The organism is Paenibacillus sp. FSL M7-1046 (genome assembly GCF_038007405.1).
Taxonomy (GTDB): domain Bacteria; phylum Bacillota; class Bacilli; order Paenibacillales; family Paenibacillaceae; genus Paenibacillus_AQ.
Genome location: NZ_JBBOXB010000001.1, coordinates 3,517,126 through 3,747,811 on the forward strand (window position 1 = coordinate 3,517,126; position 230,686 = coordinate 3,747,811).

Sequence of the window (230,686 nt, forward strand, 5' to 3'; positions counted from 1 at the left end):
ATATGCCGAGACCTCATTTGTCGTATTGCTTCAGGATTCTGTCATGGTCACTGCAGGCTGGCTCGCTGATCTGCTCTGGCCGGCCATTGATGATCCGGTTGTCGGGGTAGTTGCCCCGCGTTCCTCTACGGAAGAAGCGGAAGGCAGGGAACTGCAGCTGTTTGACGATTTTTCTACGCTGTCCGCATACGTAAACCATACCCGGCTTCGGCGGCAAGGCGAATGGCGTAATGTGGAAGTGCTAAGTGGTGCCTGCCTGCTCTTCACCAGGGAACTGCTGCTCAGAGTGGGCGGTTTCGATGCATCGCTCCGCCAGCGGCGCCTGATGGTGGCCGATTGGTGCCTGCGGGCCCGGCAGCTGGGGAGAAGGCTCGCGCTCAGCGATGCTTTGTATGTTCACGCGCTTCATCCGCTTGAGGACGGAAGTTGTTCTTTGAATGGCATGGACCAAGGCGCTGAGGAGGAAGGCGGGCGGGCGTACTGCGCTAAATGGAATTTGCCCGGCGTCTCTGGGGGTGGAGGAAGTCTCCCGGTACCTGCGGAGCTTTCCGTCTCTCCGCAGCAGCCCGCAATACCGCTCGGCAAATCTTCTATGATCGTTCCACTGGTGACAGCGGTTGTTTATTTTGAAGAGAAGTGGAACATGGAAACATCGCTTAAGCGGCGTCAGTTGCTGCAAGAACAGCAGAGTTATGACAATATCCGCTGGGTATGGATCAGAAACAGCGCAAACGATGTTGCTTCCGAATTTCCGGTTCAGGAGAGGGACGCGGTGATTACGGTACAGGGAGAAAAACCTTGGCTGCATGCGCTGGAGAATGTCTCCGCACTCTACGAAAGCGCAGCAGTAGTGTATTTGTCCGCTTCTGCAGAATATGACACCCGTTATGTGGAGAGAATTGTGCAGGCTGTGCGGCAGGGTTCAACCGATATTGTGGTGAGCCAGGAAGATGGGCTGCAGGGGCCATTGACCGGGGGGCTTCCGCTGTTTCTTCCGCTTGAACGTGCCGCCCACCGGGGCGGAATTGTGCCTGGCCGTATTGATCGGCGGGAGGAGCCGACCCGCAGTAGCCTGCAGCTCGTTCCCTCAGAAACACTGACTATAGGGTATATTGGCGGGCTTCGCGGTGGAGAGACATCGCCATCCCCGAGTGACGGAGGGAGACGGCGATGAACTATCTTATCCTCAGTTCTGTTCCCTGGGACGCCTATAAATACAAGAGGCTGCTCGACCTCCTGCCGGACCGCGGGGAAGTTTTGTTTGCGGGGGGAATGACACCGGGCCAGCAGGAGGAATATGACATCCAGTCCTTGTGTCTGGCGGAGATTTACAAGCTGAATGCCAAGGAATACACGGTGCTTGTCTCCTCCCCGTATTGGCTGCCGGATGTAATGACACTGGAGCCAGCCTATACCGTGGCACTGCTGGAAGCTTGTCCCGAAGGCGAAGACAGCGGACTGTGGGACAAATACAGCGCGCTGCTCGCTGCCAGAGCCGATCTGGTGGCCACCGCTTCAGAACGGCTATATCTGGAGCAGAATCTGCGCAGAGAGGGGGTCGTCTATCTCAGCGGGGACAGTCCCTTGTCGTACGGAATCATCCGCCGGGGAGACCGGCTGTTCTTTCTCTCCGGCTATGAAGCGATATGGACGAGAGCGCTGGGAGAACTGTGGCAGCCATCCGCAGGATCGCCTGTGTCTTGGCTTGATATCCAGCGGCGGCACCGTGCGGATTTCTATCTGTCTATGTGTGAGAAGCTGCCCGATCAGCCGACCGTGCATTATCTGGCAGCTTCCTATTTATATTTGCTTGGGAACGAAGCGGCCTCCCGGTATTTGACGCAATCCTTCGAGCTGATGCTGCTGCATGATTATACGGATTGTCTGCATTCCCATTACCGGTTTTTCTCGGCTATTGAAGCCAAGCAGGGCCATCTGGAGCTTGCTGCCGCGCAGTATGCCATTACAGCCTTTACGGACGAAGAAAGAGCGAGGGCAGCGGAGATGCAGAACTGGCTGGACCATGGTCAAAAGGAGCTGCTTCAGGCGGAAATCTGCCGTGTGAACGAGGATTCGGCGGCGGCGATCATGATTTTGTCCAGTTCATCCTATACGGAGGCGAAACCGCTGCTGCTGCTGAACTACATTGAAACCTATCAATGGGAAAAAGCACTGCAGCTCCATCGTGAAATGGAAGCCAGCAGCGATGCGGGGGTGGGTACTGCTGCGGGAACGTCACCTCCAGCAAGAGGCGGGGCGGCGGCAGCTGCAAGCCAGCAGCTGCCGGTGATCGAAGGTACGCTGCACCTGCTGCATGGCAGGCGTCATGCCGCCATCCGCAGCTTTCTGCGGGCGGCCGGAGCAGACCATCAAGCCCGGCCGCTGTTTGCCGAAATGGCCGATCTGGAAGAGGCAGTCGGGCGACTGAGGGGGAGAGTAGATGAGTAATCGTGAGCCTCTGCGCAAATCCTCCGGCAACCGGCTGACCGCGATGATGCAGGTACGCAATGAGAGCGGGCGTCATCTGGAGCGGGTGCTGGAGGAACTGAGCGATTTTGTGGATGATATCGTGATTGTCGATGACGGAAGTACGGATGGTACGGCGCGGCTGTGCAATTCTTTCACCAAGGTGTCAAAGCTGGTGACGCTGGAAAGCTCGCTGTTCAGCCGGGAATGGGTGCTCCGGCAGACGCTCTGGGATCTGGCGGTGTCCACCGGCCCAGACTGGCTATTATCTGTCGATGCCGATGAATTCTACGAGGAAGAGGCGAAGCGGGAGATGCGGCGCCTCATTGATCAGGATGTTTACGACTGGGTAGCCTTCCGCCTGTATGATTTTTGGGGCGGAACTACCCATTACCGTGAGGATGAACACTGGAATATACACATGAAGCATACCCGCACGCTGGTCCGCTATCTGCCGCATTTTCATTATTTTACGCCCCGGATGGATCATCATGTTCCCCGGCTCCCGCTTTCCTACGCCATCCTGCCGGGTTTTCTAGCCGAACTGCGTGTGAAGCATTACGGCTGGGCTGTGCCGCAGGAAGAGCTCCGGCAGAAATACGAGCGTTATCTGGAGCTTGATCCCGAGGGCAGATGGGGGAGCCTGGAGCAATACCATTCCATTCTGGATGAGAATCCCCGTGTAATAGAGTGGAAGGAAAAGCGCGGTACGTAAACAGCGGTGTATGGGCAATGCTTGCCTGCACAGCTATAAACCGGCTTTGAGAGCATGCAATGGAAATAGTATGCTGCTCAGAGCAAATAACCCCCGTTCCGGCTGGCAAAGGAACGGGGGTTATCCAGGTTTGCTGCACTGGACTGAACCGCATTGTACTAGAGCATGTCTTCAAACAGGAAGAACTCTGGGGAAGCAGGGATTTAGTATTGAAAGTAGGGTTCCTAAAAACCCGCAGCGGGTTGGTTTACTCGTACCGGACTCAGGAGACGCTAAGGAGAGTAAAACCCCTGTTTATTCTCTTTTGCGGACTCAGTGGACCTTATCTGCTCTGCATTCTATCTAAAAACGGTCATCAGGGAGAAATAACTGCGCTGGAGTCCGTTTCCTTACTGTAACAGGCTAAAAGCCCCAATTAAGTGCAACTCGGTCCGTTTGTGCTCAGAGCCAGGAATACACTTTCCGGACGCACACACACATGCCCTCGGAAGAAGAGCGAAGTCTCTGAAAAACCGAGACGTAAGCCTCCACCCAAAAAGTACCTAGTGGCGAAACGCCTTTCTCCGCGTGTGATCGGAAAAGGATAATGTACCCATTATTCCTTAGGGCATACAGCAGCAAGCTTTGGCGGGTAAAGCGGTTTGAAGACACGCCCTAAACCAAACTGTGAAGCCCTTGGTTAAAGCTTCTCCCGGAGGGCCGCTCTTACAAGCAGCAGCCAAGGGATGCTGCCGCAAGCAGCACCTTGCGGATGGACTGCTGCTGCGAGCTGCAGCTTATGGTAGCTCAGGCCCACCGCAGCTGCCCTGCTCCCCGATTGCTGCAATGCCCTTTCAGCTGCGGGCTCCAGCAGGGGAGTCAGCCCGCATGAGCTGGCTACCGCTGCGTACAGCAGCCACTCTGCCAAGCCGGCAGGAGTATGGCAATGATGCTCTTGCGCGGTGTAGATTGAGCACCATTGCCTCTTTATCGCTGCGGGGGCCTGCAGCAGCCCGCACCACAGCGGTTCGGGCAGCCTTGACCACTGGAAGAGTGCGGCATCCGCATGCTTGTATAACGCCAGCAGGCTGCTCCAGGCTCCTGTCTGGAGCAGCAGCTGCGCGGCGTAAGAGAGCTCGGCGAAGCTTGGCGACTGACATTCGGCTGAATCAGCCGGAGGGTTCTCCAGCAGCTGCCGGACAGCAGTTAAACCTGGCCTGTAAGCGGCCAGGCGTTTCAGCCATCGTCCTGCGGCAGCTTCATCGCCGATACGGCAGGACCAGGCCCACAAATAGCCATGGATAAATGGCTGTTCGGAATCTTCCTCCAGCAGCTGTGCCAGCAGCTGGGCAGCTTGCGGTGAGGAGTGCTGCTGCGGGAGGAGCTGCAGCAGCACTTGAATGAGCCGCCGGACGTGAAGGGGCAGCTGCCCCGCCTCGCCCAGCACCTCCAGCCAGCCGAATGCGCGGGCATTCAACGCAGCAGGCACAAGCCTGCCAAGCAAAGCTGAAGATAAGGACGGGGCATGGAGCCGGGTTAGAGAAGACAGTATTTCTTCCTCCCCTGACAACAGGCACAGCGGCACGAGTTCATCCCACACGGCGCTATAGTCCGCTTCATAACCTGTAGCTTGCGTGTAATGCTTGTGCGCTTCCTTGTACAGGAACAGCCGCTCGCAGACTTGGCCGGCAAACAGCTGGGTGCGGCTGGTACCGCTGCCGGAAGAAGAGGGGTATTTATGCGCAGTGTTTCCGCTCCGCAGCGCCTGCTGCAGCAGAAGACGGGATGCCTGCAGCTCCCCTTCTTCGAGCAGCAGCCCGGCGTAACTCTCCAGGAGATCTGTGAAATCGGGAAATAAGGAGCAGCCGTTTGCAAAAACGGTTTTGGCATCGCTGCTCCGTCCGCCCGCTTGCAGAGCATAGGCTGTTTTGAGATAGATGTCCGCAGCATAGCCGGAGCCGGCAGGGATTTCACGGAGCAGCGGAAACAGGATATTGGCGGCGGCAGTGTACTGTCCTTGCTGGTAATGTTCGGTTCCCAGTGCATAACGCAGGGGTATACTCTTCGGATCAAGCTCCAGGGCGGTGAGGATAAGACTCAGATTGCGGCTGGTTTTATCCTTGCGCTGCAATTCATCATCCAGATAGCCATAATGATCAATGGGCAGCTCCGCATAATCGACATGTCCTTCCGGCAGTGCCCAGATGCTGCCGGCGGCCTCCTCATGAATACTCCCCTCAAAAACAATACGTACGTCATTTCGGAACAGCCGGCATACATTATCCGTCACATATTCCCGCCCTGAGGTATTGCCTACATAGTGGATAAAAGGCAGAAAGTAACCCTGCACCTTCTCCGCCTCCAGCAAGGGCTGCAATACTTCTTCCCGCCAACCGGCAATGGCCTCATCCGCATCCAAGACCAAAATCCATGAACATGAAGCCGCCCGGAGGGTTAGATTCCGGGCCTTGGCAAAATCATTCTCCCACGGAATTTCGATCACCTGCGCACCGAAGCTGCTTGCAATGCCGATGCTGCCGTCACTGGAGCCTGTGTCGCCGATAATAATTTCCGATACCCAGCCCTGAACTGAAGCCAGGCACCGCTCCAGGTGGCGTTCCTCATTCCTGATAATCATGCAAAGCGAAAGATCGGGAGTGGACATATGAAAGATCCCCCCTTCCTAATCTGTAACTCTGGGAAGCGGCAGCGCCATCCGCGCTCTTCGGACTGCCGGACCATAGACGGGAGCAGCGGGAGCTGAGGCCAGCACCCGGTCGGCCAGCAAAATCCAGGAACGGCCAAGCTGCAGGGCAGGTGCAGCTGCAAATGCGGGAGCATCCTGGTTACAAATAGAGGGATGGTTCAGCAGGGACAGTACATCCCCTTGGCTCAGCTGTTCTGCTGGAATTGTCCGCACCTCGTGTATTAGTTCTAATAAGGAGTTGCCGGGAGCTGCGGCAATATCAGGTGTTACCTCGGCAGCTGCAGCTTCCGCTTCGCCCTGCAGCTCCGCTGCCGTAGCGTAACAGCCTTCCCTCAGCAGCAGCGGAAGGCTGCCGTGCAGCGCGGCCCATGCATCGGGCAAATGGGCCTTTAACCAGCCGGATATCTCCTGCTCACGGCCGCTGTACTTGAAGATCCGCAGGAGGCGGGCAATAAGCGGGCCGGGCTCCGGATGAAGCTGAGCCGCCCGTGTGCAGCAGGCGATGGCCTCGCCATCTTCGCCTGTTTCCTGACATAGCTGCCCTAATGCAGTATAGGTCAAATAGGTCCCGAATCCGGATTCCGTGTGGTAGCCCGGAGGAGAAACGCCGATGTCCAGTGCGCGCCGCAGCGCCGCTTTGGCCTCAGCAAAAGCTCCCGCCTGCAGCAGCAGTACTCCCTTGAGATGATGGAGATCAGGGTAATCGGGGAACAAAGTTATGCCCCGTTCACATGCTTCCAGCGCACCCTTCAGTTCTCTTTTGGCGGCCCGGCAGCGGATTTCGTATTTATACAGCAGATGGACGTAACTTGTATCCGGCTCGACCTCCTCCAGCGAACGCTGGATATGGTGAAGAGCAGGGTCATATTCCCCTAAACGCATATATTCCACAGCCATGTTGAAATGGTGAAAAGCATCGCCGGGGTTCAGCCTCAGCTGCTCCTTCAACAGCTCAACGTTGCGGCTGATCTTGTCTTTCTTCGCTACAACACCATCGGCATAGCCGTAATGATGAATAACCACAGTGCTCAGATGCATTGCGGCAGCGGGAGTGGCCTCCACGATAACACCAGCAATCTGCTCGTGGATAATTCCGTTGAACCGGTACTGAGGACGGTTGCGGAACATCCGCAGGATCGGATTCACCGTGATGGTCTGCGAAGCGCAGGAGGTTCCCTTATGATTATGAATCCGCAGGAAAAACGCCTCATACTCCGTATGCTCCGCACACAGCAACAGTTCTTCTTTGCTTCCTGCATCGAGCTCTTCATCGGCGTCCAGTATGAGGATCCACGTTCCTTTTGCCATCTTCAGGCCTGCATTGCGGGCTGCGGCAAAGTCTCCGTTCCAGGGGAAAGAGACGACAGCGGCGCCGAAGGAACGGGCAATTTGCACAGTGCTGTCAGTAGATCCGGTATCGACAACGACCAGCTCATCAGCTACCCCGTGTACACTTTTTAGGCATTGGGCCAGACTGTCAGCTTCATTTTTAACGATCATGCATAATGAAATCAGCGGCTTGCGGCGCGGCTTGGTCATGGTGTTGTTCCTCCCTGGCGCTGACGGTAGCTCCACTGCGTATGCCAAGGTGTGCGGTTCAGTATGGCCATGGAATTTCTTATCGCGGCAATGTCCTCCAGGAGTGGACTATGGGGATCATCCTCTTTAAAGCTTTCCACAACCTCTTCCAGCCCAAGCCTCGCCAGTTGAAGATAACAGAGCGATAAGCCGATTCGCGCAGCTTCATTCCCGGGTGCTTCTTCCAGCAGCTGTTGAAACCACCCGGCAGCCTCTGAATAATGGCCCTTGTCAAAGAGCATTTCCCCGATATAAAAGAGAACTTTTCCCTCTGCCCGTTTGTCGCGGGCCAGGTCTATAAACAGCTCCCCGGCTTCCTTTAATCTGCCTTCCTCATACAATGCTGCAGCCAGATCCGCCGTATGTGCGGGAGATAGCTCTGCCAAAGAAGCAGCCAGCCCGTAACGCTGCAGTTTCACAGACAGCTCAATAAGTGTGGTTATGAGCGGAGCAAAGCCAGGTTCAGCTGTGAGTTTAGACGGATAGGCCCTTTTGTACGATAAAAGTTGGTCTATATCATATATTTTTTTGCAAAAGGGTTCGGATACATCAAGCAGCCGCTTTCCCATTTCCCAATGGCATATCGCCTCAAGCTTCCACAGCTGCTGTAATAATTCTTGATCCACATTTTCGCCGCTTAGAGATGTCTTATGCTCCTTAAGGGCATTCTCAGCCTCCTGAACCTTCCCGGCAATGATCCAGGCGGAAAGGATAGACACAAGTGTATCCCGCTCCAAAGGAAAACTCTCCTGTGACAATCCGGCTATAGCCTCGTAAGCGCCAATCGCAAACAGGGTGGTGATGACTGCCGTTCTTGCGGCTGCCTGCTCCGGCGGGACAAGCTGGACAAGCAGTGCAGCAATGTCATTATCCGGTACTGCAAGCCGCTGGAAGGCAGCAGCGATTCCCAGCAGTGCCGGGGCATATAGGGAATAATGCTGAAGCGAGCGGTGGAAATACCTTGCCGCCTCTTCGAACTGGCCAAGCTCCTGCGAGAGTACACCCATGCGGTGCAGCGGACGGAAGGTGCACATGCCTTGTTCGCGGACATATTTTCCGCTTGATGTTGAACTGTCACAGAGTGTTGCTGCCTGCTGATAGGACTGGAAGGCACGTTCCGGCAGACCTTGACTCTCCCAGGATTGGCCCTGAATAAAATGCAAATCAGGATAATCCCCGTAACGTTGCAGTTCTCTTGCCAGCAAAGCATCGATCTCGTTCATTTTTCCCAGAGCGAGATAGATTTTGCATAAGTCACGGATCATGGCCGGACGATAGGAGACTTGAAGCGGAGCGCGGCTGACGGTCTGGCGCAGCAGTTGCTCCGCCTCCTCCAGATTGCCTTTCTGACAGCAGGTCACTGCCAGATTATAGCTGTGGAAGTCATCCTCCGGCTGTTGTGCAAGAGCGAGGCGCAGCAGATGTTCATTGCGGCTGATTTTATTTTTGCTGGCCATAATCTCCGGTAAATATCCAAAATGGACAACCCCGATGTCACTGTCCTGGATTGCGGAAACACCCTGTTTGCTGATAATTGCGGCGTCTACGCCTTCATGGATTTTCCCGCTGTAGCGGTATTCCTGTCGATTGCGGAACAAACGCACCAGTCTGTGGTTTAAACGCTCTTCGGGCCTGCTCCCAAACCAGTTTTCTATGTCTACTGTGAATGCTTCGGCTTTAGTCTCACGAAGTAATTCGATAATTTTCTGCAGAGGGGTCTTCAGGATCTCATCGGCATCTATCACCAGAAGCCAATCGGTCCCGGCAGCGGATAACCCGGCATTGCGCGCCTCCGAGAAATCATCGGCCCATTCCCTGAGGAGCACTTTGGCTCCGTAGGTCCGGGCGATTGCAACAGAATCATCTGTCGAGCCAGTATCCACGACGACAATCTCGTCAGCTCCAGCCAGACTTTCCAGACAGCGGGGCAGGAGTTCTGCTTCATTTTTGACGATCAGATGAACGCCAAGGGTAGGGGTATTCACGGTTTTTCCTCCTTTGGAAGGCTATTTCTTCAGTTCTGTGTTGAGGGAGGTGATGATTGTCCGGCATATGTAGATGCAGAGTCTGGTTATGACAAAATAACCCTCAAAGTGCGGATTCGGTTCATAGCATGCTCCAAGTACTTTGCAGGGCTTCAAAACCAAAGAAAGAGTACATGGACAACCATGCACTCTTTGTCTCTACAGGATATGACGGACCTTTTGCTTACGTTCCCTGAGCGTCAAAAATGACATTAATGGTAGAAGCCGCACCCGGGGTCGCTGATTGATAAGAAAGACGGGTATATTTCAGGAATCTTGCTGGAACGATGACATCAACAGAACCAGCAGGTAAAGGATTGTCACCGGTCGTATCGACAAAATAATTGGTTCCATCCGCACTGATCTCAACCTGCGTATTCACAGGGTTGGCTCCAGTGTTCAAGATGAAATAGGAGTAGGTACCCAGCACGCTCGTTGTATTGGCCGGCAGCGGCGTGAAGACATCGGAGGTTGGAATTCCGAGTGTAGCCTGCTCAATAAAGCTGCGCTGCGAGATGGAGGTCACACTGCTGAGTGTACCGGCAGTAATGGTAGCCCCCAGTACACTGGTGATTGTACCGTCAAGCAGGTTGGTAATTGTACCAGCGGACGACAACGTACCGGCAGTAATGGTAGCCCCCAGCACACTAGTGATCGTACCGTTAAGCAGGTTAGTGACTGTACCGGCCGACGATAATGTACCGGCGGTAATCGTGGCCCCCAGCACACTGGTAATCGTACCGTTAAGCAGGTTAGTGACTGTACCGGCCGACGATAATGTACCGGCGGTGATGGTAGCGCCAAGTACGCTGGTAATCGTACCGTCAAGCAGGTTGGTGACTGTACCAGCCGACGACAACGTACCGGCGGTGATGGTAGCCCCCAGTACGCTGGTAATCGTACCGTCAAGCAGGTTGGTGACTGTACCAGCGGACGATAACGTACCGGCAGTAATGGTAGCACCGAGCACGCTGGTAATTGTACCGTCAAGCAGGTTGGTAACTGTACCAGCGGACGATAACGTACCTGCAGTAATGGTAGCCCCCAATACGCTGGTAATCGTACCGTTGAGTAGGTTGGTGACTGTACCAGCCGATGACAACGTACCGGCAGTAATGGTAGCGCCGAGTACACTAGTAATCGTACCGTCAAGCAGGTTGGTGACTGTACCAGCGGACGACAACGTACCAGCAGTAATGGTAGCACCGAGCACGCTGGTAATTGTACCGTCAAGCAGGTTGGTGACTGTACCAGCCGATGACAACGTACCGGCAGTAATGGTAGCGCCGAGTACGCTGGTAATCGTACCGTCAAGCAGATTAGTGACTGTACCAGCTGACGATAATGTACCGGCAGTAATGGTAGCGCCGAGTACGCTGGTAATCGTACCGTTAAGCAGGTTAGTGACTGTACCGGCCGACGATAATGTACCGGCGGTGATGGTAGCGCCAAGTACGCTGGTAATCGTACCGTCAAGCAGGTTGGTGACTGTACCAGCGGACGATAATGTACCGGCAGTAATGGTAGCGCCAAGTACGCTGGTAATTGTACCGTTTAAGAGGTTGGTGACTGTACCAGCGGACGACAACGTACCTGCGGTAATGGTAGCCCCCAATACGCTGGTAATCGTACCGTTGAGCAGGTTGGTGACTGTACCAGCCGATGACAACGTACCGGCAGTGATGGTAGCCCCCAATACGCTGGTAATCGTACCATTCAGGATGACTGTGGTCAGGTTACCGCTGGGATCTGTAGTAAGGGGAAGATCATTAAGAGAGACGGGGTCCCGCCCGAAAATAAGCGTGCGCAAATTATCCGGATTGGACTGGAATGAACTAAAGTTAGGCAAAGTTATTCATCCTTTCTTCATAGAATAGGAACAGCAAGCTTACTCGTAAAAAGACCCAAACCGTCGTCTGGGTCTTAAACATTATTGCTTCCGTCATTGCTAGAACACAGCCTGTACGGATAAAAATAAACCATTCGAATGGTGTGATATTAATATATGGAGGATTGAAGAGGATGACTGGGTTGGCATAGCAAAATACGCAGATTCCCAAACAAGCCGGTTAAAACCGCATAATATGAGAATATGCTAGAACGATGGGAGGATAGAGTTATGCCGAATGATGCGGTATTCAACCCGAGCAGCCAGCCGCTGTATACCGAACAGGTCAACACCTATGTTACCCCAGGGGTCGCCTCCTTTCCTGAGGCAGACGCAGCCCAGTCTGGTTTGTTCTTTGCCATCCCTTTTGCCTCTATAGTTACCACAGCTGCTCCGCTTGTGCTTCAGGTATTTAATCCGGCCGGCAGCGGGCGTACAGCATACATTTCCAGGGTCACAGCCAGCACGGCGACATCCCCGGTCACATTGACACTGTTAAGGAATGCGACAGTCGGTGGGGCGACGATTACACCGGTCAATTTCAATTTTGGAAGTGCGGTTGCCAGTGTAATGACTGCCCGTACGGCTACTGCGGCTCCTTTGACATCTTTATTGTTGGCAGCGGGTCCGGTCATTGTAGAACTTAACGGAAGAATTATTGTGCCTCCGGGCAATTCCCTGACTATCACGCTAACCATTTCTACAGGGAGTTCAGCGGCTACAGGGGGGATCAGCTGGTGGGAATATTAGAACGGGGAGGGGAGAAAAGTGCCTAATCGTTATGTGTTTAATGAGAATGACCAGCCGGTTTATGTGGAAATGACAAACACCTTCCGCTCACCGGACATTTCGGCACCGCCTGAGATGAATGCGTCGGAGAATGCGGCATTATTTTCGTCGAATGCTTCCGCTTCTGCGACGGTGATACTCAGCTTGAGCTCTGCCATTATCTCTGTCCGGATTAACAATCCGGCGCTCAGCGGCAGGACTGTGTTCATTTCGCACATCAGCGGCAGCATTGGCGGATCATTATTATTATCTGCCATGTCAGGCACCTTCACCATAGTTAGAGGAGGAACATTAACCACGCCGGGAACCTTGACTCCGGTGAATAATAATTTGGCCAGCACCGCAGCCAGCAGCATGACGGTGCAGTCTTCTACAGCGGCAATCAGCGGGGGGACGACCTTATACACCTATCAATTAACCCCAGGCGTATTCACGCAGGTATTTACCGGCAGCATCGTAGTTCCTCCAGGCAGCGCAATCAGCGCCAATGTGACTTCCTCGAGCTCTTCCGTGGGGCTAACCATTACCTCGGCACTGGGCTTGATGTGGTGGGAGCGATAACCGGTATTTAATGACATAATGATGAAGTGAACCTTGACGATTGGACGTTGAGGTTTATTTTTCTTAAAATGGTTAAAATAAGGCAGATACATATAAACCCAGCGGAAAAAAATCTATACGAAAAGAGGAATGGTTATGGATAGCTGTTTGTTTATTCATGGCTTCACCGGGGGAGAACACGAAATCTCTCCGTTGTCACGGTTTATGGAGCAGCATAATTACCATTCCAGGACCTTCACGCTTAAAGGGCACGGCGGCAGCAGAAAAGATCTGCTTCACTCGGACAGGCATGATTGGCGGCAAAGTGCCGAAGATGAATTAAAGAGTTTGCTGAACCAGACGGAGAGCGTTCATCTTATTGGTTTTTCTACCGGAGCGTTGATCGCTTCCCATCTTTCGGTACAATACCAAGCCCGGATTAAGTCGCTTACGCTGCTGTCGGCGCCTGTGTTTCCGCTGAACGTGCTTGAGATTCTCAGAACGTTGGGCAGCCCAGCCATGCTCAGGAATTATTTCAGCAAATTCGGCTCGACGCCGGCGAAGGCCACCCGGGAGTTTCAGCGGCTGGTCCGCGAAAGCTTTGAGGTCTATCCGCGCATCGAGATTCCGACCTTGATCGTGCAGGGCAGAAGAGATCATCTGGTGAAGACCAAAAGCGCCGGTTACCTGCAGCAGACCATTCCTTCCGGCCGCAAACAGGTGCTGATGGTGGAGAACAGCGGTCATATGGTTTGCCATTGCGATGACAGTGAGCGGATCATGAACGAAGTACTCCAGTTTATCGAGCGCTCAGGGGCTTCCTGAATAGTGTGTGAAAATAATATATCAAGCGCCGCTTGCAGAGCCTCTTTCACCGATGAGTGTGAAGCAGGCTCTTTCTTATTTATAGAGTTGATTTGCATTGACAACGTATACAGCGCATGGTAATTTTTATGAAGGAAACCGGTTTCCCTAACGGGTTGAGTTTGTCCGGAAAATTCCGGGACTGATAATAAAAAGGAGATTAAAAAATATGTCAAACCACTGGTTTTTGTACCATACGTCAGAAGATCCTTTTGCCTTTCCCGCTGGACCGGGAGCCCTGAAATTGCGGCTGTTTGTGCCTGCCGGACAGCAGTTAAGCTGTACTGTGGTTCACTCCGACCGCTATGATTCCCCGGGCAGTGAACAGCCGCAGTCTATGGAGAAAATCGGTTCAGCCGGCGCCTATGAGATTCATGAGGCGGTAATCCGGACGGAAACCGGCAAATGCAGATATTTGTTCTATGTAAAAAATCCTGCGGGTGATTATACATGGTACGGGGAACGGGGAGAGTCCCAAAACCGCGAACGTGCCGGGTCTTTTCAATACGCTTATCTGCATGCCGACCAGGCGCTGGAGCTGCCTTCATGGACGAGCGGAGCCATTGTCTATCAGATATATCCCAGCAGCTATAACCGTGGAACACTGCAGGGAATTACAGAAAAAATACCCTATCTGCAGGAACTCGGCGTGACCGCCGTCTACATGACACCTATCTTTGAATCTCCTTCAGAGCATAAATATAATACATCAGATTATTACAAGATTGATCCTGATTTTGGTACAGCAGAGGATCTTAAGGAACTCGTCGCTGAGGCACACCGCCACGGGATCAAGGTGCTGCTGGATGCTGTATTCAACCATTCCGGCGATACTTTTTTTGCTTTCAGAGATGTGCTTGAACATGGGGAGAATTCGCGGTATAAGGATTGGTTCTTTATCCATTCCTATCCGGTTGAGCAGTCTCCGGTTCCAACCTATGAGACCTTCGCAAAGGCCGAAGCCGAAATGCCCAAGCTGAATATGAATCATCCTGAAGTTGCTGATTATATGCTTGCTGTGGCCAAGCATTGGATTCGTGAAGCGGGAATTGACGGCTGGCGTCTGGATGTGGCCAATGAGGTCCATCCGCTGTTCTGGTCGCGGTTCCGCCGCGAACTGAAGGATGAATTTCCCGAACTGCTGCTGATTGGGGAAATCATGCATGCGTCCGGTCCATGGTTAAGGGGTGACCAGTTTGATGGCGGGATGAATTATGTGCTGCGTGATGCGGTGCTGGAATTTTTTGCGGAACAATCCACGGGCCCGCAGCGGTTCATGGAGCAGCTGCTCCATATCGAAGCACTCTGCAATGATCAGGCTAACTCGGCAATGTTCCAGCTGCTTGGCAGCCATGATACCCAGCGGTTTCTGACAGCATGCAAGGAAGGCGGCCGCGGCTGGAACCGGGCGGGTACGGCCCTCCAGCGGATGAAGCTGGCTATATTTTTTCAGATGACCTATATTGGCCTGCCAATGATTTATTACGGAGATGAAGTCGGAATGGAAGGGGCCACCGATCCGCACTGCAGAAAGCCGATGCTTTGGCACAGGCAGGAGCAGAATGAGGAACTGCGCAATTGGTACAAGGAGCTAATTGCCCTGCGGAAAGCACATAACGTCCTGCAAAAAGGCGCATTCCGCCCCTGGTTCACCGATGAGGCGCGTAATGTCCTCGGCTTTGTGCGGCGGGGTGATCAGGACCCAATAGGGCTGATTCTCAACAACTCCCCAAATCATTATCAGCTAGAGCTGAGCAGTTTCCGCCCTGACCCAAATGAACTGACCGACTTGTTGAGTGGAAGGACCATCCGGAATGCCAAACAGATTTTTGTGGAGATTGAACCGTTCGGCTGCCTGATGTTGAACTAGCCGAACGGTGCGGATGAAATCATACGGCCGGGTTCAGGTTCATGATTTGTTTTTCTTATTTTTCCTAAGTGTCCGATACTCCTGATTCTCCCATTGCTTGAGCAAAGGATAAGGATCGAAGGCCCACTCTGTAATTCCCCGGTCGCGGTAGATGCCGTAATGCAGATGGGGAGGGAATTTGCCCTGAGTTCCGGGTTTGCCGTACCCCGAGCTGCCGACCCAGCCAAGGGTCTGCCCGGGTGTGACGATATCTCCGCGGGAGATGGATTTCTCATACCCGGCCAAATGGGCGTAATAATGGTATCGGTTCTCGATATCGCGAATGCCTATTCTCCAGCCGCCAAAGCGGTTCCACCCCTTGGTCTCCACTACTCCAAAGCAGGTGCTGCGCACAGTCATACCGTGCGGGGTGAACAGATCCGTACCCTCGTGAATGCGCGCACCTCCCCAGCTTCTGCCGGTGCCCCAGGTACTGCGGTAGGCATACATCGTTCCGACAGGCAGCGGAAAAGCGCTGCCTGACAGGTCGATCCGTCCGAAATGCTCATACAGCTTAGAGAATTGCGCCACCCGCTGGGCCGCGCGGCCATTATGATAATACTCCCAAATTCCAATATTGAAGTCATTCACTGAGTTCCCATAATTCAGCAGGTGGCGTGCCATGCTGTAAAGCACATCGGCATCATTTGTGGGATCGGCAAGATCGTCCCCGGAGCCGTCCTGCCCGAAACCGCCGAAGAAGCTGATGGAATCAGGGGACTGATCGGCCTGATCCGGATTCAGCGGACCGGACCATACCGGTGCAGGAATGGCGATGCTGGTAAGACGGGAAGAAGCGGATACTTCTGTGCTTCCCTTCTTCTTAGCGATCGTCCGTTCATACTGGTCAATTGCAGCGAATCTGAACCAGGGAATGCCGGTAGCAGCACTCATTTGCTCATAAAGCTCCTTGCGTGCAGCCTCAACATTCACCTTGCTGCTGGCAGGAACGCCGCTGGATTTGACGGTCGGGAGGTTATGCCCCCGGGTGGCAGCAGCAACAGCTGCTTCCCCGCCGCCCGACAGCAATAGGGCAGTCGACAAGCAGGATACGGTGATCACTTTTATATATTTTCTGAATGGGGCCAGCATGATAACAACCTCCTAAGTTCCGCCGTGGAATTGTACAAAACACCCGGACAGGTATTGACAGATACACTTCTTTTTCTTTTAATTTGAAGCAAAAGGGATGTTTTTATCCGTACTTGTCTAAAGCTACCAAGTATGAACAAATACCTTGCAGAAAGAGCTGATGTCTATCTGAAGTACAGGGCAATCAAGTTTGCAAGTTGAATTTCACAAAAACAGGCAATTGCTAATGGCACATGATATAATATGAGGCAGCAACTTTTTAACCATGGAACTTATATTCAGGCGAAAGCGGGGTTCACCACTTTGACTAATAGAACAGCCAAACAACCCAAGCCGGACTGGATTAAAATCAAGTTAACGACCGGTGATAATTATCAGGATATTAAAGGCATGATGCGTTCCAAAACTTTACATACCGTATGTGAGGAAGCACGTTGTCCCAATATTTATGAATGCTGGGCGAACCGTACGGCTACATTTATGATCCTGGGAGACATTTGTACACGGGCCTGCCGTTTTTGCGCCGTGAATACAGGTCTGCCCACGGAGCTGGACCTGCTGGAACCGGAGCGTGTTGCTGAAGCTGCAGAAGGCATGAAGCTTAACCATTGTGTGGTGACAAGCGTGGCCCGCGATGACTTGAAGGATGGCGGTGCGGCGATTTTTGCCGAGACTGTTGCTGCTATTCGAAGACGTCTTCCGCTATGCAGTGTGGAAGTTCTAATCCCGGATTTTCTCGGAGACCGGGACAGCCTGGAAATTGTAATGAACAGCCGCCCGGACATCCTGAACCATAATATAGAGACGGTAGAGCGGATGTCGGACCGTGTGCGGGCCAGAGCCAAGTACCGCCGCTCTCTGGAGCTGCTGCGCCGGGCGAAGGAGATCAAACCAGATATTCCTACCAAATCCAGCATCATGCTAGGCGTTGGAGAGGAATGGGACGAAATACTTCAGGCGATGGATGATCTGCGGGCGGCAGATTGTGATATATTGACATTAGGGCAATACCTGCAGCCTTCCCCTAAGCATTTAAATGTGGAGAAATATTATCCGCCGGAGCAATTTGCTTTGCTGAAGGAAGAAGGACTGAACCGGGGCTTCAGTCATGTGGAAGCGGGCCCGCTCGTCCGCAGCTCTTATCGTGCGCATGAGCAGGTCAAGTCCGCTGCGAAAGCCCGTGAAGAGCGCTCAGTTTCACAGTAAAAATAAAATTTTGGGGAACAAAATTGCCTTCGTGACGGAGTCACAGGGTTTATCTTTAGTCTTTAGTCTTTAGTCTTTAGTCTTTAGTCTTTAGTCTTTAGTCTTTAGTCTTTAGTCTTTAGTCTTTAGTCTTTAGTCTTTAGTCTTTAAGGTTTAAGGTTTTAGGTTTTAGAGGGAAAAGGGCCGATTGTGAGCCGTAGGCGATCAGAGGCCCTTGGGTTATTGTTGTAGGTCCACCCCATCACGCGTTGATGGAGCCGTGGAGCGGAATTTCGAAATTGGAGGAGCGCCAGCGTTCGCCTTTGTTGTCCGATTTCAACCGCATGGTGGTTTAAATGAAGAAATCGGACAACAACAGCGGCCGGAAATTCGAAATTCCGCGGAACGGCGGCTTATCAACGCCCCCGCTCCCGCTCCCATTATGCAAAAGAAAGGCAGGCGACACACGCTTGATCGTTATAGGTGGAAAAGGCTACGAGCTCATGTTGGATCATAAGGACGGCTGGAATCCGGAGGCGTTTCGCGGGAGATACAGCGAGGTGCTGGACCGTTACGATTATATTATCGGTGACTGGGGGTACAGCCAATTACGTCTAAAAGGCTTTTACCGGGACAACCATCCGAAGGTGAACCGGGATACGGCTATTTCAGGCATGGTGGATTACATTAATGAATACTGCAATTTCGGCTGTGCCTATTTTGTTCTGCATAAATTGAAAGAGCAGCCGAAGGAAGGCACATTCAAGGATATCTTGATTAAAGAAATACCGGAGCCGGCGCTGGAGGAAGACCTTGAACAAGAGCCTGCTGAACCGGATGCTGTAATTAAAGAGCAGCGGGAATCGAAATCTTCTTACTCTAACCCGGCCCGGGACAAGGGTACTGGCGGAAACGGCAGGGATCATTCGTCTAAGGATAGACCTGTGCGGGAACATCAAAGCCGGAACCACCGGAATAAAGACAAAAAAGGCAATAAAGAGTTTCAGGGCAGGCAGCAGCAGAACCAGCAAAGCCCGCAAAACCAGCAGAATCCGCAGAACCCGCCCCAGAATTCTTCGAACTAAGCAAGGGCGGCAACTGTCGTCTGTTCTGGGATTGGTATAAAACAAGAATGCCCCGCAGCCATACATACATGGCTGGCGGGGCATTCTTTTGTTTCTGCAGAGCGATATAATCCGCTATTTAACGGATAATTTCAATTGTTTGAGTGCGGCGTCGTAGCTCCAGGTTAGCGCAGGGAATTTCTTTTTGAACGCATTGAGTTCAACGTAGGTCTCATCATTCTGGGACAGGGCTTCTTTGGAGGCTAAGGCGAAGCTGGAGATGCTGCCGGCTCCGTTCGTGACGAGCACTTTCTTGTTCTTGGCGTCCCAAGCAACCTCGCTCTCGACAAGGGTTGCCAGCACGCGTGCTGAAGCATAAACCTTGTCTCCTTGCTTCAAGAGACCGACATTTCCGGCAAAAGGACTTCCATTGATGTTCAGAATATGGCTATCTCCGGACGCCGTGATGTTGGTCATTCCGGCAATTTGCAGGGCGGTAATCAGCTGTGCGGTTTTGCTTTGGACTTCAATATCCGGCTTCAGGCCGATCTGGTTAAAGTCCTCCTTGTTCGGGGTCAGGTACTTTAAAGTCGTCAGCTTCAGTTCCCCGCCGTTGGATATGGGCACAAGGTTTTGAATTCTGGCTTTGCCGTATGTGCGGGTACCAACGATAGTCGCGATCTTATTATCACGCAGAGCGCCGGTCAGTGCTTCGGAGGCACTGGCGGAGTTTTCATTCGTCAGGACGACGACAGGCACGCCGATTTTACTGCCACCTTTTATAATTTCCGGAGTCAGTGCGCCACTTTTGTCGGAGGTGTACATCATAATGCCCGACTCCATAAACTTGGAGGTAATGTTCTTGGCAACATCGATATAGCCGCCTCCGTTATTGCGCAGATCCAACACGAGCGATTTCATCCCAGCTGCCCGCATCTTATCCAGCATAGCGGAGAATTCCTTGTCGGCATTTTGCGTGAAGCCGCTTAATGCGATGTAAGCGATTTTCTGGCCGACAATTTTGCCGGTGACAGAGGTTGTTACCATACTTTTCAGGGTTACGTTAACGGATTTGGCCGCTCCGTTTCGGTTGACCGTTAGGGTCAGCTTGCTGCCCGGCGCTGCGCTAAAGGGATCGGCCTCAAGATCAGCGATGGCCGTACCGTTGATCTTCAGAAGAACGTCACCGCGTTTCAGGCCCGCTTGTTCGGCTGGAGAACGGGGGGTGATTTCTTCAATGTACACCTCAGTCCCATTTCTCGCCAGCGAAAAACCGATACCGACATATTCAAGCTCAAGCTGATGTTGAAACTCAGCGGCTTCGTCACTGTTGAGGTACATGCTGTATGGATCATTGAGCGTATAGATCATTCCGTCAATTGCACCACGGATCAGGGTGTCCTTGTCTACCCCTTCCACGTTGTAGGATTCAATATAGTCCATAATTTCGTTAATAATTTCCGTGTTTGAATCGGTCTGTGCGCTCTCTGCCGCTGAAGCAGCAGGTGCTAAGAGGAGGGAGAACGCAAGACAGCCGCTAAGAACGGCCGACATGATTTTACCGGATTTCATAAGTGCATACGCCCTTTTTTATTATATTTGATGATGCATTACAGCTGTCTTAGGATTATGATTGATCTCCATCAAAGCTAAGGTTATAGGTTTCGTCAACCGTCCACGCACCGTCTTCTGACTTCACAAAGAGGAAGATGAGCGACTGCTTGTAGCTCTCCCCGCTATCGGCATCCTTAATGGTGGTTTCCGCATACACAGCGGCTTCTCCGGGAGAATAATAGAAGACATTCGAGTTATCCAGGCTATAGCGGTGATCATAGGTATCAAAATAATCCTGCATATCCGACTTTGTTGCCGCATCGTACTCCTCCCCGTATGAGGTCATCAGGGCGGAGATAGCATCCGTATTCTCAGCACTCATATATTGATAATACTTGCTGAGGTTATCTTTGATGGTTGCTGCTGTAGCTTGCGGCAGCACTGCCGCTGTCATTCCCTGTTCACGGGTCAGGAGCACCGTTCTGTCCTGCACCTCCATCGAGGCGATCTTCCATTTCCCGTCCTTACGGATGAGCTCATACAAATATTCAATGTTCTCGTCAGGAATATAAAGGCCGCCGGTTCGAACAGCTTTCTCAACCGTGACGGCAGTCGCTTCATTTCCCTGGATTTGCAGCACCTTGAGGCTTTCTATTGTATTCTTGACATCATACAGCTCAAAGGATGAATCCATATCGGCTACCATTCCCGTAATGTCCTCACCTGCATCCACAAGCGAATAAAAGCGACTGGCTTGTTCAGTATTATAATATTGGTTGGCCAAATGAATTAAGGCCGTAATATCCTTCTCGTCGGTGACAGTGGACACAGCGGCTTTGATCTTGACGCTTCTGCTGCCAGAGTCCCAGACGGCTGTGCCGCCGGTAGCTTCAGCAATGAAACGCAAAGGGATATAAGTAGTGCCGCCAATGGAGAGGGGAGCTGTACTCATTTTTTTGACGGTTCCGTTCAAGGTAGCCCGGTTGCTGCCGATTTTGAGGCTGAGCTTAAGCGAGGAGCTGGTGCCGGTGATGGTTCCCGTTTGGGCATTATAGAGCACCTGAAGTCCAAGCTTTTCGAATATGACACGGAAAGGAACGAGTACAGTATTATTCTTAAGGTAAGGATTACCCGCAGTGAATGAAACATTGCTGCCGTTAATATAGACCTTAATCGGTTGTTCTGCGGCAAAAGCGGGGAGTGCCAGCACAAGTGCCAACAGGCTGGTGCCTAATAAAGATATTAATTTTTTCAACGGTTGTTCTCTCCTTTAAAATAAACATAACTATGTAAAATAGGTTCATTATACCAATGGAAATTCTCCCTGTCTATCAACTTGTGTTAGCTGTAATAGAAGAGTTTGTTAAACGCCCCCAAGCATAAAAGAGCCGGGAATGTCGTTGCATTCCCGGCTTTCCCACCTCTGAAATTAGGACCAGCTCCCTAGACCAGAAAGGCTTCACGGACACGGTTCCAGAAAGGAAACGGGCGGTATCTGGCAAAGCTGATTTTTTTGTCGGATACCTGGCAACGGACGGAGACCAGGTCATCCACTGGAATATTGTTATGGTCAATCGTCAGCAGCAGGCGCTGGTCTTTGCGGGAAAAGATGTCGCAGTGATGATGTTTGGGCAGCAGCAACGGTGAACCCATCGTACGGAACACACGATTGTTGATCGATGCAATTTCGGCAATTTGCAGCGCTTCAATCGACGGATGCACCATAGCGCCTCCAAGACTTTTGTTGTAGGCGGTGCTGCCTGATGGCGTAGAGAGGCATAAGCCGTCGCCGCGGAACATCTCGAAGGTAACGTCATTAATGTCAATCTGGATGACCACAGTTCCGTCAACACCTTTAAGGGTGAACTCATTCAGGGCAATATGCGAGGTGGAACCTGATTTTTTATGAATTTCCAGTTCTAGCAGCGGATACTGCACGATACGCGGTTTATGAGGCATGGAATCACCCACTCCGCACATATAGTCGATCAGTGTCGGAAGCTCTTCCGCTTGCCAATCCGCATAGAAGCCCAAATGTCCGGTATGCACACCTACAAAAGCCAAATTGGGAATCTGATCGATAAAAGTATGAAAAGCGTGCAGCATAGTTCCGTCACCGCCAATAGAAATGACGATTTCAGGAGATTCGGCATCCAGCTCCAGGTTTCGCTCCGCCGCCAGCTTGTGAAATTGCTCCGCAAGTTTAATGGACAATTCGTCTCCGCGGTCCAGAACATAATATCTCAAGATGTACAGGCTCCTTTGTATGATTCAGTCATACACCGATCATAATCAATCTTGACCCGGAACACAATATTAGTGCGATGAAAAGACTGCCCTCCTTGCGTATATTGTTCAGTATCCTTTCAGGATTAATGCCGCCGCCATGTGCGCGCTGCTATGCCGGATAGCATTATAAGCAGCGACAGCAGCAAAGCCCCACCCAGCAGCAGGCCAAGCAGGCTTAGACTGGAGACGAAAGCAGAGGCGGGAGAAGCAAGTCCGGAAGCGGCAGGCAATGAATTCCAATGCTCTGACAACCCGGAGCTTATGACGGGCTTCCAGAGCAGCAGCAGCAAGCCTGCTGACAGAAAGGCGTGAACCAGTCTGGCAAGCATGAAGGGGAGATAACGCAGTCCTGTGCCATTCAGGATGCTTGCGACCTGGGCATGTACGGATAATCCGCCCCAGGAGAGAATAAAAGCAGCAGCAGCTGCTTTGAAGTGCAGCGGAATTGAAGCCGTCGCCTCACCGGCTGAACGGGCGCCGAGTGTAACCTCGAACAGGCCGCTGACCAGTGCCGCCGATAATTCAGGGGGGAACCCTGCCAGAGAGAGGATACGGTCTGTCAGTCCGAACAGTGTCGACATGATTCCGGCACGGGCCAGCAGCTCCATCAGCACGGTGAAGAATACAACCAGCCCTCCTACGACAATAATAAGCAGCAGCGAGGATTGCACAGCACCCATAAGCAGCTCGCCGAAGCTCCGCCCGTCCCTGCGCCGGGCTTCGGCCATGGAGCTCAATGCCATGCGCAGCCGCCCGGAGTTTTGTCCACTAGGGGGAGACTGAATTTTAGCGGATAAGGTATGTTCTTTCCGTCCATGGAAGGACATCAGCAGCCCTACGATCAAGCCCCCTCCGTAATGGGCAAGCGCCAGGACTAGTCCTAAAGAAGCATCATGAAAAAAACCGACCGATACGGCACCCAGCAGAAAAATAGGATCGGAGGAGGTGGTGAACGCAACGAGGCGCTCCCCTTCCACCCGGTTGACCAGGCCCTGTTCCCGCAGCTTTGCGGTTAATTTGGCACCAACTGGATATCCTGATACATATCCCATGGCCGCCACAAATCCGCCGCTGCCGGGAATATTGAACAGCGGCCGCATCAAAGGGTCCAGCAGCGCACCGAAGAGATGAACTATGCCGAGGCCGAGCATGATTTCGGAAATGACAAAGAACGGAAACAACGAGGGGAACAGCACGTCCCACCAGATGGCCAGCCCGCGCAGCGCTGCAGCCAGAGCGCTTGCCGGATGAGCCAGCATCAGCAGGATGCAGCCGGCAAAGATGAGGCCTAGCAGGGGGCCGGAAATCTTCTTCAAGATCATAGTCAACGCCTCCAAGTTCTATGGTTAGATGTATGCCAAAAGAAGGACAAACATCACAAAAAAAATGCAGAAAGCGTTTACAAGACGCGATGCATTTTTGCTTGAATTATGATATTATTAAATTAATCAATGCACACCTTTTTTAGAGTAATAATTAGGGATGGAGTGATGGTGATGAGCGTAGTTGCCGGAGTTCTCGTTTGTGCTTTTGTATATGTTATCCGGATCTCTCTCGTCCCTCCTGGTGATGAGGAATTTCGGACCTATTAAATATGATGTGACGCTAAACACCGGGTTTAGCGTCTTTTTTTTGCGTTCTACAGGATGACATAAGCCTAAAGTCATTGTTTAACGGTGCAATGCTTTTTTTGGTATAATAAAACAGACGCTTCAATTAAAATGAAAGAAAGCTGGTAACCTCCAATGAATCCAAATGACAGCTTATTCGACAATCTGGGGGGCGCAGAGGGGCTTCACCGTCTGGTTGAAGTATTCTATGCAAAAGTGCAGCTTCATCCGCAGCTGAGCCCGTTATTCCCTGCTGATATTACTCCTGTCCTGGAGAAGCAATATCAATTCCTCAGTCAGTTTTTCGGCGGACCGGCGCTCTATTCCGAGCTCCATGGCCATCCGATGATGAGAGCAAGGCATATGCATATTCCAATCACGCCGGAACATGCCGAGCAGTGGTTGGGGTGTATGAAGGAAGCACTGGAGGATACCGGTGTTCAGGAACCGCTGCGTTCATTTGTGCTCAGTCGGCTTGCAGGACCTGCACACCATTTTGTTAACATGCCCCAGGAGTAAGGAGCAGTTGATCGCGAAAGGATGAGGGCATTTGCCAGAATTAATACCTTTGTACTCGATTAAAGTTATGTGCTGCAACTGTGAACAGGAATTCTCAACCTCACGGGTACGTCCGAGCCTCAAAAGAGCAATACGCCGGGATGCGGATTTCTGCTCCTATTACAAGGAGGAAAATCCGGATTATTATGTTGTGCGTGTCTGTCCGAACTGCGGCTTTGCCTCTACGGAGAACTCTGCCGACAAGCTGGTCGACTGGCAGCGCAAAGCTTTTAATGAGCAGGTGGGGACCCGTTGGAAGACCCGGGATTTCGGGGAGAAGCGCAGCTGGGAGCTCGCACTTGAAACGTACAAGCTTGCACTGATTTGCGCTCAAAGCATCAAGGACAAAGACCGGATTATCGCTAGCCTCCTGCATCATATTGCCTGGATGTACCGCTATCAGGGGGATTCTGCGCAGGAGCAGCGCTTTTTGCGTTATTCGCTGGATGAATATGTAAAGGTGTTTGAGAATGACGGGATGGGTGGAAATGACGCCCGGCTGATGTATCTGATCGGTGAGCTGAACCGCCGTATCGGGGAGTTCCACAGTGCGGTGAAATGGTTCTCACGTCTGATCAACGATCAGAGAATCACCGATGCCGCGATGATCCGGGCTGCGCGCGAGCAGTGGGCCCTGCTGCGCGAACAAATGCGTGGAGAAGACATTGACCCGGACGCATTGGCGGGAATCTGATCCTTTTCCGCAGCTCCATGAACGGCAAAAGCGCAAAAGCGATAAACTCACTTTTGCGCTATGCAGGTGTGCCTGATTGAGGGAATGGGAGACCATAGGCGGTCAGCGGACCGCGCGGTCGAACAGCAGATAGTCCCCATCGTTGTCGATGACTGTCGGGCTAGTGCTGCAGCATGGAAAGACAAGCAGTTTCTTTTTGCCGTCGCGCACGATTTGCAGTTCCTTCGGTTTCATGGGGAGAAGCACATTCTCCGAGTTGCAGAACGGGCAGTACTGCACGTACAGATCTCCAAGAATAATGTCATAAGGCCAGGTATGGCTGAATGGGATCATTGCTCTTCCTTCTCAGCTGGCGGCGTCTCTGCAGCCTTACCATCGGTCTCAGCGCTTTGCTGCTTCGATAATTCAGCGATCTTTTGCAGCAGAATATGTTGAGGCATATGCATCAAGTGTTCCAGGGGAACGCCGAGCTGTTTGGATAAAGTTATAGCCGTTTTCGGTGAAATTTGCAGTGGCTTCATGTTGATGCCCTCCTAAAAGTTTAATGAGCATAGCTGCTTAGAGTCATTTCGTACAAAGCTGCCTCAGAAGCATATGGCGGTACCCATTAGAATAAATATGACTATTTGGCCTCGAAAGCAGAGGCTTGGGGTTATCGTAATTCACTTTACCATGGCTTCAGGCCAAATACAAAGAAAACCAATTCAGAGCAAAGGAATGGTGGGAAGACATGAAACAACCATTATCACTGACATGGGAGCTGGAGTCTATTTTTCCGGGCGGTTCATCCTCTCCGCAGTTTGAAGAATTCTTGAAGCAGCTTGAAGCGGATATTGAGACCTTGCGGCAGCAGGTTACCGCTTCCGTCTCCCCGGCCGATTCCGAATCCACCAAATCCCTGGATTCTGTGATCGAATTGCTGCAGAGCTGCTCCGGACGTCTGATCCAGGCGTCGGAATTTGCCGGCTGCCTGGGTGCCCAGAATCAGCAGGACAAGGGAGCTGTCCGGTTATCCTCCAAAGTGACCGGTTTGCGCGCCGGCTTCGAAGGCATCAGTTCGCAATTTGACAATGTGCTGCGTCAAACGTCGGATGCGGTATGGACGGAGTGGATGGCCCGGCCGGAAATTGCTCCGCTTGCTTTCGTACTAAGCGAAAGCCGTGACTTAGCCCGCGAGAAGATGAGCCCGGAGCTGGAAAGTCTGGCGCTTGAGCTCGCCGTTGACGGATATCATGGCTGGAGCGAGCATTACGAAACGATTGTCGGCTCCATTCAAATCCCGTATGAGGATGAGGAAGGAACCAAACAGTTGTCTGCCGGACAGGCCTTCAATAAGCTGGATGATGAAGATCCGAAAGTACGGGAGGCCATGTTCCGCAAATGGGAGGAAGCCTGGGGCGGAGCCGCAGATTATTGCGCGGATACCCTGAATCATCTGGCAGGATTCCGGCTGAAGTTGTACAAAGGCCGGGGCTGGGAGGATGTGCTGAAGGAGCCGCTTGGCATCAACCGCATGTCACACACAACATTGGACGTGATGTGGGACGTCATTACCAAGAGCAAACCGGCGCTTGTCTCCTACCTCCAGCGCAAAGCCAAACTGCTGGGTATGGACGCACTGGCCTGGGTGGATGTAGAAGCGCCTGTCGGCAAATCCTCCGGCAAAATTCCTTATGATCAGGCAGCAAAAGACATTGTTACGCAATTCCGCAAATTTAGTCCGAAGCTGGCGGATTTCGCTGAGCATGCCTTCGACAATAACTGGATCGAGGTCGAAGATCGTCCGGCCAAACGTCCCGGCGGATTCTGCGTCTCCTTCCCGGAGAGCAAGGAATCCCGCATATTTATGACATACAGCGGCACGCCTTCCAATGTGTCGACATTGGCGCATGAGCTTGGACACGCCTACCACTCTTTCCTGCTGGATGACCAGCCGCTGTTCAACCAGAATTACGCGATGAATGTAGCAGAGACCGCCTCTACCTTCGCAGAAGTCATTGTATCCGATGCACAGGTGAAGGCAGCTGCTGATCCGGAGGAGAAGCTGGCGCTGCTTGAGGCGAAAATTCAGAACAGCGTTGCCTTTTTTATGAACATCCACGCCCGCTTCTTGTTCGAAACCCGCTTTTACGAAAAACGCAAGGAAGGTCTTGTGAACGCGGAAGAGTTGTCGGCACTGATGGAGGAAGCTCAGAAAGAAGCCTTCTGTGGTGTGTTGTCAGAGTATCACCCGCATTTCTGGGCCTCTAAGCTGCATTTCTACATTACGGATGTGCCGTTCTACAATTTCCCTTACACCGTAGGGTATATGTTCAGCACGGGATTGTACCGGCTTGCGCTGGAGCAAGGGCCTTCATTCGCTGACAAGTATGATAATTTGCTGCGGGATACAGGGGTAATGACATTGGAGGATCTGGTCTCCAAACATCTAGGAGTAGACCTTACGGAGCCGGATTTCTGGCAGGGAGCCGTAGATCTGATTGTAGCGGATATCAACGAATTCCTTGCAATGACAAACTAATCTGACCGAGAATATGACAAAACTAAGACAAGAATTTTTTGTCGAATGGAAATCAATTCGCTCAGAACTGGTGTGAATACGCAAAAGCCCCTTTATCGGGGCTTTTTTTTGCGCTGTATAGTGTCGAAAGCGATCGGATTATAGTGGAATTTATTGGATTTTTAATAAAGATTGCGCACATATAGGGATTTTAACCCAATTATGTTGAATAATGTTGTACCTTGTAAAGTACTGCCCTATAATGAGCCTAAAGCCTTATATAAGGCCTGCTAGGAAAGAAATACGAAGGTGGTTTGTACGAAGAATAATCAAGAAGCAGTGCTCTCACAAAACGAAGCGGAAGCTTATGAAGCAAGTTTTGTACGAAGAATAGAACTTCAAGAAGCAATGCTCACAAAACTTTTAGGAGGTACAATATGCTCAGGACAGAAGAGCTATCGCTGGCAAGACAGATGGATTTGGTATTCAAGGAGCTGCAAGAGGAATTGTCTGGACTGTCTTCCGGCACGGTTTTTGTGCAAATCAGAAATAATGTCATCGGTAAGTTTGGGATCCGCCATAATCCGCTGTCTGGACGAAGTGGTGTATTTAAGGATGAGCAGGAGGGGTTGAACTCAGGCCAGTTATCCTCCTTCCGGCTTATGGCGCTGGAGAGTCTGAAATACAAACGGCGCTGGACGCATGGTGAGATCAGCTATGAGTTCGCCGTCCGCCAGGGAATGGTGGTTGTAGATGCGATCCTGGAGTCCAATTACAATATGGCCAACCTGATGATCCGCTATCCCCGTAATTCTGCTGACAATTCTGATCAAAATTACGGCTGAAATTATACATAGCTACACAAGCTAAAAGCCCGCCTGCGCTTCGACGAGAAGCGCAGACGGGCTGAGAAGCTACTCCGTTTCAGGCGTTAGCCCTACCGGATAAATCACTTAATGATAAGGCGACTACGAACGACCGGACAGTTGTTGCTCTGCCAGTTGTACCAGACGTTTGGTGATGTATCCTCCCAAAGAACCGGTTTCGCGGGAAGTGTAGTTACCATAATAACCGTCTTGTGGAATCGTTACTCCAAGCTCTTGTGCTGCTTCATATTTCAACTGCTGCAGCGCTGCATTCGCTTGAGGCACGACCAGGTTATTACTACGGCTGCTACGACCTTGTTGACCTGCTTGACCCATGTGTGTCACCTCCTTCGCCCGTTGTGAAGATAGTATGAGCGCGAGGAGATGAATTCATGCACGATTTCGAAAGAATTTAAGGATGGTAATTATATGAAATTAAGAAGTTAAGGATAGAGTATTTCGAGCATGCTGGAAAGCGCAAGCGTCTGGCCGGGCTGCAAGGTAATGAGTCCTGTAAAGGAAGGGTTCTTTGGGATATTCGGAGCATCCGGCAGCCATGTGTAGGGTTCGATGCACAGAAACTGCTCTGCAGGCCCTTTCGTATATACCACCCAATGACGGAAGTAATCTTTGTCTGCAGTATAGCGAAGCCCATATCCGTCATCACGGAGCAGCAAGGCTTCTGCGGGCTGCTTTTTTCCGATTCTTAGCACAGTATCCAAATTAGTACCTTGAAGATTCATTCCTTGGTTAAAGGCTTCCAAATCACCGAGCGGCAGCAGGCTGCCGCTGGGCAGGAGCTCGTTGTTCAGTTCATAAATGCTTTCTACGGGCAAATTCAGTTTCCAGCGGCCGGGCTCACCGTCAATCATGAACCAGGTGTGATAGCCAATCCCGAATGGAATGACTGTGTCTCCTAAGTGAGTGACCTTAAGAGTTTGCTGAACACGGGCATCCTGAAGCCGGAACGTCATTTCGAATCTCAGAGGAACAGGAAATTGCCTCATCCAGTTAGCGTCGTCACCGGTATTGAATTCCGTCGTCACCGCACAGCCTTCTTCGTCCTCTTCAATATCGCTGACACACCAGCTCTGCGTCCGGTGCAGTCCATGAATATGATTGTCCCCGTCCGTATTCTGATCAAACTGGTAGCTTGTACCCTCAAATTGAAATTGCCCCTTGCGGATTCGTCCGGGTGGAACTAAGAGCGGAATACCGAAATGGTAAGGCTTCTGCAGATAAAAAGATATGTCGCTTTCATCAGGCCGGCGAAGGATTTCCCGATTCTCCTTACGGTCCCACAAGGAGATAATGTTGTTTCCCAGTCGCGGCAAAAGCGTGAGTTCAAGTTCGCAGCTATGTAAAATATAGGTATCATAGCCGCCCCACTGCCCTTTGGTCACCTGTTTCATGAGAGATATGCTCCTTTAACTTAATCTGAAAGAATGCGAATAACCTTATCATAACAGATTTATGTTTTTGTGGTTAACGGATTTGACATCTTCTCAGTATCGCTCTATGATGAATGCATTAATGAACGATGACAATGCGATGACAGGGACAAGTAGGCGGGAACTGCACCTTCAGAAAGCCGGTGGCTGATGTGAACCGGCGGGACACTTCCGTATGAATGGACCCTTGAGCGCCGCGCTTGAACGGGCTGGAGAGCCTCAGTAGACCGGCCGGCACTTCCCCGTTACCGGAAGCAAAGGCTGTTTGCTGATGTCCTCTATGGACCCCTCAAGCAGCGAATAAGGGTGGTACCACGGTCTCACGTCCCTTGCGGATGTGGGGCCTTTTTGTGTTCTTCGAAAGTGGAAATTACATTTTATGGAGGGTAATTCGATGGCTAAAAAAGTATTGTCGGGCATCCAGCCCAGTGGTTCACTGACACTTGGGAACTATATCGGAGCGATCAAAAATTTCGTAAAACTGCAAAAAGAGTATGAGTGCTTTTTCATGGTAGTGGATCTTCATGCCATTACTGTTACTCAGGAGCCTGCCGCACTGCGGGAAAATTCAGAATCGGTAGCGGCACTTTATCTTGCTGCAGGCATTGATCCGGCAATCTCAAATGTCTATATGCAGTCCCATGTACCACAGCATGCCGAGCTGGGCTGGATCATGACTACGCTGACTGCAATGGGTGAGCTGGAGCGGATGACCCAGTTCAAGGATAAGTCTTCCGGGAAGGATTCTGTGGGCTCAGGCCTGTTCGTCTATCCATCGCTGATGGCTGCCGATATCCTCATTTACAATGCCGATCTCGTACCGGTTGGCGAGGATCAGAAGCAGCATCTGGAATTGACGAGAGATCTGGCCGGACGTTTCAATCACCGTTTTGGGGAATTCTTCACGGTTCCGGAGCCGTATATTCCTGAAGTGGGCGCACGTATTATGTCGCTGGACGACGCCAGCAAAAAAATGAGCAAAAGCAATCCAAATGCGGGCAGCTATATCGCACTGCTTGATCCGCCGGATGTGATCCGCAAAAAAATCAGCCGTGCTACGACGGACTCCGGCCGTGAAGTGGTGTATGATCCCGCAAACAAGCCTGAGATCAGCAATCTGATGAGCATTTATGCCGAGTGCTCGGGAATGAGCCTGCAGCAGATTGCCGACCGTTATGAAGGGCAAATGTATGGAGGATTCAAAAAGGATCTTGGTGAAGTGCTGGTGGCTACGCTAGAGCCGCTTCAGCAGAAATATTATGAAATCCGCAGCTCCGGCACGCTTGGTGATATTCTTGCCGAAGGCGCGGAACGCGCCCGCATCGTGGCGGCGCAGAACCTTGCCGCCGTTAAGGAACGGATGGGTTTCCTCCCGTTACGTTAAGAGGCCTGCCTTGCCTCCGCTTTGCGTCTCAGTCTGGCTTTGAGAATAAACCCCCAGCCGATGTTCAGGACACAGAGAACGCCAAGCAGGAGCGCAAGCCAGATATTAAAGCTGATGGAGATAGAAGCAGCTGTTAGCATTAGAATCGAAGAACATGCGAACCAAAGCGACAGACCTTTACCCATAATTGCCAGCCTTCCTTTCTAATAATAGTAAGTGAATGATCCCGCAGCGTTTATGTGCTGCGGATTTTTTTTGTAATATAAGGAACTATATAATATGCAGTAATAAATGATGCTTAATAAACATCTAAAATTAAATGAAAACGCTTTATGGTGATTGTGCCTTATGTTGCGGCAGGCGTCAAGAGCGGTAATTCATGGCAGAGCAAAGAAGGCGTCCGGAAACCGGGCGCCTTCTGCTATTGACTACAGCTTTACAGAGCCCGGATCAATGGCGAACCTTTCATCCAGTTTCTCGCTGCTGAGCCAGCCTACATAAGTGTTGAGCGGATGATATTGGTTATCCATTACAAGCACCGCTACGAAAGGGAATTGCTTGCGGTGTAAATAACGCACATCGCCCCAGCGTACAATATAACCGGAGGGCAATTCCTCGACCTCGGCTACAGCATATGAGGTGAAATATAGAAATGCCTGAATGTCCGGATGGGATTTGGAATGTTCTACAGCGGGGTGGGTGGAGCACACCGCATGTTTGAACCATTCCAGCCGCCCGCCGCTCAGTAATCCGACGTTATAGCTGCCGTCCGGTTTGGCTTTGACCACATTCCAGCGCGATGGCGAGATCGTGGGGATGACATAATAACGGTCGCCGGCATTATGATGCATATCTTTGTTCTTGATATTGCGCGTAATCCGGGCATGCACGAGGGTCCGCCAAATATAATAAATCACGATACTGGCATACAGGGTGATAAACAAAGGTGCCGGTGGAATCATCCCGCTGATCCAGAGAATAATTGCCGCGGCATGGCTGCCGAATATAAACGGATCAAAAATGTGGATAATATTCCAGGCAATCCATTTCTCTGTGAATGGACGCGCGGCCTGTGTCCCATACGTGTTGAACAAATCGGAGAATACATGAACGGCTACGCCGATGAAGCTCCACAGAGCAATATGGCTAAGAGAAGGTACATCGGTAAATCCGAATAGCGGTCCGATCACCAGTGTGATCAAAGCCGGCCACAGCAGCAGGAATGGCAGGGAATGGGTGATTCCCCGGTGATTGCGGATATAAAGCGCATTGTCCTTGAGACGCAACGCAGTATCGGCATCCGGTGCTTGCGAGGCCAGTACAGTGGCTACCATGACAGCCCCGGCCAGTGTTCCATGGGAGGCGACGGCGGGATCAACGAAGGAAAGGCCGGCCAGTCCCAGGCCCATAACAAAATGTGTAGCAGTATCCATTGGTCAGATCTCCTTTGTACGGAAGTTCTCTATTAATAACTACCCAATTTTGCGTCCAGTTATTTAGGGAGGAGGAAATAAATATTTTCACGTAATTGTCAAATTGATGAACATCTTGGTCAATGATTGTCAAAGTCTTTCCCGGTTTGATATGATAAAGTTAACAGCGGAGTGGTAAAAATTCTTAATTAAGAACGATAAAACGGTTCTTGACTCCGGCGGAACGTTAGAAGTCCCTTAGAAGGAGGAACACCAAACGTGGACAATCAATTGAGATATCAAGCTTCTTCCGATTCCGCAGCCATGTCTGCCAAATCACCCAAGGAAGGTGCAAGCTGGCGTGACTTTATTACAGTGACGAAACCCGGCATTATCCGCTCCAATCTTATCGCTGCTTTTGCAGGATACTGGGTGGCTTCGGGCTGGGACGTGCAATACGGCCGATTAATTCTGACCTTGCTCGGTACAATGCTAGTCATGGCTTCGGCCTGTGTATTTAATAATTATTTTGACCGCGACCTGGATATGAAGATGGAACGAACCCGTGAACGCGGCCTGCCTACGGGCCGACTCAAGCCGAATACGGTTCTGCTCTATGCCATCGGGCTTGGCATTGCCGGTCTTGCTGTGCTGTTTGCATTCTCCGGTGTGCTTAGCGGGCTGTTCGGCATACTCGGCATGTTCGTTTACGTAGTAGTTTACACCCTTTGGCTGAAAAGAACATCTACTTGGAGTACTTCTGTAGGTGCAATCTCGGGAGCCATGCCTCCGGTTATCGGATATGTTGCAGTTACAGGTAATGTGGATCTCGGTGCCTGGCTGCTGTTCGCAATGCTGTTTCTGTGGCAGCCGCCCCATTTCTGGGCTCTGGGCATCCGCCGGAAGGAAGAGTACAGAGCTGCGGGATTTCCGCTGCTTCCAGTCGTTAAGGGAACACGCCGCACCAAGTTCCAGATGATTCCCTATGTGGCATTGCTGCTGCCGATTCCGGTTCTGATGTACGTTTATGATTATGCAGGGATATTCTACCTTGTTATTTCTGCCGCGTTGTCCGTTGCCTGGCTGTACTTGACATTGACGGGCTTCAAAGCAAAGGATGACGATGCCTGGGCGAAGAAGAACTTCTTCTTCTCCATTAATTACCTGACTGTCAGTCTGATCGTGCTTGTGCTGAATACGACTCACGTTTAAGAGGGGGAGAGTACACCTGTGCATACCTTGAAACGTTACAAATGGACCTGGCTGCTGTTGGCCCTGGCTTTGGGAATGGCCCTTTACTTAGTGATTCAATCCTTGGATTTAGGGAAAAAGCAGCTGCCGGTCATCGGGGAGGTACAGGACTTCTCTCTTGAAAATGTGGATGGCAAGCAAGTAACACTTGCGGATACGCAAGGGAAAGCGCGGTTGGTGTATTTCTTCTTTACGGAATGTCCGGATGTATGCCCCATCACTACCTATATGCTGTCACAGACCCAGGATTTGCTGGTCAAGGACGGCAGCTTCGGCAAGGATGTTGAATTTGTCTCCATCTCATTTGATCCCAAGAATGATACACGCGAGGCCATCAAAACGTTCGCAGACCGGTTCCACGCCGATTATAACGGTTGGTATTTTCTGCGCGGAGATCAGGAACAGGTGCGGCAGTTGGCTGCCGATTCGTTTAAAGTGCTTATTTATGGAAATGACAAGGATAACTTTGCCCACGCTAATCTTATAGGTCTTGTAGACCCGGAGAACCGGTTGCGCGGACTATATGATGCTGGAGATACAGAAAATGTGACACCGGAATTCCTTGCCGGTGCTTTGAAGAAGCTGGCACCCAATTAAAAAGCATTGAACTTAAAAACGCCTTGCTTCATCCTCCGGTTACATGCGAAGGGTGAACAAGGCGTTTTTTTGCTGCCGCTATGGTTCCAGAAACGGGAATGGCAGCGGCTGAGGATAGATGATGTATTCCTCCAACCCCGCTTTTTCAAGCTGGGTGAGATTGTATTCATCGGGAGTGCCTTCTACCCCTGCATAGCCTTTCCGGGTATAAATATGGACCGCGTCTGGAAAAGCATCGCGCAGAATTCCGCGGATTTTCTTACCCGAGCTGTCGTTGTCCATATATAGGTAAACTTCTCCGTCTCCGATTTTACGCCGCAGCGATTCCAGCTTGAGTGTATTCAACGTACCGAAGGTGCACAGGATGTCGACCTCCGGCGCCAGCAGTCGCCGCAATCTGCTGCGGTCGTTTTTGCCTTCGACAATGATGGTAATGGACATAATCTGTCGCCCCCCCGGATAATAGATGGTAATGACGGGATTTGTGATCTTAAGCATGTTAATGAACACGGTCATATGCTTATTAAGTATATTACCTAAGCTTCGTCATTTTTAACAGCTGAGGGACAAAATGTGTTCATTCCCCGGGAAATGTCGTAAAAAGAAATAATCACCCGGCTCAAGGAGAGACCGGGTGATTGCGGGGTTGACTGGCAGATTCAATTCTGCGGGAATTGCAGCTCCTTTTTTTGCCGGCTCAAGCGGCATGGCTGTTCAAGTCCGCACGGTAGGCCGCGCTTTTCCCGGTATCTCTTGGAGGTAACAGCAGAAGTGCGGTCATGAGCAGGACAAATGCAATGAAATAAGGAGAAACGAAGTCCCTTAGCTGTCCTGCAGCCACCGGTCCGGCAAAAGCGCCGAGAGACATTGCAATGGATTGCAGCGAGAAGGTGCGGCCCAGATGGCCGCCTGCCCCGAGACTGATGAACAGCGAAGCCATCGCCGGAAACAGTACACCTTTCGCTGCTCCCAGCAGGAAGAGAACGACCCCTGCGGGAATGCTGGTGAATGCTGCAAGTGCGAAGAAACACAGCGCCATGCCGAGCAGTGCCACAGCAATTCTTGCAACCGGAGAGAGCCGGTTCAGGAAGAACAGGCTGAGCGTCAAGAGTGCCCCCAGGCTGAGAAGCGAAAGCAGAATCCCGGTGGATACGATCCCGTTGCTCCCCTGTGACAAAGGAAGCTCAAAGAACAGTACCCCCTGCGAGCAGGAGACGAAAAAGGGCAGCAAATAATATCGCTTGGTAACGGATGAATGCGGTTTTTCGGATGCAACCGGGTGTTCTTGCAGCGGCTGTGATGGTTTGGCAGCTGCCATACTGCCGGAGAACTTAGGTACACTGAAGAAAGCCATCACACCAGTGGCAATCAGCAGCCAGCCCAAGGTGCTGAAGGTGCCGGAATACCCGGCCTGGTGGACGATAAAGGCTCCGGCAGCTGGCGATACGACCGAAGCCAGCGTATGGATGATGCCATGGCCGGACATATACTTGCCCTGCGTGATGGGATCTGACGAGAGGGAAGCCAGCAGGGTCATGCAGGCCGGAGACAGAAATGCCAGGGCGAAGCCGCTGGCCGCCCGAAGCAGCAGCAGATGCCAGGGAAGCTGAGCGTGGGCCTGAAGCAGCAGGATGGCGCCTGCAACCGTCAGGCTGAAGACGATGTAGCGGCGGCTGCCGTTACGGTCAACCAGTACCCCGGCCAGAAGGTTGCCGGGAAGATGGGTCAGGGAATACATGCCCATCATCCAGCCGATGAAGGCCGGCCCCGCCCCCAGTGAGATAGCAAAGGGGGTAAGAATGGGGTACTGGGCATGCAGATCAAAAAATGCCAGGAAAAGAAATAAATACAGCCACAGTGCGGTTTTCACGGAATACACCTCCGAAAGGGCCGTTTCTGCGCTGGCGCAGGGTGGCGCTTTTTAATGGGGAATGGTTAAGCCTACTTGTACTTTACGTGAGTCGAGGGGGGCTTATACCATTTTATTGGGGGATTCCACCTGAACGGGTGGGTAATCATGAATTATAAGAGGCATTCATGTATAATAATTAGTATTAATGGGGACTTGCTCCCTGGTGTGACGAAATTTTTGATAGGGGTGTTGGGAAATTGATGGATCCGGAAGTATGGTCACAGTTTATCAGAGAAAATTGGCTAGTTATCGTTATTGCGCTAGTACTGCTGTTTGCCGTTGTTAATCTGGTCAAGACGGTTCTGAAATGGGCGATTGTTATTGTTATCATTGCGGGTCTGTTTATTTACAGCGGGGTTACAATGGATCAGATTGGAGACGCTGTGAATAAGGTGGCGGATGGAACGGTCAGCACCCTGAAGAGCGAAGCGCAGGAAGTTATGCTGAAAGAAGCGAAAGAAGCAAAATATACTTCAGGCGGTGACGGTACGTTTACGATCACAACACCCAATCTTGAAGTGAAGGGTGAAGCCGGTGAGGATAAAGTGGAAGTGACTTTCCGCGGAGTCAGTCTTGGGAAGTGGAGTGTTAACGATACTACCAAAACCTTTATTGATGAAGCCCGGAAGAATGGGGCCGGGAATTAAAATACAAGCTGATGCGAAAGAAAGGGAGGAGAGGCTATGCTGAACAGCTGGATGGACAGTATTAGTGATGCCAATATCATCACTATCCTCCTTCTGCTGATAGTGCTCTTCTCGCTGCTGCAGGGCTGGAGCCGGGGATTTGGCCGCTCAGCGGGAGGGTTGTTTGGGCTGCTCGGAACCGGGCTGCTTGCCATAGCTGCATTGGCCCTGGCCATTCCGGCTGCCTTTTACCTCTCGCCCCGTGTACAGACCTGGGCAGGTGGAATTGAGCTTCCGGATATCCAATTAAGCCAGTGGCAGCAGCTGTACTATACGGCGGTGTCCGTTCTGGCGGGTTCGCCGCTTGTGCGTTTTTTGCTGCTGCTGCTCTTGTCCTACAGTCTCATCCGCCTGCTGCTGGGACTGCTGTTTATGCTGCTTCCGATTTCCCTTCCGCGCTTTTCGGGCAGGTCCGGAAACAGGAAAATTACGCAGGTGAGCCGTCTCAGCGGAGCTGTCATCGGTCTGGCTACCGGACTTGTGCGCGCCCTGTTGCTTGTTTTTGCCTTGTACATCGGCGTGGGCTTAAATCCGGACAGCACGTTCAGCCGTTATGTGGAATCATCCCCAATCTACCGGCAAAGCGCATCTGCGGTCTTCGAACCCCTTGCCGGTGAGAATGTGCGCAGTAAGTTGCCGGTTCTGACCAAGGCGGTTGCCGCGGAGATGACGGATATCCTCCGGCGGAAATACGAAGTGCTCGACCATGAGATTTCACCCGACATCGTGGGTGCTGCCTCTGATATAGCGGGACAAGCCGGCGACGATGAGAAGAAGGCCAGACTGCTGTATGATTGGGTCGGCTCCAGGGTCTCTTATGATTATGCCAAAGCCGAGAATTATGAGCAGAACCGGATTTGGAAGGAGCAGACTCCGCAGGATACCTTTGATACCCGGATCGGTGTATGTATTGATTATGCACGTCTTTATGCAGTGATGGCCCGCTCCCAGGGGCTTCAAGTGCGCGTAGTGACCGGTCAGGGCTACGACGGCCAAGGGGGATCCGGCCCCCATGCCTGGAATGAAGTGTACATCACCGACCGGCAGGCCTGGATTCCACTCGATTCCACCTGGGCAGTCAGCGGGGATTGGTTTAATCCCAAGGATTTCGATAAAACCCATGTCAAAGAAAGTATGCTTTGAGCAAGGAAGCGGAATGCCTTGATTCTATGATACAATACAGCATGTGAAACGATGTTGAGGAAAGATAATATGAACACTCTCGTGCGCACACTGGCCGCACGTGCAATTTTTGATGCCTGTGACTAGGAATCGTGACTGGACTAAGCGCCTGTAAGGAACTTGGCCTTACATGGAGTCAGCACAGGTACAAAGGTTTATTTTAGATGTAGAGGAGTGAAAAACTGTGAGTTTTTTCCGTAAGCAGGCCTCACCCCCAGAGGAAAGCAACAGCAAAAGTTCGCTTGGCCTACGGATCAATGTATTCTTTTTTAGCACGTTTGTTATCTTTTGTGTAATCATTGTCCGTCTTGCCGTTTTACAGTTCGTCGAAGGGCCAACTCTGACTGAGGTGGAGACAAGCCGTGATACCAAAAATGTGCCGCTCGCCGCAATAAGAGGGAACATTCGTGCAGCGGGAGGAGAGCCCATCGCTTACTCGACTTCTGTGCAGTCGCTTTATATTACACTTACTAAAGAATACACGGCCAAGGTTACGGATAAGGTGACGGGAGAAACCGTGCTTACGCCGGAGGCGCAGGCCCAATCAGATGCCCTTGCGGCCAAGCTGGTTAAGGACTTTAGCGCCTATGGTGATCCGAATGCTGAGAAGCTGACTGAAAAAGATATTATTGATTCCCTGGATTTGTATTTCCGGAAATATTCGGGTTTTATGGCGCGGCGCATCAAGGCTGGCCTTACTTCGCAGGAAGTGGCCTACTTTATGGAGCACAAGAGCGAATATCCCGGACTTGAGATTGTGGAGGAAAGCAACCGGCATTATGACAAGGAATCTGTAGCCGCACAGACTGTCGGATATATCAAACCCTTTAAGTCGTCCAACAGCTTGAATATTTATAAGAATATTCAGAATGCGATGAAACAGTTGGATGCGGACCCCGGCCTCACTTATAAAGACGATGAATTTGTCGGATTCGATGGCCTGGAACTGCAGTATCAGCGGGAGCTTCGCGGCAAGAACGGATATCAGGTGATCTCGGTGAGTCCGCAGAATATGGCCGAGAAGGTGGAGGCGGTCGTGCCCCCCGTCAAGGGTAATGATGTCTGGATGACGATCAACAAGAACATTCAGCTCAAGACCGAGCAGGCCATTACAGAGCAAATCAGATGGCTGCACTCGAATTCGGTACAAGGCAAGACACACCCGAATGCATTGACCGGCTATGCCGTAGCTATGGAAGTCGATACCGGCAATATTGTTGCGATGGCCAGCATGCCTGATTATGACACCAATGTGTGGACTGCCGAGAAAATGGACACCGAGGTGTGGAAGAAAATAATGGGCAACTACCAGAACGGAACCATTACACCGTATTCCTCCGGGATGTCGGGTCATGAGTTCGGCTCCACGGTGCTGCTCGGTTCAACCATTAAACCTCTGAGTGTGCTTGTAGGACTAAATGAAGGCTTCTTCACTACTTCGACTACCTATACGGACAGGGGGATTGCCCACTTCGGGAAAAATGACAAATCCTCCGTGCGAAATTCTTCCGGCCACGTGTATGGCCCTATGGACCCGTCCAGAGCGATTGAGAAATCCTCCAATGCGTTCATGGTGGACATGGTTGGCAAGAAATTATGGGAGAAATATCATAGTGAAGGTATTAATGTCTGGGATAAATATATGAAGGAATTCGGCCTCGGTGTATCTACAAAAAGCGGACTGCCCAATGAATATCTCGGACAGATCAACTATACCGATACCAAGGCTGCCGGTAGTGCCCAGGCTGCGCTGGTCTATGCTTCATTTGGACAGCAAGGACGTTACACGGTCCTGCAGCTCGCCCAATACGTAACGACACTGGCGAATGAAGGAGTACGGATCAAGCCGCAGCTGGTCAGCAAAATCACCGATGCCAAGGGCAACGTGGTTAAAGAGTTCAAACGCGAGGTACTTGATGAAGTAACAACCTTTGACAAATCCTACTGGAACGAAATCAAAAAGGGCATGAACAGCGATGTTACTGCGTTTAATGATTTCCCTTATGACTTTGCCCGCAAAACGGGAACCTCACAGCAGCTGGGTAAAGGGGAATTGCGCGATAACGGGGTATTTATTGCCTATGCCCCGCGCGAGAATCCCAAGCTTGCTGTAGCGGTTGTTATTCCGGAGGGCGGGTTCGGCTCCAGCAGTGCCGCTCCGGTTGCACGAAAAATATTTGACGCGTACGACTATGAGTACGGACTGGATGGAGTGCCGAAGAAAAGTCTGAAAACCGATGCCAATGCAGAGGGCTCAGACTCGGCAAGCGGAACAGACGGAACGACGAACAACTGACGCGGCCATGCTGCCGGGTCGAGTGACCAAATAATTAGCTCTTGAAATGAGCATACAAATTGGAGGGGTGGCAATGACTGCCAAATACCGCCTGTTAGCACTGGATATGGATGGAACCTTACTGAATGATGAACAAATCATTACCCCCAAAACGGTAGAATGGATTCAAAAGGCAGTTGATGCAGGCGTTCACGTCTGTCTCTCCACAGGCCGCGCTTCCAAAAGCGCCATGCCTTATGCTGAACAGCTTGGACTCAAGACTCCGATGATTATGGTGAATGGCAGTGAAGTATGGCGGGCTCCGTATGAGCTGTACCGCCGCTCGCTGATGGACCCGGTGCTGGTGCAGCAGATGTATGACATTGCCCAGGAATACGATATCTGGTTCTGGGCGTATTCGGTGGATGAAGTGTACAACCGGAACAACTGGGATGGAGAGATTCTGAGCAGGGAATGGCTCAAATTCGGTTATTCCACAGAGGATGATGAGATCCGCCATAAGCTGCTGATGCGGCTTCAGGATATGGGCGGTCTCGAAATTACCAATTCATCGCCGCATAATCTGGAGATCAATCCGCTTGGTGTCAACAAGGCATCCGGTATACGCGAGGTTTGCAAGCTGCTGGGTCTCGAAATGTCTCAGGTTGTTGCCGTTGGCGATAGCCTGAATGATCTGGCTGCCATCCAGCAGGCCGGATTTGGGGTTGCTATGGGCAACGCCCAGGAAACCGTCAAGCAGGAGGCGGATGCTGTGGTAGCGTCCAATAATGACGATGGAATTGCTGAAGTGATTCAAAAGTATATCCTGTAGTAAGTACTATCAAAACTTTGAAGGAGATGAGCCAATGGCGATTCTGGGTTGGATTCTGATTATTGCTTTATTCGCGGTCGGACTGGCCGGGGCTGTATACCCGATTCTCCCTGGTGCGCTGGCGATTTATCTGGCCTTCTTTGTATACGGGTGGTTCTTCAGCTTCGAACCTTTCGGAGTCTGGTTTTGGATTATTCAGACACTGATTGTCGTCGTATTATTTGTAGCCGATTATGTCGTCGGGGCCTGGGGGGTCAAAAAGTTCGGAGGCTCACGTTCTTCGGTCATCGGCAGCACGATCGGTCTGATTCTGGGTCCGTTTGTCATTCCAGCGTTTGGACTGATCCTCGGTCCGTTTATCGGGGCCTTTGTAGGTGAACTGATGGCTGGCTCAAATCCCGGCAAAGCGGTCAAGGTCAGCTTCGGTGCATTGCTTGGCTTATTCAGCAGTACGGTAGTCAAAATCATACTGCAAATTGCCATGGTGGTCCTTTTCTTTATCTGGATCGTAATAAATTAACAGCGAAGAAGGCGAAACAGTTTGTCCAAGAAAGAATCTTTTGTCAAAGGCACGCTTATTCTGGCTGCGGCTGCGCTTGTGGCCCGGGTGCTCGGGCTTGTCCAGCGGGTGCCGCTGGAGCATTTATTCGATGATATCGGGAACGCTTCGTTCACGCAGGCGAACAACGTCTACCTGCTGCTGCTGCCGCTGGCCACAGCCGGAATCCCCAGCACACTAAGTAAAATGGTATCCGAGCGTTATGCCCTGAACCGGCCGCATGAAGCGCAGCAGGTGTACCGGGCCGCACTTATATTTGCCGCTATTGTAGGTGTGCTGATGAGTACAATCTTGTACATAGCTGCTCCTTATTATGCGGAACATACTAAGGTTCCAGAGAGCACCCTGGCCATTCGGGCGATTGCACCGGCACTGCTGCTGTTCCCCTGCATCGCGATGATGCGCGGTTATTTCCAGGGACGCAACAATATGATGGCTGGAGGAATCTCGCAAATTGTCGAGCAGATTGCCCGGGTATCCACGGCCGTGCTGCTCGCTTTTATTTTGCTCCGCCAGGGATACAGCAATACATGGATGGCAGCGGGAGCGTCATTCGGCAGTGTGCTCGGCAGTATCGGTGCATTTGGCGTCATGTTGTATTATGCAATAAAGCTGCGCCGCAGTGAGGAGCAAGTGGCCCTCTATAAAACCAATGAAGCCAAATTGCCGCTGCTGGGTATTTACAAGGATATTTTCAAGCTTTCTATACCCATTGTGTTATCTTCAATTACGGTTCCGGTAGTGAACTTTATCGATACTTCCTTCATTGTGCCATTGCTTAGTGGACAAATCGGCATGGCAGAAGCGACCCAGGCTTTGGCGATTTTTGGCAGCCGGGCGCAGAGTATCGCGGGAATACCTCCTGTGTTGTCCATTGCGCTAAGCACCTCGCTGATTCCGATTATCTCAGCGGCCTACGCCCGGCGTGATGAAGAGCATTTGAAACGCCAGGTGACGCTCGCGATGCGTATTTCGATATTAACGGGAACACCCATTGTACTTGCTCTCGTTGTATCAGCCTATTCTGTGAACGGACTGATCTTCAGCAGTCTTGACGGCAGCGGGATTGTTGCGATGCTGACGCTTGGTACGATTTTTCAGATTACAATGATGACGACCAACTCCATTCTGCTGGGAATGGGGAAATCACGAATTTCCATGTATTATGTGATGGCAGGTCTTCTCGTGAAGTTAGGTTCAAACTTCCTGCTGAGCCGCGCCTTCGGGATATACGGCATTATCGCAGCAACGGCGCTTTGCTTCTTCATCATTACTTATCTTAATCTGCGCATGCTCAAAACCATTGTTCCTTTTGAGATTATGGGTAAACGCTGGGGCGGATTCACCGTTGCGGTTCTCGCTTCCGGCGGAATTGGCTACGGCCTGAACGAAGCGGGAGTTATGCTGACCCATCTGATGCCTGCACGGCTTGCTTTCCTGATTACCTGTCTGGTTGTGGGAACGGCTGTTGTCGTCATATATCTTGTGCTCCTGATTGTGCTGGGTGTGTTAAGCCGCCAGGAGGTTGCCAGTTATCCGCGTGCTTTGCAGAAGCTGCTCAAACCACTGATGAAGCTTCAGCCTGAACGTGTTCGTACTAACGAATAATGCTATGATTAATGTCTTATTTCGTCTATTTTATTTGACTTCCTGAGCACATTTTGCTTCACTTAAAGGGTAACCGACTCAATGATGAAGAAAGGATTGGATAATCCATGGATAAAATTTCTTCCCCTGCGGAGTTTCAGGTAGCGATTCAATCACCGCGCTTGAGCGTAGCTGTATTCAAGGCGGATTGGTGCTCCGATTGCAAGTTTATTGATCCTTTTATGCCTGAAGTAGAGCAGAAATACGATGGACGTCTTACGCTTGTAGAGGTAGATGTTGATGCGGTAGGCGATGTCAGCCAGGAACAGAACATTCTTGGAATTCCCAGCTTTGTCGCTTACACCGACGGCCGTGAGCTAGTAAGATTCGTTAATAAGCTGCGCAAATCCCGTGAGGAAATTGAGAATTTTCTGAATACGGCGCTTGAGGTTTATCTGAGTATTCACAAGTAATGAAGCTTGCACACCGCTTTCGCCTTGATAGAGCAGAAGCGGTGTTTTTTTAATCTTTCTTCCCTTATATTATCCAGTTCATTCCTATGAAAATTGCGGGTGATCCTATTGACGACAAATCAATTGAAAACGCTTAGCTACATCACTTGCCTCACAATGTTTTTCGCCTTGCTTGGAGGCGCTGTGGTCACGAAGACGGGATCGGGACTGGAGTGCGGACATGATTGGCCGCTCTGCCACGGAAAGCTGATTCCAGCCTATACCGTGGGATCAATGATCGAGTACACCCACCGCTTGTTCAGTGGGTTGGCGGGTTTGGTGTCGTTAATATCGATGTTTGCTTTTTGGCGTTATGCCCGCAGACAGAAGGAACTGCTTGTTTATGCTGGGCTGACACTTTTTTTTGTAGTGGTACAGGGTGGAATGGGAGCGCTTGCGGTCATGCAGGCGCAGTCAGCTGCGGTGATGGCGCTGCATATGGGCTTCTCTTTAATAGCTTTCGCCAGCTCACTCATGCTCGCGCTGGGTACGAAGCGGCGGCATGAATCTAGAGCCGTAGAGGAGGCTTACGGGCAAGGGGTAAGCCGGGGGTTCCGCAACTTAACGTGGTTTACGGCGTTATATTCATATATTGTCGTTTATATCGGAGCTTATGTTAGCCACACGGATTCACAGGGAGGCTGCTCCGGCTGGCCGCTCTGCAATGGGGAATGGATTCCCGAGCTGTCTGGTGGGGTAGGCATAGTGTTTGTACACCGGGTTGCGGCGGCACTGCTGTTTGTTCTGATCGCACTGCTTGGACATTTAGCCTATTGGAAACACAGAGCATGGCCTGAGCTGAGGGCTCTGGGCGTTGCCGCGGTTGTGCTCTGCCTGCTGCAGGCACTCAGCGGTGCGGCTGTGGTGCATACGCTCTATAACGAACAATTGTACATATTTGCTGCGCTGGCCCATATTTTGCTGATTGCTGGACTGTTCGGAGTCTTGTGCTACATGAGTGTGCGTGTATGGCAGCTGAGCAGAAAGAATAAATCAAACTAAATGCAGGGAAAAGGTTTGTCTGTCCTGTATCGTTAGTTCTCAGTAAGACTGCCAATCAGACTTTGGGCACTCAGCCAGGTTTGAGGAGGAACAATAAAGTGGGATACGATAATTTGCGTCAATGGATCGAGCAGTTGAGAAAGGATAAGGATCTCGCTGTGATTGATACTCCGGTGGACCCCTATCTTGAACTGGCGGAGATTCATCGGCGTGTGGTACGGGAAGAAGGGCCGGCATTGCTCTTTACCCATGTAAAAGGAACCCCTTTTCCGGTCGCGACAAATTTATTCGGAACGGTCCGCAGGGTAAACCAGGCATTTGGGACCCGGCCCGAGCAGCTGATGAAGTCGCTGACGGGGGCGGTGGAAACGTTGCTGCCGCCCACCGCCTCGGCGATATGGAAAGAAAAAGGCCTGCTGTATGATCTGCTCAAGGTCGGCGTCAAAGATGTGCCGCAGGGTGAAGCGCCTGTGCTGGGCATATGCCGCAGTACCGACCCGCTGCAGGAATTGCCCAGAATCACAAGCTGGCACGAGGATGGCGGGCCGCTGATCACCCTTCCGTTAGTATATACCGAGAGTATTACCAATCCGTTGAACCGTAACCTTGGAATGTACCGTGTGCAAATTTATGATGACAATACAACAGGTGTCCATTGGCAAATCCATAAAGGCGGCGGTTTTCATCACCGTGAGGCTGAACTGCTCGGCGAGGCTCTGCCAGTCTCCGTATTTCTCGGCGGCCCGCCGGCGCTGATTGCCGCAGCCATTGCTCCCCTGCCGGAGCGGCTGCCTGAACTGCTGCTGGCTTCGCTGATGCTGGGCCGTCGGCTGCCCATGGTTAAGGATCCCATGGGCGGACACCGGATTCCCGCTGAATCCGAATTCGCCATCCGCGGTCTTGTAACGCCGCTGGAGCGTCGCCCGGAGGGACCTTTCGGAGATCCCTATGGATATTATTCCCGGCAGCATGATTTCCCTGTCCTGCATGTTCAGCGGATGTGGCACCGCAAGGATGCGATTTATCCGGCAACGATTGCCGGCAAACCCCGTCAGGAGGATTATTATTTGAAGGATTTTCTTCAGCGCCTCCTGTCCCCGGCCTATCCGCTGCTGATGCCGTCAGTCAAGGCGCTGTGGTCTTATACCGAAGCCGGCTCGCATTCGCTGGCATCCGCCGTTGTGCGCGAAAGCTATTCGCGCGAAGCGCTGGCATCGGCTTTCCGCATTCTGGGAGAAGGCCAGCTGTCTTTGACCAAATTTCTGCTGCTGACGAATGAACCGGTGGATCTTTGCGATTTCCCCAAGCTGCTGGAGACGGTACTGGAGCGTTTCGATCCGCAAACTGATCTGGTTGTGCTGAATAATACGGCTCAAGATACCTCGGATTATACCGGACACAAGCTGAATCGCGGCAGTAAAGGCGTAATGATGGGCATCGGATCCCCGGTTCGGGTGCTTCCCCGTACCTATAATGAGGGAGTGCTTCCCGGAATTACCGGCGTTGTTCCTTATTGCGGAGGATGTTTAACGGTATCGGGTGCATCCTATATAGACGACCCTGAGCTTCCGCTGAGACTGATCGCCAAACTGCGCCAGAACGAAACGGAATGGCCGCTTGTCATCCTGGTGGATCACGCCGCTGAAACCGTCCAGACGCAAACCTCCTTTCTGTGGACTGTGTTCACCCGGTTTAATCCGGCGAGCGATATTTACGCAGAATCCGAGGTTAACCGCCATCACATTGGCTATAAGCTGCCAATTGTTATTGACGCCCGCATGAAGCCTGATTATCCGGATGAGCTGGAACCGTGCGGGGATATTGTTAAGGTGGTCGACCAAAACTGGAAGAACTATTTCCCGATACTCACAAAACTAAGTTAATGCTTCCGAAGTTAGTTTTGTACGAAGAAGAATCAGGAAGAATTGCTCACAAAACTAAGCGAATGCTTCCGAAGCGAGTTTTGTACGAAGTAGATTCAGGATGTAATGCTCACAAAACTAAGCGAATGCTTCCGAAGCGAGTTTTGTACGAAGTAGATTTCAGGATGTAATGCTTACAAAACTTTAAGGAGGACAAAACATGCTGCGGATATTACTGGGAGAACCGCCGCGCGAGAACGGCGGTGTACTGGCTGAAGCCATGGACAACATGGCGAAGCTTGCAGCGATGCTGCGCAAGGAAATGAACGCGCATGAGGACCACGACCATGAATACCGCAAGCTGGAGATATGGACGCGCGGGCTGATTTCCTCCCTGGACGAGTTGGAGCAAAGCTGGTTCGCGGCAGCCTTTTACCGGAAATTGGTTGTTGCCGGTTATATGGATGATATGACGGTGATCGAGCAGGGCGATTATGCCCGTTATGTTTATTTTTATAAAAACGGCTTTATTCGTGTCTTCTCACTGCTGGACAAGCTTGGAACTGTATTGAACAGTCTGTATAATCTCAACACGACCAAGGTCAAAGCCCATTTCTCATATTTCACCGTGCTGCGGCAATTTCAATTGCTCAAAGCGCATGCGCCGCTGGCGGAAGAACTGGAGAATATCAAGAACTCTTACCGGGAGCCGCTGCAGAATCTGCGCAAACGCCGCAACGCCGAAATTCATTATATGAATGCGGAAATGCAGGATGATCTCTGGCAAAGACATCAAGGTCTGCATGATAAAATTCAGCTTGAAGATTTGGACAGTCATCTGGAGGATTTGAAGCAGTGCCTTGAGATGGTGTGCAAATCTTTAAGCGCTTCGTTCCGTTACAGCAATGAGCAGTGGCGTAAAAACGCCGCAGCCTTGAAAGCAGGGGACGGCTCTAAGTAAAACTTTCCCTTTGACAAAAAACCTGAAACTTACTATACTTAGGCATGCATTCGTTTCTCACAGAGAACGGCAACTAATTTCATATCATAATCTTATCGAGAGCGGCGGAGGGATAGGCCCGATGAAGCCCGGCAACCGATTTGTGTAATGCGCGTCAACCCGCGTTTTAGATGAATGTCATGGTGCTAATTCCTACAATACCGCGCGGTTTGCGGTCTTTGGCAGATGAGAAGGCATTGTTAATAAACGCACAGGGCCTCTTGCGATCTGCAATCGATCGTAAGAGGTCTTTTTGATGTTATAGAAATAGAAATAAAGAGAGGGGGACAGCAATTGATAGAGCTAAAAGGTTTAACCAAGGTCTACGGAAAAGGCAGCAAGGCCGCTACAGCGCTCTGGGATCTGAACCTGTCCATTAAAAAAGGTGAGGTTTTTGGAGTAATCGGCCATTCCGGAGCGGGAAAAAGCACCCTAATCCGCTGCATTAACCTGCTAGAGCGTCCGACAGAGGGTGAGGTATGGGTGAACGGTGTGGATCTGACGGCGCTGAATCAGAGGCAATTGCAGGTGCAGCGGCGTAAAATCGGAATGATTTTTCAGCATTTCAATTTGCTCACTTCGGCTACAGTATACGATAATATCGCTTTTCCGCTGCGGCTGATGGGCACTCCGGGAAAAGAAATTGACCATAAAGTGAAGGAACTGATAACACTGGTTGGTCTCGAACAACACCTGAACAAATATCCTGCCCAGCTGTCCGGTGGACAGAAGCAGCGGGTGGGCGTGGCCCGTGCCTTGGCCAGTGATCCGGATGTGCTGCTATGCGACGAAGCGACCTCGGCGCTGGATCCGCAGACGACGGACTCCATCCTGCGTCTGCTGCTCGATATCAACAAGCGATTTAATCTGACTATTGTGCTAATTACGCATGAAATGCATGTCATACAGAGCATCTGTGACCGGGTCGCAGTCATTCATGGCGGCGGTATTATCGAGCAGGGGGATGTCGCAGAGGTATTCCTGAAGCCCAAGCATGAAGTAACCAAGGAGTTTATCCGTAGTGAAACTCAGCAGGACGGGCCTCTTCGCGCGGCCATTGACGCAGTCAACGGTGAATTCGGCAAGGCCGTCAAGATTACCTTTTTGGGACAAAAAACGTACGAGTCTACCTTGTCCCATGTGGCCCGCGATACCGGGGTCAACTTTGCGATTTTGCAGGGGACAATCTCCACAATTAAAGATGTCCCTTACGGCCAGTTGATTGTCCGTTTTGAAGGGTCTTCTGAAGCGGTTGAAGCCACAATCGCCGAGTTAACGGCGCAGGGGCTTGATGTGGAGGTGATTTCATAGTGGGCGGCTTGAATTTTAATACGATTAATTGGGAAGAAATGCTTGATGCTACAGTGGCTACACTAAAAATGTTGGCATTTTCCGGAATATTCACAATTATTCTTGGTTTACCACTCGGAATTGTGTTATATTTATGGGGAAGATCAAATAACATTGTTATCAGGGTTATTTACTCGGTATTGTCGCTGCTTGTAAACATCCTGCGTTCCGTTCCATTTCTCATTCTAATGGTAGCATTGATTCCTTTCAGCAAGTCGATTATGGGGACTTCGATAGGTGTGCTCGGTACGATCCCGGCGCTGGTCATCGGTGCGGCTCCGTTTTTTGCCAGACTGGTGGAGACGGCACTGCGTGAGGTTGACCGGGGCGTGATTGAAGCAGCACAAGGAATGGGAGCTTCCACAGGGCAGATCGTTATGCGTGTACTTTTGCCCGAGGCTCGTCCAGGCTTGCTTGCCGGAGTGACCATCACTCTTGTTACGCTCGTTTCCTACACCGCGATGTCGGGTATGATCGGCGGCGGCGGTCTTGGTGACCTGGCAATCCGCTACGGTTATTACCGGTATGAGAAAGAAGTTATGATTATCTCCGTAGTGCTGATGGTTATACTAGTTCAGCTGCTGCAAATGGCCGGAGACCGGCTGGTCAAATTTTTCACCCGGAAATAAGGTACGTCCATATATAGCCTTATTCATACATTTAATAAAGGGGGATTTACAGATGAAGAAAGTACTGCTCACATTTTTCAGCTTGACCTTGGTATTGGTGCTGGCTGCTTGCGGCAACAATAACAATACCAATAACGTGGCCAATTCCGCCGCAACGAATGCACCATCAACAGATGCTTCTGCAGAGCCAACGACTGAACCGGCTGCAGAACCTGTAACCCTCGTGGTCGGCGCATCTCCTGTGCCGCATGCTGAAATTCTCAAGGCTATCGCTCCGCTGCTTGAAGCACAAGGCATCAAGCTGGAGATCAAAGAATTTACAGACTATATCCTGCCGAACACACAGCTTGCCGAAAAGGCACTGGATGCGAACTTCTTCCAGCACAAGCCTTACCTTGATGACCAGAACAAAAAGAATGGTTCAGAACTGGTATCGGTAACTGCTGTTCACGTTGAACCTTTCGGCGCTTATTCCAAAAAAATCAAATCGATTGATGAACTGGCTGACGGCGCGAAAGTAGCCATTCCGAACGATGCCACCAACGGTGGACGCGCACTGATCCTGCTGGCCAAAAACGGCCTGATCACCTTGAAAGACGACACTAATATCACTTCCACCAAAGCGGATATTACCGAAAACAAAAAGAAACTTGAGATCATTGAATTGGATGCAGCAATGCTGCCACGCCAGCTTGATGAAGTGGATATTGCTCTGATCAACACCAACTTTGCACTTGAAGCCGGCCTTGTTCCAACCAAAGATGCATTGTTCATTGAAGGAGCAGATTCCCCTTACGCCAACCTGCTGGTATCCCGTCCTGATAACAAGGATTCCGATGCTATCCAGAAGCTGGCTGCAGCGCTGAACTCTGCGGAAGCTAAAGCATTTATCGAAGAGAAATACGAAGGTGCGATTATCCCTGCATTTTAAGCTGCTGCCTTAGCTGCCTTAACAGAATTACAACGACGGATAACCCCGCATGCCAGAAATAGGCATGCGGGGTTTTTAGCACTCCGGTTGTTGCGAAATGTGAAATCCTCTATAATACATATAACAAGTGGAAACGGCTTCGCCGTCCTCAAAAGGACGGTATCCGTTACAGCGAGAAATAGAAGGATAATTTATAGTGTGAAGCCTATAAATTCTTATAGTTCAAAAAAATCCCGGGTCTTCTTCTCAGAAGATCCGGGATCGGTATCAAACGGGATTAGAATACTTGAACAACTTCTTCTACGCCTTCTACTTCTTCAAGGAGGGCGCGTTCGATCCCGGCTTTCAACGTGATCGTGGAGCTGGGGCAACTGCCGCAGGCACCCATAAGCTTCAACTTAACAATGCCGTCTTCAACATCGATCAGTTCGACGTCACCGCCATCGCGCTGCAGGAACGGACGAAGTTTATCGAGCACTTCCAGTACTTCATCATACATGGTGGTGCTTTGTACATTCTCACTCATTTCTCAATCACTCCTTTCGTAAGTTCATTATAGTACAAAAAGTTAAAAAATAAAATGGTTAGTGCAGAATAGGGAGAGCATCATGAGACCAATTATTGAATTTTGTGCCAGTAATATTGGCCATGGCACGGAACCGCTGAAAAAAAAGCTGGAACAAAATCCGGAATACGATGTAATTGAATACGGTTGTCTGAACAACTGTGGCGAGTGCTACCTGCAGCCATTCGCCATGGTTGACGGCGAGATTATTGAAGCAGCTTCTCCAGAGGAACTGGAAGCAGCCATCGAGGCCGCAATTAAGGAGCAGGAAGCATGGGACAATCTGGAACTGGACTAGCCGAAGGCTAGTCCTATCCTTGGCCTGCCTTAATTTAACCCAAAGGCCGTTTGGACATCCATAGTACGCCGCTTTTCAGCAGACGGGGGACACGTCCCATGACGGAGCGGCGGCCCATCAGCCCGAAACCGGCATGTTTGCCCAAGGAACCAAGCGTCCCCTTCAGCTTGATCGCATGCAGCTTCGGCGTTTCACCGCGCCATAGCGCCTGAAGGACATGTGCTACCTGCTCCCCTTGCGCTCCGGCTGCCTGAGCACTTGGAGCGAACGGAAGGCTGGCGCAGTCACCGAGCACGTATACTTCCGGATAATCCGCTATATTGTAATATTGGTCTAGCATGATCCGGCCACTGCGGTCTTTCGCTACTTCGAGCTGCTGGACTACCCGTACGGGCTGGATTCCGGCGGTCCATACAGTAACATCAGCAGGAATAGCCTGGGTGCCATTGTAGATGGCATCCTTTTCTACATGAGATACAGAAATTTTCCCCAGTGTCTCGACATGGTGTTCGCTGAACCATTCCTCCACATACTTGGACAGCTTCGCCGGAAAAGCCGACAGCACGCGTTCCCCTCGATCCAGTATAGAAATATTCAGGTCAGGACGGCTTTCACGCAGCTCTGCGGCAATTTCCACTCCGCTTAATCCCCCGCCTACAATATTAACCGTTCCATAAGGCTTCACATCATTCAGCCGCCGATACGTTTCCCGCGTTTCCGAGAAGCTCTGGATACTGCAGGTATATTGCTCTGCTCCTTGAATGCCATGATAATTATCTGTACAGCCGAGAGCGATCGCCAGGATATCATAGGAAACCGGCTCGCCGGTCTCCATGAATATCATTCTGCTATCCAGATCAATGGAGCCTACTTCACCATACCGGACGGTCAGACGCGGATGCACGGGGAACTGGATGCGTAAATGGTAATCGTTCACCGTCCCTGCAGCAAGCGCATAATACTCCGTCTTGATTCCCTGATAAGGCATCCGGTCGATTAGGACGATCTCCATATCATGAGGGAGATGGTTGTTGAGCAGTTCTTGGATAAGGGCAAGGCCGCCGTAGCCGCCGCCCAGGACGAGTAATGTTCTCATGCAGACCGATCTTCCTTTCGAGTAGTGCTCAAATATGGTTTTTGCAGCTGCGAAGAACAATTCCGGTTAACTTCAGTCGTTTAATTATTCGTAAACCTTGATTACATTGTAGAAGGTATCCCGTTCAACCGGAATCCGTCCGGCGCCTTTTACGAGCCAGATCAATTCTTCGCGTGTCAGACCTTCAGGAGTTAAAGCACCTGCGGCGTGACTGATCCGTTCTTTTAAAATCGTGCCATGCACGTCGGAAGCTCCGAAGCTTAGAGCAACTTGAGTGAGCTGTGCGCCAATATTAATGAAGTAAGCTTTAATATGGTCAATATTATCCAGCATCAAACGGCTGATCGCAATCGTCTTAAGATCTTCATACGCGGAGTTGCGGCGCATAATTCCGGCGTTTTTATTCTTGGGCTGCATGGACAGCGGGATAAATACCATAAAACCGTTCGTTTCATCCTGCAGCTCGCGGATTTGCAGCATATGGCGGATGCGGTCCTCGTGGGATTCGATGGAGCCGTAGAGCATGGTGGTGTGCGTCTTCATGCCCATCTGATGGGCAACCCGGTGCACTTCCAGATACTCTTCGACGTTTGCTTTATCAACGCGCATTTTTTTACGGTATTGGTCAGAAAGAATTTCAGCTCCGCCTCCGGTAAGCGATTGGAGTCCTGCTGCGCGCAGCTGCTCCAGTACTTCACGGATGCTGAGTCCGCTGATCCGGGTGAAGAAATCAATTTCCGCCGCAGTATAGGCTTTTAAGGCAACTTCAGGAAACCGCTCATGCAGAGCTTTCAGCGAATCAACGTAATATTGGAAGGGCACCTTATCATTATGGCCGCCGACAATATGGAATTCGCGTACGCCGGGATGAATATGCTGTTCGACATATTGCACCATTTCCTGACCGGAAAGCGTATAAGCGCCTTCTTCTCCGTCATCCTTGCGGAAATTGCAGAATGCACAGTGGGATTCGCAAACATTGGTGAAATAAAGGCTCATGTTTTCGATAAAATATACCTTGTTTCCATTCTTGCGCTGGTTGACTTCATTAGCCAGCTGGCCGATCGTGAGCAAATCGTTGCTCTCATATAAATAAACGCCGTCTTCCAAATTTAATCGTTCTCCGCCGCGAACCTTTTCGATAATGTTCGCCATTCTGGCGTCTGTGTGGGGTGTGATAAGAGTAGACATATGATTTCCTCCTGAAGGTTTGGCGAGGTGAATACACCCGCAGAATCGTAACCGGAAATTACTAAAACACGCGTTGTCCAGCGTAAAAAATGGAGGCTTTGATGGCCTCCGTGACAATTTTCCGAATTTTTACGTACATTGCTTCCCCTATTATAAACCTCTCTCCAAGGGTGAGCAACCGCTGAGACTTGAAGTATAGAGCGGATAAATCGTATCCAAGGCAAGCAGTTATGACTTGAGGGTAAGGGAAGAGTGGAGTATACTTAATTTAATATAGAAAATTACTTTTGGCCGGAAGGCTGTCATAGCATAAGAAGCAGATATTGCTAACAAAATTTCAGGAGGTTGAGATCATGATTACAATTAGTGAAACAGCGGCAGAACAACTCAAGACAATGCTGGCTGAGCAGGAGCTGCCCAACATGTTCCTTCGCCTTGGCGTAACACCGGGGGGCTGCAGCGGGTTCTCCTACGCCATGGGCTTTGACGATAACGAGAGCGAGCAGGATGTCTACCTGGATGTCGCTGATCTCAAGGTAGTTGTAAGTAAAGACGACATCCGTTATCTCAACGGTCTTGAGATTGACTTCGAAGAATCCGGCATGACCGGCGGATTCACCATTAATAACCCGAATGCCACCGCCACCTGCGGCTGCGGTTCCTCCTTCCGTACGAAGGACGATGCCGGCAAGCCTGCAGCTGAGCCTTGCTGAATGGGAAGGGTCGTTTAGTGTCAAAGATACTGAAAGAGGCGTTAATTTACGCTTTGATTTTTATAACTGTTCCAACAGTAATCAATCTTATCTTCACACCAGAAGATGTTGCAGGTCTTTTTGATTACGGCTTTTGGGTAGGCACAGGACTTTTCCTGACAGCTTTTTTTATTGTTTTTGTACTAGTTTTCTTGGTGCTTTTGCTAAAACGTACTTTTCGCAAATCGCCAGAGAAACGTTTGTAACACCCTTCATGACGTGCAGAATGAGACTTCAAGGTTAATCACCTTGGAGTCTTTTTTGCATTTCCAATATTTAGTGTGCCTGATATACTGGAGCATAAATGAACCATACGGCACATTACTATTGATATTAAGGAAGTGACCTGAATTGATCATTGAAACACAACGGCTGATGATCAGGGAGTTTTCGCCCGGGGATTGTGCAGCGGTTCACAGCTACGCATCGGACCCAAGGGTAGTAGAGCATATGATGTGGGGGCCCAACACGGAAGAGGAAACAAGAGCCTATCTCCATTTAACAATCGGCCAGCAGCATCAGGAGCCGCGTAAAGTTTTTGAATTTGCAGTGGTTCTGAAAGAGACCAATCAGCTGATTGGCGGCTGCGGAATTCATACGCCTGAGCAGGGCCAGGGAGAGATAGGTTATTGCTTTAATTCCGGGTATTGGGGGCAGGGGTTTGCGGCCGAGGCGGCTTGTGCTCTAATATCTTTCGGCTTCCGGCAACTAGCTCTTCACAGAATATATGCGACCTGCCGTCCGGAGAATACAGGCTCTGCCAAAGTGCTGCAAAAGGCCGGAATGAGGTACGAGGGGCATATAAGAGGACATAAGTGGTTCAAGGGAAGTTGGCATGATTCTTACCAGTATTCCATTCTGGAGGAAGAGTACGTATCAAGCAAATAATCACTTGTAAGAAGGGAGCGGCCACATGGAGCGATGGGAATACAAAACAATTAAATTTAAGACCGGCGGATTTTGGGGCGGCAGAGTTGATAATTCGGAATTTCAGGAGGAGCTGAATTTTTATGGTAAGGAGGGCTGGGAGCTTGTATCCTGTTTTGACACCAGCCAGGCGCAGGGGGCTTCCAAAGATGTCATTGTTGTCTTTAAAAGGAAGCTGATCGGGCCGTAAAGTACGGGAATAGGGAGGAACCCTCTTTTACAGCGATATTGCCTATTACCTGCGCGTCATAGCAATTGCTTCTATATAAGTAGGTTAATAGATCTCAGCGAATGAAGCTGTCCATCTGCACAAGCCATCCTCTCACTCCTTCATAGAGTATAGTATCTGCAATGAAGGAGTGAAACGATCGCCGCAATCAGGCCGGAAGGATAAACTTGAAGTTAATCATAAATACGATTAAAGCGGCGGCCCCCATGGAGAAGGCGATACAACTGGCGCCAAGCACTCTGCGGCGGTCTTTTATAAACTTGAAGCCGAGCGCGCAGACAAGGATGGTGGTACCCGCCAAGACAACAGACATACCAATCATAGCCACCCAATACAATACCTCGAACAATTGTGCCACTAAGGATCCCTCCTCTTACCGCAATAATACAATGAATTTTAAGATTATTCCAGTTAGTCTGCGGGGGCTCTACATCGAATCATTTCTATTGAATCGTCAAAATAACCGCGCTGTTGCCGTCGAAAAAATGATTGTCGGATGATGCGGATGAATACAGCGCAGTGCGGATAAAGTCCCAGGACATACGGCCCCGGAGCCATATGCCCTTTTTTGCTGTGAACGCCTTCTTACACGGACAATCATACAGGAAGGCGGGGCCGCTCCTGAGTAATGTATAGGGTAGGCTGGGAATGCGAAAGGAGCGGGATAAAAATGGCGGGAAGACAACTGGCCAGCAAATGGCTGAAGACCGAAGCGCTGCTTAGCGATGCGCGGGTTGCCGGTTACATTCCGAGAACAAGGGAATACAGTGCTGCCGGGCTGCTTAAAATGCTGAGAAGTTATGGGAATGTTGTGATTAAACCTGTCGTAGGCGGCGGGGGTTACGGAGTAATTAAAGTGTTTCTGGACGGGCGTGGATACGGCTTCACATATATGGACAAAACACGCGTGTACGGGGATTTCTCTTCCATGAGGCAGGCGCTCGAGCGTGTGAAGGTAAGACGGAAATATTTGATGCAGCAGGGCATCTCACTGGCCCGGATTGCCGGGCGCCCGATTGATTATCGGGTTAAGGTAGTAAAGAACGGAGCTCGTTGGGAGTTTCGCTCCATGGTGGGAAGATTAGCTCGTCCGGGGCTGTTCGTAACCAACCTATGCAAGGGCGGAACGATGATGAGCTGCCGTGAAGGGCTGAGAAAATCGTTGCCCCGTAACAGAACGGCCACCAAAAAAGCAGAGATGCGGCGACTAACCTTAGTATGTACAGAGCTGATGGAACGTCATTTTCCGGGAATAGGCGAGTTGGGATTTGATTATGCTATAGATAACTCCGGGAAAATCTGGATTCTGGAAGTAAATACAAGACCACAATAATTAAACACTATTTTAAGAATTGACGATAGTAATAGTAATAAGATAGAATAGCGTTTAGTTATGCCGCTTACGAGGTAATATGAGGTAATAAATGTTAAATATTTGAACATGACGAAAATATTTTTGCAGAATATCCTGTGGTTTGTACCTGTGCATAACTATTATCCCCATATTCCACTGCGGAGCATGGGCCTTCGCAACCCTTACTCACATATTATGCACAGGATTTCCACAGTTGGCTGTGGATAATGAGAACGCTTGTTCGAAAAATGATAGTTTGCTATGATAGATTCAGATCCAAATAAAGGAAAGGTAGGTGAACGTTATGGTTGAATTGTCGGATGAGATGTTGTTGGACTCTTATCAGAGAGCTATAGAGCTCCAATTAGAGCATGATTTCATCGCTCTTTTACTCGCTGAAATTCGCAAACGGAACTTACACTCTCCAGTACATGCGGTTCTACATTAAAGATCATAGACTATTTCTGCAGCAGCTGCTTATCTTTAACCGCAAGCGGCACTAAATAGGGTATCTTTTCAAGTTGAAGTGGAATCAACCTGAAAGGATACCCTTTTATTGTGTAAGTATTGGCAGTTGGCTTAAAGCTTAAGATTGCTGCTATGTCCCGGTGAAAGCTTGGCTTCAGGGTCGATATATACCTTGGCATTGTTCACAGCGGTAGGCGCCTCGCCGAATCCTACAGCGATCAGCTTCAGCTTGCCCGGATAGGTGGTTATGTCGCCTGCAGCAAAGATTCCCGGAATGCTTGTTTCCATACGCGAGTCAACAACGATGGAGTTGCTCTCAATCTTAATGCCCCATTCAGCGATAGGTCCAAGAGAAGAAACGAAGCCGAAATTGACGATTACGCTATCGACTTCAATTTCCTGTGTCTCTTTGGTCTTAATATGGGACAAGGTGACCTTGGTAATAAATTCTTCACCATGCAGCTCTGTGATCTCCGAAGGGGTAATTACATTCACCTTGGAGGCCATGAGATTCTCTACACTGTGCTCGTGGGCGCGGAATTTATCGCGGCGGTGAATCAGGGTTACCTGCTCGGCGATCGGTTCCAGCATAAGTGCCCAGTCCACTGCGGAATCGCCGCCGCCGCTGATCAGCACCTTCTTGCCTTTAAATGCATTCAAATCGTTTACAAAATAATGCAGATTGGCTTTCTCAAAACGCTGTGCATCCTCTATCTCCAGGCGACGCGGTTCAAACGCGCCTACGCCGGCGGTAATGATGACAGCCTTGCTATGGTATTCCGCTTTATCGGTAGTGACGACGAAATGGCGTTCGTCACGTTTCTCGACAGATACGACCTTTTCTTCCAAACAGATGTTAGACTGGAACAAGTCCATTTGCCGTGAAAGGTTGTCAACCAGTTCCTGTCCGGTAATTTTGGGGAATCCTGCCACATCGTAAATATATTTTTCGGGATAAAGAGCAGCGAGCTGCCCTCCCAATTGGGGCATACTTTCAATAAGGGTTACTGATGCCTGACGCATTCCGCCGTAGAAGGCAGCAAACATGCCGGCCGGACCGCCACCTATAATTAGAAGGTCGCTCATAGGAACGCCGGATTGCTCTAATGTCACGTAATATTACACCTCCGAGTTGATATATTCAATTTGCCATACTAGTGTACTTACTCATTATAAACATTGTGGGACCACCCTGCAAAGGCTTAAAATGACCTGAAAATTGTGACGTTTTTTTGCATGATAATATTTGATTAAAACGGTACTAAGGTTTACAATGGATATGGTTATTTTAGAAATCCTTTAAGTTTAATTGGAAATTCTTCTGAATTTAAGTGTATAAATTCACAAAAGAACACTGAATATTTTTACAAAAAATAACACATAGACAGATTTACCTGTTGGAAGGAGCCGGAACATGAGCAGTATTCCAAAAATCGTTATCCTAGGCGCGGGATATGGAGGTATTTTAACTGCCCAGCGGCTGCAAAAGGCTTTGAATTACAATGAAGCCGATGTGACGCTAGTTAACCGACATGAGTATCACTATTTCACTACCCACCTGCATATGCCTGCTGCGGGAACGGACAGCATTGAACATACACGCGTATCTATCTCCAAACTGATTGATGAATTCAAGATTGATCTCGTGAAATCTTCCGTGCAGGAAATCCGTACCCAACAGAAAAAAGTCATTCTCGAGGACGGTACGCTCTCGTATGATTACCTTGTGATCGCGCTAGGCGGCGAGCCTGAAACGTTCGGCATTCCGGGACTTGATAAATATGCGCTGACGATTCGCAGCATCAATTCGGTACGGCTGATCCGCGAGCATATCGAATATCAATTTGCCAAATACAAGAATGAGAATAATGCACAGGAGCATATCAATTTCGTTGTGGGCGGCGCGGGTTTCAGCGGTATCGAATTTGTAGCTGAGCTGGCTGACCGTATCCCTGCGCTGTGCAAAGAATATGATGTAGATCCTAGTATGGTGAATATCTACAACGTGGAAGCGGCCCCGACGGCGCTGCCGGGCTTTGCCCCTGAGCTGGTTGAGCATGCGATGACGGTGCTTACGAAGAAGGGGGTAACCTTCAAGATCGGAGTAGCCATTAAGGAATGTCTGCCGAATGGCGTTATTCTCGCAACCGGTGAGGAAATCAAGGCCTCCACAATCGTCTGGACCGGCGGAATCCGCGGCAACCGGCTGATCGAAGCTGCCGGTTTTGAAGCGATGCGCGGACGTGTGAAGATAGATGAATATCTGCGCGCACCGGGACATGAGAATATCTTTATTATTGGCGACGGCTCCCTGATGATTAATCCGGAAGGACGCCCATATCCGCCGACGGCACAAATTGCCATGCAGCAGGGCGAATGTTGCGCATTTAATCTGGTGGCGGCGATCCGCAGCCAGCAGCCGAAGAAGTTCTCCTTCAGCAACAAAGGCACCGTAGCCTCCCTTGGAAAAGGACAAGGCATTGCCGTTGTAGGCGATAAGACATACAAAGGCTGGACCGCGGCGCAGCTGAAGAAGGTTGTGGATATGCGTTACCTGTTCATTATCGGCGGCATCCCTCTGGTGCTCAAAAAAGGAAGATTCCTTTAAGATGCGCCACTGCAGCGTGCAAGTTCGCGGACTGTTGACGCGTGAAGAGCTGGACCGCTATAACGGCCTGATTGAGGCCGGTTCCTATCTCGAGGATCAAAGCCGGTATGATCTGGCTTATCATGTCCAGAAGGAAATTGATGTGCTCATTCTCCCGGCAATCGAACGCCTGAAGGATAAGGGCCGGGCCCGCGACCGGGCAACGGCTGAATATCTGGAGAGCTTGCGGGAAGATGACGCGGACGAATAGCAACAAGCCTAATATGAAACGGAAAGCTTCCGGTGACGGAGAGTTTTCCGTTTTTTTCTGCGCACTAACAGATTCATGCCAGTGTTAACAATACACCCTACCCTATTTTATTCTCTCCTGATGTTTAGCACATAAGATGTACCCTATGAGAATGTCCAAATTTAGACAAAATGCGACAACCACTGGGAGGGTATGACGAAGTGCAAAGACATCTGCGAAAGTTCAATCCGGCAATCATTTTTCTGTTGCTCTTATCTATGTTTCAGCCAGGTGCAATGGCGAATGCTGCTATTGCTGAATTGCCAGCCAGCGAATACGGAACGGTTATGGATATGCGCAAGACGGAGTTGGCACCGGGTGCGATCTATACCTGGATGGATATTAAAGATGAAAGAGGACGGCAAAAAGTACATACTGTGGAGTTCAATCCACAGAATACAGGCCTGCAGCTGCGGGCCGGAACGAAAAACGGCAAGGTATACGGAATGCAGGGTGTAACAGGTATGGCAACATATGCGGATGCACCGGGTAACCGTGTAATTGCAGGCATTAACGGTGATTTCTATGAAATATCCGGCTATGCCACTGGTGTTCCGAATGGCCTGTTTATGGATGGGGGGGTTATCCTGAACAGCGGCGGCTCATATGCTTTTGGGTTAAAAGCGGATGGCACCTCTATTTATGGACAGCCGGAGCTGTCTATGAGCGTGACGGTAAACGGGAAAACAACGCCGCTAAACAGTATCAACCGTTACCGGAATACGGATCAGCTCGTACTCTATACGAAGGATTACAACAGCTCAACGAAATCAACTGCTGATGGCGATGAAATCGTACTGGATATCGCTGAGGGCGAAGTCAAAAGCGGACAAACCCTGAAGCTGAAGGTATCGGAGGTCCGGACAAGCCAAGGCGATACTCCGCTTGCCCAAGGCAAGGTCGTGCTGTCCGCGCATGGCGCTTCCAGGTCCGTATTGCAAGGATTGGCACCCGGAGATGAGGTCACTGCCGCATTTGCACTGAAGGGCGAATGGAAGGATGTCGCACTGGCAATCGGCGGGCAGGGACCGCTAATCAAAGACGGGGTTGTACAAACGGGCGTCGGGCCGGCAGGAGTGCATCCGCGGACAGCCATTGGTACGAAAGCAGACGGCAGCGTGGTGCTTTTTGAAATTGACGGCCGTTCTCCCGGGTTCAGCGAAGGGGTGGAAACAGAGGAACTGGCAAAAATCCTCAAGGATCTCGGTGTCGTATACGCCATGAATCTGGACGGGGGAGGATCTTCGACCTTTGTGGCGAAAATGCCGGGGACGAATGGAGTCAAGATGCTGAATCAGGGGTCGGACGGTTTTGAACGGCAGACCGGCAACGGATTGCTGCTCGTCAACACCGCTCCTGAATTGACTGTGGCCTCGAAGCTTGCGATCCAGCCGAATGCTGAGAGGATTTTGAAAGGTTCCAGCTTTACCTTCACTGCTGCAGGCATGGATGAAAATGGCCACCCTGCTGCGTATACGGGGGCGCTGAATTGGCAAGTTGATCCGGTTCTGGGGACTATAAATGAACAGGGTGTCTTTACTGCCGGCCCTACAGCCGGAGTGGGCAAAATTAGTGCAGGAGCCGGGAATGCGCAGGGAGAGGGCGAGATTGAGGTCGTCGAAACGTTGACGGAGCTGGAATTCCCCGATGAAATCAAGACATACACATCCGGCCAGTCCGCCCAGTTGTCGGTAAAGGCGCTGCGGGGCGGACAGACCATCCAGGCTGACAACCATAGCTTTGAGTGGCGTGTGGAAGGTGAGATTGGCACGGTGGATGAGAACGGGTGGTTTCAGGCAAGCAATGAGAACGGAAAAAACGGTAGGATTTACGTGAAATATGGCAGCGTGGAAACCTCCTTTGAAGTGAATGTTGGTTTGCCGCCAGTTATGTTGGAGAATTTTGAAGCGGGGATCGGTAAGTATAAGGCATCCAGTGCAGCAGCCAACAGTGTAACGCTGGAGGAAGTGACAGATCAGGACTTTATCCGCAGCGGAGACAGGGCGCTGAAGCTGGAATATGATTTTATTGGAAAAACAGGCACCTCAGGAGCTTATGTCGCGGCAACGTCGACAGAGAACCGGATTCAGATACCGGGTTATCCGGAGAAAATCAGTATGTGGATCTATGGAGACGGCCAGAAGCACTGGCTGCGCGGCCAGATCCGCGACGGCAACAACGCGGCGGTTCCGGTAGATTACACTGATCAGGTGAACGGGGTGAATTGGACAGGCTGGAAATATGTCGAAGTGGCGGTGCCTAAAGGTAAAACAACCCCGTTGTCGATGGATATGCCTGTCCGTTATATGGAGACCAGCAATCTAAAAAAAACAAAGGGTGCCATTTATGTGGATGATATCCGCGCCCTCTATGGCCCGTTGGAAGAAGACCAAACACCGCCGGTCATTAAAAATGAGTATCCTGGCGCCAATGAGATGGTCAAGACGGCAACGCCGGCCCTTTCGGTGAACGGAGAGGATGCCGGCTACGATCCGGTTGCGCATCCGGGAACAACTTTAATCGATGCCTCGAAAGTGCGGTTATTTATTGACGACCAGCTCGTAGAGCACGGCTTCTATCCTCCTAAGGGACAAATTACGTACAAGCCCAAGCTTCCGCTTGCGGAAGGCCGGCATAAGGTGAAGCTTGCGATCCGCGACCTCAGCGGCAATCAGACGATTAAGGAATGGTATTTCACAGTGAATCTGGGATCTCCCTTCTATAAATATGTCACGCCTGAGGTTGTATACGCCGGGAATACGTACACTGTGGATATAACGGCGGAGAAGGCGGATAAGCTGAAGGAGGGTTCAGTTGCTTTTGCCTTTGACCCTGCGGCTGTCCGCGATCTGAAAGTAATTGCAGGCAGCAAGCTGACAGAAGGACAGCTCGAACCGGTTATCGACGCGGCCAAGGGTACAGTGCTGTTGAAATTGAGCCGAATCCATGAAGCAGGGCTTGAAGACAGCGATCTGATCGGCCAGATTCAATATACGGTCCGCAATGATTATATCGGGCCTTATACATTGGAACAGCTTGGAGGACAACTAAGCAAACCGCTGACCATTGAGAATACCTCCGGCTCTGTCACCTCGACAGAGGGCAGCGGAACGCCGATCAGCTTCATTGGCGCTTCCCTTGAAAGTACAGTGATGACGCAGCTTAAGCTGACCTGGAATCATTATGAGATCGCCAAAGGTCTGGCGGCTTCCTTCTCGGTAAGTGAAATGGAGGGGGGAACTGCCTTCCAGGGAGCCAAACTGCTGATCGACGGTGTGGAAGCAGAGGAAGTATCCGGTGCGGATGGGCTGCTGGCCACGAAGTCCGCTACTGTAACGGAAGGGACATTCAAGCTGCAGGCGGTAAAAGGCAACGCCTATAGTCCGGTGATGACGTTTAAGGTAGCGCCTTATGACGGCACGGCAGCTCCGCGCAACATCAATGTGACCATGGGCGAGGATGCCGGCACCAGCCGGCGTTTTGCCTGGCAGACTCAGCCGCAGACGGAGGGCAGTGTAGTTGAATTGGTAAGGCAAGCTGAGTTCACCAGCTTTGAAGACAGCAACGTGCTCAGAATTGAAGGCGCGAGCACCATCTACAACAGCAATAACGACGGAACGATGCGCGTGCATAAAGCGGAAGCGGCTAATCTTGAACCGGGAACGGCCTATGTATACCGGGTGGGGGACGGAGCGGCGAATGTAAGTGCCCAGGGTACATTTGTAACGAGCGGTGGAGACCGTGAAGCCATCAAGTTCCTCTTTATTGGAGATTCGCAGGCGGATTCGCAGGCAGGCTTCGAGCTATGGAGGAATACTGCGCAGCAGGCTTTCCAGTACATGCCGGATGCGGAAATGCTTGTGCATGCAGGAGATATGGTCGACAAGGGCTTCGAGCAGGAGCAATGGAACTGGTGGTTCGGAGCTGCACAAGAACAGCTGATGCACACTTCGCTTGTGCCGATTATCGGGAACCATGAAGTGATGGGTACGAACGGTGACGGGGATTATCTGGCCCAGTTCAATAACCCGCAGAACGGTGCAGCGGGTGTTAAGGGAACAAACTTTTCATTTGATATCAAAGACACGCATTTTGTAGTGATGAACACGGAGCATGGCGAGGCGGAGTATAAGGAGCAGGCCCAGTGGCTCGATCAGGATCTGTCAGCCACGGACAAGAAGTGGAAGATTATTTTCTTCCATCAGGGACCTTACGGCAGCATCTATGCCAATGAACGGGTGCAGCAGGTCTGGGTGCCGGTATTTGACAAGCATAAAGTAGATCTGGTGATGAACGGACATGATCACATCTATATGCGCTCCTATCCGATGAACGGAGGGCAGCAGGTTGCCGAAGGCGAGGGCACCCGGTATGTCATCGGCGGATCCTCCGGTCCCAAATTCTATGCGCTGACCGAAAGGTTCTGGCAGGAGAAAATTTATGACGAGGACGAGCAAATCTTTACTGCGGTTGAAATAAAAAATGACGAGATTACCGTCACTGCCCGAACGGTTGACGGACAGGAGATTGATCAACTGGTCATTGCCAAAGTGGCTCCGGAATCCGTTACACTGGACCGAACGGAAGCATTGCTTGAGCCTGGACAAAGTATGCAGCTGCATGCGCAGGTGCTTCCTGCCAATGCCTCCAAGGTGAAAATCCATTGGTCTGTTGTTTCCGGGCAGCCGGAGACCACGGTAACGGTTAATACTTACGGATTAGTGACCGCCCTTAAGCCGGGGACGGCAGTCGTAAGGGCAGCCGTTGAAGGCTACCCTGCTATATATGCGGAGAGCAAGATAGACGTGGATGCTCTGGAGTCGCTCTCTCTGCAAGGCAAGCAAGTATTACGGGCGGGAGATACCGATCAGACGGTAACTGAAGCTGTGTATGCCTCCGGAAAGCGGATAGCCGTAGTTGAAGGGCTGAGTTATTCCAGCCAGAATACTGATGTGGCCACGGTTGACGATCGGGGACAGGTTGAGGCGCATGCTGCTGGCTCAACTGTGATCTCGGTAACGTACAGAGAACTGGCCGCCCAGTATAAGCTTACGGTGTCAACGGACGGTGCGCCAGTGTTGACCGGTCTGGAGATCGAAGGCCCGGAAACCCTGGAACAGGGAAGCAAGGGCGTTGCTGTAGTTCAAGCCGTGTACAGTGACGGCAGCCTTGTGAAGCTGGCCAAGGGGGTTCTGTTCGAAACCTCCGATCCTAAAGTGGCGGAGATTAGCGAGACTGGGGAAATACACGCGCTAAGTGCAGGAACGGTAAAAGTCCGTGGGGAGTATAACGGGATGAGTGCAGAGTACGGGCTGGTGGTGACTGCTGCCGGACAAGAGCCGACGCCAGTACCAACGCCGACACCGACGCCAACACCAACACCGAGCTCACCCCCGGCACCTGGCGGGGTAATCTCTCCTACTCCTTCTCCGACAGCTGCGGCAACGCCGGAACCTGGAATCGTGGAGATTGCAGCTGCCCGGTTATCCGGAGAGCGGAATGCGCAAGGGGAGGTTGTAATTACAGCCGATCGGGCCTGGACGGAATTGATCCTGCCAGGGAATGCCGGCGAGTTGCTTGGCAAGGCTCCGCTTAGAATCCAATCGGCCGGCTTGTCCGTGGTGATTCCTGCCGGAGTGCTCGCCGAATTAAGCAGCAAGGTACCGGAAGGCGCAATCCCTGGCAGCACCATCTCATTGGCTGCTGAAACAGTTGGCAGCGACTCCGCTGAGGCCTTGATCAACCGTGCAGCGCAAATGTCGGGAGCACGGCTGGAAGCGGCAAGTGAAGTGAGAGAATGGAAGCTTAGCCTTACAACAAAGCAGGGTCAGGAATTTGTCTTATCGCAATTTGCACAACCGGTTACTATTGCTTATGAGGTTATTCCACAGGGGAATAAAGAGCTGCTCGGTATTTACTATATTGGAGAAGACGGGGCGCTTGCGTATGCCGGCGGTAGATGGACCGAAGGCAGACTGAGCGCAGCCGTGAGCCATTTCAGTAAATATGCCGTTCTGCAATACGACAAAAGCTTTAGTGATTTGCCTGCAGAGCACTGGGCATCCGGCGCAGTGAAGCAGTTGTCTGCCAAGCAGCTTGTGCAGGGAGTGTCTAGAGAACGGTTCGATCCGAACCGGGCGGTTACCCGCGCAGAGTTCACAGCAATGCTGGTACGTTCACTGGGACTCAGCGGACATACGGCTACAGGGTTTGCCGATGTCCAGCCGGACAAGTGGTATGCGGAGGCAATTTCTGCGGCGCAGCAGGCCGGAATTGTGAACGGTTTGTCGGGTTCCGCATTTGGGCCGGAAGCTGAAATTACCCGTCAGGAAATGGCAGTTATGCTCATTCGCGCTTACGGGTATGCGGCGGAGACGCAGGTGACCACAGCCTCAGCTGCAGCAGCTTTTGCCGATACAACAGACGCTCCGCAATGGGCCAGGACGGCTATTGAAGAGGCCGTGCGCCTAGGTCTCTTGCAGGGGCGTGCCGCAGGACGCTTTGAGCCGAAGCAGAACGGTACACGTGCCGAAAGTGCACAAATGATTGTGAATCTGCTCCAGTATATGAAATAGGCAGTAACGGAAAGCATACAAACAAACAGACCGCAGCGGTTAGGCTGCGGTCTGTTTGTTTGTATCTATGAACCCGGCATAAAAGCCATGATATGAAATACAGTGTGCGGCTGTCCGCGGGATTACAGCTTCAGCATCTCTTCGAAGCTCTCCGGAGTCAGCAGATTGCCGACATAGAAAGGGCCGAATTCGCCGTAGCGGGCGCTGACTTCATCGAAACGCATTTCGTAGACCAGCTTCTTGAACTGGAGCGCGTCCTCGGCGAACAGTGTAACGCCCCATTCCCAATCATCAAAACCGACGGAGCCGGTAATAATCTGTTTTACCTTGCCGGCGTAACCGCGTCCGATTAGGCCGTGGGAATACATAAGCTCACGGCGTTTCTCCATATCGAGCATGTACCAGTTGTCAGCAAGCTCGCGTTTCTTGTTCATCGGATAGAAGCAGATATGTTTGGCTTGCGGCAGAATCGGCTTCAGGCGGGCGGCCACATGCGGATTCAGCATGGGATCACTGCCATCCCCGGCGCTTCCGCCGGCAGCATAGTTGCTAAGTTCAACAATACTGACGTAAGAGTAGGACTTGGTGGTATATTGGGCAAAGGCGATTTTGTTGAAGGCGGTCTCAAGGCTATTCAAAGCTTCCAGGCTTTCGCGCAGAAACATCATCACGAAATCAGCCTTCTGGCCGACAATGGCGTATACGGTGGAGCTTCCTTCCTTGGCTTCTTCAACCGGGCCCCATTCCTGCATAAAAGCATGCAGCTCCTCGAGGGCAACGGCACGCTCTTCATCATCGGCAGCCGTCCAGGCCGTCCAGTTCAGCGAGCGGAAGTCATGTAGTGCATACCAGCCTTCCAGTGTCAAAGCGGCTTCGTTCATGTTCTCACTCCTTAAAAGTAGAAATAACTTTGCTTAAAACCAGCTTCGAAAGCATACGCTTCTATGTATGATCCGATTGATCTATTTGCATTGTATCGCATGCGGGAGGCCCAGAGCAAACCCTGACACCGGCATTTGAGTTGAATGGAGTGTGAGCTGCAATAATGTTCATTGCTTCGTTACATTTTTTCTAGTAAACTTACTATTAATTAAGGCTTAGTGTGCGGTTCTTTATAGAGAGAGGGGATGGCGGTACGATGGGATTTATTCCTGTGTTGGTTCTGGCCGTTTTATTCTTTGTCATGATGTTCGGCATTGGCTTTATCCTCAATATGTTAATGAAGACCACCTGGTTTCCCGCATATCTGTTCGTGATTGTCATTCTGCCGATCGTAATTTATTCCATCTGGGATAGAAGCGCCATGACGCTCTGGGAGCATTTGTCCACCTTTCATATTGTGGATTATCTTACGGGGATTGCCGGACTTGCGGGTGCGGTGCTCAGCGGCTGGACGATCCAGAAACTGCGGCTTGGCGGCTATAAAATGTTCTGATAAAGATTTGCATCATACAGAAACGGCTGCACTCAGGCCGTTTTTTTCTTTTTTGCCCGCTATCGCCAGCAAGTGTTCATAAGGGGCCGATAATGCGGCGAAATGCGCCTTATTTGGTTCTTTTTTTACATTTCCGGCCGGGTGTTTTGTGATAGAATAGAAATCTATATGAATTCGTGTAGAAAAGGGGGAGGTATCCGCAGATGCGTATGAGCAACTTGCATCATTTCACCGAACATCATCGGTACTGCGTTTCCCGCGAATTCGGTCTAAGCAGTGTGGATGGACGTATGCTGGGTTCGGTCTATCAGCCGATGGTCGGAGCCTTTGCAATCAGCCTTTACAGGCTGCTGTTTGAACATATTCCGGCTGAAGCAATCGGCTACTCCACAGTGGAGCAGCAGCGCAGGCTGTTTATGACGCTTGGAGTTGAACCGAATGAGAAGGGCCGCAAATATTTAGTGGATCAGGCTTCCCGGCTGGAAGCGGTGGGGCTGCTTCAGACCTGCCGGATCTATGTCGGGGAAACCGAGGATTATATGTATGAATACGAGCTGCTGCCGCCGCTGTCGCCGGCTGACTTTTTTGCAACTCAGCATTTGACGCTGCTCCTGCGGGACAAGATCGGCAAATTCGCTGTGCTGTCGCTGCGCGAGCAGTTCTGGAACCGCGAGCCGGAGGAATGGAGCCGCCGGTCGATTGGCAAAGAGAATATTTCACTGCCCTTTTATGATATCTTTCAATTGAATACCCATGTGATAGATTATGAGCTGGAGCAGGCGCTGGCCGAGGTAGCTACAGTCCGCCAGCCGGGGACGCGCGAAAGCGGCGAGCCGGCCATCGGCTACAGCGATATTATTTTGCGGTTCCCCAGGGAATCGGTCAACCGGGTTCATGTTGAGAAGCTGCGTTTTGATCATACCCAGATGGGTGTCATTAATTATGTGGCCCATAAGTATGAGCTGAGTCCCCAGGATTTAAGCCGCCTGCTGGATGAGGACGGGGTCTTTACGCCTGACGGCGAGGTCATTCTTGATACGCTGCAATACAAGGCGAGCCAGCATTTCCGCCAGGATATGAAGCGGCAGGAGAAACGGGAGATCGCTGCGGCCAAGGTAGTCTCGCTGCGCTCAGCTGCGGCTGAGGAAGGCGATGATTCCATTGCTCCGCCGGAGCAGTCGGTTGAGATGGAATATTATGTGGAGGTTCCTCCGCAATTCATGTCCAAATGCGATATTCACCAATATAATATGATGCTGCGCAACGAGCCTTATACACGGCTGCTGCAAACCTTTTTTCCGGGTGCGGTGCCGGGCCAGCTGATGGATATTTTTGAGAAAATAGATCTGAACTACAAACTCAGCGGTGAAGTCATCAATGTGCTGATTCATTATCTGATGACGATGGTTGCTTCGGGCGGCGATCAGCGGATGAACCGCAATTTCGTTGAGGCAATCGCCTCCAATATGCTGGTGAAGCAGGTGAACACGTACGAGAAGGCGGTGCGCTACATCCGTGACCAGTCGAAGGTCAAGGGCAAAGGAGCGGCATCCGGCTCCACCGGCGCGTCCGGAACACGCCAGCGTTCTTATGCGAAGAACGGGCGCTCCGCCAAGCCGGAAATTCCAATGGTGCTTGATGACGGCAGTGCCGGAACCGTATCGGAAGAGGAATTCGCGGCGATGATGAAGAAAGCGGCCGAGATTAAGGCCAGTAAGAAAAAGGGCGTTTCGAAGACGCCGTAAAGAAAGCGAGGTGCGGAAATGGCAATGGAGTCTATGGGCGAAGTGCTGCGTTCGATGAACAATTCCGCTCTGCGCCAGCGTTCGCGCGATCTTGAGCAGAATCTGCTGAACCATCCTTTGGTGAAGCAGCTGCAGGCTGAGCATCCGGAGCTGGAGGAGTCGCGGCTCAAGGTTCACTTGAGCCGGTTATATCAATATGTCGAGGAGAGCCGCCACTGTGCAAACTGTCCCGGCCTGGAGAAATGCCCGAATGATTTCCCCGGGCACTACAGCAAGCTTACAGTTGAGACCGTTAACGGCTCGTCGGATCTATATGAACGCAAGACAGCCTGCAATCTTAAGGTGGCACAGGATAATCAGGACAGCATCCGCAAACGGATCCGCAGCTTCTATGTAGACGAACGTGTGCTGAACGGCGGTTATGACGAGATGGATATTATGGGCAAGGACCCGCGCAGGGCCTCAGCCGTGAATAAAATATTTGATTATATTGAAAGAATCAAAGAAAACGGACTTACTTCGCAGGGGATTTACCTGCACGGCACTTTTGGAACAGGCAAAACGTTCCTGATGTGTTACCTGCTCCATGAGCTGGCGGTTGCGGGGTATAGCGGTGTGATTGTGTACATGCCCGATTTTATCGAGGATCTGAAGTCGATCATGCTGGACGGCCAGAAATTGAAGGAAACCGTCGATACCCTGAAGAATTGTGATTTGCTTATCTTTGATGACATCGGTGCGGAGAACCTGAATCCGTGGGCCCGCGACCATGTGCTCGGAGCAATCCTCAACTACCGGATGAACCGTAAACCTACCTTCTATACCTCGAATTATCCGCTGGACGGTCTGGAGAAGCATCTGAGCTTCACCAGCAAGGACGGCGAAGAGCTCTACAAAGGCCAGCGTCTGATGGACCGCATCGCTCCGTTTGTGGAGGTTATTCCCCTGCACGGCGAGAATCAGCGCGGAACAGGCAGATAAGGCGAAGAGCCGGCTTTATAATTAACATACAAACAGCGGCAGCCCGGGACGTTAAGTCCAAGGTGCCGCTGTTTTTTTTTTTTTTTGAAAATAGGTTTCACACGATAACTTATCCTTCTATTTCTCGCTGAAACGGTACCCTCCTCAAAAAGGACGGCAAAGCCGTTTCCACTTGGTCCATAAACCGATTGACGCAAACAAACCTCCAGCATTTTCCTTGTGGGGAAAGGCTGGAGGTTTGCGCTGTGTGATAAAACCTGCCTGTCTATTCGGAGAGAATGAATTTGACGATTACCATTCCGAAGAAAACAAGCGTCATAAATCCCGTCATTCCAAAAAAACCGGCCAATAAATCACCTAAATCGTTGCGGGGCTCCTCATTGAAGTGCTCCCGCGGGTCCCGGACCTTAGCATTGACATCCATAGCTTGCTCCTCCTTGCGGTTGCATGCCTGCACTTAAATAGGTTACAGTTATACATGTGAGAGAAGTCATTGACAATTAATGCGCTTTCCTCAAGTATACGAACTCAGCAGTGAGATGTAAAGATGAGTTTCTCTTACAAAAAATAGATTTTATACAATGTAATTGTCTAAAACATTTCCCAAAAGCACTGTATATATGTTATACTGTTGATGTGTCGGTAAATGGTAATTTGGTTATCATATTACATGAAACATTTTTATCCCGCTAACATTTCGGAGTGAATTCGCTCGAACTAGCGTACGCTATAGAAGCGGATATTGCTTCGCAAAACTTAAAGGAGGAACAATATCATGGCTATCGTGAACGTGTCTGACCAATCCTTCGTCGGCGAAGTGGAAGGTCAAGGTACTGTTGTAGTAGATTTCTGGGCACCTTGGTGCGGCCCTTGCAAAATGCTTGCCCCTATTCTGGAGGAATTGTCCACCGAGCTGGGAGACAGCGTTAAAATTGCTAAATTGAATGTAGATGAGAATCCGGAAACGGCTTCCCGTTTTGGAGTAATGAGTATTCCTACGCTGATTTTCTTCAAAGACGGCCAACCCGTGGATAAAGTTGTAGGACTGAACTCCAAGGATTCCCTTAAGAATATCGTAGCTAAACATCAATAATTTCATTTGATGCTGCTGTACTTGGGCCGTTTTCGGCCCAATCGCCAAAGCGCCTCCGGTTTATCCGGAGGCGCTTTGTGTGCTAAACTTACCTTATAAGCTGCAGCCAAGTCTAGGTGGGGGAGAAATCATGGACTATAACGATAATATCCGCAATAAGCTGGCACTGCTGCCCGACCTGCCCGGGTGCTATCTGATGAAGAATGAAGAAGGCACCATCATTTATGTGGGCAAGGCCAAAGTGCTGAAGAACCGCGTCCGCTCTTATTTTACAGGCAGCCATAATGGTAAAACCCAGCGGCTTGTCGCCAATATTGTTGATTTTGAATACATCGTGACCTCCAGCAATATGGAAGCGCTCATTCTGGAGTGCAACCTGATTAAGAAGCATATGCCGCGTTACAATGTGCTTTTGAAGGACGACAAGACGTTCCCGTATTTGAAAATAACGAATGAAGCTCATCCGCGGCTTGAGGTTACGCGCCGGGTGATTAAAGATAAAGCGAAATATTTCGGACCCTATCCGAATGCTTACGCGGCCCATCAGACAAAAAAGCTGCTGGACCGGATGTATCCGCTGCGCAAATGCGGAGTAATGCCGAAAGAGGTCTGTCTCTATTATCATATGGGCCAGTGCCTGGCACCTTGTGAGAAGGAAGTGCCCAAATCCGCCTACGAGGAAATCACGCAGAATATCGCCGCTTTTCTCGGGGGCGGACATGAAGCGGTTAAGAAGGATTTGCAGCAAAAGATGCAGGAAGCCGCAGAGGAGCTGTACTTCGAGCGGGCTAAGGAATTGCGTGACCAGATCATCCACATCGATGCCCTGATGGAGAAGCAGAAGATCAACACTGCGGATACCAAGGACCGCGACGTCTTCGGCTATGCTGTGGATAAAGGCTGGATGTGTGTGCAGATTCTGTACATGCGGCAGGGTAAAATGATTCAGCGCCATTCGTCTGCTTTTCCGTTCTACGGAGAGGCTTACAGTGACTTCATGTCTTATGTGACGCAGTATTACAGCGACAATCCGGCGTTGCCGCAGGAGATCCTGCTGCCGGATAAGCTGGAGGAAAGCACGGATAAACCGGCTCAGGTCACGGCTTCCGGTGACAGTGGGATGACCGGTGCGGGTGCGTTCACAGCGCTTGTTGCCGAGGCGGCCTCCGCAGATGAAGCTGCGGCGGAGACTGGTCAGGTAACGGAGCAGGATATGGCAGAGGATGCAGAAGTGCGTGAAGCCGCAGCGGCCGAAGCTGCTGCAGCCGGCACCGTGGATGCGGCCGGAGGGGCGGCAGCCTTGCAGGAATGGCTGAACGTCAAAGTGCTTGTGCCGCAGCGCGGGCTCAAGAAGCAGATGGTCGGCATGGCCTGCCAGAACAGCCGTGTGGCGCTTGACGAGAAGTTCCGTCTCATTGAACGGGACGAGGAACGGACCTCTGGAGCGGCCCTCAGCCTCGGCCAGAGCCTGGGGCTGGAATCGCTCAGCCGGATAGAAGCCTTCGATAACTCGAATATTCAGGGAACCAATCCGGTGTCGGCGATGGTCGTATTCATTGACGGCAAGCCTGCCCGGAAGGAATACCGCAAATACAAGGTCCGCACGGTCCAGGGACCGGATGACTATGAAACGATGCGCGAGGTTATCCGGCGGCGTTATGAGCGGGTGCTGAAGGAAGATTTGCCGCAGCCTGATCTGATTGTGGTCGACGGCGGGAAGGGGCAGATCTCCTCGGCCATCGACATCCTGCAGAACGAGCTCGGTCTTTACATTCCCGTCTGCGGTCTGGTCAAGGATGACAAGCACAAAACCGCCCAGCTGCTGATCGGCGACTCTGCCGAGCCGGTGCCGCTGGCGCGCGACAGCCAGGAATTCTATCTGCTGCAGCGTATCCAGGATGAAGTCCACCGCTTCGCGATCACCTTCCACCGCGAGCAGCGCGGCAAGTCGATGGTCACCTCGAAGCTGGACTCCATTCCGGGCATCGGTGATAAGCGGCGGAAGCTGCTGCTGAAGCATTTCGGCTCACTCAAGAAAATTAAGGAGGCCTCGATTGAGGATTTCCGCCCCCTCTCCATTGGCGAAAAGCTGGCGGGGCAGATTCTTGAGGCCCTGAAGGACGAGGAACCGTCTGTATAGGCGTGCCGCTTCTATTGCAGCGGACTCCAGGCTGACCCCTACGGGTCGGCCTTTTTTTTGAGGGTTCAGATAAGGGTTGCCTCTCGGGGAGAGCCGAGCAGCGGCGGGCATTTACGCGCCATCTTTTTATCGAATAACGTCATGATTTGATGTATTATGTATTTAGTTGTTTTTTATAGAAATGAGGAGGGTTATCGTTTGTTTACAGTAAGAAGGGCCGAACTGTGTCCTAGTAAAAAAATCAGTCTCACATGGCTGCTTACGGGCCTGGTGACGCTGGTGGTTTTGCTAACCTCAAGCATTCTGCTGATTGGCTCTTACGAGTCCAAGAAACAATCTTTGATAGAGACGACACTCCAGCTGAATTACTCCAGCGCTGAACGAATGTCTAAGACGATGGATTCCTTATTCCTGTCCATGCGCAATAGCCTGAAATACAATGCTGGTGTACTCTCTGATTTTGATGCTATGACTCCGAAACAAGTGGATAATCATCTAGAACTGATGCGCAACAGCAGCAACTTCTTCAATTCCATTACCTTAGTCGATGCTGACAGGGTGATCCGCAACGTTGTTCCCGCATCAGTGGGAACGGCCGGCAAAACTCTTACCTCCAAAGCCGGTCTGGTGGCTCTGGCGCTACAGAAACCATATCTCTCCTCCCCTTCCCTAACCCCAAACACTAAGCGGTTAATCGTATTTATGAGTCAACCGGTTTTCAGCAGGAACGGAACATATCTCGGTATTTTGAGCGGGACGCTTTATCTGCAGGAGGACAATATCCTGTCTATGATTTATGGGAATAACAACGTGGACGAGTACGGTTCTTATTTTTATATTGTGGATTCCAAGGGGCAGCTGCTGTACCATCCAAACAAGCAGTTTATCGGGAGAGATATCAGCACCAACAAGGTTGTGCAGAAGCTCATGAAGGGAGAGCGCGGAAAAGAGCGAGTAATTAATACCATCGGCATTGAGGTGCTTGCGGGGTACTCCAGTGTTCCAGCCAATGGATGGGGGGTTGTGGTCGTATCGCCGATTAGTATCATCCATCAAGAGCTGATGGGCCATCTCCGGACAATTATCGCGTATTCGATCTTCCCGTTTCTTATCCTGCTGATGGGCGTTATTTTCATAGCATACAAGCTGGCCCGGCCGTTCGTGCATCTGGCAAATCTGGTGAGCAGGATAGGCAAGGAGAACATTGTAATTCCGGAGGTAAGGCCACAATGGAGCCGGGAGGCAGAGTTGCTGACCGATGCCGTATTGCTTGCTGTAACGGATATTCAGAAACAGACGGATCAGCTTACTCAGGAGGCCGCGACGGATGCGCTGACGGGCTTAATGAACAGGAGGTCGCTTAAATATCAGCTGGGTCATTGGATTGACTCCGGGCTGCCGTTTTCGCTCATTGTACTGGATGTAGACAGATTCAAACTCGTAAATGACACCTATGGCCATGTTACTGGTGACGAAGTACTGAAACACGTTGCCGGAATTATAGCATCCTCGCTTCGCCCAAGTGATGTCTGCTACCGCTACGGAGGTGAAGAGTTCGTCATTCTGCTGGCTGAAACAAGACCAGCGGAAGCTTATAATGTAGCCGAAAGAGTCCGGCTGGCCCTTGAACAAAGCGTGGCTCCCATTCCAACACGGCTTACGGTCTCTCAAGGTGTAGCGCACTATCCTTTACATGCGTCAGAGCAAGAAGCGCTGCTGGAGATGGCGGATCGGGCGCTGTATCTGGCCAAGAAGGGGGGGAGAAACAGGACTGTGATTGCTGAGCCTAACGATTGAAGATTATAGTGAAATTTACCGGTTTGCGAAGATAAGGGGAATCCGGGAATCATGTAGAAATGTTATATATTATTAAATGTTGTCATAATCAATAGGGGCAGTTTCTAATTCAGGTGTTTACCATATTGGTTGCATTGGTGCTCTATGACCGCTTCTTTAAAAGGAGATAAAACGAGGTGTTCCGCAGGCTGATGGCAGCCAGCTGGAACACCTCATTTTATTATTGAAAGCTTAATTTAAGTTGCCAGCAGGCTGAAGCGATTCTTCGGGCTCCCGTGGATTCGCCTGACCCGGCTTGTTCGGCGGGTTAAACCGGTACACGATGTAACCGACCACGAATGGCAGGATGAGCGTCACGATTCCGGCACCTATATTTACGCTCTCCTTCATGAAGATCAGCGTGGCTCCCATCAGAATGCTGTCGAACACGACATGGCTGAACATGACGGCGATAAAGCCGTAGCGCAGGAAAATATAGCTGAACAGCAGCCCAATCACTGTCAGCTCTATCGGACGCGAGCTAATCGGGTAAATCGGATACAGTGTATGGCCGAAAGCCCAAATGAGCGTCGTGATCAGCGAGGCAATGAAGGTGTTGCGGACGATTTTTTTGAGCATCCGGATGCCGAATAGGCGGTAGACGGCTTCCTCGGACAGGCCGGCAAGCCAGGCGACGATCGGCAGCAGCCAGGCATATCTCATATTGTAGGGAGATTGGCTGGCGTCCGTGGTGGACCAGTTATGCAGCGTGAGCGACAAGATGATGAACATAATTGTCTGCACACCAAGCAGGATAAAGGCCCAGATATAACCGGTGCGCATGCTGTCGAGCACATATTTGCCGTATCCCGGCTCCTTGGCGCGGGGCCAGGGATTCAGGCCTTCCTCCTTGCGCCATAAGCCGTTGCCTCCAACGAGCGAGAAGTAGAGCAGGGAGGACATCAGCAGGCTGTACAAGGCGTAAATGACGAACAAGATGGCAGAGGTTATCCGGGCTTCAGGGCTGTCGCTGCCGGATTCCGGCAGCATATTGTAAGTGCTGACCATCATGATTACAAAATGGGCCAAACTTAAGAAGATGCCGCGCACAAAGGAAGTATGGCCTCTTCTCAGAATGCTGTAGATCAAGGCGAGAATGCCAAGAGCCAGTGTCGGCAGGCCGTAGCCAAAGCGCGTCAGCGTTTGGGCCAGCGAGGTCTGGTCCTCTACATACGAAGTATGCCAGGAGGGAGCGGAAAATCCGGCCCGGAAGTAAGAAACCTCACCATCCTGGAAATTAAAGTTATAATGCAGCAGAGTTTCTCCGACTTTGACCGAATGGTCTGTATAGACAAGCCCGTATTCATTTGAGCCGGCTTCGATCTGCAGCTTAGCAGGATTTACTCCCCATTGCTTGAGCCACGGGCGGGCGAGCTCCTCCTTCTTATCCAGAGAAAGCGAGGAATCACTGTTTGCACGGGCAGCAGCCGGAGCGCTTCCATAACTGGATCCGTCCTCGGATTTGATGCTGGCACCGCGGGCAAAGGCCACAACCTCTCCAGTGTACATATTGAGATCAACGGTGAGCTGGGCGTCTTTTTCTCCGGATGCCTGAAGCACAGCATGATAGACGTCAAAGGGATAACGCTGATCCAGCTTGTTTTTGGAGTAGTCCTGCAGGAGCTTCTCCCGGGACATATATCCGTAGAAGTCCGAATCAGTCTGATAAACGACGGTCCAATGATCATTTGCTGTCTCCGTATGGCTAAGCTGCTGGGCTGCGAATGCGGCAGCATGTGAACGGGCTTCGTTCTTGCTGATGACGGTGGTGTCTTCTCCATTGGTACCCGAAAGGAGCTGGGGAGCTACCTGGAACATAATAAATACGATAAGACCCAGAATGCCCGCTACGATAAGTTTGATGGAAAGAGGCCGCTGCTGTAAGGGCTGGCCGACGGAATTCATGAAACGCCTCCTTGTGATGAATTGATCCTGCTCTTTTCCTTAAGCTTCGTGCTTTTCTTATTATAGTATCACTTGGCGTGCGGTTACAGGAAATTTCCTGTTGTCCCTTTACGTTTACGTGAAGATTGCCAAGCTTATGCTTGTTTTGTTTGGGCTGCAGCCTTCTTCTGCGGAGTTAAGATGAGGTGATAATATTTGGCTCCCGCAAAAATACAGCATGCCGCAAGAGGCAGGCCAATGACCGCAATCCAGCCCAGCAGGCTCCAGTCCGGCATTAAGCCGCTGTGCATTTCCTTAGGGATCATAAATCTGTTGATCAGGACGCTATGCAGGGTGCCCAGCAGCACGATCGGAAGCAGAAGTAAAGATAGTGCCGATGATTTCATCAGATAGTATTCGGCCTGCATCAGGCCAAAGGTTATTGTCAGCGTAAGTGTATAAAGAAGAAATGAAAAGAGCAGCCATGTCAGGGCGTAAGACAGATTGTTCAGATCGATCTTGCCTGTAATGAAGCCTATAATACTCCCTGCAAAAGCGGAAAGCGCCAGAACAATGATGATCCGCATAACAGTAACCCATACAGCAGCAACTCCGGACAGCAGTACAGCCAACCGGCTCTGCGGGAAGCCGAGCAGCCAGGGCAGCTGTTTGCGTTCGAGGCTGCTGCGGCTCACCATCCACAGGAAACCGAACAGAACGGGCAGCATAAACAGCAACCTTGCAACGGACTGGATAGCTAATCCGTCTGTTGATCCGTAATAACCGGCTGCAATGCTGAGCAGCGGCACTGCCAGCTTCAGGATGAGTATGTTTGGATGCTTTTCTATTCGGCGCACCCGGCTGGTATGGAGCCGGAACAGAGTGGTGAATGGCGCTTTGCGGATGGTGAATGTGTTTGTTTTGGCGTTCTTTCCCCATCTTGCATTTGCAGATGAGGGAAGAGCGGTTGATTGGAGTTCCCCCATTCCTCCCAGTCCGTTGCGGGCGATAAGCGGCATCAGGAAGTAACAGAAGGGCCATCCGATTAGAATCAGAGCAAGTGCATACATCAACACTGCACTCGGAGAGGCATATTCCACCCCTTTCAGACCAAGAGTGGATGAGCTTAGCAAGCTGGCATAAATAAGCGGCAGCAGCCACAGTAAATTATATGGAATAACCAGCAGCACAGCAGCTTTTCGTGCACGCATAAGCAGGGTGATTGCCAGCCCCCAGACTACTGCTAAAGGCAGTGTGGCTATGATGAACAACGTATAGGCGGCAAGCATGTAGATCAGCTCCCCAGCCGGAAGCGGGGCATACCGGCCGGCAAGAGCGGAAAGGGCATAAACGGCAACTGCAGATGCCATCACCAATAAGGCGATGTTCAGGCTGTGCTTCAGCAGGCTGGCCACTTTGGCATAGAGCAGTGTAAGCCGGGAATGTGGAAAGGATAAAAACCATTCTCTATGCTGTTGACCTTGGAATGCCAGGATGTGAAGCGTGGACAGGCCCAGCGTAACGGTCCATAGCAGCAGTGCTGCAAAGATAAATGGCGAACGCTGCGTTGCTCTGGTGGCGGGAAGATACATGCCGACAAGCACCATCACACAGAACAGCGATAAGCCAATCAGAATGCTTTTAGATTTCCCCTGTCTGGAAGGGCTGAAACGGCTGTACTCCAACTGAACAAGTGTCTTCAGCGTGGTCATGCGAACACTTCCCTGTATCGAGATTCTACCGATTTGCCGGACTGGCGGAGCAATTCGACGTCTTCGATGCTCTGGATTTGGCCTTCACCGATCAGGATCAACCGGTCAAACAGCAGCTCCATCTCGCGGATATCATGGGTTGCGATCAAGAAGGTACGGGCTCCGTCCGCCAGCTCACCCACGACCGCCGAAGCGATCCGTTCTCTGGAGATTAGATCCACTCCGGTGAACGGCTCGTCGAGTATAACCAGCGGTGCCTGGCGCGACAGACAGGTCAGCAGCTGCAGCCTGGCTTCCTCGCCCCGGGACATCGCGGATATCTGCGATTCCGGTGAGACCGAAAGCTCACGGAGCAGTTCCTGTGCTTTCGCCTCATCCCAGTCCGGGTAGATGCCTCCGGCAAAGCCGAGCCACTCCCGGACGGTCAGCCAGCCGGGCAGATTGCTGCGGTCCGGCAGCATGGACAGTTCGCCAAGGCGCTGAACACCTGCGGGTTTTCCGAAGATGTGAGCCGAGCCGGAATCTGCTGCCGTAAGCCCGGATATGATGCGAAGCAGAGAGGATTTGCCTGCTCCGTTAGGCCCCAGAAGGCCCGTTAAGCTGCCTTGGGGAATTTGAAAGCTGATTCCGTCCAGTATTATTTTCTTCTTTACCTTAAGTTTTAAATTATTGCATTCTACTGCCGGAGCTTTCGCTGACAACCCGGCATCCTTATTATGATTCACTGGCATTTGAATCCTCCTTATCGAAATTCAACATTTGTTCAGCAGAGATGCCGAGCGTCCCGGCAACAGCCTTGAACTCCCGGATTGCCTTGCGCATAATGGTTTTGCGCGCCTCGCCGATGACGTCTTCCTCGCGGGTAACAAAAGTGCCTTGGCCGCGGTAGGTGACAATCAGCCCCATCCTCTCCAGCTCCTGATAGGTTCTGGCGGCGGTAGTCGGATTAACCCCCCGTCCGGCGGCCAGCTCTCTGACCGAGGGCAGACGCGAGCCGGGGGGGATAAGGCCGCTGACAATCCGTCCCTGTATGGCTTCGACAAATTGCTCGTAAATCGGAAGCGAGGGGTTGATTTGGAATTGCTCCGGCAAAAGCTCAATAGATGGGTCCATGGGGTCCTCCCCTCATAGTGGTGTTATTGGTGTATGGATACATGCCATACACTTAATGAATGAAGTGTACCACTACACACCACACAATATCAAGTGGAAATCTCACATCCGTAAATCGCCTTTGTGAAGTTGGACAATAACGTATATAATTTGTATGTTTATTTAGTGTTTATTTTATTTGTAGAAGCGAATATGAGAGGATGAGGAGTTTGGCTTCACCGTTTCCCAAAATTTCCGGATTCAGATTCTTGAAGCTTTCCCCGCCTCAAATACTGGTGTTAGGTTTTGCAGCTGTCATTCTGATCGGCACCCTGCTTCTGATGCTGCCCATTTCAAGTGCATCCGGTCGCTCGCTAAGGTTCATTGATGCACTGTTCACCGCAACGTCGGCTACCTGCGTGACCGGACTTGTTGTGGTAGACACGGGGACCTATTTCAGCGTTTTTGGTCAAATTACCATACTGGTGCTGATTCAAATTGGCGGCCTCGGATTCATGACGATGGCGACCTTATTCGCACTCTTGCTGAAACGCAAAATCTCGCTTCGCGACCGGCTTATTCTTCAGGAAGCCATGAATCAGAGCTCGATGGAGGGCATTGTCCGGCTGATCCGCAAGGTGCTGCTCTATTCACTGGTTATTGAGGCAAGTTGTGCGGCCCTGCTAGCGCTGCGTTGGACGGTGGATATGCCTTTTGGCCGCGCGGTGTATTATGGCATCTTTCATGCTGTCTCGATGTTCAACAATGCCGGGTTTGATATCTTCGGCGGTTACCGCAGCCTGACCGGATACGTCAATGATCCCACTGTGAATATTATCGTCATGTTCCTTATTGTTTCCGGCGGTATCGGGTTTATTGTCATGTCGGATCTGATGGATTACCGTAAGAGCCGCAGGCTGCTGCTGCACACCAAGGTGGTCCTGTCGATGACGGCGGCGCTGCTTCTGATTGGAACAGTAGTCATTTTTGTTTTCGAGTTCACCAACTCACGCACGCTGGGTCCGCTGAACCTTGGCGGCAAACTTTGGGCCTCCTTCTTTCAGTCTGTAACGCCGCGTACCGCCGGTGCCAATACGGTGGATATCGCCGGGCTGCGCCAGGCTTCGCAGTTTTTCATCGTAATTCTGATGTTTATCGGAGCTTCCCCGGGCTCAACTGGCGGCGGGATTAAGACAACAACGTTCACCCTGATGATCGGGGCGGTAGTTTCGATGCTGCGCGGACGTGATGATATCGTGCTGTTCCGCTACCGGTTGGCGCAGGAGCGTGTGTTCAAGGCGCTGACAATTACGCTGCTTGCTCTACTGCTGATTGTTTCCGTATCGATGGTGTTGTCCACCACGGAAGAACGCCCCTTCCTGATGATTCTGTTCGAAACGACCTCGGCCTTCGCCACTGTGGGCCTCAGCATGGGATTGACACCGGAATTAACGGAAGTCGGCAAGATTCTGATCTGCCTGACCATGTTCGCCGGAAGGCTGGGTCTGCTGACCCTGGCGTATGCGCTTGGCCCGAAACAGGGTAAAGCATTGTATAAGTATCCGGAAGGCAAAATGATAATTGGATAAGGGGTTAAACGAATTATGAAACCACAGCAGTTTGTCGTAATCGGGCTCGGCCGTTTTGGCTCAAGCCTTGCGCTTGAACTGATGGCCATGGGCTATGAGGTGCTTGGGATTGACCATCAGGAGGACAGGGTTGAAGAGATGAGCGGCCGGCTGACTCATGCTGTAATGGCGGATGCTACAGATGAAGGAATTATGCGTTCGCTGGGGGTGCGTAATTTTGACTGCGGTATTGTGGCAATTGGAGATAACATGGAGCGCAGCATACTGGCGGCGATCCTGCTCAAGGAGCTTGGCGTAAAGCAGGTGGTTGGCAAGGCGATAACGATTCTTCACGGGCGGGCGTTGTCCAAGCTGGGGGTCGACCGGGTTATTTTCCCCGAGCGGGATATGGGTGTCCGTGTGGCGCATCAGCTGGTGACGCCCAATCTTCTGGACTATATCGAAATCTCCAAGGATTATAAAATTGTCGAGCTGACCGTGCCTTCCTGCATGAACGGCAAAAGCCTCTCGGAGCTGAACACCCGGGCCAGATACGGCTGCAGCATCATTGCCCTGAACCGTGAGGACGGGATCATCGTCGCTCCTACCGCGCATGATCATGTGAATGAGGGTGATATTATGGTGGTCATTGGCTCCAATCAGAGTATTGAAGAGTTCGAGGACGGAGCTGTAAATGCGGATTAGTGCTATATGCCCGTCTGCGTAGAATTTTAAAAGGAATATAAAAACGCCCGGATGCTTATCCGGGCGTTTTTGCTATTGTGGAAGCGAGGCAATGGTAGTGAATATCTGTGAATAGACATCTTTAATATTGGCTGGATTGACTTGGTCATTGTACAGCCCGTACCCCCAGAATTGCGCTTTATCCCCAGACTGATAATAGCCTGAAGCATACATGTCTGGTGACAAATCCGGCACTTCTTCATAGGACAGATCCTCAATCACAAAAGGTACATATGATTTCTTGGATTCGATGAAGAAAAACGGGATGCCCGCTTTTTGATATACCTTAGCATATTTACTATCCGCAGCGTCGGATAAATAATCCTTCTGAATAAAAACGGCATCCACAGCAGACGGAAAATCCGCGCCTTCTTTTAACTCATCTAAGGTCATCTCTGTGAATGTGATGTTATTCTCCCGTATTTCCGGAGCATCGCCTATCATTCCTATGTCCAAATTCTTGCCCTCGTAAAGCGGTGTGTCCGGCGTGTACGGAGCGCAGCCTGCCAAAATCGTGAACGCAAACATAAAAAGCATGAATGGAAATTTATTCTTTGCCATGAGCAGCAGTTCCTTTCTAACGGCAGTATCTAATCTACATTCGGATGTCAGTACGGCGGTAAACCAGCCAGCCGGTCACCGCGAACAGCGCAGTGATAACCCACATAAGAACGGAGGTTCCAGGCTGGAACGTCTCCGAAGGAAGCGGTAACAGTGCTGATACATCCATGAATTGCAGAGAAGGCAGCAGGAGGGAGATCAACTCAATCAATCCAAAATATATAATGGCCGAGAAGATCCCGATGACTAATTTGAATCTGTAAAAACAGGAGCCAATCAGGAAGGTGGCCATTGAGATTTCGAGTAAGGTTAGTGTGAACATGTACCAAGAGAGCAATAAAGGCCGGTCCACTTCAATCGGGAGTCCTATGGAAGGCAGAACTGCCCGGCCAATCAGATACAGGATGCTCTCCGCCAGCGCAGCCGAAATGCAGAAACCCAGGAGGGCCAGCAGCGTGCTGACATAGAAATTGCGGCGCGTCACACTGAAGCTGCTCATTAGCGGGAAGGTGATAGCTACCGTAACAATCATGCTAACGATGGAGAAGATGGTAATGATATTCCGGTTGACGCTGAAAATGTTATCCGCTGATCCAGCATCCATGGAAGGCAGGAACTTAAGCAGCAGCACCATGGCGATGTCGACAAGAACAAGTACGCTCAGCAGAATCAAGGATCCTCTGCGGTAATCTTTCAGTTGGAATTTAATTAAACTCCGGGTGCTCATAAATTTCCGCCTCCTTGATTGTTCTCTGCATCGCGCAGTGTCAGATATACGAACAGCTTTTGCAGCGGAACCGGAGACAGCTCTACGCCCTGATCCTGCAGCATTTTGCGTTCGGAAGGGTCTGACAGATCTTCCAAGGTGAGCAGGAGTTTGCCGCCCAGGCGTTCGCTGTGCAGCACTCGCACGTCCTTCAACAACGCCTCCAGTACCGTGGCAGGCCCAGAAGCATAGGCAGCATTGGCGGCAAAATCCTCCACAGGGCCTTGGAAGGCGATGCGGCCTTTTTTGATGTAAGTCATTCGTTCAAACAGGTTCTCCGCTTCCTCGATCAGGTGTGTAGTTACTACAAAAGTACGGGGGAATTTGCCGTAATCCTCAAGCAATGTCCGGTAAAAAATTTCACGCATCGAGGCGTCAAGGCCGATTACCGGCTCATCCAGCAGCGTCAGCGGAGCCCGGCTGGCCAGGCCCTTGATGATTCCCGCCATTGATTGACCACCGCGCGACAGCTGCTGGTAATTCTTTTTGTTGTCCAGCTGAAACTTGCGCATCAGTTTCTCGGCCAGTTCGCCATCCCAATTCGGATAAAAAAATGAGGCATAGTTGAAGATGTCCTTTAGGTTGTAGCTATCCCAGGAACGTTCATAGGTCTTGACCAGGCAAATACTGCTGAGGGCAGCGGCATTCTCATGCACGGGAGCACCGCCGTAGGTAATTTGTCCGCTGTCAGGGAACCTTTGGCCGGCTATAAGTGACAGCAGGGTGCTTTTGCCGCTGCCATTGGCTCCGATCAGTCCATGAATCACCTGCGGTTCAAGCGTAAGAGAGACATCATGCACGCCTTGGCCTCCGCGGAATACCTTGCTGACCTGATTCAGCTCAAGCTCTGCCTCGGGCAGTGCTGCCTTCGCCTCAATCGTCTTCCTGGTGATCATCATCGGTTCTCATCCCCCTTGCGGATCATTTCGGACAGTTGCTCGGCCGTAATGCCGAGCTTGCCGGCTTCACGGATCATGGCCACCACATACTGCTCATAAAACTGCTGTCTGCGCTTATCTGTCAAGTCCGCACGCGCACCTGCTGCCACAAACATCCCAATTCCCCTCTTCTTGTACAATATTCCTTGCTCCACGAGCAGATTCACGCCTTTGGCCGCTGTCGCCGGATTGATGCCATAAAACGAAGCGAACTGATTCGTGGAAGGCACCTGAGATTCTTCCGGTATGGTTCCATCTATGATGTCATTTTCTATTCGCTCTGCGATCTGTACGAATATTGGCCGGGTGTCATCCATTTGAAATCCCAATGCTTCACCACCTAACTGGTTAATTACTTATGTAACTAACCTTAGGGGAAAATAGGTCCAGTGTCAAGGGGTGTCCGGCTATAGCATCGTTAATTTTCCTAATTTGTTTGAAAATTTTTCCTATACATATATTTAAAATGTTTTTTATAATGATAAAATAACAATAGCCGGGTTATCTGTTTTAAATTGAAATGTAAGCGGTAACAGTGAATGCTGCTGCTGCTACTGGTGCTGGTGTGAATACCGGATTTGTCATGGAGTACATCCAGGGGAAGTATTGTTCAATCTACGTATCTACAGAAATCATAAGGGGAGCAAAAATGAAAAAAACACCGATGCTGCTGCAGCTGGCATTGATTCTATTCTGCGTCATGGCCATTCCGACAGCCATCCTGACGTGGTACAGCGGGGCACAGCTTTTACAGAACTCAGAGGAGGCCATCGGAGAATCCACACTCGCCGGGCTGAATGCCAACCGCAAGCTGAACGAGAGCGCGCTCGCTAACCTGGCGCAGGATACGGCACGTTCGGCTGCAACTAACGTTTTTGACCGCATTCGCAATTTCGAGACGTTCGAAGAACTCAACTCCAATTACAATAACGTGAGCAGCGCGCTGACAGTGATGAAGGAGTTGATGAATTTGAACCGCCGGGTAGATGGGACGGAATCCTCCTACTTCTACTTGAATGATTCAGATTATGTTATTTCTACTGACAACGGGATCACAAAGCTGGAGCGGTATGAGTCGATCAGCTGGACAACAGAAGCTCTTGAGGGGCGGAGAGGAATCAGCGGCGTATGGGTTCCCCGCAAGCTGGACTCGGGCGTCAATGTTGTATCGTACGTGTATCCGCTCAATCGTCTGTCTTCCACCACGCACGGATTAATCATCGTTAACATAAGCGAGAGCCAGATCGGTAAATATTTGCATGAAACAGAAGTCGGAGACAGCAACCACCTGCTTCTGGCATCGGACGGCACAATAATATCATACAAGGACAAGTCGAAGCTGCTCACTGACGGTTATGAGCTGCCCTTTATTCGGGATATTCTGACTCAGGAACCAAGTGAAGGTTATACATTCCGTGAGCTTGATGGCAAACGGATGGTTTACGCCTGGAGCCGCTCTTCATTGTCCGGATGGTGGAATGTAAGCTGGAGTTCTATGGATGAGCTGATGACCAAATCACGTGATATGCAGGGGAATATCATTTTGCTTACGGGTGCTATTATATTGCTGGGCACAGTTATGGCTGTCGTTCTCGCGACTTGGCTGTCCAGACCGGTGAGGCAGCTGGTGCGGACGATACGCTCCAAAAGCGATTTGGGTGTGGTGAATAAGAATGAGCTTGCCTTCCTGGATATGGCGTTCAAACGAATGCAGGAGGAAGAGGATAGTCTGTTCCAGCTGCTGCAGGAGCGTGAGCAGGATATCCGCAGTCTCGCTGTTCACCGTCTTTTGCGCGGAGAGATTCCGCCCCGGATCACGGAGGTTTTTCCGGAAGCCTGTTACAGAATCGCCGTTGTCTCCATCGACCAGTATAGAGTATATGTGGGCAATACCAATGTGGAGACACGCAGCTACCACCGGTATCTGCTTAATACGAAGTACGAAAGCTTCTTTCCAGAGGGAATTCTGGCCCGTTCTGTCTATCATAACGACGGCTGTATTGTGATTGTGCTGAACTTTGCTCCGGGTGAGGATGAGCGGAGCAGCGGCCTGATTCATCAGGCGCTGGAAAAGGTCGGGGATCAGTCGCTTGCGCTGCTGGAGCATTCGGTCACGATCGGATTAAGTAATTTGTCTGATGCACCCGAAATGGTTGCCCAGCGGTTGTTTGAAGCGATGGAATTGATTAAGCAGCGGATGATTAATGGTGCCGGCAGCATCATGTACTGGGAGGATGAGGGGGAGAACAGCCGTAAATATATCGACTTCGACTGCAGTGAGCGACGGATTCTCAATTTCCTGGACGCCGGCAACCTGGACGGGATTTTCAAAGAGCTTCAGAGCATCCGCTGTCAGATCAGCTCGGAAGAGAATATTTCCTATGATAATATCATGTTCATTTATCACCAGCTGATAGGTGCGACCATCAAGCATCTTCGTGAAAATCATATCGGTACCGGAAGAATGATTATGGGCAAAGGCAACATATACACCATTCTGGCTGCGATGGATACGCTTGATGAGCTTGAGGAATATTTGCATGAAATTTTCCGTGAAATCGTACAGAGTCTGGACCGCAGCACGGGTGAAACCAATCATGGAGAACGGATCATTCATTATTTGAAGGGAAATTACCGTGAAGAAATTGTATTTGAGGATATGGCTAAAGAAATCGGCATCAGCTACTCTTATATGCGCAAGATCGTGTATGAGCTAACCGGAAACAGCATGATTGATTATCTTAATCAGCTGCGTATCGAGAAAGCCAAGGAACTGCTGCTGGATACCGACCTGACGATCAAGCAGATTGCAGCAGAGGTTGGCTATCATAATGTCCAGAGCTTCAACCGGTTTTTCCGCAAGTACGAAGGCATGCCGCCGAGCAGCTACAAGTCGGCCAAGAGCAAGAGCTCCTAGGAGCCTGCTCCAGGCCGGTAGCCAGCGGCTTTTTTTGTTTATGAAAGCGTTTTATTTTTGGGAATGCCTATCATAATTGATCATCAGGATGCTGCAGATGCCGCTAAGACCGCGGCCCGATCAAATTTGATGGGGATCATCAATACTCATGATTTTCAAATCCAGACAAAGGGGATAGCATTGAACTCGAGCTGGTGAACACAACCGGCAAGGAGATAATTTGGTGGAGGAGGTGAAAGTTTGAAAGTTGCAAGCGCTTCAAAAACAAATGAAACCGCCTTATTAAGAAACAAACAGGGACTCGGGTATTTCTTACAGCGTGACTGGCAGCTCTATTTACTATTATTAATTCCATTATCTTTTGTAATCGTATTCAAATACCTGCCGATGACAGGACTTGTGCTCGCTTTTAAAGACTACAAGATTGCAAGAGGGGTTTGGGGCAGTGAATGGGTTGGTTTTGAAGTATTCCGGGATATTTTCTCCAAACCAGACTTCACCCGTGCTGTCCGCAATACGCTGATGCTCAATATTCTTGATCTCGTATTCAGCTTCACGATGCCGATCGTACTGGCTCTGCTGCTGAATGAAGTCAAAAGCGTAAGGTTTAAACGCGTAAACCAAACCATGCTGTACTTGCCGCATTTCCTGTCCTGGGTCATTATCGGGGCGATCGCTTACCAGCTGCTTAGTCAAGGAAACGGTGTCGTCAATAATTTGATTGAGCTTATGGGCGGTAATCGTGTTCCGTTCCTCCAGGAAGATACGCATTGGCTGATCAGCTACCTGGCAATCGGTGTGTGGTCGAGCATGGGGTGGGGGACCATCATCTATTTGGCGGCCATTAGCGGTATTAACCCGGAGATGTATGAAGCAGCTACCGTTGATGGAGCAGGACGCTGGAGAAAGGTATGGAATATCACAGTTCCTTCCATCCGTGCAACCATTGTAACCTTGCTGATCATGAACCTGGGGAAGATAATGGAGGGCTCGTTCGAGCGTATATTCGTTCTGCAGAACAAGGCCACCACAGAGTACACAACGACCATACCGGTTCTGGTGTACCGTTGGGGGATCGAAAGCGGCAATTTCAGCCGGGCGACAGCGATAGGACTCTTCCAGTCCGTCATCGGTATTCTTCTTGTAATAACGGCTGACCGCGTGGCTAAGAAGCTCGGCGAGGATGGAATATTATAGAAAGGAGAGAAACCATGAGAGCATTAACCGGCAACCCTGCCGCACCACGTAAAGGGCGTTTGGACATCTGGGAATTGCTGATCCGCCTCGTTCTGATCATTGCTTCGCTAGCGTGCTTGTTGCCGTTTCTTCATGTTGTGTCGAAATCCCTGAGCTCTGACTCCTTTGTTATTGCAAATAAGGTTTTTCTGTGGCCGCAGGGCTTCACCATAGAAGCGTACAAGAAAATCTTCGCGGATGCCAGTATACTCCGTTCACTGTACATCTCAGTTATAGTGACAGTACTGTTCACCATTCTGGGGATGGTTCTGACCATCTGCGCCGCGTACCCGCTGTCCAGATCTCAGCTGAAGGGCCGTAGAGTAATCACCTTCATCTTTTTGTTCACGATGTACTTTAGTGGAGGTATCATCCCGGACTATATGAACATTAACAATCTGGGACTGATGGATACGATATGGTCACTGATTTTACCGTTGTCGTTCAGCGCCTTCAATCTGCTGATTATGAAGACTTCTCTAACGAGCGGTATTCCCGTAAGTCTGGAAGAATCTGCACGGATCGACGGCGCCGGGCATTTTCGGATCCTGCTCAGCATTGTTATCCCGTTGTCCAAACCGATTATCGCGACACTCTCTCTCTTCTACGCGGTTGGACGCTGGAATGTTTACCAGGATGCATTGTTCTATATCAAGCATGAGATCTCACTCCGGCCTCTGCAGCTCAAGCTGTATTATCTGGTCATTCAGGCCAGTGAAAGCTTCCAATTGGAAGCAACTCAGGTATCTCTTAGTAATCCGGAAGTATTAAAGGCATCAGTCGTTGTATTTGCAACCCTGCCCATTCTTTGCGTCTATCCCTTTGTTCAGAAATACTTCGTTCAGGGCGTTATGCTCGGAGCAGTCAAAGAGTAATCTTGTGTTCCAGAATAGTAATTCTACAGTCCGAAAATTTAAATTGGGGGAATTGCGATGAACAAAAAAAGAGTTGTTTCGTTAATGATGGCATCTGTCATGACAGCCGGTATGCTGGCCGGGTGCTCCGGGGGGAATAACAATAAACAGAGCGCTGAGCCTAACAGTCCTGCTGAGACGGCGGCAGCCAATAATCAGAGCGAAGGAAGCTATCCTGATTATACGAAGGGTTTTGAGAAGAAGGTTAGTCTGGATATCCCGGTTTATGAGCGGGCGTTCGAGGGCTGGAATGTAACCGACAACTATTATACCCGCTGGGTTCAAGCGGAATTCGGTGACAAATACAATATCGAAGTCAATTACGTGCCGATTACCCGTAACAGCGAAGTGACCGATTACGAGCAGCTTCTGGCGTCACATAAGGCCCCTGATATTATTTTCCACTATGATATGCCACAGGCACTTACCTATTACGGCGAGGATGTTATGCAGCCGCTGGACTATGCTGAAATCGAGAATTATGCACCGACATATTGGAAAAGTATGGGCGAAACGATTAAGCAATATGGTGTTGTAGACGATAAGAATACCTTCTTCTTCGCCGCCCGTCCCGAAGCTGACAATTTCACATCCATCATCCGCAAAGACTGGGTGGAGAAGGTTGGCATGAAGGTGGAAGATTTGACTTCTCTTGAGAAGTACAATGAGATGCTGGTGAAATGGAAAGAAGCCGGACTGGGAGTGACTGGCGGCAGCTTGCTTCAAAACAATTTCAACTACAACTACGCCTTCCGCGATTGGCCAGTCGATCCGAAATACCGCGCGCTTTATTCAGATCTGAGCGTTGCGGATTTGACCAGTGCCGACACTGAGCGTTTCTTGCGTAATATGAACTATCAATACAATAACGGCCTCCTTGATAAGGAATTCTATCTGCGAAACGATGATAATAAGATTAAATCCGAATTCGTTGCCGGAAAAACAGGCAACTACGGATTCTATCTCACGAACAATACAGACGTCTTTGCTGCTACCCTGGCGAACAACCCGGATGCCGAATTTGCTGTAGTGCCGCCTTTTGCAGGTGTTCCTGAGGGGCTCAAGCCTCAAGGACGCGCTTACTGGCCGTTTGGCTTCATCATGGGTATCAACTATGAAACCTCGCCTGAGGAGCGCGCTGCAGTCTGGATGTATCTGGAATGGCTCAGCCAGCCGGAAAATCTGTTCAAGTTCCAGAACGGTGTTGAAGGCGAAAACTATACGCTTGATGCAGACGGTATCGCTGTAAAAAAAGCAGATTATAAGGGCGAATCCGTCCTGGCACAGAACAATAACAAGGACTACTGGGGCCTCGTGACTGAAATCGCGCAATATCCGGAAGCTGACAAGACCCTCAAAGCGAATCTCCGCAACTGGGCACCGGCCGGCTACGAGAATCTCGCCGATGACATGGTGAAATACTACAACGAGGTTGCGGAATTCCGCACACCGGATGCTATGTTCACCGTTGTGCTTGAGAAGGTAAATGAGTATAAAGCCGATCTGAATTCACTCTTTCAGGATCTATATGTGAAGTGTGCGCTTGCTCCGGAAGCTGAATTCGATGCGACCTATGAAGCAGCCAAGAAGACTTACCTGGAAGCAGGCTACCAGGAAATTCTCGACGAGAAGCAAGAGGCGATCGACGCAGGCAAGTTCCGTTAATTCCAGCATCTGCGGGCCTGTATTCAGACTGAATTACAAGCTGGCGCTCGATATAGCAGAATAACTGCCCGTGTACGCGCAAATACCCGGCAGGCCGATCCATAGCAATATGGGGGCTTGCCGGGTATTTGCCTGTTATTCGTGTCCAGGCAGGAAAACTTCCTCCGTAACCTGCACGAGGCAGCGTGCCGCAGTGCTCAGGCTGCCGCTTCCCTGATAGATCAGACAGGTAGTCCGCTGGGTCTGCTCCAGTTCCTTAATATGGAGAGAGACCAGCCCGCCTCCGTTCAGCAGCTCCGGACGAAGGTACGACTTCGGCAGCAGCGCTGCTGCTTTAATCGTCGGCAGCAGCCGGACGATCGCTTCGAAGGAGTCGATCTCCATGCGTACATCCGGCTCAACGGCGCAGCGCTGGAACAGCTCATCGGTCATGCGGCGGTACCAGGTGCCCTTAGAGAAGAGAATCATCGGCAGCCGCGCGAGATGGTCCATCGTCAGCTTCGCCGGCAGGGTCAGCGGATGATGACTGGAGACGACCAGCCGCAGCTGGTCCTCGAACAGCGGGATGCAGCGCAGCCCCGGCTCCTGTATGGAGGAGGCGATTATGCCGACATCGCATTTGCCCTCGCTGACCGAGGAGACGATTTCATGTGTTTTTCCGGTAATCAGCTTCAGCTCGGCTGCCGGATATTTCTCCGTGTAGGCGTTCACAAGCGGCGGCAGTGTGGTCTGCAGTGTCGTCAGACTGGCGCCAAGTGTCACGAACTGCGGCTCACCCTCCCTGAATTTGGACAATGCCTCCAGAAATTTGGACCGTTGCTGACGCTGCTCCAGCGCATAAGTATAGGTGAGACGGCCAACCTCGGTCAGCTCCAGCCGTTTGCCGAACCGGTTGAACAGGGCGACGCCCAGCCGTTCCTCCAGTTTGGAGATTTTACGGGAGAGAGCGGGCTGGGACAGATTTAGCTGGCGTGAAGCCCGGTTAAGGCTGGAATGCTCCACAACTGCAGCAAAAATATCCAAATCGTCGAACATAACAGAGGTCTCCTTTCATCCAACTTGTAGTAATGCTGATAACTTTATATCAGTGTCCCTGTAGTGAAAGTGATAAAAGGCATAGCCGCGACGGATGTCTCTTCATGAAAAAGGTTGAAGGACCGGCGAAATCTTTGGAATCACTGTTCTAAATGAGAATTATTATCATATTAAAAATATTCTTATGCAATTATTGTATAACGTTTAATAATTAGATTGCAATTCCCTTATAAGAGAAAAAAGAGTAACATGAAAAGTGACACAGGATATTCACATATTGTGAATAATAAAGCAAAGTCCGGGAAAGCAATGGATAGTGGTGAAAATAGAGATTCAGGTGATGATTTTAAACCTTAGCTCCCCTGTTTCAACTGTACTCCCGGCGGTGTATGCTCATTAATGAAAACGCTGTTTTTTATTCGGAAAGGGGACACTTTGCATGAGAGGATTTTATTCCAGAAAGATTCATTCCTTGCTCGGCATTATCCCGCTTGGGGGCTTTTTCCTTGAGCACATGCTGACGAATTTCGCGGCAGTGGAGGGTGGCGCTTCCGGTTTCACAGACAGTGTGCTATGGCTCAACAGCCTGCCGCTAGTCTTCTTCCTGGAATTGTTCGGCATATGGCTGCCGCTGCTGTACCACGGGGTTTATGGGCTATACATCGCCTATCAGTCCAAGCCGAACCTGAACCGGTACAATCTGGAAAGAAACTGGCGGTATACGCTGCAGCGTGTAAGCGGAGTCATCACTTTCGTGTTCATCGTCTGGCATGTGTTCGAAACCCGGTTCCAGGTGGCGCTCGGGAATGTGGAGCATGAAGAACTTGGCAGTGTAATGCATGACATCGTTACCCAGCCGCTTCTTCTAGCCGTGTATGTAATTGGGATTCTGGCGGCCTGCTTCCACTTTTCCAATGGCCTATGGTCATTCCTGATCAGCTGGGGGATTACCGTGGGGCCGCGTTCACAAAGAGTGTCCTCTATTCTTTGTCTCGGACTTTTCGTCCTTGTCAGTTTCATGTTCCTGCTGTCGCTGGTCACTTTCCGTGACAGTGAATTCCAAGCTACCGCCTCCGCGCTGCAATCCCTGCGGACTTTTATTTAAAAAAGAATAGTTGGCATATACTCCAGTGTGGAGCGGCTGCCATTTATGCAAATATCCACAAGGCTGATTTACAGCTGACATAATTACATGTTTGACAGCCTATGCTTCCGAAGCCAGTTTTGTACGAGGCGGATACTCGGAAGTCTATGCTCACAAAACTTTAGGAGTGAACAATCATGGCATCAGCCGATATCATTATCGTGGGCGGCGGGCTGGCCGGCCTGATGGCTACCATCAAGGCGGCGGAATCCGGCGCACATGTGCATTTGTTCTCACTGGTTCCAGTCAAAAGATCGCACTCAGTCTGTGCGCAGGGCGGCATCAACGGCGCTGTTAATACGAAGGGCGAGGGGGACTCGCCCTGGGAGCATTTTGATGACACCGTATACGGCGGTGACTTCCTGGCGAACCAGCCGCCGGTTAAGGCGATGTGTGAAGCCGCACCGGGCATCATCCATCTGATGGACCGGATGGGCGTAATGTTCAACCGTACCCCGGAGGGGCTGCTCGATTTCCGCCGGTTTGGCGGAACGAAACGGCACCGTACTGCTTTTGCCGGGGCGACAACCGGCCAGCAATTGCTGTATGCGCTGGATGAACAGGTTCGCCGCTGGGAAGCGGAAGGCCTGGTGACCAAGAGCGAGAACTGGGAATTCCTTTCCGTCGTCCTTGATGATGAACGCGTCTGCCGCGGCATCAGCGCCCAGAACCTGAAGACGATGGAGATCCAGACCTTCCCTGCGGACGCGGTCATTCTGGCCAGCGGCGGTCCGGGAATTATTTTCGGCAAAACGACCAACTCCGTGATCAACACAGGGACGGCTGCAAGTGCTGTATATCAACAGGGTGTGCATTATGCCAACGGAGAATTCATCCAGATTCACCCGACCGCAATCCCCGGCGACGACAAGCTGCGGCTGATGTCGGAATCGGCACGCGGCGAAGGCGGACGTATCTGGACCTATAAGGACGGCAAGCCGTGGTACTTCCTGGAAGAGAAATACCCGTCTTACGGAAATCTGGTGCCGCGCGATATCGCAACCCGGGAAATCTTTAATGTCTGTGTGGACCAGGGGCTCGGGATCAACGGCGAGAACATGGTGTATCTGGATCTCTCCCACAAGGATCCTAAGGAGCTTGACGTCAAGCTGGGCGGCATTATTGAGATTTATGAGAAATTCATGGGCGATGATCCCCGTAAAATACCGATGAAAATCTTCCCAGCCGTGCATTACTCCATGGGCGGCATGTGGGTCGATTACAATCAGATGACCAACATTCCCGGCCTGTTTGCGGCAGGGGAATGCGAATACCAATACCACGGTGCGAACCGGCTCGGCGCGAACTCGCTGGTCTCGGCGATTTATGGCGGCATGGTCTCGGGACCGAAGGCCGTTGAATATATTAAAGGCCTGAAGAAATCGGTGCAGGACATTTCTTCCACCGTGTTCGACAGCTTCCACAAGAAGCAGACGGACAAATACGAGTCCCTGCTGTCAATGTCCGGCACGGAGAACGCCTATGTGATTCATAAGGAACTGGGCGAATGGATGACCGCAAATATGACCGTTGTGCGTGACAACGTCAAGCTGGAAGCGACCATCGGCAAAATTAAAGAGCTTAAGGAGCGTTACCGCAACATCAACATGAATGATACTTCGCGCTGGAACAACCAGGGTGTGGCCTTCACCCGCCAGCTTTGGAATATGCTGGAGCTGTCCGAGGCGATGACACTCGGGGCACTGCTACGGAACGAAAGCCGCGGCGCACACTACAAGCCGGAATTCCCGACACGCAATGACGAGGAGTTCCTGAAGACGACTAAAGCGACATGGAGCGCGGATGGCCCGCAAATCTCTTATGAAGCAGTAGATGTCTCGCTGATTCCTCCGCGGGTACGGGATTATTCGAAGGACTAACCGCTTAATGGTGCCGTTTGAATGAGCCCTGAACCTATGGGGAATATGGGGTGAATGCATAATGTACATCAGAGTACTCCCAAGCAGGCTTCAAAAGGTAATCGGAAATATAGCAGTATGCTCGAAGAAATACGTTGAAGTAATGCTCACCAAACTTTTAGGAGGTAACTGATATGGCGGAAACTGCTGCAGCTCCCAAAAACGTAAAGTTTATAATTACCCGCCAGGACGAGCCGGAGAGCTCACCATATGTCGAGGAATTTGAGCTGGCCTACCGTCCGGGGATGAACGTGATCAGCGCTTTGATGGAAATCCAGCGTAATCCGGTTAACGCCAAGGGTGACGGTACGGTTCCGGTATGCTGGGATTCCAACTGTCTGGAGGAAGTGTGCGGTGCATGCTCCATGGTGATAAACGGCAAACCGCGCCAGGCCTGTGCGGCGCTGATCGACAATCTGGAGCAGCCGGTGCGCATCGAGCCGATGAAGACGTTCCCTGTGGTACGCGATCTCGTGATCGACCGCAGCCGGATGTTTAATGCGCTCAAACGCGTCAAGGCATGGATCCCGATTGACGGAACCTATGACTTGGGTCCGGGGCCGCGGATGGCGGAGAAGAAACGCCAGTGGGCCTACGAATTGTCCAAATGCATGACCTGCGGCGTCTGTTTGGAGGCTTGCCCAAATGTCAACGAGAAGACCAATTTCATCGGGCCGGCAGCCATTTCCCAGGTACGATTGTTCAACGCCCATCCTACGGGCGAGATGAACGCCGATGACCGTCTGGATGCGTTGATGGAAGACGGCGGCATCGACGGCTGCGGCAACTCGCAGAACTGTGTGCGGGCCTGCCCGAAAGGCATCCCGCTTACAACCTCCATCGCGGAGATCAACAAGCAGACTACCAAGCATATGTTCAAGCGTTGGCTGGGTGTGTAATTTGTAAATTCACTCTTTTTCCCCTCCATTTTTGATTTACTGCTATCTATCTTTCCTGAGCCACTTTCGCGGTGCTATTTGCCGCAGGGAGTGGCTTTTTCGCATTCAGTGGCTACATATCCTGGCTGAAGCTCCCGCATTCAGGGGCACAGGCACTTAAGGTTTGCCTGTTTCTTTTGGCGGTATAGATGGGTACATTTTTAGACAGTCCCTTCTTAACGAGCAGAAGGTGTATGAATAGCCAAACTCAAACAAATATAGATGGATATGTTATAATCTCCTTAGTTGAGTCAACATCAGGCAGTGGAGAATCGGGGAGGAATTACGTTGATTTGTAGGGAACAGGACGGAGCATTTGTAATGGTTAAACAGCATGAGCACGGGCGGCTGGCCGGAGAATTTGCGCAATGGTTCAAGGAAGAGCATGTACCCGAGGGAAACCGGCGTGCAGAGGTGCTGCGTGCGGTCAGCAACCATGACAGGGGCTGGATTGATCTCGATGAAACGCCTTTCTGGAATGATGCGGTAGGAGCGCCTTACAGCTTCATAGATTTTCCCGTAGTGCCGAAGCTTACGTTCTACAAACGTGGACTTAATGAGATTGAAGCGGACACACCGTACGGTGCGCTGCTGTGCAGTCTGCATTTTGAACGGCTGATTGAGGTGTCCGGGGAGGATTGTCCCGAGCTGACCGCCTACCTTAAGGATGAGGAGGAGCGCAGGGCCCGCATCCACCGCGACCTCGAGAAAAACCAGCCCATCGGAGAAGGCGAGCTGTATTATGATGCCAGGCTGCTGCAGTTTTCTGACGATCTCTCATTGTATCTGGCTCTGAATGAGCCGGGAAGCCCCAAAGCGGAAGAACATCCGTGGTGGAAGGACGGCTTCTCCGGAAGTGAGGATTTCAGCTTTACCTCAGGACGTCTGATCTCGGCGGAATGGCAGGATGCATCCACGCTAATGCTCGACCCTTTCCCGTTCACAAGGGATGTCGAGGTGGCAATGGTACTGCGTAAGGTCAGCAAGAAAGAAATCGCCAGCAAGGGAATTGCTTCTGCATACAGCTCTGCACCGGAAGAAAAATGCCGGATTACCGTCACCAGCAGGCCGAAGGCGGATTAATCAAACGGCACGGAAAGCGGGCGCACTCAGGAATAAATTAGCGGCTGCTTATCTCACAACTACCCATTGCCCGTACCTTAGAACAGGAGTGTAATAGCTATGGCTTGGTGGGTATGGACCCTCAATATAGCAGTGATTATACTGCTGTCGTTTTGGTTTTTCCGGATGAAGCTGAGCTGGATGGGAAAAGGGGTGCTGCTGGCCCCCATTCTAATCTATGCGCTCATTTCGGTTGAGGATTTGCTGAACTGGATTGACCTGGGCTCCATCGTACCGGGCAACCGGGGATTAAGGGGACTGATTTTACTCTTTGCTCTGGCCTCGGTGCTTTTCTACATTCTGTTCATTTTTCATGAAATCAAGGAATCGAACAGCAAGGAAGTCAGGCTGCAGCAGACACTGGTCCGTATCAGTATTGCTGCGTTTACCTGTATTATTTTTTTTACAGTCGTATATACATCCATATATAAGCTATTTGGACAGTCCTCTTTTCAGGGCATAGGAATAGGGGATGATCTGCTCAGCCAGCTGATTACCTTTCTATATTTCAGCGTGGCCACCTTTACGACTGTCGGCTATGGAGATGTGGCTCCGGTGGACAATACTTCGCGGCTCGTGGTCATCATGCAGATCAGCTTCAGCTTCATTACTGTAGCCTATGCCCTGTCCATGCTGGGCTTGTTCCGCAAGATTCTCGGCCCTGGTACGGAAGCAGAGATTGAGGCATCCATCGAGGTGAATATTGATGATGAAGTGGACAAAGCGGTAGAAGATGTAAAAGATGAGATCAAGTGATTTTAACAGTTAGCGGAGCGGATTGTATTTCAAGCTCCTGCAAGGAAGGAGGGTCTCCCTATGAATAAAAAAGCGTCCGGGGGTTCTCCCAATGATGGTCCACCTCTTGTTGCCGGCGGCAGTTACAACACTCCGCTGCCACCCGTGAAGGGCAGCGGCCGCAAAATTACCCGCCGCCAGTTCCTGACCCGCGGAGCGGCTACTATGTTTGGGGCCGCGCTGCTCGGCGGCGGATATGTATGGCAGGGAGAACCCAACTGGCTTGATATCACCCGGCTGGACATTCCGCTGAAGAATCTCCCTTCCGCGTTTGCCGGCACCCGGCTGGTTCATTTCAGTGATGTGCATCTGGGCTTCAACAAGGATGCCCATGATTTGGCCCGGCTGGTTAAGCACATTGAGGCCGCAGAGCCGGATATCATTTGCTTTACCGGGGATATTGTAGACAGCTACGCAGAGGACCTGAAAGAATCCGTAGCGCTGCTCGCGGAACTTCATGCCCCGCTGGGGAAATATGCGATATTCGGCAACCATGATTATAAGAACACGGAATTGCTTGCGCAGCTGCTGCAGTCTGCCGGGTTCACATTGCTGAGGAATCAGTCATATCTTATTAAGCAAGGCGGTGCAGTGATGGCGGTTGCCGGCCTGGAAGACATGCTGCATGGCCGTCCCGATCCGGAAGCTGCACTTAAAGGCATCCCAGAAGGGATATGTACGGTTCTGATGATGCATGAGCCGGATTATGCTGACACGGCGGAAAATTATCCCTTTGATCTTCAGTTGTCGGGGCACAGCCATGGAGGACAGATCCGTCTTCCTTTTGTTGGCGCAGCCTACACCCCATACGGGGCAGTTAAATACATAAGCGGACTATATTATACAGAAAATAAAGCCATGCCGGTCTATGTTAACAGAGGCTTCGGCGAGACTTATATGCCGTTTCGCCTGTTATGCCGGCCGGAGCTTACTGTGATTACGCTGCGCAGGGTGTAAGGAGCAATAGTACTGAAATTCCCAAATTAAGCTGCAAGGGAAGAGGAGCGCGTATGATCACTTACGAGACTGTAGGATTCATGGCCCAGCAAGGAGCCGCAGTGGAACTCCGGACGATGTTGCCTGCCGAAGGTGACAGGCTCAAGATGCTGCTCTCTCACCCGGATGTGCAGCGCCACATTTTGCATCGCAGTACAGCAGGTTCACAGCCAGCCCATCTGGATCAACTGGTGAACCGTATGCTGTATCCCTACGATCCTTGCGCGCTGCATGTGGGGATCTATCGCAAAGATGCACCGGAGCTGATCGGCACCGCCTCCCTGCAGAGCTGGAACCGTCATGAAGGCAAAGCCGTACTAGGCTACATGCTCGATCCTGTATGGTGGGGGCAGGGCCTTGCTACAGAGGCCATTGGATTGTTGCTGGGCTATGGCATGCGGGAGCTTCGCTTGACCCATGTGGAGGGGCGCTGCCGCGGCGATAACCTCAGGTCCGAACGGGTCATGCTCAAAAACGGGTTGACGCTGGAACGGATCATGCCGATGGCTGATGGCTCGGGCGATGTAATGAAAGTATTCACATTGTTACACAAATGAAATAATGCCGTTATCAAACTCTAACAGTGTCCGGTTAAACTAAGTACATGACCCCCTTTTGAAAATATAACTGCTGTTGGGACCCGATGATTCGGGTCCATTTTTTTTGTTCTGTTGTCAATCCATTGGGGCCCGGAAGCGGTCAGGGACTGGAAGCTCCCGCAGCTGTTAGTATATGATGGTTGTACAATTATATATCTGGATTTTAGGAGGATGTAATCTTGAATGAAGTGCTGAAGACATTAAACAATCACCGGTCTTTCCGGAAATACGGTCCGCAGCCTGTTGAGCCGGATAAGCTGCAGATGATTATTGAGGCCGCTCAATCGGCCCCATCCTGGGTGAACGGGCAGCAGGTCAGTATTATTGCTGTGCAGAATGAGCAGCGCAAGGCTCAGCTATCGGTCTTGAGCGGGAATCAGAAGCATGTGGCCGACGCCCCGGTATTTTTGATCTTTTGCATGGATTTTTACCGGGCCAAGCTGGCAGCCGAGCTGGAGGGACAGCCATTTGAGGCTGTGCACGATGTGGATGCGCTGCTGGTCGGTGCGGTGGATGTGGGAATCGCTTTGGAGAGTGCGGTTGCCGCTGCGGAATCCCTGGGGCTGGGCATCATTCCTATCGGTGGAATCCGCCGCAATACTGCAGGCGTAATTGAATTGCTGGACTTGCCGGAGTATGTATTCCCGGTGGTCGGCTTATGCGTGGGGTATCCTGCCGAAGAGCTGCCAAAGAAGCCGCGTCTTCCGCTGGGAGCGGTTTTTCACGAGGAGTGTTATAATCCTGATCAGAAGGGATTTATACAGGACTACAATCTGGCGTACCGCGGGTATCTAAAAGCGCTCGAAATGACGGAGAGGGATTGGAGCGCTACGATCGCCCATTTCTACGCTCTTAATCCGCAGTATGGAGATGCGCAGCATACGCTGAAGAAGCAGGGTTTTACCTGTGATAATCTGCAGAAACCGGAAGAATAACAAAATGCACCGCAGCGTTAACGTAATGGATGTCATGCTGTCCATCGACCGTTGAGCACTGCGGTGCATTTTTTTGTGAAGTTACAGTGTGTCACTGCAGCGGAACTGTAATCTTCCCGCGCCGTTTGTAGTATACCCAGTGAGTGAACCCGATTTCCTTAAGGCGCGCAACCACAGCCTCCCGCTGGTCAGCAACCCGGGACGGAAGATGCGCATCAGAGCCAAAGGTGACCTCCACACCGTAATGCAGTGCACGCGCCAGAATATCATCCGAGGGATACCAGCCGCCGCACAGCTTGGTGCATCCGGAGGTGTTGATCTCGATGGCGACGCCGCATTCGCCGATTACGCGCAGGCATTCGTCGATTTCTGCAGGTGTAGAGATTTCCGAAAATTGCGGATAGTTTCCTTTCATGGCATCGATATGGCCAAGAATCTGAAACATGCCGGTGCGCGCGGATTCGGAGATCAGCCGGTAGTATTCAACCTTTGCCGCGGCTTTCTCCCGGCGGTCAAGCCCTTTCCAGCGCCCCTTATTAAAGATGCTGACACCCTTGACACTATGTACCGAGCCAATGATGTAATCAAAGGGATAAGCAGAGAGGGTTTGGCGGTAGAGTTCGGCATGTTCCGGGAAATAATCGGATTCAATACCGAGCAGCACATCAATTTTGCCTTCGTATTCTTTCTGCAGGGAGAGCACTTCTTCTACGTAATGGACAAGCTCCGATTTGGCCATGGCGATTTTGGGAAAGGCCTGTTCGGACGGACTGCCGAAATAAGGAGTGTGATCAGATATGCCGATGACGCCCAGACCGGCGTTGATGCCGGCTTCAATATAGTCCCTGATGTTTCCGTCGGCATGGCCACAGCGGAAATGGTGGGTGTGTAGGTCGAATTTCATGGATAGATCTCCTTTAGGCCAAATTTTACGAAAACAGTTCATGAAGTGCCGGACTTTGGGATCAGCTTCGACAGATGGATTCAAAGCTCTGCGCGGCTCTACTCTGAGCCGATAAATTGGGTTTCGGGCATGCCCTTTAGATCGCTTAAGAATTGCCTCATGGCCGAATTGACATATTTGCCGGACTTGGTAATGACACCTACGGGATGCGTGACCTCAAGTTCGATAATCGGTACGATTTTGAGTGTGCCGCTGCGGACTTCTGCCGTAACTGACTGTTTGGAGATAATGGCTGCGCCGAGATCAAGCTCGACCATCCGCTTAACCTCCTCGCTGCTGGTCAGCTCCATGATGACCTGCGGCTGGATGCCGTGTTTTGCGAACACCTCATCGGCGAATTTGCGGCCGACCGTGTCGGGGGACAGGAGGATGAGCGGTGTTTTACCCAGGGCTTCAATCCCGGCCGATTTGACCTGGGCCAAAGGGTGCCTTGGTGAAACAACCAGTTCAAAAGTATCATAATACAGCACAGATGTGGTCATCGCAGGACTCCGTCCAATCAGATAACCGATGCCGACATCGACCAGGCCGTTTTCGACATGCTGATAGATTTGTGATGAAGACATCGAGGAAATCGAAGTTTTGATATGCGGAAACTGGTCTTGAAAATAGGACAGGATACGCGGCAGGATTTGAATGGCAATGGAGGTGGTCGTTCCGAGAATAATATGCCCTTGGGGATTCTCATCAAGATCCGCAAGGCGCTGCTTAAGCTCTTCGACAATACTCACGATCTGCTCTGCATGCGTAAGGAACACTTTGCCTCTGTCCGTCAAGGTAACGGGCTGGTTACGGTCAACGAGCTGAGTTTTGAACTCTTCTTCCAGACTTTTGATTTGTGCCGAAACTGCCGGCTGGGTCAGGTTAAGCAACTCACCTGCCTTGCGGAAGCTCATCGTTTTGGAGATCGTAATCAGCGTTTCGAGCTGGCTGATGTTCATGGACTTGCCCCCCTTTTTGACTACCGAATAATGCTGCCGCTTCGACCTGTAATGGGAACAACGGACGATTTTCCCGGGACGGCATAGCTGGTTGGTTCCTGATCAATAAGACTTTTATAGGTGCTCGGGTCTCCGCAATAATGCAGGAATTCATTTCGGTCCATAGCCGGATTGAATGTGGATATGCAGTTATATCTTACACCGGTTGTTGGCATTTGATTAAATTATAGGAGATTCCTTCCGGCAGAGCAATGTTGCCAGGCAAACTATCTTGTGATTTCCTTCGACACCCCCATTAATTTTTGATGAATAATGCCGATATATGAAGTATAATTATAAATTATTGAATAGGACTTTCGGTATATGACTAAAGACTGGTAGAGGGGGGACACATCTTAATGAAAGCAGAAGTAATTAATCCGTTTTTAGAGTCTGCACGCATTGTAATTGAGCAGGTTATACAAGTCTCGCCATCCACCGGTAATCTGGGCATTAAGGATATTGAACTGATCGATAATCATATATGGATTCAAGTGGGTATGACGGGTCAATTAAGCGGAAATATTATCTTTGGGATTGCAGAGCAGGTTGCACTGAAAATGGTATCGGCCATGATGGGCGGTTACGTGATTACAGAGATGGACGAGATGGGGCAGAGCGCGATTTCGGAACTGGGCAACATGATCAGCGGCAATGCCAGCACGATTCTTTCCAACCAAGGTGTAACTGTGGATATTACTCCGCCGAAGCTAATGAAGAGTGAGAGCATGTCCGTACTGCCGCGCAGAGCACTGAGCATCCCGCTCTTGATGGAAGGCATCGGGGAACTTGATATTCAAGTGATGATCTCTTAGGCGGACAGTTGGGAGCTGAAGATTTTCATGCAACTTAAAGACAAGATTGTTGTCATAACAGGGGCTTCAAGCGGGATCGGGGCGCTGACAGCGCAAATGCTCAGCAAGCGTGGGGCTGTCCCCATTCTTCTGGCCCGTTCGGAAGATAAACTGAAAGAAACAGCGGCCGGTATTCCGGGCGTTTTTGGACTGTACACCTGCGATGTCAGAGATGAGGCGGAAGTGGAGCGGACCTTTGGCGAAATTCTGGCGGTGTACGGCAGGATCGATATTCTGCTCAACAACGCCGGATACGGCAAATTCGCCGGTTTTACCGAGATGGAACCCCATGAATTCGATGATATGATGGATGTAAACTATATGGGCATTGTACGTTGTACGAAGGCTGTAGTTCCGCATATGCTGCAGCGGGGAAGCGGGCAGATTGTCAATGTGGCCTCCATGGCCGGCAAGATTGGTACAGCCCGTGCTGTTGCTTACACAGCAACCAAACATGCGGTTCTCGGTTTCACGAATGCGCTTCGCCAGGAACTCCGGAAGAGCGGGATTATCGTTTCGGCGGTGAACCCGGGGCCGATTGCCACCGACTTTTTCAAAACGGCTGATCCATCAGGCAAATACGAGAAAAGTGTAGCCCGGATGATGATGACTCCGCAGCATGTGTCCTCCAAGATCGTCAAGCTGATGGAGAAAGGCAAAGAGGAAGTAGATCTGCCCGGTCTGGCGGGTTTTGGCATCCGGCTGTATGCTTTGTTTCCACGGCTGGCGGATAAGCTGACCTATAACGTTATGAACAGAAAATAAAGGTTTCATTAGCAGGTGTCTGTCGTCATTCTGCAGGGCGGCAGTCCTTTTTGCAGGTCTAGCCTGTGCTAATGACAGCTTATCCTTGCATAAACGGCCTTCCATTTGGTGGAGAGGCCTTTTTGGCATATAATGAAGATATTAACTTAAGCGAAAAGGATGAATTACACTTATGAATAAAGCTTCTTTTGCGGCCATCGGCATCCAGGACGACCTTGTTGCCAGATTGTCGGAATTCGGCATTACTGATCCATCTCCGGTACAGGAGCAGACGATCCCGCTTCTGCTGGAGGGGAGAGATGTGCTGGCCGCTTCCCAGACAGGTACCGGCAAAACCTTGGCATACCTGCTGCCGCTGATTCAAGGGATTAACCCGGAGCACCGGGTAGTCCAAAAGGTGGTGCTGGCGCCAACCCAGGAGCTGGCGATGCAAATCCTCCGTGAGGCTGAGCGCTATGGAGCCCACCGGGGGATCAAGGCGATGGGCCTGATCGGCGGTGCGGCGATCAAACGCCAGATTGACAAGCTGCGCGAGCATCCCCAGCTCGTAGTGGGCACCCCTGGACGCGTGCGGGAACTGATCGGCCTCCGCAAGCTGAAAATGCATGAGGTCAGCACGATCATCATCGATGAAGCGGACCAGATGTTCCAGCTCAGCGGAGCCGGTGAAGTGGCGAAGATCGTCAGCAGCGCGCTGCGCACGCGCCAATTGGTCATGCTGTCTGCGACAATCGGACCGGAGACCCAGGCACTGGCCGCACGGGAGATGAAGAACCCGGCTGAGGTCGGCATTGATCCCGGAGTTATGACGGCGCAGAGTCTTGAGCATCACTATGTGGTGGCTGAGGAACGGAACAAGATTGATATGCTGCGCCGGGTCATCCGCCATTACAACCCGCAGCGGGCGATAGTGTTCGTGAATGCTACCGAGGACATTGCCGAGGTGGAAGCGAAGCTGAACCATCTTGGGCTTACGGCGGCGGCGATCTATGGGGATGCGGACAAGGTGACACGCAGCAATGTGCTTACCCGGTTCCGTGACGGCAAGTTCCGCGTACTGGTGGCGAGCGATGTGGCGGCACGGGGCCTGGATATCGAGAATCTGACGCTGGTAGTGAGCTTTGATCCGGCGTTTGACTCGGAGCATTATGTGCACCGGGCAGGGCGTACGGGACGTATGGGACGCCGTGGACTGTCGGTCTCCATTGTAACGGAGCAGCAGACGTTCATTATGCGCAAATTCGCCCGAGAGCTGAATATTACGCTTGAGGAGAAGGAAATGGTCGCCGGCAAGGTTATGGCGGCCGATGAAGCCCGCAGCCCGCTGGGCGGCGGTGGACGCGGGCGCGGGGAAAGTGCCACCCCGCGCAAGGAAGGCGCCGCACCGCGCAGCGGCAAGCCGCCTGTACGGACATCGGCTGTGCAGGCCGATGCGGCCATCAAACCGGCCTTGCCGCGGCAAGGCCAGGCGGGAACTGCCGCAGGCGGAGAAGTGCGGCGTGAAGGGCATCACGGTACGGGCCCGGCTGCAGACGGGCGCGGCGGTGCCGCTCCTGCGGGTAAACCGCGCGGCAGCAGTGCGGAACGTGAAAAGAACCGCAAGAACAAGGGAGCCCCGAAATGGCTCAAGAACAAAACCCCGAGAGGTGACGGTCAATGAATACAGCCCCCGTACTCGAGATTACGGGCTTAAGTGGTGGGTATAGCCTGAACAAGCCGGTGCTTCATGATATCGGCCTTCAGGTGCAGCCCGGTGAAATGGTTGGACTGATCGGTTTGAACGGAGCCGGAAAAAGCACGACAATGAAACATATCCTCGGCCTGATGTCGCCCCATAAAGGTGAAATTACCGTGAAGGGCAAAACCCGCAGTGCTGACCCGGAGGGGTATCACAGCGCATTGTCTTTTGTGCCGGAATCTCCTCTGCTCTACGAGGAAATGACGGTCCGCGAGCATGTCGAATTTACTGCCAGAGCTTACAGCGTGGAGCGCAGCGACTATGAATCCCGCAGCGAGCAGCTGGCCGCACTCTTTAATATGGAGGACAAGATGGATACATTGTCCTCCCATTTATCCAAAGGTATGAAGCAGAAAGTGATGATTATGTGCGCTTTCGTGGCGCGTCCGGCACTGTATGTCATTGATGAGCCCTTTCTTGGCCTGGATCCGCTGGGTATCCGCTCTCTGCTCGACTTCATGCTGGATTTGAAAAAAACGGGAGCGTCGATCCTGCTGAGCTCCCATATCCTTTCCACAATCGAGAACTACTGCGACCGCTTTATCGTGCTGCACCGCGGCAAGGTTATCGCCCAAGGCACGCTTGCAGAGATGACCGCAGCTGCAGGGCTGCAGGGCTTGAACTTGGAGCAGCTGTTCTACGAATTGGTTCAGGGAGGGAAATGATATGGATTTAAAGGAGCTGCGCCGGCAGCGGCGCAGCCGGTTCATGGGAAGCATGCTGCCTTATGTGGGGTATGTCATTAAGAGTGGTGTAGCGATGCTCTTGCTGCTGCTGCTGATTGTCTTCTCGGCCTGGTATACTTCGCTGCTTCGGGATACTCCGTCAGGTATTCCGATCCGCTGGGTTATGCTGGTCCTGCTGCTGCCTGCGGCAGTGCACAGCAGCTTCCGGACGTATCTGCAGAGTCCGGATACTATATTTTTGCTTCCGCAGGGACACCGGATGAAGGAATATTTTGCCCGTACCTGGGTAAGCGGAAACGTGTGGAAAATTGTGCGGCTGCTGTTTGTACTGATCACCGTCTGGCCCTTGTACATACGTACGGATGAATCGCCTAGGAGTCTGTTCGCTACCGTTCTCATTCTGATTCTGGTGAAATTGCTGTCCAGCTACGGGCTATGGCGGGAAACCGCAATGATATCCCGCCCGGCCGCAGTGGCCTACAACCTGCTGCGCTGGGCAGTAGGCGGATTAATGATTGCGGCATGGCTGTGGCAGCCGTCTCTCCGGGCCCTGATCTTCATATTGATCCTCGCGGCGGCATATTTGGCTGCATGCTCTGTTCCCGGACGGCATTCCGTTCCCTGGGAGCGTCTGATTGCCATGGAGAAGAACCAGGGGTCGAGGGCCTTGATGATTCTCGGCTGGTTCGTGGATGTGCCGGGACGTGAGCAGCGGGTATACGCCCGGCGTTACCTGTCACGCTGGGGGAGCGGTATCGCATGGCGGAGTAACGCTGCTTACCGTTTCCTGCTGACCAAAAGCTTTGCCCGGGGAGATGTCTTCGCCATTGTGATGCGGATCGCTGTCCTGGCGTTGCTGCTGGTCTGGTGGAATCGCGGCAGCTATATAGGAAGCGGCATTTACTTGTTCTTCCTGTTCATCATGGGCATTCAGCTGTCGGCTTTGCGCAAGCTGCATAGCGAGTCGTTCTGGCTGTCGGTGTATCCTCTGCCAGAGGGCAGCAAGGGTGAAAGCACGAACCAGTTCATCTTCCGCGCCCTTTTACTGCTGGCCTTGCTGACCGGCCTGCCATTTCTGGTCACAGCGGGTGAACGTCCGCTGCCTGTTCTCGGCACCTTCCTTGCCGGAGCGCTATTGGCCTACGTGTTCAAGGAATACTTGAAGCGCAAAGAAGCCGCGGTGGATGAGGATTTCTAACTTTTGGTGAGACCGGAGTGGAATCCCGGCAAGCCTGTATTCCGCTCCAAGCACAAAGACGCCTTGATAAGAGCGGATGCTCCCGTCAAGGCGTCTTTGTGCAAAGATAAGAATTTATATGTTTCACGCTATAAATTATCCTTCTATTTCTCGCTGAAACGGATACCGTCCTTTTGAGGACGGCAAAGCCGTTTCCACTTGTGATTAGCAGAACAGGGAATGCTGCCACGCGGGAACGGGAGAGAGCCCGAGGCTCCCTCCCGGGAGAGTCATTCCCGGTTAGACAAAGAGTGAACGGCTGATGATAACCAGCAGGATAAAGAGAACCAAAATTGCACCTGTGCTTGTAAATCCAGGGTATCCGTATCCGCCTCTTACTTCTTCGCTCATGTTCATTCCCCTTTCGAATGTGTTTGCTGTACTTGAGTACATCGTATTGTATGTGCGGATAGATTAACGTGTATAGGCCAATGTCGCAGGGAAAGTCAAAAAAAATCAGCTCCAGGTACCCGGAGCTGATTTCGAGATCAATGGTTTTGGGATCAGGCTTTTTCCAAATCGCGGATTCCCGCATAAACCAGATCGAACAAATCTTCAAGCTGCTCCTCTTCAATACAGGAGAAGGCAATGCGCAGATCGGTTTCGCCCAGGGCGATTGTGCCCAGGCCATAATTGTGGATCAGATGCAGCCGCAGGTCTTCAGCGGATACAGTGTGAAGCTTCAGGCACATAAAGTAGCCGGAGTTGAAAGGATAATACGTCCATACGTCATCGCCGTATTTCCCGCTGTCGAGCAGTGCCTTCACTTTGTTGGCACGGCCTTTCATGATCTGGAACTTTTCTTCCTTCTGTTCAGCGAACTGCGGGGCCTTCAGTGCGTCCAGCACAAACGTCTGAGACGGGTGTGCACCGCTGGAAATAGTGGCGCGGATAATGCCGAGCGTTTTCTGTTCCAGTGCTGCAAGCAGCTCCTTGTTCTCCGAAGCGTAGGTGATGAAGCCGACGCGGAAGCCCCAGACAAATTCCTCTTTGGTGGCCCCGTCAATCTTGACGGCCAGCACGCGCGGATGGAGATTGGCCAGACGGCCGAACAACGATTCCTTGAGAGAATCCTCGAAGAAAAGTCCGAAATACGCGTCATCGCTGACGACTACGACATTGATGCCTTCCTCGGCAGCGCGCAGAATCGCGGCAACGATGGCTTCTCCTTCTTGTAGGCCGGGAGTATAGCCTGTAGGGTTATTAGGGAAGTTGAGCAGGACAATGGCTTTGCCGCGTCCCTTCTGGGCGAGCAGCGCTTCCAGCAGTCCTTCACTATTGAATTTCATATCTTCAGTGAAAAGCGGATAGTTGACGATTTCGCTGAGCCGGCGGATGCCGAAGGTCAGCTCGTAATTCTCCCAGTTCTTGTCCGGATAGATGATGGCATCGCCTTGTTCTGCGAACAGATCGGCAACTATGCTGAGCCCGTGCGTCAGGGCATTGGTAACGATAGGGTTGCCGAAGGATTTGCCTTCGAGCGATGGATTTTCACGGAGCATTTTTTCCCGCCATACAGTGCGCAGCTCTGGTTTGCCTGCAGGAGGAGCATAGCCGTACAAGTCTTTGGGACTGTAAGCGGAGAGCTTATCCTGAATGACACCAAGGTGCATAGGCATGCCATTCTCGGTAGCAATACCGATGGTTGCATTGTATTTCTTGGCGTGAGCTGTTGCTTCTGCGGATTGGCTCAGGATGCCCTCTTTAGGAAAATAGATCGCCTTGCCAAGATCGGAGAGCATATCGTACACATGTTCATTGCCTGCCTTGATGCTTTCGTTTAATTGTCCAGCCAGTGGATTCATCAGTTTCATCCTTCCGGTATTCTTCTGGGATATATACGTTAACATTGCCTAACATTATATCACCGTGATTCCCAGCCGTCACTGATGAAAGCAGCCATTTTATAAATACTTTTAGAATATTTTCAGCGGTGTTAGCCAAGCTGTAATTCGTTTCGGTGCGAAGGATGGATTGACGCCTGACATCTTCCCGGGAAAGAAACGGAATCTCGGATAATCAGCGTAATCCGGTTCTTTCCGGCCAGAGCATAACTCAGCTATCCGGTGCTCTGCTTAAGTCAGCTATGGTGGGGGCAGTATTTTTTCATCATTTCTATCGTTTCGGCATCGCGTTCTCCGTTTCTCTCCGCCAGACCCCGGGTGATTCCGGCCCGTTCCTCTTCTTTCAGATTCTGTCCAAACTTAAATTTGGCTGTGAGCTCATCCGGAACAATTCGCACGACCGCAACACCCTTCAGCCGCGAGCGGTATTTCGGATCTTCGGCATCAATAGGATCAAAGCCGCCCTCGGGCTGCAGCTTGTTCATAAACCGGGACAATACAGCAGCCTTCTCGGCGGACGCCTCCACAAGTTCGGCCACTCCATAAGCAGTTACGCTTTTAAAATAGGCCGTGGCAGGGCAAGCGAGATGGGGATCGCTAAAATAAGAGGGGATTAGCGCGTATTCGTCGGCAACGGTAAAGCAGACCCGCGCCTGCTGGCGGATGCTCTCCATTTTGCCTCCGGCATGACTGCCGTGGAAATAGAAGCAGCCCTCCATATAGACGAAATTCAGCGGAGTGACCCGCGGCTGTCCCTGTTCATCGCTTGTACCGAGAAAACCAAAGCTCATTCCTTGCAAAAATTGGGCCACTTCTTCTTCCTGCTCTATCTTAAATTCTTTTCTGCGCATAATACACGTCCTTTTCATCATAGTGGCGGAGTACTCACCTTGAGTAATTGTTTACATAGAATAGTTGATAAATTGACAATGAAAAAGGACCGGTTTACAATTATTTTAATAGTCCACTTTTGAGGAAAGGGTGGGGAGATGAATTTCACACTGCCATATGACCAGTACCTGGCCATCCACCGTTATAAATATCTGGCGTTATATCATGCGCTCCGGGCAGCGATCTTGGAGGGGATACTTCCCGGGGGGACAAGGCTGCCGTCAACAAGACGGCTTGCCGAGCTGTATCTTGTGTCGCGCGGTTCAGCATCACAGGTATATGACATGCTGCTGGCTGACGGTTACATCAAGACTGAGAAGGGCCGGGGCACCTTTGTTTCAGATGACAGCTTTTTTCCTGCTGCCGGGGGAGAGCCGGTATACAGGGAGGATTCAACCGATCATCAAGTGGTTGATTCGCCAAGGGTCGGCGCTGGACTCAATCCGGCAGGTGAGGAAATTCGCACAACTGATCGGGAGGTTCTTGAACCTGGAGCGATCCCGCTGTCCTCTTGGGGAGAGCGCCTGATGGAGCGCCAAGTTTCCATCTACGGGCAGGCTGGTGAAGATGTCATCAGCTTTCGCAGCAGTGGCATGCGGATTGAGCATTTTCCTTACGGCGAGTGGCGGAGCGCACTGAATTACGCCGGAGGCAAGGGAGGCGGGATGCTGGAGGGCTATTGTCCGCCGCAAGGGGAGGAGAGCCTGCGGCGGGCAATTGCTGCTCATTTGCGGATTACCCGGGGAATCAGAGCCGATGCGGAGCAGATCGTGCTGTTCAGCGGCTCGATGCAGGGCATTGTCCTTCTGGTGCAGCTGCTGCTGGAACCGGGGGAACCTGCCGTTGTAGAAGATCCCGGATTTCATGGCATCCGCCGGGCAGTGGAGATTGGCGGTGGTAAGCTGCTGCCGGGACGGGTTGACGAGAGCGGGCTTGTGCCCGAGAATTGGGCAGCCCGGCTGCTGTTTGTGACGCCAAGCCGCCAATTCCCCACCGGAGCGGTACTGCCGCTAGACCGGCGGCGCAGCTTACTGGAATGGGCCCGGCGGCAGGAGGCGGTCATTGTCGAGGATGATTATGACAGCGAGTTCCGCTGGGGCGGCCGGCCGATTGAACCGCTAAAAGCGCTCGACCGGGAGGACCGGGTAGTGTACATCGGCTCCTTCTCCAACAGCGTGTTCTCCGGGCTGCGGCTCGGGTTTGCCGTGCTGCCGCCTTCGCTGGTGGGTCCTGTGATAGCGGCCAAGGCGCTTTATGAGCCGCTTCCAGGCGCACAGCTTGAGCAGCGGGCGTTGGCCCGGTTCATGAGCACTGGCGGGTACAGCCGCCATCTGCGGCGGATGACGCGCATATACGGGGAGCGTGCCCGCATTTTCCGTGCGCTTCTGAATGAGCGGCTCGGAATGCTTTTTCAGCCGTTGCCCGGCGATTCCGGCCTGCATATTTATGCCCGGTGGCTGCGCCCGGAACAGGAGTATACCGCCTTCCGGGAAGCGGCTTTGCGGCGAGGCGCAGACTTCCGCGACGCAGCGCTGTACCGGATAGGCCCGGGTAGTCCTGCGGCTTGCTTTTCTTTTTCCCATCTCGATGCTGAGGCACTGGAAGAAGGGGTGAACCGCCTGCTTCTGGCCTGGAAGGATGTGCAAAAATACACGTGACAGGGTATTATGAGAGTAAGGAAATGTATGCTTACAAAACTTAAGCGTATGTTCGAAGCGATTTTTTGTCGAAGCTAATTCAGTGAGGTAACGCTCACAAAAAATTTAGGAGGAAATATTATGCTGCATGCATCGCCGTCCTCTTTTGTGATCCTGCCTGCCCTGGCGAAAATTGTCTGCGAACCGGGCTGGAAGTGGCAGAAAAGAGAGAAGCCGCTGCAAAATTATGATCTGTTCTATATCTGGAGCGGAGAAGGTACGGTTGTGCGCAGCGGAGTGCCTTTCAAGGTAGGAAAGGGAAGCTGCTTCCTGTTCCGTCCGGGCGACTTTACGTATGCGACCCATAATCCGCAAAAGCCGCTAGTGCTTACATACATTCATTTTGACGTAACCGAAGAGGTCACGGATATTCCCCAGCCTTACCGTGAATTGACCGAAACAGTGGAATTTGAGCACCTGCTTGCCCGTTATGTCCGCCTGTTCCTGGTGAAGACCTACGCTGCAGAAGAGGAGGGGCGGCTGATCTTGAAGCAGCTGATGATTCATCTGCTGCGCGAGGACCGGGTGATGCCGGTAGAGCGGCATGTCAGCAATCAGCTGGCTGAGGTCATCCACGAGGTGGCCAACTACGTCAGCCAGCATCCCGGAGCGGCGCACCGGGTAGAGGATCTGGCAGCCCGGGCGGGGCTGTCGCCACGGTATTTTTCGATCAAATTCAAAGAGATTACAGGTTCCTCGGTCCAGTCCTATGTCATCCGTGCCCGGATTGAGCGGGCCCAGCACCTGCTGCTATATGCCGGGATGAATGTCACTGAGGTGGCCGATGCACTGGGCTATCGCGATATTTTCTTTTTCAGCCGCCAGTTCAAGCAGCATACGGGGAAAAGTCCGTCAGAAATCCGCTGATTCTTCCTTTTGTTTCACCTTTTTGCTGCAAGGGTAAATACGTTGCAACTTAGTATGCGAGGATTTACATAGCAGCTTGGAAGGGAGAACATAACTGATGTTTAGAGGACGCAGAATATGCAATAGTGAATGTAAAGGTGGAGGCGCCGGGGTTTTTCGAAACCGCTGGAGACGCTTGAAGCAGAATAACATGGCAGCTACAGACTGTTGGTTCTGACAACAAGGGCAGTATCAAATACAAGCGGAGAACCGGGGCCCTGCGGCGTCCGGTTTTTTGAATGGTCCTTGGTTCATGCTTCACAGACTGGTAATGTAGAAGAAAAGGGTACAGCGGAATCTTTCTGAATAGAAGATACAGAGGGCTGTCTTGCGGTAACTGGGGTGTATTCTTCTATCTATGCAGGGGCATAAGGATAAAGAGGTTTTTGTATGAGCGTACAATTGTTCAGCCCAACCCTGAGAAAGCATCGGTGAGCAGCTGAATTCATATACTGAGCAGCAGAAAAAATGACCAAACCAATGGCTGAAGGAAGGAGAAAGAACATGTATGAAATCGTATTGATACGGCATGGGGAAAGCGAGTACAACCGTCAGAATTTATTCACAGGCTGGAGCGATCCCGATCTGACGGAAAAGGGAATAGAAGAGGCCAAAGCAGCCGGGAAGCTGTTGAAAGAAGCGGGCTACACGTTCGATCTTGCCTTCGCTTCCGTGCTGAAACGTTCGATCAAGACACTTAATTATGTGCTGGAAGAGATGGATCTGCTGTGGATTCCCGTACAGAAATCCTGGAAGCTGAATGAGCGCCATTATGGTGCGCTGCAGGGGCTGAGCAAGAGCGAGACTGCGGTGAAATACGGTGAAGAGCAGCTTCATATCTGGCGGCGCAGCCTGTCGGTCCGTCCGCCGCTGCTGGAGCCGGATGACCCGCGTTATGCCAGAAACGATATCCGCTACAAGGAGGTGCGCTCCGGTGATATCCCGCGCGGCGAGAGCCTGGAGGATACCGTTCACCGCGTCGGCGATTTCTGGGGCAAGCGGATTGTGCCGCTGATCCGCAAGAAAGAGCGGGTGCTGATCTCGGCACATGGCAACACCCTGCGGGCGCTGATCAAATTTATGGAGGACATTGACGAGACAGCGCTGCTCGACCTTAATGTTCCGACCGGTGTTCCGCTGGTCTATAAGCTGGATGATGATGTGAAGCCGATCAGCCGCTTCTATCTCGGCGTGCCCGAAGAGGTGCAGGCCAAAGCCCGTGAGGTGGCTAACCAGAGCAAGGTAACGGAGTAGCGATATTCGGGCGTTGTCTAAACGAAATCATTCATGAAACCCAAAAGCAGCAGGTCCCTGTTACAGAGACCTGCTGCTTTTGCTGCTTTCCGGTGAAGATGTACTGCTATTCCAACTTGAATTTGGAGGCGGCCTCAGCCAGGCCCTTGGTTAACCCGTCAATTGTTTCGACCATATCGGCTAAACGGTGAACCATGGAAGATTGCTCATGCATTGTTGCCGTAACCTCTTCAACCGAGGCCGAAACCTGCTCACCCGATGCAGACAGATTCTGCGTGGATTCCAGCATTTCGTCCTTATCATGCTGCATAAGGGCAATGTCATCAGCCATGCTCTTAATCTGTTCGGTGATATCCGTAATATTCTGGTGAATGGCATGGAAGGCCTGCCGGGTTCTGCCTACATACTCGTCCTGCTGCGCGGAAATATCCTTAATCTGCTGCACGCTCTGATGATTTTCCTGTACGAAAGCCAGATTCTGCCCGATAATCCCGTTGATTTCACTGGACTGGACAGAGCTCTGTTCAGCCAGCTTGCGGATTTCAGTGGCAACTACAGCAAATCCCCGTCCATATTCTCCGGCCCTTGCCGCTTCGATAGAGGCATTCAGTGCAAGCAGATTTGTCTGCTTGGCGATATTGCTGATCGCTCCGGTGATCTGGCCGATACTGCTCGAGCTTTCCTGCAGCTTCAGGGTAATCGCAGAGATTTTCTGCACTTCCTCATCGTTTTGCTCGCTGATATTGGACAGTTCTTCTACAACCTGATTGCTGCTGTGGAAGACTTCAATAATTTCATCGGCCCGCTCTTTGACGGATTGGGCTTTTTCATTCATGGAGACGAATTTCTCGCCGAAGCTGAGGAATTTATCCACAATCGTCTCGGTATCATGCGCCTGCGACTCTATGGCTGTGGCAATTTCTGCAGTGGTTACCGTTGTCTCGCCGATCGATTTGGCTGTCTGCTTGGAGGATTCGTCCAGATCCTTGGTGCTTGAATTAAGCACGGAAATGGAAGTGTTCATATTCGTAATCAGCAATTTGTTCTGCTGAGCCATCGTATTAAAGCTGTCGGCAAGCTCCTTGAATTCACTATTATATTTTCCCGTGGCAGTAACCTGCAGGTCGCCTGAGGCCAGTTGTCTGAACAATTTGCTCAGCTGCACAATCGGCCGTGTGATTGATCTGGATACTATCAGACCTATCGCAGTAACGAGCAGCACGGCCAGTATGGAAATGGCAACAATCTGCTTAAGCATGGACATAATCGGCATTTTGATATCCTCGTAAGAATCAATGACCGATACTACCCAATCGGCATCTGGAATCTTGTTGTACCGGAGATATTCTGTTCCGAGATCACTTTCTCCTGTGAGGATATCGTCTTTCGCCTGCAGGTTAAGCAGAGCTTTGGTACCTTCGGGTTTTAATCCGATTCTTTTCTCATCCTTCGAATTGTACAGCACGATTCCGCTCCGGCTCAGAATTTCAATCTGGCCCTGGCCGTTAATTTGGATTTTTCCTAATTTATCTATAAAAAACTCGGAGCTCATGTTGGATGAATACACGCCGATCACCTTGCCGCTTAAATCTTTAATCGGCCGGGAAAAAGCTATAATCAACTGGCCTGTGCTTTGGGATACTGTGGCATCGCTGATAAAAGCTTCGCCTTTTATGGATTTCTGGAAATATTCCCTGTCTGAGCGTGATTCGCCGACGGTCTCTTTATTGCTTCCGGCAACAATGGTTCCTTTGGCATCAAGGACGACCATGGATTGGCTGCCCCTTGTATTCTTCAGGATTGTGGCAAGCTTCTCATTGGATGCACTGTAATAAGGGTTCTTCCCGGAAAAGAACTCGGTTTCGGACAACGTTCCCTCCTCACGCAGATTCAATAACGCGCGGAACAATTCCTGCGATGAAATCAGATAGGAAGCCTCCTTCTGCAGCTGCACGGCAGTCCATAAGCCTTCTCCGATCCGGTCGGCGTTGGCGGTAATCTCGTCTTTGCTTTTTTTGAGCAGCAGTTCCGAGCCCAAGCTGTACACTGAAACGGATATAGCCAGCACACTGGCGATTACGAGCAGGGTAATCAGCCCGGGAAGCTTGATCCTTAAAGATAAGTTAGTGAATTTGCCAAGCCGGTCTTTCGATTTGTTCATGTAAAAGTTCCCCCTGATGTATGTATGGTCCTACATGTATATCGGAGGGATCATGTTGATAATCAAGAGGAAACATCAGCCAAATGCTTAAAATTTATGATAAATATCAGCTCTATGAAAAAGGATACTCCGGCCCTGTTCAAGGCTTGCGGAGTACCCTTATATGTTCGTTGTTAGGTTAGGATGAAATGTTAAAGATGACGCTGCAAGGTTCCCAGCAGTTCCCCCATCTTGACCTTGGTCTCGCTTGCCAGCCCGGCTCTTGGGGTAAAGGTGCCGCTCTCCAGCAGTAGTACTACGGTTGAGCCGAATTCAAAATAAGCCAGATCATCGCCGATTTGCCATTCCATGGCCTGCTCATCGGTGTAGCGGATGCTGCTGACATTCATTGCGCCTACCTTTACAACCGCTGCTTCCCCATTCGCTCCAGCGATATAAGTAATAAGACGTTCGTTGCGGCTCAGCACACCCTTCATATGTCTCATACCGAATTCATTGACAGGATAAGCCCGGCCGCGGATATGATCACTCTCGACTTTACGCCCGGTGAGAGGCGCGTGAATCCGGTGATAATCCGTAGGGCTCAGATACAGCACGAAGAAAAAGCCTTTCTTGTACAGCTCCAGGTGCGGAGAGTGGTTAAGCAGTTCTTCCAGCTCATAATCCTGTCCTTTTACATTCATAATTGTTCCGGAATGAATCTCACCCATGGCGGTAATCATCGCATCCACCGGACTGGATACGGCGTTGTCCCCGTTTGAGACAGGGCGCATCCCCGGTTTCAAGCGCCGGCTGAAAAATTCGTTAAGCGTACGATATTGTCTGGAATGCTTCTCCGCTTCAGCAGCGGGAATATGATAGGACTTAATAAATACCGGGATCAAAAAACGGCTGAGTCTGCTATGGGAAAAAGCCCCCATCAACCGGGAAAGCCATCTGTGCGAGGACAGTTCCGTCATCAGCCGCAGCAATTGTTTAACCATGAACATCTCCCTTCCATCATGCAGCAACAAGGCCCCATACCCGGGGCCTTATCCGCTCTGAATTATATTGACATAGAATAGGAGACAAATCAATAAGAGTTATACCGGGAGGCGTCTTCGAGCAGGAACCGGGCGTAAGCCATTGGCCTGCGGTAGCTTTCTTTCCAGGTTCCTCTGAGTCCTGCCTTGAGGAATCCATAACGCTGGTCACGGCCATTGCATTCAATGAAGTAAATCCGTCTGTTCCGGGTGATGCCGATATCCAGCCCGATGTCGGCAAGCCCGGGAAGACTGTGCTCAAGCTCGCGTGCGATGGCGAGGCTGAGAGTCTGCACTGTCATTCGAAGGTATGCTGCAGCTTCACCCGGGAAGGCCTGATCCAGCGCATATGAGGCGCTAAGCGCTTCGCCTCCCCGTGCGATATTGGATACGAACCCGCCAGGAGCGGCCAGCTTAGCAAACATGCCGGTCACCTGCCAAGTTCCTCCCCAGCCGCGTTGCACCGTGACCCGGAGATCGAAGGGGCGTCCGCTGATTTCAGCCAGCGGGATACGTTCCTGCACCAGATAGGATTCAGCGGCGAGACGCGCCCGAAGCATCCGTGGCAAAACATCCTGATCCACGAAGGTGCTTACCCACCGGCTAGAACGTGAAGGCAGATAACTCCAGGTCCAGCTCCGTCCGCTGTAGTGAGTAAGACGCATAACCCCTTTACCGATACTGCCGCGGCACGGTTTGAGGATGAGGTCGGGGTAGAGGTCCATCATCTCCTTCAGACCCGGGAGCCCCGCTGTTGTAACCGGCAGATAGCTCTGCAGGTCTTCGTTTTGTTCCAGCAGCCCGTGAATCTGTTCTTTCCCGTAACGGTTGCATGTGTTGTATATCAAAAGGCCCTGCCGGAGCAGCCGCTCGATTCCGCTGCTGTCCTGGCTGTATATTGCCCGGTTATGGATTACACCAGGTGTGGGGATTACGGCTCTGCGATATCCCTGGGACCCCTTGATATAAGCGATGCTGAATCCGGATTCCGTATCTATGTCGGCCAGCTTCAAAAAGCAGGGGGTCAATCCATATGCGGCAGCCGCCTCCTCATAGCTCTCCAGCGACTCCTGTCCCGTTTTTAACCGGGGAACGCCCCGGTGCACAGCGGCATTTAGCAGTATTCCCACGAGCTTTTGCCCCATGTTCGTTCCTCCCGTTATCTTCTGTATTTACGGCTGTAGCCCTTATGCTCTCATTGTATGTTTGTACGTGGCCTTCAGGGTGGACGAATGCGCGGCGGCAGAAGCCCTTTTTCAAAAGATAGACGAAGCCGATTTAGTTGCAGATTGATTATAGGCAGCCTTGCTGCAAATGGTGTCATCCGCCCACTGGACTGCATATGATGCCTAGAAGAAACAACAGATGGAAGGAGGAGACTGCTTGTGAAGAGCTCCAGAAGGAATCAACAACACAGTTCCAAGAAGCGACTCTACTACGTGGATAATCCCAATAAAAAAGAACTGAGTATGCTGGGAAGCAGTCCAAGGGTGCAAGGGGGATTTGAAGTACCCGTCAGCGAAACGGTGGATCCGCCAGACCGGGCCCTGCAGGTTAGTGGTGTGGGCACGGTAGAAGTTGTTGCAGAACCGGCACAACAACCAGCTGTACCTGCCGTACCTGCCGTACCTGCCGTACCTGCCGTACCTGCCGTACCTGCTGCCCCGGATAAAAAATTGCTGGAGGTGCCGGCAGCAGAAGAAACACTCCAGATAGAGGAGGTGGTTGTCCACGCACCCGAGCCCGTTCTGCCTGTTCTGGAAAAAGAGCGCCTGCAGCCCGTATATACCGATGATCTGTGCGATGCGGCCGTTACCGGCCAGAAGATTGCTCCGCGCACCATTGACGGCTCTAAGCTGAAATTCGGGATTATCGGTACTCCCTGGCTGCAGGATTATGCGGTGCAGAGCATCAATATCGCGGACAAGGCGATAACGTCCTCGAAGATAGCCCCCGAATCGATAACTGGTGAGCATCTGGCGGAAGGAAGTGTGAACGGCGGCAAGCTGCTGGATCATTCGATCAGCGGTGAGAAGCTGAAGAACGGAAGCATCGGTCCGGAGAAGCTGGCTGACCGTATTATCGGGGGAGAACAAATTGCCGACCGGTCCATTGCCAGCCGTCACTTGAGCGAGCTGCTGATTACTGCCGACTTGCTGGAAGATGGAGCCATAACCGGCGAGAAAATTCTAAGCAGCACCATCGTCAGCCGACATTTGGCGAACGGAAGCATCGACCGTTCCAAACTGGCTGACGAGGCGGTGTCCGGCGATAAAATCGCCGACGGCGAGATCAGCGGATCCAAACTGGGCGATGCCGTGATTGAGGGCCGCCATCTGAGCGAAGGCGTCATCACGGCGAAACATCTGGCGCCGGGAGCCATCGGGCCTGAGCAGCTTGCCGGCCGTCTTATCGGCAAGGAGCAGCTCCAGTCCGGCAGCATTGACAGCGGACATCTTGCGGATGCCGCAGTAGGCGCGCGGCAGCTGGGAGAGAAGGCTGTACGCAGCCAGCACCTGAGTCCGGAAAGCGTAAATGGCACCCATATCGGCGACGGGGAAATCACCGCCCGTCATTTGGCGGACCGGAGCATTTCTTTTGTGAAGCTGGCGGAAGGTGCAGTTGGGACGGTACAGCTCGTGGAGCAGGCGGTCACCTCCTCCAAAATCGCCGATCAGAGCATCCTGCCGAATAAACTGGCGGATGAAGCGGTCACTACACGGCATATCGCCAAATCCGCAGTACGCGGACCGCAGCTTGCCATGCAGGCCGTGACCTCGCTCCACCTGCAGCGTGAAGCTGTAGATCAGTCCCACTTGGCTAAGGAATCGGTCGGGTCGGAGCAGCTGCAGAGCCAGTCGGTGCTGACGGCTCATCTCGCATCCGGTGCGGTTACCGGAGAACAGCTGGCAAGTGAAGCTGTGGCCGGAGAGCATCTGCGCGCGAAGAGCATTACCGCCGCCAAGCTGGCGGACGGGGGCATTCATGCCGGCAAGCTGGCTGCAGGTGCGGTCACCGGAAACGCAATTGCCCGTGAAGCTGTGAGTGGTGAACATATCGCCTTCTGTACGGTGGAGGAAAAAAATCTGGCCGATGCCAGCGTCAGCGCCCGTGTACTGCAGAACGCCGTAGTGGATTCTGAACATCTGGCGCCGGGCGCCATAGAGCGCAGACATCTTGGTGAGAACAGCGTGACGAATTCGGCTCTGCAGTCCGGCTCGGTCTCGGGCGACAAGCTTGCCTCCGGCGCGGTGAAGGAAGTACATCTCGCCGCAGGTGCGGTGCAGCCGCATCATCTGGCGGATCATGCGGTTACTTCATTGAAGCTATCGCCGGAGAGTGTCTCAACGGATAAGCTCAGTGATCTGGCGGTCACTTCCACCAAGCTGGCTGATGGCAGTGTTACTTCCGCCAAGCTGGCAGCCTTATCCGTGGCTGCGGAGCATTTGACACCAGGGTCGGTTAGCCCCGCGTCGATCAGCGACACGGCTGTCCAAGGCAGACATCTTGCCCCGGGAAGTGTCGGCGGCGCACATATTCGTCCGATGTCTATTGGCAACGGGCACATTATTCCTAGCTCCATCTCATCGATTCAAATCCAGGATGGCAGCATTAGCAGTTCCAAGCTGGTCGAAGGTGCCGTGTCTTCCCTCCATCTGTCTCCAGGCAGTATTGGTACCAGTCATGTGGCGGAGGATTCACTGGAAGGCCGTCATATCAAGCAGGGAGAAATCACCCTGGATCACCTGGCCGGAGAGGTCCGCAGCGCAGAGCTGCTCCCGGACGGCAGCATCGGCGGGGAAAAGCTGGCGGAAGGCTCGATCGGTTCGTTCCAATTGGCTCCGAGCAGTGTATATGGCGGACATCTTGCGGTCGAAGCCGTGGACAGCCGCCACATCCGCCCTCACAGCATCAAGCTGAAGCATCTGGCGGAGGAGACCCTGACCGCTGATCTGCTGCCGGACGGCAGTGTCAGCACCGCGAAGCTGGCGGCCGGAGCGGTAGGTTCGGAGAACCTCCAGGCGGAAAGTGTGAACGGAGAACATCTCGCGGACGGAGCGGTGGAGGAACGCCACTTGAATCCCGAGATCATCAAGCTGGAGCATCTGACAGCAGAGGTCCGCAGCGCTGATCTGCTCCCTGACGGCAGCATCGGCGGGAAAAAGCTGGCGGAAGGCTCGATCGGCTCCTTCCAGTTGGCTTCGAGCAGCGTATATAGCGGACATCTTGCGGTCGAAGCCGTAGATAGCCGCCACATCCGCCCTCACAGCATCAAGCTGAAGCATCTTGCAGAGGAGACCCTGACCTCCGAGCTGCTGCCGGATGGCAGCATCAGTTCCGCGAAGCTGGAAGGCGGAGCGGTAGGTTCGAAGCATCTCCAGCAGGAGAGTGTATTCGGAGAACATCTTGCGGACGGAGTGGTGGAAGAGCGCCATTTGAATCCCGGGATCATCAAGCTGGAGCATCTGGCCGCAGAGGTCCGCAGCGCAGAGCTGCTTCCTGATGGCAGCATCGGCGGGGAAAAGCTGGCGGAAGGCTCGATCGGCTCCTTCCAGCTGGCTCCGGACAGCGTATATGGAGAACATCTTGCGGACGGAGTGGTGGAAGAGCGCCACTTGAACCCAGAGATCATCAAGCTGGAGCATCTGGCCGCAGAGGTCCGCAGCGCAGAGCTGCTGCCGGACGGCAGCATTGGCGGGGAGAAGCTGGCGGAAGATTCCATCGGGTCCTTCCAGCTGGCTCCGGGCAGCGTACATGGAGAACATTTTGCGATCGATGCCGTGGACAGCCGGCACATCCGCCCCGCCAGCATTAAGCTGAAGCATCTGGCTGAGGAGACTCTGACCTCCGACCTGCTGCCGAGCGGCAGCGTCAGCTCCGCGAAGCTGGCAAAGGGAGCGGTGGGTTCGCAGCATCTCCAGCAGGAGAGTGTTCATGGCAGACATCTCGCGGACAGAGTAGTGGAGGATCGCCACTTGAATCCCGAGATCATCAAGCTTGAGCATCTAGCTGCAGAGGTCCGCAGCGCAGAACTGCTGCCGGACGGCAGCATCGGTGGAGAAAAGCTGGCGGCAGGAGTTGTAGGTCCGCAGCATCTCCAGGAGAAGAGCGTGCACGGAGAACATCTCGTGGACGGAGTCGTGGAGCAGCGCCACCTGAATCCCGAGATCATCAAGCTTGAGCATCTGGCCGCAGAGGTCCGCAGTGCAGATCTGCTGCCGGATGGCAGCATCAGCGGGAAAAAGCTGGCGCAAGGCTCCATCGGGTCCTTCCAGCTGGCTTCAGACAGCGTATATGGCGGGCATCTTGCCATGGAAGCCGTGGACAGCTGCCATATCCGCTCTGGCAGCATCAAGCTGAAGCATCTTGCGGAGGACACCCTGACCTCCGATCTGCTGCAGGACGGCAGCATCGGCTCAGCGAAGCTGGCGGCAGGTGCGGTAGGTTCGCAGCAGCTCCAGCAGGAGAGCGTGCACGGAGAACATCTCGCGAACGGAATAGTGGAGAACCGCCACTTGAATTCCGGGATCATCAAGCTTGATCATCTGTCCGCAGAGGTCCGCAGCGCAGATCTGCTGCCGGACGGCAGCGTTGGCGGGAAAAAGCTGGCGCAAGGCTCGATCGGCTCCTTCCAGCTGGCTCCAGGCAGTGTATACGGCGGACATCTTGCGAGCGAAGCCGTGGACGGCCGGCACATCCGCCCCGGCAGCATCAAACTGAAGCATCTTGCGGAGGAGTCCTTGACCTCCGATCTGCTGCCGGATGGCAGCATCGGCTCCGCAAAGCTGGCAGCCGGAGCGATAGGTTCGCCGCATCTCCAGCAGGAGAGTGTGAACGGAGAACATCTCGCGGACGGAGTGGTGGAGGAACGCCACTTGAATCCCGAGATTATCAAGCTCGCGCATCTGGCTGCAGAGGTCCGCAGTGCTGAACTGCTCCCTGACGGCAGCATCGGCTCCACGAAGCTGGCAGCCGGAGCGATAGGTTCGCTGCATCTCCAGCAGGAGAGTGTGAACGGAGGACATCTCGCGGACGGAGCAGTGGAGGAACGCCACTTGAATCCCGAGATTATCAAGCTGGAGCATCTGACAGCAGAGGTCCGCAGCGCTGAACTGCTCCCTGACGGCAGCATCGGCTCTACGAAGCTCGCAGCCGGAGCGATAGGCACGCCGCATCTCCAACAGGAGAGTGTGAACGGAGGACATCTCGCGGACGGAGTGGTGGAGGAACGCCACTTGAATCCCGGGATTATCAAGCTGGAGCATCTGTCCGCAGAGGTCCGCAGCGCTGATCTGCTGCCGGACGGCAGCATCGGCTCCGCGAAGCTGGCAGCCGGAACGGTAGGTTCACAGCATCTTCAGCAGGAGAGTGTGAACGGAGGACATCTCGCGGACGGAGTGGTGGAGGAACGCCACTTGAATCCCGGGATTATCAAGCTGGAGCATCTGTCCGCAGAGGTCTGCAGCGCAGACCTGCTCCCTGACGGCAGCATCGGCTCCGCGAAGCTGGCAGCCGGAGCAGTAGGTTCGCCGCATCTCCAGCAGGAGAGTGTGAACGGAGGACATCTCGCGGACGGAGTGGTGGAGGAACGCCACTTGAATCCCGGGATTATCAAGCTGGAGCATCTGTCCGCAGAGGTCTGCAGCGCAGACCTGCTCCCTGACGGCAGCATCGGCTCCGCGAAGCTGGCAGCCGGAGCAGTAGGTTCACAGCATCTGCAGCAGGAGAGTGTGAACGGAGGACATCTCGCGGATGGAGTGGTGGAGGAACGCCACCTGAATCCCGGGATTATCAAGCTGGAGCATCTGTCCGCAGAGGCCCGCAGCGCAGACCTGCTCCCTGACGGCAGCATCGGCGGGAAGAAGCTGGCGCAAGGCTCCGTCGGCTCCTTCCAGCTGGCTCCGGGCAGTGTATACGGCGGACATCTTGCGGTCGAAGCCGTAGACGGCCGGCACATCCAGTCTGGAAGCATTACGCTGAAGCATCTGGCGAAGGAGACCCTGACCTCCGATCTGCTGCCGGACGGCAGCGTCAGCTCTGCGAAGCTGGCAGCCGGAACGGTAGGTTCACAGCATCTTCAGCAGGAGAGTGTGTATGGTGAACATCTTGCAGACGGAGTAGTGGAGGAACGCCACCTGCTTCCCGAGATCATCAAGCTCGAGCATCTCGCCCCAGAGGTCCGCAGCGCAGAGCTGCTGTCTGACGGCAGCGTCAGCTCCGCGAAGCTGGCGGCTGGAGCGGTAGGTTCACAGCATCTCCAGCAGGAGAGCGTGTACGGCGAACATCTCGCAGACGGAGTATTGGAGGAGCGTCACCTGCTTCCCGAGACCATCAAGCTTGAGCATCTGGCCCCAGAGGTCCGCAGCGCTGAACTGCTCCCTGACGGCAGCATTACCGGAGCGAAACTGGCTTCAGGCAGTGTTGGTGCCGAGCAGCTCGCAGAGAGTGCGGTTGGAACTGACGGACTCCAGGATGAAGCAGTGGATGCAGCCAAAATTGCTTCCTTCGCCGTTCAATCCCGCCATCTGGAGGAAGAAAGTGTGCAGGGCTACCATATTGCTCCCGGCGCGGTATCCGGTGACCATCTGGCCCGCGGCGCGGTGGGTGCGGAGCATCTCTCCTTCAGTCCGGTGCAGAGCGCCGGAAACCGGGAGGTACTCCAGCAGTTCGGAATGACGGCGTTCATGTTCAATGGTGACGCAGAGAGTGTGGAGGTCACTGTATCCTTTGACGAAAGCTTTGGCCATACCGGCTATGTGCTTGTGGCCATGACGAACCAGCCGTTCTTTCACGCCTCGCTTAAAACGAGAGCCGGCGGAGAGGCTGTAATCCTGGTGAACCGCCTGCGTGAAACCCAGCATTTCTATGGAGTGTTATCCTGGATTGCACTCGGCTCGCCTCCGGCAAAGCCGCCAGAAAACCGGGTATTCGATTAAATACAGAGCCGCTGAAAAAGCGGATAAGAGCGCAGCCGCCGGCTGCGCTCTTGTTCAAATATAAAAATTTATATGCTTCACGCTATAAATTATCCTTCTATTTCTCGCTGAAACGGATACCGTCCTTTTAAGGACGGTATCCGTTTCCACTTGTGTTTATCGCCCGAAAAAGTTGGTTGAATGCGGGATGGATGGCATCTGTCCAAATTTGTGTGTGAAGGGAGACACCCGCCGTTACCCGGAGAAGCGGATTACATAGACTGTGATGTAACCCTAAGCCCGGCAGTATGCCCTGCAAGGAAGGTGGATGAGCTTGAGGCATAAACGAACATCTGCCCGCCGCACGGGGCGGCGGGCAGCTCGACCAGCGCGGCGGAACTCCCGGCCAGTGCGGCCCGTAGCTGTACGTCCTGCACAGAATCATCCCGAGCCTTACGTGTCTGTTATTATTCCGGCTATGAATGAGGCCAGGACGATTGCCGGTGTGATTGCCGGAGCCAGGGGTGTTCATCCGCGCTGTGAGGTTATTGTGATTGTTAATGGCTCTGCCGATAAAACGGCGGAAATAGCGAAATCTATGGGTGCCCATGTCATCTCTTTCGAGCAGCCGCTTGGACACGATGTTGGCCGAAGTGTCGGAGCGGATGCGGCCAAAGGGGAGGTCCTGCTGTTTACAGATGGGGATCTTGTCATTCCCGCCGCGCAGCTGCGTCCATTCGTAAGTGCAATCCGCGGCGGGACGGATGTAGCGCTTAATGATTATTCCGGGCCGGTCCGCAGCAGGGTTCCGCATCCTGTGGTGCTCTCCAAGTATGCACTGAACATTATGCTCGGACGTTCCGACCTGAAGGGGTATTCACTGACGGCGGTTCCCCATGCGCTCAGCCGCAAGGCGCTTAATGTGCTGGGGAGCGGTCTATTGTCAAGGCCGCCGCTGGCTTATGCCCGCGCATTGCTGGAAGGCTTGAATGTAAGGGAAGTGCATAAAGTGCCTGTTGGCAAACTGAATGCTGTCCGCCGCAAGCGCGGCGGAAGGGACCCCTTGCAGGAGATTATTCTCAGGGATCACCTCGATGCTGTGTCTATGCTGCTTGAGCTCAAGGGGGAGAGGGCGGGATTCAGCGACGGCACCCGGCGAAGGGAGATGGTGAGGTAATGGCTATTGGCTATAAGGCCGTATTACGTTCGAAACGGAGAAGAACGTTTTCCGCCGGCACGTCTCCCCGCCGGAGCGGAGCAGGTATTCCGGGCATCAGGAAGTCTGCATCTAATAAAAGAGGAGCAGATTCAATAGCGGCTGGCAGCTCCTCTGAACGGCTTACGGGAGCGGGATTATCCGCAGCCCGCGGCTCTGCTGTCCGGCGCACGGCGGCAGAAGCATCCGCTGCCGGGAAACCGCAGCGGATGCTTCCGAAATTGCGCGGCTTGCTGTCCGTCATCATCTCGGCAAGAGATGAGGCGCGTACCTTGCCCGGTCTCCTGGAGCAGGTGGAGCTTCTGGAGCCGGCGGAGATCATCGTGGTACTGAACGGCTGCAGCGACAACAGCTTTCAGCAATCCAGAATGTGTAAACGGGCAACGGTTGTGCATTGCCCCCAATCGGCCGGTCATGATGTGGGGCGTGCGCTTGGCGCCAAGCTCAGCCGGGGGAATATTCTGCTCTTTCTGGATGGAGACATGAGCATTCCAGCCCGGCAGCTGGCCCTTTTTGCAGCAGCTGTAGACAGCGGAATTGATGTTGCGCTTAATGATCTGGATGGCCTGCTGCCGCCATTTGGCGCAAGTGATGATGTCACCCGCTGCAAGCTGTATTTAAACGGGGTTCTAGGCCGGAGTGATCTCGGGGTGAGCTCCATGACCGCTGTTCCCCATGCCTTGTCCCGCCGTGCACTGGAAACCATCGGTTACCGTGAACTGATGGTTCCCCCGAAAGCGCAAGCCCTCTCCATTCTGAATCGGCTGCGGGTGGAGAAGGCCGGAACGGTTGATGTCATCAAGCATAACCGGCTGCGCCAAGGGAATACGGGAACCGGCAACGCGGTGGAACAACTGATTATCGGCGATCATGCGGAAGCGCTGCAGGCGGTTATTGCGCACAGGGAAGCGAGCGGAGTGCTCTCCGGCGAGCGCCTGCAGGAGCAGCGCCGGCAAATGGCTGCCTGGAGGAACCGGTTATGACAATGACCAGTATCATTATTCCGACATATAACGGACTTGAACTGCTGCGGACCTGTGTGGAAGCCATCCGGGCCTATACCGAAACGCCGTATGAAATCATTGTGATCGACAACGCTTCGAAGGATGGTACCGACACGTACTGCCGGACAAATAATCTAACCTTTATCTCCCTGCCTGAGAACCGCGGGTTTCCCGTTGCCTGCAATATGGGGATGCAACTCGCTTCAGGCGATGAGCTGCTGCTGTTGAATAATGATGTTGTCGTCTCGCAGGGCTGGCTAAGGAACCTTAAGGCAGCACTATACAGCGCACCGGAAGTTGGTATTGCCGGTCCCGTGACCAACTATGCCAGCGGCCAGCAGCAGGTCAAGACTGCATACAGTGATATACCGGGTTTTCATGCGGAGGCCCGGCAGGCCAACCTCCAAGATCCCTCGAAATGGATAGAGACGAGACGGTTGGTGGGCCTGTGCTTTTTGTTCAAACGAGAGCTGATGGACACTGTTGGACTGCTGGATGAACGGTATTCACCTGGACATTATGAGGATGATGATTACTGCTTCCGCGCCCGGCTGCGTGGCTACCGGCTGCTGATTGCCGGGGATTGCCTGGTGCATCATGAAGGAAGCGCGAGCTTCAAGGAGGTATACTCCTCTGCACTTAAGGAGCTTGTGGAGCGAAACCGCAGGATTTTTATAGATAAATGGCATATGGATCCGGCACAGTTCTTCTGAAATGTTGACCCGAAGACTAAAGACACAGATAAAGAGGAGGAAAGTAAGTGAAAGGAGTCATATTGGCGGGCGGAAAAGGAACAAGACTCTATCCGCTGACCCGGCTTATGAACAAACATTTGCTTCCGGTCGGCAAATATCCTATGGTGTGTTACGGTATAGACCGGTTGCGCCGGGGGGGTATAACCGATATTCTCCTGGTCATCAGCAAGCAGTCTGCGGGGCAGTATACCGATTTTTTGGGCAGCGGTGCGGAATTTGGCGTATCTCTGACTTACAAAATTCAGGAAGCCGCAGGAGGTATCGCGGAAGCGCTGGAGCTGGCGGAGGGATTTATTCTTCCTGGCGAAAGGTTTATCGTGCTGCTGGGTGACAATCTTTTTATGGATGATCTGACGCCTTATGTGCAGAGCTATCTTCAGCAGCCCGAAGGCACGGCGAAAGTGCTGCTGAAGCCGGTGGAGGATGCGCGGAGATACGGCGTTCCGGTGTTTGACGGCGAGGATTCAACATTGATTGCGTACATCGAAGAGAAGCCGGAGATCCCGAAGACCAACTATTGTGTAACCGGCATTTATATGTACGATGAGGCCGTGTTCGATATTATCCGCCGCGTGTCCCCTTCCCAAAGGGGGGAGCTGGAAATTACCGATGTGAACAACATTTACGCTGCCGACCGCATGCTCAGCTATGATGTGCTTAAGGAATGGTGGAGTGATGCGGGAACATTCCAGTCACTGCGTGAAGCGGGTGAGAAGCTGAAAGACACGCTGCCTTAAGGGCGGCGTGTTTTTCATTGTACAAGAAATGAGAGTTTCGTTGCAGATTATTGTATGGAGGATACAGTGTTAGCCGGCCGTGCAATTCTCCACCAGAACAAATCACCCGTGTCACGGTACATATGCGCGCCCAGATGCTCCAGGACTTTGTGAGAAGCCCAATTATCCTTTTCCGTATCAGCAATAATCCATTGCGCCCTGGGATCGCTGAAGATCCATTCGCTGATAGTCCGCACTGCCTCTGTAGCATAGCCTTTTCCCCAATGCCATTCGTCAATGCAGTAGCCTATAATGACCTCCCCTTGTTCATTCGGACAGCCTTTCAGGATGATATACCCGATAATCTGCTGGTGCCTGCGCTGAATAATGGCCCAGTTGGTCAGCCAGAGGTAATTTTCCTCATCCTGCTGCACTCTGGAATGCCTGATCCGCATAGCATACTGCATTTCCTCATCCAAGGAGGCGCCGCCAGCGTTCATGCCAAGAGCGTGCTTCAGCCCGGCATAATTCTCTGTGGCGAGCGAGAGCTCCGCTGCGGTTAAAGGCTGCAAATCCAGACGGTTGCCTGCCAGTTTCATACATTACCTCCAATCCGGTCAGGAACTGATTCCTAATCTATGTATGGTAAAAAATTCAATTTCATCCTCAGAATAATCTGACTTTCCGCAGTTGTCAATCTCCGCCTATTCTCAGCAAAAGTCTTCTGGCCCCCCGCAAAGTTACACCGGTTCTCCGCACCGTCAAGGCGCTTGCCGCATATGCTGTAGCAGGGCGTTTGAGCAAAGGAGACATGAAGGTGCAGAATAAAATAACAAAAGTGCTGCAGCACATGGCCCATACGCACGAACAGATGGCGCGGATTCTTGACGCCGAACGCCACGTTGCCGTCCGTATGTCGCAAATAGTCCATGATCTGCCGGATGCGGAGCCTGATTTTGGCGGATTCAGCGGGCTGGTAGAAAGCCACGGTCAGGTTAACAAGAATATTATTGCTTACTTGAACGCGATAGCCGATCTGGAAGAAGCGATGGCTGAAGGGGTAGGCAGAGTCATCAAGGAATTAAACGGTCAGGAAGAAGAGTAGCGATTAAAAGAGCAGGAGGCGGAAGATGAGCAGAGAAAAGGCTTATCTGCAAATGCTGGAGTCGACCGCTACTATCCAGTGGAACATCGCGATGATTCTTGAAGCCAAAGCGGTGGAAGCGGAAAAGGTGAAGCAGTGGACGCAGCATCATATCCACGCTAGAGCGTTCGATACCCATGAAGAGCAGTTGAAGCAATCCCTCTCCATTCATGAAGTGATCGTGGAAATGGTGGAAGGGCTGACGAAATTGGAGAATGGGCTGTACAGCAATTTAAAGGCAGTGCTGGGCAGCGGTGAGGAAGAAGGCGGCGGCGGCGAGGGCTTTGGCGGCATGTCCGGTGAAGGCTTTAATTTCGGGGACGACGACAAATGAGCGGCGGGCTTCTCTCCGAACACGCCGTCAAGCTGGAGATGATCCGCTCCATTGCCCGCAGCCAGGCCGCACTCGCCGCGATCTTGGAGAGCATCGCCGAAATAACGGGGCAATCGGAGCTGACAGCCCGCAAGCTAAGCGACAATATCAGAATCCTAAGCCAGTACCAAAGCGCCATGTGCCGGATGATGTCCGGCATTTCGCTGCATCAGCCCAAACGGGGAATTCCTGCTGCGCCATGGCTGAGCAAGACATGTGCAGGAGGAACCTCAAGAGTGCATGGAGTACAGGAGGAGTAGAAGAATGAAGAGGAAGAAAGCTATCAAGCGTTCAGGCAGGGGAACCCGCAGACGAACATTGTTGCTATCCCGGAAGGCCAGGATCGGCAGAGGCCGCAGCCGCAAAGTTCGTTATGGCAGAGCCCCAAAAGGTCTGTTGGTGCGCAAGAAGAGAAGACAACGCCGCCGGATTGTGCAGAAAATCCAGGTAGTGCATCCGTCTGTGCAGCCGATAGTTCAGCCGGTAGTGCAGCCGCCAGTGCATATGGTACCCGTGCAGGTGGTCCCAGTGGTTGAAGCTCCTCCGGCGCCTCAGGTAGTACAGCTCCCCCCGGATCTTGGCGTCCCTCCGGAAACGCCGCCGGGAGACGCCTTTCAGCAGGGCTACACCGAAGCATACAACGTGGGGTTCGACGCCGGTTTCGCCAAGGGCTTCGAGGACGGGCATAAGCTGGAGCTGGGCTGAGACATCCAAGGCCAAAGGGTAAGGGGCCAATTAGAGGGCTGGTGAAGGTTAAACCGCCGCTACTCCTCTATAGGCCGCTTCCCTCTGATCCGCCCGCTCTGGAGCAGTTGGAAAGCTCTGGTCTATTGATTGTACTTCCGGTTATGGTAGACTTTCTTTACAGAATCCTTGCCGGATTCAAATGTCGATAGAAAAGTGGAGGGTACACATGAGCGGTAATAAGATTCGGAAGGCGCTGAGAGAAGAAATCGGGGAGATTATGGAGCTGATTGCCAAATGTGTACAGGTTATGCAGGCCGGCGGTAGCGACCAATGGAATGAGAGCTACCCTAACCGGGAAGTTATCGGTCTCGATATCGAGTGCGGCACACTGTATGTCTATATCGACAATGAAGCCATTGCAGGTATTATTGTATTGGACGAGAATCAGGCGGAGCAGTACGGGGAGATTCGCTGGTCGCAGGAGCAGGGACGGCATTTAATCATGCATCGCCTGGCTGTTCATCCGGAGGTGCAGGGCAAGGGCATCGCGCGGAAGCTGACCGCTTTTGCCGAGGAGTATGCTGTGAACTGCGGATACAGCAGCATCCGGCTGGATACATATATGAAGAATACCATAGCGCTTAGCTTATATCCCAGACTTGGCTATGAGCGCAGGGGTGAAGTCTCGTTCCCCGGCCGTACAGCGAATTTCCCGGTATTTGAGAAGGTGCTGGAAGGCGCGGCGAAACTGGACGGACAAGCTTAAGGAACATTCCCTTCAAAAATGAACTTTATGTAATATTAGTTAACATTAAAATCGTTGAATTGACCTTTTTGGGATCTTTTCATCAGAATTTAAAGGGTTACTGCATTTATATGTAACTTTAGTTGACAATAAACCTATCCTTACTTTATGATGGGACTATTCAGAAAACAATTGAATAGTCTTTTCTTTCGTATATCCTTAATAATTGGTTTAAGGGTCTCTACCGGGAACCGTAAATTTCTGGCTACGAAAATATGCTGCGGCATATTTTTGTGGCCTTTTTGTGTTATCTGCAGCAGCTAACTGTTATCTGACAAGGGGGAATCGGATCATGGCGAACATACTGATCAAACATGCGGAGATTATTACGATGAACAAGCAGGAGGAGATTCTTTACGGGGACATCCGCATTAAGGACAGCCTGATTGTGGAAATCGGCAGCGGGCTGCAGCCGCAGGACGGTGAACGGGTCATTGACGCGAAGAACCGTACGGTCATTCCCGGTTTTGTACAGACGCATATTCATCTATGCCAGACGCTCTTCCGCGGCAAAGCCGATGATCTGGAGCTGATGGATTGGCTGCGCAAGCGGATCTGGCCGCTGGAAGCGGCGCATGATGAGGAATCACTCTATTACTCCGCCATGCTGGGCATAGGGGAGTTGATTTCCAGCGGCACAACGACCATTGTGGATATGGAAACGGTGAACCATACGGATTATGCTTTCCAGGCCATAGCCAAGAGCGGCATACGCGCCCTGTCCGGCAAGGTGATGATGGATCAGAAGAATGACGAGGTTCCGGCAGCCCTGCAGGAGGAGACGGCTGCCTCTCTTCAGGAGAGCGTGGATTTGCTGGAGAAATGGCATGGCTATGGCGGGGGCCGGATCCAGTACGCCTTCTCGCCGCGTTTTGTCATCTCCTGCACGGAGCCGCTGCTGAAGGAAGTACGGGATCTGTCGGCCCGCTATGGAGTTAAGGTGCATACCCATGCTTCGGAAAATTTGGGGGAGATCGAGATTGTCCAGGCGATGACCGGCATGCGCAATGTCGTCTACCTTGATCATTTGGGGCTGGCGAATGATCGCTTGATTCTCGCGCATTGTGTATGGCTGGATGACGAGGAGAAAAAGATTTTGCGGGACCGCGGGGTACATGTCAGCCACTGTCCGGGCTCCAATCTGAAGCTGGCTTCCGGGATCGCCGATACACCGGGGATGCTGGAGACCCACATCCATCTCAGTCTCGGTGCGGACGGTGCGCCCTGCAACAACAACCTGGATATGTTCAATGAGATGCGGCTCGCTGCAATCATCCAGAAACCGCAGCATGGGCCGACCACGATGGATGCAAGAAGTGTCTTCCGGATGGCGACCATCGGCGGGGCCAAGGCGGTAGGCATGGAAGACAAGATCGGCAGCATCGAGGTAGGCAAAAAAGCCGATCTGGCGATTCTCAACCTCTACAACTTTCATACCTTCCCCTCCTTTGATGTAGATCCGATTTCCCGTATTGTCTATTCCGCCACCCGGGCAGATGTGGAGACGACAATCATCGACGGTGAAATCGTGATGGATCATGGTCTGTTGAAGACGGTAGATAAGGAGGTTGTGCTGCATGAGGCCAACCGTTCTATTCAAAGACTGCTGGCGCACTCTCCGCTGGGCTGACACATTGACCGTTTGAATCGGCAAACGTTATAATTTATGGAAGAATGTTCAATAATTTGAGAATCGGCACTTATTTCAATGTTTGATCAACCCTATCATTTGGCGGGAGGCTGCGGCCTTCCGTTTTTTTTTTTTTTTTTTTTGCTGTATCCATAAAGAAATTTTGCCAAACGGGAACCCGTTAGCTGGCAGTGAGGTCATATGTAGTGAGGTGAATGTATTGGAACTCGATAATCTTAAAGCAGCAGAAACAATGGATGAAGAACAGCTGAGGCGAATCATGAGCCTGTATGGCGAGGATATTTGGCATTATATCTATTATCTCACCGGCAATTCCGAACAGGCGGATGATCTGGCGCAGGAGGTATTCGTCAAATGCTATTACCGGATCGGGACCTACCGGGGAACTTCCTCACTGAAGGCGTGGCTGCTCACGATTGCGCGTAATACGGTGTTTTCCTACCGCAAATCACGTTTCTTCCGATCAGGCCTGTGGGGCGGAGTTCAAACCCTGAGTCCTTCCGGCTCCGGCAATGAAGGGTTCGTGCTGGAACAGACCGGCATTACCCGTTCGGCGGAGATGGAGTATCTCGGCAACCGCCATATCGACGACATTTGGAGCATTATTATGAAGCTGCCGGATAAATTCCGTGAAGTGCTGGTGCTCGATTTAAGAGCGGAGCTGTCGGTAAAAGAAATTGCCGAGCTGACCCGGTTATCTCCGGGAACCGTCAAATCCAGACTGCACCGTGCGCGGCGTAAAGTCCAGGAAAGTATAAGGGGGTTGGAGTGATGCGGGAACGGGAGCCTGAGTGGTATGAACGGGCTAGAAAAGGGCCATTCGAAGAGGCGAAATTTACGGATGTGCATGCCGGTAAGGTTATGCGCCGGGTGAAGGAAGGCGAGCCGCACCAGGAACGGAAAGGATTTAAATTCCGTGCGGGCATAGCCGCTGCCGGAGTCCTGCTGCTTGTGGGAGCAGGGGTGTTTTACCTGGGAACCGGACCTTTTGGCGAAGGAAACACCGCCGGTCCTTCCTATCAGCATGAAGAAACCGCTGACGTTACGGAGGCCGGGATGATCAAGACGGCAGAGAAGACGATGCAGGAGCAGCTTGGCAAGAAGCTGCCCTTCGAGAGCATAGAGCCGCAGGTAGGAGCAGATCAGGTCCGCATTATTTTTAAGGACGGCGACTATTACGCCAATATCTGGGTCAGCACGGAGACAGGGCAAGTGATGATGTACAGTATGAGCGCTATATTTGCTGCTGAAGAAATTGATGACGATATGCTGGGCAAGGCCAAGGAGAAGCTGCGGGAACTGGGTTATAAGGGCGAGTTCAAAGCGGATGGGTTGACACGGTTTGTGGATTACGGGCGTGTCCCTAATCAGGCTGCGCAGTTGAGCGAGAACCTGTTCTCAGAAGAGGCGCAGATTGGTTATGTGAACGGGAAATATGTCGGGGCTTACTTCGAGGTGGGTCAGGAGGAGATAGGGGAAGACTTGAAGCAGACCGGGCTGAATGCGATGAGCAAATTAAGAAGCGGCACGGTTAAGCTGAATAAAGCAGCCCGCAACACGGGATGGGGAATGGATGGGGAAATCACTTTGTTTTATGGACCGGATGCATCCGCATCTTCGTTTGTAACGATGAATTATGTTACTCATGCGGTCCTGAAGGTTTCCGATCCGTCTCTAGCCCCGGCTAATCCGAATAGCCCGGAGCAGCGTGCCGAGCAGGAACAGAAGCTGCTGGACATGGAGAATGCCAAGCTGCAGAGCGCGGCGGCAGCTGTTGCAGATGGAATATTCGGCATTCGGCTGGAGGACTACACGCTGGTCAAGAATCAGCAAGATCCTGGAAGCATTACCTTTGAGAGCGGGGGAACGGCACCGGCAATCGAGGCCACCTATAATCTTGAAGGGGTCATTTACGGATTAGGTATATGGCGTGAAGCGACTCCATATTAAGGGGGGGGTTGTTAATGTATTTTAAGAGGGATGTGTGCCTGCATGAGGCCGCATCCCTCTTTGATATACATAACAAGTATTGCTATACTAGAGAAATCTGATATTTTACTGAAAATAAGAGTGGAATTTACAAAAGAGATTACGGGTGAATAAGGAGAACTAATGAGCGAGAACAAAATTGGGCTGGTGCATGCCCATTTCTTTATTGTGGCCGGATTGATCTGGCTGAAGCTGCTGCTGCTGAGAATACTGTTTTTCGACCGGATTTCCTGGGAATGGATTGCGGCGGATATTGCTCCGGTTCTGCTGATCATGGGGATTCTGGCGCTGATTGTACCGGGACGGATGAAGACGGGGGTCTACTGGAGCTTTAACGGAATATTGTCGCTGCTGCTGTTTGCGTCCAGTGTCTATTTTAACCATTTCGGGTCGGTTCCGACCTATTTGGCTTTCTATGAGCTGAATCAGGTTTTTGCGGTAAAAGAGAGCGTGGAATCGACAATCGAGTACATTGATTACCTGTTTTTTGCCGATATTGTGATCATGATTCTGTACGCCTTGATCCGCAGATGGCGGAGAGGTACAGCTTATCCGGTGCGGAGCTGGCGGTCTCCCCGTGGGCGGAGAGCCCAACTGATCGTCATTCTTGCCGCCATTATAGGCGGCGCTTCGCTGTCGGTCTACTCCGTACATGCGGCAAAGGGAATTACCAATGAGCTGGTTCAGGCAGAGAGCGCCGGATTTCTGAATTACGAAGTGGTGGCTGCGATCAAAGCCCAGGAGGATAATGGCCTGATTGGAACCGGAGATATCAAGGATACCATTGCCAAAGTAACGGAACTTCAATCTTCTTATCCATACAGTGATAAGGTCCCGGGGACGGTGCCGGATTTGTTCGGCTCGCAAAAGGGCAAAAATGTAATTGTCATCCAGATGGAAGCCTTTCAGAATTTTCCGCTGCATCAGTCGCTGGACGGTCAGGAATTAACGCCGGTGCTGAACCGCTTAGCGGGAGAGGGCTTTTATTTTCCGCATGTCTATCAGCAGATTGGTCCGGGCAATACCTCGGATGCTGAATTTATGAGCAATACCTCGATCTATCCGATAGGCACGCTGGCGATGTCAACGGGCTTCGGAGACCGGGAGCTGCCGAGTCTGCCCCGTCTTTTGCGGGACAAAGGCTACGAAGCTTACACCTTTCATGTGAACAAGGTGGGGTTCTGGAACCGCAATCAGCTGTATCCGGCGCTGGGCTTTAACGGCTATTATGATAAGGGCCATTATACCAATGATCATTTCAATGCTTTCGGCGCTTCCGATGAGCAGCTGTATATTACAGCGGTTGATGAGCTGGCGAAGCTGCAGCAGAAAGGGACACCCTTTTATGCTCAGCTGGTAACCGCCTCCAGCCACCACCCGTTCAAGATCCCTGATGCTGCCAAAAGAATAACGCTGCCGGAGGATTTGCAGGATACCATGCTGGGCGATTATTTAACGGCAATCAATTACACTGACTATGCCATCGGGACGCTGATTGAAGGACTGAAGCAAAGCGGGCTGTGGGAGAACACCGTGCTGATGCTGTACGGCGATCACTTTGGACTGCAGCCTAAGGATGTGCCGCCGGAGCAGGTGGAAGCTGCGCTGGGAACGAAATATGATTCGCGGGTCAGCCGATTCAACATCCCGCTTATTATTCATGTTCCGGGCATGGAGCAGGGGCGGGTCGTGGACCGGACCGGAGGCCAAATGGATTTCGTTCCGACTCTGGCCAATTTGCTGGGGATTCCGCTGAAAGAAGAAGGTTATACGGCGTTCGGGCAGGATCTGCTTAATGTTGACCACAATGTAGTGGGCATGCGTTACTATCTCCCTACGGGTTCCTTTTTTAATGATGAAATTATGTTCGTGCCGGGTAAAGGCTTCGAAGACGGTGAAGCCGTTTCGCTGGATACGCTGGAGCCTGTGAAGGATTTCAGTTCATACAAACAAGACTATGACTATATTCTGAAGCTGATGGGCCTGTCTGATGAATATGTGAAGCTGCTTCCGCAGCGCTAGGGGGAGACTATGAAAAGACTATTGAAGGCAGAGGTACTGGCGGCTCTTGCCGGGGGCGGGCTGATTATTTATCTGCTGTTCCTGAAGCCGTTCGTCGGAGTTGCCGACAATGGCGACTTTCTGCGTATGATGAATACGATCGGCTTGAATTACTATGAGGCTGTGGAAGGTTATGCTGACCGCTTTTTCAGCTTCAGCCATTCCAGATTTTCTTATGATAATCTGTTCCGGGGGTTTTATCCTTCGTCGCAAATTTTGCTTGTGCTGGTGCCAAGGCTCATTTCCGGCCTTTTCCACGGCAGCTATTTCGATATTCGCCTGCTGGGTGCCGTTTATGCCCTCCTGCTGCTGGCAGCCACCTGGCTGATTGTTAAGCTGGGCACAGGCCGTTCCTACATTACGGGACTGGTGCTGGGTGCGGGAATGCTGTTTGTTTTTTATGACATCGGATATTTGGCTTATTTCAATTCGCTGTTCGGCGAACCCGTGTCGATGGTATTTATGCTGCTCACATTTGCGCTGGGTCTGAGACTTGCCGGACAGGAACATCCTACCCCCAAAGGGCTGACGGTGTTCTTTATTGCCGTGCTGTTCCTGATCTGCTCCAAAATCCAAAACGCGCCGGTGGGCATAGCATTTGCGCTGATCTTCCTGCGGATGGCCGCACTCAAGGGATCAGGCAGCTGGAAAAAGCTGGCCCGGTGGTTTGCGGTAGCGGTATTTCTTGTGTCAGTCATTATGTATGTGGGGGCACCCAAGGAACTGAAGCATATCAATCTCTATCAAACGGTATTTTTCGGGATTCTAAATGAGTCGCCGGATGTGCGGGGGGATTTGCGCGATCTGGGATTGCCGGAGCGGCTGGAGGTGCTGGCGGGTACGAATTATTTTCAGGGAGATACAGCCATCAAGCAGGATGATCCTTCGCTGACGCCGGATTTCTATGACCGGATGTCCCATAAGGACGTGTTGTTCTTCTATTTAAAACATCCTTCCCGCTTGATAGACAATATGAAATACGCTGCTGAGAACAGTATGTCTATCCGCCCTTATTATCTAGGTAGCTATGAGAAGAGCGAGAATAAGCCGGCAGGTGCGCTCGCCTATACTTACAGCGCTTGGAGTCAGCTTAAAAACAACCATATTCCGCATACCCTCGGTTTCCTCGTTTTGTTCTATCTGGTGTATTACGGCGGAGTGCTGTTCGAATATTTCCGTACCCGCGAATTACGCGGACGGATAGCCGGTGAGCTAATGATGCTGCTGGGCCTGATCGGGTTGTTCTCCTTCCTGGTACCGATCCTGGGCGACGGACGTGCGGATATCGGCAAGCATTTATTCCTGTTCAATGTGTGCTTTGATATGATGGCCGTAGCCATGCTGGGCTGGGTGGTGCATAAGCTCGCAGGCGCAGGAAAATACTTTACGGGCCAAAAACGTTAGGCGCTGAAAACTTACCCAACTTGGCATTCTGCAGAGGAATTGACCCTTAACTGATTATGGAATACAATGTGTTTGGAACTTTAGTAAATAACAAGAAATCGGCTTGAAACAGCCTCATCCAATAAGGGGGCCGCTATGGGAAATGATGAACACAAGGATAGAATTGAACAGGCAAGACAGGAATTGAATAGAATGGCCATTGAGTATGGAATGAATGATTTAAGAGTGCTTCGCCAATCCGTAAAGCTGGATGCTCTTCTGAACGAGTATACCGATTGCCTCACGGACAAGGATGATCAGCTCTACTAGAGTATAATAGGAAGCAATTTTATAGATGAAGACACTTTAACGGCAGCCGTTAGGGTGTCTTTTTTTATGTACAGGAAATTATGAGAGGTAAAGGTGCATTTGATTTCACCGAATGCGGGCTAGGTGGGGAAGGGGTAGAAGTGCACTTGATTTCGCCGTATCAGGGCTAGATGTGGTAATGAGAGGTAGATGTGCACTTGATTTCACCGTATGAGGGTTAGATGGCAAAATGAGAGGACGTGTACCACAATATGTGTCACGATAGGTCCAAGCTTTAAATAGCAAGCGTATTCACTATTGTGTAATTTTGTTCCGCTTAGTCTGCTTGGGGATACTCTTGGCACTGTGATAAGCCAGATAACGCCAGTTAGCCGTCGCTCAGCAGCTCGCGGAGCATCCCTTGGCGGTCGTTCAGGAACGCCTTGGTTACAGTGTAATGTTCCGTATCCTCCAATGCGGCCTGCCGGATGCCTTCCTCTCCCAGGAGATAGATATCTGCGCCCGGATAGGACATCAGGATAGGTGAATGTGTGGCGATAATGAACTGCGAATGCTGCTGCACCAGCTCATGCATCCGCACCAGCAGCGACATCTGCCGCAACGGGGACAAGGCAGCCTCCGGCTCGTCGAGAATGTAGAGGCCTTGACCGCCAAAACGGTGAACAAAGGTGGAAAAAAAGGATTCGCCATGCGACTGCTCATGCAATGATTTGCCCCCGTAAGAATCCTTGATGAAGTTGCCTGCTATAGGGTCCGGGTCCTCATCCAATTCGTCAATATAAGTCGCCACATTGTAATAGCTCTCCGCACGCAGGAAGAAGCCGTCCTTTGGACGCCGTACCCCTTTGGCAATACGGAAGAATTCATACAGATGGGAATGTGAGGAACGGGTGTTAAATGAGAAGTTGAGTGTCCCGCCTTCCGGATTAAAGCCCCATGCCGCCGCAATCCCCTCCAGCAAGGTTGATTTTCCCGTTCCGTTCTCCCCTACCAGAAAAGTAACCTGCTTCTGAAACTCCAGACGATGGAGATCTCGCACCGCCGGCAAATGAAACGGATAAGTCTGGAAGGAAGGAACCTTATCGCGAAGCAGCTCCGCATGGCGGACGTAGAGCATGGCATTATTCATAGTATTCATTCTCCCACTCTCCCTACTTACGAATGATATCTTGCACGCTCAATTGGCTTGTCTTCAGTGTAGCCTGAGTGGATAAATTCTGCAAAGGTTCGGGCAACCCGGGTGGATGACAGGGGGCATCAGCCAATTTCGCCGTAATACAGACAGGTGTCCATGAGGCGAACGCTGACTCCGCATATAGTTATACTGTCTTGAGAATATGACGGGGCAGGGTGAAAGCCGTGAAAGTTAAAAAGAGAACAGAGCGTCCGCAGGAATATAGGGACGGATATCAGGAGGGATACCGTCTTGGCTTGTGTGAAGCCGTGAAACGCCTGAATTCTCCGGAGGCAGGGCAGGAGTGCCGCCCGCTTAAGCTAATGTACGTTCCCCAGGGGTTTCAAGCCATAGACGCAGGTGTAACGGAGGCGCTTGGACAGCTGGTTAGTGAATTGGTCTTAAGCACTCCGGAAACCATGCTGGAAGTTGCGGCACGCGAAATGCCGGGAGCGGTACTTGTTATGAACGGGCTGCATGTGTTTCCCGAGAACCATTTGGAGCAAATTACCGAAATCAAAAAATTGGGTATTTCTACGGCAATCTGGTTTGTAGATGATCCTTATTTTACCAAAGATACTTCTGTTATCAGCCAGCATTACGACCATGTGTTTACGCATGAGCTGGGCTGTGTGGAATTCTACCGCTCACTTGGGGTGGCTTCTGTCCATTATCTTCCGCTCTGTGTGAATCCGCAAATGTTCTATCCGCGCCGCACCGATCCGCAATATCAATATGATGTGGTGTTCATCGGCAACGCCTTCCGCAACCGGACGGAGCTGTTTGATGGGCTGGCTCCTTTTCTGAAGGACAAAAAGGTGCTGATCGCCGGCGGGTTCTGGGAGCGTCTGACCCAGTTTGAGGAGCTCTCACCTTTTATTAAGGACGGATTTATTCCGCCTGAGGAGACAGCGAATTACTATAGCGGGTCAAAGCTGGTCATCAATATTCACCGTCCATGGGAGGGGGGACAGGATAACCGGAATTCCTTTCAATTGCCGTCCCGTTCCATCAATCCTCGGACCTATGAAATCAGTGCTTGCGGAACAATGCAGCTGACCGATATCCGTGAAGATCTGGACCGCTTCTACCGGCCGGGGTTTGACATGGAGACTTTTGGCTCTGCTGAAGAGCTGCAGCGCAAAATCGAATACTATTTGGTTCATGAGAAGGAGCGCCGCCTGATTGCATTGCGGGGGCTGCAGACAACCTTGCGCAACCATACGTTTATGGCGCGTTTGCCTCAATTATTGAATGTTCTTACAGCACAAGTGTGAATTCCAAAATGGGATGAAGGAGCGAATACTCATGAAGACTGAATTTATTATGCCCGCACCGCCTATGCCGCGGACGCCTGCGGAAGAAGAAAAGCTGCGCGGACGGTTGACCGGCTTCAAGGTAGGGTATGACGAGGGCTATCTGCGGGGAAGACTCGCCATTCTGGACGGCCGTCCGGAACAGCTGCTTCCGGTCCGCAATATTCATGTCATGTACGTAGCCTCGGGTAAAGGCTATCCGTATTCGCCGCTGGACGATGCGGTTCTTTACGCCTTGCAGAAATTAACCGTAAAGGTCACGGTTACCGATGTGCGCCAGGATCTTATTGAGCTTGCCACGGCGCAGTCCCCCGATCTGATGCTGGTGCTGGACGGCCTTGATTTGCCGCTGGAGCAACTCTCCGTCCTGCGGAGCAGAGGCATCAAGACGGCGATCTGGCTGACCGATGATCCGTATTACACCGATTTCACCATGAAAATTGTGACGCACTACGACTACGTATTCACCCTGGAGCGCAATTGCGTGGAAATCTACCGTGGCCTCGGCTGCACAGAAGTACATTACCTGCCCTTTGCCGCCCACAGGGAGCACTATCGTCCGACGACAGGGCGTTCTCCGGTATGCCGGGATATCAGCTTCATCGGCTCCGCTTACTGGAACCGGATTGAGTTCTTCCGCAATATTATGCCGGAGCTGATGAGCTACAACACTGTGATCAACGGCATCTGGTGGGATCGTCTGCCCGAGGCTCCGCTCTATGGAGACCGCATCGAAGTCGGGAAGTGGATGTCGCCGCAGGAGACAGCCACCACGTACAGCGGCTCCAAAATTGTCATTAACCTTCACCGTTCCCATGTGGACGAGGATGCCAACAACAATGCGCTGGTTATTCCCGCGGCTTCGCCTAACCCGCGCACCTTCGAGATCGCGGCCAGCGGCACACTGCAGCTGAGTGATGCCAGAGATGATATGGGCTCCTTCTATAAGATCGGAGAAGAAATCGACACCTTCTCCAGCCCGCTGGAATTGATGGAAAAAGTCCACTATTACCTGACCCATGAAGAAGAGCGCCGGGAAATGGCCTTGCGCGCTTTTGAACGGACCCTGAAGGATCACACCTACACGAAACGCCTGAATCAGCTGTTGAAAGTAATCTATGGCTAACCGATAAAGGGACAAAATACCAGGAAATGTGCGTATATCAGGGGACAGGTGTCGTGCCGGCATCTGTGCCCCCTCAATATACTGGTGAAGTAACCTGACCTTGGCGTTTGCCTGCAAAGTGCGCTTCTCCAAGTGATTCAGTGCTTTCGAAGCGAGTTTTACATGAAGAACTGTCCCGTAGCTAATGCTTCGTAAAACTTTTAGGGAGGTGAATGGTCGCTCGAGGCCTCTTGCCAAGGAGCGCCGAAACACCATGGCCGACAAAGCTACAATCGTCCTCTTTTCCCATGTTTCCAATACGCGCAGTATTACGGGTGCGGAGAAGCTGCTGCTGTTCTTCGGCCGGGAGCTGTCTCCATACTTTAACTGTATTCTCGTAGCGCCCCAGGACGGCAAGCTGACGCGCCAGGCCCGCAGCTTCGGCCTGAATGTAGAGTTGCTGTCGATTCCTCTCGTCTACGGAATGTACACTCCTTATGCCGGACTGGAAGCGGATATCCGCAAATTTCAGGAAAGCCGGGAATATCAAGAAATGACAGACTGGCTGGCTGGTCTGCGTCCGGCATTTATTATCTCCAGCACTTGTGTGCATGCTTTGCCGGCAATGGCGGCGAAGTCGCTTGGCATCCCGGTGGTCTGGAAGATTTCCGAGACGATTACGGACAATGAGTTCACCCCGATCAGTGTAGACCTGATCCACAGGAACAGCGATGAAATTCTGGCAATTTCGCATACGGCTGCGGCCTGTTTCCCGGCGGATATCCGCGAGGGCAAGGTAACTCAGCTCCCGCCGTCCTGGAATGATAAAGAGTTGATGATGGAAGCCTGGAGCAAGCTCCGGGGGGAACGGCGGAGTGAGCTCAAGGTGTCTCCGGATGAACCGCTGATCGGATATATTTCCTCCTTCATCAACAAGGAGAAGGGGCTGGAGCATTTCGTCAAGATGGCCGTCCTTGTCAGTGAACAGTATCCGAAGGCGAAGTATCTCGTCATTGGTACTCCCGGAGACAAAAACTACTATGACCGCTGTGTGCGCAAGGTGAAGCTGGAGGGACTGACCTCCCGGTTCAAGTTCGCGGGATATGAAGAATGTCTGCCTTCGGCCTATTGCGCAATGGATCTGCTGGTTGTTCCCAGCCTGATCCGTGAGGGTTTCGGCATGACCGCCCTGGAGGGAATGGCCTTCGGCAAACCGGTGGTCGCCTATGATTCCGGCGGGCTGCAGGAGATTCTGCACATGGCCGGCTGCGGCAACCAACTCGCTCCGACGGAGGATATCGAGGCGTTGGCTGACCGGGTAAAGGCGCTGCTGGCGGAGCCGGGACTGGCGGCAGCCATCGGCAGCCAGTCGCGGGAGCGCGTTGATGCCGTATACGGTCCGGCGGCCTACAGGGCACGGTTGCTGGGGCTGGCGGAGCGCTGGCAGCTCCGTTACTGCACGGCAGCGGTGGTAGAGCTGCCAATCTGCAGCGAGCCCGCCGAGCCGCTCTCTGGCGGAGCGCCTGTGCAACTGCCCGTAAGCGAAGCGCCGGGCAGCAGCGAACCCGTGGCGGCGGCGGAACCACCACCACCACCGCCACCGCCGCCGCCGGAGCAGCCGGAGCAGCCGCCGCCGGGCAAGGGCCACTCGCGCCGCGCAACACGGCTGCGCAGAGCGAGGCTCCGGCGCGGCAAGCTGCGCCGCGCCAAAGCCCGGGCGCGCCGCAGCGGGCGCCCGGGCCGCAAGCGGCGTACGGCGCGGCCGGCACGCCGGAAGGGCAGCGGCGGCAAATCCCGCCGCACAGGCAGCCGCGCACGCCGGCGTGGGAAGAGCCGCCGCAAAGCGGCGTGAACACTGCGGGTGCACCTCCCCGCAGTGGGTGAAATACAGCAAGTTATACTCAAACAAGGTAGGGGAGTGAACCCATGAAGATCATGACGATTTTGGGCACACGGCCCGAAATCATCCGCCTCAGCGTCATAATTCCGCTGCTCGATGAGCATGCGGAGCGGCATGTGCTGGTGCATACGGGACAGAACTTCACCGCCAGTCTCAGCGGGATATTCTTTGAAGAGCTGGGGCTGCGGGCACCGGATTATGTGCTGCAGGATAAGCAAGCCGGGCTTGGCGGGCAGCTTGCCGCCATGTTCGGAAGCCTGGAAAGCATTCTGCTCAAAGAACAGCCGGACCGGGTGCTGCTGCTCGGCGATACCAACAGTGCGCTGTGTGCAATTCTCGCGGAGCGCATGGGTATCCCGGTCGTGCATATGGAGGCGGGGAACCGCTGTTACGATTTGAAAGTGCCGGAGGAGAAAAACCGCCGTGTTATAGATGCCGTTTCGACCATTAATATGCCATATACGCAGCAGAGCAAACGGCATCTGCTGAGTGAAGGTTTCCCCAGCCAGCGTATCGTATTAACCGGCAATCCGATCCACGAGGTCATTACACATTATGAAGAGCAAATTAGAGCCAGCGATATTCTGGCCCGGCTGAATCTTACGGCAGGCCATTATTTTCTAGTCACTGCCCATCGCGCCGAGAATGTCGATGATCCCGAATCACTGCTGCAAATTATGTCCGGCCTGTGCCTTGTGGCTGAACATTTTGGAATCCGCCTGATCTGCAGTATCCATCCCCGCACACGCTCCAAGCTGACGGAGCAATTCCCGCTAAAGATGAACCCTCTTGTGGAATTCCATGATCCTTTCGGATTTTTCGATTTTGTCCATTTGGAGCGTTATGCCCTCTGTGCAATTACCGACAGCGGAACCGTCCAGGAGGAATGCTGCCTGATGGGAGTGCCGACCGTAACGATCCGCAGGACGACAGAACGTCCGGAGACGGTGGATTGCGGCAGTAATGTAGTGTCGGGAGTAGAGCAGAACAGCATTCTGCGCTGTACCCGGTTGATGACGTCGCTGAGTCCGGAATGGGAGGCACCGGAAGGCTACATGACACCGGATGTCTCGGCAAAGGTAGTTAAATTTTTGCTTGGAGGGAACCTGCATGTTCAATAATAAACGGATTATGGTCACAGGCGGAACCGGTTCCTGGGGGCATGAACTCATCCGGCAGCTTCTGCCGCAAAATCCTAAGGAGATCGTAATTTTCTCCCGCAGCGAGTCAGCCCAGGTGTCGATGAGCCGCGAATATGAGGATAGCCGCCTCACCTTCATCATCGGCGATATCCGTGACAAAGATGCTCTTGTGGCCGCATGCCGCGGCGTGGATTATGTGTTCCATCTTGCGGCGCTGAAGCATGTTCCGGTGTGCGAAGATCAGCCGTATGAAGCGCTCAAGACGAATGTCGTCGGCACCCAGAACGTCATTGAAGCAGCTATTGCCAATAATGTAGAAAAAGCCATTTACATCTCCACCGATAAAGCGGCTAATCCGTCTAACTTCTATGGCATGACCAAAGCGATCGGCGAAAAGCTGTTTGTGTATGCGAACCTGCTCGGCACAAGCACACGCTTTGTGACCGTACGCGGCGGCAATGTGCTGGGGACGAACGGCAGCGTGGTCCATCTGTTCATGAAGCAGATTAGGGATAAGGGCCAGGTGCGCATTACAGATATGAAAATGACCCGCTTCTTCTTCACCCTGCGCGATGCCATCACCCTGCTGTTCAAAGCGTCCGAGGTCAGCATTGGCGGAGAAATCTTCGTCATGACGATGCCGACCTGCCGGATTGTCGATCTGGCCGAGGTGCTGATCGAAGACTCGGGAAGACGGGATGTAAGCATTGTTGAAACAGGTATCCGCCCCGGTGAGAAAATCCATGAAATCCTGATGAGCGACTTCGAGAGCTTGACCACCGTCGTTTACGATGAGCAGTATCTTGTTATTCTCCCTACGCTGGATATGCCGGAGCTGAAAGCCCACTACAGCAGCTATCCGCATGTTTCCTTCAACAGCTTTAGCTCGGAGAACAACCTGATGGACCAGGAGGAGATCAAGAATATCCTGATCCGGGGAGGTTTCCTCCAATGAAGCTGCTTATCCTCGGCGGAAACGGTATGGCGGGTCATATGCTGGCGGCGTATTTTCGCCGCCAGGGCAAACATCACGTCTTCCATACAACCCGGGATAAGAGTGATCTTGGCGGGCTGTATGTAGATGCTGACGATATCGCCGGAGTGGAGAAACTGGTCGAAATCGTCTCTCCCCACTGCATTATCAATGCGCTGGGAGTACTGAATCAATTTGCGGAGCGTGACCGGATCGGGGCCTACCATGTGAACGGATTTCTTCCCCACCGGCTGCGCCGTGCGGCAGATGCCGTTCATGCCCGGCTGATCCACATCAGTACCGACTGCGTGTTCGAAGGAACACGCGGCCGTTACACGGAGGATGATACGCCTGACGGCACTTCTGTATATGCGATTACCAAGAGTCTCGGAGAGATCCGTGCGACCGGCCATTTAACGATCCGCACCTCCATTATCGGACCCGAAATCCGCTCCGGCGGCATCGGCCTGATGGAGTGGTTTCTATCCCAGAAAGGGCCGGTCTCCGGCTATGAACGGGTCATGTGGAATGGCGTGACGACACTCGAGCTGGCCAAGGCGGTGGATGGCTTGCTGGAATCAGAGGTATCCGGACTGATTCATCTGGCCCATCCCCAACCGGTCAGTAAATATGAACTGCTCCGGCATCTGCAGTACGCATTCCATAAGGAAGATGTTGAGATCATTCCCGAAGATGTGCATATTCAGGACCGTACACTGGTAAACACAAGAGCTGATGTCCAGATCCAGTTGCCTTCCTATCCGGAAATGCTGGCAGAGCTGGCTGATTGGATGCAACGCTCAGAGATGTCCACATGAAGGGGCGGAAACTGCTGATTACCGGAGCCGCAGGATTTACCGGCCGGCACGCCGTTGCCTATTTCAAGGCTGGCGGAGCGGAAGTGACCGCTGTAGTGCGCCGTCCGGCAGCGGAGTCCGCCGTTTTTCCGGAGGGGGTTCAGCAATATGTTTGCGATTTAAGCGACCGCAAGGCGGTCCATGACATGATCGGGCAGGTCCGGCCAGATGAAGTCCTGCATCTGGGAGGCAGAAATTCAGTACCGGAGTCGTGGCGGGATCCCCTGCTTTATATGGAAACAAATGTTATGGCAACCCTGTATCTGCTTGAGGCGCTGCGTGCCCAGCCGGCCAGCCGTATTCTGGTGGCCGGCTCCCGGCTCAAGTACAGACCCGGAACCGCTGTGGGTCCGCCGCATCCCTACAGCCTCAGCAAAACACTGGAGGAACTGGTATCGCTCGCCTGGGGAACTCTGTTCAAGCAGCCCGTTCTGCTGGCAGAGCCGTGCAACCTGATCGGCCCCGGTCCCTCCACCGGCTTCTGCTCCCTGCTTGCTCAGCATATTGTGCGGAGTGAAGCCGTCTCGGGTACGGACGAAGAGATTCCGCCTTTCAGGCTTTCTTCACGGATTGAATTACGGGACTTTCTGGATGTGCGCGACGCCGTAAGGGCCTATGACTATATCCTGCGCAAGGGAGAGACCGGAAAGGTCTACCGGATCGATTCCGGGAAGCAGCGCACGCTGGGGGAGATCGCGGAGAAGCTGCTGGCTCATGCCGCGGTACCGGTTGGAATGGACTGGGGTCCGGAAGCTGGGGTTCATGCGGAAGCAGACGCCGGAGTGTTGCACGGTTCGGTCACGCAACCTGAAACATCTGAAGACAATGTAACTGCACTCGGCTGGAGTGCGGCAATCCCGCTTGAGAAGTCGCTTGCAGATATTGTGGACTTTTATCGTGCCAGTAGGGAAGGAAGGATGTAATGAATCCAAAAGTATCGGTGATAATTCCTTTTTATAATTGTCCTTATATTGAACAGGCGCTGCAAAGCGCCTTGTCCCAATCCTGGCAGCCTTATGAGATCATCGTCGTCGATGACGGCTCCACAGCTCATATGGACCGGATTATGCCCTATCTGCCTAAGATTCATTATCTCGGCAAAAGCAATGGAGGCACCGCTTCCGCGCTGAACCACGGCATCAACTATGCTACAGGTGACTATGTCGTCTGGCTTAGCTCAGACGATATGTTCTACCGTGACAAGATCAACAATCAGGTTCTGTTCATGGAACAGAACCGTTTGCTTATCACTTACACGAACTTTAATTTTATCAACGGAGAATCACAACTGACCGAAATGAACGCGGCGGCGGTATTCTCGAATCACCTGGACTATCTACGCTGCTTTCTTCAGGGGAATCCGATTAACGGCTGTACGGTAATGTTCAAGCGGGAACTGTTCGGCGCTATCGGTCTGTTTGATGAAGCACTGCCCTACACACATGATTATGATCTGTGGTTCCGGGCGATTCTGAACGGATATCCTCCGATTATGCTGAACCAGTCTTTAACGGCGTACCGCCGCCACAGCGGCATGGGAACCCTTAAGCATTATGATGTGATTATGGCTGAAGCCGCCGCGACCAATGCCCGTTATCACGGACTGCTCCGCGGTTTGATCACTTCTATGGGCGGCTAGGCTTAAGCGATTTATTAAAGGGAGGGGAAAGCCTATGTACCGGGAAATTGCAGTGAAAGATTTCCTGCCGGTCTTGCTGGAGCATCTCAAGTTCTCCGAGAGCATTCTGGATATCGGCAGCGGCACCGGTACTCTGCTTGAACGCTATGAAGCTGCTCTGGTAGTCGGCCTGGATATTCACAGGCCTTATCTGCTGCACCGCAAATACACCTCGCCGCATATTATCCCGGTGCATGCCGATGCCAGCCATATTGATAAGCTCTTTCTGCCGGGCACGTTCTCGGCGGTGACACTAATTGATTCGCTGGAACATTTCTCCATGAAGGAAGGAATGGAGCTTCTCAAAAAAGCGGAGATGATCGCCACCAATCGTGTGGTGGTGTTCACTCCGCGCGGATTTTTTCCGCAGGAAGGGACGGATCATTTTCACCTGCAGGGAGAGTATTATCAAAAACACTGGAGCGGCTGGGAAGCGGAGGATTTCCTGAGGCTGGGTTACTCGGTAACCGTGCTTAAAGGCTATCACCATGCAGAGAATCCGGCCTTCCGGGAAGCGTTCGGAGAGGATCATGAACCGCTGGATGCCTTACTTGCCTGCAAGACAGTATAAACAATACTTCGGGAAGGAGGTGAGCGCATGAATCAGCATAAGTCCAAGGTTTCGGTGGTAATCCCCTTCTACAATTGCCCCTACGTAGATCTAGCGGTGGAAAGCGTGCTGGCCCAGAGCTACCCGGATATCGAAATTATCGTGGTGGATGACGGATCGTTGTTCCACACGGAGAAGCTGGCTCCTTACAGAGAAAGGATTATGTACTTTCATAAATCAAACGGTGGCACCGCATCTGCGCTCAACCTGGGTATCAAGGCGGCCAGCGGGTCTTATTTTGCTTGGTTAAGCGCTGACGATCTGTTTCATCCCGATAAAATCCGGCGGCAGATGGAGGCTATACGCAGCACGGGAACCTCATTTAACCATACCGCCTATTATTATATTAATGAACAAGGGGACCGTGTTTCCGAGGTCATAAAGGTCCCCTTTCCCAATAGAAGCCAGCTTATCGCGACCATGATGACGGGCTGTCCGGTTAACGGCAGTTCTGTTCTGCTCGATATGGATATCTTCCGCACCGTGGGCATTTTTAATGAACGCTTTCTATATACACAGGATTATGACCTTTGGCTGCGTATTTTGCCGCATTACCGCTGGTCTTACATTGAGGAGCCGCTGCTTGATTATCGTATACACAAGCAGATGGGCTCTGTGATTCACAGTGAAGCGCAGAACAAGGAGATTAAAATGGTGCAGGCGAAGCATCATAGAACTCTCGCGCAGCTGCTGAGAAAGGAGAGAGGGAAATGAGACTGACATTCCCGATTCTGACGTTGTCCAGGGGTGGAGCGCAGCGTATGCTAGCAGAATTAACCAACCGTCTGGCAATCATCGGCCATGAAGTGATCATTCTTATGCCCAATCACGGCATTGTCGAGTATGATATGAAGTGCAAGGTCCTCTACTCCAGCTACAGCCAGCTGTCGGAGGACGATTTTCCTTATAGCGATGTCATAATTTCGAATTACTACACTACCGTGCCTGTGGCGCAGCGGGCCAGTGAACAGGGTAAGGGATTGCATATTAGACTGGCGTTATGTTATGAACCGACTTTTCTGCCGGATAATAATCAGTCCTTCTCTTCCTATAATATTGCCCGCAATTTGTTTGTGCTGTCCCGGTGGCAGCAGGAGATTGTCCGGATTAATCATGGGATTAAAGGCAGGATCGTGCCGATTGGGGTGAATCCTGACTTTTATAATACACACAGGCGGGAGACGCAAGGCAAGCTGGTAGTCTCTGCAATTATGCGCAAGCCGGAAGGGGGATTCTCCGGCCACCGGGAACAGGACTATCTGCTGCAGCAGCTCAATCTGGTCAAGGCGCATCATCCGGAGATTGAATTATATCTGATAACACCACCGGGAGAATATGCCGTATCCGCTGCACTCCAGACTCTGCTCGCCGATGACCGTTATCATGTGCGCACTCCTTCAAACGATACGGAGCTGTGCTACCACTATAATGAAAGCGACATTTTTGTCAGCTCCAGCACATACGATACAGGTTCATTGCCGGGTCTGGAAGCGATGCGCTGCGGCGCTGCATTAGTTACGGTTTATTCCGGGGGTAATCTCGAATACGGTGTCCACGGCCACAACTGTCTGATGTCCTACAGGCATGAAAACCGTCTGGCCGAGGATATTATCACTTTAATCAGGGACAAAGAACAACGCGAGCGCATTGCCCTAAGAGGAGAGAGTGACTCACTGCGTTTCACCTGGGAGAAAAGCGTGCAAATCTTTCAGAATGAGATGTATGAGATCGTATCGAGGCTGGGTTGAGTATTTGTTCAAGACACACAAAGAACCTTCATTTCCACGGTCTTCCGGTGGTTTGAAGGTTCTTTTGGCGTCGGCCGTTAAAAGATGGAAAAGGAGTTGAGCATCTCACGAAAGGAATGGGCATAACTCTCGGAGCCGAAGCGTGAAATCATATGGAGCCTTCCCTGATCGCGGATGTGGCTGCGGAGTGCAGGATTATCCATCAGCTCCAGGCCTTCTCTGACAGCCTGCTCCACATTGCCAAGCGGATAAAATTTGCCGGAGTGATTATGAACAATAAAAGACCGGACACCGTCCGAATCGGTGCTAAGTACAGGACAAGTGCAGCAGATGGCTTCGGCAACTGCATACCCGAATCCTTCTGTAATGGAGGTGGATAGCAGAAAGCCGCCGGAACCGGCAATGGAGGAATAATAAACGGGCATAATATGGTTGGGCATGTTCGTAAATACATTCAGCCGGTCATTCAGTCCTAAAGCGTGCAGTTCCTCATGGAACAGCTGCTTTTGCTCCTCGGAGGCAAGCTCCGGATCATGGAACATCCACAGATGCAGAGCGGGTTTGTGCAGGCGGATCTGATGGGCGATCTTCAAGTATTCGCTCCAATTCTTGTTGTTTTCAAGCCGTCCTACCCAGGCAATTACCGGATCGCAGGGAGGTTCACCGGGGATCATCCGGAAGGACTGGACATCCACGATATTGGGGATTACATACCGGTGGAGCCAGGGGCAGATAGAAATAAACAGCTCCAGCAAATGATCGGTAGGAGGTATAAGTACAGCATTGCAGTGGGCTCTCAGATAAGGTACGGCCTCTATAATCAAAATCTCCGCATCAGCCCGTTTTCCGAGCCCCTGGGCTTCGTATATCAGAATGCCTTCATAGCCTAGACAACGCAGACGTTCCATTAACAAATAATCCGATGTAACAATAATGGCGTCATAGTGCTGAGTATCGAGTAATTCCTTGATTTCTTCATCCCGGGAAGTGATAAACACGGGAAAGTTTGTGATATTCTGGCTTGCAGACCCCGGCATGAGGTATAAAACATGGCATTCAATACCGCTGCGCTGCAGGCTTTCGCACCTTAGCTTGTTCAGTGTCTCCACCCCGCCGCTGGGTACATAAAACGTAAATAAAACCTTCATGCTCACCCCTCCTGACTTTACTTTACGGAGAATCACGGCTCGCTTGTGAATACGGCCTACTGTTTATAAGATACGCGAATGTTTCCCCGCATGTGACGGTGCAGGGGAGAGAGTACCAAATCCTTTCAGGATAGCTTGAACCGGTGGAGGCCATGCTAACGATTGTTACGCTGTATACATCATAATTTAATGAGATGGAGGATGAGTTCATGTTGCGATCAAAGATCAGCATGTCAGTCTCTGCCGCGCTGCTTCTGGGCATGGTCAGCATTACAGGTTGCGGTGACAATAACTCTGCAGATGGCAATAACGTTCAGACAAAAAGTGTACGGAAAATGAACGATGGCCGCATTAATACCAATTCCGTTCGGGGCAATGCCTTCGACAAAATGGAGATGAGCCAGGAGCTCGCCGACCGCATTGCGGCGATGCCGGAGGTGCGCTCAGCAAATGTAATGATTGCTGGGAAAAGCGCTTATGTCGCCGTATCCTTCGACAGGGCTGATGGCGGAATGAATGTGAAAGGTACGGATAAAATACGTCCTTACAGCTATGGCGGCGCGCTCGGCAACAACACTTCCGGCATGCTGACCGGTCCGGAAATGACAGTGAACCCTGGAGAAGGCCGGGCAACTGGACCAATTATGGGCAATCGGGGAAGAGGAACAGTAACTGGTAATCCAGGTATGACCGGTACAGGAGGTTCGATGGCTGGTGTACCGAAGAGCCTGACCGGTACGGGTACTGTCGGAGGGGTAGGTACGGCCGATCCCAAAGCCTACCCCGGCAATGGCAATAACGGCATCTTGTCCGACAGCAATTGGGTCGATGGAACCCGGATGAAGCGCGATATCGACAATAGCATGGGCACGGGAATCGGGATCCGCAGCGTTGCTCCAAATAACAGCAATAAAATGACTGGCGATGAAGATGTTACCGAGGAGATGAAGGACAAGATTGCTGCCGAGGTTAAGAAATATAATTCGGGCATAGACAACGTTTACGTGTCGGCCAATCCGGACTTTGTGGAACGGGCTGACTTTTATGCCCAAGAGGTACGTGCGGGCCATCCGCTCAAAGGATTTGCCAATGAATTCCGGACGATGGTCGAACGCATCTTCCCAACACGCAGCGGATATTAATCCTGCCCTCGGCCTGAGCTAGTATGCCTGAGAAATAACGGGATTATTCCATCAGCGGGCCGTTACAATAAATGCAGCCATCCTACCGGCTTCCGGTCTGGATGGCTGCATTTCAGTTTATATGCCTGGCAGTACTTCTGCTCAGATAACCGGTGAACCGGTGGAGATTGTACGTCCGCCGATCCATACACCGTTCAGTTCAAGATCATCATCCAGCAGCAGGATATCCGCGCGTTTTCCTGCTTCAAGCGAACCTATGAAACGCTGCATCCCCAGTGATATGGCTGGGGTAAGACTTGCGGCGTTGGAGGCTGCTTGAAGACTGAGTCCCACATCCTGTACCAGATAGCGGAAACCGCGAATCATGGTTAGCGTGCTCCCGGCGAGCGCATCAGGGTTATCCTTCAGTGTGGCAATGCCCCCCCGTACGATTACCGGCAGGTCACCGATTGTATATTCACCGTCGCTGAGTCCGGTTGCTGACATGGCATCCGTGATGAGCATCAGATTGTTCCGGGTTTTGAGCCGGGAAAGCACATTAATCGCCGCAGCATGCACATGAATGCCGTCGGCAATAATCTCGGCACGTATCCGTTCGTCAAACAGTACGGCACCTGCTGTGCCCGGTTTGCGGTGATGCAGCGGAGTCATAGCATTGAACGTATGCACCGCCTGGTTTAAGCCGGCGTCCGCAGCCGTAATAATCTCTTCGAAAGTAGCGTTGGTATGTCCGAGAGCTGCTGTGATGCCATGCTTGCGCAACCAGAGAATCGCTTCCAGTGCGCCTTCACATTCCGGCGCCAGGGTAACCTGGCGGATCATTCCCGGGTATTGCTTCTCCCACGCTTCAAGCCATGTGATATTTGCCGGGACAATATGCTCAGGATTTTGTGCCCCGGACCATTTAGGGCTGATGAATGGCCCTTCCAGATGCACTCCGGCCAATTGGGCGAATGGCATGCTGCCTTTGCGATAGTCGGCGACTTCGGACAATACACGGTCGATGTCTTCCTTGGCTGCGGTCATGGTGGTGGCCAGCATGGCGGTTGTTCCATGTGAAGCATGAAACCGGGTGATGATGTCCAGCGATGCCTGATCCGAGTACATAAAATCGTAACCGGCACCGCCGTGCACATGCACATCAACGAATCCGGGGATCAGCAGCCCGCTCTTGTCTTGGGTGCCTGCGGGCCAGTGGGCGTAAGCTTCCGGCAGCCAGGCGGCTTCTCCTACATATTGGATAACCTCTTCTGATACTGCGATCACGCCTTCTTCAATCAGGCCGGAGGGAGTCAGCACTTTTCCGTAGAGCAGCTCGCCTGGTGTTCTATTTATTTCAGCCATTTCGCAGCTCCTTCGTCCAGCAGAACGACCACATTGGGATGGCTCTGCAGCAGGGAGGCGGGACACTGTGTCGTGATCGGACCTTCCAGCGCGTTTTTGACTGCTTCTGCCTTTTCTTCACCGCGCACCAGCAGCACGATTTGCCTTGCTTTGAGAATGCCGCCGATGCCCATCGTTACCGCCTGGCGGGGCACATCCTCCAGCCGGTCGAAGAAGCGGGCATTGGCTTCCAGTGTTTCTTCCAGCAGGTCCACGACATGCGTGCCGCTGCTAAGACTGGCATCCGGCTCATTAAACCCGATATGGCCGTTGCTGCCGATGCCCAGAATCTGCAGGTCCACCGGCCCGTTATCCTCGAGCATTTTGTCATAAGCGAGACATTCGGCAGCAAGCTCCGCCGCATTTCCGTTAGGGACATGTGTCCGGGTAAGATCAATATCGACATGATTGAACAGATGTTCGTTCATGAAGCTGCGGTAGCTCTGGGGATGATCCACAGGCAGACCCACATATTCATCCAGATTATAGGAAGAGGCTTTGGCGAAACTGACATTTCCCTTGCGGTGCATCTCTACCAGCTTGGCGTAGACGCCGACCGGAGAACTGCCGGTAGCCAGTCCCAGTACGGCTTTGGGATTGCTCTGCAGCAGGCTGGCAATCAGGTTCGCACCGGTCTGGGCGAAATCTTCTTCATTGCGGAATTTTAAAATGTTCATTTGAATTAACCTCCCCGTTTATGACGGTAATGTTGGACATTCAGATAAGATTGCTCCAGCTTGGGAATGAAATCGCCAAACCGGGTGCTGACCATGCCGGTGAACAGGATATCAATGATATGCAGCTGCGCAATCCGCGAAGCCATATCACCCCGCCGCATTCCCTGCTCCAGCGAGGAGGAGAACAGCGGGATATCCGCCAGTGTGGCCAGCGTGCTGCTGCCGTAAGAAGTCAGCGAAATCGTGGCCGCACCGCTGGCTCCGGCACAGCTTAAGGCGTCGATTGTTTCCGGGGTTTCCCCGGAATAGGAGACCGCAAACGCTACATCGCCGGCAGAGAGCGAAGAAGCGGAAGTGATCTGCATATGTGAGTCGGCAAAAGCGGTGCAGTTCACTCCGATGCGGATCAGCTTCTGGTAGAAATCCTGTGCAACGATAGAGGAGGTGGCCATCCCGTAGAGATCAACCCGGCGTGCCCGGCACAATGCATCAATGGCTGTTTGCAGCCGCTCCAGATCGAGTAGTGAGGTGGTGTCCCGGATCGAAGTCAGGTGATTGGCCTGCATCGCTTCGACAATGACCGAAAGCGGGTTGCCTGCGACAATATCCTGATAGGAGGAGCCGCCTTCCTGCGGCGAAGCATCGCTATGGGCAATTTCTGATGCCAGCTTAACCTTGAAATCGGGGAAGCCTTTGAAATGCAGCACCTTGCAAAACCTTGTAATTGTTGCGGGACTGACACCGCATTGCTCCGCCAGCTCCGTGATGCCCATATGGACAATCTCCGCTGGTGAGGCCAGAATACGTTCCGCCAGCTTGCGTTCCATTTGGGATAGCTTTTCCTTCTCGTGCTCCAGGACATGCAGGATAGGAGAAATAAGCTCCACCTTCTTTTCTTTGTGTGAATGAATGCAATCATTTCAAAAATTGAAATTATTTTTATTATTATATAGATTTACAAGAAAATTATTTTCATACCTAGAATAAAACAAATCCTCAAGCGATGCAAGGGGAAGATTCCTACAATTAGCCTCCTAAGTCTGAAGCAGTGCGGGAAGTTATGAAAAAACACAATAAAACATAAAAAAACCAGTCGGCTTCCTTGTTGAGAAGATGACTGGCCGGAAATTTGTAATGCTAAATGCTAAATGCTAAATGCTAAATGCTAAATGCTAACTGCCGTGTGGGTCTTGGGTCAGAAGATCATATTGGAGGTGTAATCTGGTAAGTGTTACAGCTCCAAATTCAGTTAGCGGGAAAAGATAGCACTAAAAAGACATTAGACCGTAAATGAGGAATTTAATGGGAAATTTGCCCGCTAATAACTCTCAAATCCAACTAACTGGGATATCTGTAAATATTAGCGGTAAGAATTCACGTAATTCAGTTGATAAGCAGTATTCGTTAAAAATTAACGTGCATATTTCCCGCTGTAATCACATTAAGTTTGTGGATACGCTGGAAAATGCGCACAGTTGAGCAAGTCCAATGTAGTCAAAACAGCAAACATTATTTAATGCCGAATGGACACTTTTGTGCATCGGAATAGAGTTGTAAGGGCTATCTTGACGGTTACCGTATATTCTTCTGTAGTGAATACACAGATTACTTTTTGATGCTGAAAAAGATCTATTGTACAATCTGCAGTAAAAAGCGTCAGCATGGTTCCTTTATTTGTCCCGGCTGCTTAGTGTCAGCCCGCTGTCCGTGATTTGCCCGCAGACCTGCTGCGCAGCATTTCCCAGAGAATAAACGCCAGAATGAGCACTTGGGGCAGCAATGTCTCCCATGTTGGATACAATCCCAGCCAACCGACCGACGGCAGCCCATCCTCCACATGTGCCGGCAGTTTCCCGGCTACCTGTAAGGAGTGGATGCTCTCGCCGAGAAAGCGGAAGACCAGATAATAGATCAGCACCGTTGCTGCGCGGAAGAAGGCAGTGATCGGCAGCTTGGCGCTTAGGGCAATAATGGCGTACCCCAGAATGATCAGCACGACCAGCGCGCCTCCGATCCCTAGCAGCAGCTGTGAGGTTGCGATGGATGGCGCCATTCCCACATAGAATATAGTCGTTTCGGCCCCTTCACGCAGAACCGCCAGCGCAGCTACGAAGAATAAAGACCATAGACTGCCTTTAGCCAGCGCACCGTCCACCTGCCGCCCGACATATTTATTCCATGCAGCGGCGTTCGATTTACTGTGCATCCAGCGGCCGATCGTGAGCATCATTACTACTGCCACAAGTCCGGTAATCCCTTCAATCAGCTCACGCGCGCTTCCGGAGGCTGCCTGCGAAATGGTGTAGGTTAGCAGAACAGCCAGGCCTATACTGCTGGCGAGACCTGCCGCAGCACCGGACCAGACCCAGCGCTGGGTCTTGGGGCCGCCGTCTCTTTTCACATAGGACAGCAAAGCGGAAAGTACGAGAATCGCTTCAAGGCCCTCGCGGAGCAGAATCAATGCGGCGTCCCAGGCCGTATAGGCTGTGTCACCGGCCAGCGGAGTCAGCTCCGCGAGCATCGTGTCCATGGTAGCCAGCGCATGATTAAGCTTCGGCGGATCGGACAACAAATCGCCGGTAACGGCTGCGCTCTCGTTCTCGATATTCGCATACACCTTGGGCGATGCGATCTGCACCTGTCCTTCGGCTGAAGGCCAGGCTGTAATAAACTGTTCCATGATTCCCGCCGCACCGGCACTGTCTCCGGATTCTGCTGCTGCTGAAGCTTTCTTCAGGTAGTTGATCAGCCCCCCGATCGAAGCAGGCTGCGCTGACACGTCTCCCGTGTCAACCGTCTTGCCTGCGCTGTAGTCGGCAAGCAGCGTATATAAAGCTTCGGCCTCCGCTTTTGCCGCCTCTTCGCGGAGCGGCTCGGCCTGCAGCGCAACGCGCAGCAGGCTCATCTTCGTCTCCAGCAAGCCGTAGACGGCGGGATTGTCGGCCCGGATGCCGCGCTCCGCCGGCGTCCAGCCGTTCACGACGGCGCGGTAGGCTTCCGCCGCCGCCTTCCAGTCGGCGCTGCGCGCCGCATCCCGCGTGCGCTCCGCCGCGGGCAACAGCTTCGCCGCCGCTTCGAGCCCGGCGGCGCTGGTGTCACCGCCGCCCGTGCCGGAGGCGGCGGTGACGTACGCGTCCACGCTTTTGGCCAGCGTGGACAGCGCGGTTTTGGCGGGCGTGCCGCCGCCCGCCGCCAGGGCTTCCGCCGCGCTGGCGAGCGCGGCGTCTACAGCGGCAGCCGGACCGGCGAGTGCCGGGTCCGGCGTGCCACTGTTCGCGGTGCGCCACAGCGCCGCGAACGACTCCACATCGGCGGCGGCCGCATCCCAGCGGCCCTGGCCGGCTTCGACGAGCGCGCTGCCAACTGCGGGCAGCAGCTCGTCATGCCGGCCGTCTTCCGCCGCCGCGGCAGCTGCTGGCTTGCAGAGCAGCAGCAGGAAGAGGCAGCCGAACAGAACGGCTGCCTTCAGCGCGGGCAGCAACCCGCGCTCATGCAACCGCACCCGTTTGGTACCCGTGCTTTCCAGTCCACACTCATGCACCAGCTCTGGCTTGCGTCCTTGCGCCAGGCTTGTCCCGCGCTCATGCATCCGCACCCGTTTGGTACCCGTGCTTTCCAGTCCACACTCATGCACCAGCTCTGGCTTGCGTCCTTGCGCCAGGCTTGCCCCGCGCTCATACATCCGCACCCGTTTGGTACCCGTGCTTTCCAGCTTGCACTCGAGCACCAGTTCTGGCTCAGATCCTTGCGCCAGGCTTGCCCCACACTCATGCAACCGCACCCGTTTGGTACCTGTGCTTTCCAGCTTGCACTCGAGCACCAGTTCTGGCTCAGATCCTTGCGCCAGGCTTGCCCCGCGCGCATACATCCGCACCCGTTTGGTACCCGTGCTTTCCAGTCTACGCTCAGGCACTAGCTCCGGCTCGCGTCCTAGCCCCAATCCTGTCATGCTTTCATGCACCCGGCCCAGCTTACCCTTGGCTTTCTCCGGGTGGAGCGCTGTGTGCGGCAAGCCATATTTATACTGTCTAGCAAATAACATCGGGAGTATCCCCTTTCAATAATGGACAGGCAGATCCGGGAAGGCTGAACGGATCTGCCTGTCAGCATGCTGGTTGCTAACTCATGCTGTGTTTTCTTGTTCAGCCCAGCAGGGCTTCGCCGATATACCCGCCTTCGCGGACACCGGGGAAGCAGGCGAATACCGCGCTGCCGGTGTGAACCATATATTCATTCAACCGGTCGTTTTTGGACAGACGCTGCTGGATGCTGACGAACTGTTTAAGGAGATCCTTCTGGAAGCTGATGAACAGAAGACCCGCATCCAGCTGGCCTGTCTTAAGATCCATTCCGCTGGAATAGGAGTAGGAGCGCCGGAGCATTTTGATCGTGCCGTCACCATGGGCCAGAGCGGAATGCGAATCCGGCGGGATGACGGGCTTGCCGGAAGCATCGGCGGCGTCCAGTTTAAGTTCGGCGAATTCGTCAGTGGCTCCAATTGGCGCGCCGCTGTGCCTGTGCCGTCCGAAGGTCGTTTCCTGGTCGCTCAAGGTCGAGCGGTCCCAGACCTCAATGCGTAAACGCACACGGCGAACAGCCATGTAAGTGCCGCCATTCATCCAGGCAGGCCCATCGCTGCTGCTGGTCCACACAACCTTGCGCATTTCGGCATCGTCTGTGGCATCTGGGTTGCCTGTTCCGTCTTTGAAGCCGAGCAGATTACGCGGGGTGCCTCCTTTCGGATCGGCTCCCGCTGTGCGCTGGAACCCTTCCTGGGTCCAGCGCAGCACGGCTGTGCCGCGGGCAATCCGTGCGAGATTGCGTATGGCGTGGAACGCCACCTGCAGATCATCAGCACAAGCCTGTACACAAAGATCTCCGCCGCACCACTGCGGCTCCAGACTGTCTCCCGTAAAGGCTGGGAGGTCGGCAAGTGAAGATGGACGTTTCGGGGCTAACCCAAATCGTCCATCAAAAAAAGCCGGTCCAACCCCAAACGTTAGCGTACACCGGGAGGGGGTCAGGCCATCGGCTTCTCCGGTATCGGACGGCGGAAGATTGGGATTGTCGTTGACATTGCCGATCAGACTGCCGGAGGTCAAAGCCGCCGCAGCCTCTGTCCATGACTTCAACAGCTTTTTCACATCGTCCAGCTTCGTTGTTGTCAGATCAAACGCCGCAAAGCACAGAAAGTTTTGTGCAGGTGTAATAATTCCGGCCTGATGTGCACCGTAGAACGGGAGGGTATCGGCGGCAGGATCCAATGAAGCTGCGGGTGTTTTGGCAGCCGATTGGCGCGCAGCCATCAGCCCTCCTGCACCTGTGCCGCCCAGAAGCAGGCCGAGCCCGGAGGCGCCGGTAAGCCGCAGCATATCGCGGCGGCTTAGCTTTTTATTTAACATTTGCTCACTTTTGAATTCTTCCTCAGGCTGCTTTTTCATCTGCTCACACTCCTAGAATAGTCCCCATGTTGGACAACGGTTCAGCTAAGGCATCCAGATTCTGGCTCAGCTTACGTACTTCGTCTTCCTTGAGTGTTTCGTAGGAAACGTAGCCGTCGCCTGATTTAAATGGAGCGAGTTCGTCCAGTAGTGCCGTAAACCGTTCGCCGATGGTCTGCTCAAGCTCTGGATCCTTTTTGGCAAGCTCGGGTTTCAGCAGCTCGTAGATTTTTTGCGCACCTTCTACATTGGCGACAAAATCATACAGATCCGTGTGTGAATAACGTTCTTCCTCGCCGGTCACTTTAGAGGAAGAGACTTCGTTCAGCAGTTCGACTGCACCGGTAACAAGCAGATTTGCATCAATCTCCGCCGTTTCCACCTTGGCGCGCAGGAGCTGGGCATCCTTCAGCAACCGGTCGGCGACTTCAGACATGCCGTCAGTCGTGCTGTTTTGCCAGAGGGCCTGTTCGATTTTATGGAAACCGCGCCATTCGGCCGCATCCACATCATTTTCACGGGCATCGATATTGGGATCAAGATCTCCGAGCGCTTCGGCAATCGGTTCAATCCGCTCATAGTACATACGGGCCGGGGCATACAGCGCCTTCGCTTCGTCGAGACTTCCTGCTTTGACAGCGTTCGTAAAGTTTTCCGTCTGCTTGACGAATTCGTCGCATTGTTCAATGACGTAGGTCCGGTATTGCTCAATGGCTGAAGAGAAATCGGCGGCAGCTGTGGTAGCGGTGGCATCAGCCGTAGTAACCGGAGCGGCTGTAACTGCGCTGCCATTTACCGCAGCCTCATTGTTGTTATCCGTATTATTATTGTTCTCATTGCCGCTGCAGCCGGTAAACAGAATGGAAGCAGCCAGCAGCCCGGCGGGAACAGCGTAACTAAATTTCAATCAAAACACCCCTTTTTCTAATGTAAGAACTTGTATGCAAATGATAATCGTTATCAATTATGCTGGGATTATCATAAATCCCTGCACAGTGGCTGTCAACAAAAAAATGTGATATTTATCATAGCTGAAAAAGGTCAATAAAAATCCGCCCCTGAAACAGGGACGGAAGCAAAAGCGCATCTAGCCACCGGTAAAGCTGCGGGTGGGATGCGATCAAGTATTTAATCGTATAAGTGCCGCTTGTAAAGGCAATTCAGAAAGGATTCCCTTAAACCGTAGAGCGCTCAATAATCCGGTATGCCAGCTTGCGGTACACCGGGAGCGTACTATCCCCGCTGATCTGTTCATGGATAATCCGGAAGGCGGAGGCTCCCATCTCGTATAGCTGATTATCAATTGTAGTGATCTCCAGCAGCCGTCCGATCGGCTGATTGTCAAAGCCCATCACTGCCAGATCTTCCGGAATGCGCAGCCCGTGCTTGCGTGACTCGATTATGAGTCCGGCTGCAACATGGTCGCCTGAAACGATAACCGCATCAGGCCGCTCCCGCATCTCAAGCAGCGAGCGCGCTGCGGCCGCTCCGTGTTCTTCGGTCATACAGTCGTAGATCATCCATGCTTCCTGAAACGGCAGCTTGTTCTCGGCAAGAAACTCACGGAATGCGGATTGGCGGATGGAGGAGCTGCTGCCGTTCTGTCTGCCTTCGCAGTAGCCGATTTTACGGTAACCTTTGCCAATCAAATACTGCAGGCCGTGACGGAAAGCAGCGTAATGCTCAATATACACAGAGGAGAAGCGGCGTTCCCCGCTGTTCTGGCAGGTTACTATCGGACCGTAGGCGGTGTATTCCTCAATGACTTCGGGCTGAAGTGCTGTGGATACGATAACGACGCCGTCAATTTCCTTATTGCGCAGCATTTCAAGCACCTTAAGCTCTTCCTCGGGTGAATAATTGGTCTGGCAGAGAATCAGCCGGTACTGCGCGAGCAGCGCCTCATGAGCAAGGCCGTCCATGACAATGGAGAAATAAAAGAAGTTGATAAACGGCAGGATCACCGCAACGGCACCGGTACGGCCGGTAATCAGATGCACAGCATTCATATTCCGTGTGTAGTTTAACTGTTCTATGGTATCAAGCACAGCGGCTCTTTTGTCTTTGCTGACATAAGGATGATTATTAAGCACTCGCGACACGGTTGTTACGGAAACACCGGCGATGCGGGCGATTTCTTTTATATTGGCCATCGGTTCAGCAGCCTCCTGAGTCAGGGGTATAATGATTTTATTTTATCACATCTCCCCTTGGAAACCTCCCGAATAAAAACACTTGCTATGGAATCCATTTCATAAATTACACTGGGGTTGCAACAGCTTACCGGATAAACCGGCGTTACCGAAAGGGCGTGACGGACCGGTGATGCCTGTTATTTTGCCGCCTAGAGGCGGCTTTTTCGATATGAAAAAGTATGGGACGCCTTGTCCTTGATCCCTTTCTCCGCTACTGCCCATTTTAGAGCAGCAGCAGCACCATTAACATGCCCCATACATAGTATGATTTGACTGTATCCCTTTACCTTGTTATACCAAACAAACCCGAGCAAGGAGGGGTGACACCATTGAAAGGGAACGAACATCATAGCAAATTTCTGTTGACGCATCGTGAGCGCGAAGTATTCGAGCTTCTCGTGCAGGACAAAACAACACGGGATATTGCCGGATTGTTATTCATCAGCGAAAAAACCGTCCGCAACCACATCTCAAACGTCATGCAAAAACTAAACGTAAAAGGCCGTTCGCAAGCGGTTGTCGAGCTGATCAAGCTTGGGGAGCTGAAAATATAGCTGCCGTGCTTTCGCAGTGATGAATGCGTTTAAGCCTTCTTTTACCCTTTGGGGTGAGGGGAGGTTTTTTGTTTCAGATATAAGTGGAATGTGAATAAAATACAAATAGACCAAGCGATTGCTGTCCCTTGAGGGTAAGCGTTGCCCGGTCTATTTCTCAAACTTAATAGTCATGGTTTCAAAATCCACCTTGCATTTGGCTCTCATCATAAAATCAATGCCAACAATTCCGTCAAAGCCATAAGGCTCTTGAATCGAACCAAGCTGAATGGGGAAATCCGTCAAAGTAATATGTTCAATGCAAAAGTCAGGAATCTGCTGCTCATAGCAAATTTCGCTCGTTCCTCCTACCCCATACATCCGCTTGGCTCGCCCATTTATAAAATCAATGTGAATACCTATTGCAGCTAATGCATCGGAATCAAAAACAGTTGCCGCACAGCCTGTATCAAATAGAACATTATGCAGAACAATTGAATTGTCATATTGAGCTAAAGTCAAGGAAACGATAGGCAAGCCATATTGTAATTGTAACTTCATATCCGTTGCCGTACTCCTGAGAAAAATTCCTCGACAACCTCAACATCGCTTCTGCTCGTATGAAATACATACAGCTCACGAGTCGGATGTAGCTTGTGAAGCTCTTTATAACCGCTCCATGCCTCCTCGGGATTATCGTAGTCTTGAATGACCGCCATATCCTCTAATTGACGCACACGGTTGCTGGAGCTTGCCTTGATTGCTTCCACCAGTACAAAGCGACCTGGGTGCAATTCCGTAATTTCTCCCCATTTCATCGGCTTCACCTCGCTTGGTTTATCATATTTTTAGTATAGCATAGACGCTTAAGGAATTTTGATGTTAAAGTATATGGTGCACCTGTGATGGTGGTGTTTTACTTTCAACTGATGATTTTGTAGAAGAACTATTTTTAAAAGTACAACAAACAAAAAATAAAGTTGAAAACAGTTCGGCGAAGAGTTATCCTGATAGCCTTTCGCTAACTTTATTGGAATTGATGGTTTTTATGATTTAGTGATACAAGAGGATAATTTTGATTATCAGAAATTTAATTTGGATTGGTTCCCATACCTCAGTGAAGATGAACTGGGACATCAGATTAAACGGTTTTATTTGGATTACTTTGAGACGTGATGCATTTGAATTGATTTTAGTTGGTGTATTTCAAACCACATCTCAAACGTCATGCAAAAACTAAACGTAAAAGGCCGTTCGCAAGCGGTTGTCGAGCTGATCAAGCTTGGGGAGCTGAAAATATAGCTGCCGTGCTTTCGCAGTGATGAATGCGTTTAAGCCTTCTTTTACCCTTTGGGGTGAGGGGAGGTTTTTTGTTTACTCACCAAAACAACTGAATAGTGAGTTAGATCACATTCTATTTTTTATGAGATGATAAATTAAAGCTATTAAGGTAATTCAGGAGGATCTGTTATGACAAGATACGAACAGCAAAGGCGCTTTCTAAAATCTAATTTTGATGAATTTAAACATATAAAAACAGATAAGATCAAAGGACTTGCACAACCACCCATTGTTAAGCCCGCCCATTCGAAATCACTAATTATTGATTTGCCAAAAGTCAGCAAAGACGTTGTGTGTAATGAAAACATTTTTGATTGTATAAATCAGAGAAGAAGTACAAGGTTTTATTCTGCGGAAACTTTAAGTCTGGATGAGTTATCCTATTTATTATGGGCTACCCAAGGGATTACGGGTATTAATAAGAACGGACTTACGCTGCGAACTGTACCCTGCAGTGGGGCGACACACACATTTGAAACCTATTTAATTATTATGCGGGTAGAAGGCATTCAACAAGGAATCTACAGATACCTTCCTGTCGAACATAAGCTATTATTTATGTTTGAATTAGATGAACTTGAACAGAAGATTGATGCTATAACTTTAGATCAGCCATTTGTCCCTAACTTTGCAAAAAAGGCTTCTGTCCTGTTCGCATGGAGTACAACACCATATCGCTCCGAATGGAAGTATGATATTTCAGCTCACAAAAAAATCCTCATCGATGTTGGACATGTATGCCAAAACCTTTATTTATCCAGTGAATCTATCGGTGCTGGTGCTTGCGCAATTGGAATTTATGATCAAAAGCTGATTGATGAGATTTTAGAATTAGACGGTGATGAAGAATTTGTTATCTATCTTGGCGCAGTTGGGAAGAAACGAGAATAGCTACTCGCGAATGGACCACCCATCAACACAAATGCTTCGGAAGTAACGCGTTTAAGCCTTCTTTTATCCTTAGGGATGAGGGGAGGTTTTTTGTTATGGAGAATGGAGTTGGCATGGTAAAATTTATAATAATATCAATTTCACATCGAAAGCGGGGCTACGGGGGATGACAAATAAGCATGGCATAGTAACTTTGATGTTACTGGTTATATTGAGTACATTTACGGCCTGTGACAGTAAGCAGGGCAGTGGGGAAGATGCTGTATTATCCATGGATAAGGTGCGCTCGTTGGCACAGCAAGGTGAAGATCTGGCGTGGACAGACTTTGAGGGATATCCTTTCGAAGATGTGGGTTCGGGATTATACATCCGTAAATACGCGGTGGAAGGGGATTACCATGTACTGGTCAGCGGCAGGAGCATCGACAAGGCCCCTGATACGGTTTACCTTGTGAACCCGACCGGGGAGCAGATCGATCTACGGCATGATGATGTGGAGGATTGGAAGTAATAATTGGAAACGTAAATAAAAGGCCATCAGCTCCGGAAGCTTAAGTCCCGGATATGGCGGCCTTATTTCATAAGCAGGTTAGTCAAGCTGTATCTGAAAGCTGATGTGGCTAGTGATATTTGATGGTCTTAATGCGTGACTCTTGTTCATAAGTAAGCGGGCTCGGAGTTTGCGGCGTGTGCAGATGCCGCTGCACGGTGTATTCCATGTTCCGGTAATCTTCCTCTCCTGAAACGGTCCATGGCTGCCAAATACCGGATACCCAATTCTTAATTTCCTTTAGTCCTTCAAGCATTTCCTTCATCCTCCTTGAGCGATGAAATAAATAGATTTTTATTGCTTTGGTTACGCTTACATTATAGCATGACTGATCTGCTTTTAAAAGAGGTGTCCACGGGAAAAAGACAAAATTTATAGCTGAAAATAGATATTTAAAAGGTTTTGTATCTTCCTGAAAGAGCGATGTCTCTATACAGGAGACACTCTCGATTCAGAGCATCCGTTTCCTGCGCATTCATAAATATCAATGAAAATTTTGGGGATACTACCTTAAATATTATGGTGAAGGCGTGGTTAATATTATGGATTTAGGTTCGCAGAATACTCTTACGCTCGGACATATTCTTAAAGAATTTGATCAATGTGCCGATTTGATTCACCGGACCTTTCCGGATATACAGACGGATATTGTGTACTTTCCGGCTATTGTGGACAATACCTTGTTCATCAAAGAAATTCTGGAGCCGTTTTCCCGCATTCAGCTTCAAGAAGCCGAACAACTGTTCACGCAGTCGCAATTCCTTCAAGTGACTGATAGCAAAGCGGCGGTTATCGGCATCCTGGAGGGCTGTGTCGCAGTCTCTCACCAGGACAGCATTTATTTATTGAATGCTTATAAACCGGAGGCCCGCAATGTTCAGCAATCGGAGACGGAAACCATTATCGCGGGTCCCCACGATGCTTTTGTGGAGTCAGCATTAACAAACCTCTCCTTAATCCGCAGCAGAATAAAAAGCTCACATTTAAAAATCAGGAAGTATTCTATCGGAGAAATCTCCAAAACAAGTGTGTATGTTCTTTACATTCAGGATATTGCCAATCTGGCCTTTGTTGAGGACCTGGAGCGGCGGATTCAAAGAATAGAAACAGATGCAATTAATGACGGGGGGACGTTGACCCAATTCATCGAAGATAGGCCGAATTCGGTGTTCCCCCAATTTTTGACCACGGAAAGGCCGGATGTTGCTGTATCCAAGCTGGTTGCCGGGCGGATCATCACGATTATTGACAACAGCCCGACAGTCGTCAGTGCTCCGGCCGCTTTTTTTGAATTTTTCTCCTCCCCGGATGATTACTACCAACGCTGGACTTTGGGGACGGCTCTGCGGCTATTGAGATTACTGGCTCTGATCATTACGATCACTTTTACATCCATGTATGTATCCGTAACCACCTTTCATTACGAGATGATTCCCGAAGCGCTGCTGAGAACGCTGGCGGAATCGCGCAATAAGGTGCCCTTTCCACCTGTATATGAGGCGCTGCTTATGGAGATCATGATTGAACTGCTGAGGGAGGCGGGTGCGCGTCTTCCTACCAAGATCGGACAAACGATCGGGATCGTAGGCGGTATTGTTATCGGACAAGCGGCAGTGCAGGCCGGACTGACCAGTAATGTGCTTATTATTGCTGTTGCTTCATCCGCTATCGCCTCTTTTGTCATTCCCAGCTATATGATGAGTGCCTCCATCCGTCTGATCCGCTTCGGGATTATCATTCTTGCCGGAATATGGGGGAATATGGGACTTGTGATGGGGATCGCTCTAATTGTGATTCACCTATCCAGCCTGACCAGCCTGGGCTCATCCTATATGATTCCTATAGCACCTATGAAATCCGGTGACTGGAAGGATGTATTTATCCGCGCGCCATTCTCTATGTTAAGAACCCGGCCCTCACAGGCACAAACGTCCAATCCGGTCAGGCAAAAAAACAGAAAGTAGGAACGGCAGGCTATGATGGACAAACTTCGCCCCTTTCATATTACAGTTCTCGTGTATATGACACAGGCCGGGATCGTGATGTTTACGTTACCGCGTAGTCTGGCCGACTATTTTGGTACGAACGGCTGGCTGGTTCTGATTCCCTGTTTCCTGGTGTCGTCATTTAATATTTTTTTGATTTCTCTGGTCTTTCGGCTGGGCAAGGGACGCTCCGTCTTTGAAATCATGGAACAGTCTATTCCTAAGTGGATACTCTATCCTTTTTACATAGGCTTAGCGTCTGTCTGGTTGATCTTCGGCTGCATGATCGGGAAAAAATATGTGCTTTTATTTCAGATGCTCTCTTTCCCGACTACGAATCCGATGATCTTCAAGTTTGCTATGGACATCCTTCTTTTTCTAATACTTATCAAAGGGATTTATTCGATATCCAAAACAGCAACGCTTTTTTTCTGGATGATGACATGGATGTTCCTGCTGCTGCTGTGGTTTTTTCCAGCCTTCCGCTGGGAGAGATTCACTCCGTTCATTCTCCAGGGTGGACATGACCAGGTTAAAGGGGGAATAGAAGTGTATGCCGCATTTTTGGGTTATGAGCTGTCCATTCTGCTGTTTCCTTACGTGGAAAAAACGAAAAAGTCGATGGCCGCCATCTATGTCGGCAACGCCATGTTATCCCTGAGCTACCTCTGTCTCGCTCTTATTTGTTTCGGCTTCTTCAGCCTGGGCCAGTTGAAAAGACTGCTGTATCCCGTGCTTGATTTGCTGGCCTATATCCAGCTTCCATTCATTGAGCGGCTGGAAAATTTGCTCTACGGCTTTTTTCTCTTTTTAATTCTGATGACTGTCGTGATGTACTGGTGGGCAGCAGAGGAGGCTGTAAAGAGAATCGTACCCAAGTTAAAGACAACGGTACTGGTATTTGTAATGATGGCTGTTTCCTACGCTATCTCTTTTATCCCGAAGACTTTGGATCAGGTTAACGTCTGGATCACCAATCTGGGTTATGCGGCAGTCGGAATTGCCTTTGGGTTTCCGATCCTATTACTTATAGTGCTGTTAATTCAGGGGAAAGCGAGGAGCTCTCATGAATAATAAGCTGTTCATTTCAATGGCTGTTTTGCTGTTGTTAACCGGCTGTAAAAGCGATGAACGGATTCTTGAAAAGCTGGGCATGGTGCAGACATCGAGCTATGATCTGTTGGAAAATAACAAGTTAAAGGTGACCTCCTGCGTTCCGGTAATTGATCCTAACTCCACCATCCGCCGGGAACTGCTGAGTGCGGAAGTGGACAGCATCAAGGAAGCCCGGCTGGATTTCTCCAGGCAGACCGACCTGAAGGTAGTCAGCGGACAGCTAAGAGATTCCTTGTTCGGAGCGAAGCTGGCAAAAGCAGGTGTGGAGGATTATATCGACACCCTGCTGCGCGATCCTTCCATCGCGCTCGGCGTCAGAATAACTGTTGTTGAAGGTGATGCCGGAGAGCTATTGACCAAAAATTTCAAGCCGCATACAGATACCGGACGTTATATAACCCATATGCTGGAGAAAGAGGCTGCCGGCAACAGCATCCCGGCAACGACTTTTTATGAGTTTTCCAGGGATTACAACGATGACGGTATTGATCCCGTTACTCCCATAGTGAAGGATGCCGGGAACAAGGTACTCATTGACGGGATTGCTTTGTTTCAGGAGGACCGTTATGTTACGAAAATTTCGGCTGAGGACGGGATTATCTTCGGCCTATTCCGTGATGATCTGAGACAAGGCGAAATCGCAATCAATTTAGGGCAAGAGGACGGCAAAAAGGTCGTTGTCATGTTCAGCTCCTTGTTAAACAAGCGTAAGATCAAAGTGCACCATCTGGAGGATGGACGTTTTAAAATTGATCTCTCTGCCTCCATCCAGGGTTCGGTGCTTGAATATACCGGTAAGCAGAAGCTGAATGAGGAAAAGGACAGAAATGAATTGGAGAAGCAGATCTCAGAATATATTACAGCCAGAGCCCAGAAAATGGTGCAGCAAATGCAGCAGTATAACGTAGACAGTTTCGGAATCGGTGTGCATGTCAGAAACAGCTTGTCCTACAAGGAGTGGAAGGCTCTGAATTGGCGAGAGGTATATCCTGAAATTGAGGTGGAGTGCCAGACGAAAGTCACTATTAAAGACTACGGGAAATATTCATAGGAGAGCTTGTTTACGATTTATTTCAATTTATAAATATACAAAATAGGACAATGGGTGTAAAATTGCAATTACTTAATGCTTCATGGGGGAGCATGACGGTTTTTGCATGCCTATATGTGAATTAATGCGCATGGCAAGAGTACTAGAAAAAGAGATGGAGGCTACGAGATTCATGGAAAGAAAAAACTGGAAACAAGTAATGATGCTGTTTATGCTGGTCGCTGCGGTCAGTATGGTTGCCGCTGGCTGCGGAACTTCAAGCAATAATACTGTGTCGAAAAATACAGGAGCCGCTGCAGGGGAAGCAAAGGCGAACACGAATACACCGGCTGAAGCGGTTACGGTGTCGCTTGGTCTGCTGCCTTCAATTGATGCCATTCCTTTCATCATTGCCCACGAGCAAGGTTTCGACAAGAAACATAACGTCAATTTGGATATCCAGACCTTTAAGAGTGCCAAGGACCGTGATGTGGCCTTCCAAGCCGGCAAGGTGGACGGGTTGAGCGCTGATCTGGTGGCGATTTCCATCTACAACGAGGCCGGTCTGGACGTGAAGATTACCAGTACAACAACAGGTGAGTTTGATCTGCTGACCGGGAATGACGAGATCCAGGAAGTGAAGGATCTGAAGGGCAAAACGGTCATTCTATCCAAGAATACCTCTACCCAATATACCGTAGCTATGATGCTGAAACAGGCAGGTCTGAAGGAAGAGGATATTACAGTGACCGAGGTTCCGCAAATTCCGACGCGGCTGGAGCTGCTCAAGAATAAAAAAGCCGATGCGGCTGTTCTGCCTGAGCCATTCGTCACCATGGGCAAAACCTCCGGACTGCGCGTACTCAGCTCTACGGTATCGGCAGGCGTGAATCCGTTCGTGCTGGCGTTTCCGCAAAGTGCGATCGAAGCCAAGGGACAAGCCATCCGTGATATGTACACGGCCTATGATGAGGCAGTGGAATATATGAAATCCCACGACCAATCGGAATATATTGATCTTATTATCAAAGAAGTAGGCTATCCAGATACACTAAAGGATGAAATTAAAGTCCCTGAGTACCTGCCTGCCTATCAGGTGGATGTGAAGGAAGTTGAGGCGGCATTTGCCTGGGCACGGGAAAAAGGCCTGCTGACCAAAGATATATCGGCTGAAGAAGTGATCTCCGATGTCCAGTTTAAGAAGTAGCGGACTCCGCATTAAAGAGCTTCAAGTTGAATATAAAAACGGACAACTGGCTCTGGGACAAGTCAATCTGGACTTGCCGCAGCATGGCATTTATACGATAATCGGCCCCTCGGGCAGCGGTAAATCTACACTGCTGCGGGCGATTGCCGGTTTGCTGCCGGGTTATCAGGGCGAGCTGCTGTTCAACGGGAAATCCGTGCATGACAAAGAAACACTGATTGGCCTTGTTCCGCAGAACTACGGTCTGCTGCCCTGGAAGACCGTTCATGACAACATTCGAATTGCGATGAAGATTACCAGGCCTGCGGGCGGCAGCAAGCAAGAACGGGAAACGCAGATTCATCAATGGCTGACATCGATGGGGATTTCCGAGTTGAGTGACCGTTATCCGCTTTCGCTGAGCGGCGGCCAGCAGCAGAGGGTAGCGATTGCCCGGGCATTTGCCATTCTGCCGACGATCCTGCTGCTGGACGAGCCTTTTTCAGCGCTCGATGTCATTACGCGCGAAGCGCTGCAGCAGATTTTCCTGGACAATTGGCTGGCTCACCCGGCTACGACACTGTTTGTGACCCATGATGTGGAAGAAGCGATTCTGCTGGGCCAGAAAATTATCGTCATGCCATCGGTCAAACAGCACACCCCGGAAATTCTCGACAATACCGCAGTGTTCGGCATGAAGCATGAGGACAAGCGGGACAGTAATGAGTTTTTCGAGCAGACCAAGCAAATCAGAAAGGTAATGCAGGAGAAATGGTGAAAAAACAGCGGCTTCATCACGTATTGCGTTTGTTGTTAGTATTCCTGTGTATGAATATCATCTGGTATATCGCCTATCTGCTGATGAATCATTCCATCCTGCCCAGCCCCGGCTCCGTGTATAACGCGATGTTTCATTTGGGGGCCAGGGAGGTTCTGCTGAATGTCGGCTATAGTCTGCTGCGGATCTTTGAAGGTGTTGCACTGGCGCTGGTGATTGGTCTGCTGATCGGCCTGCTGATGGGCCGCTCACCGGTCTGGAACAGGCTGCTTGATCCGGTCGTGTACCTGACCTATCCCATTCCCAAGATTGCTTTGCTGCCTGTGGTGATGCTGTTCTTCGGTCTTGGCGAAACCTCCAAAGTGCTGATGATTATGCTGATTCTGCTCTTTCAGGTCATCATCTCCGTGCGCGACGGAGTCAAGGCGATTCCTGACAGCACCTACGATGTGCTAACCAGCATCGGTGCAAGTGCGGGGCAGAAGTTCTGGAATGTGACGCTGCCGGGCGCATTGTCGGTTATACTCAGCACGATCCGGATTTCACTAGGGACTGCGATTTCCGTGCTGTTCTTCACTGAGATTTACGGGACGGAGCATGGCATGGGCTTTTTCATTATGGATGCCTGGCTGCGGCTGGATTATCCGGAGATGTACGCGGGCATTATGCTGTTCAGCCTGGTCGGATTTGTGCTCTTCCTGCTGGTGGATGTACTGGATTATAAGTTTATGAAGTGGCGGAATTAACAGAACGAGGTATGAATATAAAGCTTTCTTTTGTCCCCTTGGGCTAAAGAGAGCTTTTTTCATTTATAATTCCCCCCCGACCGAAAAATGTTGAGTATAAGTTTGTAATACTGTAAATTCTAAAATAATACTGCCATCCTCATTATATTTTTTTCAAGAAAGAGGGAATAGCTTGTTATCAAAACGCCAAAAACAAATCCTCCTATACCTAATACACTCGAATCGGCCGGTTACAGCAGCTTGGATTTCCAAAGAATTAAATTTGAGTGATCGAACCATCCGGAATGACTTGAAGGATTTACAAAAGAACTGTGTCCCGTTAGGGCTAAGAATAGAACTGATCAGGGGCAAAGGATTCGAAGTGAAAATTACCGATATAGATTTATTTTATCAACAATTTAGTGAGCTAAGTAATGATGAGACCAGTCATACTGCAATTGATTTTTCTGAACAAGAGAACAGGGTCTTTTATTTGTTGAACCGTTTTTTGTTGAAAAATGACTATATAAAATTAGTGACGGTTGAAGATGAAATGTTCGTTTCTAAATCCACCATACAAAACGATTTAAAAGAAGTGCGTAAAATACTGGAGAAATACAACCTGAGTATAGTAAACCGCCCCCATTACGGTCTGTATATAGAGGGGGATGAATTTATGAAGCGAATATGTTTGGCAAATTATTTATACAAAAGAGAAGAAGGAATCGGTCCCGCTCACGCGAGCATTAATTTATTTGACAAAGAGGCATACCGACAAATAAAAGAAATACTCGTTGATAAAGTAAACAAATACAAAATCGAAATATCCGATATATCTTTAGAAAACCTCGCCATTCACTTAATTATTGCCTGCAAGCGGATCGAAGAGGGATTTTTGATTGATAATCCGTCAGTACATCTAAAAGAAGATTATCCTTTCGAAAAAATAGTGACTCAGGAAATTGTCAAACAAATAGAAGACTTTACAGGACTGTTATTTCCTGATTCGGAGATCAATTATGTTATTATCCATCTGGTTGGGACAAAGTTGCTTCCTAAAGAAAGTTTGTCAGAGTACAGCAACTTGGATGAAGTGGGATCCATTGTAAGATGTATGCTGAATAGATTACAAAACGAGTCCAATTGGGATTTTAATGGGGACGTTGAATTCATTCAAGCACTAACCCTTCACATTAGGCCTGCGATGAACAGAATTAGGTACAAAATGAATATTAGAAACCCTTTGTTAAATGACATCAAAGTGAATTTTCCAGCGGCCTTTGAAGGAGCGCTTATCGCCAGTAAGTGTATTAACAACTTTTTGGAGGTAGAGGTTGGAGAGCATGAGGTGGCTTTTATCGCTTTACATATTGGCGTGGCTTTAGAAAGAATGAAGAATAAAAACAAAAAGATAAAAAGAGTTATTCTTGTGTGTGCATCAGGGGTCGGTAGCGCGAAATTACTGTATTACCGCTTGATTAATTTATATGAAAATAAGATACAGATTGTAAATACCATCAGCTACTATAAATTAGCAGAAACCGACCTGTCTTCTATTGATTTTATTATCAGTACCGTTCCTATCAAGGAAAATATAGGGGTACCTGTCCATGTCGTAAAAACCTTTTTAGATGATAAGGATCTAAAGCAGATCAGCCACCTCTTGTCCTCTTCAGAGCAGCAGGGAGGGGCTTCTGCTTTTCTTGATCCATCCCGGGTATTTGTGAAAAAAGAATTAACAACGAAGGAAAGTGTCATTCATTTTTTAAGTGATGAGCTGGTTAAACAAGGCCTTGTACCCGATCATTATGAATCCTTAGTATTAGAAAGGGAGGCATTGGCTCCAACAAGTTTTGGTAATCTGGTAGCCATTCCCCATCCTACCCTGCCCGTGACGACAGAAACGTTCTGGACCCTCTGTACGCTGAAACGTCCTATCCGATGGAACGATAAGCAGATGGTGCAGTTGATTTGTTTGTTGAATATAAAAGAAGGAAATACTGTCGATTTAGAAAACATGTATAAGAAACTCGGTTCACTTGTAGAGGACAAGGAGATCGTTGAGCAAATTCTCGTTAAGGACTCCGTGGAAGAAATCATGCAGTTATTAAACTGAAATAACAAGCAGTGTTTTTACACCACAAACGTTTCCTATTGTTTTTGGAAAAAGGCCGGCTTAAAAAGAAAGCGGTTTAGCGATAGACTGAGGTTGTCAGTAAATACAAAAGCATTAAAGGGGGAGAACGATTATGAATACAATCATGTTAGCGTGTAATGCAGGGATGAGTACAAGCTTATTAGTAACTAAAATGCAAAAGACAGCTGAGGAGAAAGGGATACAAGCTAATATTTTTGCGAAGCCAGTTAATGAAATTGAACTTACATTGCAAGAAAGAAAGGTGGACGTCATCTTATTAGGTCCTCAGGTGAAATATATGAAAAAACAATTAGACACTAAATTAGCCGATAAAAATATTCCGGTTGAAGCTATTGATATGATGCATTACGGTATGATGAACGGTGAAAAAGTACTTGAACAAGCATTACAAATAATTGCGGGCAAATAGAGATACGAGGGGAGTAGTAAGTAATGGTAGATGAAGTGAAAGAGGAATACTATACTGTGGCGTTTAACATCATTAGCAACGTAGGCGCAGCTAAAAGCTTAATCATGGAGGCGCTTTATGCAGCAAAAGAGGGAGAATATAAAGTAGCAGAAGAAAAATTAGAAGAATCAAAGCAGCTTTTTAGAGAAGGGCATAAAATGCATAAATCATTAATCAAAAGAGAAGCAAATGGTGAACAACTTCAATTCTCCCTGATTCTTGTTCATGCTGAAGACCAGCTCATGAGTGTAGAAACCATTTCACTGCTTGTTACAGAAATGATTGAACTATATAAGCGTTCTAATTAGATAAACCCTTCACTGTAAAACATCCCTTTTCAAGAAAGGAAAGTGTAACACACATGGCTAAAATAACAGCCTTCCTGGAAGAAAAGATAATGCCTGTTGCGGGGAAAATAGCTGCACAAAGGCATTTATCTGCACTCCGTGATGCAATGGTCCTGACGATCCCATTTATTATTATAGGTTCGGTGTTCTTAATCCTGGCCTATCTGCCAATTCCAGCCTATTTAGATTATTTAACCGCTCATCCAGGAATCAAAACCGCTTTGTTGTATCCCTACGGTGGCACATTTAACCTAATCGCATTAATTGCTACTATTGGAGTGGCATACCGATTAGCGGAGAGTTATAAAGTCGATCCGTTATCGTCTGGTATTGTAGCCTTATGTTCGTTTTTTATTATCACACCGAATTCAACCTTTACGGTGGATAATGTGACCACCACAGCAGTGAATGTTGTTTTTTTCACCAGTCAAGGATTGTTCGTAGGATTGATTATTGCCGTTTTGACAACCGAAATTTTCCGCAAAATTGTCCAAAAGGATATTGTTATCAAAATGCCGGATGGAGTTCCGCCAACAGTTGCGAGATCCTTTACAGCACTAATTCCGGGGTTTGTAGCGGTCATGAGCGTTGTCGCAATTCGCTTACTCGTTGAGAATTTCACGTCTTTTGAGAGCGTTCACAGAATTGTGGCCCAACTTCTCCAAGAACCTTTAACTGCTGTTGGGACAAGCTTAATTGGTACTATTATTGTTTTCTTACTTGCCAATTTATTGTGGGCTGTAGGTCTGCATGGTTCTTCTATTATTGGCAGCACTATTATGTTGCCCGTCTGGCTTCAGTTGTCAGCAGCCAATGCCTCAGCTCTCTCTGCAGGCATGCCTCTTGAGAATATTGCTACGGCAGAATTCAAATTTTTCATATGGATGGGTGGCGCAGGTACCACTCTAAGTCTTGTTGTTTTAATGTTCCTTTTTTCCAAAAGTAAGCAGATGAAGCAAATAGGACGAATAGGTATTGGGCCAAGCTTATTCAACATCAATGAACCCGTCCTGTTCGGACTGCCGATTGTACTGAATCCGGTGATGTTAGTTCCATTTCTCCTTACTCCAATCGTTACTGTGCTACTTGCTTATTTATCCATGTCTTTAGGAATCGTGGCCAAACCCATCGGAGCATTGCCGCCTCCAACAACGCCGTTATTTATCTCAGGATATTTGGTTACCCAAAGTATCTCGGGAATTGTCTTGCAACTGGTTAATTTCGTTGTTGCAATTCTTATCTACCTCCCGTTCTTCAAAGTTTTAGATAATCAGAAATATAAAGAAGAACAGGATAACCGCAGTATCGAAACTGAAAGCGTTTTAACTTAATGGAGAACATTAGATTGATAAAATGAAGGAGGTAACAGCATGGGATTTCCACAGGGTTTTTTGTGGGGTGGTGCAACTGCAGCTAACCAATATGAAGGAGGATACAAGGAGGGAGGCCGAGGATTGGCCGTTTCTGACCTGATGACTGACGGGACAAAGGATTCTCCGCGCAAAATATTTTATCAATTTCCCGATGGCCGGGAAGGTGAGATTGGCCAAGGTGCCTGCATACCTATTGGAGCTAAAGGCATCTTAAAAGAAGGATACTATTACCCAAGTCATAATGCGACGGATTTCTACCATCACTACAAAGAAGACATTGCTTTATTTGCGGAAATGGGATTTAAAGTTTATCGATTATCAATTTCCTGGACGCGAATTTTTCCGAATGGGGATGATGAAACCGCTAATGAAAAGGGATTGGAATTCTATGACAATGTTATCGATGAATTGCTGAAGTATGGCATTGAACCTCTAGTAACGTTATTGCATTTTGATATGCCGCTCAATCTTGCTGATACCTATGGTGGCTGGACCAATCGAAAGCTGATTGATTTCTATTTACGGTTTGCCGAAACTATATTTATCCGGTGGAAAGACAAAGTGAAATATTGGGTGACAATTAATGAAGTGAATGTGCTTGGTGGTTATTGGACCTTAGGGTTAGCTTCAAATAATATCAAGGAAGGAACCCATTCTAATCAAGGTGAAACTCCACTCGCTGATGCAGGTGACAAATTACAATCTATCCATCATCTTATGGTGGCTTCGGCTTTAGCTAATAAACTGGCCCGGACTATTAATCCTGATTTTAGGATGGGAGCCATGTTGGCATTATCAGGGATCTATCCAGCAACCTGTCATCCAGATGATGTTTTTGGAGCCTATGAATTTAGAAGAAAGGCGTTAATTTTCTCGGATGTAATTTTAAGGGGGTATTATCCGAATTATGCCCAAGCCATTTTTGATGAATATAATTTCGAATTAAAAACAGAGTTTGGCGATGAAGAAATCCTAAAACAGTATACTTCTGACTTTTTAGCTTTTTCCTATTACCGTACAACCGTATTTGATCGATATTCACCTAACACAACGACAACTGGTGGTCAACAAGGTTCTCCTAACCCGTTTCTTAAAACAACACCGTGGGGGTGGCCAATTGATGCCAAAGGCCTGCGCTTTGTATTGAATGAGCTGTATGACCGCTATCAGAAACCTTTGTTTATTGTAGAAAACGGTATGGGCAATATAGATAAAGTTGAAGAAGATGGAAGTATTCATGATGATGAACGTATCGACTACTTAAAAAATCACATCAGAGAAATAAAAAATGCTATCGAAATTGATCATGTGGATCTGTTAGGTTACACACCTTGGGGCTGTATAGACATTGTCTCTGCCGGAACGGGTGAAATGAAAAAGCGTTATGGCTTTATTCACGTCGATTTGGATGATAAAGGAAACGGGTCGTTCAAGCGCACCAAGAAGAAATCATTTTATTGGTATAAAAATGTTATCGCTACGAACGGAGAACAATTGGATTGAAATAGTTGTAGCTGCTGCCAAGGGCTGATATTCCATTTACTGACTAAGTAAGGTTTAATCTGTTTTTAAAGCTCACTTTTCCAATTATAACGTTATTACCGGCTTCCTTCGGGAAGCCGGTTTTTTATATCGTTTTATACGCGGGCGGTGATTTTATGCAGTTGCTGTAACTTCCTGTCGCAAATACAATATGGAAAAAATATCTATTTATCTTTATAATTAGAGGGTGTTTATTCGAAGACGCAAAGCTACAAAACTTTGAGGAGGATGACTTTTGAACAGCAACAGCAATCAGTTTATTCATCAGACCGCAAAAGCGGCATTGATTACTACAGTAGCGCTTGCGCTGCTGCTGCCCGCCGGGTTTGCTTCGGCGGAATCCGGCTTAGTGCCGCCTGCGGCATCAGCCGAGGCAAAGAGTGCCGGAACAGCGGCGAGTTCCGCAAGGGCGGATGCAGCCCTAGCCAAAATCACACAGGATGAGGCCGTTGCCAAAATGCGCGAGCTCTTCCCTGTTCTAAAAAATGCAAACGTCACCCGTGTTCAGTTAGGCAACAACGATTACTATTCAGCTGGCACCACGCAGATGGCATGGACCATCGAATGGGAATATCAGGTTGACAGCGGGGGATATGGGTTCTCCAGCATCATTGATGCCATCACCGGGGATCTGATCAATACATATATTAATTTCCCCCTTGTGGATGATACCGCTTATTATCCTCCCAAGCTCTCGCGGGCGGAGGCTCTGGAGAAAGCACGAAGTTTTATTACCGCGGCAATGCCCTCGCTGAAGAGTGAAAAGATTCAGCTGGTAGAATCGAGATTTTCAGATTTGAGCAGTGAAGTGCTTTTTGGTCCCGTCCAATATTCTTTTAATTTCAATATGCTGAGGAACGGGATACCTTCTCTTGCGGATGATTTAATCATCGGCATCAATGGGAATGGGGAGGTAATCAATTTCAACAAAATGTCCGCAGTGCAGGCATTTCCGTCTGCCAAGCCGGCTATCTCCAAGGAACAAGCGAAGAAGACTTTCACGGATAACTTTAATGTCGGACTGTACTATACTCCGGTATACAAGAATGGAAACGTAGCAAGCTGGATACTTGGCTGGAAGGCGGAAGAGCAGGCCTTGTATTCGATTGATGCTCATACGGGGAAAAGACTGGACAACGAAGGCAAGGAAGCTTCGTCCATTCCCGTATCCCATGAGACCGTTCCGCTTGGCAAAGAGGTCTTCCAGCCGCTTGCTTCCGGCAAAGAGCTTACTGTTGAGGAAGCGGTCAAACTGGTAGAGAAGGTGGCTACCCTTCCGGAGGACCGCAAGCTGATCAGACAAGTGAAGAGCACCGCTTACCAGCGGCTGGATCAGAAGGTCTGGATGCTGACGTGGGGAGCGGATCCGGAGGGGATGCAATCGGGAATGCCGCACCATTCCTACGCGGAAATTAATGCGGTTACAGGCGAGATTACCCAGTTCCAAATGGAACAGTACATGTATGGTGAAGAGGTTAAGACGCAGCCCGTTCCCGCAGGCAGCAAGAAGCTGACCCCGGCTGAAGCTAAGCAAAAGGCACTTGCCCTAGTCAACCGTATGTACAATAAAGCAAGCAGCAATCTTAAACTGGTTGAACATGGCGGAACATGGAGCGTGAAGCCGGACGGGAAGGGGTACCGTTATGAATTTATAAATTATTATCAGGGCATACCTGTAAGCGGCAATAATATTTCTATTGAACTTGATCTTTACGGTGGACTTCAAGCCTATACTGCCGGTGGCAGTTTAGATTATACGAAGCTCACAGAAGTGCCGGCTCCGGCAATCTCCAGGGCGGAAGCGCTGCAAAGCTATCTTGGCCAGTATGACATGCAGCTGCAGTTTGTTCGTTTAGGCGGAAATACTGGTAATGGCGGCATTGTTGATTCGACAGTGAAGCTGGTATATGACCCGCTCACGGCTGACACCGGTGAGATGAGTAAGGTGCTGGATGCCAATTCGGGGAAATGGGTTTCGCTCTACGAGCGTAACGGACGGACAGCTACTGCTGGTGAAGCGGTCGACCTGAAAGGGCACCCTGCCGAAAAACAACTGACCGAGCTGCTGAAATACAAAGTGCTTACTCCGGATGAAGGCGGCAAAGTAAATCCAGACCAGGAAATATCAACCGGGGATTGGTGGACGCTGATTGCAGACGCATCGACAACCTATTACAAGGGCTATTCGGGTGCGGAGAGCAAAACGGTGGCAGGTGTGAGTCCCGAAAGTCCATATTACGATGCCATAAACTATGCCGTAAACCGCGGATGGATCAGCAGAGATACCGTGGTCCGGCCGGAAAGCAAGCTTAGCCGCGAAGAGTTGGCTGTCCAGCTGTCTTTTTTTCTGAAGTATGGTAAGCTTTCCAGCTTCCTCGCGAATGATGCCGTCGTAAGCAGCTTCAGCGATAGCGCAGCTATCAACTATAAAGGTGCGGTGGCGCTTGCCGTGAAGCTTGGACTGCTGGAGGGCGAGAACGGAAAGTTCAACCCACAGCAGATTGTAACCAAGGCGCAGGCTGCCATTGTTATCATGAAAATGGTGGAACTGCAGGGCAAGCTTGATCAGCCTATCGTATAATAGAAGCTATTCGAAGAGCCTGCTTCTGCTGCGTAACGGCAGAGGCAGGCTCTCTGCACCTGATTTAATTTATGCTTATTTATAATGAAGAGGACTGTTCCCCAGCCAAGGAAGCGGCGAGGGAGCAGTCTTCTTTTTTATAGTAAGGGTGATCAATTACTGGCCCTGCCGGCTTGTTTATGGTTTTATTAAAAAGGATTACTTAAAGGTAAAGGAAAGATACCGAATGTAAATGCATTCCACTCGCCAGTGTCAGCGCTTTCTTTATACAATAGAGAGGTAGAATACAAGGGAGGTTCTGAGATGGGGAACAAGAAAAAAAGCTTGCCTATAGTGGCAACGGCCATTGCTTTATCATTGATCTTTAGTGGTTGCGCGAACGGAAACAATCGGGAGAATAGTGCTTCCGGCGAGCCGGCAAGCCCGGCCAAGACCGAAGATCAAGGTGGGCCGCTGACAAAATATGATCCGCCGATCAAACTTAGCTCTACGATGAATGAGACTGGTAAAGAGACTCTGGCGCAGGGAGATACCCATGCCAACAATATATGGACGCGCGGATACAAGGACGAGCTCGGGATTGAAGTCAGCTATGACTGGATCGTAGCAGATGCCAATTATAATGACAAAATGAACGTTACGATGGCAAGCGGCGATTTACCGGACTTGCTGAAAGTGAACATGGTGCAGTTCGAACAGTTGCATGAAGCGGGAATGCTTGAGGATCTGACGGATGTCTACGACAAATATGCCTCGGATCTGGTAAAAGAATACTACAGTGAAGAAGACGGCGCAGGCCTTAAGCCTGTCACCAAAGATGGTAAGCTGTATGCCATGGTAAGCTTCGGCGGATCGCTGGATTCCTCGGATATGGTCTGGATCCGCAAGGATTGGCTGGATAAGCTAGGACTGTCAGAGCCGAAGTCGCTCCAGGATATTATCAAGATTGCTGAAGACTTTACGTTTAAGGATCCGGACGGCAACGGGAAACAGGATACCTACGGTATTTCACTGAACAAGGATCTACCGATTAACGGGTTCCTGCTAGGCTATCATGCCTACCTGGAAACCTGGATCAAGAATGATCAGGGAGATATCGTTAACGGAACCGTGCAGCCTGAGGTGAAGACAGGACTTGGCGAGCTGCAGCGCCTGTACAAAGAGGGTGTAATTGATCCGGAATTCGGAGTGAAGGATTTCGCCAAGGCGATGGAGGATGTCAATGCGGGCAAAGCCGGGATCATGTTCCTCCCTCAGTGGGCGCCTTTCCAGGTCAAGGATATGATTAAAAAGGATCCGAACGTGAACTGGGTTCCTTATCCGGTGCAATCGATTGATGACCAGCCTGCCAAGACACAGAACCATCTTGGGCTGGGCGGCATTTTTGCCATCCGCAAGGGCTATGAGCATCCCGAGGCGCTGGTCAAGCTGCTTAACTTCCAGGCTGAGAAAATGTTTGGCGAGTCGGCCGCAACAGAACGGGCGAAATACCTGAACGGCGATACAGGGCTTGGCTTCCAGAACGCAGTTGTTGCCAATCTGCCGCCGAACAAGAACGTGAAAGCGCAGGATGAGGTGGAAGAAGTGCTTGAGAGTGGTGATACCTCCAAGATGGGGCTGGAGGCCAAATTATTCTATGATGATATTCTGGCCTACCGCGACGGGGATCTGGATAAGTGGCATATAGAACGGATCTTTGGACCCCTGAGCTCGCAGTCCGTAATCAAGCACTACCGGGATAATGATTTGATTGTGATGAACGAATTCATCTATGCTCCGACCAAAACCATGAACAGCAAGCAGGCGACCTTGGATAAACTGCGGGCAGAAACCTTCGTGAAGATTATTTACGGAAGCCTCTCCATTGACGAATTCGACAAGTTTGTGGCGAACTGGAAGAAGCTAGGCGGAGATCAGATCACCCAGGAAGTGAATGAGGCCATAAAAGGAAACTAACCGGTTGTGATAGCATAACGGGACTGTTCAAGGACATGAGAATGTCACCGGGGCAGTCCCGTTTTGCATTCCGACTTGCGAGGTCAATATAAGATACTTAATGTCAACAGGCTCCACTATAAACACAAAAATGGGCTGTTCTATAATCAAGATACAAGGAGGAGACAGCAGATGCATTTTAATCCCAAGCAATTCATCCGCAACATTCCGCTTCATTTAATGATATTACCGGCCTTGTTGCTGATCCTAATTTTTAGTTATGTCCCGATGGCGGGACTTGTGATCGCCTTTCAGGATTTTTCACCGATTTCCGGCTTCCGGAAGATTACGTGGACCGGGCTCGAGAACTTCCGGTATTTATTTGAATTGCCCGGTTTTAGACAGGTGGTGTGGAATACTATCTTTATCTCTGTGATGAAGATTGTGGCCGGACTGACCGTGCCGGTCATTGCCGCACTGCTGCTTAACGAAGTAAGGAAAGGCGGTTTTAAACGGTCCATTCAGACCATCATTTATATGCCGCATTTTTTCTCCTGGGTTATTCTTGGCGGGATTGTTGTGGATGTACTGTCTCCGAGCAGTGGGATCGTCAACATGCTGCTGAAGGCATTCGGAGTGCAGCCGATCCAATTCTTGGCCGATAACACCTGGTTCCCCTATATTCTGGTGATCACGGATCAATGGAAAGAATTCGGCTTCGGCACAATTATTTATTTGGCCGCCCTGACCAGCATAGACCAGTCCCTGTATGAAGCCTCTGTTATAGACGGCGCCGGCAGATGGAAGCAGACCTGGCATATCACGCTGCCCGGCATCCGCCCGATAATGATTTTGATGCTGACGCTCAGCCTGGGCAATGTCCTGAATGGCGGCTTTGACCAGGTGTTCAATCTGTACAATCCGCTGGTGTATGAATCAGGCGATATTTTGGATACGATGATCTACCGGATCGGCCTGCAGGAGGCACAATATTCCGTGTCGACTGCACTCGGATTGATCAAATCCGTGGTTTCGTTTGTATTTATCGGACTTGGTTATTATCTCGCCTACCATTTTGCCAAATACCGGATTTTTTAGAGAGAGGACTTGGACTGTATGCATCATACTTCAACAGCTTACCGCTGGTTTCTTCGCTCCAATTATGTAATTCTTACTGTACTGGCTCTGCTCTGTCTGTTTCCTATTGTAAATATTCTGGCCATCTCCTTCAGTTCAAGCGCCGCAGTTAACGCTGGCCGTGTAACGCTGTGGCCGGTTGACTTTACCTTTTCCTCCTACCGGTACATGCTGGAGAACCACCAGTTCATCCGCTCTTTCGGAACAAGCCTGCTCAGGGTTGCACTTGGCGTATCCGTCAACCTGCTCTTCACTATTCTGGTGGCCTATCCGCTGTCCAAAGAGGCGGTGACGTTCCGCTCGCGGACGGCATATGCCTGGATTTTTGTCTTCACCATGCTGTTTAGCGGTGGGTTGATCCCCGGGTATTTGATAGTCAAAGAGATGGGGCTGCTCGACAGTGTCTGGGCACTCGTATTGCCGGGGGCGGTTCCCATTTTCAATGTGCTTCTGATGCTCAATTTCTTCAGAGGGCTGCCGAAGGAGCTGGAGGAGGCCGCGTGGATGGACGGGGCAGGGCATTTGCGCACACTCTGGAGTGTATATCTTCCAGTATCATTGCCCAGTGTTGCGACTGTGACGCTCTTCGCTCTGGTTGGCCACTGGAATGCCTGGTTTGATGGGATGATTTATATGAGAAGTCCGGAGCATTATCCGCTGGCTACTTATCTGCAGTCTATGCTTCAGCAGGCCTCTGTACTAACGGAGAATGTGACCTTTGAGCAAGCTGCGCTGCTGGATCAAATCTCCGACAGAACAACCCAGGCTGCTCAGATCTTTTTATCGATTCTACCCATCCTGGCGATATATCCGTTCCTGCAACGTTACTTTGTGCATGGACTGGTCGTAGGAAGTGTAAAAGGATAGAATAGAGAGGATAAGCAGGGAGCCGGTCAGGCTCCTTGTTAAAAATAAAAAAATGTATACGCTTTACTCAGCAAATCGCCTTTATATTTCCTGCTTTGACTGCTATCGTCCGGAAGGAAGGCGAAGCCATTTCGTGCCAATTTATAATGCAGAGGTTGTTTCTAATGAAATCATTGTCTCTCCGCTGGAACCCCAACTCCATTGTGGTGAAGCTGATCGGCGCTTTCCTGCTGGTCATGTTGCCGTTGTGCGCGATTAGCGTATCCATTACCTACTACAGCTCCAACCAAATGCAGGCTGAAGTGGAGCGGGCGAATGAATCCAAGCTGCATTTCTACTACAGCCATCTGGAATTTGAGCTGCAGAGAATGACCGCACTGGTTACAGAGTATTCGCTGGACGAGGCCTTTTCCACCTTCAGTACCCGTATTCCGATCATGACCCGCTATGAAGTCGATTTCAATCTGAATGAAATTCATACCAAACTCAAGCAAGTTAAAGAGACAAGTCCTTATATCAGTGATGTTGTCTATTATGTACCGCAAATTAAGAAGAGAGTCAGCGCCATGGACGGAATCCGGGATGTTACCAAAGAGGAATGGCAAAGTCTTCTCGGAACGATGGGGAATCTGAACGGGGCTTTATCCAAATATAAGAATGAATTATATCTGCTGCGCAGCAACCCGTTTAATCTGGACAGCAATCTTCCGCCGAATTTTCTGTTGGGGGTAAAACTGTCCTCGGATGAGCTGAAGCGCCGGCTGAAAGAATTTGCAGCATCGGGCGGCAATGACATCACGCTGGCTTTTGGCAGCAGCAATGAATATGTTCTGAGTTCCTCAGAGGAAACACCGAGATTGTTGCAGGGCGTTGCGCCGCAGCCGGGTGAAGATGCCGTAAGTATAGAACGCAGACGAATTGACAACTCTTTCTATTATTCATTATATGACCGCAGCAATAACTTCAGGCTGACCACCAACATTTCCGATACCGTGCTGATGAAGCCCATTCAGGTGTATACCCGGCTGCTGCAGCTGCTCATGGTCGTCTCTGTCATCATTGTTATTCTATTCTCCTTCTGGACCTATAGGACGATTCACCGTCCGATGTCTATTCTGGTCCGCGGATTCAAAAAAGCGGAACAAGGGCAGACCGGATTATACATCACCCATTCCCGGAGGGATGAATTCGGCTACCTATATTCCCGGTTTAACGAGATGCTGAGGCATCTCCATACCCTGATAGAAGAGAATTATGTGCAGCGCATCCGTACGGGAGAGGCAGAACTCAAACATTTGCAATCACAGATTACCCCGCATTTTCTATATAACAGCTTGTTCAGTATTAAGCAGATGGCTGAAGTGGAGAACGTCGAGCTAATCAAAGAATTTTCCGATTATCTGGGTCAGTATTTCCGTTATATGACCCGGGATTTCGCCCAGGAAGTCACCTTGCAGCAGGAGCTTGATCATGCGCTGGTCTATTTGGCTATTCAGCGGATCCGTTTCGGGTCGAGGGTTCAAGCCGAGGTAGAGGAACTCATGCCAACTTGCAGAGGGATCAAGGTTCCGCGTGTTCTGCTGCAGCCGATTATCGAAAATGTGTTCGAGCACGGGCTTCAGCATAAGAGCAGCGGTGGGCTGCTGAGAATGAGCTATGAACAGTCCGGAGACAGGCTGGTCCTCAAAATAGAAGATAATGGCGGGACACTGAGTGAAGACAAGCTTGAACGGCTGCAGAACCAATTGACCCTTCAGGAAGTGAACCAGGTTGAAATTACCGGAATACTCAATGTTAACCAGAGATTACGCATTAAATTTGGCTCTCCATTTGGCCTGAAGGTGGAGAGAAGCCAGCTTGGCGGGCTTGGTGTAAAGGTTATCATACCGATGACAGGAGGCAGTACGGATGCAGCGAATGATGATCGTGGATGATGAGCCGATTATTTTGGACGGGCTGTATGAATTTTTTGCTAAGGCGGATCTCGCCGATCTGGAAATTATCAAGGTGTACTCAGCAGAGCATGCTATAGACTGGCTGAACACCGTCAAGATAGATATTGTGCTGAGTGATATTTGTATGCCGGGAATGGACGGTATGCAGCTTATTCAGGAGATTGTTGACCGCTGGCCGCGCTGCAAGGTGATTCTGCTGACGGGCCATGACGAGTTCAACTATGCGCATCAGGCGATCCGCAATCCTTGCGTGGTGGACTATCTGCTCAAGACCGAAGGAATGGATCAGATTCGTGCAGCTGTTATCCAGACACTGGAACAGATCTCCGAAGAGGAGAACTATTATTCACAGACCCGGTGGTTCCGCGATAAGCTGCCCCGTGCGCTGCCCCAACTGCAGCAGCAGTCACTGCTGGACATTCTGAGACGCACCGAACGGGTGGAAGGGAAAGCTCTGCAGGATGAATTTGATGCCATACAGCTGCCGTTCCAATCTGGCGGGCAGGTGCTGCCGATGATTCTGCGGATTGAAGCCTGGCGCAATGTCGAAACCGCTTCGGACAGGAGCCTGATTCGTTATGCGGTTGCCAATATTGCCGAGGAGCTGTTCAGCGACAAGGCTGAAGTGAAGGCGATTGATCTGGACGCGGGAACGATTGCCTGTTTTGTTCAGTTGAAGCAAGGATTTGCCGGAATGATGCGGGAGAAGGATCTGTGGCCCAAAACGCTACGTTTCGTTCACGGGACGATGGAATCCGTACAGCAAGCCTGTGGTAAATGTCTGCAAATGTCGGTGTCCATTATTGCCGGTGAGCAGCCTGTAGCCTGGTATGAGCTGAATTCGGCCATAAACCGCCTGAGGCTGGCCATTTATGGAAGTCCGGGCCTTGGGATGGAGAAGCTGCTGAAGATTAATGTAAGTGATGCCGGTCCGAGCCCAGTTCAGGTGCAGAACATAGGCGCGTCGGCGGACCTGCTGCTGGATTATTTGAAGCAGCGATTGCAGGAAGGGGATGCAGATTGGAGTCATTCCTTTCGCAAATGGGTGGATGTATGCGGGGAGTGTGGCCCGGAGGACCCTTTTCTGAGATTGAGACTGTTGTCGGGCATCAGCAGCAGTTTGATGCAGATTTTGCAGGAGCTGGGTCTGATGGACGCGGCACGCAATGAAATGGATTTGTCACGGATGCTGCATTTTAATGTCCATTCGCATTGGTCGGAGATCATATCCTTTTACCAGGCTTTTTTTGAATGGATCATTTCCAGCAGAAGCGCTTTCCATAGACATGATGAATCCAATATTCTATCCGTAATCCACCAGTACATCAAATCTCATCTCGCCTACGATTTGTCGCTGACCCGAATTGCCCAGGAAGTCTCGCTGAATCCGTCCTATTTGTCCCGCTGGTATAAGAGGATGACCGGCAAGGGCATATCTGACTACATCCTGGAGAAGAAAGTGGAGCTCAGCAAAGAATTGCTGCTGGGGACTGCCCTGAAAATGCATGAAATTTCAGCTCAGCTCGGGTTCAGCGATCAGCATTATTTCTTCCGTTTCTTCAAAAAAACGGTCGGCTTTACGCCGCAGGAATTCCGGGAGCAGTGGAAGGTTCAGGTGACGTCAGGCAACTGGGTGTTAGAGGATCGTTAATCACAACAAAAGACCGGTCCGGAGTGCAGCGTGTTAGCTGCACCCCCGGACCGGTCTTTGACATCGGTTAAAGAGATAGCTCATTACTTATTTACCAAGCTGTTTATCCACTTCTTTAACCGGATTTTCTCCAACGTTCTCTTCAACTTTGTGGCTGCTCATGAACCATCCCGTAACAGCAATGATAACCAGCACTACATAGAAGGTCGCTTTCCACCAGGTGCTGTGGGCGAAGTCTTCTGACAGAACACCCAGCGACGGGTGAGCCAGGGTAATCACTGCAAGCTTAACCCCTACCCAGCCGACGATGAAGAAGGCAGCAACTTCAAGGCCTGGACGGGAATGCAGCAATTTGACAAAGTAGGAAGCCGCGAAACGCATAATGATCAGTCCGATAAATCCGCCAGCGAAGATGACGAGGAACTGTCCGCCGTCAAGACCGCCGATGTGGCCCAGTCCGCTCGGTGGAAGTGCTACCGCAAGGGCAACCGCTGCGAGGATGGAATCGACTGCAAAAGCGATGTCAGCAACTTCAACCTTTAATACTGTAAACCAAAAGCCGCTTTTCTTCTTATCGACAGCAGCCGATGAGCCGCTCTCAGCAGCTTCGTCAGTGACCGGCTTCTTGAACAGCACTTTTCGGAAAATATGATTCCCCGCGATAAACAATAAGTAGAGTGCGCCGATGGCTTGTACCTGCCAGATATCGACGAGATACGAGATGACAAAAAGTGAACCAAACCGGAAGACAAACGCCCCTGCCAATCCATAAAAGAGGGCTTTTTTACGTTCCTCATCGGGAAGGTGTTTTACCATAATTGCCAGGACAAGTGCGTTGTCTGCGGCGAGTAGTCCTTCCAGTGCTACAAGAACGAGCAATACCCAGCCATACTCCAATAATAATCCCCAATCCATTGCTGTTTCCCCCTCATTTGGATGAACATATTAAAAATAACCCTGCAATACCAATAGTGTAACCAAATTTATATAAAAAAGACCTTTACCAAACAGATTATCCTTTGGAATAAAGGTAACCTGATTGGTAAAGGTCTCGCTAACAATAGTTCATTGCCAATAAAGCCGGAGAATATCCTCATATTCTCGTATTGACGACTTTATTTAACAGCTACTCCCCTTTACGGGATATATTAAATTTTATTGGTTGCAGGATTGATCTAAAAGTATCATATATGACCCGAAGGATAATGTCAATGCCTCCTGAAATTAATTCTCAATGAAAAATGACTGTGATGGAAACGGAAACATGATACATAAATGTTATGTAAGTTAACATGTGTTATGACGAAACTGCAAACATAAGGAAAAATAAGGCTATTTTAGCTTAAACATAATTGACGGTGTTGAGGTTTGAAAATATTATGAGATTAATCAAAGCGGTTGAGTAAGTTTGGAGTTATGAAATATAACATACTAATTCCAATCATGCTTAAAGTCTTCTAAGTGTAAAGATTTCAGGATGTTAAGCTCCGTAAAACAAAGCGGATGCTTCCGAAGCGAGTTTTACTTGAAGCTAAATCAAGGAAGTAATGCTCGTAAAACTTTTAGGAGGTGGGAATTAATGCAGCCGTCGTGTATATCAAATGAAGCAGAGGAGGAGATTAGCCGCCACCCTTGCTACAGCGAGGAAGCCCACCGGTTTTATGCCAGAATGCACATCCCGGTTGCTCCCGCCTGTAACATCCAGTGCAATTACTGCAACCGCAAGTTCGACTGTGTGAATGAGAGCAGGCCGGGCGTGGTCAGTGAGGTGCTGTCGCCGGAGCAGGCGGAACGCAAGGTAAAAGGGGTTGCAGCGCAGCTTATGCAGCTCTCGGTGGTTGGTGTAGCCGGACCTGGAGATCCGCTGGCGAATCCGGAGCAGACCTTCGATACGTTTGCCCGGGTCAAAAGACATGTGCCTGATGTGTCCTTATGCCTTAGCACGAATGGACTTACACTTTACCGTCATGTGGATGAGATTATCGAGCTGGGCATCCGCCATGTCACGATCACCATCAACGCCGTTGATCCTGATGTCGGCCGCGAAATCTATCCTTGGGTATTCGATGAGGGAGTGCGGTACGAAGGGAGAGAAGCGGCGGAGCTGCTGATCAGCCGCCAGCTTCAAGGTCTTGAAATGCTGGCGAAGCTCGGAATTCTGGTTAAGGTCAACTCCATTATGATTCCGGGGGTCAATGATCATCATCTGCCTGCAGTGTCCAAAAGAGTAAAAGAGCTCGGGGCCACACTGCATAATGTAACTCCGCTGATTATCGCGCCGGGCAGCCAGTATGAAGCGGACGGACGCAAAGCGCCCCGTCCCAAGGAATTGCACAATCTGCAGGAGCTGCTTGGGCGTGACGGCATGAAGGTTATGCGCCACTGCCGGCAATGCCGGGCCGATGCCATTGGACTGCTGGGCCAGGACCGCAACCAGGATTTCCCGCTGGAGGCGATGGAGGACGATCCGGCAATCAATGAAGCAGCCAGGGCGCAGTTCCAACATGATCTGGATGCCAAAATCCGCGAGCGCGTCAAAGTGAGGCGAGCAAGACACATGCAGGAGAATGCTCCCAAGATTAGAGTCGCCGTAGCTACTAGAGGCGGTGACAAGGTCAATCAGCATTTTGGGCATGCGACCGAATTCCTGGTGTACGATACCGACGGAGCAGAGGTACAGCTGCTCGGTGTCCGCAAGATCCAGGCGTATTGCCACGGCAAAGCAGACTGCAACGGTGATAAAGCCGCCACGCTGCAGGAAATCATCTCCATTCTTAGTGACTGCCGCATTCTTCTCTGCTCCGGTATCGGCGAAGGCCCACGTGTCAGCCTGAACAAAGCCGGAGTATTGCCTCTCGTCCGCAAAGGTGGAATACAGGAAGCTATTCTCGAAAGCGTCAAGTACAGCTCTTATTTTGAAAATATAAACATTTCGAAGGGATGATGAAAAATGAGACAAATCGCTTTCTATGGTAAAGGCGGTATCGGTAAATCGACAACTTCACAAAACACCCTGGCTCAGCTGGCTACAAAATTCGGACAAAGAATTATGATCGTAGGCTGCGACCCCAAAGCCGACTCCACCCGCCTCATTCTGAATACCAAAGCTCAACAAACCGTGCTTCATCTGGCGGCTGAGCTTGGCTCCGTAGAGGATCTGGAACTGGATGATGTACTGCAAACCGGCTTCGGCGACATCATTAACGTAGAATGCGGCGGACCTGAACCGGGCGTAGGCTGCGCGGGACGCGGGATCATCACGGCAATCAACTTCCTGGAGCAGGAAGGCGCTTATTCCGATCTGGATTTCGTATCCTATGACGTACTGGGCGACGTTGTATGCGGCGGCTTCGCAATGCCGATCCGCGAGAACAAGGCGCAGGAGATTTACATCGTCTGTTCCGGGGAGATGATGGCCATGTACGCTGCCAACAACATCGCACGCGGTATCTTGAAATATGCCACCAGCGGAGGTGTAAGACTGGGCGGTCTGATCTGCAACAGCCGCAACACGGACCGTGAAGACGAGCTCATTATGGAGCTTGCCCGCCGCCTGAATACACAAATGATTCACTTTGTGCCGCGCGACAATGTGGTTCAGCATGCCGAGCTGCGCAGAATGACCGTTGCCCAATATAATCCGGAGCATGCTCAAGCCAAGGAATATGAAATCCTGGCGGAGAAGATTCTGAACAATAAAATGCTGACGATTCCGACCCCAATTACGATGGAAGAGCTGGAGGAACTGCTGATGGAATTCGGCATCATCGAAGACGAAGAAGCAGCCATCCAGAAGCTGCAGGCTTCCGGACAATAAGCGGCAGGCGGGAGTTTACGCGAAATCCGGTGAACGGGAGTGGAGAGACGGCTGATTCACCGGAATTGCTCATTGTGGCACGAGAAGCCACGCAGGCGGCTTAGGCCTCCTGCACCACGAAAAGGAGGGTCAGCAAATGGGACTGGATATCGAGGCGAATAAAAAACTGGTTGAAGAAGTGCTGGAAGCCTACCCCAAAAAAGCGAAGAAAGACCGGGAAAAGCATTTTCAGATCAATACGGAAGAAGCGAAAACCTGCGGCACATGTGCGCTGAAGTCCAATATTAAATCCCGTCCCGGCGTCATGACGCCACGCGGATGCTCCTATGCAGGATCTAAGGGCGTGGTATGGGGACCGATCAAGGATATGGTTCATATCAGCCATGGTCCTATCGGGTGCGGCCAGTACAGCTGGGGGACCCGCCGCAACTATGCCAACGGGACGCTTGGGATCGGCAATTTTACCGCCATGCAGATTACAAGCGATTTCCAGGAGACAGACATCGTGTTCGGCGGGGATAAGAAGCTTGAAGTGATTATGCGTGAGATTACCGAGATGTTTCCGCTCGCCAAAGGGATTTCTGTTCAATCCGAGTGTCCGGTCGGTCTGATCGGCGATGATATTGAAGCAGTATCCAAAAAAATGGCCAAAGAGCTGGAGATGCCGATCGTTCCGGTGCGCTGCGAAGGGTTCCGGGGTGTGAGCCAATCGCTGGGCCATCATATTGCCAACGATGCAATCCGTGACTTCGTGCTCGGCAAAGCTGAACTGGCTGAAACCGGCCCTTATGATGTCAATATTATCGGCGATTATAATATCGGCGGTGATGCCTGGGCTTCCCGTATCCTGCTGGAAGAAATGGGTCTTCGCGTCATTGCCCAGTGGTCCGGCGACGGTACCTTGAATGAGCTGGAAATCGCCCATAAGGCGAAGCTAAACCTGATTCACTGCCACCGCTCCATGAACTACATGGTTGAGCATATGGAGAAGGCCTACGGTATTCCTTGGATGGAATACAACTTCTTTGGCCCTTCCAAAACGTATGAGAGCCTGCGCGCCATCGCCGCTTTGTTTGACGAGACGATCCAGGAGAATTGCGAGAAGATGATCGCGAAGCATAAACCGGAAATGGATGCCATTATTCATAAATTCAGACCGCGGCTGGAAAATAAAAAAGTGCTCCTGATGATCGGCGGTTTGCGTTCCCGCCATACGATCGGCGCTTATGAGGATCTCGGCATGGACATCGTGGCTTCCGGCTATGAATTTGCCCATAAAGATGATTACGAGAAGACCTTTCCGATGATGAAGGAAGGCACGATCATTATGGATGATCCAACGGCGTATGAACTGGAAGAGCTCGCACAGAAAATGAATGTTGACCTTGTGGGCTCGGGGGTTAAGGAGAAATATGTATACCACAAGATGGGGGTTCCGTTCCGCCAAATGCACTCCTGGGATTACAGCGGTCCGTATCATGGCTTCGACGGCTTCAAAATTTTTGCCAAAGACATGGATATGACCGTGAACAGCCCGGTGTGGAATCTGATTAGCAAGAAGGAAAAAGTCCAGGCAGAGGGGGCGAGCATATGAGCAAAGACAGACTGGAGATTCCGGATTATAACTCTTTGTTCTCGGAAGACCGCTTCGTGCAGCAGCGGGAAAATAAAAAGCAGTTTGAAGCGCCCTGCAGCGAGCAGGAAACGGCTGAAGCACTTGCTTACTCTCAATCCGCGGAGTATATGGAGAAGAACTTTAACCGTAAAGCGGTTGTCATCAATCCGCATAAAGCCTGCCAGCCGCTTGGCTCGATCATGGCCGCGCTCGGCTTCGAGAAGACCTTGCCCTTCGTGCACGGTTCGCAGGGTTGCAATTCTTATTTCCGCAGCCATCTAAGCCGTCATTTCAAAGAGCCTACCCCTGCTGTTTCTTCTTCCATGACTGAGGATGCAGCTGTGTTTGGCGGCATGAGCAATCTGATTGACGGGCTGGAGAACAGCATTGCCCTCTACAAACCGGAGATGGTTGCGCTTTGTACGACCTGTATGGCTGAGGTTATCGGTGACGACCTGTCCTCCTTCATCGGCAATGCCCGTCAAAAGGGTGTGATTTCGGAAGACTTCCCGGTTGCTTTCTGCAACACGCCAAGCTTTGTCGGATCACACATCACCGGGTATGATTCGATGCTGAAAGGAATCCTCAGCTATCTGTATGACCGTTCAGGCATCCAGGCTGCTCCGGGAAGCGGCGAAGAAACGGGGGAGAAGCTGAATGTTATGCTTGGCTTTGAGCCATACACCGGCAACTTTGCGGAAATCCGCAAAATTCTGAATGCCTTTGACACCAAATATACGTTCCTTGGCGATCACAGCGGCAACTATGACTCTCCGGCCACGGGAGAATACGAATATTATTACGGTGGAACGAAGCTTGATGATGTGCCTCTGGCCGCTAACGCGCTCGCTACGCTGTCGCTGCAGAAATACACGCTCAAAAAGACGCAGGATTATATCGGCGGAACCTGGAAGCAGCCGATCGCTGCGATATCCACACCGCTCGGCATTACAGGAACCGACAAGCTGCTGGATACCATCAGTGAGCTGACAGGTCTTCCGGTGCCTGCATCGCTTACTGAAGAACGCGGCAGGGTAGTAGATGCCCTTATGGACAGCCACCCTTACATTCACGGCAAGCGGGTGGCACTGGTCGGTGATCCCGACCTGCTCATTGGACTCATCGGGTTCTGTCTGGAAACCGGGATGGAGCCTGTGCATATCGTCTGCTCGAATGGGGATGTGGACTTTAATGATGTGAAATTCAAGGAGGAAGCCGAGGCGCTGCTGGCCTCCAGTCCGTACGGCTCGGAAGCCGCTGTTTATATCGGCAAAGACCTGTGGCATATGCGTTCATTGCTGCTGAACGATCCGGTGGATCTGGCGATCGGCAGCTCGCATCTGAAGTTCGCAGCCAAGGATGCGAATGTGCCGCTGATCCGGGTGGGGTTCCCGATCTTTGACCGTCATCACATGCACCGTTATCCGGTTCTTGGATACCAAGGTGCACTGAATTTGCTCAGTCTGATCGTTAATACTGTTCTGGATGAGCTTGACCGCAACCATTCCGGGTTCAACTTTGATCTGGTACGGTAAGAGAAAACACATGGATTTCTATGAATTTTAAAATAGTTAAGTTCCCGGCGTTCTCGTTTTCCCCGGATATTCGCTCTCCTGTTTCAGGCGAATTCCGGGGAAATGGCAGGCCGGGATTCTTGCAATGAACTATAAATGCTGTTTCATAGATGCAGGATTGCCTGTAGTAAGCATCCACCTTTAACGAAGGAGATGAAGAGCCGATGGACCCTGTGCGAAAAGACGAATTTGATTCCGAGGCTTGCGGGAGCCTCTCCCCCAAATCCAAGCCTTGTCCGCGGCCCAAACCGGGTGAAGCGGCCGGAGGCTGCTCCTTCGACGGAGCCCAAATCACATTGCTGCCGATTATGGATGCCGCACATCTAGTCCATGGTCCGATTGCCTGTGCCGGGAACAGCTGGGAGAGCAGAGGGGCGTTGTCCAGCGGGCCTTCTCTGTCCCAGTATGGCTTTGCTACGGATCTTAATGATTCCGATATTATTTTTGGCGGGGAAAAGAAACTGAAGGAAAGTATCGACTATATTGCCGGGCGCTTTGCGCCTCCGGCAATATTTGTATATTCAACCTGTGTGACGGCTCTGATCGGCGAAGATATGGATGCTGTGTGCAAGGAGGCAGGGGAACGTCTGCATATCCCTGTTATTCCCGTGAACAGCCCGGGTTTTGTCGGCAGCAAGAATCTGGGCAACCGGCTGGCGGGTGATGCTCTGCTGCAGTATGTGATCGGAACAGGTGAACCGGAGCCGGGCACTCCGCTCGGCGTCAATTTGATCGGTGAATATAATATTGCCGGTGAAATGTGGGATATCGAGAAGCTGATGAACAGTGCCGGAATCGCCGTAACCTCGCGTATTACAGGAGATGCCAGATATAAGGAGATTACCTGGGCACACCGTGCCAAGGTGAATATGGTGGTCTGCAGCCGCGCGCTGCTCGGTCTTGCCAAAGAGATGGAGTCGAGATATGGCATCCCTTATTTCGAGGGCTCTTTCTACGGGGCCAAGGAAACGACGTATTCCCTGCGTCAAATGGCTTATCTGATGAATGACCGTGAAATGGAGCGCCGGGTCGACCGTTTGACTGAGCGTGAAGAAAGCCGGCTGGCTATGGATTTGCGTCCGTACCGCAAGCTGCTGAAAGGGAAAAAGGCGGTTCTGTACACCGGCGGCGTTAAAAGCTGGTCCGTGATTTCAGCACTTAAGGAACTGGGTGTTCAGGTGGTTGGAGTCGGCACGAACAAAAGCACAGAGGATGATGTGCGGCGTATTGCCGACCGGGTGGGGGATGACACCGAATATATTCCGGAAGGCGGTGCGAGCCGGATTCTCAAAACTATACGGGAACGTAAAGCTGATATTATGATCGCCGGCGGGCGCAATATGTATGTGGCGATGAAAGAGCAAATTCCCTTTATTGATATCAACCAGGAGAGGCACAAGGCGTACGCCGGGTATGAGGGGCTGCTGCGGCTGGCCAAGGAGCTGACGTATTCCCTGGCGAACCCAATCTGGAAGCTGGCGTCCAGTCCTGCTCCATGGGATAAGGAGGCTCCGCCCTATGACCGTTAACCGGAGAAAAAAGCCCGCCTCGGTCAATCCGATCAAGATTGGCCAATCGCTGGGGGCTGTTCTGGCCCTTCAAGGCTGCTACCGCGCCATGCCGCTGATCCACGGCTCCCAAGGCTGTTCCGCTTTTCCCAAAGCGCTGCTTACCCGGCATTTCCGCGAGCCGATCGCCGTACAGACCTCGGCGCTGCAGGAAATGGATGTTATTTTCGATGCTAACCGCAATTTGGAGGAGGCGCTCAATCTTGTGCTGAGCAAGCACCGGCCCGATATTATCGGCATTGTGGGAACAGAATTGACCGATGTGGCCGGAGTGGACTACCAAAGCCTGCTCAAGATGTATAAGCGGGAACGCAATATGCGCGGCGGGCTGGCGTTCTCCGTCGTGCTGCCCGACTTTCGGGGCTCATTGGAGTCAGGGTTCAGCACTACAGTGGAGGCAATGATCGACGAGATGATCCAGCAGGTTGGACACCGGGGTTCAAGGAATGTGAATACCCGCCAGATTACGCTGCTGCCGGGTTCCTTTCTGACACCTGCAGATGTGATGGAGCTGAAGGAAATGATCTCCTCCTTCGGATTTGACGTTATTGCTGTACCGGATATATCCACCTCGCTGTCCGGCCATCTCCTAACCGGGTTTTCCCCGCTGACCCGAGGCGGTGTGCCGCTGGATTCCATGCTGCAGAGCCTGCAGTCCGGCCTGACGATTGCCGTCGGAGCCAGCATGGAACGTCCGGCCAGGAGGCTGCACAATGCACTGGGCACACCCTACAAGGTATTTAATGGAGCCATGGGGCTCAAGGCAACAGACGAACTGCTGCATTTCCTGCATCAGATCAGCGGCGAGCCGGTGCCGCTCCGATATTGCTGGCAGCGGGAGAATCTGCTTGACAGCATGCTGGATGCGCATTTCCAATTTGCCGGAATGTCGGTGGTGGCCGCGCTGGAGCCGGATCATCTGTATTCCGTCTCAGGCTGGCTTGAGGAGCTGGGCATGGAACAGAAGGCGCTGATTGCATCCTATGAAACTCCGATTGTTGCAGGTATGGAGCGGGAGGTATGGGTAGGTGATCTGGATGATGCTGAGGTTCTCGGAAAAGACGCGGATTTATGGATCAGCAACTCGCATGGGATCGCAGGAGCAGAACGTATTGAAGCTGCATTTCTGGCAGCTGGTTTTCCGGTCTGGAGCGAGCTTGGGGCGTATATGTCCGTTTCGGTCGGCTATAGGGGTGCTATGGAATGGAGTAATAAAGCTGGGAATTTGTTGATGCGAAGGGAGGCTGAGCGCCGTGAAGGTAGCGTTCGCCACAGATGACGGAAACCGTGTAAATGCCCATTTCGGGCAAAGCCCAATGTTCGCTGTTTACAATGTGGCCAAAAATGGCGGAGAGCTCTTGGAGCTGCGCAAGCTCCCTGCCCTGCTCAATGAGGATGAAGCAGGCAGGATCGACAGCCGCCTGGAGGCGATAGGTGATTGTACCCTGATCTTCATTATGCAGATCGGGGCCTCCGCAGCGGCGAGGGTCACCCGCCGCAAGATTATGCCGGTGAAGGTACCCTTTGGCAGTCCGATTGATGAGCAGGTGAAACGGCTGGTGGAAATGCTTCAGGGCAAACCGCCTATGTGGCTGGCTAAGGTGCTGCGGGCGGAAGAAGAAGGCGAAGGGGAGGGAGTAGATGGAACCCATGGCTAAGACGAACATTAGTCTGTCAGGAGGGACGGCTCAAGAAGGCGCGGCAGTACAACGCCGCAGCCGCTCCAGCCACAAGCCGCTGGATCAGGATACGGCGGATGCTTTTGTCCGGCGGTTATGCCATCTGCTGGATACGGAGGACTTCTTTGGCAAATACGCTTCCTTTACGCCGCAGGCAAAGATTGCCAAGCAGTTTCTGGCTTCCGCTGAGGACAAAAGCAAGTCGGAATTCAACTGTGCCGTATCTCCGGAAGTGCGGCATCAGGTGCCGCTTGTCTTTCAGGCCGTCGCCGGCGTGATGGAAGAAAAAAGCGGCGTTATCGTACAGAGCACCGCCGAGATTAATGGAGAAGGCTTCGGGCGCGGACTGCTGTACACCGGCCGGGTGATCCTCGTTCTCAAAAGCCTGCGGGCCGGTTTCCCCTTTCCGTTCACGGCGGAAGAGAAGCTGATCCGTTACGGGGTGGAGTGTGTGGAGGAAGGGCTGGATTTTTTGCATAAATATAAGGAAATTACCGCCCTGCACGGTTTGCTAAGCCTGGAGGGCTAGCCAGTAAATGAATATCAGTCACAGGGGGAGACAGGGATGGAGCAGCTTGCCGGAGGTTTGGAGCTGGAACGGTATGCCCGGCAGCTGAAGCTGCTTGGAGAAAGCGGACAGCAGGCGCTGAAGGAAGCGACGGTTATGGTGGCCGGAATCGGCGGACTTGGAGGAACGGCCGCACTGTATTTGGCGGCGGCTGGTGTCGGCAAGCTTATTTTGGCCCATGAGGGAATCGTCCTTGCACCGGATCTCAACCGGCAGATTCTTATGGACAGCGATCACCTGGGTATGGAACGGATAAGCACGGCGGCAGCGCATCTGAAGCGGCTGAATCCGCATGTGGAGATCGAAGGGCATAATTCCAAAATTGAATATGAGATTGCCAAACCCTGGGTAGAGAGCGCCGATATTGTGATTGACGCCCGCTATGATTTTCCGGAGAGATATGCGTTGAACCGCATTTGTGTGGATACCGGGACGCCCATGGTGGAAGCTGCGATGTATGGCTTTGAAATTTCGCTTACCACTGTCGTTCCCGGGGAAACGCCCTGCCTGGAATGCCTATATCCAGATCTGCAGCCGCAGTGGGAACCGTTCGGGTTTCCTGTTTTGGGAGCTACGTCCGGAATTGCGGGTTGTTTGGCAGCACTGGAAGCCGTAAAATGGATTACAAGGGTAGGGACAACTTATGCGGGCGTAATGCATCGCTTCAGCTCACTCGACTTCGCCTGTTACAGCGTTGGGCTTACCCGTAATCCGAATTGCGCTTGCTGCGGAGAAGGAGGTAAACCGTGAAAAGTCTCAAGCTATGTGACACGACACTTAGGGATGGTGAACAGGCGGCTGGAGTTTCATTCACGAGGGCGGAAAAGCTGGAAATCGCAAAGTTGCTGTCGGAGTGCGGAGTAGAGCAAGCGGAGGTAGGCATTCCTGCCATGGGCAAGCGGGAGCAGGAGGATATTGCGGCAATCGCCGAACTGGGGCTTCCTATGAAGCTTATGACCTGGAACCGCTCGGTCCTTGGCGATATCGACAAGGCGCGCAGTACCGGAGTGAACTGGAGCCATGTGTCCATTCCGGTCTCGGAGATTCAGCTTCAGGGCAAGCTTGGGCTGACGCCGGCTGAAGGGTTGAACAAGCTGCTTCGTGCGGCGGAGCATGGACTTAGGCTGGGGATGACGGTGTCGGTAGGGATGGAGGACTCCTCCAGAGCGAATATGGACTTCCTGGTTGGATTGGTGAACAGCCTGTATAAAGAAGGAATCCGCTGGTTCCGTTATGCGGATACCGTATCTGCCCATCATCCCGGGCAGATGACGGAGCGGGTAAGCACGCTGCTGGGGGCGGTTCCCGCGGATGTGGAGCTGGAAGTGCACTGCCATAATGACTTCGGGCTGGCATGCGCCAACACACTTAGCGGCATTGCCGCAGGTGCGGTTTGGGCCAGCACCACCGTAGCCGGCATCGGCGAACGCACGGGCAACGCGGCCATGGAGGAAGTCGCCATGGCCTGGCGGCATTTGTACGGCGGGGAGAGCGGTGTGCGGATGGATCTGCTCAAGGGTTTGGCGGATAAGGTTATTGCCGCCTCCGGGCGCAGTGTCGGCGATGCGAAGCCGATTGTGGGGCAGCTGGCATTTACGCATGAGTCGGGAATCCATGTGGACGGGCTGATGAAGGAGAAAAGCACGTATCAGACCTTTGATCCTGCGGAGGTGGGGCGGACGCACCGCTTCGTGCTGGGCAAACATTCTGGAAGCAATGGTGTAGTCCATGTGCTGGAACAGAGAGGACTTGAGGTGAACGCCGACACGGCGGGGCGTTTGCTGGAACGGGTCCGCGTATATGCGGAGTCCAGAAAAGACACCGTTCCGGAGTATTTGCTGGTGCAGTGGCTGATGGAGGAACAGCAGCGGGCCCAGAATGCGGTTTGAGCACCTGGAGCAAGTGATGAAGCAAGCAGCGTTCCGCTTCCTTTGTGGAGGCGGAACGCTGCTTGCTTTTTTTGGAAATATAAGAATTTATATGTTTCACACGATAACTTATCCTTCTATTTCTCGCTGAAACGGTACCGTCCTTAAAAAGGACGGCGAAGCCGTTTCCACTTGCGAGTACTCTTGTTCAGAAGGCTTCTGTGCTGTGAAAAGAGCTGCGTTTATTGTTGAAAACTTGCATAGCTTACTGTAAGCAACTACAATCTGAGCAGGATAGATTCATAGAGAAAGCAAGAAGAATGGAGAGCCATGACTACAAAGACGATTTTTTTTGATATTGACGGTACGATTTATGATGAGGATAAGCAGGTGCCTGCCTCCACCAAGGAAGCTATCGCGGAGCTCCAGCGACTGGGCCATCATGTGGCCATCGCTACAGGGAGAGCCTCCTACATGTTTGAGGATCTGCGGGAAGAGCTGGGGATCGATTCGTATGTTTCGCTTAACGGGCAATATGTTGTTTTTGAGGGGGAAGTGATTTACCGCAATCCGCTGGATACGGCTGCCTTGAAGGAGCTTACGCTGTTCGCCGAGAAGCAGGATCAGCCGGTAGCCTATATTGATGCCATTGACATGAAGGTGAATGTTGCGGAGCATGAGTATATTCAGACAAGCTTAGGATCGCTGAAGCTGGCCTTTCCGACGCATGACGCGGAGTATTTTCTGCTGAATGAAATTTATCAGGCGATGATCTTTTGCCCGAAGGAGAGCCAGGACATGTACGCGGAAGCCTACCCCGGCTTCAAATTTATCCGCTGGCATCCGCTCTGTATGGATGTTCTGCCCGGCAACGGCTCGAAGGCTAACGGCATTGCCCAAATGATGAAGCATCTCGGGGTGAAGAAGGAAGATATTTATGCTTTTGGTGATGGCCTCAATGATGTAGAGATGCTGCAATTTGTCGGTCATGGCATCGCGATGGGCAATGCGGAGGATGAGGTTAAGGCCGTGGCTCCATATGTCACCAAGCATGTCAGCGAGAACGGAATTTATGAAGGATTAAAGATGGTGGGTTTGCTGTAGGTTAGGGATTTTTACAGAATCAATATATAAAACCATTTGTTATCGTCTTCCTCCAGTGTGGTTAAGATATATTAATATGTCCGGGCGAAGCCGCGCCGGTTTCGCAAGAGATCAGGATCTTAAACTACAGGAATTGAAGGAAGCGGAGGGAACCGGAGTGAACCCTAAATGGTGGAAAGAAAGCGTTGTGTACCAGATTTATCCGATCAGCTTTATGGACAGCAACGGTGACGGCATTGGCGATCTGAGAGGAATTATTTCCAAGCTCGATTACCTGCAGAATCTGGGGGTCGATGTCATCTGGGTCTGTCCGATTTATAAATCGCCAAATCATGACAACGGCTATGATATCAGTGATTACTGCGACATTATGAAGGAATTCGGGACGATGGATGATTTTGACCGGCTGCTCAGTGAGATGCATTCGCGCGGCATGAAGCTGATGATGGATCTGGTGCTGAATCATACCTCCCATCAGCATCCGTGGTTTATTGAATCGCGAAGCTCGAAGGATAATCCCAAACGGGATTTTTATATATGGAGAAAAGGCAAAAACGGCGGTCCGCCAAACAACTGGGAATCGTATTTCAGCGGTACGGTCTGGGAGCTGGATCCGGTGACGGACGAGTATTATCTCCATCTGTATTCCAAATATCAGCCGGATCTGAACTGGGAAAATCCCGTGGTAATTGACAAGCTGCATGAAATGGTGCAGTGGTGGCTGAAAAAAGGGGTCGACGGGTTCCGGTTTGACGCGATCGCCCACATCGTGAAGGCGGAGGGTTACCCTGATGCGCATAATCCGGGCGGAGCGCCTACAGTGCGCGCCTATGATATGTTCTCTAACCTGTCGCATGTGCACACGCTACTGCAGAATTTGCACGATCAGGTGCTGTACTTCTACGATATTATGACGGTTGGCGAAACCTCGGGCCTCGGGCCGGAGCAGGCGCTGGATTATGTCGGGGACGGACGCCGGGAGCTGAACATGACCTTTCAGTTTGAACATATGAATCTGGATGCCGCCTCACCGGGCGGAGGCAAGTGGGATGTAGTTCCCTGGCGCCTGACAGAGCTCAAAAAAATCATCAGCAACTGGCAGACCGTCCTGCATGACCGGGGCTGGAACGCCAATTATTTATGCAATCATGACCAGCCGCGTTCGGTATCGAGGTTTGGCGACGATCTCTTCTACCGTGTTCCTTCGGCCAAAATGCTGGCCACCTTTATTCATATGCTGGAGGGTACGCCTTACATTTATCAGGGTGAAGAAATCGGCATGACGAATGTGGCCTTTGAATCAATCGACGAATACCGGGATGTGGAAACGCTCAATTATTATGAGGAAAAGCGTTCAAACGGCGTACCCGAAGCCGACATTATGGCCGCCATACACAAAAAAAGCCGGGACAACGCCCGCACGCCGATGCAATGGGATGATGGAGAAGAAGGGGGCTTCACGACCGGTGTGCCTTGGATCAGAGTGAACTCCAATTTCAAGGAAATAAATGCGGTTAGTGCAGTCAAAGACCCCGATTCAATTTTTAACTACTATAAAAAGCTGATTGAGCTGCGGAAAAATCATCAGGTGATCATTTATGGTGAATATGGACTGTTGCTGGAGGAGCATCCGGAGATTTATGCCTACACCCGTACGCTGGAGGAGCAGCGGCTGCTGGTGATTTTGAATTTTTATGGCCAGGAGCCGGTGTTCGAGCTTCCGGGTGAATTCCAGCCGGAGAAGCTGGAGCTGCTGATCTCCAATTATGCCCCCTCCAAAGAGGAGGATCTAAGAAACCTGAAGCTTCGTCCTTATGAGGCAAGGGTATATCTGCAGCGTCAACGTTGAAAAAGCAGAGAGTTGCCATGGCGCGGGAAGTATGGCGAAATGGCGACTCTTTTTTGAGTTTGCCGGCAAAAGGGGTTACAATTGCGGTACATTAGCATACATAGAGAGGTTTTTGCAGGTGCTGAGGGAGGAGAGAAATCATGAGTGAGTGGTATGAAGAGAGCTTTGGAGAAGACTATTTAATTGTCTACAGACACAGGGACTTCGGAGGGGCACGCCGCGAAGTGGAAAAGATGATCGACTGGCTTGCGCTTCCCCATGGCGCCAAAGTGCTGGATCTCTGCTGCGGGATGGGGCGTCATTCGCTGGCACTCTCGGAGGCCGGGTACGAGGTTACCGGTGTAGATTTATCCGAGGCGTTGCTGAGGGAGGCGCGTTCCCAGAAGGGAGCCGGATCGGTGACCTGGGTGCGCTCCGATATGCGGAAGCTGCCGCTGGATGGCGGTTTTGACGCGGTGGTTAACCTGTTTACTTCCTTCGGTTATTTTGAGGAGGATGAGGAACAGGTGAAGGTGCTGCGGGAAATTCACCGGATGCTTAAGCCGGGCGGCAAGTTTATTATAGATTTCCTTAACCCTGCTTATGTAATCCGCCATCTTGTACCACATTCCATTCGTGAGGATGGAGACAATCTCATTGATGAGTCACGCCGGATCGAAAACGGTTATGTGATGAAAGACATTATTCTTACCTCCAAAACAGATCAGACGCCCCGCCGCTACCATGAACGGGTAAAGCTCTATTCGCTGGAACAGTTCAGCAAGATGATCGCAGCCGCAGAACTGCGCCTCGAAGCTGTGCATGGCTGCTACGATGAAAGCGACTATGATGCAGAAAGCTCAACCCGGATGATCTTCCGGGGGATCCGGACTTAGATGGTTTCGGGAAGAAGACTTAGAGGAGGCGGCGAAGATTCCATGCGAAAGCCGGAAATCAAGATAAGGGACAGCGGCATTATCCAGATTTCGGTGCCGATGGCCCCGCCGCTGCGCCAGGTGAACAGCTATCTATTGCCAGACCGGGACGGCAACTATACGGTGATCGACCCCGGCCCGCATACGCTTGAGGCGGAGCTGGCTTGGCAGGAGGTTGTGCAGGAGCTGGACTTCTCTTGGGACAAGGTGCGCAGTGTTGTCGTCACACACCACCATCCTGACCATTACGGACTGGCCGGCTGGATGCAAGCCCGCAGCGGCAGCAAGGTGTGGATATCGGAACGGGCTCATGCGGAAGCCCGGATGACCTGGGGAGCGGAGGCCACTCTCAACGAGACGCTGCCGCTCCAGTTCCTCCGGCATGGAATGCCGGAGCATTTGATTCAGGGGATCAGGGAGCATCTGGCGGGCTTCCTTCCCGAGGTAACCCCGCAGCCGGAGGTTACCTATATAAATGCTGCCACCCCTTTTCCTATGGGGGACCGTGAGTGGCAGCCGCTCGTTACCGGCGGGCATGCGCCGGGACATGTGTCGTTTTATCACGGCGGCAGCGGGCTTATGCTCTGCGGCGATGCTGTGCTGCCGCAAATCTCGCCCAATGTCAGCCTGCAGTCCGGCAGCGATCCGCAGCCGCTGCTGACCTTCATGGAGGGGCTGCGTGCGCTGCGCAGCTACCCGGTGGCGATGGCGTTCCCGGGGCACCGGGAACCGTTCGCCGGCTTTGCGGAGCGGCTTGACAGCCTGCTCCGCCATCACGAGGAGCGGCTGGATGCCACAGCCGCCCTGCTGGGTGAAGGCCCGCTGAGCGGATTCGCCGTCTGCGAGGCTATGTTCCGCAGCCGCGTAACCAGTGCGCATCAGCTGCGCTTTGCCATGGGCGAGACGCTGGCGCATCTCGCCGAGCTGGTGCGACGGGAGCGGGCGGCAGTAGTGGAGCCCGCTCCCGGGACGGGTGGCAGCGTGCTGTTCGCTGCTCTGAACCCGTAGAGCTGCTTTAAGCTCAAGCGGCTGCAGGATATTGCCGCGCGCGGAGTGAAGAGGGCGGGGCTGGCGGGAATAAGCAAGCTATAGCGCAACAAAGCAAATAGAGAACAATACTTAAAGCCATGACACAGAGTGAGCGCGATATTTCCGCTGCACTGTGGCATGGCTTTTTATAGTTGCTGCTATTCTCAAGGGACTTGTATTAATCCCTGATCCTCACTCCGGCAAGTCGCTGCCAGCCGCTGGTTTCTTGGCAACTTCTTCAACATCCTCGGGTGCATGGGGCAGGCCAAGCTCCTGTTCGCGTTCGGCTTGTTTCCGGTGGGCGATACGGCTGCTGGCGGCAGCGGCTACAGCGCCTACGATGTCATCCAAGAACGTATGGATCTCTCCGGTCGTTTTGTCATTGAGCCGTTCGAGCACGCCGGGCTTCAGTTTATCTACATAACCATAATTGGTGAAGCCTATGCTTCCGTACACATTCACGATGGAAAAAGCGAGGATTTCATCGACGCCGTACAATCCTTCATCGTTCTCAATCATGTCCTGCAGCGGGGTAAGCAGCTTGCCTTCCTCTGCCAGCACATCCAGCTGGATACCGGTCAGCACCGCATTCTGCACTTCACGTTTGCTGAGTACCATCTCAACGTTATGGACACATTCCTCCATCGTCAGATTCGGATAATATTTCTTTTGCAGGAGCATGACCAGCTCGGCAATTTCTGTAACGGTCACTCCGCGTTTGTGCATCCAGACTTTAGTTGCTTCCGCAACGGCCTTGCTGTTGAGACTGTAAGGGATTTTTGCATCAGCCATCATCTGTCACCTCATAGTAAGTAGTAGTTTTATTGCCTCTTATCATTTCCTTTTCTTTCCCTTCGAAAAAATCTGAAGGTAGTGAGATTGTACAGATTCTGGCAGTCAATGTCCAGCAGGTGCACTATTTCTGTGAAGTGGAAGTGTAGTGATTTCCCTGCCAATTATTTTACGGCCAATAATTTAGGATAAGCCGTTGTTATTTTTTGGACAGAGGGCTCGTATACATAGCAGTACAATCTGGTATTAACCTTGAAAGGGGTAATTATTGATGAAACATATGAAGCAAATCCGCAATCTTTCGGCGGTTTGTCTGCTGACGGTTCCACTTGCACTGTCCGGCTGCGGTCTGTTTGGCTCAGAGTCGGCAGCGGTTGATCCGCCGCCGGGAGAAGTTGAGGCGCAAATGCTGGAGGTTAGCGGAACTACCGAGCTGGATTCCGGGGTGTTCGCACCGGTTGCCCCGGAAGAAAAAGAAGCTGTAGCTGATAAGGATGCCGAAGCAGCCCCACCGGCAGAGGCCGGGGAGCGGACAACCGTCTTTCTCGAAGATGGCAACGGATTGCTTGCCCCTGTATCGCTTAGCCTGCCGAAAGGCGAGAGCTCTGCCATGCTGAAGGATTCGCTCACGGCACTGGTCAGCAAGGGAGCCTACGCTTCGTCTTTGCCGGAAGGTTTTCAGGGTGTGCTTCCTGCCGGTACGGAAGTGAAGAGTGTCTCCGTGGATAAAGATAAGCTGGCCGTTGTCGAGTTCAACTCTACCTTTAACGACTACGATCCGCTGGAGGAGCGCAAAATTCTCGAAGCAATTACCTGGACATTAACCGGCCAGGAGGGCATTAAGGGTGTGCAGCTCTGGGTTGAAGGCAAGAAATTGACGGAAATGCCGCTGCTCGGCATCCCGCTGGACCGCGCGCTGACACGCAGCATGGGCATTAATCTGCCGAAGCATGGAACACCGCTGATGAATTCCAGCGCAGTTACGGTTTATTTTTCCGCTGCAGCCCCTGATGGCGTTCATCAGTATTATGTGCCTGTAACCCGGTTTGTACCCGCGGGAGAAGAGCCGCTGAAAGCAGCCTTGAACGAATTGATTGCCGGACCGGAATCCGGAAACGGACTGGAGATGGTAATGACCCAGGAAACTGTGCTCGACTCGGTGAAAGCGGGGCAGAATGGTGTAGTTACAGTCTCTTTGACCGACGATATGTTTGCGGACAGCAAAAATGTTCCCAATGAGTTTCTGGAATCCGTAGTGCTGACAGTCGCGCAAAATGCCGAAGATGCTCCGGTCCAGATTCGCCTGAACGGCAAGGAGACAGTCACCGGAAGCAATAATGTTGATTACGGCAAGCCGGTTTCCGCTCCGGAATATGTGAACGAGCTGCCGTTATAAAATGCATCCGGCAGGCTGAAAAGATGCTTTTGTGCCTACTCTTTGGTAGAATAAAGTTTGCCAAGCAGAAACGGATAACGTCCTTAACCGGGGTGTTATCCGTTTCTGCGGAAATCTAAGAATGCAGTGATTTCCGGCAGGCAGCACACAAACTTTAGCTACACAAAGATGCAGGAGGCAGAAAACATGAGATCAAACGGACGTAACGACGACGGGCTCCGGCCGCTGACAATAACAACCCAAACGAATAAATATGCGGAGGGTTCCGTAATCATTGAGATGGGGGACACCAAAGTTATCTGTACGGCAACGGTGGATGAGAAGGTCCCGCCTTTTCTTAAAGGACAAGGCAAGGGATGGGTGACCGCCGAATATTCCATGCTTCCCCGGGCCACGCAGACACGCAACCAGCGTGAAGCGGCGCGCGGCAAGCTTACCGGGCGGACGATGGAAATTCAGCGTCTGATTGGCCGGGCGCTGCGTTCTGTTGTTAATTTGCAGGCGCTCGGCGAGCGCAGCATTACGCTGGACTGCGATGTGATTCAAGCGGACGGAGGCACACGGACGGCTTCCATTACGGGTGCTTTTGTAGCGATGGCCTTTGCGATCAACAAAATTGCGCTCCAGCACAAGCTGAGCGTATTCCCGATTACGGACTATCTGGCGGCAATCAGCGTCGGTGTGGTTGGCGACAAAACGTTGCTGGATTTGAACTATGAAGAGGATTCCAAAGCCAAGGTCGATATGAATGTGGTCATGACGGGCGGAGGCGCTTTTGTGGAGGTGCAGGGCACCGGCGAAGAGCGGCCGTTCACCCGCCAGGAGCTGGACCAGCTCCTGGGCTTGGGCGAGAAGGGGATTTACGAGCTGATCGCCGTGCAAAAAGAAGTGCTAGGTCCCATCGCCCTCAAAATACCGTCCGGCCAGCCAGGCCAAGAGGTGTAGTATGAAGACCGCCAGCGGAATCCTGATTGTTGCGACGAAAAATAAAGGCAAGGTGCGCGAATTCCAGCATGCTTTTGCACCGCTTGGGCTGGAGGTCAAAAGTATGTTCGATTATCCCGCTCTGCCGGATGTAGTGGAAGACGGGGTTACTTTTGCCGAAAATGCGCTGAAAAAGTCAAAAGCCGTAGGCGATGCCTTGGGACTGCCCGTTCTGGCGGATGATTCCGGTCTTTGTGTGGATGCCATTGATGGCAGGCCGGGGGTCTACTCGGCACGTTATGCGGGCGAAGGCGCAGAGGACGGTGAGAACAACCTTAAGCTGCTGAACGAGCTGGAAGAACTGAAGCAGGGCGAGGATACCGGCCAGCCGCTGCTCAGCACGGCCCGGTTCGTCTGCGCGTTATCGCTGTACGATCCTGCAAATGGACAAGAGCTTACCGCTGAAGGCAGGGTAGAGGGCTGGATTACCTCTGAGCCTGCCGGCGGCGGCGGGTTCGGCTATGATCCGCTCTTTTATCTGCCGGAATTTGAGAAGACAATGGCGGAGCTGACGCTGGAAGAGAAGCAGCAGATCAGCCATCGGGGGATGGCGCTGCGGCTGCTGACCGAGAAGCTTGCGGCTTCCCGCCAGTAAGAGCCAGCAGGAATTAATACTGATTCGATAACATTGCGGCAGGTAAATTGACATGCGGTGAAAAAAGTCGCAAGAATAAATTCCTCCTATACGTTAAGTAAAAACAACCTGTCTGCGAATTTTGCAGACGGGTTGTTTTATTATTACCCTGATATACTCACGATTGAAACCGTTTACGCCAAAAAGAAAGATTATTTCTTTTTTATTTATTTTTATGAAAAAATACTTCATTATTTTTCCTTTATCTGCTATACTCCTAAGAAAGAGAGGGCTGAGTGAGAAAAGGTAACATGATGAGGCTCTCGTCTTATACCACTATCAAGGGGGATTTTGTGTGAGAACAAACAGATCAGGCTTTATTCTGTCACTGCTAGTCGTGATGGCGCTGTCTATGCTGCTGGCCGGCTGTGGAGGGAATGGGAATGCTCCTGCTCCAACCACTTCTGCGAATGGGGCAGAACCTTCTGCTGAACAGACCGATACGCCCAAATCGGAGCCTGTCACATTGGAATTTTGGACGATTGCCCTTCAGCCCACCTTCAATGATTATTTCAATGATCTGATTGCGAAATACGAGGAAAGCCACCCCGGTGTAACGATTGAATGGAAAGACTATCCTTACGATGCCATCTCACAACGGCTGCTGACGAGCACAGCCAGCGGCAAAAGCCCCGATGTAGTGAATCTGAACACAGAATTCGCGAGCCAGCTGGGAAGCAAAGGTGCTTTGCTGAATCTTGCGGATCATCTTACAGCGGAAGAAGCAGGTTCTTATTTTGAAGGGATCTACAACTCTACAGTGTTTGACGGCAAGGCCTATGCGCTTCCATGGTATACAGGCACGGAAGTTCTGTTCATGAATAAAAAGCTTGTGGAAAAAGCCGGTCTGGATCCTTCCAATCCGCCGCAAACCCGGGATGAGCTGATTGAATGGGCCCGTCAGGTTCATCAAAAGACCGGAGCCGCCGGATATGCGCAGCAGCTCGTATCCAAGCTGTTTCCGATCGATGGAATCTCCATTCTGAATGAAGATAAGACGGCCGCAGCCTTCAATACGCCGGAAGCTGAAGCCATGATCTCCAAAATGCGCGATCTAATGAAAGAAGGCGTGGTCCTGAAGGAAGATGCGGATTTCACAAAGCAGATCCAGTATTTCTCCGGTGAACAGGTAGCCTTCCAGCTGTCGGGCCCGACCTTTATCAACTTTATCAAGACCTCGGCGCCGGAAGTATATGCGAACACGATTGCAGTTCAACTGCCTACAGGCAAAGCCAACCTCCGGCTCTCTAATTCCATGGATCTGGTTGTGCCGCAAAAGTCGAAGAATCCGGAGCAGGCTGTTGAATTTGCAGCTTTCGTGACCAATGCGGACAATCAGACCGCCTTCTCCAAGGTTGCCAATACGTTGCCATCATCCAAAGCTTCCATTACAGATCCATTCTTCACCCAATCTGACGGCACGCTTGAAGCGGAAGCCAAGGTTGTCTCATCGCAAAGTTTGGATAAGGCCACCGATTATATGGTCGGCGTTCCAAGCGCCTCCGATATCAACTCCGCGCTTGCCCGCGGACTGCAGGAAATATTGCTCAACGGGGCAGATATCAAAAAAACGCTGGATGCTGTGGAAAAAGAAGTGAACGGAATCATTAAACAGGGTTCATAAACCGCTTAGAGATGCGGGGAGGCGCTGTCCTCCCCTTTATATGCTGCAGTACAGAGGGAGGGAGGAATATCGAATGAAGAGATGGGTACGTTCGGAATCTTTCAGCGCTTGGGCGTTTATGATGCCGGGCCTTGTGTTTCTCGCCATTTTTACATTTTGGCCGATCCTTTACGGAATTCCGCTTGCATTAACCGATTATTCGGTCATTGCCGAGACTCGTTATGTAGGCTTCGAGAATTTCACTAGAGCCTTTCAGGATCACAATTTTACCGTCTCGTTATGGAATTCGCTGGTATATGTCCTTATTGTTCCGATTATCCAGGTCATCTCTATTCTGATGGCTATTCTCGTAAACAGCCGTCTTCCGGGTGTGAAGATGTTCAGGGCGGCTTATTATATTCCGGTTGTGACTTCGATGGTTGCAGTTGCGCTCATCTGGAGCTGGCTGCTGGGCAACAATGGTGTGGTTAACTATCTGCTGATCCAAGCTGGAATCATCGACGGGCAGGTCTCGTGGCTGTCGAGCAGCAGCACCGCATTGTATGTCCTGATGTTCATCACCATGTGGAAAGGTCTCGGTTATTACATGATGCTGTATCTGGCAGGTCTTCAGGGTATACCCTCAGATTTGTATGAAGCGGCCAGAGTGGATGGAGCGGGTCCCCTGAGGCTCGTTTTGCATGTGACGATTCCTCTGCTGAGACCTCATATCCTGTTCTGTACGCTGATCTCGATTATGGGGGCGGTCCGGGTATTCGATGAGGTATACATTCTGACCAAAGGCGGTCCGGGAACCTCGACGCTGACCTCCAGCGTGTATATTTTTCAAAAGGGACTGGAGCAGTTCAACTTCGGATATGCATCCGCGCTTGGTCTGATAGTCAGCGTTATTATAGGGGCGCTTAGCATTTTGGTGTTCCGCTTTAACCGGAAAGGCGGGGTGAATTCATATTGAACACAACGAGCAGATCATTCAAACAGCTGAAAAATGGAGTCCGTTATTCCGTCATTTACCTTCTGCTAATTTTGCTGGCCCTGTTCATGATGGGCCCTTTCCTCTGGCTGGTCAGTGTGTCACTGATGCCCGGCAGAAATGTGTTCTCCAGCCCGCCTGCCATTTTGCCGACGTTCATTGATTTTGATAACTACGTGCAGGTCTGGCAGTTCATGTCCTTTCCGCGCTATATTACGAATACGGTCATTATTGCGGGGCTTGGGGTGGTGTTTAATGTTCTGCTGGCCAGTACGACGGCGTATCCGCTGGCAGTCTTTCATTTCAAAGGCCGGAATTTCGTGTTCACGCTGTTGATCGCCACCATGATTATTCCCTCCTCCACGGCAATGATTGTGCATTATCTGACCATTCAGGCTTTTCACTTAGGCAATTCCTATCTGGGGGTTGTGCTTCCAGCCGCTGTGTCGGTATTCAATATTTTTCTGATGCGCCAGACCTTTCTGGGCATTCCGTCGGATATCAGGGATTCAGGGAAAATGGACGGCGCTTCAGAGCTCCGCATCTTCTGGCAGCTCGTTCTGCCGCTGGTCAAACCGGGGATTGCCGTCATTGTGCTGCTGGAAGTCATGGCGTTCTGGAATAACTTCCTGTGGCCGATTGTCATCCTGGATGATCCCGAGAAATATCCGCTGGCTGCCGCGCTTACGTACTTGAACGGCCAGTTTTCGTATAACTTCGGCTGGATTGCCGCAGGGACGATGATATCGGTCATTCCTATTATTGTCGTCTTTCTATTTACACAGAAATATTATATGGAAGGTATCGCAGGTGCGATCAAAGGCTAAGAACGGATACCGGCTGACCCTTGCAGGGGGATTCAATGATCAGATAGAAAGGATGACGGGTAAGAATGGCGAATTCATACACAATCGCATTTGTGCCGCTGGATGAGCGGCCCTGCAATTACGAGTTCCCCCCTCTGTTGGCTAGGGGAACAGATTTTGAGGTGCAGCGTCCCCCGATGCAGCTGATGGGACTGAAGAAACGTCCCGGAGATGCGGACGGATTATGGAGATGGTTTGAAGAGGCCTGTTCCCAGGCGGACGGTGCAGTGGTCGCTTTAGATACATTGCTGTACGGAGGGATTATCCCCTCCAGACTGCATCTCTTGCAGCTGGAGGAGCTTGCCGCAAGGCTTGATAAACTTCGGGATATCAAACGGCTGCACCCGAAGCTGGTCATTTATGCCTTTCAGCTTATTATGCGCTGCCCGCAGTATTCGCTGTCCGACGAAGAGCCGGATTATTATGCCGATTGGGGCCGGGAAATTTTCCGCAAAGGTTTTATTGGCCACCGCAAGGAGCTCGGCAACGCATCAGGAGAGGAACTGGAGGAGCTTGCGGAGATTGAAGCCCGGCTTCCGCAGGAAATACTGGATGATTACCTCGCACGGCGCAGCATCAATATTGAAGCGAATAAACTGGTGCTGGAGCTGGTGAAGGAAGGGATTATCGAGTTCCTGATTTTCCCGCAGGATGACTCGGCACCCTTCGGGCATACAGCCAAAGACCAGCAGAAGGTCCGCGCGCGGATTACGGAGCTTGATTTGGAGCTTAAAGCCTATATGTACCCCGGTGCAGACGAGGTGGGCTGCACCCTGCTGGCACGGATGATTAATAAAACTACAGGATCAGTGCCGCTCATTTATCCGAGGCTGTCTTCGGTGCAGGGAGCATTCGTCACCCCGTTGTTCGAAGACCGCTTTTTCTATGAAACGCTGAAGTATCAGATCACCGCCGCAGGAGGCCTGATTGCTTCCAGTGCCCAGGAGGCGGATCTTGTGCTGCTGCTGAATACGCCGGGAGAGACAATGATGGAAGCGGTATCGCAGCATCAGTCTTTTTTCAGCTATGATGTGTACCGGAACCTGATGGAGCTTGTGGAATACGGCGACTATATAATGAAACATAAAGGCAAGCCCGTTGCAGTTGCCGATGTCGGCTATGCCAATGGCGGTGACCAGAAGCTGGTCAAAATGCTGCGGGAAAAGGAAATGCTGTTTGAACTCGCAGGTTATGCCGGCTGGAATACAAGCTCCAATACGCTGGGGACGGTCATTTCGCAGGCTATGATCTATCTGCATTACGGGCGCACTAAAGAGCATTTGGACTTCCTTGGTCTCCGGTATGCCGAGGATGTATGCTATTGCTCAGTCGTCCGCGGGGAGCTTAGCGAGGGTCCAATCCAGGAGCTGGGCTTCGGCAAATATCTGCTCGACGGGCAGCGGGGAAAGGTCTCGGCCCTGGTCGAACAGCGGCTGCGCCAGGAGTTGGCGTCAAGAATCGATGGTCCCGGGGGAAAGGTAGAGATTACAGACTGCTACATGCCTTGGAACCGGATGTTTGAGGTAGGGCTCTCCGTTCGCTTTGTGCCAGCCGGAGAATCCAAGGAACAATAGACTACTAGAGAGAGGGTGGGGACCCTGAATACGATATTGCAGAAGCTGCGTCATGGACTAATCGTATCCTGTCAGGCGCTTCCGGGTGAACCGCTGCATGGTGCTGAAATCATGGCACGCATGGCAGCTGCCGCCGAGGAAGGAGGGGCTGTAGGCATTCGTGCAAATGGCTCCGCAGACATCCGGGCGATCAAAAGCGCCGTCTCGCTGCCGGTTATCGGTATTATCAAGAGAGATTATCCGGGTTCGGAAGTATATATTACACCAACACTAAGAGAAATTGACGAACTGCTGGAGGCCGGGGCCGATATGATCGCCTTTGATGCGACAAGGCAGAAGAGACCGGGAGACAGCACCTTGGAGCAAATCGTCGCTTTTCTGCACCGGAGCGGCACGGCTTCGATGGCCGACATTTCAATTCTGGAGGAGGCTGTCCATGCAGAAGCCCTGGGGGTCACCTGCGTCTCGACAACACTCTCGGGTTATACGCCGTATTCCCTGCAGCAGGAAGGGCCTAACTTTGAACTGCTGCAAAGCGCCGTTGATCGTTTGTCCATCCCGGTTATTGCGGAAGGCAGAATGAATGAGCCCGCCCAGGTGCAGCAGGCTCTGGAGCTTGGAGCTTATGCGGTAGTTGTGGGTTCAGCCATTACAAGACCCCAGCTGATTACCGGGCGATTTATGGCAGCAATTAGAAAGGTGGCTGTTAACGATGGAAATGACGGATCGGATTAATACGTATTATCCTTCCATGACCAAATCGGAGCAGAAGGTGGCCCGTTGTGTGCTTGAGCATCCGGATAATATCATCTATTTTTCGGTTACGGAGCTTGCGGATTTTGCCGGCACCGGTGAAACCACGGTTATGCGCTTCTGCCGCAAAATCGGATTTAAGGGTTACCAGGACTTCAAGCTTATGCTTGCCCAAGGGCTGCCAAAGCAGCAAGCCTTGTCCGGCCGTGAAGGCAGAGACGGGGATTATCCGACGCATCTTTACGAATCAATGGTTGATGTCCTCCAATCCAGCCTGAGCATGCTGGACCGCGGACAGCTTGAAGAATCCGTTAATCAAATTGATGCGGCGCGCCATGTGCAGTTTTTTGGGGTAGGCTCATCGGCGATTACCGCACTGGATGCCAAAAATCGCTTTCTGCGTATCGGCAGACGGGTTGAGGCCATAGCGGACAGCCACATCCAGTCGATGATGGCAGTAACGATGGGTAAAGGGGATATCGCCTTCGGCATCAGTGTTTCCGGAAGCACTCTGGATACCAATGATATGTTAATGAAGGCGAAACAGAACGGGGCGAAGATCATTGCCATGACCAACTACGCGAAGTCTCCCATCGCGTCTATTGCTGATATCGTTCTTCTCACTGCCGGTAAAGAGTCGCCTCTTGAAGGCGGGTCTATCGGTGCGAAGATCTCCCAGCTATTCATTATCGATCTGATCTGTGAGGGACTGGAACGCAGGCATACAGATGAGACGAAGAACATGAAGGAACGGACGGCAAGAGCTGTCATTGACCGTATTTATTGAGGGTGCAGCCGCAGCCTCAATACATCTGGCTCTCCATCGAAAGATACGAGAGCTAAAGGGAGGGATGCGAGGATGAGACGGGTCATCGGTGTGGATATCGGAGGGACGGCCGTTAAAGGGCTGGTGCTCGATGAGATCGGAAACGTATGGGCGGAAGCCAGTCGCGATACGGAAGCATGGCAGGGCCGGGAGGCAATACTCGGCAAGCTGAATGCTGTGGTCCGCGAACTGCTCAAGGTCTGTCCTGTTCAGGCCATCGGGATTGCTTCGGCAGGCAGAGTAAATACCGACACGGGTGAAGTGGTGTATGCCACCGATAATTTACCCGGATGGCAGGGGCTTCAGCTTACCGGTTGGGCGGAGGACACCTTCAAATTGCCTGCAGCCGCCGATAACGATGCGAACGCCGCACTGCTGGGCGAGGCTTGGCAGGGAGCCGGCCGCGGAATGCACAATCTGGTCATGCTCACGCTGGGTACCGGAGTAGGAGGAGCGCTTATGATTCAAGGCCTGCTTAACCGGGGAAAGCGCTGGAGCGGCGGAGAATTCGGGCACAGTGTCCTGTTTCCCGGCGGCCGGCTCTGTAATTGCGGCCGCCGGGGTTGTGCAGAGCAATACGTCTCGGGTTCCGCGTTGCTGCGGCTCGGAAATGAACTGACAGGCCGGGCGTATGAACATGGAGCAGAGCTTATGAGCGACGCACGGCGGGGTGATCCAGATGCCCTGCAGGTTCTCGAACACTACACCTCTGATTTGGCAGTTGTCTTGGACAATATTGGAACTACGCTCGATCCGGAGCTTATCGTGATCGGCGGCGGGGTTATTCATGACCGGGACGTCTGGTTGCCGCTGCTAAAAAACAGGCTGCAAGGCGAGGGACTTTCCAGCATCCTTGCAGCGGCAGAGCTGGGAAACCGGGCAGGCTGCTTCGGCGCGGCCAAGCTTGCATTGGATTGCTTCCGGCAGCTGCCGGACGGATATGAGGAGGAGGATACCGCATGACATTCGGACAAGTGAAACAAAGTGATGTGATTATCATCGGCGGGGGGCTTGGAGGAACTGCCGCGGCTCTCGCTGCAGCCAAGGCAGGATTGCGCGTAATCCTAACTGAGGAAACGGATTGGCTGGGGGGACAGCTGACCTCGCAGGCGGTTCCGCCGGATGAGCACCGCTGGATCGAGAACTCCGGCAGCACGGCTACCTACCGGGAGTTCCGCAACAGGGTGCGGGAGTATTACAGACGGAATTATCCGCTTACGGAGTCTGCCAGAAACAATCCGCTGCTCAATCCGGGGAACGGCTGGGTCAGCCGGCTTGCCCATGAGCCGAAGGTTGCACTTAGCGTTCTGCACGAAATGCTGGCTCCTTATGTACATTCGGGACGGATTGAAGTGCTTTATTATACGGTTCCCGTTCATGCTGAGACGGCAGGCGATGAGGTCACGGCGGTGACGGTCTTACATACCGTGAATGGAACCGAGATTAAGCTAAAAGGGGCGTATTATCTGGATGCGACGGAATGCGGCGATCTGCTGCCGCTTGCGGGGGTGGAGTATCGAAGCGGAGCTGAATCACGCCATGAGACAGGGGAACCGCATGCGCTGGATGAAGCGGACCCGCTAGATATGCAGTCGATAACCCATGTCGCTGCCGTCGATTATATACCAGGCGGCGATTTTACGATAGAACGACCTGAGGACTATGACTACTGGCTTCAATATGTGCCTTCCTTTTCAATGTATCCCATTCTCAGCTGGTACGCCTCCGATGCCAGTGATACGACGAAGCTGAAGCAATTCACCATGTTTCCCAATGAAGAGGGGATTGTATCGCTGTGGGATTACCGGAGGATTGTCGATCCTGCGGTCTGGAGCCTGCCGCTCAATGATGGTGAAGTCACCCTGCTGAACTGGGCGTTGAACGATTATTATGCCGGTCCGCTGATCGGAGTGCCTCCCGGGGAACGGGAACGGCATTTGAAAGGAGCCAGACAGCTGACATTGTCACTTGTCTATTGGCTTCAGACGGAGGCGCCCCGACTGGATGGCGGGAAGGGGTATCCGGGGGTGAGGCTGCGGGGAGATGTACTTGGGACAGAGGACGGGCTTGCGAAGTCTCCCTACATCCGTGAAGCAAGAAGAATCCGCGGACTCTACACGGTGACTGAGCTGGATGTGAGCAAGGAGCTGCGCGGTGAAGCGGGACCTATGCGCTATGAGGACAGTGTGGGCGTTGGAAGTTATCATCTGGATCTTCATCCCACGACCGTATCCCAGCGCACGTTCTACATCCCCAATCATCCGTATGAAATTCCGCTGGGCTCACTGATCCCTATTCGCGTCACGAACCTGCTTCCGGCCTGCAAAAATATCTCAATGAGCCAGATCGCAAACGGTTGCTACCGCCTTCATCCAACCGAATGGAATATTGGTGAAGCTGCGGGACTTCTGGCCTCTTACGCCATTACAAATAAAGTTCTGCCGCGTGAGGTTCATGGATCGGATGACCATCGCAAGGCTTACCAGCAGCTCTTAATTGACCATGGCGTCCAGCTTCACTGGAGTGATACAGAGCTGGAAATGCAGTAGGTGACAGGATAATCGCATCTGGTGGCAAAGGATACCATCAACTCTTGAACTGTCGGAGCGTAAGGGAACGCCTTTGTCACCGGAATTCTAAACCTTCCTCAAATAGGGGACAGAGGCACAGTTATTGCTGCCGAAAAAACTGGAAATTAGATGATATTCCCCCCTGACTATGGAAATTTCCCCCTAGCTTAATCTTGTGCTTTATATGACAATAAGATTGCCTTCATCCTTCTTATGTTATGAATCCTCCTATTCCATGTACACCATTCCTCCTAACTATTTTGTAGGCATAAGCATTTGCCCGGACAACATTACCGGGATTGCAACCCATGAACAGCAATACAAGATTAAGAGCACAGATTATTTTATCTTGCGCTTTTTTGTGTGCTTAATCTACCATCCTGATCTCATGAATCTGATAGAGACACTGGATGAAGGTGAATCCGAACCAGGAGGTGACTTTGGGGAGCTTTGCCTGTAAAAAGGACTGCAGGTTATGGCATTGAACCGAGGAGGTAAATGAAAATGAGGTCGACAAACAGCAGATTTCGTAAAACCTTTGCGCTTGGCATGGCCGTTGCTCTTGTGATTGCACTCTTTTCAACGATAGGCACCAGTGTCAAAACTGCAAATGCGGCTGCGGGCTACAAGCTCGTCGGTTATTATGCTTCCTGGGCTGCCTATGGGCGAGCCTACAACGTAACGGATATTGATCCCAGTAAAATGAATGTAATCAACTATGCGTTTGCCGATATATGCTGGAACGGGGTTCACGGCAATCCTGACCCGAGCGGACCCAATCCGGTCACCTGGACCTGCCAAAATGAGCAAGGCCAAACGATCAGTGTTCCGAATGGAACGATTGTGCTGGGTGATCCCTGGATTGATGCCCAGAAAAGCTTTGGGGATGACAAGTGGGATGATCCGATTAAAGGCAACCTGAAGCAGCTATGGAAACTGAAAGAAAAGAACCCGAATCTTAAAACGGTGATATCCATCGGCGGCTGGACCTGGTCGAACCGGTTCTCGGATGTTGCCGCTACGGCAGCGACCCGTGAAGTATTCGCAAATTCCGCAGTCGATTTCATCCGTAAATATCAAATGGATGGTGTCGATCTGGACTGGGAATACCCGGTCAGCGGAGGCCTTGCAGGCAACAGCTACCGTCCGGAGGATAAGCAGAATTACGTACTGCTGCTACAGAAAATCCGTGAAAAGCTGAATGCGGCCGGAACCGCTGACGGTAAAACCTACCTGTTGACCATTGCCTCTGGTGCAAGCCCTGCCTACGTTCAGAATAACAACCTTAGCGGCATTGCTGCTGTTGTCGACTGGATCAACATTATGACCTATGACTTCAACGGCAGCTGGAACACGACTACAGGACACAATGCCCCACTCTACTATGACCCGGCAGCAGCCTCATCAGGTCTGACCGATCCGGCGAATTACAATATCGACAAGGCTGTCACAAGCTATCTCACAAGCGGAGTTTCGGCGAATAAGCTTGTCCTGGGCATGCCGTTTTACGGACGCGGCTGGGGTGGTGCGCCGAGTACAGGAAACGGGCAATTTCAGGTTTCGGCTGGTATTTCGTCCACAGGCACATGGGAAAAGGGAAACTATGATTTCTACGATCTCGAAGCTAACTATATTAACAAAAACGGCTATACCCGCTACTGGAACAACACCTCAAAAGTTCCTTATCTCTACAATCCGTCTACACAAACCTTCATCAGCTATGATGACGCCGAGTCCATCGGCTATAAAACCAGCTATATCAAAACCAAAGGCCTGGCAGGAGCGATGTTCTGGGAGACCAGCGGTGACCGCAACAAAACACTGCAAAACAAGCTGAACACCGATCTGGGCGGCGGAGTGGTGCCGACGCCAACCCCGACATCAACGCCAACGCCGACAGCCACAGTGAAACCGACATCAACGCCAACGGCTACACCGACTCCGACACCAACAGCTACTGTGAAACCAACGCCTACTGCTACTGTTACCCCAACTCCAACTGCAACACCGGGGCAATGTACAGCGGCGGCCTGGAACACGGCAACCATCTACACCAAGGGCCAGCAGGCTTCATGGAGGTGTGCTGTATGAAGCCCAGTGGTGGACACAGGGGGAACGCCCTGACCAGAGCGGCGCATTCGGGGCCTGGAAAGTGATCGGCACCTGCGGCAACACCACGCCAGCGCCAACGGCTACGGTGAGTCCGACAGCAACGCCAGTACCAACGGCAACACCCGTGCCAACAGCTACAGTAAGCCCGACGGCAACGCCCGGGGTATCTGCCTGGACAGCAGGAGTGGCCTATACAGCAGGCGATAAGGTAAGCTACAGCGGCAATACGTACATCTGCCTGCAGTCGCATACCTCGCTGCAAGGTTGGGAACCGGCGGTAACGCAGGCTTTATGGCAGTTGATCTAGCACTAAATTCCATCTGAACAGTAAAAAAAGCTTGCGGAGAAGGCTGCGCCTCGATCCGCAAGCTTTTTTTATTATGTCATAATCACCAGCAGAATTACTTCACCGGATCGAATGCAGAAACAGCGGATTTACCAGCCCCGTCTTCATGTATAATGTGGGGAATATGTGAATTTTTATGAAGAAGGCTGATTGTGGTGCTCATAACCTTCCATCCGCTGAAATATAATGAAAAAGCATGGCTGTGTCCCAGTCCTGATAAAACTAATGCAACGCTATGCCGTTTTTTTCGTTATAGTAGTATATAGCGGAAGGTGGTGGATTCACCGATGGAGGCTTGGGTAGTTTGGTTGATTGCAGCCGGCGTTCTGTTTGTGATTGAAATGTTTGCGCTTACTTTTTATCTTCTCTGGCTCAGCATTGGTGCTCTGGCGGCTGGTCTGATCTCACTTGTGTTTCCTGAGGCGATTTTGCTGCAGGTGGTCGTCGGTTCATTGGTTGCCCTCGTCCTAACCTTTTTCACCAAACCTCTGGTCGCGAGATTCCGCAACTCACGGGGATTTAAGGATACAGGGACGGAGATTGTCGGAAGACAAGGTATTGTCGTCGAGCCGATTGTGCCGGGACAGTACGGGCAAGTCAAAGTGGGTGGTGACACCTGGAGCGCAACCTCGGTTCAAGCTCTGGGCAAAGATCAGGCAGTCCGTGTCATCCGAAGAGGCAACACGATTATCGAAGTAGAACGATGGGGGGATAAGTACTAATGGAATGGGCAATTATCGGTATTGTTATTGCTGTCGTCGTCGTTTTTATCGCGCTTACGATCAAAATCGTACCGCAGCAGCGGGTAGGGGTTGTAGAACGTCTCGGTAAATTCCACCGGCTGCTTACACCGGGTCTGAATATTCTGATTCCGATTATTGATCAGGTGCGGACCTACCATGATTTGCGGATTCAACAGGCCAATGTGCCGCCGCAAACCGTAATCACCAAGGATAACGTGCAGGTGCAGATCGACACGATCATTTTCTATCAGGTGGTTGGTCCGGAAGAAGCGACTTATGGAATTTCCGATTATGTATATGGTGTGCGCAACATTTCCACAGCTACGATGCGGCAGATTATCGGGAAGCTGGAGCTGGATGAAACGTTGTCCGGCCGGGAAAAAATCTCCTCGGATATCCGCCTGGCTCTGGATGAAGCGACTGAAAAGTGGGGCGTGCGGATCGAGCGTGTAGAAGTTATTGATATCAAGCCGCCGCTGGACATTCAGGAAGCGATGGATAAGCAGATGAAGGCAGAACGCAGCAAGCGGGCGATTGTGCTGGAGGCGGAAGCCGCCAAACAGGATATGATCCTGCGTGCTGAAGGGGATAAGCAGAGCAAGATTCTGAAAGCGGAAGGCGATAAGGAAGCGCGTATCCGTCAAGCGGAAGGGTTCCGCCAGGCGCAGGAGCTGGAAGCACTGGGCCAGGCCAAAGCGATTCAGGCGGTCGCCGAAGCCGAGAAGACGCGGATCGCACTGATCGCCAGCGCAGGGCTGGATGAGCGTGTGCTGGCTTATCAATCTTTTGAAGCGTTAGGTGAAATCGCTAAGGGACCTGCCAACAAGGTGTTCCTGCCGACCAGCGCCGTTGAAACGCTAGGCAGTCTCGGGGCCATTGCCGAGGTGTTTAAGGCGAGCAAGGACAGCAAATAAGCGGAAGAGGATTAGACAATTGCGGCACATTCCGTTAAAGTAAAAGCAAAACTTAAGCGTAAGCTTACGAAGACAGTTTTGCTTCGCAAAACTTTAAGGAGACGATACTGTGACGCAAAAAGAAATTTCTCCGCTGGTCGAAGCGCTGGGGCTGCAGCCTCACGTTGAAGGCGGATGGTACAAAAGACTTTGGAAATCATCCTTTGATATCCCGCAAGAAACACTGGGAAGCAGCTATTCGGGCTCCAGAGCCTCAGCTTCTTCAATTTATTTCCTGCTTCATCCGGGTGAAACCTCGGAATGGCACACGGTGCTGTCCTCCGAAATCTGGCTGTGGCATTCCGGCAGTCCGATTGTGTTAAGCCTTGGAGGCAGCGGTGACAAGCCGGAGGATGTTACCGAGGTTATCCTGGGTCTCGACATCGCCGCCGGCCAGCAGCCGCAGGTGGTTATTCCGGCGGGAGTATGGCAGGCGGCCCGTGTGCTCGGCGACGAGCCGGTGCTGGTCTCCTGCATCGTATCCCCAGAATTCCATTTTGACGATTTCAAGCTGATCGACAAATAAGTGGATTTTAAAATAAGTGCAGACTGTGAACGCAGACTGCACTTATTTTTTATTCTGATTTACCTGTCCAGAGCGGCATTTTGGACCTGCGGGAGCAATCTGCTATACTGATTTTGGTCATCAGCTGATTATGCGGCCTCTTTTAAGGTTAAGGAAGTTAGATCAATATCATTAGGCTTGGAGGGTTAACGATGAGTGAATTGAACGGACCGTTTTCGGGTGGACCTACATTAAATGACGGAGTAACTATGCCGTGGCTGGGACTGGGCGTATGGCAGACCAAAGATGGTGAGGAAGTTATCAACGCGGTGAAAGCAGCAGTGGAAACAGGCTATCGCAGCATTGATACGGCAGCTGGATACAATAATGAAGAAGGCGTCGGACAAGCCATCCGTGAATGCGGAGTGCCCCGGGAGGAACTGTTCATTACGACCAAGCTGCGCAATCCTGATCAAGGCTATGAATCCGCATTAAAAGCGTTTGAAGTCAGCCGCCGCAAGCTGGGGCTGGATGTAATTGATCTGTATCTGATTCACTGGCCGGTCGCCGGCAAGTACCGGGAGAGCTGGAAGGCGCTTATTCATCTGCAAAAGGAAGGTTTCGTGAAATCCATCGGGGTGAGCAACTTCCAGATCCATCATCTGCAGGATATTATCGACGATTCAGGTGTGGTGCCTGTGGTCGATCAAGTGGAGTTCCATCCGCTCTTGACCCAGCGCGAGCTGCTGAAATATACACGCCAGCATGACATTCAGCTGGAGGCCTGGAGTCCGCTGATGCAGGGCAATCTGGATGTGCCGCTGCTTAAAGAACTAGCCGGCAAATATGGCAGAACTGTCGCCCAAATTGTCCTGCGCTGGGATCTGCAGCAGGGTGTCATTACCATTCCCAAATCGGTGCATGCAGAGCGGATCACAGAGAACGCCGGATTTTTCGACTTCACGCTTAGCGACGATGACGTCAAGGCGATTGAGAACCTGAACCAGAACCACAGGTTCGGTCCGGACCCGGATAATTTTAATTTCTGAGCAAGCCTCTAACAATAGGAAACTACAAACAGCAAGCCTCCGGATGGGGGCTTGCTGTTTGTAGTTATTGGCTGTGTGCAGAGAGCAGAGAGCTTAGCAATTTACCCGATAGATACGTTATACTTGCGCAGCCACAGGTTAACCTGGGCGAGATAAGCGAACAGCTGCGGGCCGGACATCAGCTGGCCGAACCAGGGCAGATTGCTGGAGGATTCGGGAGAGGCAGCGATTTCACGGATCTTGGCTGCATCAATCAACGGCAGGATGGGCGAAGTGGAATCATCCAGAATGCCCAGCATCTGAGTCCGAACGGCATTTAAATAGGCCGGATTATGGGTTTTGGGGTAAGGGCTTTTTTTACGGTAGAGCACATCATCCGGCAGGATGCCTTCGAGTGCTTTGCGCAGAATGCCTTTTTCCCGGTTGCCTACGGCTTTAATTTCCCAAGGGATGTTGAATACATACTGGACCAGCCGGTGGTCACAATACGGCACGCGGACCTCCAGTCCTGCACCCATGCTCATCCGGTCCTTACGGTCCAGCAATGTCGGCATGAAGCGGGTGATGTTAAGATAGGACATTACGCGCATCTGCGCCTGCTTGCCGGTCTCGCCGTCAAGCTTCGGCACCTCCGCTACCGCATCGCTGTATCTGTCGCCTAAATATTCCAGTGGACGTATCCATTCCCCCACTTCCGGCGACAATAGACCTGCACGCATTTTGGGGGCTACCGACCAGGGGAACGTGCCGGAGGAGAGCATCTCGTCCCGGTGGAACCAGGGATACCCGCCAAAAATCTCGTCCGCTGCCTCGCCGGAAATGGCCACGGTCGCGTTCTTTTTAATCTCACGGCAAAATAGATACAGCGAAGAATCCACATCCGTCATCCCCGGCAAGTCGCGGGATTCCAGAGCATTGTCCAGCGCCGTTACCAGCTCCGGTGTATCAAAGGCTACATAATGGTGATTCGTGTTCAACTCATCAACCATCCGCGTAATCCACGGACCGTCTGCGCCGGGCTGAAAGGTGTGGCTTTTGAAATGCTTGTCGTTGTCGACATAATCGACGGAATAGGTATCCACCCGGCCTTGGCCGGTGCGGTTGTAATAATCCACAGCGAGCGCGGTCAGTGCGCTGGAATCGAGCCCCCCGGACAGCAGGGAGCAGACCGGAACGTCAGAAACCAGTTGCCGCTCCAGTGTATCCTGCAGCAATTCACGCACTCTGGAGGCTGTTTCTTGTTCATTTTCCGTGTGATGATTGCTTTCCAATTTCCAATAAGCATAGCTGCGCAAGCCTTCCCGGCTATAAATCATGGCATGACCTGGACGAAGCTCGAATATATCTTTGTATACCCCATGTCCCGGAGTGCGGGCCGGACCGATGATGAAGATTTCCGCCAGTCCTTCCGGTCCTACCTTCGGTTGTACCTTGGGGTGCTGGAGCAGCGCTTTAGGTTCGGAGCCGAAGACAAAAACATCGTCCACCCGGCTATAGAACAGGGGTTTCACACCCAGGCGGTCGCGTGCCAAAAATACCTGGTCCCGCAGACCGTCCCAGACGGCAAATGCAAAGATTCCGTTCAGCTTCCCGGTGCAGTCCGGTCCCCACTCCATATAGGCGTGCAGCAGAACTTCGGTGTCGCACTCGGTGAGAAAATGGTGTCCCCGCTGTTTCAGTTCCTTTTTGAGCTCGGGGGCGTTATATAATTCGCCGTTGTACACAATAGCGTACACCTTATCGTCATGGCGGGCGATCATAGGCTGTGCGCCGTTCTCGGGATCGATAACGCTTAGTCTGCGGTGACCGAAGGCACAAGGCCCTGAAATCCAGGTTCCGGCCGCATCCGGCCCGCGGTTGGCCAAGGTTTCAGTCATTTTTACGAGCAGTTGCGAGTGCTGTGTGAGGTCGCCGCGCCACTGGATAAATCCGGTTATTCCGCACATGATGGTTCATCCTCTCTTTTGTGCGATTGTTGTCCAAATATAAGAATTTATATGCTCCACGCAATAAATTATCCTTATATTTCTCGCTGAAATGGATGCCGTCCATTAAGGACGGCGCAGCCGATTTCACTTGTTTCTTTTTTGCCAAGTAATACAGATATATGCCGAAGGAAGGGATAAAATGTATGTCCTTATCCGAACACTAAGGGAGAGGGAAATTTGCCAGGAGGGATGGATGACAAGTGTATTATATTAAAGACGCCAAAATCCGCAGAATGACCGAATATGACGGCGCGCCTTGTGCAGAAGTGGGCGTATTGCCGGGAGCTGTAGGCGATTCCGCACTTTTGGTGTACATTGTTGAAGACCAGCGCGAGGAAGGTTATGAAATTGTGCGCATTCTGACGAATGACGCGAATACTGCAACCGATTGGTTTGATAACAATTTGCATGACGCTTTT

205 protein-coding genes, 1 pseudogene and 2 riboswitches (2 of these 208 running past the window's edge) are annotated in these 230,686 nt (G+C 51.4%); of the genes and pseudogenes, 149 read left to right on the forward strand and 57 right to left on the reverse strand.

The annotated features are described in order from the left end of the window. The 3 genes in view from NYE29_RS15500 to NYE29_RS15510 are tightly spaced (each overlapping or abutting the next) and all read left to right on the forward strand, a layout consistent with a single transcriptional unit that may run on beyond the window. A protein-coding gene (locus tag NYE29_RS15500) for a hypothetical protein (protein ID WP_340896660.1) crosses the window boundary here: on the forward strand, positions 1-1,174 show its 3' portion. It extends 314 nt beyond the left edge of the window; the window shows 1,174 of its 1,488 coding nt (coding positions 315-1,488); its start codon lies beyond the left edge, outside the window; the stop codon is at positions 1,172-1,174. Continuing rightward, positions 1,171-2,448, forward strand: coding sequence for a hypothetical protein (locus tag NYE29_RS15505; RefSeq protein ID WP_340896661.1), 1,278 nt, complete (start codon positions 1,171-1,173; stop codon positions 2,446-2,448). Before NYE29_RS15500 ends, NYE29_RS15505 begins: the two co-directional genes overlap by 4 nt. Beyond that, positions 2,441-3,181 (forward strand): glycosyltransferase, encoded by a 741-nt coding sequence (locus NYE29_RS15510; RefSeq protein WP_340896662.1) that lies wholly within the window; start codon positions 2,441-2,443, stop codon positions 3,179-3,181. The genes NYE29_RS15505 and NYE29_RS15510 overlap by 8 nt, the downstream gene beginning before the upstream one ends. Positions 3,182-3,860: 679 nt before the next feature. On the opposite strand, the gene NYE29_RS15515 is transcribed toward NYE29_RS15510, so the two are convergent. From NYE29_RS15515 to NYE29_RS15530, 4 genes are all read right to left on the reverse strand, one after another. Beyond that, positions 3,861-5,825, reverse strand: a complete 1,965-nt coding sequence (locus NYE29_RS15515; RefSeq protein WP_340896663.1) for a glycosyltransferase — start codon at positions 5,823-5,825, stop codon at positions 3,861-3,863. 18 nt (positions 5,826-5,843) lie between these two features. After that, a complete protein-coding gene (locus tag NYE29_RS15520; protein WP_340896665.1) occupies positions 5,844-7,406 on the reverse strand; it encodes a tetratricopeptide repeat-containing glycosyltransferase family 2 protein in 1,563 nt (520 codons plus the stop codon). Further along, positions 7,403-9,430, reverse strand: a complete 2,028-nt coding sequence (locus NYE29_RS15525; protein ID WP_340896666.1) for a glycosyltransferase — start codon at positions 9,428-9,430, stop codon at positions 7,403-7,405. Before NYE29_RS15525 ends, NYE29_RS15520 begins: the two co-directional genes overlap by 4 nt. Positions 9,431-9,653: 223 nt before the next feature. Next, positions 9,654-11,318 carry a DUF6385 domain-containing protein gene (locus tag NYE29_RS15530; RefSeq protein ID WP_340896668.1) on the reverse strand — a complete coding sequence of 555 codons (1,665 nt, stop codon included), beginning with the start codon at positions 11,316-11,318 and terminating at the stop codon, positions 9,654-9,656. A 270-nt stretch (positions 11,319-11,588) separates the two neighbouring features. Here NYE29_RS15530 and NYE29_RS15535 point away from each other — a divergent pair, with 270 nt between their 5' ends. From NYE29_RS15535 to NYE29_RS15550, 4 genes are all read left to right on the forward strand, one after another. Beyond that, positions 11,589-12,107, forward strand: coding sequence for a hypothetical protein (locus NYE29_RS15535; protein WP_340896670.1), 519 nt, complete (start codon positions 11,589-11,591; stop codon positions 12,105-12,107). A gap of 18 nt (positions 12,108-12,125) precedes the next feature. Further along, positions 12,126-12,707 carry a hypothetical protein gene (locus NYE29_RS15540; protein WP_340896671.1) on the forward strand — a complete coding sequence of 194 codons (582 nt, stop codon included), beginning with the start codon at positions 12,126-12,128 and terminating at the stop codon, positions 12,705-12,707. Positions 12,708-12,842: 135 nt separating this feature from the next. Beyond that, positions 12,843-13,511, forward strand: a complete 669-nt coding sequence (locus NYE29_RS15545; RefSeq protein ID WP_340896673.1) for an alpha/beta hydrolase — start codon at positions 12,843-12,845, stop codon at positions 13,509-13,511. A 208-nt stretch (positions 13,512-13,719) separates the two neighbouring features. Then, positions 13,720-15,420, forward strand: coding sequence for an alpha amylase N-terminal ig-like domain-containing protein (locus tag NYE29_RS15550; RefSeq protein WP_340896675.1), 1,701 nt, complete (start codon positions 13,720-13,722; stop codon positions 15,418-15,420). 39 nt (positions 15,421-15,459) lie between these two features. Here the strand turns inward: NYE29_RS15550 and NYE29_RS15555 are convergent, their stop codons facing one another. Then, positions 15,460-16,551, reverse strand: coding sequence for a M23 family metallopeptidase (locus tag NYE29_RS15555; protein ID WP_340896677.1), 1,092 nt, complete (start codon positions 16,549-16,551; stop codon positions 15,460-15,462). A gap of 303 nt (positions 16,552-16,854) precedes the next feature. Here NYE29_RS15555 and lipA point away from each other — a divergent pair, with 303 nt between their 5' ends. Further along, the gene (gene lipA, locus NYE29_RS15560) at positions 16,855-17,757 is read left to right on the forward strand and encodes a lipoyl synthase (protein ID WP_076112533.1); all 903 of its coding nucleotides are present in this window, start codon (positions 16,855-16,857) and stop codon (positions 17,755-17,757) included. A 335-nt stretch (positions 17,758-18,092) separates the two neighbouring features. Next, complete coding sequence (locus NYE29_RS15565; RefSeq protein ID WP_340896678.1) at positions 18,093-18,821, forward strand: YutD family protein; 729 nt, start codon at positions 18,093-18,095, stop codon at positions 18,819-18,821. A 114-nt stretch (positions 18,822-18,935) separates the two neighbouring features. Here NYE29_RS15565 and NYE29_RS15570 read toward each other — a convergent pair whose 3' ends face one another. The 4 genes from NYE29_RS15570 to ylbJ all read right to left on the reverse strand — a co-directional run bounded on the left by NYE29_RS15570 (position 18,936) and on the right by ylbJ (position 23,965). Continuing rightward, positions 18,936-20,372, reverse strand: coding sequence for a S41 family peptidase (locus NYE29_RS15570; protein WP_340896679.1), 1,437 nt, complete (start codon positions 20,370-20,372; stop codon positions 18,936-18,938). A 55-nt stretch (positions 20,373-20,427) separates the two neighbouring features. Then, positions 20,428-21,609 (reverse strand): stalk domain-containing protein, encoded by a 1,182-nt coding sequence (locus NYE29_RS15575; RefSeq protein ID WP_340896681.1) that lies wholly within the window; start codon positions 21,607-21,609, stop codon positions 20,428-20,430. Between the two features lie 188 nt (positions 21,610-21,797). Further along, positions 21,798-22,601, reverse strand: a complete 804-nt coding sequence (locus NYE29_RS15580) for an NAD kinase (RefSeq protein ID WP_340896682.1) — start codon at positions 22,599-22,601, stop codon at positions 21,798-21,800. A gap of 125 nt (positions 22,602-22,726) precedes the next feature. After that, the gene (ylbJ, locus tag NYE29_RS15585; RefSeq protein WP_340896683.1) at positions 22,727-23,965 is read right to left on the reverse strand and encodes a sporulation integral membrane protein YlbJ; all 1,239 of its coding nucleotides are present in this window, start codon (positions 23,963-23,965) and stop codon (positions 22,727-22,729) included. Between the two features lie 423 nt (positions 23,966-24,388). Between ylbJ and NYE29_RS15590 the strand changes: the two genes are divergently transcribed. After that, on the forward strand, positions 24,389-24,772 hold the full coding sequence (locus tag NYE29_RS15590) for a globin domain-containing protein (RefSeq protein WP_340896684.1): 384 nt from the start codon (positions 24,389-24,391) through the stop codon (positions 24,770-24,772). Positions 24,773-24,803: 31 nt separating this feature from the next. Then, positions 24,804-25,505 carry a DUF2225 domain-containing protein gene (locus NYE29_RS15595; RefSeq protein ID WP_340896685.1) on the forward strand — a complete coding sequence of 234 codons (702 nt, stop codon included), beginning with the start codon at positions 24,804-24,806 and terminating at the stop codon, positions 25,503-25,505. Between the two features lie 102 nt (positions 25,506-25,607). On the opposite strand, the gene NYE29_RS15600 is transcribed toward NYE29_RS15595, so the two are convergent. Together NYE29_RS15600 and NYE29_RS15605 are read right to left on the reverse strand one after the other, a co-directional pair. Continuing rightward, positions 25,608-25,838, reverse strand: a complete 231-nt coding sequence (locus NYE29_RS15600; RefSeq protein ID WP_038596195.1) for a hypothetical protein — start codon at positions 25,836-25,838, stop codon at positions 25,608-25,610. Continuing rightward, entirely contained in the window at positions 25,835-26,026 is a 192-nt protein-coding gene (locus tag NYE29_RS15605) for a YycC family protein (protein ID WP_340896686.1), read from the reverse strand. The genes NYE29_RS15600 and NYE29_RS15605 overlap by 4 nt, the downstream gene beginning before the upstream one ends. Positions 26,027-26,235: 209 nt before the next feature. Here NYE29_RS15605 and NYE29_RS15610 point away from each other — a divergent pair, with 209 nt between their 5' ends. Both NYE29_RS15610 and NYE29_RS15615 read left to right on the forward strand, forming a co-directional pair. Beyond that, positions 26,236-28,026, forward strand: coding sequence for a M3 family oligoendopeptidase (locus NYE29_RS15610; protein WP_340896687.1), 1,791 nt, complete (start codon positions 26,236-26,238; stop codon positions 28,024-28,026). Positions 28,027-28,442: 416 nt separating this feature from the next. Then, positions 28,443-28,850: an O-methyltransferase gene (locus tag NYE29_RS15615; protein WP_340896688.1), complete on the forward strand. Its 408-nt coding sequence runs from the start codon at positions 28,443-28,445 to the stop codon at positions 28,848-28,850. 123 nt (positions 28,851-28,973) lie between these two features. On the opposite strand, the gene NYE29_RS15620 is transcribed toward NYE29_RS15615, so the two are convergent. Together NYE29_RS15620 and NYE29_RS15625 are read right to left on the reverse strand one after the other, a co-directional pair. Next, the gene (locus NYE29_RS15620) at positions 28,974-29,207 is read right to left on the reverse strand and encodes an alpha/beta-type small acid-soluble spore protein (protein ID WP_038596187.1); all 234 of its coding nucleotides are present in this window, start codon (positions 29,205-29,207) and stop codon (positions 28,974-28,976) included. 107 nt (positions 29,208-29,314) lie between these two features. Next, on the reverse strand, positions 29,315-30,283 hold the full coding sequence (locus NYE29_RS15625; protein WP_340896691.1) for an aldose 1-epimerase: 969 nt from the start codon (positions 30,281-30,283) through the stop codon (positions 29,315-29,317). A 433-nt stretch (positions 30,284-30,716) separates the two neighbouring features. Here NYE29_RS15625 and trpS point away from each other — a divergent pair, with 433 nt between their 5' ends. After that, positions 30,717-31,706 (forward strand): tryptophan--tRNA ligase, encoded by a 990-nt coding sequence (trpS, locus tag NYE29_RS15630; protein ID WP_340896693.1) that lies wholly within the window; start codon positions 30,717-30,719, stop codon positions 31,704-31,706. Here trpS and NYE29_RS15635 read toward each other — a convergent pair. Together NYE29_RS15635 and NYE29_RS15640 are read right to left on the reverse strand one after the other, a co-directional pair. Then, on the reverse strand, positions 31,703-31,891 hold the full coding sequence (locus tag NYE29_RS15635) for a hypothetical protein (protein WP_038596181.1): 189 nt from the start codon (positions 31,889-31,891) through the stop codon (positions 31,703-31,705). The two genes, trpS and NYE29_RS15635, sit on opposite strands and share 4 nt — an antisense overlap. A 243-nt stretch (positions 31,892-32,134) precedes the next feature. Further along, positions 32,135-33,139: a metal-dependent hydrolase gene (locus tag NYE29_RS15640; protein WP_340896695.1), complete on the reverse strand. Its 1,005-nt coding sequence runs from the start codon at positions 33,137-33,139 to the stop codon at positions 32,135-32,137. 258 nt (positions 33,140-33,397) lie between these two features. Here NYE29_RS15640 and cyoE point away from each other — a divergent pair, with 258 nt between their 5' ends. After that, the gene (gene cyoE / locus NYE29_RS15645; protein ID WP_038596177.1) at positions 33,398-34,330 is read left to right on the forward strand and encodes a heme o synthase; all 933 of its coding nucleotides are present in this window, start codon (positions 33,398-33,400) and stop codon (positions 34,328-34,330) included. Positions 34,331-34,348: 18 nt separating this feature from the next. Continuing rightward, entirely contained in the window at positions 34,349-34,966 is a 618-nt protein-coding gene (locus NYE29_RS15650; RefSeq protein WP_340896696.1) for an SCO family protein, read from the forward strand. Positions 34,967-35,044: 78 nt separating this feature from the next. Here the strand turns inward: NYE29_RS15650 and NYE29_RS15655 are convergent, their stop codons facing one another. Both NYE29_RS15655 and NYE29_RS15660 read right to left on the reverse strand, forming a co-directional pair. After that, positions 35,045-35,407 (reverse strand): DNA primase, encoded by a 363-nt coding sequence (locus NYE29_RS15655; protein WP_038596172.1) that lies wholly within the window; start codon positions 35,405-35,407, stop codon positions 35,045-35,047. A gap of 256 nt (positions 35,408-35,663) precedes the next feature. Next, positions 35,664-36,836 carry an MFS transporter gene (locus tag NYE29_RS15660; RefSeq protein WP_340896697.1) on the reverse strand — a complete coding sequence of 391 codons (1,173 nt, stop codon included), beginning with the start codon at positions 36,834-36,836 and terminating at the stop codon, positions 35,664-35,666. A gap of 242 nt (positions 36,837-37,078) precedes the next feature. Between NYE29_RS15660 and NYE29_RS15665 the strand changes: the two genes are divergently transcribed. From NYE29_RS15665 to NYE29_RS15725, 13 genes are all read left to right on the forward strand, one after another. Continuing rightward, positions 37,079-37,525: a hypothetical protein gene (locus NYE29_RS15665; protein ID WP_340899730.1), complete on the forward strand. Its 447-nt coding sequence runs from the start codon at positions 37,079-37,081 to the stop codon at positions 37,523-37,525. A gap of 36 nt (positions 37,526-37,561) precedes the next feature. Beyond that, a complete protein-coding gene (locus tag NYE29_RS15670; RefSeq protein ID WP_340896698.1) occupies positions 37,562-38,707 on the forward strand; it encodes a transglutaminase domain-containing protein in 1,146 nt (381 codons plus the stop codon). Positions 38,708-38,930: 223 nt separating this feature from the next. Further along, positions 38,931-41,042, forward strand: coding sequence for a peptidoglycan D,D-transpeptidase FtsI family protein (locus NYE29_RS15675; RefSeq protein ID WP_340896699.1), 2,112 nt, complete (start codon positions 38,931-38,933; stop codon positions 41,040-41,042). 73 nt (positions 41,043-41,115) lie between these two features. Then, a complete protein-coding gene (locus NYE29_RS15680; RefSeq protein WP_340896700.1) occupies positions 41,116-41,853 on the forward strand; it encodes a Cof-type HAD-IIB family hydrolase in 738 nt (245 codons plus the stop codon). Positions 41,854-41,887: 34 nt separating this feature from the next. Then, entirely contained in the window at positions 41,888-42,373 is a 486-nt protein-coding gene (locus NYE29_RS15685; protein ID WP_340896701.1) for a DUF456 domain-containing protein, read from the forward strand. Positions 42,374-42,394: 21 nt separating this feature from the next. Continuing rightward, positions 42,395-44,020 carry a putative polysaccharide biosynthesis protein gene (locus tag NYE29_RS15690; protein WP_340896702.1) on the forward strand — a complete coding sequence of 542 codons (1,626 nt, stop codon included), beginning with the start codon at positions 42,395-42,397 and terminating at the stop codon, positions 44,018-44,020. Positions 44,021-44,127: 107 nt separating this feature from the next. Then, on the forward strand, positions 44,128-44,472 hold the full coding sequence (locus NYE29_RS15695; protein WP_038596154.1) for a thioredoxin family protein: 345 nt from the start codon (positions 44,128-44,130) through the stop codon (positions 44,470-44,472). Positions 44,473-44,580: 108 nt separating this feature from the next. Further along, the gene (locus NYE29_RS15700) at positions 44,581-45,513 is read left to right on the forward strand and encodes a COX15/CtaA family protein (RefSeq protein WP_340896703.1); all 933 of its coding nucleotides are present in this window, start codon (positions 44,581-44,583) and stop codon (positions 45,511-45,513) included. Positions 45,514-45,611: 98 nt separating this feature from the next. After that, positions 45,612-47,396 carry a UbiD family decarboxylase gene (locus NYE29_RS15705; protein WP_340896704.1) on the forward strand — a complete coding sequence of 595 codons (1,785 nt, stop codon included), beginning with the start codon at positions 45,612-45,614 and terminating at the stop codon, positions 47,394-47,396. A gap of 199 nt (positions 47,397-47,595) precedes the next feature. Further along, positions 47,596-48,336 carry a Cthe_2314 family HEPN domain-containing protein gene (locus tag NYE29_RS15710; protein WP_076112520.1) on the forward strand — a complete coding sequence of 247 codons (741 nt, stop codon included), beginning with the start codon at positions 47,596-47,598 and terminating at the stop codon, positions 48,334-48,336. An 89-nt stretch (positions 48,337-48,425) separates the two neighbouring features. After that, a riboswitch (SAM riboswitch) is annotated at positions 48,426-48,568 on the forward strand. 101 nt (positions 48,569-48,669) lie between these two features. After that, positions 48,670-49,686, forward strand: coding sequence for a methionine ABC transporter ATP-binding protein (locus NYE29_RS15715; protein ID WP_340896705.1), 1,017 nt, complete (start codon positions 48,670-48,672; stop codon positions 49,684-49,686). 38 nt (positions 49,687-49,724) lie between these two features. Then, a complete protein-coding gene (locus NYE29_RS15720; RefSeq protein WP_445322210.1) occupies positions 49,725-50,354 on the forward strand; it encodes a methionine ABC transporter permease in 630 nt (209 codons plus the stop codon). Positions 50,355-50,406: 52 nt separating this feature from the next. Beyond that, positions 50,407-51,285, forward strand: a complete 879-nt coding sequence (locus NYE29_RS15725; RefSeq protein ID WP_340896707.1) for a MetQ/NlpA family ABC transporter substrate-binding protein — start codon at positions 50,407-50,409, stop codon at positions 51,283-51,285. A gap of 277 nt (positions 51,286-51,562) precedes the next feature. Here NYE29_RS15725 and NYE29_RS15730 read toward each other — a convergent pair whose 3' ends face one another. Continuing rightward, positions 51,563-51,811 carry a NifU family protein gene (locus NYE29_RS15730; protein ID WP_038596139.1) on the reverse strand — a complete coding sequence of 83 codons (249 nt, stop codon included), beginning with the start codon at positions 51,809-51,811 and terminating at the stop codon, positions 51,563-51,565. An 82-nt stretch (positions 51,812-51,893) separates the two neighbouring features. On the opposite strand from NYE29_RS15730, the gene NYE29_RS15735 reads away from it, so the two are divergent. After that, positions 51,894-52,148 (forward strand): YuzB family protein, encoded by a 255-nt coding sequence (locus NYE29_RS15735; RefSeq protein WP_038596137.1) that lies wholly within the window; start codon positions 51,894-51,896, stop codon positions 52,146-52,148. 34 nt (positions 52,149-52,182) lie between these two features. Here NYE29_RS15735 and NYE29_RS15740 read toward each other — a convergent pair whose 3' ends face one another. Both NYE29_RS15740 and mqnE read right to left on the reverse strand, forming a co-directional pair. Further along, positions 52,183-53,244, reverse strand: coding sequence for an NAD(P)/FAD-dependent oxidoreductase (locus NYE29_RS15740; RefSeq protein WP_340896709.1), 1,062 nt, complete (start codon positions 53,242-53,244; stop codon positions 52,183-52,185). 84 nt (positions 53,245-53,328) lie between these two features. Continuing rightward, positions 53,329-54,435, reverse strand: coding sequence for an aminofutalosine synthase MqnE (gene mqnE / locus NYE29_RS15745; protein ID WP_340896710.1), 1,107 nt, complete (start codon positions 54,433-54,435; stop codon positions 53,329-53,331). A 353-nt stretch (positions 54,436-54,788) separates the two neighbouring features. Here mqnE and NYE29_RS15750 point away from each other — a divergent pair, with 353 nt between their 5' ends. The 4 genes from NYE29_RS15750 (at position 54,789) to NYE29_RS15765 (ending at position 56,304) form a co-directional block, all read left to right on the forward strand. Then, on the forward strand, positions 54,789-55,148 hold the full coding sequence (locus tag NYE29_RS15750) for a HesB/IscA family protein (protein WP_038596130.1): 360 nt from the start codon (positions 54,789-54,791) through the stop codon (positions 55,146-55,148). 17 nt (positions 55,149-55,165) lie between these two features. Then, on the forward strand, positions 55,166-55,393 hold the full coding sequence (locus NYE29_RS15755) for a hypothetical protein (RefSeq protein WP_340896711.1): 228 nt from the start codon (positions 55,166-55,168) through the stop codon (positions 55,391-55,393). Positions 55,394-55,538: 145 nt separating this feature from the next. Next, positions 55,539-56,075 (forward strand): GNAT family N-acetyltransferase, encoded by a 537-nt coding sequence (locus NYE29_RS15760; protein ID WP_340896712.1) that lies wholly within the window; start codon positions 55,539-55,541, stop codon positions 56,073-56,075. Positions 56,076-56,100: 25 nt separating this feature from the next. Then, positions 56,101-56,304: a DUF4177 domain-containing protein gene (locus NYE29_RS15765; RefSeq protein ID WP_340896713.1), complete on the forward strand. Its 204-nt coding sequence runs from the start codon at positions 56,101-56,103 to the stop codon at positions 56,302-56,304. A 187-nt stretch (positions 56,305-56,491) separates the two neighbouring features. Here NYE29_RS15765 and NYE29_RS15770 read toward each other — a convergent pair whose 3' ends face one another. Next, positions 56,492-56,701: a hypothetical protein gene (locus tag NYE29_RS15770; RefSeq protein WP_076112514.1), complete on the reverse strand. Its 210-nt coding sequence runs from the start codon at positions 56,699-56,701 to the stop codon at positions 56,492-56,494. A 312-nt stretch (positions 56,702-57,013) separates the two neighbouring features. Here NYE29_RS15770 and NYE29_RS15775 point away from each other — a divergent pair, with 312 nt between their 5' ends. Together NYE29_RS15775 and NYE29_RS15780 are read left to right on the forward strand one after the other, a co-directional pair. Further along, positions 57,014-57,676 (forward strand): YheC/YheD family protein, encoded by a 663-nt coding sequence (locus tag NYE29_RS15775; protein WP_038596121.1) that lies wholly within the window; start codon positions 57,014-57,016, stop codon positions 57,674-57,676. Positions 57,677-58,001: 325 nt separating this feature from the next. Beyond that, positions 58,002-58,145, forward strand: a complete 144-nt coding sequence (locus NYE29_RS15780; protein ID WP_076112513.1) for a sporulation histidine kinase inhibitor Sda — start codon at positions 58,002-58,004, stop codon at positions 58,143-58,145. Positions 58,146-58,276: 131 nt separating this feature from the next. Here NYE29_RS15780 and NYE29_RS15785 read toward each other — a convergent pair whose 3' ends face one another. Beyond that, complete coding sequence (locus tag NYE29_RS15785) at positions 58,277-59,251, reverse strand: NAD(P)/FAD-dependent oxidoreductase (protein ID WP_144024391.1); 975 nt, start codon at positions 59,249-59,251, stop codon at positions 58,277-58,279. Positions 59,252-59,579: 328 nt separating this feature from the next. Between NYE29_RS15785 and NYE29_RS15790 the strand changes: the two genes are divergently transcribed. The 3 genes from NYE29_RS15790 to NYE29_RS15800 all read left to right on the forward strand — a co-directional run bounded on the left by NYE29_RS15790 (position 59,580) and on the right by NYE29_RS15800 (position 67,637). Then, entirely contained in the window at positions 59,580-60,773 is a 1,194-nt protein-coding gene (locus NYE29_RS15790; RefSeq protein WP_038596116.1) for an NAD(P)/FAD-dependent oxidoreductase, read from the forward strand. Position 60,774: 1 nt separating this feature from the next. Then, positions 60,775-61,023, forward strand: a complete 249-nt coding sequence (locus NYE29_RS15795) for a hypothetical protein (protein WP_340896714.1) — start codon at positions 60,775-60,777, stop codon at positions 61,021-61,023. Positions 61,024-61,193: 170 nt separating this feature from the next. Next, on the forward strand, positions 61,194-67,637 hold the full coding sequence (locus NYE29_RS15800; protein WP_340896716.1) for a phosphodiester glycosidase family protein: 6,444 nt from the start codon (positions 61,194-61,196) through the stop codon (positions 67,635-67,637). Positions 67,638-67,759: 122 nt separating this feature from the next. Here the strand turns inward: NYE29_RS15800 and hemQ are convergent, their stop codons facing one another. After that, entirely contained in the window at positions 67,760-68,518 is a 759-nt protein-coding gene (gene hemQ / locus NYE29_RS15805) for a hydrogen peroxide-dependent heme synthase (RefSeq protein WP_340896717.1), read from the reverse strand. 257 nt (positions 68,519-68,775) lie between these two features. Between hemQ and NYE29_RS15810 the strand changes: the two genes are divergently transcribed. The 3 genes from NYE29_RS15810 (at position 68,776) to dnaI (ending at position 71,798) form a co-directional block, all read left to right on the forward strand. Further along, entirely contained in the window at positions 68,776-69,072 is a 297-nt protein-coding gene (locus NYE29_RS15810; protein ID WP_038596106.1) for a YuiB family protein, read from the forward strand. Between the two features lie 203 nt (positions 69,073-69,275). Then, positions 69,276-70,817, forward strand: a complete 1,542-nt coding sequence (locus NYE29_RS15815) for a DnaD domain protein (protein ID WP_038596104.1) — start codon at positions 69,276-69,278, stop codon at positions 70,815-70,817. A gap of 24 nt (positions 70,818-70,841) precedes the next feature. Then, positions 70,842-71,798, forward strand: a complete 957-nt coding sequence (dnaI, locus tag NYE29_RS15820; protein ID WP_038600668.1) for a primosomal protein DnaI — start codon at positions 70,842-70,844, stop codon at positions 71,796-71,798. 265 nt (positions 71,799-72,063) lie between these two features. Here the strand turns inward: dnaI and NYE29_RS15825 are convergent, their stop codons facing one another. Then, positions 72,064-72,222 (reverse strand): YqzM family protein, encoded by a 159-nt coding sequence (locus NYE29_RS15825; protein WP_144024388.1) that lies wholly within the window; start codon positions 72,220-72,222, stop codon positions 72,064-72,066. A 351-nt stretch (positions 72,223-72,573) separates the two neighbouring features. On the opposite strand from NYE29_RS15825, the gene trxA reads away from it, so the two are divergent. From trxA to NYE29_RS15840, 3 genes are all read left to right on the forward strand, one after another. Then, positions 72,574-72,891: a thioredoxin gene (gene trxA, locus NYE29_RS15830; RefSeq protein WP_038596102.1), complete on the forward strand. Its 318-nt coding sequence runs from the start codon at positions 72,574-72,576 to the stop codon at positions 72,889-72,891. A gap of 130 nt (positions 72,892-73,021) precedes the next feature. Beyond that, the gene (gene uvrC / locus NYE29_RS15835; protein WP_340896720.1) at positions 73,022-75,031 is read left to right on the forward strand and encodes an excinuclease ABC subunit UvrC; all 2,010 of its coding nucleotides are present in this window, start codon (positions 73,022-73,024) and stop codon (positions 75,029-75,031) included. 198 nt (positions 75,032-75,229) lie between these two features. Continuing rightward, entirely contained in the window at positions 75,230-76,828 is a 1,599-nt protein-coding gene (locus tag NYE29_RS15840) for a sensor domain-containing diguanylate cyclase (RefSeq protein ID WP_340896722.1), read from the forward strand. A gap of 231 nt (positions 76,829-77,059) precedes the next feature. Here NYE29_RS15840 and NYE29_RS15845 read toward each other — a convergent pair whose 3' ends face one another. From NYE29_RS15845 to NYE29_RS15860, 4 genes are all read right to left on the reverse strand, one after another. After that, complete coding sequence (locus NYE29_RS15845) at positions 77,060-78,772, reverse strand: CPBP family intramembrane glutamic endopeptidase (RefSeq protein ID WP_340896723.1); 1,713 nt, start codon at positions 78,770-78,772, stop codon at positions 77,060-77,062. Between the two features lie 134 nt (positions 78,773-78,906). Then, positions 78,907-80,463 (reverse strand): hypothetical protein, encoded by a 1,557-nt coding sequence (locus tag NYE29_RS15850; protein WP_038596093.1) that lies wholly within the window; start codon positions 80,461-80,463, stop codon positions 78,907-78,909. Beyond that, positions 80,460-81,194 carry an ATP-binding cassette domain-containing protein gene (locus NYE29_RS15855; protein ID WP_052092292.1) on the reverse strand — a complete coding sequence of 245 codons (735 nt, stop codon included), beginning with the start codon at positions 81,192-81,194 and terminating at the stop codon, positions 80,460-80,462. Before NYE29_RS15855 ends, NYE29_RS15850 begins: the two co-directional genes overlap by 4 nt. Beyond that, on the reverse strand, positions 81,178-81,576 hold the full coding sequence (locus tag NYE29_RS15860) for a GntR family transcriptional regulator (protein ID WP_038596091.1): 399 nt from the start codon (positions 81,574-81,576) through the stop codon (positions 81,178-81,180). Before NYE29_RS15860 ends, NYE29_RS15855 begins: the two co-directional genes overlap by 17 nt. A 200-nt stretch (positions 81,577-81,776) precedes the next feature. Between NYE29_RS15860 and NYE29_RS15865 the strand changes: the two genes are divergently transcribed. After that, the gene (locus tag NYE29_RS15865; protein ID WP_340896725.1) at positions 81,777-83,144 is read left to right on the forward strand and encodes a TrkH family potassium uptake protein; all 1,368 of its coding nucleotides are present in this window, start codon (positions 81,777-81,779) and stop codon (positions 83,142-83,144) included. Between the two features lie 15 nt (positions 83,145-83,159). Then, positions 83,160-83,828 (forward strand): potassium channel family protein, encoded by a 669-nt coding sequence (locus NYE29_RS15870; RefSeq protein ID WP_340896726.1) that lies wholly within the window; start codon positions 83,160-83,162, stop codon positions 83,826-83,828. Between the two features lie 72 nt (positions 83,829-83,900). On the opposite strand, the gene NYE29_RS15875 is transcribed toward NYE29_RS15870, so the two are convergent. The 4 genes from NYE29_RS15875 to NYE29_RS15890 are packed head-to-tail and all read right to left on the reverse strand — an operon-like array spanning position 83,901 to position 86,449. Beyond that, on the reverse strand, positions 83,901-84,428 hold the full coding sequence (locus NYE29_RS15875; protein ID WP_340896727.1) for a hypothetical protein: 528 nt from the start codon (positions 84,426-84,428) through the stop codon (positions 83,901-83,903). A 34-nt stretch (positions 84,429-84,462) separates the two neighbouring features. After that, complete coding sequence (locus NYE29_RS15880) at positions 84,463-85,155, reverse strand: hypothetical protein (protein WP_340896728.1); 693 nt, start codon at positions 85,153-85,155, stop codon at positions 84,463-84,465. Continuing rightward, entirely contained in the window at positions 85,152-86,093 is a 942-nt protein-coding gene (locus NYE29_RS15885) for an ABC transporter ATP-binding protein (RefSeq protein WP_340896730.1), read from the reverse strand. The genes NYE29_RS15880 and NYE29_RS15885 overlap by 4 nt, the downstream gene beginning before the upstream one ends. Next, the gene (locus NYE29_RS15890) at positions 86,090-86,449 is read right to left on the reverse strand and encodes a GntR family transcriptional regulator (RefSeq protein ID WP_179091801.1); all 360 of its coding nucleotides are present in this window, start codon (positions 86,447-86,449) and stop codon (positions 86,090-86,092) included. Before NYE29_RS15890 ends, NYE29_RS15885 begins: the two co-directional genes overlap by 4 nt. Positions 86,450-86,781: 332 nt before the next feature. Here NYE29_RS15890 and NYE29_RS15895 point away from each other — a divergent pair, with 332 nt between their 5' ends. The 4 genes from NYE29_RS15895 (at position 86,782) to NYE29_RS15910 (ending at position 92,864) form a co-directional block, all read left to right on the forward strand. Next, positions 86,782-89,049, forward strand: a complete 2,268-nt coding sequence (locus tag NYE29_RS15895; protein ID WP_340896731.1) for an AraC family transcriptional regulator — start codon at positions 86,782-86,784, stop codon at positions 89,047-89,049. Between the two features lie 240 nt (positions 89,050-89,289). Continuing rightward, positions 89,290-90,246 (forward strand): ABC transporter permease, encoded by a 957-nt coding sequence (locus tag NYE29_RS15900; RefSeq protein WP_340896732.1) that lies wholly within the window; start codon positions 89,290-89,292, stop codon positions 90,244-90,246. A gap of 14 nt (positions 90,247-90,260) precedes the next feature. Further along, positions 90,261-91,160: a carbohydrate ABC transporter permease gene (locus NYE29_RS15905; protein WP_076112504.1), complete on the forward strand. Its 900-nt coding sequence runs from the start codon at positions 90,261-90,263 to the stop codon at positions 91,158-91,160. 57 nt (positions 91,161-91,217) lie between these two features. Then, entirely contained in the window at positions 91,218-92,864 is a 1,647-nt protein-coding gene (locus NYE29_RS15910; protein ID WP_340896733.1) for an ABC transporter substrate-binding protein, read from the forward strand. 135 nt (positions 92,865-92,999) lie between these two features. On the opposite strand, the gene NYE29_RS15915 is transcribed toward NYE29_RS15910, so the two are convergent. Continuing rightward, the gene (locus NYE29_RS15915; RefSeq protein ID WP_038596078.1) at positions 93,000-93,899 is read right to left on the reverse strand and encodes a LysR family transcriptional regulator; all 900 of its coding nucleotides are present in this window, start codon (positions 93,897-93,899) and stop codon (positions 93,000-93,002) included. Between the two features lie 439 nt (positions 93,900-94,338). On the opposite strand from NYE29_RS15915, the gene NYE29_RS15920 reads away from it, so the two are divergent. The 8 genes from NYE29_RS15920 to NYE29_RS15955 all read left to right on the forward strand — a co-directional run bounded on the left by NYE29_RS15920 (position 94,339) and on the right by NYE29_RS15955 (position 102,347). Continuing rightward, positions 94,339-95,004 carry a succinate dehydrogenase cytochrome b558 subunit gene (locus tag NYE29_RS15920; RefSeq protein ID WP_038596077.1) on the forward strand — a complete coding sequence of 222 codons (666 nt, stop codon included), beginning with the start codon at positions 94,339-94,341 and terminating at the stop codon, positions 95,002-95,004. Positions 95,005-95,180: 176 nt separating this feature from the next. Next, positions 95,181-96,923: a succinate dehydrogenase flavoprotein subunit gene (gene sdhA, locus NYE29_RS15925; protein WP_340896734.1), complete on the forward strand. Its 1,743-nt coding sequence runs from the start codon at positions 95,181-95,183 to the stop codon at positions 96,921-96,923. Positions 96,924-97,096: 173 nt separating this feature from the next. Further along, positions 97,097-97,861 (forward strand): succinate dehydrogenase iron-sulfur subunit, encoded by a 765-nt coding sequence (gene sdhB, locus NYE29_RS15930; protein ID WP_038596073.1) that lies wholly within the window; start codon positions 97,097-97,099, stop codon positions 97,859-97,861. A 327-nt stretch (positions 97,862-98,188) separates the two neighbouring features. Next, entirely contained in the window at positions 98,189-98,983 is a 795-nt protein-coding gene (locus tag NYE29_RS15935) for a DUF3891 family protein (RefSeq protein WP_340896735.1), read from the forward strand. A gap of 99 nt (positions 98,984-99,082) precedes the next feature. Then, the gene (locus NYE29_RS15940) at positions 99,083-99,778 is read left to right on the forward strand and encodes a potassium channel family protein (RefSeq protein ID WP_076112502.1); all 696 of its coding nucleotides are present in this window, start codon (positions 99,083-99,085) and stop codon (positions 99,776-99,778) included. A 60-nt stretch (positions 99,779-99,838) separates the two neighbouring features. Continuing rightward, a complete protein-coding gene (locus NYE29_RS15945; RefSeq protein WP_340896736.1) occupies positions 99,839-100,774 on the forward strand; it encodes a metallophosphoesterase in 936 nt (311 codons plus the stop codon). A gap of 53 nt (positions 100,775-100,827) precedes the next feature. Next, the gene (locus tag NYE29_RS15950) at positions 100,828-101,370 is read left to right on the forward strand and encodes a GNAT family N-acetyltransferase (protein ID WP_076112500.1); all 543 of its coding nucleotides are present in this window, start codon (positions 100,828-100,830) and stop codon (positions 101,368-101,370) included. A gap of 230 nt (positions 101,371-101,600) precedes the next feature. Next, a complete protein-coding gene (locus NYE29_RS15955) occupies positions 101,601-102,347 on the forward strand; it encodes an NADPH-dependent oxidoreductase (RefSeq protein ID WP_340899731.1) in 747 nt (248 codons plus the stop codon). Between the two features lie 91 nt (positions 102,348-102,438). On the opposite strand, the gene NYE29_RS15960 is transcribed toward NYE29_RS15955, so the two are convergent. Together NYE29_RS15960 and NYE29_RS15965 are read right to left on the reverse strand one after the other, a co-directional pair. Beyond that, positions 102,439-103,251 (reverse strand): histidinol-phosphatase, encoded by an 813-nt coding sequence (locus NYE29_RS15960; RefSeq protein ID WP_340896737.1) that lies wholly within the window; start codon positions 103,249-103,251, stop codon positions 102,439-102,441. A gap of 98 nt (positions 103,252-103,349) precedes the next feature. Beyond that, positions 103,350-104,252, reverse strand: coding sequence for a LysR family transcriptional regulator (locus tag NYE29_RS15965; RefSeq protein ID WP_340896738.1), 903 nt, complete (start codon positions 104,250-104,252; stop codon positions 103,350-103,352). A 398-nt stretch (positions 104,253-104,650) separates the two neighbouring features. Here NYE29_RS15965 and NYE29_RS15970 point away from each other — a divergent pair, with 398 nt between their 5' ends. The 5 genes from NYE29_RS15970 (at position 104,651) to NYE29_RS15990 (ending at position 109,532) form a co-directional block, all read left to right on the forward strand. Beyond that, positions 104,651-105,106 carry a chemotaxis protein CheX gene (locus tag NYE29_RS15970; protein ID WP_340896739.1) on the forward strand — a complete coding sequence of 152 codons (456 nt, stop codon included), beginning with the start codon at positions 104,651-104,653 and terminating at the stop codon, positions 105,104-105,106. 27 nt (positions 105,107-105,133) lie between these two features. Then, positions 105,134-105,910 carry an SDR family NAD(P)-dependent oxidoreductase gene (locus tag NYE29_RS15975; RefSeq protein ID WP_052092286.1) on the forward strand — a complete coding sequence of 259 codons (777 nt, stop codon included), beginning with the start codon at positions 105,134-105,136 and terminating at the stop codon, positions 105,908-105,910. Positions 105,911-106,082: 172 nt separating this feature from the next. Next, positions 106,083-107,570: a DEAD/DEAH box helicase gene (locus tag NYE29_RS15980; protein ID WP_340896740.1), complete on the forward strand. Its 1,488-nt coding sequence runs from the start codon at positions 106,083-106,085 to the stop codon at positions 107,568-107,570. Continuing rightward, positions 107,567-108,313, forward strand: a complete 747-nt coding sequence (locus NYE29_RS15985; RefSeq protein ID WP_038596054.1) for an ABC transporter ATP-binding protein — start codon at positions 107,567-107,569, stop codon at positions 108,311-108,313. Before NYE29_RS15980 ends, NYE29_RS15985 begins: the two co-directional genes overlap by 4 nt. A gap of 1 nt (position 108,314) precedes the next feature. Next, positions 108,315-109,532 (forward strand): ABC transporter permease, encoded by a 1,218-nt coding sequence (locus NYE29_RS15990; protein WP_340896741.1) that lies wholly within the window; start codon positions 108,315-108,317, stop codon positions 109,530-109,532. Positions 109,533-109,811: 279 nt separating this feature from the next. Here the strand turns inward: NYE29_RS15990 and NYE29_RS15995 are convergent, their stop codons facing one another. The 3 genes from NYE29_RS15995 to NYE29_RS16005 form a co-directional block, all read right to left on the reverse strand. After that, entirely contained in the window at positions 109,812-109,922 is a 111-nt protein-coding gene (locus NYE29_RS15995; protein WP_020429695.1) for a hypothetical protein, read from the reverse strand. A gap of 152 nt (positions 109,923-110,074) precedes the next feature. Next, the gene (locus NYE29_RS16000) at positions 110,075-111,376 is read right to left on the reverse strand and encodes an aminotransferase class I/II-fold pyridoxal phosphate-dependent enzyme (RefSeq protein ID WP_340899732.1); all 1,302 of its coding nucleotides are present in this window, start codon (positions 111,374-111,376) and stop codon (positions 110,075-110,077) included. Between the two features lie 275 nt (positions 111,377-111,651). Beyond that, positions 111,652-112,266 carry a pyridoxamine 5'-phosphate oxidase family protein gene (locus tag NYE29_RS16005; protein ID WP_340896742.1) on the reverse strand — a complete coding sequence of 205 codons (615 nt, stop codon included), beginning with the start codon at positions 112,264-112,266 and terminating at the stop codon, positions 111,652-111,654. A gap of 138 nt (positions 112,267-112,404) precedes the next feature. Between NYE29_RS16005 and pdxR the strand changes: the two genes are divergently transcribed. From pdxR to gpmA, 3 genes are all read left to right on the forward strand, one after another. Next, positions 112,405-113,964, forward strand: a complete 1,560-nt coding sequence (pdxR, locus tag NYE29_RS16010; RefSeq protein ID WP_340896743.1) for a MocR-like pyridoxine biosynthesis transcription factor PdxR — start codon at positions 112,405-112,407, stop codon at positions 113,962-113,964. Between the two features lie 120 nt (positions 113,965-114,084). Then, positions 114,085-114,870: a helix-turn-helix domain-containing protein gene (locus NYE29_RS16015; protein ID WP_076112495.1), complete on the forward strand. Its 786-nt coding sequence runs from the start codon at positions 114,085-114,087 to the stop codon at positions 114,868-114,870. Positions 114,871-115,413: 543 nt separating this feature from the next. After that, positions 115,414-116,163 (forward strand): 2,3-diphosphoglycerate-dependent phosphoglycerate mutase, encoded by a 750-nt coding sequence (gene gpmA, locus NYE29_RS16020; protein ID WP_038596044.1) that lies wholly within the window; start codon positions 115,414-115,416, stop codon positions 116,161-116,163. A 106-nt stretch (positions 116,164-116,269) separates the two neighbouring features. On the opposite strand, the gene NYE29_RS16025 is transcribed toward gpmA, so the two are convergent. The 3 genes from NYE29_RS16025 to NYE29_RS16035 all read right to left on the reverse strand — a co-directional run bounded on the left by NYE29_RS16025 (position 116,270) and on the right by NYE29_RS16035 (position 120,491). Beyond that, complete coding sequence (locus NYE29_RS16025) at positions 116,270-118,324, reverse strand: methyl-accepting chemotaxis protein (RefSeq protein ID WP_076112494.1); 2,055 nt, start codon at positions 118,322-118,324, stop codon at positions 116,270-116,272. A 191-nt stretch (positions 118,325-118,515) separates the two neighbouring features. After that, positions 118,516-119,307, reverse strand: coding sequence for an archaetidylserine decarboxylase (gene asd, locus NYE29_RS16030; RefSeq protein ID WP_076112493.1), 792 nt, complete (start codon positions 119,305-119,307; stop codon positions 118,516-118,518). Positions 119,308-119,396: 89 nt separating this feature from the next. Continuing rightward, positions 119,397-120,491 (reverse strand): YheC/YheD family endospore coat-associated protein, encoded by a 1,095-nt coding sequence (locus NYE29_RS16035; RefSeq protein WP_076112492.1) that lies wholly within the window; start codon positions 120,489-120,491, stop codon positions 119,397-119,399. Between the two features lie 240 nt (positions 120,492-120,731). Here NYE29_RS16035 and NYE29_RS16040 point away from each other — a divergent pair, with 240 nt between their 5' ends. From NYE29_RS16040 to NYE29_RS16060, 5 genes are all read left to right on the forward strand, one after another. Next, positions 120,732-127,283, forward strand: coding sequence for a WIAG-tail domain (locus NYE29_RS16040; protein ID WP_340896744.1), 6,552 nt, complete (start codon positions 120,732-120,734; stop codon positions 127,281-127,283). 307 nt (positions 127,284-127,590) lie between these two features. Beyond that, positions 127,591-128,439, forward strand: a complete 849-nt coding sequence (locus NYE29_RS16045; protein WP_340896745.1) for a glycosyltransferase family 2 protein — start codon at positions 127,591-127,593, stop codon at positions 128,437-128,439. After that, complete coding sequence (locus tag NYE29_RS16050) at positions 128,439-129,461, forward strand: glycosyltransferase family 2 protein (RefSeq protein ID WP_340896746.1); 1,023 nt, start codon at positions 128,439-128,441, stop codon at positions 129,459-129,461. Before NYE29_RS16045 ends, NYE29_RS16050 begins: the two co-directional genes overlap by 1 nt. Further along, positions 129,458-130,195, forward strand: coding sequence for a glycosyltransferase family 2 protein (locus NYE29_RS16055; RefSeq protein ID WP_076110808.1), 738 nt, complete (start codon positions 129,458-129,460; stop codon positions 130,193-130,195). The genes NYE29_RS16050 and NYE29_RS16055 overlap by 4 nt, the downstream gene beginning before the upstream one ends. A 47-nt stretch (positions 130,196-130,242) precedes the next feature. Then, a complete protein-coding gene (locus NYE29_RS16060; RefSeq protein WP_038596028.1) occupies positions 130,243-130,974 on the forward strand; it encodes a sugar phosphate nucleotidyltransferase in 732 nt (243 codons plus the stop codon). A gap of 47 nt (positions 130,975-131,021) precedes the next feature. Here NYE29_RS16060 and NYE29_RS16065 read toward each other — a convergent pair whose 3' ends face one another. Continuing rightward, positions 131,022-131,552 carry a GNAT family N-acetyltransferase gene (locus NYE29_RS16065; RefSeq protein WP_340896747.1) on the reverse strand — a complete coding sequence of 177 codons (531 nt, stop codon included), beginning with the start codon at positions 131,550-131,552 and terminating at the stop codon, positions 131,022-131,024. A 218-nt stretch (positions 131,553-131,770) separates the two neighbouring features. Here NYE29_RS16065 and NYE29_RS16070 point away from each other — a divergent pair, with 218 nt between their 5' ends. The 11 genes from NYE29_RS16070 (at position 131,771) to NYE29_RS16120 (ending at position 141,376) form a co-directional block, all read left to right on the forward strand. Further along, the gene (locus NYE29_RS16070; protein ID WP_038596026.1) at positions 131,771-132,058 is read left to right on the forward strand and encodes a hypothetical protein; all 288 of its coding nucleotides are present in this window, start codon (positions 131,771-131,773) and stop codon (positions 132,056-132,058) included. Positions 132,059-132,083: 25 nt separating this feature from the next. Beyond that, on the forward strand, positions 132,084-132,431 hold the full coding sequence (locus NYE29_RS16075) for a restriction endonuclease subunit S (protein WP_076110805.1): 348 nt from the start codon (positions 132,084-132,086) through the stop codon (positions 132,429-132,431). After that, positions 132,428-132,730 carry a hypothetical protein gene (locus NYE29_RS16080; protein ID WP_076110804.1) on the forward strand — a complete coding sequence of 101 codons (303 nt, stop codon included), beginning with the start codon at positions 132,428-132,430 and terminating at the stop codon, positions 132,728-132,730. Before NYE29_RS16075 ends, NYE29_RS16080 begins: the two co-directional genes overlap by 4 nt. A gap of 4 nt (positions 132,731-132,734) precedes the next feature. Next, positions 132,735-133,175 (forward strand): hypothetical protein, encoded by a 441-nt coding sequence (locus NYE29_RS16085; protein WP_340896748.1) that lies wholly within the window; start codon positions 132,735-132,737, stop codon positions 133,173-133,175. A 208-nt stretch (positions 133,176-133,383) separates the two neighbouring features. Continuing rightward, positions 133,384-133,923: a GNAT family N-acetyltransferase gene (locus NYE29_RS16090; protein ID WP_340896749.1), complete on the forward strand. Its 540-nt coding sequence runs from the start codon at positions 133,384-133,386 to the stop codon at positions 133,921-133,923. 168 nt (positions 133,924-134,091) lie between these two features. After that, positions 134,092-134,190, forward strand: a riboswitch (purine riboswitch). 64 nt (positions 134,191-134,254) lie between these two features. Beyond that, positions 134,255-135,592, forward strand: a complete 1,338-nt coding sequence (locus tag NYE29_RS16095) for a 5'-deoxyadenosine deaminase (protein ID WP_038596015.1) — start codon at positions 134,255-134,257, stop codon at positions 135,590-135,592. Positions 135,593-135,803: 211 nt separating this feature from the next. Beyond that, positions 135,804-136,385 (forward strand): RNA polymerase sigma factor, encoded by a 582-nt coding sequence (locus NYE29_RS16100; protein ID WP_306080825.1) that lies wholly within the window; start codon positions 135,804-135,806, stop codon positions 136,383-136,385. Then, positions 136,385-137,563 carry a hypothetical protein gene (locus NYE29_RS16105; protein WP_076110800.1) on the forward strand — a complete coding sequence of 393 codons (1,179 nt, stop codon included), beginning with the start codon at positions 136,385-136,387 and terminating at the stop codon, positions 137,561-137,563. Before NYE29_RS16100 ends, NYE29_RS16105 begins: the two co-directional genes overlap by 1 nt. A 162-nt stretch (positions 137,564-137,725) precedes the next feature. Then, entirely contained in the window at positions 137,726-139,624 is a 1,899-nt protein-coding gene (locus NYE29_RS16110) for an LTA synthase family protein (RefSeq protein ID WP_076110799.1), read from the forward strand. A 9-nt stretch (positions 139,625-139,633) separates the two neighbouring features. After that, complete coding sequence (gene wsfD / locus NYE29_RS16115; protein ID WP_076110798.1) at positions 139,634-141,067, forward strand: glycan biosynthesis hexose transferase WsfD; 1,434 nt, start codon at positions 139,634-139,636, stop codon at positions 141,065-141,067. Positions 141,068-141,202: 135 nt separating this feature from the next. Next, positions 141,203-141,376: an aspartyl-phosphate phosphatase Spo0E family protein gene (locus tag NYE29_RS16120; RefSeq protein ID WP_076110797.1), complete on the forward strand. Its 174-nt coding sequence runs from the start codon at positions 141,203-141,205 to the stop codon at positions 141,374-141,376. Positions 141,377-141,743: 367 nt separating this feature from the next. On the opposite strand, the gene NYE29_RS16125 is transcribed toward NYE29_RS16120, so the two are convergent. Further along, complete coding sequence (locus NYE29_RS16125) at positions 141,744-142,514, reverse strand: AAA family ATPase (RefSeq protein WP_340896750.1); 771 nt, start codon at positions 142,512-142,514, stop codon at positions 141,744-141,746. 212 nt (positions 142,515-142,726) lie between these two features. Between NYE29_RS16125 and NYE29_RS16130 the strand changes: the two genes are divergently transcribed. The 11 genes from NYE29_RS16130 (at position 142,727) to NYE29_RS16180 (ending at position 153,879) form a co-directional block, all read left to right on the forward strand. Next, positions 142,727-143,827: a CgeB family protein gene (locus NYE29_RS16130; RefSeq protein ID WP_439823164.1), complete on the forward strand. Its 1,101-nt coding sequence runs from the start codon at positions 142,727-142,729 to the stop codon at positions 143,825-143,827. 31 nt (positions 143,828-143,858) lie between these two features. After that, positions 143,859-144,992, forward strand: a complete 1,134-nt coding sequence (locus tag NYE29_RS16135) for a glycosyltransferase family protein (RefSeq protein WP_083675629.1) — start codon at positions 143,859-143,861, stop codon at positions 144,990-144,992. Between the two features lie 253 nt (positions 144,993-145,245). Continuing rightward, positions 145,246-146,823 carry a glycosyltransferase family 4 protein gene (locus NYE29_RS16140; protein WP_340896751.1) on the forward strand — a complete coding sequence of 526 codons (1,578 nt, stop codon included), beginning with the start codon at positions 145,246-145,248 and terminating at the stop codon, positions 146,821-146,823. 74 nt (positions 146,824-146,897) lie between these two features. Then, the gene (gene wecB / locus NYE29_RS16145; RefSeq protein ID WP_038596003.1) at positions 146,898-147,992 is read left to right on the forward strand and encodes a non-hydrolyzing UDP-N-acetylglucosamine 2-epimerase; all 1,095 of its coding nucleotides are present in this window, start codon (positions 146,898-146,900) and stop codon (positions 147,990-147,992) included. Then, positions 147,982-148,968: a polysaccharide biosynthesis protein gene (locus NYE29_RS16150; protein WP_076110794.1), complete on the forward strand. Its 987-nt coding sequence runs from the start codon at positions 147,982-147,984 to the stop codon at positions 148,966-148,968. The genes wecB and NYE29_RS16150 overlap by 11 nt, the downstream gene beginning before the upstream one ends. Continuing rightward, positions 148,965-149,804, forward strand: a complete 840-nt coding sequence (locus NYE29_RS16155) for a dTDP-4-dehydrorhamnose reductase family protein (RefSeq protein ID WP_076110793.1) — start codon at positions 148,965-148,967, stop codon at positions 149,802-149,804. Before NYE29_RS16150 ends, NYE29_RS16155 begins: the two co-directional genes overlap by 4 nt. Then, on the forward strand, positions 149,774-150,766 hold the full coding sequence (locus NYE29_RS16160) for an NAD-dependent epimerase/dehydratase family protein (protein ID WP_340896752.1): 993 nt from the start codon (positions 149,774-149,776) through the stop codon (positions 150,764-150,766). The genes NYE29_RS16155 and NYE29_RS16160 overlap by 31 nt, the downstream gene beginning before the upstream one ends. After that, entirely contained in the window at positions 150,766-151,482 is a 717-nt protein-coding gene (locus NYE29_RS16165) for a glycosyltransferase family 2 protein (protein WP_340896753.1), read from the forward strand. Before NYE29_RS16160 ends, NYE29_RS16165 begins: the two co-directional genes overlap by 1 nt. A 34-nt stretch (positions 151,483-151,516) precedes the next feature. Then, the gene (locus NYE29_RS16170) at positions 151,517-152,092 is read left to right on the forward strand and encodes a class I SAM-dependent methyltransferase (protein WP_340896754.1); all 576 of its coding nucleotides are present in this window, start codon (positions 151,517-151,519) and stop codon (positions 152,090-152,092) included. 27 nt (positions 152,093-152,119) lie between these two features. After that, on the forward strand, positions 152,120-152,845 hold the full coding sequence (locus NYE29_RS16175) for a glycosyltransferase family 2 protein (RefSeq protein ID WP_340896755.1): 726 nt from the start codon (positions 152,120-152,122) through the stop codon (positions 152,843-152,845). After that, a complete protein-coding gene (locus NYE29_RS16180) occupies positions 152,842-153,879 on the forward strand; it encodes a glycosyltransferase family 4 protein (RefSeq protein ID WP_340896756.1) in 1,038 nt (345 codons plus the stop codon). Before NYE29_RS16175 ends, NYE29_RS16180 begins: the two co-directional genes overlap by 4 nt. A 77-nt stretch (positions 153,880-153,956) precedes the next feature. Here NYE29_RS16180 and NYE29_RS16185 read toward each other — a convergent pair whose 3' ends face one another. Next, positions 153,957-155,027: a glycosyltransferase family 4 protein gene (locus tag NYE29_RS16185; RefSeq protein ID WP_340896757.1), complete on the reverse strand. Its 1,071-nt coding sequence runs from the start codon at positions 155,025-155,027 to the stop codon at positions 153,957-153,959. Positions 155,028-155,236: 209 nt separating this feature from the next. Here NYE29_RS16185 and NYE29_RS16190 point away from each other — a divergent pair, with 209 nt between their 5' ends. Continuing rightward, complete coding sequence (locus NYE29_RS16190) at positions 155,237-156,169, forward strand: YhcN/YlaJ family sporulation lipoprotein (RefSeq protein WP_340896758.1); 933 nt, start codon at positions 155,237-155,239, stop codon at positions 156,167-156,169. Between the two features lie 141 nt (positions 156,170-156,310). Here NYE29_RS16190 and nagA read toward each other — a convergent pair whose 3' ends face one another. The 7 genes from nagA to NYE29_RS16225 all read right to left on the reverse strand — a co-directional run bounded on the left by nagA (position 156,311) and on the right by NYE29_RS16225 (position 165,823). After that, a complete protein-coding gene (gene nagA / locus NYE29_RS16195) occupies positions 156,311-157,513 on the reverse strand; it encodes an N-acetylglucosamine-6-phosphate deacetylase (RefSeq protein ID WP_340896759.1) in 1,203 nt (400 codons plus the stop codon). Beyond that, positions 157,501-158,229, reverse strand: a complete 729-nt coding sequence (gene nagB / locus NYE29_RS16200) for a glucosamine-6-phosphate deaminase (protein WP_340896760.1) — start codon at positions 158,227-158,229, stop codon at positions 157,501-157,503. Before nagB ends, nagA begins: the two co-directional genes overlap by 13 nt. Before the next feature lie 5 nt (positions 158,230-158,234). After that, positions 158,235-159,107 (reverse strand): MurR/RpiR family transcriptional regulator, encoded by an 873-nt coding sequence (locus tag NYE29_RS16205; RefSeq protein ID WP_038600622.1) that lies wholly within the window; start codon positions 159,105-159,107, stop codon positions 158,235-158,237. A gap of 815 nt (positions 159,108-159,922) precedes the next feature. Next, positions 159,923-162,271, reverse strand: coding sequence for an FTR1 family iron permease (locus tag NYE29_RS16210; protein ID WP_340896761.1), 2,349 nt, complete (start codon positions 162,269-162,271; stop codon positions 159,923-159,925). 100 nt (positions 162,272-162,371) lie between these two features. Further along, positions 162,372-163,670, reverse strand: a complete 1,299-nt coding sequence (gene efeB / locus NYE29_RS16215; RefSeq protein ID WP_340896762.1) for an iron uptake transporter deferrochelatase/peroxidase subunit — start codon at positions 163,668-163,670, stop codon at positions 162,372-162,374. Between the two features lie 4 nt (positions 163,671-163,674). Continuing rightward, entirely contained in the window at positions 163,675-164,577 is a 903-nt protein-coding gene (gene efeO, locus NYE29_RS16220; RefSeq protein ID WP_340896763.1) for an iron uptake system protein EfeO, read from the reverse strand. Between the two features lie 268 nt (positions 164,578-164,845). Further along, a complete protein-coding gene (locus NYE29_RS16225; RefSeq protein WP_340896764.1) occupies positions 164,846-165,823 on the reverse strand; it encodes a LacI family DNA-binding transcriptional regulator in 978 nt (325 codons plus the stop codon). A 371-nt stretch (positions 165,824-166,194) separates the two neighbouring features. Here NYE29_RS16225 and NYE29_RS16230 point away from each other — a divergent pair, with 371 nt between their 5' ends. Beyond that, positions 166,195-166,419 carry a helix-turn-helix domain-containing protein gene (locus NYE29_RS16230; protein WP_019908812.1) on the forward strand — a complete coding sequence of 75 codons (225 nt, stop codon included), beginning with the start codon at positions 166,195-166,197 and terminating at the stop codon, positions 166,417-166,419. Between the two features lie 150 nt (positions 166,420-166,569). Here the strand turns inward: NYE29_RS16230 and NYE29_RS16235 are convergent, their stop codons facing one another. Further along, complete coding sequence (locus NYE29_RS16235; RefSeq protein ID WP_076110780.1) at positions 166,570-166,959, reverse strand: aspartyl protease family protein; 390 nt, start codon at positions 166,957-166,959, stop codon at positions 166,570-166,572. Further along, the gene (locus NYE29_RS16240) at positions 166,956-167,192 is read right to left on the reverse strand and encodes a hypothetical protein (RefSeq protein WP_231578326.1); all 237 of its coding nucleotides are present in this window, start codon (positions 167,190-167,192) and stop codon (positions 166,956-166,958) included. The genes NYE29_RS16235 and NYE29_RS16240 overlap by 4 nt, the downstream gene beginning before the upstream one ends. A gap of 409 nt (positions 167,193-167,601) precedes the next feature. On the opposite strand from NYE29_RS16240, the pseudogene NYE29_RS16245 reads away from it, so the two are divergent. The 3 genes and pseudogenes from NYE29_RS16245 to NYE29_RS16255 form a co-directional block, all read left to right on the forward strand. Then, positions 167,602-167,700: pseudogene (locus NYE29_RS16245) on the forward strand (LuxR C-terminal-related transcriptional regulator); the annotation flags it as partial. Between the two features lie 168 nt (positions 167,701-167,868). Then, the gene (locus tag NYE29_RS16250) at positions 167,869-168,630 is read left to right on the forward strand and encodes a SagB/ThcOx family dehydrogenase (protein ID WP_076110779.1); all 762 of its coding nucleotides are present in this window, start codon (positions 167,869-167,871) and stop codon (positions 168,628-168,630) included. A 166-nt stretch (positions 168,631-168,796) separates the two neighbouring features. Next, positions 168,797-169,141 (forward strand): hypothetical protein, encoded by a 345-nt coding sequence (locus NYE29_RS16255; protein WP_340896765.1) that lies wholly within the window; start codon positions 168,797-168,799, stop codon positions 169,139-169,141. 109 nt (positions 169,142-169,250) lie between these two features. On the opposite strand, the gene NYE29_RS16260 is transcribed toward NYE29_RS16255, so the two are convergent. Further along, positions 169,251-169,436, reverse strand: a complete 186-nt coding sequence (locus tag NYE29_RS16260) for a hypothetical protein (protein WP_038595962.1) — start codon at positions 169,434-169,436, stop codon at positions 169,251-169,253. A 286-nt stretch (positions 169,437-169,722) separates the two neighbouring features. Between NYE29_RS16260 and NYE29_RS16265 the strand changes: the two genes are divergently transcribed. The 17 genes from NYE29_RS16265 (at position 169,723) to NYE29_RS16345 (ending at position 191,994) form a co-directional block, all read left to right on the forward strand. After that, entirely contained in the window at positions 169,723-171,144 is a 1,422-nt protein-coding gene (locus NYE29_RS16265) for a spore germination protein (RefSeq protein WP_340896767.1), read from the forward strand. Between the two features lie 12 nt (positions 171,145-171,156). Next, on the forward strand, positions 171,157-172,239 hold the full coding sequence (locus NYE29_RS16270) for a GerAB/ArcD/ProY family transporter (RefSeq protein ID WP_340896768.1): 1,083 nt from the start codon (positions 171,157-171,159) through the stop codon (positions 172,237-172,239). Then, on the forward strand, positions 172,232-173,332 hold the full coding sequence (locus NYE29_RS16275; protein WP_038595958.1) for a Ger(x)C family spore germination protein: 1,101 nt from the start codon (positions 172,232-172,234) through the stop codon (positions 173,330-173,332). Before NYE29_RS16270 ends, NYE29_RS16275 begins: the two co-directional genes overlap by 8 nt. 172 nt (positions 173,333-173,504) lie before the next feature. Next, on the forward strand, positions 173,505-174,518 hold the full coding sequence (locus NYE29_RS16280; RefSeq protein WP_038595955.1) for an ABC transporter substrate-binding protein: 1,014 nt from the start codon (positions 173,505-173,507) through the stop codon (positions 174,516-174,518). After that, positions 174,499-175,275, forward strand: coding sequence for an ABC transporter ATP-binding protein (locus NYE29_RS16285; protein WP_038595953.1), 777 nt, complete (start codon positions 174,499-174,501; stop codon positions 175,273-175,275). Before NYE29_RS16280 ends, NYE29_RS16285 begins: the two co-directional genes overlap by 20 nt. Next, a complete protein-coding gene (locus NYE29_RS16290) occupies positions 175,269-176,021 on the forward strand; it encodes an ABC transporter permease (protein ID WP_038595950.1) in 753 nt (250 codons plus the stop codon). Before NYE29_RS16285 ends, NYE29_RS16290 begins: the two co-directional genes overlap by 7 nt. A gap of 172 nt (positions 176,022-176,193) precedes the next feature. After that, a complete protein-coding gene (locus NYE29_RS16295; RefSeq protein ID WP_340896769.1) occupies positions 176,194-178,116 on the forward strand; it encodes a BglG family transcription antiterminator in 1,923 nt (640 codons plus the stop codon). Positions 178,117-178,249: 133 nt separating this feature from the next. Then, complete coding sequence (locus NYE29_RS16300) at positions 178,250-178,567, forward strand: PTS sugar transporter subunit IIB (protein ID WP_340896770.1); 318 nt, start codon at positions 178,250-178,252, stop codon at positions 178,565-178,567. A gap of 23 nt (positions 178,568-178,590) precedes the next feature. Next, positions 178,591-178,914: a PTS lactose/cellobiose transporter subunit IIA gene (locus NYE29_RS16305; RefSeq protein ID WP_340896771.1), complete on the forward strand. Its 324-nt coding sequence runs from the start codon at positions 178,591-178,593 to the stop codon at positions 178,912-178,914. A gap of 53 nt (positions 178,915-178,967) precedes the next feature. After that, positions 178,968-180,284: a PTS cellobiose transporter subunit IIC gene (gene celB, locus NYE29_RS16310; RefSeq protein WP_340896772.1), complete on the forward strand. Its 1,317-nt coding sequence runs from the start codon at positions 178,968-178,970 to the stop codon at positions 180,282-180,284. A gap of 39 nt (positions 180,285-180,323) precedes the next feature. After that, positions 180,324-181,829: a glycoside hydrolase family 1 protein gene (locus NYE29_RS16315; protein WP_340896773.1), complete on the forward strand. Its 1,506-nt coding sequence runs from the start codon at positions 180,324-180,326 to the stop codon at positions 181,827-181,829. A gap of 274 nt (positions 181,830-182,103) precedes the next feature. Then, entirely contained in the window at positions 182,104-184,449 is a 2,346-nt protein-coding gene (locus NYE29_RS16320) for an S-layer homology domain-containing protein (protein ID WP_340896774.1), read from the forward strand. Between the two features lie 303 nt (positions 184,450-184,752). Beyond that, positions 184,753-186,405, forward strand: a complete 1,653-nt coding sequence (locus NYE29_RS16325; protein ID WP_340896775.1) for an extracellular solute-binding protein — start codon at positions 184,753-184,755, stop codon at positions 186,403-186,405. 171 nt (positions 186,406-186,576) lie between these two features. Beyond that, the gene (locus NYE29_RS16330) at positions 186,577-187,482 is read left to right on the forward strand and encodes an ABC transporter permease (RefSeq protein ID WP_340896776.1); all 906 of its coding nucleotides are present in this window, start codon (positions 186,577-186,579) and stop codon (positions 187,480-187,482) included. 18 nt (positions 187,483-187,500) lie between these two features. Next, a complete protein-coding gene (locus NYE29_RS16335) occupies positions 187,501-188,388 on the forward strand; it encodes a carbohydrate ABC transporter permease (RefSeq protein ID WP_340896777.1) in 888 nt (295 codons plus the stop codon). A gap of 164 nt (positions 188,389-188,552) precedes the next feature. Continuing rightward, positions 188,553-190,322 (forward strand): sensor histidine kinase, encoded by a 1,770-nt coding sequence (locus NYE29_RS16340; protein WP_340896778.1) that lies wholly within the window; start codon positions 188,553-188,555, stop codon positions 190,320-190,322. Beyond that, positions 190,297-191,994: a response regulator gene (locus NYE29_RS16345; protein WP_340896779.1), complete on the forward strand. Its 1,698-nt coding sequence runs from the start codon at positions 190,297-190,299 to the stop codon at positions 191,992-191,994. Before NYE29_RS16340 ends, NYE29_RS16345 begins: the two co-directional genes overlap by 26 nt. 87 nt (positions 191,995-192,081) lie before the next feature. Here NYE29_RS16345 and NYE29_RS16350 read toward each other — a convergent pair whose 3' ends face one another. Next, on the reverse strand, positions 192,082-192,909 hold the full coding sequence (locus NYE29_RS16350; protein WP_076110770.1) for a TerC family protein: 828 nt from the start codon (positions 192,907-192,909) through the stop codon (positions 192,082-192,084). 664 nt (positions 192,910-193,573) lie between these two features. Between NYE29_RS16350 and nifB the strand changes: the two genes are divergently transcribed. The 14 genes from nifB (at position 193,574) to NYE29_RS16420 (ending at position 209,558) form a co-directional block, all read left to right on the forward strand. Continuing rightward, positions 193,574-194,938, forward strand: coding sequence for a nitrogenase cofactor biosynthesis protein NifB (gene nifB / locus NYE29_RS16355; protein WP_340896780.1), 1,365 nt, complete (start codon positions 193,574-193,576; stop codon positions 194,936-194,938). 6 nt (positions 194,939-194,944) lie between these two features. Next, positions 194,945-195,811 carry a nitrogenase iron protein gene (gene nifH / locus NYE29_RS16360; RefSeq protein WP_038595941.1) on the forward strand — a complete coding sequence of 289 codons (867 nt, stop codon included), beginning with the start codon at positions 194,945-194,947 and terminating at the stop codon, positions 195,809-195,811. Between the two features lie 136 nt (positions 195,812-195,947). Continuing rightward, entirely contained in the window at positions 195,948-197,405 is a 1,458-nt protein-coding gene (nifD, locus tag NYE29_RS16365) for a nitrogenase molybdenum-iron protein alpha chain (RefSeq protein ID WP_340896781.1), read from the forward strand. After that, positions 197,402-198,961 (forward strand): nitrogenase molybdenum-iron protein subunit beta, encoded by a 1,560-nt coding sequence (gene nifK / locus NYE29_RS16370; RefSeq protein WP_340896782.1) that lies wholly within the window; start codon positions 197,402-197,404, stop codon positions 198,959-198,961. Before nifD ends, nifK begins: the two co-directional genes overlap by 4 nt. A 203-nt stretch (positions 198,962-199,164) precedes the next feature. Next, positions 199,165-200,529 (forward strand): nitrogenase iron-molybdenum cofactor biosynthesis protein NifE, encoded by a 1,365-nt coding sequence (nifE, locus tag NYE29_RS16375; RefSeq protein WP_340896783.1) that lies wholly within the window; start codon positions 199,165-199,167, stop codon positions 200,527-200,529. Then, positions 200,519-201,847, forward strand: a complete 1,329-nt coding sequence (nifN, locus tag NYE29_RS16380) for a nitrogenase iron-molybdenum cofactor biosynthesis protein NifN (RefSeq protein ID WP_076110766.1) — start codon at positions 200,519-200,521, stop codon at positions 201,845-201,847. The genes nifE and nifN overlap by 11 nt, the downstream gene beginning before the upstream one ends. Then, a complete protein-coding gene (nifX, locus tag NYE29_RS16385) occupies positions 201,822-202,226 on the forward strand; it encodes a nitrogen fixation protein NifX (protein WP_038595931.1) in 405 nt (134 codons plus the stop codon). The genes nifN and nifX overlap by 26 nt, the downstream gene beginning before the upstream one ends. Beyond that, positions 202,210-202,776, forward strand: a complete 567-nt coding sequence (locus NYE29_RS16390; protein ID WP_340896784.1) for a DUF269 domain-containing protein — start codon at positions 202,210-202,212, stop codon at positions 202,774-202,776. The genes nifX and NYE29_RS16390 overlap by 17 nt, the downstream gene beginning before the upstream one ends. Before the next feature lie 36 nt (positions 202,777-202,812). After that, a complete protein-coding gene (locus NYE29_RS16395) occupies positions 202,813-203,565 on the forward strand; it encodes a HesA/MoeB/ThiF family protein (protein ID WP_340896785.1) in 753 nt (250 codons plus the stop codon). Continuing rightward, positions 203,562-204,704, forward strand: a complete 1,143-nt coding sequence (locus tag NYE29_RS16400; RefSeq protein ID WP_340896786.1) for a homocitrate synthase/isopropylmalate synthase family protein — start codon at positions 203,562-203,564, stop codon at positions 204,702-204,704. Before NYE29_RS16395 ends, NYE29_RS16400 begins: the two co-directional genes overlap by 4 nt. A 309-nt stretch (positions 204,705-205,013) precedes the next feature. Continuing rightward, positions 205,014-205,787 (forward strand): Cof-type HAD-IIB family hydrolase, encoded by a 774-nt coding sequence (locus NYE29_RS16405; RefSeq protein WP_076110762.1) that lies wholly within the window; start codon positions 205,014-205,016, stop codon positions 205,785-205,787. A 157-nt stretch (positions 205,788-205,944) separates the two neighbouring features. Further along, positions 205,945-207,636, forward strand: a complete 1,692-nt coding sequence (locus tag NYE29_RS16410) for a glycoside hydrolase family 13 protein (protein WP_340896787.1) — start codon at positions 205,945-205,947, stop codon at positions 207,634-207,636. A 140-nt stretch (positions 207,637-207,776) separates the two neighbouring features. Then, a complete protein-coding gene (locus NYE29_RS16415; RefSeq protein ID WP_076110761.1) occupies positions 207,777-208,511 on the forward strand; it encodes a class I SAM-dependent methyltransferase in 735 nt (244 codons plus the stop codon). A gap of 42 nt (positions 208,512-208,553) precedes the next feature. After that, positions 208,554-209,558: an MBL fold metallo-hydrolase gene (locus NYE29_RS16420; protein WP_340896788.1), complete on the forward strand. Its 1,005-nt coding sequence runs from the start codon at positions 208,554-208,556 to the stop codon at positions 209,556-209,558. A gap of 213 nt (positions 209,559-209,771) precedes the next feature. Here the strand turns inward: NYE29_RS16420 and NYE29_RS16425 are convergent, their stop codons facing one another. Next, positions 209,772-210,371 carry a phosphatidylglycerophosphatase A family protein gene (locus tag NYE29_RS16425; protein WP_340896789.1) on the reverse strand — a complete coding sequence of 200 codons (600 nt, stop codon included), beginning with the start codon at positions 210,369-210,371 and terminating at the stop codon, positions 209,772-209,774. Positions 210,372-210,642: 271 nt separating this feature from the next. On the opposite strand from NYE29_RS16425, the gene NYE29_RS16430 reads away from it, so the two are divergent. From NYE29_RS16430 to NYE29_RS16510, 18 genes are all read left to right on the forward strand, one after another. After that, positions 210,643-211,767 (forward strand): GerMN domain-containing protein, encoded by a 1,125-nt coding sequence (locus NYE29_RS16430; RefSeq protein WP_340896790.1) that lies wholly within the window; start codon positions 210,643-210,645, stop codon positions 211,765-211,767. Positions 211,768-211,953: 186 nt separating this feature from the next. Beyond that, a complete protein-coding gene (gene rph / locus NYE29_RS16435; protein ID WP_038595913.1) occupies positions 211,954-212,712 on the forward strand; it encodes a ribonuclease PH in 759 nt (252 codons plus the stop codon). Between the two features lies 1 nt (position 212,713). Further along, positions 212,714-213,346: an XTP/dITP diphosphatase gene (locus tag NYE29_RS16440; protein ID WP_340896791.1), complete on the forward strand. Its 633-nt coding sequence runs from the start codon at positions 212,714-212,716 to the stop codon at positions 213,344-213,346. Positions 213,347-213,680: 334 nt separating this feature from the next. Next, positions 213,681-215,009, forward strand: a complete 1,329-nt coding sequence (locus NYE29_RS16445) for an ABC transporter substrate-binding protein (protein ID WP_256718107.1) — start codon at positions 213,681-213,683, stop codon at positions 215,007-215,009. 73 nt (positions 215,010-215,082) lie between these two features. Further along, positions 215,083-215,964 carry a carbohydrate ABC transporter permease gene (locus tag NYE29_RS16450; protein WP_076110756.1) on the forward strand — a complete coding sequence of 294 codons (882 nt, stop codon included), beginning with the start codon at positions 215,083-215,085 and terminating at the stop codon, positions 215,962-215,964. Beyond that, positions 215,961-216,809, forward strand: coding sequence for a carbohydrate ABC transporter permease (locus tag NYE29_RS16455; RefSeq protein ID WP_340896792.1), 849 nt, complete (start codon positions 215,961-215,963; stop codon positions 216,807-216,809). Before NYE29_RS16450 ends, NYE29_RS16455 begins: the two co-directional genes overlap by 4 nt. 65 nt (positions 216,810-216,874) lie before the next feature. Continuing rightward, a complete protein-coding gene (locus tag NYE29_RS16460) occupies positions 216,875-218,422 on the forward strand; it encodes a DUF4127 family protein (RefSeq protein WP_340896793.1) in 1,548 nt (515 codons plus the stop codon). Positions 218,423-218,446: 24 nt separating this feature from the next. After that, positions 218,447-219,157: an N-acetylmannosamine-6-phosphate 2-epimerase gene (locus NYE29_RS16465; RefSeq protein WP_379146024.1), complete on the forward strand. Its 711-nt coding sequence runs from the start codon at positions 218,447-218,449 to the stop codon at positions 219,155-219,157. Beyond that, positions 219,135-219,962 (forward strand): MurR/RpiR family transcriptional regulator, encoded by an 828-nt coding sequence (locus NYE29_RS16470; RefSeq protein WP_038595897.1) that lies wholly within the window; start codon positions 219,135-219,137, stop codon positions 219,960-219,962. Before NYE29_RS16465 ends, NYE29_RS16470 begins: the two co-directional genes overlap by 23 nt. 72 nt (positions 219,963-220,034) lie before the next feature. After that, positions 220,035-220,964 (forward strand): ROK family protein, encoded by a 930-nt coding sequence (locus NYE29_RS16475; RefSeq protein WP_340896794.1) that lies wholly within the window; start codon positions 220,035-220,037, stop codon positions 220,962-220,964. Beyond that, positions 220,961-222,550 carry an FAD-dependent oxidoreductase gene (locus NYE29_RS16480; RefSeq protein ID WP_340896795.1) on the forward strand — a complete coding sequence of 530 codons (1,590 nt, stop codon included), beginning with the start codon at positions 220,961-220,963 and terminating at the stop codon, positions 222,548-222,550. Before NYE29_RS16475 ends, NYE29_RS16480 begins: the two co-directional genes overlap by 4 nt. 205 nt (positions 222,551-222,755) lie before the next feature. Next, complete coding sequence (locus NYE29_RS16485; RefSeq protein WP_340896796.1) at positions 222,756-223,031, forward strand: hypothetical protein; 276 nt, start codon at positions 222,756-222,758, stop codon at positions 223,029-223,031. 44 nt (positions 223,032-223,075) lie between these two features. Beyond that, entirely contained in the window at positions 223,076-224,662 is a 1,587-nt protein-coding gene (locus NYE29_RS16490; protein WP_445322171.1) for a glycoside hydrolase family 18 protein, read from the forward strand. After that, on the forward strand, positions 224,652-224,990 hold the full coding sequence (locus NYE29_RS34600; RefSeq protein WP_445322172.1) for a carbohydrate-binding protein: 339 nt from the start codon (positions 224,652-224,654) through the stop codon (positions 224,988-224,990). Before NYE29_RS16490 ends, NYE29_RS34600 begins: the two co-directional genes overlap by 11 nt. A gap of 326 nt (positions 224,991-225,316) precedes the next feature. Then, positions 225,317-225,751 carry an NfeD family protein gene (locus NYE29_RS16495; protein ID WP_076110750.1) on the forward strand — a complete coding sequence of 145 codons (435 nt, stop codon included), beginning with the start codon at positions 225,317-225,319 and terminating at the stop codon, positions 225,749-225,751. Then, on the forward strand, positions 225,751-226,686 hold the full coding sequence (locus NYE29_RS16500; protein ID WP_038595892.1) for an SPFH domain-containing protein: 936 nt from the start codon (positions 225,751-225,753) through the stop codon (positions 226,684-226,686). The genes NYE29_RS16495 and NYE29_RS16500 overlap by 1 nt, the downstream gene beginning before the upstream one ends. Before the next feature lie 109 nt (positions 226,687-226,795). Beyond that, positions 226,796-227,251 carry a cupin domain-containing protein gene (locus tag NYE29_RS16505; RefSeq protein ID WP_076110749.1) on the forward strand — a complete coding sequence of 152 codons (456 nt, stop codon included), beginning with the start codon at positions 226,796-226,798 and terminating at the stop codon, positions 227,249-227,251. Positions 227,252-227,442: 191 nt separating this feature from the next. Beyond that, a complete protein-coding gene (locus tag NYE29_RS16510) occupies positions 227,443-228,279 on the forward strand; it encodes an aldo/keto reductase (protein ID WP_076110748.1) in 837 nt (278 codons plus the stop codon). 101 nt (positions 228,280-228,380) lie between these two features. Here the strand turns inward: NYE29_RS16510 and asnB are convergent, their stop codons facing one another. Beyond that, on the reverse strand, positions 228,381-230,225 hold the full coding sequence (gene asnB / locus NYE29_RS16515; protein WP_340896797.1) for an asparagine synthase (glutamine-hydrolyzing): 1,845 nt from the start codon (positions 230,223-230,225) through the stop codon (positions 228,381-228,383). A gap of 242 nt (positions 230,226-230,467) precedes the next feature. Between asnB and NYE29_RS16520 the strand changes: the two genes are divergently transcribed. Next, positions 230,468-230,686, forward strand: the 5' portion of a protein-coding gene (locus NYE29_RS16520; RefSeq protein WP_038595886.1) for a hypothetical protein. 132 nt of this gene lie beyond the right edge of the window; 219 of the gene's 351 nt are visible here — the first part of the coding sequence; it begins with the start codon at positions 230,468-230,470; its stop codon lies off the right edge, out of view.

Bases quoted from the DNA above. Each gene is read 5' to 3' on its own strand.
- nagA (WP_340896759.1), bottom strand. From the start codon at position 157,513: ATGGCTGAAATAAATAGAACACCAGGCGAGCTGCTCTACGGAAAAGTG.
- NYE29_RS16475 (WP_340896794.1), top strand. From the start codon at position 220,035: ATGAGACGGGTCATCGGTGTGGATATCGGAGGGACGGCCGTTAAAGGG.
- NYE29_RS15510 (WP_340896662.1), top strand. From the start codon at position 2,441: ATGAGTAATCGTGAGCCTCTGCGCAAATCCTCCGGCAACCGGCTGACC.
- NYE29_RS16485 (WP_340896796.1), top strand. From the start codon at position 222,756: ATGACAATAAGATTGCCTTCATCCTTCTTATGTTATGAATCCTCCTAT.
- NYE29_RS15620 (WP_038596187.1), bottom strand. From the start codon at position 29,207: ATGGGTCAAGCAGGTCAACAAGGTCGTAGCAGCCGTAGTAATAACCTG.
- NYE29_RS16300 (WP_340896770.1), top strand. From the start codon at position 178,250: ATGAATACAATCATGTTAGCGTGTAATGCAGGGATGAGTACAAGCTTA.
- hemQ (WP_340896717.1), bottom strand. From the start codon at position 68,518: ATGAACGAAGCCGCTTTGACACTGGAAGGCTGGTATGCACTACATGAC.
- nifE (WP_340896783.1), top strand. From the start codon at position 199,165: ATGGACCCTGTGCGAAAAGACGAATTTGATTCCGAGGCTTGCGGGAGC.
- NYE29_RS16495 (WP_076110750.1), top strand. From the start codon at position 225,317: ATGGAGGCTTGGGTAGTTTGGTTGATTGCAGCCGGCGTTCTGTTTGTG.
- NYE29_RS15865 (WP_340896725.1), top strand. From the start codon at position 81,777: ATGAGGAGTTTGGCTTCACCGTTTCCCAAAATTTCCGGATTCAGATTC.
- NYE29_RS15810 (WP_038596106.1), top strand. From the start codon at position 68,776: ATGGGATTTATTCCTGTGTTGGTTCTGGCCGTTTTATTCTTTGTCATG.
- NYE29_RS15565 (WP_340896678.1), top strand. From the start codon at position 18,093: ATGAAGAAATCGGACAACAACAGCGGCCGGAAATTCGAAATTCCGCGG.
- wsfD (WP_076110798.1), top strand. From the start codon at position 139,634: ATGAAAAGACTATTGAAGGCAGAGGTACTGGCGGCTCTTGCCGGGGGC.
- NYE29_RS15980 (WP_340896740.1), top strand. From the start codon at position 106,083: ATGAATAAAGCTTCTTTTGCGGCCATCGGCATCCAGGACGACCTTGTT.
- NYE29_RS15610 (WP_340896687.1), top strand. From the start codon at position 26,236: ATGAAACAACCATTATCACTGACATGGGAGCTGGAGTCTATTTTTCCG.
- NYE29_RS16470 (WP_038595897.1), top strand. From the start codon at position 219,135: ATGGAAATGACGGATCGGATTAATACGTATTATCCTTCCATGACCAAA.
- NYE29_RS15730 (WP_038596139.1), bottom strand. From the start codon at position 51,811: ATGAGTGAGAATGTACAAAGCACCACCATGTATGATGAAGTACTGGAA.
- NYE29_RS15515 (WP_340896663.1), bottom strand. From the start codon at position 5,825: ATGTCCACTCCCGATCTTTCGCTTTGCATGATTATCAGGAATGAGGAA.
- NYE29_RS16415 (WP_076110761.1), top strand. From the start codon at position 207,777: ATGAGTGAGTGGTATGAAGAGAGCTTTGGAGAAGACTATTTAATTGTC.
- sdhA (WP_340896734.1), top strand. From the start codon at position 95,181: ATGGCATCAGCCGATATCATTATCGTGGGCGGCGGGCTGGCCGGCCTG.
- celB (WP_340896772.1), top strand. From the start codon at position 178,968: ATGGCTAAAATAACAGCCTTCCTGGAAGAAAAGATAATGCCTGTTGCG.
- NYE29_RS15915 (WP_038596078.1), bottom strand. From the start codon at position 93,899: ATGTTCGACGATTTGGATATTTTTGCTGCAGTTGTGGAGCATTCCAGC.
- NYE29_RS16345 (WP_340896779.1), top strand. From the start codon at position 190,297: ATGCAGCGAATGATGATCGTGGATGATGAGCCGATTATTTTGGACGGG.
- NYE29_RS15720 (WP_445322210.1), top strand. From the start codon at position 49,725: ATGCTTGATGCTACAGTGGCTACACTAAAAATGTTGGCATTTTCCGGA.
- NYE29_RS16150 (WP_076110794.1), top strand. From the start codon at position 147,982: ATGTTCAATAATAAACGGATTATGGTCACAGGCGGAACCGGTTCCTGG.
- NYE29_RS15860 (WP_038596091.1), bottom strand. From the start codon at position 81,576: ATGGACCCATCTATTGAGCTTTTGCCGGAGCAATTCCAAATCAACCCC.
- nifB (WP_340896780.1), top strand. From the start codon at position 193,574: ATGCAGCCGTCGTGTATATCAAATGAAGCAGAGGAGGAGATTAGCCGC.
- NYE29_RS16395 (WP_340896785.1), top strand. From the start codon at position 202,813: ATGGAGCAGCTTGCCGGAGGTTTGGAGCTGGAACGGTATGCCCGGCAG.
- NYE29_RS15685 (WP_340896701.1), top strand. From the start codon at position 41,888: ATGGCGATTCTGGGTTGGATTCTGATTATTGCTTTATTCGCGGTCGGA.
- NYE29_RS15825 (WP_144024388.1), bottom strand. From the start codon at position 72,222: ATGGATGTCAATGCTAAGGTCCGGGACCCGCGGGAGCACTTCAATGAG.
- pdxR (WP_340896743.1), top strand. From the start codon at position 112,405: ATGAATTTCACACTGCCATATGACCAGTACCTGGCCATCCACCGTTAT.
- dnaI (WP_038600668.1), top strand. From the start codon at position 70,842: ATGGAGTCTATGGGCGAAGTGCTGCGTTCGATGAACAATTCCGCTCTG.
- NYE29_RS15735 (WP_038596137.1), top strand. From the start codon at position 51,894: ATGAGACCAATTATTGAATTTTGTGCCAGTAATATTGGCCATGGCACG.
- NYE29_RS16210 (WP_340896761.1), bottom strand. From the start codon at position 162,271: ATGTTATTTGCTAGACAGTATAAATATGGCTTGCCGCACACAGCGCTC.
- NYE29_RS15625 (WP_340896691.1), bottom strand. From the start codon at position 30,283: ATGAAACAGGTGACCAAAGGGCAGTGGGGCGGCTATGATACCTATATT.
- NYE29_RS15795 (WP_340896714.1), top strand. From the start codon at position 60,775: ATGCGCCACTGCAGCGTGCAAGTTCGCGGACTGTTGACGCGTGAAGAG.
- NYE29_RS16065 (WP_340896747.1), bottom strand. From the start codon at position 131,552: ATGAAACTGGCAGGCAACCGTCTGGATTTGCAGCCTTTAACCGCAGCG.
- NYE29_RS16125 (WP_340896750.1), bottom strand. From the start codon at position 142,514: ATGAATACTATGAATAATGCCATGCTCTACGTCCGCCATGCGGAGCTG.
- NYE29_RS16315 (WP_340896773.1), top strand. From the start codon at position 180,324: ATGGGATTTCCACAGGGTTTTTTGTGGGGTGGTGCAACTGCAGCTAAC.
- NYE29_RS15670 (WP_340896698.1), top strand. From the start codon at position 37,562: ATGCTGAACAGCTGGATGGACAGTATTAGTGATGCCAATATCATCACT.
- nagB (WP_340896760.1), bottom strand. From the start codon at position 158,229: ATGAACATTTTAAAATTCCGCAATGAAGAAGATTTCGCCCAGACCGGT.
- asd (WP_076112493.1), bottom strand. From the start codon at position 119,307: ATGGTTAAACAATTGCTGCGGCTGATGACGGAACTGTCCTCGCACAGA.
- NYE29_RS15520 (WP_340896665.1), bottom strand. From the start codon at position 7,406: ATGACCAAGCCGCGCCGCAAGCCGCTGATTTCATTATGCATGATCGTT.
- NYE29_RS15640 (WP_340896695.1), bottom strand. From the start codon at position 33,139: ATGGATACTGCTACACATTTTGTTATGGGCCTGGGACTGGCCGGCCTT.
- NYE29_RS16055 (WP_076110808.1), top strand. From the start codon at position 129,458: ATGACAATGACCAGTATCATTATTCCGACATATAACGGACTTGAACTG.
- NYE29_RS15570 (WP_340896679.1), bottom strand. From the start codon at position 20,372: ATGAAATCCGGTAAAATCATGTCGGCCGTTCTTAGCGGCTGTCTTGCG.
- NYE29_RS16090 (WP_340896749.1), top strand. From the start codon at position 133,384: ATGAGCGGTAATAAGATTCGGAAGGCGCTGAGAGAAGAAATCGGGGAG.
- NYE29_RS15800 (WP_340896716.1), top strand. From the start codon at position 61,194: ATGCGACAACCACTGGGAGGGTATGACGAAGTGCAAAGACATCTGCGA.
- NYE29_RS16120 (WP_076110797.1), top strand. From the start codon at position 141,203: ATGGGAAATGATGAACACAAGGATAGAATTGAACAGGCAAGACAGGAA.
- uvrC (WP_340896720.1), top strand. From the start codon at position 73,022: ATGGACTATAACGATAATATCCGCAATAAGCTGGCACTGCTGCCCGAC.
- NYE29_RS16390 (WP_340896784.1), top strand. From the start codon at position 202,210: ATGGAACCCATGGCTAAGACGAACATTAGTCTGTCAGGAGGGACGGCT.
- NYE29_RS16420 (WP_340896788.1), top strand. From the start codon at position 208,554: ATGCGAAAGCCGGAAATCAAGATAAGGGACAGCGGCATTATCCAGATT.
- NYE29_RS15765 (WP_340896713.1), top strand. From the start codon at position 56,101: ATGGAGCGATGGGAATACAAAACAATTAAATTTAAGACCGGCGGATTT.
- rph (WP_038595913.1), top strand. From the start codon at position 211,954: ATGAGATCAAACGGACGTAACGACGACGGGCTCCGGCCGCTGACAATA.
- NYE29_RS15885 (WP_340896730.1), bottom strand. From the start codon at position 86,093: ATGATGATCACCAGGAAGACGATTGAGGCGAAGGCAGCACTGCCCGAG.
- NYE29_RS15945 (WP_340896736.1), top strand. From the start codon at position 99,839: ATGAATAAAAAAGCGTCCGGGGGTTCTCCCAATGATGGTCCACCTCTT.
- NYE29_RS16325 (WP_340896775.1), top strand. From the start codon at position 184,753: ATGGGGAACAAGAAAAAAAGCTTGCCTATAGTGGCAACGGCCATTGCT.
- NYE29_RS15905 (WP_076112504.1), top strand. From the start codon at position 90,261: ATGAGAGCATTAACCGGCAACCCTGCCGCACCACGTAAAGGGCGTTTG.
- NYE29_RS16280 (WP_038595955.1), top strand. From the start codon at position 173,505: ATGGAAAGAAAAAACTGGAAACAAGTAATGATGCTGTTTATGCTGGTC.
- NYE29_RS16175 (WP_340896755.1), top strand. From the start codon at position 152,120: ATGAATCAGCATAAGTCCAAGGTTTCGGTGGTAATCCCCTTCTACAAT.
- NYE29_RS16255 (WP_340896765.1), top strand. From the start codon at position 168,797: ATGACAAATAAGCATGGCATAGTAACTTTGATGTTACTGGTTATATTG.
- NYE29_RS16140 (WP_340896751.1), top strand. From the start codon at position 145,246: ATGGCCGACAAAGCTACAATCGTCCTCTTTTCCCATGTTTCCAATACG.
- NYE29_RS16165 (WP_340896753.1), top strand. From the start codon at position 150,766: ATGAATCCAAAAGTATCGGTGATAATTCCTTTTTATAATTGTCCTTAT.
- NYE29_RS16035 (WP_076112492.1), bottom strand. From the start codon at position 120,491: ATGGGGCAAAAGCTCGTGGGAATACTGCTAAATGCCGCTGTGCACCGG.
- NYE29_RS16045 (WP_340896745.1), top strand. From the start codon at position 127,591: ATGAGCTTGAGGCATAAACGAACATCTGCCCGCCGCACGGGGCGGCGG.
- NYE29_RS16185 (WP_340896757.1), bottom strand. From the start codon at position 155,027: ATGAAGGTTTTATTTACGTTTTATGTACCCAGCGGCGGGGTGGAGACA.
- NYE29_RS15785 (WP_144024391.1), bottom strand. From the start codon at position 59,251: ATGAGCGACCTTCTAATTATAGGTGGCGGTCCGGCCGGCATGTTTGCT.
- NYE29_RS16275 (WP_038595958.1), top strand. From the start codon at position 172,232: ATGAATAATAAGCTGTTCATTTCAATGGCTGTTTTGCTGTTGTTAACC.
- sdhB (WP_038596073.1), top strand. From the start codon at position 97,097: ATGGCGGAAACTGCTGCAGCTCCCAAAAACGTAAAGTTTATAATTACC.
- NYE29_RS15600 (WP_038596195.1), bottom strand. From the start codon at position 25,838: ATGATCCCATTCAGCCATACCTGGCCTTATGACATTATTCTTGGAGAT.
- NYE29_RS16170 (WP_340896754.1), top strand. From the start codon at position 151,517: ATGTACCGGGAAATTGCAGTGAAAGATTTCCTGCCGGTCTTGCTGGAG.
- NYE29_RS16095 (WP_038596015.1), top strand. From the start codon at position 134,255: ATGGCGAACATACTGATCAAACATGCGGAGATTATTACGATGAACAAG.
- NYE29_RS16110 (WP_076110799.1), top strand. From the start codon at position 137,726: ATGAGCGAGAACAAAATTGGGCTGGTGCATGCCCATTTCTTTATTGTG.
- NYE29_RS15910 (WP_340896733.1), top strand. From the start codon at position 91,218: ATGAACAAAAAAAGAGTTGTTTCGTTAATGATGGCATCTGTCATGACA.
- NYE29_RS15550 (WP_340896675.1), top strand. From the start codon at position 13,720: ATGTCAAACCACTGGTTTTTGTACCATACGTCAGAAGATCCTTTTGCC.
- NYE29_RS15985 (WP_038596054.1), top strand. From the start codon at position 107,567: ATGAATACAGCCCCCGTACTCGAGATTACGGGCTTAAGTGGTGGGTAT.
- NYE29_RS16405 (WP_076110762.1), top strand. From the start codon at position 205,014: ATGACTACAAAGACGATTTTTTTTGATATTGACGGTACGATTTATGAT.
- NYE29_RS16025 (WP_076112494.1), bottom strand. From the start codon at position 118,324: ATGAACAAATCGAAAGACCGGCTTGGCAAATTCACTAACTTATCTTTA.
- NYE29_RS16440 (WP_340896791.1), top strand. From the start codon at position 212,714: ATGAAGACCGCCAGCGGAATCCTGATTGTTGCGACGAAAAATAAAGGC.
- efeB (WP_340896762.1), bottom strand. From the start codon at position 163,670: ATGAAAAAGCAGCCTGAGGAAGAATTCAAAAGTGAGCAAATGTTAAAT.
- NYE29_RS16425 (WP_340896789.1), bottom strand. From the start codon at position 210,371: ATGGCTGATGCAAAAATCCCTTACAGTCTCAACAGCAAGGCCGTTGCG.
- NYE29_RS16015 (WP_076112495.1), top strand. From the start codon at position 114,085: ATGCTGCATGCATCGCCGTCCTCTTTTGTGATCCTGCCTGCCCTGGCG.
- NYE29_RS15780 (WP_076112513.1), top strand. From the start codon at position 58,002: ATGGTTGAATTGTCGGATGAGATGTTGTTGGACTCTTATCAGAGAGCT.
- NYE29_RS15870 (WP_340896726.1), top strand. From the start codon at position 83,160: ATGAAACCACAGCAGTTTGTCGTAATCGGGCTCGGCCGTTTTGGCTCA.
- ylbJ (WP_340896683.1), bottom strand. From the start codon at position 23,965: ATGATCTTGAAGAAGATTTCCGGCCCCCTGCTAGGCCTCATCTTTGCC.
- NYE29_RS15995 (WP_020429695.1), bottom strand. From the start codon at position 109,922: ATGAGCGAAGAAGTAAGAGGCGGATACGGATACCCTGGATTTACAAGC.
- NYE29_RS15680 (WP_340896700.1), top strand. From the start codon at position 41,116: ATGACTGCCAAATACCGCCTGTTAGCACTGGATATGGATGGAACCTTA.
- NYE29_RS16340 (WP_340896778.1), top strand. From the start codon at position 188,553: ATGAAATCATTGTCTCTCCGCTGGAACCCCAACTCCATTGTGGTGAAG.
- nifK (WP_340896782.1), top strand. From the start codon at position 197,402: ATGAGCAAAGACAGACTGGAGATTCCGGATTATAACTCTTTGTTCTCG.
- NYE29_RS16190 (WP_340896758.1), top strand. From the start codon at position 155,237: ATGTTGCGATCAAAGATCAGCATGTCAGTCTCTGCCGCGCTGCTTCTG.
- NYE29_RS15750 (WP_038596130.1), top strand. From the start codon at position 54,789: ATGATTACAATTAGTGAAACAGCGGCAGAACAACTCAAGACAATGCTG.
- nifH (WP_038595941.1), top strand. From the start codon at position 194,945: ATGAGACAAATCGCTTTCTATGGTAAAGGCGGTATCGGTAAATCGACA.
- NYE29_RS15960 (WP_340896737.1), bottom strand. From the start codon at position 103,251: ATGAAATTCGACCTACACACCCACCATTTCCGCTGTGGCCATGCCGAC.
- NYE29_RS15665 (WP_340899730.1), top strand. From the start codon at position 37,079: ATGGATCCGGAAGTATGGTCACAGTTTATCAGAGAAAATTGGCTAGTT.
- NYE29_RS15875 (WP_340896727.1), bottom strand. From the start codon at position 84,428: ATGGCAAAGAATAAATTTCCATTCATGCTTTTTATGTTTGCGTTCACG.
- NYE29_RS16180 (WP_340896756.1), top strand. From the start codon at position 152,842: ATGAGACTGACATTCCCGATTCTGACGTTGTCCAGGGGTGGAGCGCAG.
- NYE29_RS15920 (WP_038596077.1), top strand. From the start codon at position 94,339: ATGAGAGGATTTTATTCCAGAAAGATTCATTCCTTGCTCGGCATTATC.
- NYE29_RS16050 (WP_340896746.1), top strand. From the start codon at position 128,439: ATGGCTATTGGCTATAAGGCCGTATTACGTTCGAAACGGAGAAGAACG.
- NYE29_RS16005 (WP_340896742.1), bottom strand. From the start codon at position 112,266: ATGCGCAGAAAAGAATTTAAGATAGAGCAGGAAGAAGAAGTGGCCCAA.
- NYE29_RS15970 (WP_340896739.1), top strand. From the start codon at position 104,651: ATGAAAGCAGAAGTAATTAATCCGTTTTTAGAGTCTGCACGCATTGTA.
- NYE29_RS15815 (WP_038596104.1), top strand. From the start codon at position 69,276: ATGCGTATGAGCAACTTGCATCATTTCACCGAACATCATCGGTACTGC.
- NYE29_RS15635 (WP_038596181.1), bottom strand. From the start codon at position 31,891: ATGGGTAAAGGTCTGTCGCTTTGGTTCGCATGTTCTTCGATTCTAATG.
- NYE29_RS16075 (WP_076110805.1), top strand. From the start codon at position 132,084: ATGAGCAGAGAAAAGGCTTATCTGCAAATGCTGGAGTCGACCGCTACT.
- NYE29_RS16305 (WP_340896771.1), top strand. From the start codon at position 178,591: ATGGTAGATGAAGTGAAAGAGGAATACTATACTGTGGCGTTTAACATC.
- NYE29_RS15535 (WP_340896670.1), top strand. From the start codon at position 11,589: ATGCCGAATGATGCGGTATTCAACCCGAGCAGCCAGCCGCTGTATACC.
- NYE29_RS15655 (WP_038596172.1), bottom strand. From the start codon at position 35,407: ATGTCCATTACCATCATTGTCGAAGGCAAAAACGACCGCAGCAGATTG.
- NYE29_RS16335 (WP_340896777.1), top strand. From the start codon at position 187,501: ATGCATCATACTTCAACAGCTTACCGCTGGTTTCTTCGCTCCAATTAT.
- NYE29_RS16285 (WP_038595953.1), top strand. From the start codon at position 174,499: ATGTCCAGTTTAAGAAGTAGCGGACTCCGCATTAAAGAGCTTCAAGTT.
- NYE29_RS15725 (WP_340896707.1), top strand. From the start codon at position 50,407: ATGAAGAAAGTACTGCTCACATTTTTCAGCTTGACCTTGGTATTGGTG.
- NYE29_RS16510 (WP_076110748.1), top strand. From the start codon at position 227,443: ATGAGTGAATTGAACGGACCGTTTTCGGGTGGACCTACATTAAATGAC.
- NYE29_RS15590 (WP_340896684.1), top strand. From the start codon at position 24,389: ATGAATCCAAATGACAGCTTATTCGACAATCTGGGGGGCGCAGAGGGG.
- mqnE (WP_340896710.1), bottom strand. From the start codon at position 54,435: ATGTCTACTCTTATCACACCCCACACAGACGCCAGAATGGCGAACATT.
- NYE29_RS16330 (WP_340896776.1), top strand. From the start codon at position 186,577: ATGCATTTTAATCCCAAGCAATTCATCCGCAACATTCCGCTTCATTTA.
- nifN (WP_076110766.1), top strand. From the start codon at position 200,519: ATGACCGTTAACCGGAGAAAAAAGCCCGCCTCGGTCAATCCGATCAAG.
- NYE29_RS15895 (WP_340896731.1), top strand. From the start codon at position 86,782: ATGAAAAAAACACCGATGCTGCTGCAGCTGGCATTGATTCTATTCTGC.
- NYE29_RS15990 (WP_340896741.1), top strand. From the start codon at position 108,315: ATGGATTTAAAGGAGCTGCGCCGGCAGCGGCGCAGCCGGTTCATGGGA.
- trxA (WP_038596102.1), top strand. From the start codon at position 72,574: ATGGCTATCGTGAACGTGTCTGACCAATCCTTCGTCGGCGAAGTGGAA.
- NYE29_RS16490 (WP_445322171.1), top strand. From the start codon at position 223,076: ATGAGGTCGACAAACAGCAGATTTCGTAAAACCTTTGCGCTTGGCATG.
- NYE29_RS15975 (WP_052092286.1), top strand. From the start codon at position 105,134: ATGCAACTTAAAGACAAGATTGTTGTCATAACAGGGGCTTCAAGCGGG.
- NYE29_RS15775 (WP_038596121.1), top strand. From the start codon at position 57,014: ATGGCGGGAAGACAACTGGCCAGCAAATGGCTGAAGACCGAAGCGCTG.
- NYE29_RS15555 (WP_340896677.1), bottom strand. From the start codon at position 16,551: ATGCTGGCCCCATTCAGAAAATATATAAAAGTGATCACCGTATCCTGC.
- NYE29_RS15695 (WP_038596154.1), top strand. From the start codon at position 44,128: ATGGATAAAATTTCTTCCCCTGCGGAGTTTCAGGTAGCGATTCAATCA.
- NYE29_RS15855 (WP_052092292.1), bottom strand. From the start codon at position 81,194: ATGCCAGTGAATCATAATAAGGATGCCGGGTTGTCAGCGAAAGCTCCG.
- NYE29_RS16235 (WP_076110780.1), bottom strand. From the start codon at position 166,959: ATGAAGTTACAATTACAATATGGCTTGCCTATCGTTTCCTTGACTTTA.
- NYE29_RS16155 (WP_076110793.1), top strand. From the start codon at position 148,965: ATGAAGCTGCTTATCCTCGGCGGAAACGGTATGGCGGGTCATATGCTG.
- NYE29_RS15890 (WP_179091801.1), bottom strand. From the start codon at position 86,449: ATGGATGACACCCGGCCAATATTCGTACAGATCGCAGAGCGAATAGAA.
- NYE29_RS16080 (WP_076110804.1), top strand. From the start codon at position 132,428: ATGAGCGGCGGGCTTCTCTCCGAACACGCCGTCAAGCTGGAGATGATC.
- NYE29_RS15790 (WP_038596116.1), top strand. From the start codon at position 59,580: ATGAGCAGTATTCCAAAAATCGTTATCCTAGGCGCGGGATATGGAGGT.
- NYE29_RS16085 (WP_340896748.1), top strand. From the start codon at position 132,735: ATGAAGAGGAAGAAAGCTATCAAGCGTTCAGGCAGGGGAACCCGCAGA.
- NYE29_RS16450 (WP_076110756.1), top strand. From the start codon at position 215,083: ATGAAGAGATGGGTACGTTCGGAATCTTTCAGCGCTTGGGCGTTTATG.
- NYE29_RS15605 (WP_340896686.1), bottom strand. From the start codon at position 26,026: ATGAAGCCACTGCAAATTTCACCGAAAACGGCTATAACTTTATCCAAA.
- asnB (WP_340896797.1), bottom strand. From the start codon at position 230,225: ATGTGCGGAATAACCGGATTTATCCAGTGGCGCGGCGACCTCACACAG.
- wecB (WP_038596003.1), top strand. From the start codon at position 146,898: ATGAAGATCATGACGATTTTGGGCACACGGCCCGAAATCATCCGCCTC.
- NYE29_RS15845 (WP_340896723.1), bottom strand. From the start codon at position 78,772: ATGAATTCCGTCGGCCAGCCCTTACAGCAGCGGCCTCTTTCCATCAAA.
- NYE29_RS15740 (WP_340896709.1), bottom strand. From the start codon at position 53,244: ATGAGAACATTACTCGTCCTGGGCGGCGGCTACGGCGGCCTTGCCCTT.
- NYE29_RS16105 (WP_076110800.1), top strand. From the start codon at position 136,385: ATGCGGGAACGGGAGCCTGAGTGGTATGAACGGGCTAGAAAAGGGCCA.
- NYE29_RS15940 (WP_076112502.1), top strand. From the start codon at position 99,083: ATGGCTTGGTGGGTATGGACCCTCAATATAGCAGTGATTATACTGCTG.
- NYE29_RS16135 (WP_083675629.1), top strand. From the start codon at position 143,859: ATGAAGACTGAATTTATTATGCCCGCACCGCCTATGCCGCGGACGCCT.
- NYE29_RS16270 (WP_340896768.1), top strand. From the start codon at position 171,157: ATGATGGACAAACTTCGCCCCTTTCATATTACAGTTCTCGTGTATATG.
- NYE29_RS15710 (WP_076112520.1), top strand. From the start codon at position 47,596: ATGCTGCGGATATTACTGGGAGAACCGCCGCGCGAGAACGGCGGTGTA.
- NYE29_RS16290 (WP_038595950.1), top strand. From the start codon at position 175,269: ATGGTGAAAAAACAGCGGCTTCATCACGTATTGCGTTTGTTGTTAGTA.
- NYE29_RS16000 (WP_340899732.1), bottom strand. From the start codon at position 111,376: ATGAATCCACTGGCTGGACAATTAAACGAAAGCATCAAGGCAGGCAAT.
- NYE29_RS16500 (WP_038595892.1), top strand. From the start codon at position 225,751: ATGGAATGGGCAATTATCGGTATTGTTATTGCTGTCGTCGTCGTTTTT.
- NYE29_RS16480 (WP_340896795.1), top strand. From the start codon at position 220,961: ATGACATTCGGACAAGTGAAACAAAGTGATGTGATTATCATCGGCGGG.
- NYE29_RS16265 (WP_340896767.1), top strand. From the start codon at position 169,723: ATGGATTTAGGTTCGCAGAATACTCTTACGCTCGGACATATTCTTAAA.
- NYE29_RS15880 (WP_340896728.1), bottom strand. From the start codon at position 85,155: ATGAGCACCCGGAGTTTAATTAAATTCCAACTGAAAGATTACCGCAGA.
- NYE29_RS16350 (WP_076110770.1), bottom strand. From the start codon at position 192,909: ATGGATTGGGGATTATTATTGGAGTATGGCTGGGTATTGCTCGTTCTT.
- NYE29_RS16250 (WP_076110779.1), top strand. From the start codon at position 167,869: ATGACAAGATACGAACAGCAAAGGCGCTTTCTAAAATCTAATTTTGAT.
- NYE29_RS16460 (WP_340896793.1), top strand. From the start codon at position 216,875: ATGGCGAATTCATACACAATCGCATTTGTGCCGCTGGATGAGCGGCCC.
- trpS (WP_340896693.1), top strand. From the start codon at position 30,717: ATGGCTAAAAAAGTATTGTCGGGCATCCAGCCCAGTGGTTCACTGACA.
- gpmA (WP_038596044.1), top strand. From the start codon at position 115,414: ATGTATGAAATCGTATTGATACGGCATGGGGAAAGCGAGTACAACCGT.
- NYE29_RS15615 (WP_340896688.1), top strand. From the start codon at position 28,443: ATGCTCAGGACAGAAGAGCTATCGCTGGCAAGACAGATGGATTTGGTA.
- NYE29_RS16225 (WP_340896764.1), bottom strand. From the start codon at position 165,823: ATGGCCAATATAAAAGAAATCGCCCGCATCGCCGGTGTTTCCGTAACA.
- NYE29_RS15965 (WP_340896738.1), bottom strand. From the start codon at position 104,252: ATGAACATCAGCCAGCTCGAAACGCTGATTACGATCTCCAAAACGATG.
- nifD (WP_340896781.1), top strand. From the start codon at position 195,948: ATGGGACTGGATATCGAGGCGAATAAAAAACTGGTTGAAGAAGTGCTG.
- NYE29_RS15545 (WP_340896673.1), top strand. From the start codon at position 12,843: ATGGATAGCTGTTTGTTTATTCATGGCTTCACCGGGGGAGAACACGAA.
- NYE29_RS15505 (WP_340896661.1), top strand. From the start codon at position 1,171: ATGAACTATCTTATCCTCAGTTCTGTTCCCTGGGACGCCTATAAATAC.
- NYE29_RS16430 (WP_340896790.1), top strand. From the start codon at position 210,643: ATGAAACATATGAAGCAAATCCGCAATCTTTCGGCGGTTTGTCTGCTG.
- NYE29_RS15950 (WP_076112500.1), top strand. From the start codon at position 100,828: ATGATCACTTACGAGACTGTAGGATTCATGGCCCAGCAAGGAGCCGCA.
- NYE29_RS15850 (WP_038596093.1), bottom strand. From the start codon at position 80,463: ATGACCACGCTGAAGACACTTGTTCAGTTGGAGTACAGCCGTTTCAGC.
- NYE29_RS16260 (WP_038595962.1), bottom strand. From the start codon at position 169,436: ATGCTTGAAGGACTAAAGGAAATTAAGAATTGGGTATCCGGTATTTGG.